The organism is Ochrobactrum sp. CGA5, assembly GCF_006345815.1.
Taxonomy (GTDB): domain Bacteria; phylum Pseudomonadota; class Alphaproteobacteria; order Rhizobiales; family Rhizobiaceae; genus Brucella.
This window is the reverse complement of the sequence record NZ_VCIG01000038.1, coordinates 560406-786288: the sequence shown is the minus strand read 5'-3', so window position 1 is coordinate 786288 and position 225883 is coordinate 560406. Positions and strand designations below refer to the sequence as shown.

Genomic DNA, 225883 nt, shown 5'->3' with positions numbered 1-225883 from the left:
CAGGGCCAGGCTGGCGACAACATCGGCGCTCTGATCCGCGGCGTTGGCCGTGAAGACGTTGAACGCGGCCAGGTTCTCTGCAAGCCGGGTTCAGTGAAGCCGCACACGAAGTTCAAGGCAGAAGCTTACATTCTGACCAAGGACGAAGGTGGCCGTCACACGCCGTTCTTCACGAACTACCGTCCGCAGTTCTACTTCCGCACGACGGACGTGACCGGCGTTGTCACTCTGCCGGCTGGTACGGAAATGGTCATGCCTGGCGACAACGTCGCTATGGACGTCACCCTGATCGTGCCGATCGCGATGGAAGAGAAGCTTCGCTTCGCTATCCGTGAAGGCGGCCGCACCGTCGGTGCAGGCATCGTCTCCTCGATCATCGAGTAATGAATTTAACTGGCGGTAACGCCGCCAGTCTGGCATTTTAAATGCCGCATAGGGGTATAGCTCAGTTGGTAGAGCGACGGTCTCCAAAACCGTAGGTCGCGGGTTCGAGCCCTGCTGCCCCTGCCACTTTATAACGGGTGCTCATGGCTTGACTATGGGCGCCCGTTTTCTATATTGTAAGTTAGGCGGCAATCTATGCCGCCTTACCTTTTCAGTGGCGGCGCGGGCTTCGGCAGGGCGACGCTGTTGAAAATGATAATTCTCTGCCGGATTTGTTGGCCAGGCAGGGAAGGATTACCGTTGCACGATTGGATGGTGCGTCGAGTGGTATTCGCAAGGATCGGATTTCCGATAAGCCTGTATGGTATTCTTTTACCTTTGGGCTTGTGTTTTTTGGGAATCGATTCTATGTAGCGTCAACAGACACGCGGCGCGTGGGGCTGAATTTTCAGCTTTGCGTGCCGTATACGCGTGACCTTGGGCTTCTGATTCGTTTCGACGGGCTAAAGTTTGGGGGTAACGCCGGATCAATGACAGAGCGGCAGATGGCATCCAAGACGAATCCGATCACCTTTTTTCAGCAGGTTCGCGCCGAAACGGCGAAGGTGACCTGGCCTACACGGCGTGAAACGGTCATCTCCACCATTATGGTGGTGATCATGGCGTTTCTGGCTGCTGCGTTCTTTTTTCTTGCCGACCAGCTTATGGCCTATGGCGTTGAATTTATTCTCGGCCTTGGTCGATAAGTTAGGATTGGGGAGTTTTTAGATGACGGCGCGCTGGTACATCGTTCACGCCTATTCCAATTTCGAGAAGAAGGTCGCTGAGGATATCGAAGCCAAGGCGAAGCAGAAGGGTCTGTCCGAGTTGATCGAACAGATCGTTGTGCCGACCGAGAAGATTGTTGAAGTGCGCCGTGGCCGCAAGGTTGATGCAGAGCGCAAGTTCTTTCCGGGTTACGTGTTGGTTCGTGCAACCCTGACAGATGCCGTTTTCTCGCTTATAAAGAATACGCCGAAAGTCACCGGTTTTCTTGGCGATTCCAAGCCTGTTCCGGTTTCTCAGAAGGAGGTCGATCAAATTCTGAACCAGGTTCAGGATGGTGTCGAGCGTCCAAAGACTTCGGTATCCTTTGAGATTGGCGAAAATGTTCGCGTTTCCGACGGCCCGTTTGCTTCTTTCAACGGTATCGTTCAGGAAGTTGATGAAGAGCGTGCGCGTCTCAAGGTTGAGGTTTCCATCTTCGGGCGTGCGACGCCTGTCGATTTGGAATACGGTCAGGTCGACAAGCTCTGATCGTTTTGCCCGTGAGGGCGTTCATCCAGGCCGGTTTTTTTGGGTTGGATGAAGATGGTGGAAGGGAAGGCGGCTTAGCCGGTCGTTGATCTCCGCACCACCGAACTGCCCGCCAGTTCAACTGGCGTCAGTCGAGAGCCGGGATATCCGGCATTAATCGAGAAGGCCGGATATCCGGCAAGTTATAAAGGCAGAAAGCAATGGCTAAGAAAATTGCAGGCCAGCTTAAGCTCCAGGTACCGGCAGGTGCGGCCAATCCGTCGCCTCCGATCGGTCCGGCCCTGGGTCAGCGCGGCATCAATATCATGGAATTCTGCAAGGCGTTCAACGCTGCCTCGCAGGAAATGGAAAAGGGTTCGCCGATTCCGGTCGTGATCACCTATTACCAGGACAAGTCTTTCACTTTTGTGATGAAGACGCCTCCGGTAACCTACTTCCTCAAGAAGGCAGCTAACCTCAAGTCCGGTTCGAAGACCCCGGGCAAGGCAAGCGCCGGCACGATCACCCGCGACAAGGTTCGCACGATCGCTGAAGCGAAGATGAAGGATCTGAACGCCGCTGATATTGAAGCAGCGATGCGCATGATCGAAGGTTCTGCCCGTTCGATGGGCCTGGAAGTGGTGGGCTGAGACGATGGCGAAGATTTCCAAGCGCATTAACAAGATTCGCGAAGGCGTTGATCGCAATAAGCTCTACGATCTGTCGGCTGCTATTGGCCTGGTCAAGGAACGTGCTGTCGCAAAATTCGATGAAACCATCGAAATTGCGATGAACCTTGGCGTTGATCCGCGCCATGCCGACCAGATGGTCCGTGGCGTGGTCAATTTGCCGAACGGCACGGGCCGTACGGTTCGCGTTGCTGTCTTCGCCCGTGGCGACAAGGCTGAGGAAGCCAAGAAGGCTGGCGCTGACATCGTTGGTGCGGAAGACCTGTTCGAAATCGTCAATGGTGGCAAGATCGAATTCGATCGCTGCATCGCGACCCCGGACATGATGCCTCTCGTTGGCCGTCTTGGTAAGGTTCTCGGCCCGCGTGGCATGATGCCGAACCCGAAAGTTGGTACAGTCACCACCGATGTTGCAGCCGCGGTTACTGCTTCCAAGGGCGGTGCAGTCGAATTCCGCGTCGAGAAGGCAGGTATTATCCATGCCGGTATCGGCAAGGTTTCCTTCGACAATGCCAAGCTCGAAGAAAACATCAAGGCTTTCGCTGACGCCGTCATCAAGGCAAAGCCGTCGGCTGCCAAGGGTGAGTACGTCAAGCGCGTGTCGCTGTCGTCGACCATGGGCGTTGGCGTCAAGGTCGATCCGGCCACCGTCAAGGTCGTCGCGTAAGTTTTCAGAGCTCCGGTTTGCCGGAGCTCAACCCTTTCCGATTGGGGAGGTATGGCCGCCAGCCAGTCCTGCAATGCGGGGCGAAAGGCAGAAAATTCCGGATCGCAAGATCCGGATAGCCGGATGAAAATCCGGTTATCCTGTCCGAGATTGCAGGCGGATCATCATCTTCGGTCGATGGTCCTTAAACCTACAGCCTGCATGAGACGTGGAATAACCCTGTTTCGCATGAATGTGCATGCAAGGTTTGAACCGTAGTTGCCTTTGAGTGATGCCTGGTTTCCAGGATAGCTGAAGGGGACAGGATCCTCGAGCGCCGGACCAACTGTGAAGTTCGTTCGGCAAAGGCAACCCGGCAGGGCCATGTGGTCCTGTCTACTGGAGAGAGACAGTGGATAGAGCGGAAAAACGCGAATTTGTCTCGTGGCTGAACGGCGCTTTCAAAGAGTCCGGTTCGGTCGTCGTGGCCCACTATACCGGTCTCACCGTTGCGCAGATGAGCGATCTTCGTTCGAAGATGCGCGATGCAGGTGGGTCCGTTAAAGTCGCGAAAAACCGCCTTGCCAAGATCGCTCTTCAGGGCACGGAATCGGAAGGCATTGCTGATCTGTTTACAGGTCAGACGGTTGTTGCTTATGCAAACGACCCGATTGCTGCTCCGAAAGTAGCCGTCGAATTCGCCAAGGCTAACGACAAGCTCGTTATCCTCGGTGGTGCAATGGGTGCAACAACGCTTAACGCCGATGGCGTCAAGTCGCTTGCTTCGCTCCCGTCGCTCGACGAACTGCGCGCAAAGCTGGTTGGAATGATTCAGACCCCGGCTCAGCGTCTTGCAGTACTTACCAGCGCACCAGCGGGCCAGATCGCTCGCGTTATTGGCGCGCATGCCCGGAAGAACGAGGCGGCGTAAGGCCGTTTTTCGCTGTCAATTGTTCAAACCTTGAAACTAAGGAAATACCAAAATGGCTGATCTCGCAAAGATCGTTGACGACCTGTCGGCACTGACCGTTCTCGAAGCTGCTGAGCTTTCAAAGCTTCTCGAAGAGAAGTGGGGCGTTTCGGCTGCTGCTCCTGTAGCAGTTGCTGCTGCTGGTGGCGCTGCTCCGGCTGCTGCTGCTGAAGAGAAGACTGAATTCGACGTCGTTCTCGCCGACGGCGGCGCTAACAAGATCAACGTGATCAAGGAAGTGCGCGCAATCACCGGCCTCGGCCTCAAGGAAGCCAAGGACCTGGTCGAAGGCGCTCCGAAGGCTGTCAAGGAAGGCGCTTCGAAGGACGAAGCTGAGAAGATCAAGGCACAGCTCGAAGCTGCTGGCGCCAAGGTTGAACTCAAGTAAGTTCGGACTATTCTGGCGGATGGTTTTCCATCCGCCAGTTCCCGCTGGATTTCCCCGGCGGGTCGGATAACTGGAACCCTTTTCCTGAGTGCCAGAACGGCTTTCAGGAAACGGGTTTTAGCCCGTTAGAAGGACCGCTGAAAGGCGGCGATGATAAAGGCCGCAAGGCGTGAGCAAGCCGTAAGGCTATAGAACGAGGAGCGACGATGGCTCAGACCCATTCTTTCAATGGTCGCAAGCGCGTACGCAAATTTTTCGGCAAGATCCCAGAGGTCGCCGAGATGCCGAACCTGATTGAGGTTCAGAAAGCATCTTACGACCAGTTCCTTATGGTTGAAGAACCATCCGGTGGGCGTTCTGACGAGGGTTTGCAGGCGGTTTTCAAGTCTGTTTTCCCAATTCAGGATTTCTCCGGCGCTTCAATGCTCGAATTCGTTCGCTACGAGTTCGACGCACCAAAGTTCGACGTTGACGAATGCCGTCAGCGCGATTTGACGTATTCGGCGCCACTCAAAGTGACGCTGCGTCTTATCGTGTTCGATATTGACGAAGATACGGGCGCGAAGTCTATCAAGGACATCAAGGAGCAGGACGTCTACATGGGCGATATGCCGCTCATGACAGACAACGGCACCTTCATAGTCAATGGCACGGAGCGCGTGATCGTTTCGCAGATGCACCGTTCGCCGGGTGTCTTCTTCGATCACGACAAGGGCAAGACCCATTCCTCGGGCAAGCTTTTGTTCGCAGCTCGCGTCATTCCTTATCGCGGTTCGTGGCTCGATATCGAATTCGATTCCAAGGACATCGTCTACGCACGCATCGACCGTCGCCGTAAGCTTCCGGCTACAACGTTGCTCATGGCTCTTGGCATGGACAGCGAAGACATTCTGTCGACGTTCTACAACACCGTCACGTATACGCGTGACGGCGACAATTGGCGTATCCCGTATTCGGCCGACCGCTTCAAGGGTATGAAGGTCATTTCTGACCTCATTGATGCGGACACTGGTGAAGTCGTTCTCGAGGCCGGCAAGAAGCTAACCGCCCGTGCGGCCAAGCAGCTTGCCGAAAAGGGCCTCAAGGCCATCAAGGCGACGGAAGACGATCTGTTCGGTTCGTATCTTGCGGAAGATGTCGTCAATTACGCCACCGGTGAGATTTATCTCGAAGCGGGTGACGAAATCGACGAGAAGGTCCTGAAGACCCTGCTTGATACGGGCGAGACGGAGATCAACGTTCTCGATATCGACCATGTCAATATCGGTGCCTATATTCGTAACACCCTGGCTGTCGACAAGAACGAAAGCCGTCAGGAAGCCCTGTTCGATATCTACCGCGTCATGCGTCCGGGCGAACCGCCTACGATGGATTCCGCCGAAGCGATGTTCAACTCGTTGTTCTTCGACGCTGAACGTTACGATCTTTCGGCCGTCGGTCGCGTGAAGATGAACATGCGTCTGGATCTCGATGCGGAAGACACCGTGCGCGTTCTGCGCAAGGAAGATATTCTTGCCGTGGTCAAGATGCTGGTTGAGCTGCGTGACGGTCGCGGCGAGATTGATGACATTGACAATCTCGGTAACCGTCGTGTGCGTTCGGTTGGCGAACTGATGGAAAATCAGTATCGCGTCGGTCTGCTCCGCATGGAGCGCGCGATCAAGGAACGCATGTCCTCGATCGAAATCGACACGGTCATGCCGCAGGATCTGATCAACGCGAAGCCGGCTGCCGCAGCCGTCCGCGAGTTTTTCGGCTCCTCGCAGCTGTCGCAGTTCATGGATCAGACCAACCCGCTTTCGGAGATCACCCACAAGCGCCGTCTCTCGGCTCTTGGACCGGGCGGTCTCACCCGCGAGCGTGCTGGCTTTGAAGTTCGCGACGTGCACCCGACCCATTATGGTCGTATCTGCCCGATTGAAACGCCTGAAGGCCCGAATATCGGTCTCATCAATTCGCTTGCAACCTTTGCGCGCGTCAACAAGTACGGCTTCATTGAAAGCCCGTACCGCAAAGTTGTTGACGGCAAGGTCACGAACGACGTTGTCTATCTGTCGGCTATGGAAGAAGCCAAGCACTCGGTTGCGCAGGCTAACGTCGAGCTGGACGAGCAGGGTGGTTTCGTTGACGAGTTCGTCATCTGCCGTCATGCAGGTGAAGTGATGATGGCTCCGCGTGAAAACGTGGATTTGATGGACGTGTCGCCGAAGCAGCTCGTTTCGGTCGCTGCGGCTCTCATCCCGTTCCTGGAAAACGATGACGCAAACCGCGCTCTCATGGGCTCGAACATGCAGCGTCAGGCTGTGCCGCTCGTTCGGGCTGAAGCGCCGTTCGTTGGCACGGGCATGGAACCAATTGTCGCCCGTGACTCCGGTGCGGCCATTGCTGCCCGTCGTGGCGGTATCGTCGATCAGGTTGACGCAACGCGTATCGTTATTCGCGCGACCGAAGATCTCGATCCGTCCAAGTCGGGCGTCGATATCTATCGCCTGCAAAAGTTCCAGCGTTCGAACCAGTCGACATGTATCAACCAACGTCCGCTTGTTCGCGTCGGCGATCCGATCGGCAAGGGCGATATCATTGCTGACGGTCCGTCGACCGATCTTGGCGATCTGGCACTCGGCCGCAACGTGCTTGTCGCGTTCATGCCGTGGAACGGCTACAACTACGAAGACTCGATCCTTCTCTCGGAAAAGATCGTGTCGGACGATGTGTTCACTTCGATCCATATCGAAGAATTTGAAGTTGCCGCCCGTGACACTAAGCTTGGACCTGAGGAAATCACCCGCGACATTCCGAACGTTTCGGAAGAAGCGCTGAAGAACCTCGACGAAGCGGGTATTGTTTATATCGGTGCCGAAGTGCATCCTGGCGACATTCTTGTCGGCAAGATCACGCCAAAGGGCGAAAGCCCGATGACGCCGGAAGAAAAGCTTCTGCGCGCCATCTTTGGTGAAAAGGCGTCGGACGTTCGTGATACATCCATGCGGATGCCGCCCGGGACCTACGGTACGGTGGTGGAAGTTCGCGTTTTCAATCGCCACGGCGTCGAAAAGGACGAGCGCGCCATGGCTATTGAGCGCGAGGAAATTGAACGTCTCGCCAAGGACCGTGACGACGAACAAGCTATTTTGGACCGTAACGTCTATAGCCGTCTCGCCGACATGATCGATGGCAAGGTTGCCGCCGCCGGGCCGAAAGGCTTCAAGAAGGGTTCGACGATTACCCGTGAGCTGATGACCGAGTATCCGCGGTCGCAGTGGTGGCAGTTCGCTGTCGATGACGAGAAGCTTCAGGGTGAACTCGAAGCGCTTCGTAGCCAGTATGACGACTCCAAGAAGCTGCTCGAAGCACGCTTCATGGACAAGGTCGAAAAGGTACAGCGCGGCGACGAGATGCCTCCAGGCGTGATGAAGATGGTCAAGGTCTTTGTCGCTGTGAAGCGTAAGATCCAGCCAGGTGACAAGATGGCCGGCCGTCACGGCAACAAGGGTGTGGTTTCCCGCATTCTGCCAGTCGAGGACATGCCGTTCCTCGAAGACGGTACGCATGCCGACATCGTGTTGAACCCGCTTGGCGTTCCGAGCCGTATGAACGTGGGCCAGATTCTGGAAACCCACCTCGGTTGGGCATGCGCAGGCATGGGCAAGAAGATCGGTGAGCTTATCGACGTTTACCGCAAGACGGCCAATATTGAGCCGCTGCGCGAAACGCTGGAGCACATCTATCCGGATAACGACCGCAATGAACCTGTTCGGTCTTATGATGACGACTCCGTCCTCATGCTGGCCAACCAGGTGAAGCGCGGCGTGTCGATCGCAACTCCGGTCTTCGACGGTGCGGTGGAAGCCGACATCAACGCGATGCTGACGGATGCGGGTCTTGCGACTTCGGGTCAGTCGACACTGTATGATGGCCGTACGGGTGAGCCGTTCGACCGTCAGGTGACCATGGGCTACATCTACATGTTGAAGCTCCATCACCTTGTCGACGACAAGATCCACGCCCGTTCGATCGGACCTTACTCGCTTGTTACGCAGCAGCCTCTGGGCGGTAAAGCCCAGTTCGGCGGCCAGCGCTTCGGCGAAATGGAGGTCTGGGCTCTGGAAGCATACGGTGCGGCTTACACGCTGCAGGAAATGCTTACGGTCAAGTCGGACGACGTGGCAGGCCGTACCAAGGTCTACGAAGCGATTGTGCGCGGCGACGATACGTTCGAAGCTGGCATTCCAGAGAGCTTTAACGTTCTCGTCAAGGAAATGCGTTCGCTTGGCCTCAATGTCGAGCTGGACGACACGCGCGACGAACAGCAGCAGGTCCTGCCTGACGCAGCGGAATAAAGCTCAAGGGCGCGCCACGGTATTGCCGCGGCGCGCCTGTATAATCGTTTCCAGGATAGGCGGGGCATACTTCCGCACCGGTAACGAAACTACGGCAAACCAGTTCATAACTGTGTAGTACCGCGATTTTCTTTTCAGGATGGCAAGGATTTTCAGCTTGTCATCGACGACACCGGGCGACAGATCGCCCTCAAGGAGAACGGCATGAACCAAGAGGTCATGAATCTTTTCAATCCTCAGGCTCCGGCACAGACGTTCGATTCCATCAGAATCTCGATTGCCAGCCCTGAGAAGATTCTGTCCTGGTCATACGGCGAGATCAAGAAGCCGGAGACGATCAATTACCGTACGTTCAAGCCTGAACGCGATGGTCTCTTCTGCGCGCGCATCTTCGGCCCGATCAAGGATTATGAATGCTTGTGCGGCAAGTACAAGCGTATGAAGTACAAGGGCATTATCTGCGAAAAGTGCGGCGTGGAAGTCACGCTCTCGCGCGTTCGTCGCGAGCGTATGGGCCACATCGAACTCGCAGCCCCGGTTGCCCACATCTGGTTCCTGAAGTCGCTGCCAAGCCGCATCGGCACGCTGCTGGACATGACGCTCAAGGATATTGAGCGCGTTCTGTACTTTGAGAACTACATTGTTACCGAACCGGGCCTGACTTCGCTGAAGGAGCATCAGCTTCTTTCGGAAGAGGAATACATGATCGCCGTCGACGAGTTCGGCGAAGATCAGTTCACGGCTCTTATTGGTGCTGAAGCTATCTATGAGCTTCTGGCTTCGATGGAACTCGAGAAGATTGCCGCTGATCTGCGCGTCGATCTGGCCGAGACCACCTCGGACCTGAAGCAGAAGAAGCTGATGAAGCGTCTGAAGATCGTCGAGAATTTCTTGGAGTCGGGGAACCGCCCGGAATGGATGATCATGAAAATCGTTCCGGTCATTCCGCCGGACCTGCGTCCGCTCGTGCCGCTGGATGGCGGTCGTTTCGCGACCTCGGATTTGAACGATCTTTACCGCCGCGTCATCAACCGTAATAATCGTCTTAAGCGCCTGATCGAACTGCGCGCACCGGGCATCATCATCCGTAACGAAAAGCGTATGCTGCAGGAAGCTGTCGATGCGCTGTTCGATAACGGCCGTCGTGGCCGCGTCATTACCGGCGCTAACAAGCGTCCGTTGAAGTCGCTGTCCGACATGCTCAAGGGCAAGCAGGGCCGCTTCCGTCAGAATCTGCTCGGCAAGCGTGTCGACTATTCCGGTCGCTCGGTTATCGTGACAGGTCCTGAGCTGAAGCTGCACCAGTGCGGGCTGCCGAAGAAGATGGCGCTCGAGCTGTTCAAGCCATTCATCTACGCACGTCTTGATGCCAAGGGTTATTCCTCGACCGTCAAGCAGGCGAAGAAGCTGGTTGAAAAGGAACGTCCGGAAGTCTGGGATATCCTTGACGAAGTGATCCGCGAACATCCGGTTCTTCTGAACCGCGCTCCGACGCTGCACCGTCTTGGCATCCAGGCCTTCGAACCTACCCTGATCGAAGGCAAGGCTATCCAGCTTCATCCGCTCGTTTGTACGGCGTTCAACGCCGACTTCGACGGCGACCAGATGGCTGTTCACGTTCCGCTGTCGCTTGAAGCCCAGCTCGAAGCACGCGTGCTGATGATGTCGACCAACAACATCCTGCACCCGGCCAACGGCGCGCCGATCATCGTTCCTTCGCAGGACATGGTTCTCGGTCTTTATTATCTGTCCATCGTGGCAGACAAAGAGCCGGGTGAGGGCATGGTGTTTGCCGATATGGGTGAACTCCAGCATGCGCTTGAGCACAAGGTTGTCACGCTGCACACCAAGATCAAGGGCCGTTTCAAGACGGTCGATGCCGAAGGCAAGCCTGTGTCAAAGATCTACGACACTACGCCTGGCCGCATGATCATCGGTGAGCTTCTGCCGAAGAATGTCAACGTACCGTTCGACATTTGCAATCAGGAGATGACCAAGAAGAACATCTCTAAGATGATCGACCACGTCTACCGCCATTGCGGTCAGAAGGAGACGGTTATCTTCTGCGATCGCATCATGCAGCTTGGCTTTGCACATGCTTGCCGTGCGGGCATCTCCTTCGGTAAGGACGACATGGTCATTCCGGACACGAAGGCGAAGATTGTTGCCGATACCGAAGCGCTTACGACCGAATATGAACAGCAGTACAATGACGGCCTGATCACTCAGGGTGAAAAGTACAACAAGGTCGTTGACGCCTGGGGCAAGGCCACCGACAAGATCACCGAAGAGATGATGGCGCGCCTGAAGGCAGTCGAGTTCGATCCGGTGACCGGTCGCCAGAAGCAGATGAACTCGGTTTACATGATGTCGCATTCGGGTGCCCGTGGTTCGGTCAACCAGATGCGTCAGCTCGGCGGTATGCGTGGCCTGATGGCCAAGCCCTCGGGTGAAATCATTGAGACCCCGATCATCTCCAACTTCAAGGAAGGTCTGACCGTTAACGAGTACTTCAACTCGACCCACGGTGCCCGTAAGGGTCTGGCAGACACCGCCTTGAAAACGGCTAACTCTGGCTACTTGACCCGTCGTCTCGTTGACGTTGCACAGGATGCGATCATTTCGGAAGTCGATTGTGGCGCCGAAATCGGTCTCACCATGCAGCCGATCGTTGACGCCGGCCAGATCGTGGCTTCCATCGGCCAGCGTGTTCTGGGCCGTACGGCTCTTGATCCGATCCTGCATCCGGTTTCCGGTGAAGTCATCGTTGAAGCGGGTCGCATGATCGAGGAAAGGGACGTCGAGATCATCGAGAAGGCTGGTATCCAGTCGATCCGTATCCGCTCGGCCCTGACTTGCGAAACCCGCAATGGCGTTTGCGCCAAGTGCTATGGTCGCGACCTTGCACGCGGTACGCCGGTCAACCAGGGCGAAGCTGTCGGCGTTATCGCTGCTCAGTCGATCGGTGAGCCGGGCACGCAGCTCACCATGCGTACCTTCCACTTGGGCGGTACTGCTCAGGTTGTTGATAGTTCGTATCTCGAAGCTTCGTATGAGGGCACTGTCAAGCTGCGTAACCGCAACGTGGTCCGCAACTCTGATGGCAATCTCGTGGTCATGGGCCGTAACATGGCGGTTCTGATCGTTGATGCTTCTGGCAAAGAACGTGCAGTTCACCGTGTGACCTATGGCTCGCGTCTGTTCATTGACGAAGGCGATACAGTCAAGCGCGGTCAGCGTATTGCTGAATGGGATCCATACACCCGTCCAATCCTGACGGAAGTGGAAGGTTACGTCGAGTTCGAAGACCTCGTCGATGGTCTTTCGGTTTCGGAAACAGCGGACGAGTCGACTGGTATCACGAAGCGCGTCGTTATCGACTGGCGTTCAACTCCTCGCGGTTCAGACCTCAAGCCTGCCATGGTCATCAAGGACAAGGCTGGCAAGATTCTGAAGCTGTCGAAGGGTGGCGATGCCCGCTTCATGCTCTCCGTGGAATCGATCCTTTCGGTCGAGCCTGGCGCGCATGTGAAAGCCGGTGACGTTATCGCCCGTCTGCCGATGGAAAGCGCCAAGACGAAGGACATCACCGGTGGTCTGCCGCGCGTTGCGGAACTGTTCGAAGCACGTCGTCCGAAGGACCATGCCGTCATCGCCGAGATCGATGGTACCGTTCGTTTCGGTCGCGACTACAAGAACAAGCGTCGCATCATTATCGAGCCGAACGACGACACGATCGAGCCGGTCGAGTACCTCATCCCGAAGGGCAAGCCGTTCCATCTTCAGGACGGTGACGTCATTGAAAAGGGTGAGTACATTCTTGATGGCAACCCGGCACCGCATGACATTCTGGCGATCAAGGGCGTCGAAGCTCTCGCTTCGTACCTCGTGAACGAAATTCAGGAAGTCTATCGTTTGCAGGGTGTTCTCATCAACGACAAGCACATCGAGGTGATTGTCCGTCAGATGCTGCAGAAGGTGGAAATCACGGAATCCGGCGATACCGGCTACATTCCGGGCGACCACGTCGACCGTATCGAGCTGGAAGAGATCAACGAGCGTCTTATCGAAGATGGCAAGAAGCCGGGCTCCGGTAATCCTGTCCTCCTCGGTATCACCAAGGCTTCGCTGCAGACGCCTTCGTTCATCTCGGCTGCGTCGTTCCAGGAAACGACCCGCGTGCTTACCGAAGCTGCGGTCGCTGGCAAGATGGATACGCTGCAAGGTCTCAAGGAAAACGTCATCGTCGGTCGTCTCATCCCGGCCGGTACTGGCGGCATGACCAACCAGATCCGTCGCATTGCGACTGCACGCGACGAGCTGATCATCGACGAGCGCCGCAAGACTTCCGGTTCTGCCGAAGCCAATGCCATGCTGGTCGATATGACCAACAACGCTGCCGAATAAGATCGACAGATACCAAACTGAAAAGGCCGCCTTTCGGGGCGGCCTTTCTGCATTTAAGACAGGTATAGCAAGACGTGCAAAGCAGCCTCGTACAGAACTAAAGAAGGCCGGTTGTAACCGGCCTTCTTTATAATACTCATTCTTCTTCTTCGTCGTCGCCGTCGAATTCGATTAGTGCGACTTCACCGGCGATTGCCGTGGCCCAGGCGCTCTTGTGCGGCTCCTCTTCCGGTTCTTCGGTCAGCGTGCCCATCTCGAGAAGCTCAGCTTCATGATAGCCTTCTTCAGCAAGGATGCTGAGAACAGTCTGCACCAGATCCTCGTTCTCGTCCGATTTCAGAAGCAGATGCACTTCAACCGGAGATTCTTCGCCTTCGTTCCAGACGTCAGCGATAACGAGATGGACGATAGGCGAATCGTCGCCCGTAGGTGTGGAATCATTTGTGGATGTGGAAGACATTGAGAAGCCCTTAATATTCTGTTGCGTTTCGACTCAGATTTGCTTCAATACCCTTTACCAAGTGGCTGCGCCATGCTTGCATAGGAAAATGACGGTTCTGATCGCGAAATATTAGCGAATGAACCTCAAATGCAGCGCAATAAGCTGTCTGGGCGAAGCCAAAACGCCGGTTTCAGGCCCTGCACTGAAGAAACTTATGCCTCTGCCCTTGACGAAACGTCGCGAAAGACGTATCAGCAGCCCATCTGAGCCGATGTGAGACAAGCTTTTTCGGGGCGACGCGCCCTGAAGTTCATCTCAAACAGGGTTCGTTTTACGATCGAAATGCAACTTGCCGTTCGCATGAAGCGTCAGCTTCCTCTGCTTTTGTTCGGGGTGGCCACCGGTTGACGAGGGCTGACTCCGAATTTGCGCATGAGCATGCCGGTGAAACGGCCCCTTGGGGCGTGGATACGAGATTTTTTAAAGAGGAAGGTTGTATGCCAACCGTAAACCAGCTTATCCGCAAGCCGCGCATCGCGCCGGTAAAGCGTAATAAGGTTCCTGCACTGCAGGCAAACCCTCAAAAGCGCGGCGTTTGCACCCGCGTTTACACGACGACCCCGAAGAAGCCAAACTCGGCTCTCCGTAAGGTTGCCAAGGTTCGTTTGACGAACGGCTTCGAAGTCATCGGTTATATCCCTGGTGAAGGGCATAACCTGCAGGAGCACTCCGTCGTCATGATCCGTGGCGGTCGTGTAAAGGACTTGCCGGGTGTGCGTTACCACATCATTCGCGGCGTTCTCGATACCCAGGGTGTCAAGAACCGCAAGCAGCGCCGTTCGAAGTACGGTGCAAAGCGTCCGAAGTAAGATTTTCCGGGGATACCGGCCGCCAGAAGGCGAGTTGAGCCCGATGTAATTGAAAGAAGAGACGAAATGTCCAGACGCCATAAGGCTGAGAAGCGTGAGATTAATCCGGATCCGAAGTTCGGCGATCTCGTTATCACGAAGTTCATGAATGCAGTCATGCTTCATGGCAAGAAGTCGGTTGCCGAAAGCATTGTTTACGGTGCTCTCGATGTAATCGAAGCCAAGGCCAAGTCCGAGCCGGTCGCGCTGTTCCATCAGGCGCTCGACAACGTAGCTCCGCACATCGAAGTCCGTTCGCGCCGCGTTGGTGGTGCAACCTATCAGGTTCCGGTTGATGTGCGTCCAGAACGCCGCCAGGCACTTGCCATCCGTTGGCTTATCAATGCTGCTCGTGGCCGTAACGAGACGACGATGATCGATCGTCTTTCCGGTGAGTTGCTTGATGCCGCCAACAATCGCGGTTCTGCTGTGAAGAAGCGTGAAGACACGCATCGCATGGCTGAAGCCAACCGTGCCTTCTCGCATTACCGCTGGTAATCGTCGAAACCTATTCAAAGAGCGACTAACATGGCCCGCGAATATAAAATCGAAGACTACCGCAATTTCGGTATCATGGCTCACATCGACGCCGGTAAGACGACGATGACCGAGCGTATTCTGTTCTATACCGGTAAGAACCATAAGATCGGCGAAACCCACGATGGTGCGTCGACCATGGACTGGATGGAGCAGGAACAGGAACGCGGTATCACCATTACGTCCGCTGCTACGACCACGTTCTGGCAGGGCCGTGATGGTAAGAAGCGCCGCTTCAACATTATCGACACGCCGGGCCACGTTGACTTCACGATTGAAGTTGAACGTTCTCTCCGCGTTCTCGACGGTGCAATTGCACTGCTCGACGCCAACGCTGGCGTTGAGCCTCAGACCGAAACCGTGTGGCGTCAGGCTGAAAAGTACCACGTCCCGCGTATGGTCTTCGTCAACAAGATGGACAAGATCGGTGCCGATTTCTATCGTTGCGTAGAAATGGTCGGTTCGCGTCTTGGCGCAGTAGCTCTCCCGGTTCAGTTGCCGATTGGCGCTGAAAACGAGTTCGAAGGCGTTATCGATCTGATCGAAATGAAGGCTCTGACCTGGGATGGCACGATCGGCGCTGCGGCGACCGTCGGTGAAATTCCTGAGCACCTCAAGGATCAGGCTGAAGAATACCGCGAAAAGCTCATCGAGCTGGCTGTGGAAATCGACGAAGCTGCCATGGAAGCTTACCTGGAAGGCACCATGCCTACCAATGACCAGCTCCGTGCGCTGATCCGTAAGGGCACCATCGACGTCAAGTTCCATCCGATCCTTTGCGGTACTGCGTTCAAGAACCGCGGCGTTCAGCCGCTTCTCGACGCCGTTGTGGAATTCCTTCCTGCTCCGACCGATGTTCCTGCGATCAAGGGCATCGACGTTAAGACGGAAACCGAAACCACCCGTGAATCTTCGGATGAAGCGCCGCTTTCGATGCTCGCATTCAAGATCATGAACGACCCGTTCGTTGGTTCGCTGACCTTCGCTCGTATCTATTCGGGCAAGCTGACCAAGGGCGTTTCGCTCGAAAACACGGTCAAGGGCAAGCGTGAGCGCATCGGTCGTATGCTGCAGATGCACTCCAATAGCCGTGAAGACATCGACGAAGCCTTTGCGGGTGACATCGTAGCTTTGGCTGGCCTCAAGGAAACCACCACTGGCGATACGCTCTGCGATCCGCTGAAGCCGGTTATCCTTGAGCGTATGGAATTCCCGGACCCGGTTATCGAGATCGCTATCGAGCCGAAGACCAAAGCCGACCAGGAAAAGATGGGCATCGCGCTCAATCGCTTGGCTGCTGAAGATCCTTCCTTCCGCGTCAAGTCGGATGAAGAATCCGGCCAGACCATCATTGCCGGCATGGGCGAACTTCACCTCGACATTCTTGTTGATCGCATGAAGCGCGAATTCAAGGTTGAAGCAAATGTGGGCGCTCCGCAGGTTGCTTATCGCGAGTCGATCACCCGCGCCGCGGAAATCGATTACACCCACAAGAAGCAGTCGGGTGGTTCGGGCCAGTTCGCTCGCGTGAAGATCATCTTTGAACCGCATGATGGCGACGATTTCATCTTCGAATCGAAGATCGTCGGCGGCTCGGTTCCGAAGGAATACATTCCGGGTGTCCAGAAGGGTATCGAAAGCGTCATGGGTGCAGGCCCACTGGCTGGCTTCCCGATGCTTGGCGTGAAGGCCACCCTGATTGATGGCGCGTACCATGACGTTGACTCGTCTGTTCTCGCCTTTGAAATCGCGTCCCGTGCAGCGTTCCGTGAAGGTGCGCAGAAGGCTGGCGCCCAGCTCCTCGAACCTATCATGAAGGTCGAGGTTGTTACGCCGGAAGATTACGTTGGTGACGTTATCGGTGATCTGAACTCGCGTCGCGGTCAGATTTCCGGCACCGAAGCCCGCGGCATCGCCACGGTTGTCAATGCAAACGTTCCGCTGGCCAACATGTTTGGTTACGTGAACAGCCTGCGTTCGATGTCCCAGGGCCGTGCACAGTACACGATGCAGTTCGACCATTATGAGCCGGTTCCGACGGCGGTCGCACAGGAAATCCAGAAGAAGTTTGCGTGATCTAAGGATCACGCTCCCAATTAAAAGAATGCCTGAGCAGGCTAAATTTACGGAGAGCTCAAATGGCAAAAAGCAAATTCGAACGTACGAAGCCCCACGTTAACATCGGCACGATTGGTCACGTTGACCATGGCAAGACGTCGCTGACGGCAGCGATCACGAAGTTTTTCGGCGAGTTCAAGGCGTATGACCAGATCGACGCGGCTCCTGAAGAGCGCGCCCGCGGTATCACGATCTCGACGGCACACGTCGAGTATGAAACCGCAAACCGTCACTATGCACACGTCGACTGCCCAGGTCACGCTGACTATGTGAAGAACATGATCACCGGTGCTGCCCAGATGGACGGCGCGATCCTGGTTGTTTCGGCTGCTGATGGTCCGATGCCGCAGACCCGTGAGCACATCCTGCTCGCCCGTCAGGTTGGCGTTCCGGCGATCGTCGTGTTCCTGAATAAGTGCGATCAGGTTGACGATGCTGAACTTCTCGAACTCGTAGAACTCGAAGTTCGCGAACTTCTGTCGAAGTACGACTTCCCGGGCGATGAAGTTCCGATCATCAAGGGTTCTGCTCTTGCTGCTCTGGAAGATTCCTCGAAGGAACTCGGCGAAGACGCAGTTCGTTCGCTGATGGCCGCCGTTGACGACTACATTCCGACCCCGGAACGTCCGATTGACCAGCCGTTCCTGATGCCGATCGAAGACGTTTTCTCGATCTCGGGCCGTGGTACGGTTGTTACCGGTCGCGTTGAGCGCGGTATCGTGAAGGTTGGTGAAGAAGTTGAAATCGTCGGCATCAAGGCGACGACGAAGACGACGGTTACCGGCGTTGAAATGTTCCGTAAGCTGCTCGATCAGGGCCAGGCTGGCGACAACATCGGCGCTCTGATCCGCGGCGTTGGCCGTGAAGACGTTGAACGCGGCCAGGTTCTCTGCAAGCCGGGTTCAGTGAAGCCGCACACGAAGTTCAAGGCAGAAGCTTACATTCTGACCAAGGACGAGGGTGGCCGTCACACGCCGTTCTTCACGAACTACCGTCCGCAGTTCTACTTCCGCACGACGGACGTGACCGGCGTTGTCACGCTGCCGGCTGGTACGGAAATGGTTATGCCTGGCGACAACGTCGCTATGGACGTCACCCTGATCGTGCCGATCGCGATGGAAGAGAAGCTTCGCTTCGCTATCCGTGAAGGCGGCCGCACCGTCGGTGCAGGCATCGTCTCCTCGATCATCGAGTAATGAAGGTTTGTGCAGGAACGCTCGCTTCGGAGCGAGCGTTTCCGCGTAACAAGGAACAGATGAAATGAACGGTCAAAACATCCGCATTCGCCTCAAGGCGTTTGATCATCGGATCCTTGACGCTTCGACGCGGGAAATTGTGTCGACTGCCAAGCGTACCGGTGCAAATGTGCGCGGACCGATCCCGCTTCCAACAAGGATCGAAAAGTTCACAGTTAACCGGTCGCCGCACATCGACAAGAAGAGCCGCGAGCAGTTCGAGATGCGCACGCACAAGCGTCTTCTCGATATCGTTGACCCGACCCCGCAGACGGTGGACGCGCTGATGAAGCTCGATCTGTCCGCCGGTGTCGATGTCGAGATCAAGCTTTAATCGGCTTGAGGACGGAAGGAACGAACCCGATGCGTTCAGGTGTTATTGCACAGAAGCTGGGCATGACCCGCGTCTATAACGACGCCGGCGAGCATGTACCGGTGACGGTTCTCCGCATGGAGAATTGCCACGTGGTAGCTCAGCGTACAGTTGAAAAGAACGGTTACACGGCTGTTCAGCTTGGCGTTGGTATCGCCAAAGTGAAGAACACGTCCAAGGCTATGCGCGGTCATTTCGCGAAGGCCGAGGTCGAGCCGAAGGCGAAGGTCGCGGAATTCCGCGTTTCGCCGGACAACCTCCTCGAAGTCGGCGCTGAAATCACCGCCGAACACTTTGTCGCCGGCCAGAAGGTCGATGTGACGGGTACTTCGATCGGTAAGGGCTTTGCCGGTGTCATGAAGCGTCACAACTTCGCCGGTCATCGCGCTTCCCATGGTAACTCCATTACCCACCGCGCTCACGGCTCGACCGGTCAGCGTCAGGACCCGGGTAAGGTGTTCAAGGGCAAGAAGATGGCTGGTCACATGGGGCAGACCCGCGTAACCACGCAGAATATTGAAGTTGTCTCGACGGACAGCGATCGCGGCCTTATCCTGGTTCGCGGTGCGGTTCCCGGCTCCAAGGGTGCCTGGATCATCGTGCGCGACGCGGTAAAGGTCTCTCTGCCTGAGAACGCGCCAAAGCCGGCCGCTCTGCGTGCAGGTGCCGCGAAGGCTGAAGCTGCCGCGACTGAGGGAGCCGAATAATGGATCTCACGATTACCACTCTTGAAGGCAAGGATGCCGGCAAGGTCAAGCTGAACGAAGAAATCTTCGGCCTCGACCCACGTGATGACATCCTTCAGCGTGTTGTGCGCTGGCAGCTGGCTCGCCGCCAGCAGGGCTCCCATAAGGCTCAGGGCCGTGGCGACGTAAGCCGCACCGGTGCCAAGATGTACAAGCAGAAGGGTACGGGTCGCGCTCGTCACCATTCGGCTCGCGCTCCACAGTTCCGCGGCGGTGGCCAGGCTCACGGACCAGTTGTCCGTTCGCACGACCACGATCTGCCGAAGAAGGTCCGCGCTCTTGGCCTGCGTCATGCTCTGTCTGCAAAGGCAAAGGCATCTGACCTGATCATCATTGATGATCTGGCTGCAACGGAAGCTAAGACGAAGCAGCTTGTTTCGCAGTTCGCCAAGCTCGGTCTTGAAAATGCACTCGTTATTGGCGGTGCAGAGATCGACGTGAACTTCCAGCGCGCGGCTTCGAACATCCCGAACATCGACGTTCTGCCAGTGCAGGGCATCAATGTTTACGACATTCTTCGCCGCGGCAAGCTCGTTCTTTCCAAGGCGGCTGTCGAAGCCCTTGAGGAGCGTTTCAAATGACTGATCTTCGCCATTACGACGTGATCGTCAGCCCGGTTATCACCGAGAAGTCCACCATGGTTTCTGAACATAACCAGGTTGTCTTCAACGTAGCCCGCAAGGCAACGAAGCCGGAAATCAAGGCTGCAGTCGAAGCGCTGTTCGGCGTCAAGGTTACCGCAGTCAACACTGCAGTGCGCAAAGGTAAGGTCAAGCGGTTCCGCGGTCTTATCGGGCGCCAGAGCGACGTCAAGAAAGCGATCGTTACTTTGGCCGAAGGCCAGAGCATCGACGTTTCGACCGGTCTCTGAGAGGCCATGGAGTAAGAGACAATGGCACTCAAGCATTTTAATCCGATCACGCCAGGCCAGCGTCAGCTGGTCATCGTGGACCGTTCGGAACTCTACAAGGGCAAGCCGGTCAAGTCACTGACCGAAGGTCTGTCCAAGAAGGGTGGCCGTAACAACACTGGTCGTATCACTGTTCGTTTCCAGGGCGGTGGTCACAAGCGTTCGTATCGCTTCATCGATTTCAAGCGCCGCAAGCTTGACGTCGTCGGCACTGTCGAGCGTCTGGAATACGATCCGAACCGTACCGCGTTCATCGCACTGATCCGTTACGAAGACGGTGAACTGGCATACATCTTGGCACCGCAGCGTCTTGCTGTCGGCGACAAGGTTGTTGCAGGCAACTCCGTCGATGTGAAGCCGGGCAATGCAATGCCGCTCGCTTCCATGCCGGTTGGCACGATCATTCACAATGTCGAGCTGAAGCCGGGTAAGGGCGGTCAGATCGCTCGTTCGGCTGGCACCTATGCCCAGCTTGTCGGCCGCGATCAGGGGATGGCCATTCTGCGCCTCAATTCTGGTGAACAGCGTCTGGTTCCAGGTGCTTGCTTCGCTTCGGTTGGTGCAGTGTCCAACCCGGACCATGGCAATATCAACGACGGTAAGGCCGGTCGTTCGGTATGGCGTGGCAAGCGTCCACACGTCCGCGGCGTTGCAATGAACCCGGTCGATCACCCGCATGGTGGTGGTGAAGGTCGTACCTCGGGTGGTCGTCACCCTGTCACTCCGTGGGGTAAGCCTACGAAGGGCAAAAAGACGCGCTCGAACAAGTCGACCGACAAGTTCATCATGCGTTCGCGCCATCAGCGCAAGAAGTAAGAGAGGTAGTCTAAAGTGGCTCGTTCAGTTTGGAAAGGTCCGTTTGTCGACGGCTATCTTCTCAAGAAGGCTGAGAAGGTACGCGAAGGCGGTCGTAATGAAGTTATCAAGATGTGGAGCCGCCGCTCCACCATCCTGCCGCAGTTTGTCGGTCTGACTTTCGGCGTCTACAACGGCAACAAGCATGTGCCGGTGTCGGTTTCGGAAGAAATGGTCGGACACAAGTTCGGTGAATTCGCGCCTACGCGTACCTATTACGGTCACGGCGCGGACAAGAAGTCGAAGAGGAAGTAACGATGGGCAAGGCTAAAGCTCCCCGTCAGCTCAAGGACAACGAAGCGCAAGCTGTTGCCCGCACGCTGCGCGTCAGCCCGCAGAAGCTGAACCTTGTTGCGAGCATGATCCGCGGCAAGAAGGTGAATGCGGCACTTGCCGATCTGACGTTCTCGCGCAAGCGGATCGCCGATACGGTCAAGAAGACGCTCCAGTCCGCAATTGCGAACGCAGAAAACAACCATGACCTCGACGTCGATTCCCTGATCGTCGCCGAGGCCTATGTAGGCAAGTCGATTGTCATGAAGCGCTTCCACGTCCGTGGCCGTGGCCGCGCGAGCCGTATCGAGAAGCCGTTTTCGCATCTCACCATTGTTGTCCGCGAAGTCGCGGAAAAAGGGGAGGCCGCATAATGGGTCAGAAGATTAATCCGATCGGTCTTCGTCTCGGCATCAACCGCACCTGGGATTCGCGTTGGTACGCAAATACCGGTGAATATGGCAAGCTGCTGCATGAAGATGTCAAGATCCGCGAATTCCTCACCGAGGAACTGAAGCAGGCAGCGATCTCCAAGATCGTGATTGAGCGTCCGCACAAGAAGTGTCGTGTGACGATCCATTCGGCTCGTCCGGGCATCATCATCGGCAAGAAGGGTGCAGACATCGAAAAGCTCCGCAAGAAGCTTTCCGAGATGACCAATGCCGATACGTCGCTCAACATCGTTGAAGTTCGCAAGCCGGAAATCGACGCTACGCTTGTCGCTCAGTCGATTGCTCAGCAGCTCGAACGCCGTGTGGCATTCCGTCGCGCCATGAAACGTGCCGTTCAGTCGGCAATGCGTCTTGGAGCCGAAGGTATCCGTATCAACTGCTCGGGTCGTCTGGGTGGTGCGGAAATCGCTCGCATGGAATGGTACCGTGAAGGTCGCGTTCCGCTTCATACGCTTCGCGCCGATATCGACTACGGCACGGCAGAAGCGAAGACCGCTTATGGTATCTGTGGCGTGAAGGTCTGGGTCTTCAAGGGCGAGATTCTTGAACACGATCCGATGGCTTCCGAGCGTCGTGCGGTCGAGGGTGACAATCAGGGTTCCTCGTCGAACCGCCGCCGCGAAAACGCTTAAAAAGCGGGCCGCGGGCGAGAAATTTGGAGTAGAGAACAATGATGCAGCCTAAGCGCACCAAGTTCCGCAAGCAGTTCAAGGGCCGTATTCACGGCAACTCGAAAGGCGGCACGGATCTGAATTTCGGTGCATTCGGTTTGAAGGCCGTTGAGCCGGAACGCGTCACTGCACGTCAGATCGAAGCGGCCCGCCGCGCGATCACCCGTCACATGAAGCGTGCCGGTCGCGTGTGGATCCGCATCTTCCCTGACCTGCCAGTTACGTCGAAGCCTACCGAAGTCCGTATGGGTAAAGGTAAGGGTTCGGTGGACTACTGGGCATGCCGTGTGGCACCAGGTCGCGTGATGTTTGAGCTTGACGGCGTACCCGAAGATGTGGCACGCGAAGCCCTCAGACTCGGCGCAGCAAAGTTGCCGATCAAGACGCGCTTTATCCAGCGCATTGCTGAATAAGAGAGAGGCAACTATGAAAGCCGCAGACGTTCGGGCGAAGAGCCTCGATCAACTGAATGACGAGCTGGGCACCCTGAAGAAAGAGCAGTTCAATCTGCGCTTTCAGAAGGCTACCGGCCAGCTCGAAAAAACCGCGCGCGTGAAGCAGGTTCGCCGCGACATCGCGCGTATTAAGACTATTGCCCGCCAGAAGGCGGCCGCAAGCAAGGCATAAGGAAGAATATAATGCCTAAACGCGTTCTGCAGGGCGTTGTCGTCAGCGACAAGAATGACAAGACTGTTGTGGTCAAGGTTGAGCGGCGCTATTCGCATCCGCTTCTCCAGAAGACCGTGCGTCAGTCTAAGAAGTACAAGGCGCATGACGAAAACAACCAGTTCAAGGTTGGTGATCTCGTTTCCATCCAGGAATCGGCTCCAATCTCGAAGGACAAACGCTGGGTCGTTCTGACGAACGAAGCAGCAGGCTAAATTATAAACACGCAGCTTAGGTAGGGCAGGAGCCCTTAACCAGCTGAGAGGAAAGAAGGCGGCCAGTCATGATTCAGATGCAAACAAACCTCGACGTGGCGGATAACTCCGGCGCACGTCGTGTCATGTGCATCAAGGTGCTGGGCGGCTCGAAGCGGCGTTATGCTTCTGTTGGTGACATCATTGTGGTGTCGATCAAGGAAGCTATTCCGCGCGGCCGCGTCAAAAAGGGTGACGTGATGAAGGCGGTTGTTGTACGCACCGCCAAGGATATCCGTCGTCCGGACGGCAGCGTTATTCGTTTCGATAACAATGCAGCCGTTCTCATCGATAACAAGAAAGAGCCGATCGGCACGCGTATCTTCGGACCGGTTCCGCGCGAACTCCGCGCAAAGAACCATATGAAGATCATCTCGCTGGCCCCGGAAGTTCTGTAAGGAAGCAAGACGATGCAGAAGATTCGCAAAGGCGACAGCGTTGTCGTGCTGTCCGGTAAGGACAAGGGCCGTAAAGGCGAAGTTCTCAAGGTTATGCCGAAGGACGAGCAGGCGCTTGTTCGCGGTATCAATATTGTGAAGCGTCATCAGCGTCAGACCCAGACTCAGGAAGCCGGCATTATCTCCAAGGAAGCGCCGATTCATCTGTCCAACCTGGCAATTGCTGACCCCAAGGACGGTAAGCCGACCCGTGTCGGTTTCCGCGTCGAGGATGGCAAGAAGGTTCGTGTCGCAAAACGTTCTGGAGCGCTGATCGATGGCTGAAGCTAAGGCACTTCCCCGCTTCAAGAAGCTTTACAATGAAAACATTCGTAAGGCTCTGCTTGAAGAATTCAAATACGACAACGAGATGCAGATTCCGCGCATCACCAAGGTTGTCCTCAACATGGGCGTTGGCGAAGCCACTGGCGACTCCAAGAAGCCTGCGGTTGCTGCTGAAGACCTCAGCCAGATCGCCGGTCAGAAGGCCGTCGTGACCCGCGCCCGTAACTCGATCGCAACATTCAAGTTGCGTGAAGGCATGCCTATCGGTACGAAGGTTACCCTTCGCCAGGACCGCATGTACGAATTCCTTGATCGTCTTGTCACGATCGCTCTTCCTCGCGTCCGCGACTTCCGCGGCCTGAACCCGAAGAGTTTTGACGGCCGCGGCAACTACGCCATGGGCATCAAGGAGCACATCGTGTTTCCGGAAATCAACTACGATAAGGTTGATCAGATCTGGGGCATGGACATCATCGTTTGCACGACCGCCAAGACGGATGATGAAGCGCGCGCTCTTCTGCGTGCATTCAACTTCCCCTTCCGGCAGTAACGGCAAGCGTAGCGAGGTATATTAATATGGCCAAGACTAGCGCAGTCGAAAAAAACAAGCGCCGCGAAAAGTTGGTTAAGCGTCACGCTAATAAGCGTGCACGTCTGAAGGCGATCGTAATGGATCAGGGCCTTCCGCTGGACGAGCGCTTCCGCGCCACTATCCGGCTTGCCGAACTGCCGCGCAATTCATCGAAGGTTCGTATTCGCAATCGTTGCGAAGTATCGGGTCGTCCGCGTGGTTACTACCGTAAACTGAAGATGTCGCGTATTGCGCTCCGTCAGTTGGGTTCGCTCGGTCAGATCCCGGGCATCGTCAAGTCGAGCTGGTAAGGAGTAGCATATGTCTGTGTCAGATCCTATCGGCGATATGCTGACCCGTATTCGTAACGCAGTAGGCCGCAAGAAGACCAAGGTTACGACCCCGGCTTCGAAGCTGCGCGCTCGCGTTCTTGATGTCCTTCAGTCCGAAGGCTACATCCGCGGATACACGCAGAGTGAATTCGTGAACGGTAAAGCCGAGATCGAAATTGAACTGAAGTACTACGAAGGTGTTCCGGTTATCCGTGAAATCAGCCGCGTATCGAAGCCAGGCCGTCGCGTTTACGTATCGGTCAAGTCGATCCCGCAGGTTGCGAACGGCCTCGGCATCTCGATCCTCTCCACGCCGAAGGGCGTGATGGCGGATCATGAAGCCCGTGAACAAAACGTTGGTGGTGAGCTGCTCTGCCGCATCTTCTGATGCGGTTGACAGCGAACAGATAGAAGACAGGTATTAAAATGTCTCGTATCGGTAAGAAACCCGTGCCGGTCCCGGCAGGCGTGACCGCCAGTGTTGATGGGCAGATCGTCAAGGCCAAGGGCGCGAAGGGTGAACTCTCCTTCGTCGTGCACGATGAAGTTCTGGTCAAGATGGAAGACGGCGCTGTTAGCGTCGATCCGCGAGACCAGTCGAAGGAAGCCCGTTCGAAGTGGGGCATGTCCCGCACGATGATCTCCAACATTTTTGTTGGCGTGAAGGACGGCTTCGAAAAGAAGCTCGAAATCAGCGGCGTCGGTTACCGCGCTGCCATGCAGGGCAAGAACCTGCAGCTTTCGCTCGGCTTCAGCCACGAGGTGGTCTACGACGTGCCTGCGGGCATTACTGTTGCAGTTCCGAAGCCGACGGAAATCGTCGTTTCGGGTATCGACAAGCAGCAGGTCGGTCAGGTTGCGGCTGAGATCCGCGAATATCGCGGCCCCGAGCCTTACAAGGGCAAGGGCGTCAAGTATGCTGGCGAGAAGATCGTCCGCAAAGAAGGCAAGAAGAAGTAAGGGAAGCGCGTCATGGCATCGCCAAAAGAAACTTTGCAGCGTCGCGCTGCTCGTGTACGCCGCCAGGTCAAGGCTGTCGCCAATGGCCGTCCGCGTCTCAGCGTGCACCGTTCTTCCAAGAACATCTACGCCCAGATTATCGACGACGTTCGCGGCGTTACGCTCGCGGCGGCTTCGACACTCGATGGCGACCTCAAGGGCAAGCTCAAGACCGGTGCCGACTCCGCAGCAGCCGCTGCTGTTGGCAAGCTGGTTGCTGAGCGCGCCGTTAAGGCTGGCGTCAAGGACGTAGTGTTTGACCGTGGTGCATTCATTTACCACGGCCGTGTGAAGGCTCTCGCCGAAGCAGCTCGCGAAAGCGGTCTTAGCTTCTAATCAGCATTTGTGCTTCCGGAAAAGAAAAAGGAAATCAGGATATGGCACAGAGAGAACGTAACCGCGAAGATCGCGGCCGTGAGGAGCGCGACAGCGAATTCGTCGATAAGCTCGTTCACATCAACCGTGTTGCCAAGGTCGTCAAGGGCGGCCGTCGCTTCGGTTTTGCTGCGCTCGTCGTTGTTGGCGATCAGAAGGGCCGCGTAGGCTTCGGTCATGGTAAGGCTCGTGAAGTGCCGGAAGCTATCCGTAAGGCTACGGAAGCTGCCAAGCGCGACATGATCTTTGTACCGCTGCGTTCGGGCCGTACGCTGCACCATGATGTTGAAGGTCGTCACGGCGCCGGTAAGGTTCTGCTTCGCGCAGCTCCTGCTGGTAAGGGTATCATCGCCGGTGGCCCGATGCGTGCAGTGTTCGAAACGCTCGGCGTTCAGGACGTTGTTGCCAAGTCGCTCGGTTCGTCGAACCCTTACAACATGGTTCGTGCGACGTTCGATGCTCTGAAGCATCAGATGCATCCGAAGGACATCGCTGCACAGCGCGGCATCAAGTACTCGACCCTTCAGGCTCGCCGCCATGATGTGGTCGGTTCGGAAGAATAGCCGATAGTTTGTGTTCGTCCGGGGCCGTTCAGGCCGCCGGATACGCCATAGACAAGGGATTTGAGTGATGGCTGAGAAGAAGGGAAAGACGGTTACGGTCGAGCAGATCGGAAGCCCAATCCGTCGTCCAGCCGAGCAGCGCGCAACGCTGATCGGTCTGGGTCTTAATAAAATGCACCGCCGCAGCACGCTGGAAGATACTCCGGCAGTCCGCGGTATGATCGCCAAGCTTCCACATCTCGTTCGAGTTGTGGACGAGGCGTGATAGCGCAGGGAGATAGAGATATGAAACTCAATGATCTGCGTGACAAGCCAGGTTCGGTCAAGGCGCGCAAGCGTGTTGGTCGCGGTATCGGCTCGGGCACCGGCAAGACCGGTGGTCGCGGCGTCAAGGGCCAGAAGTCCCGCTCGGGTGTAGCCATCAATGGCTTCGAAGGCGGACAGATGCCAATCTACCGCCGTCTGCCGAAGCGCGGCTTCACCAACATCTTCGCAAAGAGCTTCAACGTTGTGTCGCTCGGCCGTGTTCAGGCCGCAATCGATGCAGGTAAGCTCGACGCCAAGGCTGTTGTTAACCTCGATTCGCTGAAGGCTGCTGGCGTGATTCGTCGCGCTAAGGACGGTGTTCGTATTCTTTCGGACGGCGAGCTGAAGGCAAAGGTTGCTTTCGAGGTAGCTGGTGCTTCCAAGGCTGCGGTTGAAAAGATCGAAAAGGCTGGCGGTAGCATCAAGCTTCCTGAAGCCGCTGCCGAATAAGGCTTCGATACAAAAATAAAAAGCGGCGGCCTTAGTGCCGCCGCTTGCACATTTATGCCAATGCGCATATCTGGGTAGGGTCTTTTTAGTCTCGAGGCGCGGCCGCTATAGATTGCGCTGACGGGGGTGGAGGACCGGAGACTTTTCACCGGAGAAATTTTATGGCATCGGCTGCTGAACAGCTAGTTTCCAATCTCAATTTTTCGGCTTTCTCGAAGGCAGAAGAACTCAAGAAGCGCATCTGGTTCACGCTGGGTGCTTTGCTCGTGTACCGGTTCGGCACCTATATTCCGCTTCCCGGCATTAATCCTGACGCACTTGCGCAGGCGTTCCAGCAACATAGCCAGGGTGTGCTCGGACTTTTCAACATGTTCGCCGGTGGTGCTGTCGGTCGTATGGCCATTTTCGCGCTCGGCATCATGCCTTATATCTCTGCCTCCATTATCGTGCAGCTCATGACGTCGGTTGTGCCGTCGCTTGAAGCGCTGAAAAAGGAAGGCGAGGCGGGACGCAAGATCATCAATCAGTATACGCGTTACGGTACGGTGCTTCTGGCGCTCGTTCAGGCCTACGCGATTTCGGTCGGGTTGCAGTCCGGTAACGGCATTGTCACCAGCCCCGGTCCGTTTTTCATCGTTTCGTCGGTGATCACCCTTGTTGGTGGCACGATGTTCTTGATGTGGCTCGGTGAGCAGATCACGGCGCGGGGTATCGGTAACGGCATCTCGCTGATCATCTTCTCCGGTATTGTGGCCAACCTGCCACATGCTATTTCCGGCACGCTGGAACTTGGTCGTACCGGCGCGCTGTCTACGGGCCTTATTCTGGGTGTTATTGTTCTTGCTGTCGCGCTGATTGCCGTCATCGTTTTCGTTGAACGTGCGCAGCGTCGCCTTTTGATCCAGTATCCCAAGCGCCAGGTCGGCAACCGCATGTTCCAGGGCGACACGTCGCATCTGCCGCTCAAGCTGAACACCGCAGGTGTTATTCCTCCAATTTTCGCGTCTTCGCTGCTGCTTCTGCCGGCGACTGTCGCGGGCTTTGCTAACACAACGGAAATGCCTGGCTGGGCTACAACCATTCTCAATGCACTCGGTCATGGTCAGCCGCTTTACATGCTGTTCTATGCTGCATTGATGGCATTCTTCTGCTTCTTCTATACGGCCATTGTGTTCAATCCCAAGGACACCGCTGACCAACTCAAGAAGCATTCCGGCTTTATTCCCGGCATTCGTCCGGGCGAGCGTACCGCCGAATACATAGACTATGTGCTGACACGCATTACTGTTGTCGGCGCCATCTATATCGTGCTTGTCTGTCTCCTGCCGGAATTCCTGATTTCCGCGACCGGCGTGCCGTTCTATCTCGGTGGCACTTCGCTGCTGATCGTTGTGAGCGTGACGCTCGATACGGTCGCGCAAATTCAGGGGCATCTGATCGCTCATCAGTATGAAGGGCTGATCAAGAAGTCCAAACTCAGAGGTGGGAAACGTAATAGATGAGACTGATACTTCTTGGGCCGCCCGGAGCAGGTAAGGGGACGCAGGCTGGACTTCTTACCAAGAAGCATGGAATTCCTCAGCTCTCGACCGGCGACATGTTGCGTGCAGCAGTCGTCCAGCAGAGTGAGATCGGGAAGCGCGCCAAGGCCGTGATGGATGCCGGGCAGCTGGTTTCCGACGAGATCGTGAACCAGATCGTATCGGAGCGGATCGACGCACCTGACTGCACGAATGGTTTTATTCTTGACGGTTATCCACGCACCGTTCCACAGGCTCAGGCCCTCGGTACGATGCTTGCGGGCAAGGGGTTGAAGCTCGACGCGGTTATCGAACTGAAGGTTGATGAGAATGCTCTCGTCAAACGGATGGAGAGCCGCGTGGCCGAGACAATTGCCAAGGGCGGTCAGGTCCGCTCGGACGACAATCCAGAAGCTTTCCGCAAGCGTCTCGTGGAATACCGGGAAAAGACTGCGCCGCTTTCGAGCTATTATGCCGGAACCGGTGAGCTGCGTGTCATCAACGGTATGGCGCCAGTTGAAGAAGTTACTGCCGAAATTGAGAGAGTTTTGGTTCCGGCATGAGAATAGAAGGGGCTTGAAGAAGCCTCACTCCACTACGGGCAGCGAACGCGGATGCGTTTTCTGCCCGTTTGCTGCTTCCAGAAGTTGCTTGAGTTGTCTGTCAGGCCGGTTTGATGGCTTTATGGACAGTTAAGAGTTGACTTTTTCTGGCGATTCCGTCAAAGAGTGCCCCACTTCAACTGGTTTTGAATGGCGGGTATCGGCGGAAATCGAAAGAGGCCGGTACCGGTCGTTTCATGCTGTCTGGTTGATCGCATCTGCCAGATGGAAATTTTTGTAACTCAAGGAGAACAGACGTGGCACGTATCGCTGGCGTCAACATCCCGACGAACAAGCGCGTTGTTATTGCGCTTCAGTACATCCATGGGATTGGACCGAAATTTGCTCGGGAAATCGTAACGAAGGTCGGCATTGCTGACGATCGTCGCGTTAACCAGCTGTCGGATGCTGAAGTCCTTCAGATCCGCGAAGCAATCGATGCTGACTATCAGGTCGAAGGTGACCTGCGTCGTGAAGTCTCGATGAACATCAAGCGCTTGATGGACCTGGGCTGCTATCGCGGTCTGCGTCATCGTCGTTCGCTGCCGGTTCGCGGTCAGCGCACGCACACCAACGCACGCACCCGCAAGGGTCCGGCGAAGGCAATCGCAGGCAAGAAGAAGTAATTTCGACGGAACGTGTGTTCCGTCGTGCCTTTCCGGTGCGCCGGCTGGGTTTGATTGCTGGTCCTTTCTAGAGGACCGGTGTAGCCGCTGGAATTACGGCGGTGTAGAGATCGATTGAAAGGACTATCATGGCCAAGGAAGCCACGCGCGTTCGCCGTCGCGAGCGTAAAAACATCTCGTCGGGCGTTGCCCACGTAAATTCGACGTTCAACAATACCATGATCACCATCACGGATGCTCAGGGCAATGCGATTGCCTGGTCGTCTGCCGGTGCTCAGGGCTTCAAGGGTTCGCGTAAGTCGACCCCGTTCGCCGCTCAGATCGCTGCCGAAGATTGCGCCAAGAAGGCACAGGAACACGGCATGCGCTCCCTCGAAGTCGAGGTTTGCGGACCGGGCTCTGGCCGTGAATCTGCGCTGCGCGCCCTTCAGGCTGCCGGCTTTGTGATCACGTCGATCCGCGATGTTACGCCGATCCCGCACAACGGTTGCCGTCCGCGCAAGAAGCGCCGGGTCTAATCCTCGTTCACATGCCGTACGAGCCTCGGGCTTTTCAAGTTCGGGGCTCCTCTGCGGTTTCTACACTTGATCGCTACGATAGGATGGTAGCGACGATTGATAGAGGGATACTTACATGATCCAGAAGAACTGGCAGGAACTCATCAAGCCGAACAAGGTGGACTTCATCACCAACGGCTCACGCACGCATGCAACCGTTGTTGCTGAGCCGCTGGAACGCGGCTTTGGTCTGACGCTCGGTAACGCGCTGCGTCGCGTGCTTCTGTCGTCGCTTCGCGGCGCTGCTGTGACCGCCATTCAGATCGATGGCGTTCTGCATGAATTCTCTTCGATTCCGGGTGTCCGCGAAGACGTTACGGATATCGTTCTGAACGTCAAGGAAATCGCCATCCGCATGGAAGGCGAGGGCCCGAAGCGCATGGTTGTCCGCAAGGAAGGCCCAGGCGTCGTTACGGCTGGCGACATTCAGACTGTCGGCGATGTCGAGATCCTCAACCCGGATCACGTTATCTGCACGCTGGATGAAGGCGCTGAAATCCGCATGGAATTCACCGTCAACACCGGCAAGGGCTACGTGCCTGCCGACCGCAACCGTGCGGAAGATGCGCCGATCGGGCTTATCCCGGTTGACAGCCTCTACTCTCCGGTTCGCAAGGTGTCGTACAAGATCGAGAACACCCGTGAAGGTCAGGTTCTCGATTATGACAAGCTGACGCTGAACATCGAGACAAACGGCTCGGTCAGCGGCGAAGACGCGGTGGCATATGCTGCTCGTATTCTCCAGGACCAGCTGGCGATTTTCGTCAACTTCGAAGAGCCTCAGAAAGAAGCTCCGCAGGAACAGGTTGCGGAACTGGCTTTCAACCCAGCTCTTCTCAAGAAGGTGGACGAACTCGAACTGTCAGTCCGTTCGGCAAACTGCCTGAAGAACGACAACATCGTCTACATCGGCGATCTGATCCAGAAGACGGAAGCCGAGATGCTGCGGACTCCGAATTTCGGCCGCAAGTCGCTCAACGAGATCAAGGAAGTTCTGGCATCGATGGGTCTCCATCTGGGTATGGAAATCCCATCCTGGCCGCCGGAAAACATCGAAGATCTCGCAAAGCGCTACGAAGACCAATATTAAGACCGGCAATCCGGCTAGAACTAATTAAGGAGAAGGCTCATGCGTCACGGTAACGGATACCGTAAGCTGAACCGCACTGCCTCGCACCGCAAGGCGATGTTCGCCAATATGGCTGCTTCGCTTATCGAACACGAGCAGATTGTGACGACGCTTCCTAAAGCTAAGGAAATTCGCCCGATCGTTGAAAAGCTTGTCACGCTCGGCAAGCGCGGCGATCTGCATGCCCGCCGTCAGGCTATCTCGGCTATTCGCGACGTCAAGCTTGTCGCAAAGCTGTTCGATACGCTGGCTGCCCGTTATGCAACGCGCAACGGTGGTTATATCCGCATCATGAAGGCTGGCTTCCGCGCTGGCGACAATGCGCCATTGGCTGTTGTTGAATTCGTGGAACGCGATGTCGATGCAAAGGGCAAGGCTGACCGCGCCCGTGTCGAAGCCGAACAGGCTGCTGAAGCAGACGCAGCATAATCTGCGCTGTTCTGTTGATTGAAAAGGGCCGCCTCGCGCGGCCCTTTTTGTTTGCGCATGCCGAAGGTTTACGAAAAATTGCCGGTTAGCTATCCATGACCACAATGTGGCCCTTTATCCTTGCCTTCAGTTGACTACATTCAAGATCGAGTCTTGCATGCTTTCCCGAAAGCGGCAGTAAGCTTGATAAGCGCGGAGTATGTGCATGAATTGGCGACGTTTAGGTATATTGGGTCTTGTTGTGGCATCAATCGGACTGGCTGTGCCGTCCGCTATGGCGCAGGATACACCTGCGACACCTCCCAAAGAAGTGCCGCTCAGCCGCGCTGATATGCAGCTTTCCTTCGCTCCACTAGTGAAAATGACGACACCGGCCGTTGTGAATGTCTATGCGGCGCGCCAGGTCCAGGCACGCTCGCCCTTCGCCGGCGATCCGTTTTTCGAGCAGTTTTTCGGGCGGCAGTTCGGTGAAAGCAAACCACGTATACAGCAGTCGCTTGGTTCCGGCGTGATTGTTGACAGTTCCGGTATTGTCGTGACGAACAATCACGTTATCAAGGATGCCGACGAGATTAAGGTTGCCTTGTCGGATGGGCGTGAGTTTGAAAGCAAGCTGCTTTTGCGTGATGAAACCACAGATCTTGCGGTGCTGAAAATCGAAGCCAAGGACAAGTTTCCTGTCTTGGGTCTTGGTAATTCCGACGAAGTCGAAGTTGGTGATCTGGTCCTGGCCATCGGCAATCCGTTTGGTGTCGGTCAGACCGTGACGAGCGGTATTGTATCGGCACAGTCCCGCACTCAAGTTGGCATTTCTGATTTCGATTTTTTCATCCAGACAGATGCGGCCATCAATCCCGGTAACTCCGGCGGAGCCCTGATTGACATGCGCGGACGCCTGATCGGTATCAATACTGCGATCTATTCGCGTTCTGGCGGCTCGGTGGGCATTGGTTTTGCTATTCCGTCCAACATGGTTCGAGCCGTTGTAGAAGCAGCGCAGAATGGCAGCAAGAGCTTCGAGCGTCCCTATATTGGCGCGACTTTTCAGGGCGTGACTTCCGATCTGGCCGAAGGTCTTGGAATGGAAAAGCCATATGGGGCTCTGATCACGGCAGTTGCAAAAGGTGGCCCTGCTGAAAAGGCAGGGCTGAAGATCGGTGATGTGGTTCTGTCTGTTCAGGGTGTTCGTGTCGATAATCAGGATGTGCTTGGTTATCGTCTGTCGACAGCGGGCATAGGAAACACAGTATCGGTCGAAGTCATGAGGGCTGGAAAGAACCAAACCATCCCTGTGAAACTTTCCAAGGCGCCTGAAGTTAAGGAAACCGCGCCGCAGGTTATCGAGGGAGATAATCCATTTGCGGGTGCCTCGGTACTTGAACTCACACCTTCGACGGCTGCAAAGCTACGTCTCAAGCGCGATAGCCAAGGGGTGGCGGTGGTAGACATCTATTCCGGTTCGCCAGCGGCGCGGCTTGGACTGCGCCCCGGAGACATCGTTCGCAGCATAAACGGCAATCCTATCCGGACCGTGGGTGATATGACTGCAATTCTGGATGCAGGACGTGGTCTTGCATGGCGGCTTGAGGTGGAACGAAACGGAATGCTGTTGCGCCAATTCGTGCGTTGATCGGATAATTGCAGCTTAGCTTGCATGCCGCTTCGGGTCGCATTATGCCTGAAGCGGCATTGATTTTTAATAGAGCAAGTGAATGAGCGATCTATTTTCAGCAGCGGCAGATCCGAACGCGGACCGCAACCGGCCGCTCGCTGACCGTCTTCGCCCGAAGCATTTGTCGGAAGTGACCGGTCAGGAACATCTGACCGGCCCGCAAGGCGTGCTGACGCGCATGATTGCATCCGGCTCGCTCGGCTCCATGATATTCTGGGGGCCGCCGGGAACGGGAAAAACGACGGTAGCCCGTCTGCTTGCTGGAGAAACCGACCTGGCGTTCGAACAGATTTCAGCAATTTTTTCCGGGGTTGCTGATCTGAAGAAGGTTTTTGAGTCGGCACGCGCGCGGCGCATGTCAGGGCGCCAGACACTGCTTTTCGTAGACGAAATTCATCGCTTCAATCGCGCGCAACAGGATTCGTTCCTGCCGGTCATGGAAGACGGCACCGTTATCCTGATTGGCGCGACGACGGAAAACCCATCATTCGAGCTCAATGCCGCTCTTCTTTCCCGGGCGAGGGTGCTGACTTTTCATCCCCATGATGGCAAGAGCATTGCAACACTTCTGACCCGTGCTGAAGAGCAGGAAGAACGCAACTTGCCGTTAGATGACGAAGCGCGGGCAAGCCTTGTTCGTATGGCCGATGGTGATGGGCGTGCTGCGTTGACCCTTGCCGAAGAAATCTGGCGTGCGGCGCGCCCCGATGAAGTGTTTTCTGCTGAGAAGCTGCAGGATGTCGTGCAACGACGCGCCCCGGTTTATGACAAGGGACAGGATGGACATTACAATCTGATCTCAGCACTGCATAAATCCGTGCGAGGATCGGACCCCGACGCTGCGCTCTACTATCTTTCCCGTATGTTCGATGCGGGCGAGGACCCGCTATATCTAGGACGACGGCTTGTCCGAATGGCTGTGGAAGATATCGGCCTTGCTGACCCGCAGGCACTGGTCATCTGTAACGCTGCAAAGGACGCCTATGAGTATCTCGGTTCGCCGGAAGGCGAACTGGCATTGGCGCAGGCTTGTGTTTATCTCGCGACCGCCCCGAAATCGAACGCGGTCTATTTGGCATACAAGGCCTCGATGCGCGCGGCCAAGGAAAATGGTTCTTTGCTGCCACCGAAACATATTCTCAACGCCCCGACCAAGCTCATGAAGAACGAGGGCTATGGTGATGGCTATGCCTACGATCATGATCAGCCAGATGCGTTTTCAGGACAGGACTACTTCCCGGAAAGCATGGGCAGACAGAAATTCTACGACCCGCCGGAGCGGGGTTTTGAGCGTGATATCCGCAAGCGCCTCGAATATTGGGCGCGGTTGCGGCAGGAGCGTCAGGGGCGCCGTTGAAGCTTTGAGCGGTTCTGTCCCAGTGAAATTGCTATAGCCATTTGTTTTCGGGCAGATCCGACTGTTAGAAATGCACTATCCCGATAGTTGTCCACATTCATCCACAGCTCGGCTGCTGTCGTATTGGCAGCGGCTTTTGCTTATCTTCTTCACGCGAGTTTGAAGGCAAAAGGAAGGGTATCTGTCGTTGGAAAGGTCTTCTTAATTTTTACGCTTTATCAATTTTTGCAAAGAGACGAGGTTTTCCATGATGCGCGTTTTGTTTCTCGTCGCGCTCGTGATCCTAGGAGGCTGCGCGACCGCCCCAAGGCAGGTCAACAATGTGTGTGCAGTCTTTGATCAACGCGACGGTTGGTTCAATAATTGGCAGAAGGCGGCCGCGCGGGTATCGCGTGAATTCGGTGTTCCGGTTCCGGTTCTGATGGCAACAATCTATACCGAATCGGGCTTTCAGCCCTATGCTCGCCCGCCACGTACGAAGATTCTCTGGATTATTCCGTGGAAGAGGCCTTCCAGTGCCTATGGCTATTCGCAGGCACTCGACGGCACATGGGACCGCTACAAGCGAGAAACGGGACATTGGACTGCGTCACGGACAAGTTTTGCCGACGCAATTCATTTCATTGGCTGGTATCATTATCAGAGTTATCTAAAGAATGGCATTAACCGCAACGATGCCTATAGCCTTTACCTAGCCTACTATTCTGGTCACGGCGGCTACGCACGTGGCACCTGGCGCGGAAATGCGACAGCCCTCAATGGCGCAAAACGCGCTCAATCCATGGCTAATCGTTATGCTGCGCAGTTGCGCAGTTGTGGAGGCTTCAGTTAAAAAGCGAGAAGCCGGTTCAAACTCGCATTTGAGACACCATCCGGCCTTAATCGCTATTATCATGCGAGCGGATTCGCTAATTGAGGATGACCATTTCATGCTGAAGAAAATCGGTATTGCCCTTTTCGCCGCCACATTTCTGGCTGGCTGCACCACGGACCCTTATACCGGGGAACAGAAGATGTCGAACACCGCGGGTGGTGCTGCAATTGGCGCGGCTGTGGGCGCTCTCGGCGGTCTGATGGTCGGCGGTTCCAGCCGCGCTCAACGCAATGCCGTTCTGATCGGTGCCGGTATTGGTGCACTCGGCGGTGGCGCGATCGGCAACTACATGGATCGTCAGGAAAACGAGCTCCGCGCACAGTTGCAGGGCACTGGTGTTTCCGTGACCCGTAATGGTGACCAGATCATCCTGAACATGCCATCTAGCATCACTTTCGATACAGATCAGGATCAGGTGAAGAGCCAGTTCTATCCCACGCTTAACTCGGTCGCGATTGTGCTGCGCAAGTTTAACCAGACGCTTGTGGACGTTTATGGACATACCGATTCGACAGGTAGCGTTAGCCACAACCAGGCTCTTTCGCAGCGCCGCGCCGCGTCGGTTGCAAGCTATCTCGGTTCGCAGGGCATTGATCCGCGTCGTTTTGCCGTTATCGGCTATGGCGCGAGCCAGCCTGTTGCCACTAACGCAACGCCGGAAGGCCGCGCGCAGAACCGTCGCGTGGAAATTCAGATATCGCCGCTTCGCGCCGCAAGATGATTTCCTTCCAAGCGGTTTATTGACTTCAAACAACGCAGTCCTTCGAAAGAGGGGCTGCGTTTTTCTATGCCCCTCCGAATCGATCAAGAGGCAATTTGGTTTGAATTAAGTTAGATCATGGATAGTTCGATTATTTTCATATTTGCTGATGTTAAAGAACGATTATAGAACAAAAATATGTAATTGTTTATATTCAATAAGTTAGCACCATTGCCAAATGAGAACAAAACAGATACAAATAGATCGTGGCAACGAGCCTGCTGGGCTTCTAGCGAGACAAGAGGATGGTGTAAGATGTCTCAGAATTCATTGCGACTTGTTGAGGAAAATTCAGTGGATAAGACTAAGGCTCTCGATGCGGCGTTGTCGCAGATCGAAAGGGCGTTCGGTAAAGGCTCGATCATGCGCCTTGGCCAGAACGATCAGGTGGTCGAGATCGAAACCGTATCGACCGGATCGCTCTCGCTGGACATTGCGCTCGGCGTTGGTGGCTTGCCTAAAGGACGTATTGTCGAGATTTACGGGCCGGAAAGCTCTGGTAAGACGACACTTGCATTGCACACGATCGCGGAAGCACAGAAGCGAGGCGGCATCTGTGCGTTCGTTGACGCGGAACATGCGCTTGATCCGGTCTATGCGCGCAAGCTGGGTGTCGATCTGGAGAACCTGCTGATTTCGCAGCCGGATACGGGCGAACAGGCACTTGAAATCACTGACACGCTTGTGCGTTCCGGCGCTATCGACGTTCTCGTCGTTGACTCCGTCGCCGCTTTGACACCGCGTGCGGAAATCGAAGGTGAAATGGGCGACTCTTTGCCGGGCCTTCAGGCGCGTCTCATGAGCCAGGCGCTCCGCAAGCTTACCGCGTCGATTTCACGTTCGAATTGCATGGTGATTTTCATCAACCAGATTCGTATGAAGATCGGCGTGATGTTTGGTTCACCGGAAACAACGACCGGCGGTAACGCGCTTAAATTCTATGCTTCGGTTCGTCTTGATATTCGCCGTATCGGTTCGATCAAGGAACGCGACGAAGTTGTTGGCAACCAGACCCGCGTGAAGGTCGTCAAGAACAAGCTTGCACCTCCTTTCAAGCAGGTCGAATTTGACATCATGTACGGCGCTGGCGTTTCCAAGACGGGCGAGCTGGTTGATCTTGGTGTAAAAGCGGGTGTTGTCGAGAAGTCAGGTGCGTGGTTCTCGTATAATTCACAGCGACTGGGACAGGGCCGTGAAAACGCCAAGCAATATCTGAAGGATAATCCGGAAGTGGCCCGCGAGATCGAAACCACGCTTCGTCAGAATGCTGGTCTGATTGCTGAACAGTTTCTCGAAGATGGCGGACCGGAAGACGATGCAGGTGACGCTGCCGAAATGTAAGATCGCCAGCATCGAACGAATTATTGAAGCCCCGTGCAATAGCATGGGGCTTTTGTTTTACCATGAGATGCCTCTGTGGGGCGCACCAAGCTGATTTCTCGATCGTTCGACAGAAATTGCTTTTATGGCGCAGCGTACTTATCTGGACAGAAAAGCAAGGCCTCGTTAAAAGCGGTCAACCGAAAACTCCACTCCACATCCTGGCTGTGCGGGAGAGCCTCGGACCTTCAATGATGGTTGGCGGCTGTGGGAGTTTGAACAGGATAATTGATGCAGCTTTTCCGCAAGCTGTATCCATGCAGGGCAAAAAAGCCCAAGGGTGACTTATGGCTGGCGTCAACGAGATTAGGTCCACATTCCTCGACTATTTCCGCAAGAACGGACACGAGGTCGTTCCATCAAGTCCGCTCGTTCCGCGCAACGACCCGACGCTCATGTTCACCAATGCGGGCATGGTGCAGTTCAAGAATGTTTTTACGGGCCTTGAGCATCGTTCCTACAATCGTGCGACCACCTCCCAGAAATGCGTTCGCGCTGGCGGCAAACACAACGATCTGGACAATGTCGGTTATACGGCCCGTCACCACACTTTTTTTGAAATGCTCGGCAACTTCTCGTTTGGCGACTATTTCAAGGAAGATGCCATCAGCTTCGCCTGGAACCTGATCACGAAGGAATTTTGCCTTCCGAAAGACAAGCTGCTCGTCACCGTTTATCATACGGACGACGATGCGGCGAATTATTGGAAGAAGATCGCCGGTCTTTCCGATGACCGCATTATCCGCATTGCCACCAGCGATAATTTCTGGGCCATGGGCGACACGGGTCCTTGCGGTCCTTGCTCTGAGATATTCTTTGACCACGGCGATCATATCTGGGGTGGACCTCCCGGTTCGCCTGATGAAGACGGGGACCGTTTCATCGAAATCTGGAACCTTGTTTTCATGCAGTTCGAGCAGCTCACGCCCGAACAGCGCATCGACCTGCCGCGTCCGTCCATCGATACCGGCATGGGGCTGGAACGCGTTGCTGCGGTTCTACAGGGCGTGCATGACAATTACGATATCGATCTCTTCAAGGCATTGATACGCGCTTCGGAAGAAGCGACTGGTGTGAAGGCCGAAGGCGAATTTCGTGCCAGCCACCGCGTGATCGCCGATCATCTGCGCGCTTCTAGCTTCCTGATTGCCGACGGTGTTCTGCCGTCCAACGAAGGCCGCGGCTATGTGCTGCGTCGCATTATGCGCCGCGCAATGCGTCACGCTCAGCTTTTAGGTGCGAAAGAGCCGCTAATGTGGCGTCTCCTGCCTACCCTGATCCGCGAGATGGGGCAGGCCTATCCTGAACTCATCCGCGCGGATGCACTGATTTCCGAAACGCTCAAGCTTGAAGAAACCCGGTTCCGCAAGACGCTGGATCGCGGTCTTGGCCTTCTGTCGGATGCGACGGAAAGCCTTGTTGAAGGTGATCGCCTCGACGGTGAAACCGCTTTCAAGCTTTACGATACCTATGGCTTCCCGCTCGATCTGACGCAGGATGCTCTTCGTCAGCGCGGCATTACCGTCGATACTGATGGCTTCAGTGCCGCCATGGAACGCCAGAAGGCCGAGGCCCGTGCCAATTGGGCTGGTTCCGGCGAAGCTGCAACTGAAACGATCTGGTTTGGTATCAAGGACAAAGTCGGTGCGACTGAATTCCTCGGATATGAGACCGAAGTTGCCGAGGGCGTAGTTACTGCGCTTGTCCGCGACGGCGCGGAAGTGCAGTCGGCTTCGGAAGGCGAGACCATATCGGTGGTGGTCAACCAGACGCCATTCTATGGTGAATCTGGTGGCCAGCAGGGCGACACGGGCACGATCTCCGGTGAAGGTTTCGTTATCACGGTCAAGGACACGCAGAAGAAGGGCGAGGGCGTCTTTGTCCATATGGGCAAAGTCACCAAGGGGACTGCGAAGACTGGTGATGCCGTTGAGCTGAAAGTGGATTCGGTGCGCCGTACGCGCATCCGCTCCAATCACTCGGCAACGCATCTTCTGCATGAGGCGCTGCGGGAAACGCTTGGTAGCCATGTCGCACAGAAGGGCTCGCTTGTTGCGCCGGATCGTCTGCGTTTCGATTTTTCGCATCCAAAGCCGATTTCGGCTGAAGAGCTGACGCAGGTGGAAAATCTCGCGAACGAAATCATTCTGCAGAATGCTCCTGTCAGCACCCGTCTGATGGCCGTCGATGATGCCATCGCCGAAGGTGCAATGGCGCTATTCGGAGAAAAATACGGTGATGAAGTGCGCGTCGTGTCCATGGGCACGGCCAAGCATGGTTCGAAAGAAGGCAAGGCATATTCGGTCGAGCTTTGCGGCGGCACGCATGTGCGCCAGACCGGCGACATCGGCCTTGTCCGCATCGTGTCGGAAGGCGCGGTTGCCGCTGGCGTACGGCGTATGGAAGCGCTGACGGGTGAGGCGGCACGTCTTTACCTCGAAGAGCAGGATGAGCGCGTAAAGGCCATCGCCGGTGCGCTGAAGACGACACCGTCTGAGGCGCTGGAACGTGTCAATGCCCTGCTTGATGAACGCAAGAAGCTGGAGCGTGAGCTTGCCGATGCTCGCAAGAAGCTTGCGCTTGGCGGCGGTACGGCAGATGGCGGCAGCGCCGTTGAAGCCATCAATGGCGTCAATTTCCTCGGCAAAGTCGTAACTGGTGTTTCCCCGCGTGATCTCAAGCCGCTTGCCGACGAAGGCAAGAAGCAAGTCGTTTCCGGCGTCGTACTGTTTATCGGCGTGGGGGAAGATGGCAAGGCCAGCGCGGTTGCTGCGGTGACGGAAGATCTGGTTGGGCGCTTCAGCGCGGTCGATATGGTTCGTGCTGCTTCTGCTGCCCTTGGCGGTGCAGGCGGCGGCGGTCGCCCGGATATGGCACAGGCTGGTGGGCCGGATGGCGACAAGGCTGATGCTGCGATTGCAGCAGTCAAGGCCCTGATCGTCTAACGTAATTTGAAAAGGCCGGGACAACCCGGCCTTTTCTGTTACAGGAATCAGGCCGCATGAATTATGCGGCTATCGTCAGGCGCCTCGCTTCGCTCGTCCAGACCATAGTCACGCATGACGTTGGCAACGCGCAAGCGGTAGTTCTCAAAAACACCATTGCGGCCCTGTCCTTGTGCTACCCGATGAGATGGTAGATTGCGCCATTCGCGCACAGCGTCTTCGTCGCGCCAGAACGAGAGTGACAGCAATTTGTCGGGATCGGCCAGACTTTGAAAGCGCTCGATCGAGAGAAAACCGTCAATTCTGGAAAGATCTTCGCGCAAGCTTGCAGCAATATCGAGATACTGCTCGCGCCTGCTGTCATCGGCAGGCCAGACTTCGAATATGACGGCAATCATGGCTTGATGAACTCCCCATGTGGTGCAGATTGAAGCCTAAGGAAAATGCGATCCTCGGATCGGATGAATTGTTCTCTGCGCGCAAATTCATAATTCTCGCGCCCCAGCGGATCGGCTGCAAGCCGAGCCCGGTACGCTTCGTATGCGGCAAGGTTCTCGATTGAATAGATGCCGTACGCTGTGGTCGACGAACCTTCATGGGGCCCGAAATAGCCAATGAGATTAGCACCACAGCGTGGTATAGCCTGTCCCCAGTTACGCGCATATTCTGCAAAGGCATCCGCTTTGAATGGGTCGATCTGATAGCGGATGAAACAGGTAATCATGTGTGTCTCCTTCAAATGCTTGTCTTCGATGGTGACAATGTAGCAATTGAACTACCTCCATAGTTCGGTTAGCATCGAAGTATGAAAGATGGACCGATCATAGCTTCCGTTGCAGCACTTCTTGGCGACCCGGCACGTGCAAACATGCTCACCGCGCTGATGGATGGCCGCGCGCTAACGGTTAGTGAACTTGCCTCGGCCGCAGGTGTCACACTGCAAACCGCCAGTGGACATCTTGCAAAGCTTGATGCGGCCAATCTTCTGGTCGCTGAAAAGCAGGGCAGGCACCGCTATTTTCGGCTTTCAGGGCCGGATGTGGCACAGGTCCTTGAAAGCCTTATGGGCCTTGCCCAACGTACCGGCGCCGTAAGGGTGCGGACTGGTCCGAAAGATCAGGCATTGCGCAAGGCGCGCATCTGTTATGACCACTTGGCTGGTGAGCGTGGTGTGGAAATGCTCGATGCTTCGCATCGGCTTGGATTGATTGTCGATGATAGCGAGCCGGTGCTGACGGAAAAAGGCAAGTCGTTTTTCAGTTGCCTCGGCGTCGATGTGACCACTCTGGAGCGGGGCAAGCGTCAAGTCTGCCGTCACTGCCTCGACTGGAGCGAGCGACGAAACCATCTGGGCGGCGCTCTCGGGGCGGCGCTCTTGAAACATTTCATTGCACAAGGCTGGGCACGCCGCGAAGCGGGGCGCGTCATCGCCTTCTCACCGAAAGGTGTGCAGGCATTCTCGCGCACATTTGAGCTGGCTGGTCAGACTTCGTCACCTGAACAGCCAGCGGTCGTTGGCTAGTGCTGTATGGCGGCCGCGGCTGCTTCGTCCAACTCAGTAGCCCGCTTCATTGCAGGGCGGTCCTTCAAACGGTCCCAATAGGCGACGAAAGCTCCTCTGGCGGGTAAAGTGCCAAACCGCAGGCCCCAGCCGATGTGTGAGCCGACATAAACGTCAGCCGCCGTGAACCGGTCGCCGGTGATATAAGGATGATGCGATACCGCTTTCTCCAAAGTGTTGACCACCGTGTCGTAATTGCCGTAGCCGACCATTCCCTGCTTGTCTGTGGGGATTTCAAATCCGAGTGCATGATTGGATAGGGCTGCCTCCACAGGACCGGACGTAAAGAACAGCCAGCGGAAAAAATCCGCGCGTTCATTGGGATGTGGCGCTAGGCCGGCTTCGGGAAATGTCGTTGCCAAATAGGCGCAGATTGCAGCCACTTCCGTCACTACCGCATCGCCGTGACGTAGGGCGGGAACTTTGCCCATCGGGTTGATTGTGCAGTAGTCGGGGCCTTTCATAGGCGGGCCAAAATCCAGAATTTCCACATCATAAGGTTTGCCGATCTCTTCCAGCATCCAGCGCGCAATACGTCCGCGCGACATCGGGTTGGTATAGAGCTTCAACTCAGCCATTTCATCCTCCCTGTAAGAGGTGGCAGGATGCGCTTTTTCCATTCAAAAGGAAATGAAAAAACCCGGCAGAACCGCTGCCGGGTTTTTCATATTAACGATCAAAGTCGAAAATTTTATCAGGCAGCCATGGCCTTCTGGAGATTTTCGTCGATCTTGTCGAGGAAGCCGGTAGTCGAGAGCCAAGGCTGATCCGGGCCGATGAGCAAGGCCAGATCCTTGGTCATGAAGCCGCTTTCGACGGTGTCCACGCAAACCTTTTCCAGCGTATCGGCAAAACGCTTCAGCTCGGCATTGTTGTCGAGCTTGGCACGGTGAGCGAGACCGCGGGTCCATGCGAAGATTGATGCGATCGAATTGGTCGAGGTTTCCTCGCCCTTCTGATGCTGGCGGTAGTGGCGGGTCACCGTGCCGTGTGCAGCTTCAGCCTCAACGGTCTTGCCATCCGGCGTCATCAGAACTGAGGTCATCAGGCCAAGCGAGCCGAAGCCCTGAGCAACGATATCCGACTGAACGTCGCCGTCGTAGTTCTTGCAAGCCCAGACGTAACCGCCGGACCACTTCAGCGCCGAAGCGACCATGTCGTCGATGAGGCGATGTTCGTACCAGATCTTGGCAGCCTTGAACTTGTCGGCGAATTCGGCATCGAAGACTTCCTGGAAGATGTCCTTGAAGCGGCCGTCATAAGCCTTGAGGATGGTGTTCTTGGTGGAGAGATAGACTGGGTAACCGCGCTGCAGGCCATAGTTGAAGGAAGCGCGGGCGAATTCGCGGATCGATTCGTCAAGATTGTACATGGCAAGAGCCACGCCAGCCGACGGAGCCTGATAGACTTCATGTTCAATGGTTTCGCCATCTTCACCGACGAACTTGATCGTCAGCGTTCCCTTGCCGGGGAACTTGAAGTCGGTCGCGCGATACTGGTCGCCGAAAGCGTGACGGCCAACGATTATCGGCTGGGTCCAGCCTGGTACGAGGCGCGGAACGTTCTTGCAGATAATGGGCTCGCGGAAAATCACGCCGCCGAGAATGTTGCGGATGGTGCCGTTTGGCGACTTCCACATCTTCTTGAGCTTGAACTCTTCAACGCGCGCTTCGTCCGGGGTGATCGTCGCGCACTTTACACCGACGCCATACTCCTTGATGGCGTTGGCTGCATCGATGGTGACCTGATCGTTGGTCGCATCGCGGTTTTCAACCGACAGATCGTAATATTTCAGATCGACGTCGAGATAGGGATGGATCAGCTTGTCCTTGATGAACTGCCAGATAATGCGGGTCATCTCGTCGCCGTCGAGTTCAACGACTGGGTTCGCAACCTTGATTTTTGCCATGGATGAAGCCTCTTTTTCAATGCGTCGCGCCCGTATAGCACTCACGACGAATAAGGCAAAGTGTAAGAGGCTTATTCTTTGGCCTATAGAACGGTTTGGGTGGTCAAAATTTCGGGAGAGATTTGCGAAAGGCGCGAAATGGTTCTTGAATGGCGACGATTATGCGGCGCGGTGTGCTGCGTGGTCATTCTCGCGGGTATTTTCCCAGGATGATTGCCGCTCGCGATAGTCTTGCTGTTCCCTGACTAGAATTGTGTCCGCATCCAGTGTGGATATGGCGGTTGACTTGTTGGTGGGCACAAGGCCGTTCACTTGCAGAGAAAGATAACGTCCACAACAGACCCGCAGGAACGACGCAAAGTTATCGAGATCGTGCCCCTCGTTCCGTGATTCATCGTAAAGTTTGCCAATCAGGCGGCTGACTGTCAGATCGTCGCGCGCCGCAATATCTTCGAGAGCCCACCAGAAAAAATTCTCAAGCCGAACGCTTGTTACAACGCCGTCGATACGCAGCGAACGCGTCACGCTCAGCCAGAGTTCGGGATCGGCACCGATGAACAGTCTGCACATGATTCCCTCCGGGTCGTTCTCCTATGCCTACTGTCGCGTAGTTTCGCCCCACCTGCAACCTTGTTGGGCAACAGGCAGGGCGTTGCGATCAACTATGGGTGATCCTCGTGCCAAGCACTGTGAGAAACTGTGACAGCCATGCGGGATGAGCGGGCCATGCAGGCGACGTGACGAGATTACCATCTGTGACGGCCTGATCGACCGGAATGTCGGCGTAGGTGCCACCGGCAAGCTCGACTTCCGGGCGGCATGCCGGATAGGCAGAACAGGTGCGACCTTCCAGAACGCGCGCTGCGGCCAGCAATTGCGCGCCATGGCACACTGCGGCGACAGGCTTGTTTGCCTCAAAGAAATGCTTCACCACAGCGATAACTTTATCATCGAGACGCAGATATTCTGGCGCCCGACCACCAGGAATGACAAGAGCGTCATAATTCTCAGGTTTAACATCGGCGAAGGTCGCGTTCAGGGTGAAGTTGTGTCCCGGCTTTTCGGTATAGGTCTGGTGGCCTTCGAAGTCGTGAATGGCTGTTGCAATGTGATCGCCAGCCTTTTTGCCGGGGCAGACCGCATGAACCGTATGGCCAACGGTCAACAGCGTCTGGAACGGGACCATGGTTTCATAGTCCTCACCAAAGTCGCCGCAAAGCATGAGTATATTCTTACCAGACATTGTTTCCTCCCTTGATCAAGTATCCAGTGGCGACAGTCTGGCACGAATGGGCACCAAATAGGTGTTATCGGGCTACTACACAGGCTTTTCCCTAAAACCCGTAAGGGGAATCTTTGCGATTCTTTGTCAATTATGTAAGGGAAAAGCCACGATACGATAGCTAATGCGGAAGAGATCATGGCAGGAACAGACAAACAGCGCCCCTTTATCGCGGAAGGACCGGCAATCGTGCTGGTGGAGCCGCAATTGCCGGAAAATATCGGCATGGTGGCGCGCGCCATGGCGAATTTCGGTCTTGCTGAATTGCGTCTGGTCAATCCGCGCGAGGAGTTCCCGAGCGAAAAGGCGAGGGCGGCGGCCAGTAAAGCCGATCATGTAATCGACAATGCGGTGGTTTATGACGACCTGCCATCAGCTATAGCTGACCTCAATTTCGTTTATGCGACGACAGCACGCGAACGTGATGGTTTCAAGCAGGTGCGCAGCGCCGTCGAAGCGGGCGGCGAACTACGCCGCCGTTTTAGAACTGGAGAGAAGACCGGCATCCTGTTTGGACGCGAACGCTTCGGCCTCAGCAATGAGGAAGTCGGGCTGGCTGACGAGCTGGTGACATTTCCGGTCAACCCTGCTTTCGCATCGCTCAATATCGCCCAAGCTGTTTTGCTGATGTCCTATGAATGGATGAAGTCGGGCCTTGAGACGGAAACAGAGACGGTGTTTCGGGGGCCGGAGCTTGAGATGGCGCCGAAGCAGGAGTTGCAAGGGCTCTTTAATCATATCGAGGAAGCTCTTGATGTTCGGGGATATTTCCGCCCGGAAGCCCGCAAGGAAATCATGGTCAACAATCTGCGTGCTGTGCTGACGCGTGCCGGTTTCGCTTCCGCAGAACTGAAGCTTCTACGCGGGGTTATTACGTCTCTAGATGTGTTCACACCGAAGAAGCCTCGTGGCTCAGGTGCCCCGGAAGGGCGCGCGCGCAAGCCCGCGAAACAGGTTCCAGCAATAGAGGACAAGGATGAATGAAGAGCGAGTCCGCTGTGAGCATTTCCGCCATGCCTAGTGCCTATACTGAAAGACCCATTCTTGTTTTCGACAGCGGCATTGGGGGCCTGACGGTGTTGCGCGAGGCGCGCGTGCTTATGCCGGATCGCCGTTTCGTCTACGTTGCCGATGATGCTGGATTTCCTTATGGCGGATGGAAAGAAGATGCGTTGAGGGAGCGGATTGTCGAACTGTTCGGCAAGCTTATTGCGGCCCATAATCCCGAAATCGCGGTCATTGCCTGCAATACGGCTTCCACGCTGGTGATGGATGATTTGCGGCGAGCCTATCCTTCGGTGCCGTTTGTCGGCACGGTGCCTGCGATCAAGCCCGCAGCGGAAAGAACATCGTCGAGGCTCGTTTCCGTGCTGGCGACCCCCGGTACAGTCAGGCGTGCTTATACACGCGATCTTATTCAATCTTTCGCGTCCCAGTGCCATGTTCGTCTCGTTGGGGCCGATCAGCTTGCAGCGGTGGCAGAAGCGCATATTCGTGGCGAAAAGATCGATGAGGCGCTGGTGGTCGAGCAGATTGCGCCGTGTTTCATCGAACAGGATGGCAGCCGAACCGATATTGTTGTTCTGGCCTGCACGCATTATCCATTTCTTGCCAATGTGTTTCGCCGTCTGGCGCCATGGCCGGTTGACTGGCTCGATCCTGCGGAAGCGATCGCCCGGCGCACGGTGTCTCTGCTGAAGCCGCGCCGCGCTGATGAAGAGTTACATCATCACAATGATCTGGCGGTCGTGACATCACAGAATCCGGACTATGCCATCCGCAGGCTCATGCAGGGCTTCGGTCTACATTTTGCTTGAGTGATAGTTCTCAGGGCCTTGAATTTTCCGAGCGTCTAGCGATCATGGCTTTGATCGTTATACGGGGGAAGATCAATGATCGGTACCATACCACAGATTGCCCTGCCTTCGAGCCTGACGGTTCCGGCGCTTGGACAGGGCACCTGGTATATGGGTGAAGACAGTGCACAACGCCGCTATGAAATCGAAGCATTGAGAAGCGGTATAGATCTCGGAATGACGCTGATCGATACGGCGGAAATGTACGCTGACGGTGAGGCGGAAAATGTTGTCGGCGAAGCCATCGTCGGCCGTCGCGATGACGTGTTGATTGTCAGCAAGGTATTGCCGTTCAATGCTTCTCGGAAAGGCACAATCGAGGCCTGCGAGAGAAGTCTGGAGCGCCTTCGCACTGACCGCATCGATCTTTATTTGCTGCACTGGCGTGGGCGGTATCCCCTTGAAGAGACTGTTGCGGCATTTGAAGAGCTGCGTCAGGCTGGAAAAATTGGCTGCTGGGGTGTCAGCAATTTCGACACGGATGACATGAAAGAACTCGTTAACGTGGTGGGCGGCAAGGCTGTTGCGACGAACCAGATACTATATAATCTGACGCGGCGTGGCCCAGAATTCGATCTGATTCCATGGTCCGACGAGCGCAGAATTCCGCTTATGGCATATTCGCCAATTGAACAGGGCCGCTTGCTGAACAACCCCATTCTGGCACAGATTGCGGATGAGGTGGGAGGAACGCCAGCCTCGGTGGCGCTTGCCTGGACGATGCGAGGCGGCAATATCATCGCCATCCCAAAATCCTCCAATCTGCACCATGTGCGTGATAATAGAAAAGCCGCAGATTTGCGGCTTTCCGAGGATCAGTTGGAACGTCTGAACCGGTCTTTCGCGCCGCCGTCCCGAAAGACGGCGTTGGAAATGCTATAACCATTCATTTTCACACACATCACCCTAAGACAGCACCAATTTGGGTTAGCCCGCTTCCTTGTGACGACTATCCTTCTTTGCCTGAGCAACGCTGGCGGCCTTCCTGAGCCGTCCACGCTCTGCTGGCCGAATAAGGCTGTCATAGTTTTCGTTCGGGATGTTGCGCATCCCGTTCCGCGCATGACGTGTGTTGAAATCCTTCCCCTTCTTTTCGTTGGCTTCTTTGGTCGCAAGCGCTTTTTGTGCATTGGCGATCAGTTCGGCGCTGGCCGACATGCGGCGTCTGCGTTCAACTTCGGTGTTGATGCGACGCACCGCCATAGCCAGAACGGAAACTTTCAGATGAGAACCTTCGTCCGCCTTTGATGGAGAGGCGCCGCGAGCAGCTCCCTTTCCACGCATCTCGCGCCTGCGCTGGCTTGCTTGATCTTTCGCCTTCTTGCGGCGCTCGCGGATAAGTTTTGCCAGATGCGTCAGTTCTTCATCGGATACGTTTTGCAAAAAGGGATGGTGCGATTTCTCCACCAGCTCTCTTTCGTCGGCATTGAGAGCACGGGCTTCCTGTTTCTTGGTGACGGCCATGGGACATCCTTTCTGCTAACGATGAGATTTTTCTCGTGGAGATATAGGCCCAAACGTCAATCGGGAAAGATGGCTTTCTTATTCAGTCTTACCTTTTGAGGTTGCTTCGCTTTTCTTTTCAAGATGCTTCAAGATCGCTTTCAGTTTGTCGAGGGGCAGATGTTCCGCTCCAATCGTCTCGCTCTTGGTTGTCGAGACGATACTCAGAATTTCATCGAGTTTTGCCTGTGTAGCGCTCGCTTCGCGATTCTGTGCGTTCTGAATCAGAAACACCATAAGGAAGGTAATGATCGTAGTTGATGTATTTACCACCAGTTGCCACGTGTCTGAGAAACTGAATAAAGGTCCGGTGATACCCCATATGATTATGGACAAGGTAGCTACCACGAATGCCAGATAATGACCGGCGAGTTCGGCAGCCTTTTCGCTGAGCTTTGTAAAAAACTGTGACATAGCAACCTCCAAACGACAGCAGAGAAACGTGCGATTGAGGGGCGGAGTTCCGTATTCGCATAGATATGCGGAACTTTCAGGCGCTGGTCGACGTTTGATCTGCATCGAAAACCCGGAGGTTAAACGATGGAAATTGTCGAAACCCGCATCAGTTCGGTTGGTGGATTCAAGATATATATGGTGGAGTTCATCACCGAGGGTGAGGAAAAAATCACCGTCAAGGTTGAGAATGAGACGGAAGCGGAGCTTGCGCGCGATGAAGTGTTACGCCGCGCTGCGATCAAACTCGGCGAGGCGCTAGGCCTCGCTTGTATTGAATGCGGCATTGAACCTGAAAGCCTGTTTACCCGTCCAAGCGCCCGCCGTGCGGGTGATCGGGCAGAGCTTGAACGCCAGCTTGATGAAGGATTGGAGGATACGTTTCCCGCCAGTGATCCGGTATCAGTTACAGGTTCGACGATAGCCGGTTTTGCGGGGCCAAAAAAATGAACGGTGCTTCTAGGGCGGTTCTCTTTAAAATGGGGCTAGCTGCGACCGCTTCGAGTATTTGTTTCGTCGAGTTGTCCAACGCAAAACCACTTCGCACTTTTGCTGGAAATGCTCCGAGCAGGAATCCGGGCTATTCACCCCGCTTCTGACGTTGTTCATAAGATGAATCCTGTAAAGGACATATCCGTCTGATAATATTATAGATTGCGGCGCTTGCCTTCCATCAGGTCGAGCACGGCACGGGCGCAGTCGAGCACATTCGAACCCGGCCCGAAGACGGCCGCCACTCCACGGTCAAACAAATACTGATAGTCCTGACGGGGAACAACACCGCCGCAGACCACGATGATGTTCTCTGCACCCTTTTTGCGCAGTGTTTCCACAAGTTGAGGCAGAAGGGTCTTATGACCGGCAGCGAGCGAAGAGACGCCGAGAACGTGCACCTTGGATTTTATCGCCATATCAGCAGCTTCGTCCGGGGTCTGGAACAGTGGTCCTGCAAGCACTTCAAAACCAATATCGCCAAAGGCGGAAGCGATGATTTTGGCGCCGCGATCATGGCCATCCTGGCCGAGCTTCGCCACCATCACTTTCGGCTTTTCACCGATGTGCTTCGAGAAATCACCGAGGCGGTCAATCAGCGTCTGATATTCCGGCTCGTCCTTGTAGGCTGCACCGTAAACCTTTTTAACGACCTTCGGAACCGCGGCGTGATCACCGAAGACGTGGCGCATGGCATCGGAAATTTCGCCGACGCTGGCGCGGGCACGGGAGGCATCGACAGCGGCTGCGAGGAGATTGCCTTCACCAGTCCTGGCGACTTTCTCCAGTTCCGCCAGCGCCGCTTCGACTTTGGCCTGGTTGCGTGTTTCCTTGATGCGATTGAGGCGTGCGATCTGGGATTGGCGAACTGCGGTGTTGTCGATCTCCAGAATGTCGATTTCGTCTTCCTGTTCGAGGCGGAACTTGTTGACCCCGACAATGACTTCTTCACCCTTGTCAACCGCCGCCTGTCGTTTGGTGGCAGCTTCTTCTATGAGACGTTTCGGAAGGCCGCTTTCGACCGCCTTGGTCATGCCGCCGAGTTTCTCGACCTCCTCGATCAACGCCCAGGCCTTTTCGGCCAGCTCGTTGGTGAGGCTTTCGATGTAATAGGAGCCGGCAAGCGGATCGACCACTTTGGTTACGCCGGTTTCGTTCTGGAGTATAAGCTGCGTATTGCGAGCAATACGAGCAGAAAATTCCGTTGGCAAAGCAATGGCTTCGTCGAAGGAGTTGGTATGTAGCGACTGGGTGCCGCCCAGGGCTGCCGACATGGCCTCGAATGCTGTGCGGACGATATTGTTATAAGGGTCTTGTTCTTGAAGCGAAACGCCTGAAGTCTGGCAATGCGTACGCAACATCAGGGAGCCGGGCTTCTTCGGGTCAAACTCCTTCATGATGCGCGACCAGAGCAACCGCGCAGCGCGCAGCTTGGCGATCTCCATGAAGAAGTTCATGCCGATGGCGAAGAAGAAAGACAAACGCCCCGCAAATTCATCAACATTCAGCCCTTTGTTCAGAGCGGCACGCACGTATTCGCGCCCGTCGGCAAGCGTGAACGCCAGTTCCTGAACCAGCGTCGCTCCAGCCTCCTGCATGTGATAGCCGGAGATAGAAATGGAGTTGAATTTCGGCATTTCGGTTGCCGTATAGGCGATAATGTCCGCAATAATCCGCATGGATGGCTCCGGCGGATAGATATAGGTATTGCGGACCATGAACTCCTTGAGGATATCGTTCTGGATCGTGCCGGAAAGCTGCGCGCGGGGCACGCCTTGTTCCTCACCGGCTACAATGAAATTGGCAAGGATCGGGATCACGGCGCCATTCATCGTCATGGAGACGGAAATTTTTTCGAGTGGGATGCCGTCGAAAAGGATCTTCATATCCTCGACGGAGTCAATCGCCACGCCAGCCTTGCCGACATCGCCTTCAACACGTGGATGGTCGCTATCATAGCCGCGATGTGTGGCAAGATCGAATGCAACCGAAACGCCCTGTTGACCGGCGGCTAGAGCCTTGCGGTAGAAAGCATTCGATTCTTCAGCCGTCGAGAAGCCTGCATATTGCCGGATCGTCCATGGACGACCCGCATACATGGTCGCACGAGGGCCTCGCACGAAAGGCTCGAAGCCGGGCAGGGTGCCCAGATGATCGATGCCCTGCAAGTCGTCTTCCGTGTAAAGCGGCTTGACGTCGATGCCTTCCGGCGTATGCCATATGAGGGTGTCGGCTGGCCGTTTCAGTTCTTTTTCAGCCAAGGTTTCCCAGTCGGCTTGGGTGGTGGGGCGCTCGCTCATATCAACCTCACTCAAATTCCATAATCAGTTCATCCACCGCGAGACTTGCGCCTGCTTCCGCTGTGATACGCTTTACGGTAGCACGGCGTTCAGCGCGTAGCACGTTTTCCATCTTCATGGCTTCTACCGTCGCCAGCGGCTGACCGGCCTCGACCGTTTCACCGTCCTTGACAAGGATTGAAGTGATGACACCCGGCATCGGGCAAAGAAGCATCTTCGACGTATCTGGAGGCAGCTTTACCGGCATGAGTTGTGCAAGTTCAGCGATACGTGGCTTGCGCACATGGACTAGCACATCCATGCCACGCCAGCGCAAACGCCAACCAGTGCCTGAGCGAGAAACCTTAATGGCAATGGGCTTGCCGCCCACAGTGAACGAGCCGAGATGACTACCCGGATGCCAGTCGCTCGCAACCGGCAGGTTGCCGCCATCAAGAAAATTGATCGTTGTTCCGCCTTCGCCTTCTGCAATTCGTACCGGCAAAGTAAAGCCGTCGAGCGTCGCCACCCAGTCGGTTGCCACAGACTGTTGCTCGCTGGAAATCCGTCCGGTAATCTGCATGTTACGCTGTTCGGTCGCCAGATTGATCTGGGCTGCAACCGCGGCAAGCACCCGCGCATCATCTTCGGAAACCGATACTCCGGCAAAGCCGTCCGGATACTCCTCGGCGATGAATGCGGTGGTGAGCGCTCCTTCGCGGAAACGCGAATGATCCATCACCGCTGACAGGAACGGCAGATTGTGACCGATGCCTTCAACCTCGAATGCGTCCAGAGCGTCTCCCATAGCGTCGATGGCACTGGTGCGGTTAGGCCCCCAGGTGCAGAGCTTTGCAATCATCGGATCATAATACATTGAGATTTCGCCGCCTTCGAACACGCCAGTGTCGTTACGCACGATGGTACCATCCGAATTACGGCCTTCGACCGGTGGACGATAGCGGGTCAACCTACCGATAGAGGGCAGGAAGTTACGATATGGGTCTTCAGCATAGAGGCGGCTTTCCATAGCCCAGCCGTTCAGCTTCACATCGCGCTGGCCGAAACGCAGCTTTTCACCGGATGCAACGCGGATCATTTCTTCCACAAGATCGATGCCAGTGATGAGTTCTGTCACCGGATGCTCAACCTGCAAACGCGTGTTCATTTCAAGGAAGTAGAAGTTGCGGCCGCCATCGACGATGAATTCCACAGTGCCGGCGGAGTAATAGCCAACGGCCTTGGCCAGTGCCACAGCCTGTTCGCCCATGGCTTTGCGGGTGGCTTCATCAAGGAATGGCGAAGGTGCTTCTTCGATAACTTTCTGGTTACGGCGCTGGATCGAGCATTCGCGTTCACCGAGATAGATGACGTTACCGTGCTGGTCGCCGAGAACCTGAATTTCGATATGGCGCGGCTGGGTGACGAACTTTTCGATAAAGATGCGGTCGTCGCCGAAAGAGGACTTCGCCTCATTGCGTGAAAGCTGGAAGCCTTCGCGGGCTTCGTCGTCGTTCCATGCGATACGCATGCCTTTGCCGCCGCCACCGGCAGAAGCCTTGATCATCACAGGATAGCCGATGCTGCCAGCGATTTTGACGGCCTCGTCTGCGTCCTCGATCAAGCCCATGTGACCAGGTACGGTCGAAACACCGGCGTCGGCCGCGAGTTTTTTCGAGGTAATCTTATCGCCCATGGCTTCAATCGCGTTCACCGGCGGACCGATGAAGGTAACATTGGCGGCCTTCAGTGCTTCGGCGAAACGTGGATTTTCTGACAGAAAGCCATAACCGGGATGGACGGCATCAGCGCCGGTTTCCTTGATGGCTGCGAGGATTTTGTCGATGACGATATAGGATTGGTTGGATGGCGCTGGTCCGATGTGGATTGCTTCGTCGGCCATTTTGACATGCAGGGCGTTGCGGTCGGCGTCGGAATACACCGCTACTGTTGCGATGCCCATTTTCTTCGCCGTTTTGATAACTCGGCATGCGATTTCGCCGCGATTGGCAATGAGGATTTTTTTGATCATGTGCGTTTACTCAAATGAACCGGATCATTGCCGCGGCATGATCCCGAAAAGTGGGAACCGGCTTTCGGATTGGATCATGCGAAGCTAAAGAGGAATGGTGTCGTGCTTCTTCCACGGCGTGCCTTGCTGCTTGTTGCGAAGGCTGGCAAAAGCGCGGGCAATGCGACGGCGCGAGGAATGCGGCATGATGACTTCGTCGATGAACCCACGTTCAGCGGCTACGAATGGATTTGCGAAACGCTCCTCATATTCCTTGGTACGCGCGGCGATTTTTTCGACATCACCCAGTTCGGAGCGATAGAGAATTTCTGTTGCGCCTTTGGCGCCCATGACCGCGATTTCCGCTGTCGGCCATGCATAATTAACATCAGCACCGATATGCTTCGAGGCCATCACGTCATAAGCACCACCGTAGGCCTTGCGCGTGATGAGCGTAACCATGGGAACTGTTGCCTGGGCGTAAGCGAAGAGCAGTTTTGCGCCGTGCTTGATGACACCGCCATATTCCTGCGCCGTGCCCGGCAAAAAGCCCGGGACATCTACGAGAGTGAGTATCGGGATATTGAAGGCATCGCAGAAGCGAACGAAACGGGCCGCCTTGCGCGACGAATCTATATCGAGACAGCCTGCAAGTACCATGGGCTGGTTTGCAACCACACCAATGGTTTGTCCGTCCATGCGGATAAAGCCGGTAATGATGTTCTTGGCAAATGATTCCTGAATCTCGAAGAAGTCGCTTTCGTCAGCCAGCGCGTGGATAAGCTCCTTCATGTCGTAGGGCTTGGTGGCGCTATCTGGAATCAATGTGTCGAGCCGTATTTCCAGTCTTGCCGGATCGTCGAATACCGGACGTACAGGTGGCTTTTCGCGATTGTTGAGTGGCAGGAAGTCGAACAGAATGCGGACCTGTTCCAGCGCCTCAATATCGTTCTCATAAGCGCCATCGGCAACCGATGACTTCCTTGTGTGCGTCGAGGCACCGCCCAGTTCTTCAGCAGTGACAATTTCGTTGGTGACGGTTTTCACCACGTCCGGACCCGTCACAAACATATAGGAGCTGTCACGAACCATAAAGATAAAGTCGGTCATGGCAGGTGAATAGACAGCGCCACCAGCACAGGGGCCCATGATGACTGAGATCTGGGGGACCACGCCGGAGGCGTCCACATTGCGCTTGAACACGTCGGCATAACCTGCGAGCGACGCGACGCCTTCCTGAATGCGAGCGCCACCGGAATCGTTGAGCCCGATGACCGGAGCACCGTTCTTCATGGCCATATCCATGATCTTGCAGATTTTTTGCGCATGGGTTTCAGACAGTGAACCGCCCAAAACGGTAAAATCCTGACTGAACACATAGACCTGCCGACCGTTGATGGTGCCCCAGCCTGTCACTACGCCGTCGCCGGCGACTTTCTGCTTTTCCATGCCGAAGTCTGTGCAGCGATGAGTGACATACATGTCGAACTCCTCGAAAGAGCCCTCGTCGAGAAGCACTTCGATCCTTTCGCGTGCTGTAAGCTTGCCCTTGGCATGCTGGGCATCGATGCGGCGCTGGCCACCACCAAGGCGGGCTTCCTCACGACGGGCTTCGAGCTGTTCGAGAAGTTCCTGCATAAAGTCCCCACTTTCGGGCGGCCTTTCTTTGAGAGGCCAGTTATCAAGCTGAAAAGATGGTTTTTTCTTACTCTTGCTTAAAATCCGAAGGCGCTTCGGAAAAGCTTGAAAAGGTACAATTGTGTAAGATATAAATTTGCAAAAAGTGAAATGCGAATTTGCAAATATGGCACCGAGAAAACTATATATTGGCAGAAAGATACGCGGAATACGCGAGCAACATAAGGCAACCCAGTCGGGCTTTGCCGACCGGCTCGGTATTTCGACGAGTTATCTCAACCAGATCGAGAATAACCAGCGGCCTGTTTCCGCTGCGGTCTTGCTGGCACTGGCTGAAAATTATCAGATCGATATAGGTGCAATCTCATTGGGCGATGATGATCGATTGCTTTCGGCGGTTTCTGAAGCGCTGGCCGATCCTGTTTTCGACAACTACAAGCCGAATTTGCAGGAACTGAAGCTAATTACGCAAAATGCGCCAGGGCTGGCTCATGCACTTATTGCCTGCCATCAGGCTTATCGCCGCAACAGCGAACAGCTCGCAAGTCTGGATAACCAACTGGGGCGCGCTCCATCCGCAGCCGAACCTGCACCTTATGAGGAAGTCCGCGACTTTTTCCATTTTATCGACAATTACGTCCATGAGATTGATATTGCGGCAGAAAAGCTTGCGACGGAACTAAATATTCCAGGTCGGGACGTTGGTGTGGCCTTGCCCCAATATATGGAGGAGCATCACCGGGTGCATATTGCGCGAGCTGGTCCGGAAGAAGCGGTTCTGCGCCGTTTCGACCCAGCTGCACGGGTGCTTTATCTCAATCCTTATTCCCCCACTTCGACTCGCAATTTTCAGATCGCATTCCAGATCGCCGAACTGGAGATGGAAGAACTGGTAAGCACGATTGCAAGACGAGCGGATTTTCGCTCCGCCGAGGCTGTTGAAATTTGTAAGATCGGCTTGCGCAACTATTTTGCCGGGGCGCTGATGTTGCCCTATCAGACATTTCTGTCAGCAGCGAAAGAATTGCGCCATGATCTGGAACTGTTGGCATCGCGTTTTGGGGCAAGTCTGGAACAGGTTGCGCATCGGCTTAGCACTTTGCAACGTTCCGGCCATCGGGGTGTTCCTGTATTCTTTGCGCGTATAGACCGCGCCGGAAACATTACGAAACGGCACAGCGCCGCCAAGCTGCAATTTGCCCGCTATGGAGCTGCATGTCCGTTGTGGAATGTGCATCAGGCATTCGAGACACCGGGGCGGATCATTCGCCAACTGGCTGAAACCCCGGATGGTGCGCGCTATCTTTGCATTGCAACGGAACTGACCAAGAGTGAAGGGGGCTTCAACGCACCGCAGCGACGTTACGCCATCGCCCTTGGTTGCGAAGTGGCCTATGCAAAGGACTTTGTCTATGCGGACGGGCTTGATATTGCTGCCCGTTCCGCCTTTGATCCAATCGGTGTCTCTTGCCGCATTTGCGAGCGCGCCGAATGCGTGCAGCGCGCCGTTCCGCCGCTAAAAAGTAGACTGGCGGTCGATCACGACCGCCGCGGGATTCTACCTTATCGGTTGCTCTGAATATCAGAATCCAGCGTGCTCTTTGAGGAATTCGGCTTCTTCTTGGGTCGTATCACGTCCCAGAACCTTGTTGCGATGCGGAAAGCGCCCAAAGCGCTCAATGATATCGTGATGCTGACGGGCAAAGCCGAGCGAGAACTCGTCGCCAAGTTTTTCATAAAGGTCAACGCAGCGTTTCTGGTCGCTCAGATGTTCGCTATGCATGAACGGTAGATAGAAGAACTGGCGCTGCTCAGGCGACAGCTTCCGATCGAAATCATGATCAAGCGCCTGCGCCGCAACATCGCGGGCCAACCCATCGCTCTCGAAAGAACGTGGCGAGCCGCGGAACATGTTGCGAGGAAACTGATCAAACAGAATGGTAAGCGCTAGTGCGCTTTCTGGCTGCTGTTTCCAGTGTTCCAGTTTGTCGGCGCGAGCATCTTCGTAAGCCGTCAGAAATTTCCCACGAATTTCCGCGTCGATCTCGTCGCTTTTGCTGAACCAGTTTTCCTGCATCTTGGGCGAAAACCAGAAATCGAGAACGTCCTTGGGTTCGATAGCCATGGCAGGCCTCCTCTGGTTTATTGAGCTGACTGGTTTGTGCCTTCCGGCTGCGGGCAGGGCGGCTCGCCCTTGAAATTGCGTGACATACAGGCGAATCGATCAAAGCTCTTGCCTGTGTTTATAGCGGCCTTGCCGGCTCCCCCGCATCCGGCAAGAACGGCGAAAGAAATCAGAATGGCGAAGTTTTTCATGGGGGTCCTTTCTGAGGGCCATGCTGTCAGCTTCTATAATAGGGATCGTGATCTTCAGTCGCAACAGCGACGCTGGTCAATTAGCCTCTACCGCGATAGTTGGGTACACCTTGTTCAGGTATCCAGACATTTTGCGGTGCTGCTCCGGTTTGGAAAAAAACATCAATTGGAATGCCGCCTCGGGGATACCAGTAGCCGCCAATTCTGAGCCATTCCGGCTCCAGCAGTTCGACGAGGCGCTTGCCGATAGTCACGGTGCAATCTTCGTGGAATGCACCATGATTGCGAAAGGAAAACAGGAAGAGTTTCAGAGATTTGCTTTCCACAAGCCATTGCCCGGGCACATAGTCGATCACCAGATGGGCGAAATCAGGCTGGCCTGTCATAGGGCAGAGCGAAGTGAATTCAGGCGCCGTGAAGCGAATGCAGTAAGGCGTTCCAGCTTGCGGATTTGCCACTCGTTCAAGGACAGCATCTTCCGGAGCTTGCGGTATCGAAATGTTTGAACCGAGCTGCTTGAGGTCGGAGTATATTGTCTTTTCAGACATTAGCGTGCCTTTGTTTCAAGCCACGTCGCAGTCTTGTCGCGCATGATTGCGCTTGTCCTTGTTTTAACCGGGTAGGCTGCGACCGGTGGCAAATTGCCAATGATGGGGGAGCTAGCAGACCACAACAATCTCGTAAAGAGCGCAAACAAAAGCCCGCGCGTTGAGCGCGGGCTTAAGCATCGAACTGTTCTTGCTGTTCAACGGCGTTCGGAAATGGCGCATCCGATTGCAATGCCGATGATAATGCCGATGATTCCGGCTGTCCCGAAGAGTGTCGTAGCTGTGCCCGGATTTTCGCGAACCGTCTCGGCAACGACCTGTCCGCGTTCGCGCACGGCTTGCGCGGCATGACGGAAACGGCCGGACGCATCATCCATGGCTTCCTCCGCGCGTTCTCTCAGCTCGCCAGAATGCGACGCCAGTGACCTTGAAAGGCGCTTCAGTTCATTGCGCATATCGGCGATCTGCCTTTCGAGAGCCTGCTGGATATCATTCGTGATCTTTTCGTCGGCCATGTGAAGTCTCCGTTGAATTGATGACGATAAAACGAGTGAGAACGCTTTCGGTTCCATGCTGCGACAATGCGGTTAACAAACATGGTAAACCGCTCGTAAACCATTTTAGTTTAATATTTTCGAATACAAGGATGATCTGGGGCGGGACCAGAATGTATATCGAAAAAGATGCGCTTATTGGTCGTTGCGAGCCGGTAGCTGAGCGTGCTGTCCGTGCGGCTCGATTGGCCAGGCAATGTGTTGATCAGCTGCAGCCAGATCATATTCGCGGGCGGGCTGAAGCGGCGTTGACACTCTTGCTTGATGATCCTTCACCGAAAGTGCGCATGGCAATGGCAGACGTGCTTTCAACCAGTGTGCATTCACCCCTGCATATTATAGCGGCGCTTGCTGCCGACCAGCCGGAGATTGCGGGATATATTCTTGCACGCTCGACGCTCCTCAGTGACGCAGATCTGATTGATCGTGTGGCTTATGGTGCGCCTTCAATGCAGGTTCTGGTTGCTGCTCGCCCGCATGTTTCATTCGCGGTTGCGGCGGCGATAGCCGAAGTTGGAAGCAGCGAAGCAGTTGCTGAAATTCTGGCCAATAGCTGCGCCCGTATTGCTCCCGTTTCCTTCCGGCGTATAAGCGAACGTTGTGGTCACGACCCTCTCGTGAGGGAGGCTTTGCTGGCTCATCCGCATCTCCCTGCAGAATGCCGTCATCTTCTGACTGTTAAGGTTGGAGAGGTTCTGCAATCTCTCCCGTTGGTGAAATTGCTTCTGGGTGAGCGCCGTGCCCAGAAAGTCGTGGGTGACGCGACAGCTCGCGCGTCCATGCAACTGGCGGAAACTTGTTTGCAGGAAGAACTGCCGGCGCTGGTCGAGCATCTGCGGTTGCGTGGTGAAATCACGACCAGCTTCGTTATCCGTGCCGTTGCCGGAGGTCGGATAGATTTCTTCGCGAGCATACTTGCTGCGCTTTCCGATCTCGACGAAGAGCGGATTTGTGCGATCATTTCCGGGGGGCGGCCGGCCGCTATTACTGCGCTACTTCGCTCGGCCGGACTGAGCGATGCCACGCATGCGCCTTTGATCGTTGCCATTGAGGCATGGCGAGCGGTTGCTGCAGGGCGAAAGCGGATGGGCGCTGTGGAAATATCGGCTTTGATGTGCGAAGCGGTAGGGGGCAGGCAGTTTGCTGCCGCGAATGACGATCTGGCAGCATTGTTGCGTTCGATTCATCTCGAGTTCATGCGTGAATCGGCACGGGATCGGCTGGGAGCCATGCCGGCAGCTTGATCAGCTTTCCTGCCGGAAAGGACGGGCAAGGCTGAGGCCATAACCAACGGCAATACCGACTGTGGCTCCTGCGGCTTTGAAGACAAAGTCAATGAACTCGCCATGACGTCCAGGCGCGAGGCGCTGCATTAGTTCAAAAAGTGCGGCGCAGCCGACGGTCAGCAGCAGAACACCCATCCAGTGGCGTGGGTAGGCGAGGGCAAACAGGGCGCCGACCAGAAAGAAAGCCGCAAACCGCTCCAGATCGACAGGCTCACCTGTTACTGGGCGGAATTTTATTGGACTGATCGTAACTGCAAGGATGGCCAGAAGTATCATCCAGGCGCCAATGCGCAAAAATCGCTTCATGAGGAGCGCCTTTATTCATCCGTATGATTGCCGGGTGGCTCATCTTGCTTTGGATCGCCACACCGCTGGTACATTCGGTCGGTTATTGAGTTTTTCAATGCGTTACCGAATGGTAACTCATAATGGGAAATGACATCGACGCCCATACACCATTTAACGTCGTGAGGCGACAGGCCATAATTGGTTTCGAGAAAACCAAGTGCATAATTCATGCCTTCGTCGCATTGCTCTGTCTGGCAGAAATTACCGTCTCTGGCGAGTTGACGAATCGAACCTTCGCCAATCTTCACCACTATTGGTTCGACGGCAAAAGGAGCTGCACCGATTACCGCGATGACGACAAGCCCGATCAAAGTAAATTTTATAGAGCGCTGCATGAATCGCCGTTCTTAACTGGTTTTTGCAAGTTCATAACGCATGAGTGGCAGTATGATGGCAAGCCGCAATCAACCGAAAACCAAGGAATTACGGGATTTTTCAGACAATGTACCTCAGGGAGTGCATTGATCGTTCAGTGTGACACGATGAATTGATCATTGCAGCTTCTAAGCAAATTGTAGCTAGCGGTGTTTTAGTTTGTATCGGTTTAATGTTGACTTTTACGTAAATGCAGGAGCACAACTTAAGCCCTAAATCCAATTTGGTTTAGAGCCTGATCCGCTCGATATAAGGCAGGGATGTTGTGGTGCGCGAATATTATACGATCACAGAGTTGACGCGGGAGTTCGGTATTTCGACCCGTACCTTGCGCTTTTACGAAGATGAAGGCTTGATTGCTCCTGTGAGACGTGGTCGCACGCGACTGTTTCGCCCCGCCGACCGTCATCTTTTGAAGCAGATTCTGCGAGGCAAGCGGCTTGGGTTTTCCATTGCCGAAATTCACGAGATCATCCAGATGTATCGCGAACCGCCTGGTGAAACCGGACAACTGAAGCTGCTTATGAAGCGCGTCGAGGAAAAACGCGCCGATCTTCGTCAAAAGCGACGTGACATTGAAGAGACGCTGGGCGAACTTGATCAGATCGAGGAATCCTGCATTGAGCGTCTCGCCGAATTGGGGGTCAATACCTGATCCGTTTTACTGATTGTCGGGAACTGGAGAGCAAATTTGTGCGATATCCTGAACCGTGCTGTTGTTCTCTTGGTCGATCTTGCCGCTGAAAACATCATCGAACAGTTTCGCCTTGTCCAGTTCAGTTACGACACAGCCGCAGAATTGCTGACATAACTGTTCACTACCGTTTTGTAGGCATGCGGCCACACAGGATTGCGTGAAAGCTTCTCGCGGTGTCGGCTGTGCGGGAGGCATCAGGTGCGATAACAAATAAACCAGTGCGATCAGTACCGGCTGGTGGATGAGGTAGAATGCCAGGCTATGCTTGCCGATGGTTGTTAGCGGCTTTTCAAGAAACTTAGGTTTGATCCCGCCAGCCAATAGCTGGAGCCAGCCAAAGCGCTGAAACATGCGAGCGGCAGCAATGCCGACGAGAACTGCTCCGAACCACGGAAACAGTGGCACGTAGTCGTTTGAACGCGGTGTGATGGTCGACAGCCCAACCCAGCTCAGCGCAGGACTGTTGAAGATATCGGCGCGTGCATAAAGCGGAGCACTGATGACCAACACCGCGATGATTAATGTTGCAATAGCGGGCAGGCGCAGGAAAAGAAGACCGAGTACACTGGCCAGAGCGATCTGGTGAAGGATACCGAAGAAGATAAAACTGTCGGGCGACATGTACCAAGTTACGGCTGAAATAGTGGCCGCCGCTACCACGATTTGCGCCAGCCGTTTCGCCATTGGCTTCCATCGAATCCCGTTGCCATGCGCCAGAACGAGGCTGAAACCAACCAGAAACAGGAAGCTCGAAGCAATACAACGGGCGAAAAGCTTCCACCCGCCGTGAGCGGTCGTGCCCGGTGCCATATAGCCGAAAAATTCAAGATCCCAACCGAAGTGATAGACCGCCATGGTGATCAACGCGATCCCCCGCGCGATATCGATGCGCCCAAGGCGAATACGGGATGAAGGTGCGGTATCCTGAGACGTTGTGTTAGTCATGGTTCCTTCCGGCTGGACAGAAATATCCGGCATTTTCGATTCCCGGCAAATCTCTAACACAGCCTTTTGCAACACTATAGTATGCGAGCGCTCACGGATTCGTGCTGGCATTGTGCAGGCCGAGGGCATCATATTGGAGGGTTTGATTGTTCTATAGTCTTTCAAAGGTTTTCTGGCTGTTCTTTCAACCTGTTACGATAATCCTCGTTCTCGCTCTCATTGCTTTTTTGACCATGTGGCGCGGCTTCCTCCGGTTCGCCTTGGGGGCATTGGGACTGTCGATCATCTTTCTGTTCTTTGCGGCTTTCACTACGCTGGGTTCCGTTCTGCTTGCTCCACTGGAAGACCGTTTCGTGAAGCCGGATCAAATGCCGCAACACGTGGACGGAATTGTCGTTCTTGGTGGATATATGAACGGTGACATCAATGCTGGGCGCAAAGGCTTCGAGTTGAACAGTGCGGCTGATCGCATCTTCGAGACGATGCGGCTGGCGAGACTTTATCCAGGCGCCAGGGTCGTCGTTTCCGGAGGTGATGGAGCCTTTTTTGAAGAATCTGTCAAAGAGGCAGATAGTACTCGGCAGATGCTGTTCGATCTCGGCTTTTCCGGCGAACGCTATGTCTATGAAAACAAGTCTCGCAACACAGTTGAAAATGCCGTTCTCTCCAAGAAACTGGCTCAACCCAAGCACGGGGAAACCTGGCTTCTGGTGACATCCGCATACCATATGCCGCGATCTGTTGGTTGTTTTCGCAAGGCGGGATTCGACGTTGTCGCCTGGCCTGTTGATTACAAAACGCGTGCCAGCGAGCGCTTTGCACTCTACCTCGAATCTCCCAACGAAGCGCTTTCGCGATTCAGTGTGGCCATGCGTGAGTGGGTCGGGCTTGCCGCTTACTGGCTCGCAGGCAAGACAGATATGCTTCTGCCTCAACCCTGATGCCGCATTTCTGCCGCCCCTTTTAAGCCTTCGTTAAAGCTATTTTTTTCTAACCTTTTGAAAAGAAAGAACTTTAGAAATGCGATATGAATCGCAAGAGCTTTGTCGCCGCATTTCAGACGTTTTTCGGCGTTGCGTTCCATTGATCACAAAGCTATATGACTGGTAACAGTGTTGTGAAGGACGCTGTTTAAAAGAGTTGCACAACAAGGTTGCCAAAAAAAACCATGGACGAAACCGTTCAAAAATCCTGCTGGGGCGTTACGCTCTGGGCAGTCGTTGGTCTCGCTGCTGTCATTCTCATGGCCTATCTGTTCTCCGTCTAGAAGTAAGGCGGCGCTGCGTATTCCGGAAATTTTATGCCGTATTTCGGCATCCCGTTTGCGTTGATCCTTTCCTACACTATCTGATAGAGATGCGCGGTTTCCGCGTTAACTGCAATTTGCCGATACTCGTCTAGTATGGACGATCAAGCAAATTGCGTGTGGCATCGCGATCAGGAATCAACCAGCCTTATGACGGCTGTAAAAGGTGTGGAATGTTTCTGTCGGTTTTCGATCTTTATAAGATTGGCATTGGGCCTTCCAGTTCACATACGATGGGCCCGATGACGGCTGCACGCATGTTTCTCAACGAGATACTCGGCGGAAACTGGCCAAGGCCCGCGCATTCAAAAATTCACAGGCTGAAAGCAAGTTTGCACGGCTCTCTGGCTTATACCGGCGTCGGGCACGCAACGGATCGGGCCGTTATTCTGGGGTTGTGCGGGCATCTGCCGGATACAATTGATCCCGACATTATGGACGTCGAGGTCGAGAAGGTGTTCGCCGAAAAGAAGGTGAAGCCCGAAGGCCATCCGGCTTATCATTTCGATCCAAAGATTGATCTGGTGCTGGATCGGAAGACGCCTTTGCCGGGCCATGCCAATGGCATGGCGTTCTCTGCATTTGACGTTGATGACAATCTTCTCTTGCGTCGTGCGTATTTTTCCATCGGCGGCGGCTTCGTCGTGACGGAAGAAGAATTGAGCCGCGTTCAGCGCAGCGGTGCTAAGCAAGACGACAAGGCTGATGTGCCTTTCCCATTTCGTAGTGCCGCTGAAATGCTCCAGATGGCTCATGACAGCGGGCTTTCGATCGCCGAAATGAAACGTGCAAATGAAGAAAAGCATATGGCTCGGGCAGATCTGGATAATGGTCTCGATCGCATTTGGGGAGCCATGCGTGGCTGTATCGAACGCGGCTTGAGTCGCGACGGTATCATGCCGGGTGGTCTGAATGTCCGCCGTCGTGCGCGACAGCTTCATGATAAGCTGCAGGATGACTGGCGGAACAACCGCAGCAATCCGCTTCTGGCAAATGACTGGCTTTCAGTTTACGCAATGGCGGTCAATGAAGAAAACGCATCCGGGGGCCGGGTGGTCACTGCGCCGACAAATGGTGCCGCAGGCGTTGTGCCCGCAGTTCTGCGCTATTATCTGCATTTTCATGATGATGCCGATGAGAAAGGTATCCGCGATTTTCTTTTGACTTCGGCTGCGATTGGCGGTGTCATCAAGCATAATGCATCGATTTCAGGTGCGGAAGTGGGTTGTCAGGGTGAGGTGGGGTCCGCATCGGCAATGGCCGCTGCGGGGCTGGCCGCTGTACTTGGCGGATCGCCGGAACAAATTGAAAATGCTGCTGAAATTGCGCTTGAACATCATCTCGGTATGACTTGCGATCCTGTTGCGGGGCTCGTGCAGGTACCTTGTATCGAGCGTAATGCACTCGGCGCTGTGAAAGCGGTAACTGCGGCATCGCTGGCTGTGAAGGGAGATGGCAAGCATTTTGTGCCACTCGACGCCTGCATCGAGACGATGCGCCAGACCGGTCACGATATGAGCGAGCGTTACAAGGAAACCAGCCAGGGCGGACTTGCTGTAAACGTGGTCGCCTGTTGAATCGCAATTCTGAGCAAAGTGCGTTCCTTCAGGCTTGAAGCGCGCATTCGTCTTGGCTAGATCAACTATATGGCTCTCAATCTTGTAAAACTTTGCGTCGGCTGTGACAGTATCGAAGATCTCGCAGCGTGGATCGATTTCCGTTTAGCGGAACAACGCGCTGCCGGTCTCGTGCCGGAGCAGTTTCATACGACAAGAATGGTGCCAAAGCGGATTGAGGAGTTGCTGGAAGGCGGCTCGCTCTATTGGGTCATAAAGGGCAACGTCCAATGCCGTCAGCGTTTACTGGACATCCGCCCATTTACGGATAGCGAAGGCATTAATCGCTGCCACCTTGTTCTTGAACCTAAGGTCGTTCCGACCGAGTGGCAGCCTCGCCGCGCCTTTCAGGGCTGGCGCTACTTGACTGAAAGTGAAGTTCCGCGCGATGAGGCCGCAAGTAAAACGGGCAGGGCTGCTTTGCCAGCAGAGTTGCGGCAGGAGCTGGCGGCGCTGGGATTGCTTTAAAGTTGTGATCTGTACACGCAAGATAGGAGCAGCCGTTTAGCCGGCTGCTTCTTTTTCCTTTTATCTGTGGTCGGGTTAGCTTTCTATCGTCAGACGCACCGATACTCGATCAAAATTTATCGGGAGTGTCATCCGCATGGAAGCCCGTGGTTGAACGAGCCGCTTGTTGCGGGCCGCATGACAGACGAGCAGTCCGACCAAATCTCTGGTCTGAAAGCCGGCGCCACGCCGTACATCGGCAATTCGCAGGGCCGCCTGTTTGAGACCTTGCACCGAGAATAACGCGCCGAACGCTGAAGCCTTGCCGTCGCTCTGTATCCAGTCGGCTGTCTTGAGCGGTGGCTGGCCCAAAGTTTCTCTAATATTTGACATCTCGAAACCCTCTACACACTACAAATTCGGGTTTGAAGCTGGCAACGAGGAGGACGAGGCTCCTCGCTATCGATCAATGTGCGACTGCATAGCAGCCGAAGTTCTTCTTCTTCAGCGAGGCGCATGCATCCCATGCGGCCTGCTTGGACGTGAAGCCGACAAAGCGCGCACGGTAGAAAGTCGCACTACCCTTGTTGAAGGTCTCGGTATAGGGCGAAGCCGCGCGCAATGTGCCACCTGCCGTAGCCGAAGCCTTGGCCAGCATATCGCGTGCCTGGCCTTCACTAGGCAGAGAGCCGATCTGGATTGCCCACCCTCCCGCAACAGGAGCGGACGCGGTCGTGACCGGATCTACATCCTGAGCTGGTGCAGACGGAACGGCGGCCTTGGGCGTAGGGCGAACGGCGGCCTGTGCGGCCAATGCGGCTGGACGTGCTGTCGGCGCTGCAAGGGCCAGAACCTGAGGCTGGTCGCTGTCTCCTTCACCGCTCTCGCTGTTGATGACATCTTCGACGGCGGCGACCTGACGCATCACGGGAACAGGGGCATTTCGGGCTTTTGGAAGGTCGACTGAAGCAACAACTTGTGGTGCGTCGTTGCTCATTGCGACAAGCGGTGCAGCGTTGCGGCTACGCGTTGCCGCAGGAAGATATTTGCTAATAAGCTGCGCCATGTGGGCGTCACGGCTTGCGCCGGTATTGCCACCCATTACGACGGCCACCAGCCTGCGGCCATCCAAACTGACGGACGAAGCCAGATTGTAGCCGGATGCATTCGTGTAACCGGTCTTGATGCCATCCACACCTTCAACGCGACCGAGCAAACGATTATGTCCTTTGATGGTCTGGCCGCGGAAAACGAAGCTGCGACGCGAGAAATAGGAGAATTCATTTGGGAAATGCTGGCGAAGTGCGATGCTGAGAATCGCCATGTCGCGTGCAGTCGTATGCTGCGCCATGTTCGGCAGACCAGATGCATTACGGAAGGTCGTGTTACGCATGCCAAGACGACGTGCTTTAGCAGTCATCATTTGAGCAAAGCGTTCTTCAGAACCTCCGAGATATTCACCGACAGCGGTTGCCACATCGTTGGCCGATTTCGTGATCATGGCCAGTACAGCATCTTCAGCACGAATGCTCTGTCCTGGACGAAACCCGATTTTCGTGGGTGGACGTGAGGCCGCATAAGCTGACACGGGGATACGAGTATTCTTGTTCACGCGACCGGCCTGCATCGCCTCGAACAGCATGTAGAGGGTCATCATTTTTGTGAGAGAGGCCGGATAACGCTGAGCATCCGCCTTTGAGGCGAAAAGCGTCTTTCCGGTGTTTGCATCGACTACGATAGCAGAATATCTATCGCCCGCCGCTATTGCCGGTATCGTTGTCGAAGCTGTTGAACACCCCGTTACAACTGCAAGAAGAAGGGTGGCTTGCGCCGCTCTTCTCAAGGCGTATGCGGCTTTACTAAATGCGGTACGCACGATGATGACCTACCTGTATCCCGGATTTTTGAACTGCGGCACAAAAGGCACACAGCGTCTAATTCGGTGATCCTACTGTCATCAGCGTTACCAATCCGTTTATGGTAACCGCATTGTTCATAAATTTCTGGAAAAAATCGAAACGGTCGTCATGACGACCCGATAGTTCAAATCAGAAACATCTCGCTCGCTCACACATATGTGTTTTTAAGATGCGATTTTTGTCTCAGTGTAGCTGAAGCTTTGGCTGATAACAAAAAACTCGCTTTCGCGAGTTTAGTTTTGCTGCTGTTCCGACTGGGTAGGGGGAGATGAGCAGCTTTTTGAAAACAATGCGTATTGAAAAATCTTTTCTTATATTATTCAAAATAATTCTATTATTTTTTTATTATAGGAGAAGGATATTATTTCTCATGTCAGCGAAACTCCAATATGTGCCTCCCTTTCTATAGGGTTTGCTTTTTTGCGAACAATTATTTGGCGTAATTTTGTATGCTCGCGATAATCCCAGCTATCCGCATAGGGCTGTTTGGCCAAGCTCCATCATTCGGACGATGCCATATAACTGTGTCAAGCCGGGTTATTGTAATAAGTCCCGGTTGCAAGCGCCAATGAAGGGCTTAAAATCATCACATGACGACCTACATTATAGGGCAAGTTGGGTCAGACGGATGGGCACTCGGGTAATAGGTTTCATGAGGCATCTCGATATAGTCATGCAAAGCAAAACCGACGGTGGGAATGGTCCGGAAAGCGGCACCGTTGTGGTCACGCGTACACAGCCGAAAACTAAAAAGCCAAGCCTCTATCGTGTTCTGCTCCTCAACGACGACTACACCCCCATGGAGTTCGTCGTTCATGTCCTGCAGCGGTTTTTCCAGAAGAGCCAAGATGATGCCACACGTATCATGCTGCATGTTCACAATCATGGGGTCGGCGAGTGCGGCGTGTTTACATACGAAGTCGCCGAAACCAAAGTCAGCCAGGTCATGGATTTCGCCCGCCAAAACCAGCATCCGCTGCAATGCGTGATGGAGAAAAAGTGAGGTCATATGCCATCGTTCTCCCCAAGCCTTGAAAGGGCCCTGCATCAAGCCCTCACAATAGCAAACGAGCGGCATCACGAGTATGCGACGCTCGAACATCTTTTGCTTGCCTTGATCGACGATCAGGATGCAGGCGCAGTTATGCGTGCCTGTAGCGTTGACCTTGAGCATCTAAAACGTATCGTTACTGATTATATTGATCGCGAACTTGATAATCTCGTAACAGGTTATGACGAAGATTCGAAACCAACTGCCGCTTTCCAGCGTGTTATCCAGCGCGCGGTTATCCATGTGCAGTCCTCGAACCGTGAGGAAGTGACCGGTGCCAATGTGCTGGTTGCTATTTTCGCTGAACGGGAAAGTCATGCTGCCTATTTCCTCCAGGAACAGCAGATGACCCGTTACGATGCGGTGAACTATATATCGCACGGCATCTCAAAACGCCCGCAAAGCAACGAAACTCGTCCGCCACGCGGCGCGGAAAGTGCCAGCGAAGAACGCACCAGTACGGAGCAGGAAGAAAGCGCTAAGAAGAAGCAGGACGCACTGTCTGCCTATTGCGTCAACCTGAATGAAAAGGCCAAGGCTGGGCGCATTGATCCCCTGATCGGGCGCGATAACGAAATCAACCGGACCATCCAGGTGCTCTGCCGGCGCTCCAAGAACAATCCGCTCTATGTGGGTGATCCCGGTGTCGGCAAGACCGCGATCGCTGAAGGTCTCGCAAAGAGGATTGTTGAAGGACAGGTGCCAGAAGCACTTGCAGATGCGACGATCTTCTCGCTCGACATGGGTACGCTCCTCGCTGGAACGCGCTATCGCGGTGACTTTGAAGAACGTCTGAAACAGGTCGTCAAGGAACTCGAAGAGTATCCGGGCGCCGTTCTGTTCATCGACGAGATTCATACGGTTATTGGCGCTGGCGCCACTTCAGGCGGTGCCATGGATGCGTCGAACCTGTTGAAACCTGCTCTTTCGTCTGGTGCGATCCGTTGTATCGGCTCGACCACCTATAAGGAATATCGCCAGTTCTTCGAGAAGGACCGTGCCTTGGTGCGTCGTTTCCAGAAGATCGATGTCAATGAGCCATCGATCCCGGATGCGATCGAAATCATGAAGGGACTGAAGCCCTATTTCGAGGATTTCCATAAGGTTAAGTACACGGTTGACGCCATCAAGACGGCGGTGGAATTGTCTGCGCGTTATATTTCGGATCGCAAACTGCCAGATAAGGCAATCGATGTGATCGACGAAACCGGTGCCAGTCAGATGCTGTTGCCTGAAAATAAACGCAAAAAGACCATCGGCGTGAAGGAAATCGAAGCGACAATCGCGACAATGGCCCGTATCCCGCCGAAGTCGGTATCGAAGGATGACGAACAGGTTCTGTCGCATCTCGACGCGGAACTGAAGCGTGTTGTCTATGGTCAGGATTTGGCGATCGAAGCGCTGTCAGCCTCAATAAAGCTTGCCCGTGCGGGATTGCGCGAACCGGATAAGCCAATAGGCTCCTACCTGTTTTCCGGTCCAACCGGTGTTGGCAAGACGGAAGTCGCCAAACAGCTGGCGAGCTCGCTCGGTGTTGAACTCCTGCGTTTCGACATGTCGGAATATATGGAGCGTCACACCGTATCGCGTCTTATCGGTGCGCCTCCCGGCTATGTCGGTTTCGATCAGGGCGGCCTCCTGACGGATGGCGTTGATCAGCATCCACATTGCGTGCTGCTGCTCGATGAAATCGAAAAGGCGCATCCAGATCTGTTCAACATCTTGTTGCAGGTGATGGATCACGGCTCGCTGACCGATCACAACGGCAAGAAAATCGACTTCCGCAATGTGATTCTGATCATGACCACTAATGCTGGTGCAGCGGATATGGCCAAGGCGGCAATCGGCTTTGGCTCCACGCGTCGCGAAGGCGATGACATGGAGGCGATCAACCGCTTGTTCACACCGGAATTCCGCAACCGACTGGATGCAATTATTCCGTTCGGTCCGCTGCCGGTTCCGGTCATTCATCAGGTCGTGCAGAAGTTCGTGCTTCAGCTTGAGGCACAGCTTGCCGAGCGCGGCGTGACTTTTGAACTGACTGAAGCGGCAATCGCTTGGCTGGCTGATAAAGGTTACGACGAACGCATGGGCGCGCGTCCGCTTGGCCGGGTTATCCAGGAACACATCAAGAAGCCGTTGGCCGATGAAGTGCTTTTCGGAAAACTTAAGCACGGTGGCACGGTCCGTGTTGATGTCGTGACGAAGCCGGACGGAAAGACCGATCTTTCACTGGAAAGCGTGGCGGATAAGCCGGTTAGTCCGAAGAAGGACATTCCGGCTGAGAAAAAGCATTTGCAACGCAAGAAGGCTGCGCCGAAGAAGGCAGAGAAAGAAAAGGTATTGGCGGGCAAGGACGAGCCAGCGCCGAAGCTTTCCTCGAAGGCTTCGACGGCAAAATCTTCGGTGCCGAAAGTGCCACGTAAAAAGTAACAATCGACTGAAATGGCCCTCGTTGAGGGCCATTTCATTTTGAGTTGGTACTGGCGTAAACGAAATCTGATTTTTTCCGATCAAAGCGATAAAAACGGGGTGCAACTTTCTCGGACCTTGCTCTAACGTGATGCTATGCTGCCGACTCATTCCCATAATCCCGAGCAAGATTCAGAAGAGCATCGTCATCTGCTATGGTTCTTGCGCGGCTGTACGCGCATTTGCAGCATTCCAGCCCTATTGTTGATGAGTTCGTTCGTCGGTTTTGCGGGACTGGCAATCGAAAGCAGCATCACCGTTGTTCAAGCCGTATTTATGACACTGACCATCTGGGCGCTCCCGGCAAAGGTCGTTCTGATTGGCGCGATCAGCGCGGGTGTGGCTTTGCCTGCTGCGGCTCTCGCCGTGGGACTTTCGTCCGTGCGTTTGATGCCAATGGTGGTCGCGCTGCTTCCAGAGTTGCAAGGACCTAGAACGCGGAAACTGACATTAGCGATCCTTTGTCATTTCGTCGCCGTGACCGCCTGGGTAATGGCCATGGAGGAGCTTCGCAAAATCCCGAGGGATATGCGAACAAGCTACTTTGCGGGAATCGGCATGGTTCTGGTGGGGACTAATGCGATCGTCGTCGCCATCATCTATTCGTTATCGACCTCGTTTCCACCGATTGTTTTCGCGGCGCTTTTCATGCTGACGCCGATGTATTTTCTGACATCGCTTTGGCGCTCGGCGAGAGAACGGGCAGGGCAAATTGCAATGATTTCCGGGATTGTTCTGTTTCCCATATTTCATCATCTAGCGCCCGGCTATGATTTATTGATTACGGGCGTTCTCGGTGGGTTGATAGCATTTGGGTTTCATCGAATTCAGCGCATGCCGGCAGGAGCACGTGAATGAACTGGGACAGCTTGTCGACCTGGTGGTGGCCGTTTCTGTTTATCCTGCTGGCTGGGGCACTTCCAACCTATCTGTTTCGTGTGATGGGAGTCATGGTTGGCGGGCGCATGCGCGAAGACTCTGAGGCTCTTGTTTTCGTGCGCTGCGTTGCCACCGCGCTGGTTGCAGGCGTTATCGCGCAGCTTATTCTCTATCCCAATGGAGAACTAGCCAATTCACCTCTCTGGCTTCGCGCCGGTTCCGCCGTGGCAGGATTTGCCGCTTTTCTCATGACCGGCAAGCGACTGCTCGTCGGTGTGCTGGTTGCGGAAATCCTGCTGGTAATCGGTCTGCTTACACTTTGAAAGCAAGAGTCATATCAGAGTGCTGCGCGAATTTTTTCAGCATTTACTGAAAGAACTGCCGCGTCTTCCATCTGTCCGGTATGGGGCTTAAGCGCTACTCCTTCAAAGCGCGGGATTACATGAAAGTGCAAATGATAGACAGTCTGGCCGGATGCGGGTTCGTTGAACTGCATGACAGTTACACCATCGGCATTGAATGCCTTCTTTACGGCCTGCGCGATTTTCTGCACGACTTGAACCACGCTGGCGAGGGTTTCCGGCTTGGCATCAAGCAGATTGCGGGAGGGTGCCTTCGGTACAACTAACGTGTGGCCCGTGCCTTGTGGCATCACATCCATGAATGCCACAACATCGTCGGTTTCATAAACACGGGTGGATGGAATTTCACCACGTAGAATTTTGGCGAAGATATTGTTGTCGTCATAAATGGCAGACATGCGATTCTCTCCAATGCGAAATGTTTGACACGATCAGACCGTATCCATTCGCGTTAGGCAAGATGGATCGAGCGCATCCCGAAAGGTGTGAAGCGTCCTTCGCTTAAAATTCACGTTAAAACAAACGGTTAGAGCAGTGATCTCACTCAACTGGATCGAATCGTGTTTTGGAGTCAGACATTTCTGAACGGTGAGTGCTCTTCCAAGGCGATCTGAATTTGTTCGACCTCACGACGCTCATGATCGAGATAGTCACGAACGGCGTTTCGAAAGCCTTCATGGACGATATAATGCGCCGAATGGGTCGTGACCGGCGCATAGCCACGAGCGATTTTATGTTCGCCCTGTGCTCCGGCTTCTACGACGCTGAGCTTTCGATCAATCGCAAAATCAATTGCCTGATGATAGCAAACCTCGAAATGTAGATACGGATGATCTTCGATGCAGCCCCAGTGACGACCGAAAAGTGTATCGCCACCAATGAAGTTGATAGCACCAGCAATGTAATTTCCGTTGCGTTTGGCCATGACGAGCAAAATGTCTTCCGCCATGCTTTCACCGATTAGCGAATAGAACTGCCTATTCAGATAAGGTCGCCCCCATTTGCGGCGGCCCGTATCCATATAGAACGCAAAGAAGCTATCCCAGACGGTTTCTGTGAGGTCGCTCCCGGTCAGCCAGTCGATTTCGATGCCATCCGACAGCGCTTCACGGCGTTCTTTTTTCAACGCTTTTCGTTTCCGCGATACCAGTTCATTTAAAAAATCGTCATAGCTGTTAAAGCCATTGTTTTTAAAGTGAAACTGCTGATCTGTCCGATGAAGAAACTCTGCACGCTTCAGCGCGTCAATCTCATCCGGCAGTGCAAAGGTGACATGAGCGGACGAGACGCCGGATTGATCAGCTAGTTCCCGTAGCCCACCTGCCAGCGCCAATCGAACAGTGTGGCTTTCATAGGCGATGTGATTGAGGAGGCGCGGGCCGGTGGCCGGAGTGAAAGGCACCGCAGCCTGAAATTTGGGATAGTATCGCCCACCGGCGCGCTCGAAAGCATCAGCCCATCCGTGGTCGAAAACATATTCTCCCTGACTATGTCCCTTGAGATAGTTCGGTACGGCTCCGATGAGGCGGCCCTGATCATCTTCAAGACGCAAATGGCGTGAAAGCCAGCCTGTTTGCCGTGAAACCGAGCCGGATCCTTCCAGCGCCGACAGAAAGTTGCGGGTAATGAAGGGATTGTAATCCGCGTCCTGCCGGGATGCCCCGACAAGACTGTTCCATTCGTCCGCCGTGAATTCGCTGATGCTCTCAACGACACGGATAACGAAACTTTGCTCATTCTGCGGATCTTCGTCGTTCACCGCTATTCCTTTGCCGTTATCGCGCATATTTTGCGGGGTTCGGCGTATTGTCGTCAAGCTACGAGTGCGCGGGGATCAAAGCCTTCGAAGGTGATCTGATCGACATTGAGATCGCTATGCTTCTGCATTTCCCGATCCCGCACCGTCCAACTGATCACAGGCATTTGCAACTTCTCCCGAACGAAGGTGACGAACGGGTTGGGGAGATGATGCACGTTATAGGAGACGAATGAGACGCCATGCGCGAGCATGGAGAAATGTCTTTCGAAATCTTCCGTGCGTGTGCCTTCGGCGGTAAGACCACCAGGAATTCCCGGTGCATCTATCGAAAACCGGCGAATGAGATGGTGGTCGAAAGACATGATTGCGACTTCGCCCCTATAGGACATCAGTTCTTTCGCGACGGCGGCAACCAGACCATCATCTTTGCCTTCGATGCCCTTTAGTTCAATGACGAGGGGGACACGGCCGTCAACGAGATCAAGCATCTGGCGAAGCGTCGGCACCTGATCGGCGGTACCGCCGATCTTCAATGCAGTGGCTTCCTCCAGTGTTAAATCGCTGATGTAGCCTTCGCAACCGGCGAGGCGCTTCAGCTCATCATCGTGAAAGACGACGACACCGCCGTCCCGGGTGAGATGAACATCGCATTCGATCGCGAAGCCCGCTTTGGCTGCAGACTCGAACGCTGACAGTGTGTTTTCCCAGCGCTCTTTATTGAGATCGTGCAGTCCGCGATGGGCAACGGGACGCTTCTTGATCCAGTCGATGGAAGTCATGTTAGGCAACTTCGATAATTGCTTCTATTTCCACTGGCGCATTGAGCGGCAGGCTGGCAACGCCAACGGCCGAGCGGGCATGCTTGCCGACATCGCCCAGAACTGCAACTAGGAGATCTGAGGCGCCATTGGCCACAAGGTGCTGTTCCACAAAATCGGGTGTAGAGGCCACGAAAACAGTAATTTTCACAATGCTTTTGATGCGGCCAAGGTCACCAAGCGCAGCCTTTGCCTGGGCAAGGATGTTGACAGCGCAGGCGCGTGCTGCAGCTTGTCCGTGTGCAACCGCGAGTTCGTTACCGATCTGGCCGGTATGCACAAGCTTTCCGCCTTCTAGCGGAAGCTGGCCAGATGTAAGCAGTAAAGAACCGCTTTGTGCAAAAGGAACATAGTTGGCGGCGGGTGCTGCAGCTTCTGGAATGGATATACCCAGATTTTTAAGGCGGTCGTCGATTGTGTCAGTCATTACATTAATCCTTGCTTATAAAGGCACTCTGCGATCTGCATATAGGCAGAATCGGTGAAGCTTTTGGGAAGAGTGCGTTTTTTGCCTCGCTTCCGCCACGAGTTTTTTTATCATGCTCGTCAACTCATCGGGAGATTCATGTATGCGTTTTTTTAAGAGTGTGGTGGCGGCGAGCGGAGCGGCTGCTTGTGTATGGGCCGGATTCACCGGTATCGCTCATGCGGCCTCGACGGTAACGTTGGTTCCACATCGCGCAGTCTATGATCTGACACTGGATCGTGCCGATGAAAAATCAGGGATCAGCGGTTTGACTGGCCGAATGGTGTACGAGTTCAACGGATCGGCATGTGAAGGCTACACCACCAATTTCCGTTTCGTGACGCGGATCGATATGGAAGAACAGCCGCAGCGTGTGACCGACCAGCAGACGACAACTTTCGAAGGTGCAGACGGAAAGAGCTTCCGTTTCGTCAACAAGACCTTCGTGGACAAGGAACTGGTCAAGGAAGTCCGCGGTGACGCGAAGCTCGAGGGTGGCAAGACAGTCGTTGAATTAAGCAAGCCGAAGGAAAACAGGCTTGACCTCAAGGCAACGCAATTTCCGACCGGACATATGGAAGAACTGATCGGCAAGGCGGAGGCCGGGCAGAAATTCTACCAGACGTCGCTTTTCGATGCTTCCGAAGATGCTGACAGGGTGGTTGCTACCACCGTCGTCGTCGGCAAGGAGCAGTCTCTGCCGGACGACGAGACCAAGGTCATGGGCAAATTTTCCAAGGATCAGGTCTGGCCGGTGACGATCGCCTATTTCGATGACAAGGAAAAGCAGGACGGCTTGCCAATCTATCGCATCAATTTCAAGCTTTATCGCAATGGTATTACCCGCGACCTCACTATGGATTATGGAGATTTTTCCATGCGCGGAAAGCTTGTGAAGCTTGATGTCTATGATGCGGCAAAGCAGGCTGCGACGTGCAAATAAGCACACGGACTGGAGTGTTTGTTCGTCTGTTCGATGCTATATTGTGTAGACGACTTGCAATTTGCGGCGCGATCAGTTAACAGCGCGCCTATTCCACACACGGGATTGGGCTTTTGTCGGGAGAAATCCGGCAAAGACCTCCGGTGGCGAAAAATCGCCTCAGCCCGTGGAGGTTAAACCGGAAAAGGAAAATAAAGATGGCATTGCCTGATTTCAGCATGCGCCAGCTTCTGGAAGCTGGTGTTCACTTTGGCCACCAGACCCATCGCTGGAACCCGAAAATGGCACCATACATCTATGGTGACCGTAACAATATCCACATTCTCGATCTGTCTCAGACGGTTCCTCTGCTGCACAATGCGCTGAAGGTCGTTTCGGACACGGTCGCTCGCGGCGGTCGCGTTCTGTTCGTCGGTACGAAGCGTCAGGCATCGGACATCATCGCCGATGCTGCCAACCGTTCGGCACAGTATTACGTCAATGCACGCTGGCTCGGCGGCATGATGACCAACTGGAAGACGATCTCCAATTCGATCCAGCGTCTGCGCAAGCTCGACGAACTTCTGGCTGGCGAAGCTCAGGGCTTCACCAAGAAGGAACGTCTGAACCTCGAGCGCGAGCGTGAAAAGCTTGACCGTGCCCTCGGTGGTATCAAGGACATGGGTTCGGTTCCGGACCTGATGTTCATCATTGACACCAACAAGGAAGCGATTGCTATTCAGGAAGCCAAGCGTCTTGGTATTCCGGTTGTTGCAGTGATTGACTCGAACTGCGATCCAGACCAGATCGACTACCCGATTCCGGGCAATGACGACGCCGCACGCGCCATCTCTCTCTATTGTGATCTGATTGCTCGTGCTGCTCTCGACGGTATTGCTCGCCAGCAGGGCGCAATGGGCATCGACGTTGGTGCGCAGGTTGAAGCTCCGGTTGAGCCAGCCCTCGAAGCTCCGGCTGAAGGCGCTTAATCAGCGTATGATTTCATCCATCCGTCATATCTGTGATAGGGCGGGTGGATAATCTCGTTTCATCCCGGTGCGGGATTGTGATTCCTGAAGTGCAATGCTCAGTCCAATCGCGATCAAGAAACCAAGCGCCGGTTAAAAGTTGGCACACCCATCCGGTGTGCCTTCGCTTTCATGAAAGGCGACATCATGAGCATTTCCGCATCTCTCGTCAAAGAACTCCGCGACCTTACCGGCGCCGGAATGATGGACTGCAAGGCAGCACTTGCTGAAACCAATGGCGATATCGAAGCCGCCGTTGACTGGCTGCGCGCCAAGGGTATTGCAAAGGCCGACAAGAAGGCTGGCCGTACGGCTGCTGAAGGTCTGGTTGGCGTTGCAGCTTCAGGCAACAAGGCTGTTGTCGTTGAAGTCAACTCCGAAACCGATTTCGTTGCTCGCAACGACGCTTTCCAGGATCTGGTCCGCAAGATCGCCCAGGCTGCGCTGTCGACCGACGGTTCGACCGAAGCTGTTGCCAACGCCAACGTTGACGGTAAGACAGTTACCGAAACGGCGAAGGACGCCGTTGCCACCATCGGTGAAAACATTGGCTTCCGCCGTTCGGCTGCGCTGACCGTCCCACAGGGCGTTGTCGCGACCTACATCCACAACGGTGTTGCTGACGGCCTTGGCAAGCTCGGCGTTCTGGTTGCAATCGAAACTGCTGGCGATGCAGAAGCTGCAAACGCATTCGGCCGTCAGGTTGCCATGCACGTGGCCGCGATCAACCCGCTGGCTCTGACCGCCGAAGACGTTGACCCGGCTGCTGCCGAGCGCGAAAAGGCGATTTTTATCGAGCAGGCTCGTGAATCCGGTAAGCCGGACAACATCATCGAAAAGATGATCGAAGGCCGTATGCGCAAGTTCTACGAAGAAGTTGTTCTTCTTTCGCAGGCTTTCGTGATCAATCCCGATCTGACGGTAGCTGCTGCCCTCAAGGAAGCTGAAAAGACCATTGGCGCACCTGCCAAGATCATCGGCTTTGTCCGCGTTGCTCTCGGTGAAGGCATCGAGAAGGAAGAAACCGATTTTGCTGCTGAAGTAGCTGCTGCCGCCAAAGGCTAAACAGTTATCGCCTCAAAAGGCTTGTGATTATGAAGGGCATCGCGTGACAACGCGGTGCCCTTCGTGTATCGGAACCCCGACACAACCACTTGATCACAATCTGCGGAGAGCATCCAATGTCCGGCAAGCCCGCCTACAAACGCGTTCTTTTGAAAGCCTCGGGCGAGGCGTTGATGGGCAGTCAGGGCTTTGGCATTGATGTTTCAGTGGCAGACCGTATCGCAAGCGACATTAAGCAGGCACGGGCGCTTGGCGTCGAAGTTGGCGTTGTGATTGGCGGTGGCAATATTTTCCGCGGCGTTGCTGTAGCCTCCAAGGGCGGAGATCGTGTGACAGGCGATCATATGGGAATGTTGGCCACGGTCATCAATTCGCTTGCGTTGCGCACTTCCCTCCACAAAATCGGAGTTGATTCAGTCGTGCTTTCGGCCATAGCCATGCCTGAAATCTGTGAGAGCTTTTCACAGAGACAGGCTACGGCCTATATGGACGAGGGCAAGGTCGTGATCTTTGCAGGCGGGACCGGAAATCCATTCTTCACGACGGATTCGGCAGCAGCTCTTCGCGCTGCAGAAATTGAAGCGGATGCGCTGTTGAAGGGGACGCAGGTTGACGGAATCTATTCGGCCGACCCGAAGAAGGACCCGAACGCAACGCGTTTCGACAGTCTGACCCATAAAGAAGTTCTCGATCGCGGGCTTGCAGTTATGGATACAGCCGCTGTTGCCCTTGCGCGTGAGAACAACATTCCGATAATAGTCTATTCCATCCATGAAAACGGCGGCTTGGCCGAAATTCTGCAAGGCAAGGGACGCTGCACGATTGTGTCCGATAATTGATCGATCCTTGCTGCGTATCGAAGGAGAAAATGCATGAGTGATGCTTTTGACATCAACGACCTGAAACGCCGCATGGAAGGCGCTATCAACTCTCTGAAGCATGATCTTAACGGTTTGCGTACGGGCCGAGCTTCTGCAAGTTTGCTGGAGCCGATTGTGATCGAGGCTTATGGCTCAACAATGCCGATCAATCAGGTTGCCAATATCACAGTTCCCGAATCGCGCATGCTTTCGGTGTCTGTTTGGGACAAAAGCATGGTAGGCGCTGTGGAGCGCGCCATTCGCGATTCCGGTCTGGGTCTCAATCCCATCACCGATGGCACGACGCTGCGCATTCCGCTGCCTGAACTGAACGAACAACGCCGCAAGGAACTGGTAAAGATTGCCCACCAGTACGCTGAGCAAGGCCGTATTGCGGCCCGCCACGTTCGCCGCGACGGTATGGACACGCTGAAAAAGCTGGAGAAGGACAGTCTGATCAGTCAGGATGAAAGCCGTATCCTGTCAGAAAAAGTGCAGAAGCTGACCGACGAAACCATCGCAGAGATGGATAAGGTTGTGACAGTGAAAGAGGGGGAGATCATGCAGGTTTAGGCCTTGCATGGTTTTCATTGAGGGAGAGCTTCGCCATGTCCGATCCGTGCCACATCGCCATTATCATGGATGGCAATGGCCGTTGGGCGCAGGCGCGCAATTTGCCGCGTAGTGCCGGACATCGGGCAGGCGTCGAGGCTCTTCGCGAAATTGTTAGGGCAGCCGGGGACCGTGGCCTCGGTTACCTTACCTTGTTTGCTTTCTCTTCGGAGAACTGGTCGCGCCCGAGCGGTGAGGTCAATGACCTCCTGGGGCTGCTCAAGATATTCATCCGCCGCGATCTCGCGGAACTGCACCGCAATAATGTGCGAGTCAGCATTATCGGTGAACGTGACGAACTTGCAGCCGATATTCGGGCATTGCTGATCGAAGCCGAAACGCTCACTCACCGTAATACTGGCCTCAATCTCATTATAGCTTTCAACTATGGGGCTCGTGACGAGATCGTTCGTGCCGTGAGAAGTCTGGCGCGGGATGTCGCTGCCGGACGGCTTGATCCGGCTTCGATCTCCAGCGAGTTGATTGCGGCAAATCTGGACACTGCAGGGTTTCCTGATCCGGACCTTATCATCCGTACCAGCGGGGAAATGCGCCTGTCGAACTTTCTGCTGTGGCAAGCTGCGTATTCCGAGTTTCTATTCCTGCCCATTCATTGGCCGGATTTTCGCGCATCTGATCTTGATGCTGCCTATCAAGTTTTTCGTCAACGCGAGCGTCGGTTCGGCGGCGTTGAAGCGCGCGCCGGGCTGGAAGATCGTGAAGAAGAAATTGCATGCCCTTCGGCCAAGGGGGCGGCTGTCTAAGGTGGTTCCAGAGGGGTGGAACGACTGAAAATGCTCTAGTATGGCGCTAGCCAGTCCGTCGAAAGGTCTCAATGTCCAATCTGCAAACCCGCATCGTTACCGCCGTTGTCCTCGGTGCAGTCGCTTTGTGGCTGACCTGGGTCGGAGGTTTGGGTTTTACGCTGTTCTCGATTGCGATCGGATTGGCCATGTTCCACGAGTGGACGAATCTGACTGCACCAAAGCAGACATTGTTCTCGCGTGCGTTCGGCTGGGGATGGCTAGTGCTTACTTGCATTTTGCTCGTGTTGGACCGGAGCGCCTTGTTGACGATCAGTGTTCTGTTCGGGGGGGCATTCATTCTTTTGATCACACAATGGCGGACAGGGCGTGCCTGGCCAGCGGTGGGCCTCCTATATGCAGGATTTTCTGCTACTTCGCTTTCACTCCTGCGCGGCGACGAGCCATTCGGCTTTACCGCCATCGTTTTCCTTTTCGCCGTTGTCTGGTCCACCGATATTGCAGCCTATTTTAATGGTCGGGCGTTAGGCGGCCCGAAGCTTGCTCCTCGCTTTTCGCCTAATAAGACTTGGTCCGGCGCTATCGGTGGTGCCGCCGCTGCGGTGGCCGGTGGTATTCTGGTTGCATCTCTAGTGGCTGCACCCGGCAGTTGGCTCGTACCATTGCTCGCGTTGCTGCTGTCTATCGTTTCACAGATCGGCGACCTTGCAGAATCATGGGTGAAGCGCCAGTTCGGCGCAAAGGACTCAGGACGTCTTCTGCCGGGACATGGCGGTGTTCTTGATCGCGTCGACGGGCTTGTTGCGGCTGCCGCACTTTTGTACCTGTTTGGTGCAATTGTTGCAGAGCCAGACGTGCCGTCCGCGATATTCTTCAGTTTCTAAGGGCGCGACGGATGAATTTGTGGAATTCCTCGAAATTTATTCGGTTCTTCGGAAGGCCCTTTAGCATTGTGTAGGGAGTAGTGATTTGCAGGAGGCGTTGGCCTTTTTTCTGGGTGGCGAAAGCTTGCTTGTCGGCACCATCATTCCATTTCTCTTTGTTCTGACTGTCGTGGTTTTTGTCCATGAGATGGGGCACTATCTCGTTGCGCGCTGGTGCGGCATTGGCTCTCAGGCTTTTTCCATCGGGTTCGGACCCGAACTGGTCGGCTTCACGGACAAGCACGGAACACGATGGAAGATTTCCGCCATTCCGCTTGGTGGCTATGTCAAGTTCATCGGAGATGAAAGCGCCACGAGCTCTCCAGTCAATGTCGATAACGGAATTCTGAGCGCGGACGAGCAGCAAAGGGCATTTCATACCCAGCCTGTATGGAAACGCGCAGCTACCGTCTTTGCTGGCCCCGCTTTTAATATCATTCTGACAATCGTCATTTTCAGCGTCTTTTTCGCACTGTACGGGCGTCAGATTTCCGACCCTCTTATTGCTGGCGTCCAGCCTGGTAGTCCTGCAGCAGAAGCCGGTTTTGAGGCTGGAGATCGATTTATCAGTGTCGATGGGGAGAAGATCACAACTTTTTCAGACGTGCAGCGCATTGTGTCTGGCCGGGCAGGCGATAAGCTGAATTTCACTGTAGAGCGTGATGGCAAAATGGTGGATTTGCAGGCCGTTCCAGCGATTGTCGAGCGAACTGACCCACTTGGAAACAAAGTCAAGCTTGGCGCCATCGGCGTAGAAACCACAGAAGCTGTCGGTAATTTCCGTCGAATTGAGTATGGTCCCCTCGAATCAGTGGGGCAAGCTGTCATGGAAACAGGCTATATTATCAGCCGTACCGGTGAATTCTTTCAGCGTTTTGCGGTTGGACGCGAGGATAAATGTCAGCTTGGAGGACCGGTGAAAATTGCCAATATGGCAGGTAAGGCAGCAAGTCAGGGTTTTGATTGGCTCATTCAGTTGATGGCTATGTTGTCGGTTGGCATAGGGCTTTTGAACCTGTTTCCCTTGCCTCCACTGGATGGCGGCCATCTGGTTTTCTATGCAGTGGAAGCCATAAAGGGTAGTCCGGTGTCGACTGCGGCGCAGGAAATTTTCTATCGCGTAGGCTTTCTCCTTGTTATGGGATTCATGGGGTTCGTGCTTTTCAACGACCTGTTTGCCTGCTAGATGACTCTCCGGCTGGCACAGGTGGCGATCTTGGGGGATCGGTGCAGGCTGGAGAGTTCTAGCCAGCTAACCGCCATGATGCGTATCTTCTCTGGCCAGGGTCGGGGAAGATGTTAAACAGAAGTGAAAATTGGGAGTGACTGCTGGAAAAGCTAAGCGATTTGTTTACCATAACGCTTAAATCGCGTGGCGCGGATGCCACGCTGGTAGCTTAAGTAAACAGAATTTAACCGTGACGCTTGCTTGTATGGAAAAACCGGGTATGACGGTTGTATCTGTACGTGCTTTTCTGGGTTAATCGCCCCGGGGACAGAAAGAAACGAAGGTTCGGAAAGCCTATGACGGCAAGTTCTAAATTCTTTGGCGCCGCTTCTGCGCTCGCCATGTCAGTGGCTCTTGTAGCTTCGGGTGCCGCTGCACTCTCGCTAACTTCGGTAAATGTTGCTGAGGCTGCTGTCGTTAGCCGTATCGAGGTGCGTGGTAATGCACGCGTCGACGCGCAGTCCATCCGTGACAATATTGATATTCGTCCGGGCAAGGCCTTCACCAGCGCTGATATCGATGCTGCTGTGAAGCGTTTGTTCGCGATGGGTCTGTTCTCGGATGTTCGCATCAATCAGTCCGGCAGCACGCTTGTCGTGAATGTTTCTGAGCGTTCGGTCGTCAACAACGTCCTTTTCCAAGGCAACAAGAAGATCAAGGATCCAGATCTTGCTCGAGCGGTCCAGCTTAAGCCGCGTTCGCCTTATGATGCTGCGACGATGGAAGCGGACGTTGAGGCTATCAAGGGGGCCTATGCACATGTCGGGCGCAGCGATGCGACTGTAAATGCACGTACGGTCGATCTCGGTCAGGGGCGTGTGAACGTTGTCTATGAAATCAACGAAGGCTCGCGTACGAAGATCGCAAATGTCGATTTCGTTGGTAATCAGGCATTTAGTGCCCGCCGTTTGCGCGATGTGATCTCGACCAAGCGTTCGAATCCGCTTTCGTGGCTGACGCGCAATGACGTTTATGATGAAGGGCGTCTACAGGCTGACGAAGAAACGCTCCGTCGTTTCTATTACAATCGCGGCTATGCAGATTTCCGCGTCATTTCGTCGAACGCAGTTCTTGATCCCTCTACAAATGAGTACACGATCACCATCACGGTTGATGAGGGGCAGCGCTATACGTTCGGCAATGTAAGCGTCGAGAGCAATGTTGACGGTGTTGATGGGCAGGCTCTTGATCATTTGGTCAAGACCCGTTCAGGCAAGCCTTACAGCGCCAAGGAAGTCGAAGATTCGGTTCTTGCGGTTACCGAAAACGTTGCTGGCAGCGGTTATGCTTTCGCAAAGGTTGAGCCGCGCGGTGATCGTGACTTTGAGAACCACACGATCTCGGTCATTTATAGTGTTGATGAAGGTCCGCGCGCTTATATCCAGCGCATTGAAATTCGTGGCAATGACAAGACCCGCGACTTCGTGATTCGTCGCGAATTCGACATGAATGAGGGTGATGCCTTCAATCAGGTTATGGTGCAGCGTGCCAAGCGTCGTCTTGAGGCGCTAGATTTCTTCCAGACGGTCAATATTTCAACTGCACCGGGTTCTGAACCGGATCAGGTTATTCTGGTGGTTGATGTCGTCGAAAAATCGACAGGTGAATTCTCAATCGGCGGTGGGTATACGACAGGCGGTGAATCTCCAGGTGCGCAGGTTGAAGCTGCTATCACCGAGCGTAACTTCCTCGGGCGCGGCCAGTACATCCGTATTAGTGCGGGTGCAGGTCAGGATGATATGCGCAATTACGGCCTGTCATTTACCGAGCCATATTTCCTCGGATACCGGCTCTCGGCTGGTTTTGATGTATTCCGTCGTACGTACCGCGTGAATGACGATTACGATGTTGAGCAGACAGGCGGTACCATTCGTTTCGGTCTGCCGATTACGGACAATTTCTCAGCCGGAATCGCATATAATCTGGTTCAGGAAAAGTATGACCTGTTCCGCGCTGATGCGCAGGACTACTATGCTCCTGCATTGCTTGAAGCTGCTGAGCATAGCCCATGGCTCCGTTCGTCGGTCAGCTATTCGCTAACCTACAACTCCATTGACGACATGAAGAACCCGCATGACGGTCTTTATAGCAAGTTTACGCAGGAGTTCGCAGGTCTTGGCGGTGATGCCAAGTACATCAAGACTACGTTCAAGGGTAACTACTACAAGACGCTTTCTCAGGAAGCCGATATCGTCGGTATGTTGGGCATTGGCGGTGGTTATATCCACGAGTTCGGTGATGATGGCGTTCGTATCTTTGACTTGTTCAAGAACAATTCGGATATCATCCGCGGCTTCAAATTCAATGGTATCGGTCCTTATCAGGACGCCGCGAACGGCAAGCGCTACTGGATGGGGGGGACGACCTATATCAACGGTACTGCTGAAGTTCAGTTCCCGATGCCGCTCGTTCCTGAAAGCCTGGGTGTCCGTGGCGCATTGTTCGCTGATGCCGCGACGCTATATGGTAACGACTCCTCGCAGGGTGGTTCGCCAATTTATGGTGACGACAAGAAGCTTCGCGCTTCGGCAGGTGTTAGCTTGATGTGGGCTTCGCCGTTCGGTCCGTTGCGCTTCGACTATGCGTTCCCGATCGCGAAGGCTGATACCGACAAGGTTCAGAACTTCAACTTCGGTGTTTCGACCAAGTTCTAATAGGTTTGCCTTTTCCCGGGGTAACAACCCCGGGGAAGAAAGTGTTTTGATGGCAGATCCTGTTTTCTTTGCGCCTTCGCGTGAACTCACGATTGGCGATATAGCAGATTTTACCGGTGCAAAGCTTCGCGAATCGAAGCTTGCGCCGCGTTCTGTTGTGCGGCTTTCTTCTCTCAAGGATGCGACTGAAGGTTCCCTTGTTTTCGTTGAAGGCAAGAAGAACGCGGATGGTCTCTCCCTGATCAATGCTGCAGGTGTGCTGTGTACTGAAGCTGTGCTGGATAGCGTACCGTCGCATATAGCCGCGTTGGTTACACGAAATCCGCAACGAGACTTCGCGTCGGTCGGGCGCATGCTATTTCCCGCATCAGTCAGACCTGTCAGCTTGTTTGGAGAAACAGGTGTTTCTCCGGCAGCGATTATTCATCCGACTGCGCATATCGAAGATGGCGCGACTGTCGAGGCGGGCGCAGTTATCGGTAAGGAGGTAACCGTTGGTAGCGGTACACTGATCGCATCGACGGCGGTCATCGGGGAAGGCAGCCAGATTGGTCGCAACAGCTATATTGCACCGGGCGTGACCGTCCAGTGTGCCTTTATTGGCAACCAGGTTTCGCTTCATCCAGGTGTGCGAATTGGACAGGATGGTTTCGGCTATGTTCCAGGCCCTGCCGGTTTGGAGAAAGTTCCCCAGCTTGGGAGAGTTATCATACAGGACAATGTTGAGATTGGTGCCAATACGACGATTGATCGTGGTTCCTTGAGCGATACCATTATCGGTGAAGGTACAAAGATCGATAATCTTGTCCAGATCGCGCATAACGTGCGGATCGGTCGGTTTTGTATTGTTGCGGCCCATTGCGGTATCTCGGGTAGCTGTGTCATTGGCGACCAGACGATGCTGGGTGGACGTGTCGGACTTGCCGATCATTTGGTTATTGGCTCGCGCGTGCAGATCGCAGCGGCGAGCGGCGTTATGAATGACATACCCGATGGTGAGCGTTGGGGTGGCATTCCCGCGCGGCCTATCAAGCAGTGGTTCCGTGATATTGCAAACATCCGCAGCATCGGGCAATCGAGAAAGGAACAATCCTCTGATGAGTGATGCAAATCAGACCAAGCTGGAAGCAGCAGATATCCAGGACATTCTGGCCGTGCTGCCGCATCGCTATCCGTTTTTGCTGATCGACCGAATTGTCGACATTGACGGCGACGTCTCTGCAACCGGTATCAAGAACGTAACGTTCAACGAACCGCATTTTACGGGGCATTTTCCTGAAAAGCCTATCATGCCAGGCGTATTGATTGTTGAAGCCATGGCACAGACAGCAGGTGCCATTTCTTTGCTGCAGCGTAAGACCGGACGTCCAGGTGTTGTTTATTTCATGACTATCGATAATGCAAAATTCCGTCGTCCGGTCGTACCGGGAGATAGACTTTTGCTTCACGTAAAGAAGATCAAGCAACGAGCAAATATTTCTAAATACGAATGCATCGCCGAAGTTGACGGTGTAAAGGTTGCGGAGGCTGAAGTCGCTGCCATGATCAGCACAGCTGAAGAAAGCCAGTGAGCATATCAATGAAAGAAACATTTATTCATCCTACTGCGCTCATAGAGCCGGGTGTGGAATTGGGGCAAGGAGTGTCTGTCGGCCCTTTCTGCCACATTCAGTCTGGCGCCATCATCGGCGACAATTCGGAACTGATGAGCCATGTTGTGGTGACCGGCGCGACGACGCTCGGCGCGGGCGCAAAGGTTTATCCGCATGCTGTTCTGGGTTGCGATCCACAGAATGGCAAGCATAAGGGGGGGGCTACCAAGCTCAACATTGGCGCAAATTGCCTGGTCCGCGAAGGCGTGACTATGCACAAAGGGTCTGACAGTGCGCGAGGCTACACGTCGGTTGGCGATGATTGTTCATTTCTGGCTTACGCGCATGTGGCGCATGACTGTGACATTGGCGATCACGTTACATTTTCAAACAATGTGATGATCGGTGGTCATACGACGATCGGGCATCATGCAATTCTGGGCGGCGGCGCTGCTATCCATCAGTTTGTTCGCATCGGGCATCACGCTTTCGTCGGCGGTATGGCTGCCATTGTGAGCGACCTGATTCCCTATGGCATGGCGATTGGGGTGCACGCTCATCTCGGTGGATTGAACATCGTTGGCATGAAGCGTTCTGGTATGGAACGCAAGGAGATTCATAATCTTCGTCATGCTGTCCGAATGCTGTTTGACCGTACAAAGCCAATTCGGGACCGAGCTAAAGATGTTCTGATTGCGATACCGGATTCTCCGGCTGTCATTGACATGATCGATTTTATCAATGTCGACACCAAGCGCGCCTACTGCACACCGCCGCTCGATGCGGTGCACGGCGGAGCCGGGCATGACGGCGACGAAAATTGAGGAACAAATGCGTCTCGCAAATGATGCGGGACGCATTGCTATTATAGCCGGCAATGGCTTGTTGCCGATCAATGTGGCCGCTGCGCTAGAGGCTGCGGGAAAAAATCCATTCCTCGTGCCGCTGCGAGGGGAAGCCGATCCGGCACTCTACAAGTTTGAGCATCAGGAAATTTCTATCGTAGAGTTTGCAAAACTCGTGCGGTCGATGAAGGCTGCCGGTGTGGAGCGAATTGTGCTTGCTGGAGGAGTGACCAGCAGACCTCAGGTCAGTGACCTAAAGTTTGACTGGCCTACATTGCGTGCAGTTCCTTATGTGTTGCGTGCGTTGGGGAAGGGCGACGATGCGTTGTTGCGTGCATTTATAGGATTGCTGGAATCTCTGGGGTTCAAAGTTGTAGGTGCTCACGAAGTCGTCCCGGATCTCCTTTCCCCTTCACCAGCACAAGTGCTTACCCGCACTGCACCGGATACCAGGGAACGCCGTAATATTGAACTCGCGATGGAGGCAGCGCTTCGTTTGGGAGACCTCGATGTCGGGCAAGGTGCCGTTGCAGTTGGCGGACGTGTTGTGGCGCTTGAAGGGGCTGAAGGCACTGATCAGATGATTGAGCGTGTCGGCGCGTTGCGTGCGGCTGGCCGCATACCGCGTCACGGTGGTGTTCTTGTGAAAATGGCGAAGCCACAACAAGACGAAAGAGCAGACCTCCCAACTATCGGAGTTTCGACCGTTGATACCGCTTCAAAGGCGGGATTATCGGGAATAGCGGTTGAGGCTGGCAGGACATTCATTCTAGGCTTCGGTGAAGCCGTTGCGAGAGCCAATGAAAGAGGCTTGTTCATAGAAACCGTCAGTCGCGCCCGAAAGGACATCAAGAAGTGAGCACCAACAGTCGGCCATTGAAAATAGCGATCGTGGCTGGCGAAGAATCCGGTGATCTTCTTGGTGCCGATCTGATTGATGCTCTGCGAAGCCAGACTGACCGACTGGTTGATATCGTCGGCGTTGGCGGTGATCATCTTACGGCTCGGGGAATGAAGCCCTTCTTTGATCCACACGAGATTGCGCTTATGGGGCTTGGCGCAATTTTGAAGAACTTGCCGGGTCTGATGCGACGTATAGGCCAGACTGCGCGGCGCATTGTTGCAGAGAAGCCAGATTGCGTTCTCCTCATCGACAGCCCCGAGTTTACCCATCGTGTTGCCCAGAAGATCAGGGCGGCGAATCCTTTAATTCCCATTGTGAAATATATAGCGCCGAGCGTTTGGGCATGGCGGCCGCAACGCGCCAGGGCGATGAAGTCTTATTTCGACCATGTGCTGACTATTCTTCCATTTGAAGTCGAGGTCATGCAGCGGTTAAGCGGACCAAGCTCCACTTATGTCGGGCATCGTCTCTCCAGTTATGGGCCGATTTTGCAGGCGCGCGCTCAGCAAAAAGCTCTCGAAGCGCAACGAACGGAGGAAACGCGGAAAACACTGCTTGTTTTACCGGGTTCACGTCGTACTGAAATCCAGCTCCTTATGGAACCATTTGGACAGGCCGTCGGCGAGCTCGCGACGCGCGTGGAAAAGCTTGACGTTGTCCTGCCGACATTGCCACGCATTGAGGAAATGGTGCGAGATCTTTCAAAGAACTGGGTAGTCAAGCCGCTCATTGTCTTGGGCGATGAGGAAAAGTGGAAAGCATTTTCTAAAGCCGATGCGGCGCTTGCGGCCTCCGGTACTGTGTCGCTGGAGCTGGCTCTATCGCGCATCCCAAGCGTACTTTCCTATAAAGCGGACTGGTTTGCGCGTAAGTTTTTGATGCCGAAGATTACGATCTGGAGCGCAGCTCTGCCAAATATCATAGCCGATGAACCGGTCGTGCCAGAGTATTTCAATGAGTTTGTCCGCTCAGGGATGCTTGCTCGCAACCTTGAACGGCTGATGCGGCCCGGATCGGCTCGTCAGGCGCAATTGGATGGGTTTGACAGAGTCGCGTCGATCATGGCGACAGAAAAACCTTCCGGCGAGATCGGTGCGCGGGTCATTTTGGAACTTGTTGGCGAGACCAGAAACTGATTTCGCTGCGAAGTACCTCGCATTTATGCTTGAACTACTCTGGAAATAAAAAACCCGGTTGTCAGAGCAACCGGGTTTTTTTCTCTAGCGATTGATAATTACTTACGCTTTGCGAGCGGCACGTAATCGCGTTCGGCAGCACCGGTATAGAGCTGGCGGGGACGGCCGATTTTCTGCTGCGGATCTTCGATCATTTCCTTCCACTGTGCGACCCAGCCAACGGTGCGGGCGAGAGCAAAGAGAACCGTAAACATTTCGGTCGGGAATCCGAGAGCCTTAAGCGTGATGCCGGAGTAGAAGTCGATATTCGGATAAAGCTTCTTCTCAATGAAGTATTCGTCCGTCAGGGCGATCTTTTCCAGTTCCATCGCAACGTCGAGCAACGGATCGTCCTTGATGCCGAGTTCGCCCAGAACTTCATGGCAGGTCTTCTGCATGATCTTGGCGCGCGGATCGTAGTTCTTGTAGACGCGGTGACCGAAGCCCATCAGACGGAATGGATCGTTCTTGTCCTTTGCACGGGCGATGAATTCCGGAATGCGGTCTACCGAACCGATTTCAGCCAGCATGTTAAGGGCGGCTTCGTTTGCGCCGCCATGAGCAGGCCCCCAGAGACAGGCGACGCCGGCAGCGATGCACGCAAAAGGATTGGCGCCAGATGAGCCGGCAAGACGGACGGTCGAGGTCGAGGCGTTCTGCTCGTGGTCAGCGTGGAGGATGAAAATGCGGTCCATCGCGCGGGCCAGAACCGGATTGACCTTGTAATCCTCGCATGGAACGCCAAAGCACATATGCAGGAAGTTCGATGCGAAGTCGAGGTCGTTCTTCGGATACATGAACGGCTGGCCGATGTGGTACTTGTAGGCCATGGCAGCAAGTGTCGGAACCTTGGCGATCAGACGGATCGACGCGACCATACGCTGATGCGGATCGGTAATGTCGGTCGAGTCATGATAGAAAGCCGACATCGCACCAACGCAACCGACCATCACAGCCATTGGATGCGCGTCACGACGAAAGCCCGTAAAGAACTTCGTCATCTGTTCGTGAATCATCGTGTGGCGCGTTACACGATAGTCGAAGTCCGACTTCTGGGTCGCAGTCGGCAATTCGCCGTAGAGAAGCAGATAGCATGTTTCCAGGAAATCACCGTGCTCGGCGAGCTGATCAATCGGATAACCGCGATAGAGCAGGGTGCCTTCATCGCCATCAATGTAAGTGATCTTGGATTCGCACGATGCCGTGGACGTAAAGCCCGGATCGTAGGTGAACATCTGGGAATTTTTGTAGAGTGGACCGATATCAACGACGTCTGGTCCGACAGTGCCTTGTCGCACAGGCAGGTCGAATGTTTTGCCTTCTAGTGTAAAGCTGGCTGTCCTATCTGACATCGTGTTTCCTTTCATGTCCACTTTGCCGCCCGCACGACGGCAGAATTGTAATCGTCGTTATAATTTGTCTTTTATCTTTTGGCTTGGTCCCCGGCTGCGGGGACCATCGGCGTTTCACGCATTATCCTAACGATTTTGCCCGTCAAACTATCCCAAACGGTTCGTGATGCAATGCGTAATTTGAACTATTTAGGCCGGTTTTGTCACGTCAGCGTGAATGTTCCCACCTTAACCGATTTGATCGCGGATACGTCCAAGTGACTCTTCGCGTCCAAGGACAAAAAGCACGTCGAACACACCCGGTGAGGTGGCGCGACCGGTCAGTGCCGCACGAAGAGGTTGTGCAATCTTGCCCAGTTTCAGTCCGGTTTTCTCCGCGTGAGTCCTTACAACGGCGTCAAGAGATTCAACAGTCCATTCGCCTGCTGCCTCGAGATCCGGAAGTACGGATTTGAGGACGGTACGACCTTCATCATTCAGAAGCGAGGCTGCCTTTTCATCAAGGTAAAGCGGACGGGCGGCGAAGATAAATCTCGATCCGTCGGCCAATTCCACCAAGGTTTTTGCACGATCCTTCAGGCCAGGCATAGCGGCAAGCAATTGTGCGCTTCGCTTGTCGTCCAAAGCAGCGGCAATTTCATTGCCACCTTCGATTTCCGGCAGAACTGCGATAAGCGCATCATAGAGGGTCTTGTCGTCGCTGGCGCGCATATAGACACCATTGATTGCCTCAAGCTTCTGGAAATCGAAGCGAGCAGCGCCTTTGTTGATATCCGTTACGTCGAACCATTCAATCATCTGCTCGGTCGACATGATCTCATCATCACCGTGGCTCCAGCCTAGGCGCACGAGGTAGTTGCGCAGGGCGGCAGGCAAGTAGCCCATCGCACGGTATGCGTCTACACCCAGAGCGCCATGACGCTTCGAGAGTTTTGCACCGTCTGCCCCGTGAATGAGGGGGATATGCGACATTTGTGGCACGTCCCAGCCCATTGCATCGTAGATGATAGTTTGCCGCGCAGCATTTGTCAGATGATCGTCGCCGCGAATGATATGCGTCACACCCATGTCGTGATCATCGACAACGACTGCATGCATGTAAGTCGGCGTGCCATCGGAACGCAGGATGATGAAATCGTCCAGATCCTTGTTCGGGAAACGCACGTCGCCCTGAACTGCATCCTGCACGACGGTTTCACCTTCTTGGGGTGCCTTGATCCGAATGACGGGCTTCACGCCTACAGGCGCTTCAGACGGGTCACGATCTCGCCAGCGACCGTCATAGCGTGGCGGGCGGCCTTCGGCACGTGCTTTCTCGCGCATTTCTTCCAGCTCTTCCGGCGTTGCGTAGCAATAATACGCCTTGCCGAGAGCAACGAGTTCTTCCGCCACTTCGCGATGGCGAGGCGCACGCTCGAACTGCGAGATGGCATCGCCATCCCAGTCCAGTCCCAACCAGGTCAGGCCATCAAGAATGGCAGCCGTCGCGGCGTCTGTCGAACGTTCCCGGTCGGTATCCTCGATGCGCAGTAGCATCTTGCCGCCAGTATGCTTGGCATAGAGCCAATTGAACAAGGCGGTGCGCGCACCACCAATGTGCAGATACCCCGTGGGCGAGGGGGCAAAACGGGTAACGACCGGTTTCGACATGATAGCTCCACTATATCGTGCGCCTTGTTAGAGCAGCGGCAGATGCCGGAGACACAGGCGCGAACTTGAATTCCGATGCCGGCGCGAGATTGTCCGACAGGTAATCGCGGTTCGTTGTTCGAACCCACTCGATTTCGGCTGCGGTTCATGTAGCATAGGCAGCAATGTGCGCAAGGGCTTCGCACCCCTTTCGCACGAATGTGCTGCCGTTCTTTCGGGTATTCCGGCGGTGTGGCTAACTTTTGCGGTCAGGCGGGGGCATGACGGGCATCAGGGAAGTGGGTGATGCAAACGAACGTGCGCTTGTGAAAAGCCTGCCCGACGGTTTGGTGCGCTCTCTGTTGCCAGAGGTGTGGTCTCCAGACGAAGCCGGGCGTTCAACGCATTCACAGTCGATCAAGCCTTCCGAACCGAGTCTGCGTGAACGGTTTCTGCTTATGCTGTCGATTGCGGGTAGACAGTTCAAGTTTTCGGTCGAAACTGAAGTCGGACGTGGTGTATTCTTTCTTCTGCTGCCGGTTTTTACTGGGATCGGCGCAATCATTTATTTCACGCTTTCATTCGAGCCAGCATGGACGCCACTCTTATCCATGCTCGGAATCACTATAGTATTGCGGATTGTAACGCGCAGGCAATTCGCTGTTGCGCAAGGCGCAACATTGGCAATTGCTCTGCTGGGAGGGCTTGTTCTCAGCAAATGGGAGACAGAACGCCGTGCGACGCCGATGCTTGGCTCCGATGTAGCGACACGCGTGACGGGCAGGGTTGTCGCCTTGGAGTATCAGGATAATGGCAGCTGGCGGATAACACTTGATGTGATCCAGACAGAGCGTCCAAAACTCCGTTTTCCACCGAAGCGTATTCGCTTGAATGCGAGGGATATACCGGCGTCCACGGCCATCGGTAATGGACTGACTGGTTTCGCGCGATTGCGTATCCCGTCAGGTCCGGTCCGTCCCGGCAATTACGATTTTTCGTTTCACGCCTATTTCAATGGCATTGGTGCCAACGGTTTTTTTCTCGGGACGCCCAAAGTAGCGACGGTTTCTCCGCCTGATGAACTGACTGCAGAAATCTCCCAATGGATTGCCATGTTGCGCGTTCGCGTGTCTGAACGAATCGACGAAGTGATCGGTGGGGAGGACGGCAGTGTCGCTTCGGCACTCATAGCAGGCACGCGGGCGGGGATCAGCGAGCAGACGAATGAAGATTTACGCAAGGCTGGGCTTGCACATATTCTGTCGATTTCCGGCTTGCATATGGCACTGGCTGCCGGCGTGGTGATGTTGTCATTGCGGTCTCTTTTTGCGCTATTTCCGGCGTTCAGCGTACGACATCCGGTGAAAAAATATGCGGCATTTCTCTCGCTGCTGAGCTGTACGTTCTATCTTGCTATGTCAGGTGCAGATGTCGCTGCCCAACGAAGTTATGTGATGATTGCGGTAATGCTCGGAGCCTTGCTAGTAGACCGCGCCGCCATCAGTATGCGCAACCTCGCCATCGCTGCTCTCGCCATGATTGCGATTTCACCGCACGAGATACTGGGGCCGAGTTTTCAAATGTCGTTCTCTGCCACTGCCGCGTTGATCGCGGGATATGCTTGGTGGAGCGAGCGCAACAGGAGCAAGCGCATTGGCACAGTAAAGCGAGCCGCGGCCACTCACAGTTTCGTAGGGAAAGTTCTGAAATTGGTAGCAGCGGCAGCAGCCACTTCCCTCATAGCAGGATTAGGCAGCGGAATTTTCGCAGCCTATCATTTCAACAACACGGCGCCGTTCGGCTTAGTGGGTAATATTCTCGCTGAGCCTGTGATCGCTCTGCTTATTATGCCGTTCGCCGTCTTTAGTCTCGTATTGATGCCATTGCAGCTTGATTGGGTGCCCTTGCAGTTCATGGGCTGGGGTATTTGGGTGGTCAGACACATCGCCGCCTTCGTCGCAACTTGGTCGCCCGATGGAAATCCCGGAGCGATGCCCGCACTCACACTTCTCCTTTGGACCATCGCGCTCGTTCTGGCCGTTGTGCTTTCCACCAGACTGAAAGCACTCGCATTGCCGTTCATCGTTTGGGGACTGGTTGTTTTTATCAGTGAGCCCTTTCCCGATATTGTTGTCTCGGAAGATGCTAAACTGGTAGGGGTTCGACTGCCGGACGGGCGGTTCGCGGTTAATCGGAATCGACCATCACAGTTTACGATCGACAATTGGAAAACCGCCTATCTGATCAATGAATTCGTCTCACCGCTTTCCACCGGTAACAAGACGACAGATAATTATGACGGCTTCGAATGTGCTGACCATTTATGCACGATTACTTTGCGCGATGGCCGCACACTAACCTACACAGCAGATGTTACCATGCAGGAGGCTGCTTGCAATATCGGGGACGTGGTTATTCTCGCTGTTCCGGGTCAGAATACTGTATGCCATCGCTCCACAATTCTCAGTATCAGCAAGCGCGACCTGGCATTGAAAGGAACTGTCGAGATCAGGCTTGGCAAAGGACGAGACGCAAGCCCATTCACTGCAACTTCATCGGGCGAGACGAATGAAACTGCAAAGCCCGATGAGAGTCAGATAACGCTTGGTTCAGGTTCAGATGACCGGATTACTTATGCAGTCGACGTGCCGAGACGTCCTTGGCATTTGCATCGCATTCATTCTCGTGCGGCCCGCGGACTAGCCGAGCGCGAGTACAAGCCCAAATCTCGCCGGGCCCAACCGCAAAAAACTGTACAATAGCTGCCAGCAATAAAGAAAATCGCAACTAATGACTTTCGAGTACTTCCAGTCTGGAACAGACTCCTTCCAGATGGAGTCTGGATAAGCTCAATCTTGGCGCGTTACTCATCCATCCTGCACGAGGCATTTTCGCATTCATGCTAGAAGCCCTCTAGTAGCGGCGGATCAGGCCAACCAGTTTACCCTGAACCCGTACTCGATCGGGTCCAAAAATTCGTGTTTCATAGGCCGGGTTGGCTGCTTCAAGGGCAATAGATGCACCTTTTCGACGGAAGCGTTTCAACGTCGCTTCTTCGTCATCAACGAGAGCGACCACGATTTCACCGGGATTTGCGGACTCACCCCGCCTGATGATGACCGTATCTCCATCGAAAATTCCTGCATCGATCATTGAGTCGCCCCTGACCTCAAGTGCGTAATGCTCACCCGTGCCGATCATTTCGGGTGGAAGGCTGAGGGAATGCGTCTGGTTCTGAATCGCGGAGATGGGCACACCGGCAGCAATTCGCCCCATAACTGGCACGGACACGGTTCCAGATGTGTCGTCATTCGTAGCCAAAGAGGTCGGACGCGACGGCGGAGGAGGTGGAGGGGTTTTGCCCAAGCTACCTTCGATAACGCTGGGAGCAAACTTCTTTTGCGCATTGAGCCCCGGGGCGATGGAATCTGGCAGACGCAATACCTCAAGTGCGCGGGCTCGGTTCGGCAAACGGCGAATGAACCCCCGCTCTTCCAGAGCGGTAATCAGACGATGAATGCCCGATTTTGAAGCCAGGTCGAGCGCTTCTTTCATCTCGTCAAAAGATGGCGGAATGCCCGTTTCTTTCAGACGTTCATGAATGAACAGCAGAAGCTCGTGCTGTTTGCGGGTTAACATGTGCAACACCCTCCCGGCCAAGAATCGAGAAAAACAAAACCAGAACGAACACTATATGTTCCAGTCTTGTTCTGCAATGGTTTTAAAATTATTAACGCTCTCGGTGGCATTGGACAGAATGTTTCAGAGTGAGATAGTCACCGATGCGGAACCTAGGGCGAAACTCTGAATAATATATATTCTATTATGACTTAGTTCCGTTTCTCATGCTTTTGTCCGCTCAATATGCATGCGAGATTTATAGCATTAGAACACGACAGGCGTCACCGACTGCGGCTTCAGGAGCATTCTCGTCCCGGATGAGAAGTGCTTTTGAGCCAACAAGGGCGGAAAGCATAGACGAATCCTGTACTGGAAACGGCTTCGCAATCAGCGTGCCGTCTGAGGCTGATTCGATGGTAGCTCTAATATAATCCCGACGATGATCGTTTGCAGGCAGCGTCATACCCAGCTTTGCAGGACGGATATCGGCATCGATACTGGTTCCGGCAAGCTTGGCGACAAGCGGACGGAGAAAAACAAGGCTGCAGACGAGACTTGAAACGGGGTTCCCCGGTAGTCCGATGACATGGACAACTTTGCCGTTCGTTTCAATACGCCCATACATGAGAGGTTTGCCGGGGCGCATGGCGATCTTCCAGAAGTCGAGATTGATACCGAGCTTCTGCAGTGCTCCATGCACAAAATCTCGGTCACCGACGGAAGCTCCGCCGATTGTCACCAGAACGTCTATGCCGCTTTGCAGGCCGTCGGCTACCGCCCGCTCGATTTCGGCGGAATCATCTGGAATGATCCCTTTGTCTTGGGGAGTTCCGCCGGCTCGCCTTACAATTTCGGCAATTCCAACACTGTTCGACGCGACAATCTGGTCTTTTCCGGGTGTTTTGCCTGGTGAGACGAGTTCATCACCCGTCGCAATGATCGCCACTTTGGGCTTCTGGAATACTTCGACCTCCGCATTGCCGCTGGCTGCCGCCAGCGACAGAGCAGCGGCATCCAGCTCTCGCCTGCTCGGAATGACAACGTTGCCGGGGGAGAAATCCAGACCCGCCCGGCGTATATGTCGTCCTGGTTGTATTCCCTCGTGAACAGTTAACCGGTTACCCGAACGTCCGGTGTGTTCCTGAATGACAATTGTGTTCGCGCCTCGGGGTAGTGGCGCGCCGGTAAAAATGCGAACTGCCTGCCCAATACCCATTTCGCCTTCGAAGCGATTGCCCGCCGCTGATTCGCCAATAATATCGAATTCAACGGGATAGGAGATGTCGTTTGGTGCGATCAGGGCATAGCCGTCCATCGCCGACCCGTCGAATGGCGGCTGTAGAAAATGTGCCACAACAGGTGTTGCGACTATGCGTCCACCCGCATCTGACAAAGCGACGCGTTCTGTGCGGTGAGGTTCTGCGGATTTCAGGATGCGGGCCAGAGCTTCATCGACCGGGAGAAGGGACATGATGTTTCCTCTCGAACTGAATTGTAGACCCGACTACATTATAGAATCCGCGCGGGGCAATTGATCCTGCGCAAAGTCTAGCGGTTTATGTCGTCCAGTCACCTGACTTGCCGCCGCTCTTTTCGGTAACACGGATGCCGCCGATCTCCATATGTCTGTCGGCGGCCTTGGCCATGTCATAGATCGTAAGACATGTAACTGAAACAGCGACTAGGGCTTCCATTTCTACGCCGGTACGTCCTTTGAGCTTGGCGAGTGCGCGAACACGCAAACCCGGTAGTGCTTGATCAGGTTCGATCTCGACAGCTACTTTTGTCAGCATCAGCGGATGGCAGAGGGGAATAAGGTCGGCTGTCTTTTTGGCTGCCATGAGGCCCGCGAGACGCGCTGCGCCGATGACGTCGCCCTTCGCTGCATTGCCGTCCAGAATCAGTGCCAGCGTTTCTGGCTTCATTCGTACTGATCCCTCGGCCGTGGCTTGACGTTCAGTTTCGTCCTTGGCGCCAACATCCACCATGTTGGCAGCGCCGGTCTGGTCTATATGTGTCAGTTTGGACGTCATTACTCAAGCCTTGCCGGTCAGGAGCTCACGGGTAGCTGCCGCGACGTCTGCCTGCCGCATCAGACTCTCGCCGATGAGGAATGTTCCGATCCCGGTTTTTTCCAGGCGCAGACAATCACCATGTGTGAAGATGCCGCTTTCACCAACCAGAACACGATCGGATGGCGCCATCTTCGACAGGCGTTCGGAAATGGCCAGATCGACCTCGAATGTACGCAAGTTGCGATTGTTGATACCAAGCAGACGCGACGATAGCTTTAGTGCGCGTTCCATCTCGGCTTCGTCGTGTACTTCGATGAGTGCATCCATACCGAGTTCGAATGACGTTTCTTCGAGTGCCTTCGCCAGATCATCGTCAACGCTCGCAAGAATGATCAAAATGCAGTCAGCCCCCCAACTGCGGGCTTCGTGTACTTGATAGGTATCGTACAGAAAATCCTTGCGCAGGGCAGGAAGCCTGCAAGCGTTGCGGGCTGCCGTCAGAAATTCTGGTGCTCCCTGAAAGGATGGCGTGTCAGTCAGCACAGAAAGACATGCGGCGCCACCAATATCATAGGCTTGTGCAAGTGCGGGCGGATCGAAATCGGGACGGATAAGGCCTTTCGACGGACTTGCCTTCTTGATTTCAGCAATCAAGGCGAATTCACCGGCGGCGCGTTTCGCTTCCAATGCCTTGAGGAAGCCACGCGGCGCTTCCTGATCCTGCGCATGTGCTTTCAAATCAGCGACTGTGCGCTTGGCCTTTGCAGCGGCGATTTCTTCGCGCTTGTAAGCTTCAATCTTGCGCAGAATGTCGGTGGACATAACTTAATCCTTTCCGTCAAGCGGCCTTGTCATTCGAAACAGCAATCACTTTCTGCAAAACAGCAAGTGCCGCACTGCTGTCGATGGATTGTGCGGCGAGTGCGATGCCTTCTTTCAAGTCTTCGGCCTTGCCTGCAATGACGAGTGCTGCACCGGAATTGAGCAGGACGATGTCTCGATAGGCGTTCTTCTCGCCTTCAAGTACGCCCAGCAGAGCCTTGGCATTTACCGAAGCCTCGCCACCTTTCAGTTCGGAGGGATTGCAACGACGAAGTCCAACTTCTTCTGGTGTAATTTCAAACGTACGAATCTGGCCGTTTTCGAGCGCAGCAACGTGTGTCGTACCTGCGGTGGTCATCTCGTCGAGACCGTCTCCGTAAACAACCCAAGCCGCTTCGGACCCCAGTTCATTGAGCACCTCAGCCAGCGGTACGAGCCATTGTGGTGCAAACACACCGACAAGCTGGCGCTTGACGCTGGCCGGATTGGAAAGAGGACCGAGCAGATTGAAAATGGTGCGCGTGCCGAGTTCAACCCGGGAGGGGCCGACATGGCGCATGGCAGAATGGTGCATAGGTGCAAACATGAAGCCAAGACCTGCTTCCGTAATGCATCGACCAATGATGTTCGCGTCGGCCTCGATATTAATGCCGAGCGCGGCTAAAGCATCTGCTGCACCGGAGCGGGAAGACAGGGCGCGATTGCCATGTTTGGCGACAGGAACACCTGCGCCGGCGACAACAAACGCCGAGCAGCTTGAAACATTGTATGAACCAGACTGATCGCCACCAGTTCCAACAATATCGATTGCATTGTCGGGAGCGGAAACTGCCAGCATGCGCGAGCGCATGGAGGCAACGGCACCGGCAATTTCCGGCACAGTTTCACCGCGAACGCGCAAAGCCATCAGCAATCCGCCGATTTGCGACGGTGTGGCTTGGCCCGACATCATGATGTCGAAGGCAGCCCTGGAGTCCTGAAGCGAAAGTGGCTCTCCAGCAGCAGCTTTCGCTATATAAGGTTTCAGATCAGCCATTTTGAATGCCCACCATCCTTAAAACGCCAGAGCGTTGTTGATGACGGTCTGGTTTATCTTCACAGGATACTGCTTCTGCAATTCGCCGACGAGTTGTTCAAGAACATCATCCGAGAGGGAGGTCGCCAAATACTTCTGCTGCTGTTCCGGAATAGCTTCCGGGCCTGCTCCGGCAGGTTCCGTTACTTCGACAACCTTGAACAGTATCTGTGCATCATCCGAAGGTGCTGCGGCGCTGCCGGTCAGGCCGTTGGCTCCACGGAAAATCTGCGCTGCGGCGGCTGTACCGATATCGGCGTCATTGGTTGTGCGGACGATACCACGCTTGGTTTGCTTTTCAACGCTTAGCTCTGCAGCAATCGTGTCGAGTGTCGCGCCGCTGTCGAGGCGCTTCTTCAATTCCTCCACACGCTGATTGAGGCGCTTGACAGCTTCCTCGCCTTTCCATGCAGCGACGACCTTGTCTTTTACTTCGTCGAGCGTACGTTCACGAGCCTGAGTCACACCATCAACCTGATACCAGAGATAGCCAACATTGCCCATGGTCAGAGCGTCGTTGTCGAAACCCTGGTCGGCCTGAAAGGCCGCAGAAAGCAGCGCTTCGGCATTTGGCAACTGTACAGGATGACCAGAAGGATCATTACCCTCGGCATCAACGGCTTCCACTGTGACGGACTTGAGGCTCAGCTTCTTTGCAACATCAGCCATGGATGCTCCGTCGGACCGGTCTTGCTCATAAGAGTCATGAATACCGCTGATGCTGCTTGCTGCGATATTGTTGGCAAGCGTTGTGCGAATTTCACCTTCAACCTCTGTAAGCGGCTTGACATGAGCTGGTTCGATCTGAGTCACGCGCAGAATAACCGGACCGAAGCTCCCCTTCACGACCGAGCTGACACCATTCGCTGCCAGTGCAAAAGCTGCATCAGCAACCGCTTGATCAGGAATGGCGGACTTCTCAAACGTACCAAGCTTTAGGTCGTCTTCCGTTTTGCCCTGTTCTTTGCCGATATCGATGAAGCTCGTTCCGGCAGCTATTTTCTTTTGGGCGGCTTGGGCAGCGGCGTCATCGGCAAAGCTCAACTGCTCGATGGTGCGCTTTTCGAGCGTGCTGAAGCGGTCCTTATTCTTTTCGTAGTATTCGTTGATTTCGTCCTGAGTGACGGCTGACGGATCGGCGATATCCGTGGGTTCAAGTTTCACATAGGTTATTTTCCGGTATTCCGGTGCCTTGTACTCATCTTTGTGCGCTTCAAAATAGGACTTAAGCGCTTCTCCGGTCGGATCTGGGATAGCATCGGCCTTCTCAGCCTGAATGGTCAAATAGTCAACGCTGCGGGTTTCGCCCTGGTAAAGCGCCAGCGCTTTCAGTGCTGCATTTGGAAGCTTGATGCCGTCGGTTGCAGCTTCCACAATCTGCTGCCGGCGGGCCACTTTCGCGCGATTGTCTAGATAATCTTGTGCACGAATACCTGATTGACGAAGTACCGCATCGAATTGTGCACGATTGAAGTTGCCGCTTGCGTCATGGAATGCCGGATCTTCGCCGGTTAGGCGCGCAATTCCGTCCTTGGAAAGGCCGAGCTGCATGTTGCGCGCGCCTTCATCCAGAACCACGCCGGCGGCGAGCTGGGCGAGTACCTGATTTTCGACACCGAGCGCTTTGGCTTGTTCGCGCGTCAAACGCTGGCGGAACTGTTGAGATAGGCGCATCATCTGTTGCTCATAGGCAAAACGATAGTCAGTGGCGCTCACTTCGGAACCACCAGCCGTCAGAGCGGCATTGCCAGACAAGCCGCCGCGAAAAACATCGGAGATGCCCCAAATCGCAAAGCTCAGTACAAGCAAGCCAAGCAGAAGTTTGGCGACCCAGGATTGAGCGGCGGAGCGCAGGCTGTCGAGCATTGGAAACCCTTCAAGAATAAATTGAAGCTCGGCGTTTATAGATAGAGCCAGTCAGGGGATAACCTCAAGCCAGCCCTATATGCAAGGTCTCATTGCATATAGGTAGTCAAGAACATTTGCATTGCGGCACGAATACGCTTAGTCAGTGGCAAATTTTGGTGCTGACCAGCTCTCATCAGGCGGTCGCATCTGCTGTTTTGAACAGGCGAGGAGAACAGAATGACTCCGGGAATCCGTCCGCTGGTTGCTGGCAACTGGAAGATGAATGGCACGGGAGAATCCCTGACCGAATTGCGCGCGATTGCTGCTGGTCTGAGCTCCGATCTCGGTCGCAAGCTTGATGCAGTCATCTGCGTGCCTGCGACACTTCTTTCCCGCGCGGCAGAAACGCTCGAAGGCGAGACCGTTGGTCTTGGCGGTCAGGATACTCACCATAAAGTGTCCGGCGCCCATACGGGAGATGTTTCCGCAGAAATGCTGAAGGAAGCAGGTGCGACGCATGTGATAGTCGGTCATTCCGAGCGTCGGACTGATCATCATGAAAGCAATGAGACCGTTTGCGCCAAGACGGAGGCAGCATGGGCAGCAGGACTGATCGCAATCGTCTGCGTCGGTGAAACTGCTGATGAGCGAAAAGCCGAGCGCACGCTGGATGTTATTGGCAAGCAGCTTGCTGGCTCCTTGCCGGATGGCGTCAATGCCGAGAATACGATCATTGCTTACGAGCCGGTCTGGGCAATCGGTACCGGACTCACGCCGACTGTGCAGGATGTGCGCGCAGCGCATGCCTTCATGCGTGAGCAGCTGATTGAACGTTTTGGCGCGAAAGGCGCGCATCTTCGGCTGCTTTATGGCGGCTCGGTCAAGCCTTCAAACGCATTGGAACTGCTCGGTGTTGCAGATGTTGACGGTGCGCTTGTCGGTGGTGCGAGCTTGAAGGCGAACGATTTTCTCGCCATATGCGAAACCTATCGTAATTTGTAACCGGCACATCACGTCTGTCTATCTTGGCTTCGGGGCTTGGATTATCGGACAATAGCGTGTAAAGAGCCGCTCTAGTTTTAGGGATATAAAGACCGTAACCCATGCAGACCGTAATCATTGTCATTCATTTGTTGATCGTGCTGGCGCTTGTCGGCGTTGTACTTATCCAGCGTTCGGAAGGCGGCGGCCTTGGCATTGGCGGTGGTTCGGGGTTCATGACTGCTCGTGGCGCAGCCAATGCGCTGACCCGCGCAACAGCTATTCTCGCGATTGGCTTTTTTGCGACCTCGCTTATTCTCGGCATCATGGCGCGCTACGGAGAAAAGCCGACCGATATTCTCAACCGAATTCCGGCGGCATCCGGTAGCCAGACTGCTCCGGCGAGCGGCAATGGTGGCGGTATTCTAAACCAGTTGGGTGGTGAGTCTTCGCGTCCTGAGGCCAATCAGGCTGCGCCGGCAGTTCCAAACGCTGAAGCGCCACCAACGCAGTCTGATGCAGCTCAGCCGCAAGCTCCGATTGTTCCGGAAGCCCCGGCTAACCCAGTTCCAAGCTCGCAGTAAAAGCATGAGCATAATGAAAAGAATGCGAAGCCGGCCCAAGTGGCCGGTTTTCTTTTTGCTATCCACGAGGTTGCAAAGTGTTGCAGCTCGGCAATATGCTGATGCGAATCGCATTGCACAATAAAGGCAGCGAATTGAGAACCGGATCGCTTTGCAGTAAGCAGAGCGAAAGCTCGGTCGCAATCAAGGCGACAGGCGTTTCTCCCTTGTATTTGAATTTTCGGGAACCGAACATGTTTTCACGCCGTATTCTGATGGCAGGTATTGCAAGTCTCAGCATTGGAGCAACTGCTCCCGCATTTGCAGCTTCGCCGGTAAGTGCTGAAGCGCAGCTCAATGAAGCTGCCGCGATCGTTCAGCAGGTTGCTCTTTCAAGTGATGCCAAGGCCAACCCAGAAAAGCCGAAGAAGAAAAAGGCTTCCAAAAGCGGCAACGGGGTTAAGGCCACCAAGTACAACATTGATCCAAAGTTCCGCCCGCAGGAAGTTGCTTTCAGCGGTTACAAGCCGGGTACGATAGTGATCGATCCAAAGCAGCGCTTTCTTTATCTTGTGGAAACCTCTTCGACTGCGCGCCGTTATGGCATTGCTGTTGGCAAGCAGGGCTTGGAATTCCAGGGAAAGGCGACGATCAGCGCCAAGCGTGAATGGCCGCGTTGGATTCCGACCAAGGAAATGATTGAACGTGACCCAGCCCACTATGGTCGCTTCAAGAACGGCATGGATGGCGGTCCAGGTAATCCGCTGGGATCGCGTGCCATGTATCTATTTCAGGGTAACAAAGACACCTACATCCGCATTCACGGCACGGTGCAGCCTTGGACGATCGGTAGCTCGGCTTCCAATGGCTGTTTCCGTATGATTAATGAGGATGTGATGGATCTTTATGATCGTGTCGGCCTGGGTACCGAAGTGGTTGTTCTCTGATCTGTAAATGGCTATCCTAAGGTCGCCGGGCTTATGGGCCCGGCTTTCTCTTTTGCGCAAGTGGCTATTCCGGCGGGTTGAAGCTGTGGATTTCGAGCTTCGATATGGCTTTATTTGAATAGGGGCGCTAGAGAGTACGGACGCATTCGCTCCGGGGTTTCTGGCTCCGGTTCTTCTTTGTACAACGACGATTATCGCTTGGCTTCGGTGAAAAAGAGCACCGGGGTGCATTTTTTTGTGGCGGAATCAATCAAGAAAGTCTAACGGGATAAGCCCATGGCGCGATATGTATTCATCACTGGCGGCGTGGTTTCTTCCCTTGGAAAAGGCATAGCTGCCGCAGCACTGGCTGCACTCCTTCAGGCACGCGGTTACCGCGTGCGTATCCGTAAACTCGACCCTTATCTGAATGTCGATCCCGGCACGATGTCGCCTTACCAGCACGGTGAGGTGTTCGTCACTGACGATGGTGCCGAAACAGACCTCGATCTGGGCCATTACGAGCGATTCACCGGTCGCCCTGCCAATCAGCAGGACAACATTACGACCGGTCGCATCTACCGTAACATCATCGAAAAGGAACGCCGCGGCGATTATCTCGGTGCGACGGTTCAGGTTATTCCGCATGTAACCGACGAGATCAAGAACTTCGTCCTGGAAGGTAACGAAGATTATGATTTCGTTCTTTGCGAAATCGGTGGCACGGTTGGCGACATCGAAGCCATGCCGTTCCTCGAAGCCATCCGTCAGCTTGGTAACGAATTGCCACGTGGAACGGCAGTTTATATCCATCTGACCTTGATGCCGTATATTCCGGCCGCTGGCGAACTGAAGACCAAGCCGACCCAGCATTCGGTCAAGGAACTGCGTTCTATCGGTATTGCTCCAGATATCCTTCTGGTCCGCGCGGATCGTGAAATTCCTGAATCAGAACGTCGCAAGCTGTCGTTGTTCTGTAATGTGCGCGAAAGCGCAGTTATTCAGGCGCTCGACGTTGCCACGATCTACGACGTTCCTATTGCCTATCATAAGGAAGGCCTTGATTCGGAAGTTCTGTCAGCATTCGGTATCGATCCGGCTCCGAAGCCGCGTATGGATCGCTGGGAAGAGGTTTCCAACCGTCTTCATAATCCGGAAGGCGAAGTCACCATCGCCATCGTCGGCAAATATACCGGTCTCAAGGATGCTTATAAGTCGCTGATCGAGGCACTTTATCATGGAGGCCTTGCCAACAAGGTTAAAGTCAATCTTGACTGGATCGAGGCGGAAGTCTTCGAAAGCGAAGATCCGGCTCCATATTTGGAAAAGGTTCACGGTATCCTGGTGCCGGGTGGCTTCGGCGAGCGTGGTGCAGAGGGGAAGATCCTTGCAGCGAAGTTCGCTCGCGAACGCAAGGTTCCATACTTTGGCATCTGCTTCGGCATGCAAATGGCCTGTATTGAAGCAGCGCGCAATCTCGTAGGTATCGAAAACGCCTCTTCGACAGAGTTCGGCCCGACCAAGGAGCCGGTTGTCGGCCTCATGACCGAGTGGTTGAAGGGTAATATGCTTGAGAAGCGTGCGGCAGCAGGCGATCTGGGTGGCACAATGCGTCTTGGAGCTTATGAAGCAGCGCTGAAGCCGGGGTCGAAAATCGCGGAAATTTATGGTTCGACCGGTATTTCCGAGCGTCACCGTCATCGCTATGAAGTCAATGTTGACTACAAGGAACGTCTTGAGACTGCTGGACTGAGCTTTGCAGGTATGTCGCCGGATGGCGTTCTGCCTGAAACGGTTGAATATCCTGATCACCCATGGTTTATCGGCGTTCAGTATCATCCGGAACTGAAGTCCCGACCATTCGAACCGCATCCGCTCTTCGCCTCCTTTATTGAAGCGGCGATTGAACAGAGCCGTCTGGTCTAAAATTTCAACGCGCCTTTCGGGGCGCGTTTTCATTTCAGCTTTCAGGCTCTGGTCTTGTTTTCGACCAGCCTTTACGCCAGATAAGTGCCAACGAGGCATCCAGTATCGAGGTTCACGTCATGGCGACCGCCAATTCATCCGTAAAAATCGGAAATGTCACTGTTTCAAACAGCACGCCTTTCGCCCTGATTGCGGGGCCGTGCCAGATGGAAACGCGCGAACATGCGTTTGATATGGCAGGTCGTCTCAAGGAAATGACCGATAAGCTCGGCATCGGTCTCGTGTACAAGTCCAGCTTCGATAAGGCCAATCGCACATCTTTGAAAGCTGAACGCGGAATCGGCCTCGAAAAGGCAATGGAAGTTTTTGCTGATCTCAAGAAGGAGTTCGGCTTTCCGGTGCTGACGGATGTCCACACTGAAGAGCAGTGTGTGGAGGTTGCGCCTGTCGTGGATGTTTTGCAAATACCAGCATTTCTTTGCCGCCAGACCGATTTGCTGATTGCCGCCGCAAAGACGGGACGTGTCGTGAATGTCAAAAAGGGTCAGTTTCTGGCACCGTGGGACATGAAGAATGTTCTGTCCAAGATTACGGAGAGCGGCAACCCGAATGTGCTTGCCACGGAACGCGGTGTTTCTTTCGGCTATAATACTCTCGTTTCCGACATGCGTTCTTTGCCGATCATGGCAGGCTTTGGCTCACCCGTTGTTTTCGACGCGACTCACTCCGTGCAGCAACCGGGCGGGCAGGGCGGCTCGTCAGGTGGACAACGCGAATTCGTCGAGACGTTGGCTCGTGCAGCCGTAGCTGTTGGTGTTGCCGGTCTCTTTATTGAAACGCATCAGGACCCGGATAATGCGCCGTCCGATGGGCCGAACATGGTTCCAGTGGATAAAATGCCAGCGCTTCTCGAAAAGCTCATGGCTTTTGATCGGATCACGAAGGGACTTTAAACAGTTCTCGAAGAATTTAGAAAGGCGGGGGATTTTCCTCCGTCTTTTGTTTCGTTAAGGCTTAAAAACTGGCCAAGTGCATAATCTTTTATGAAGTGTCTGCAAAATTTCAGGATTATGAGCTAAGAAATGGCCGCATCGGATTTGTTAAGCGCCTCGTGAAAATGGCGGGGCAATCTATAGGGAAGGACTGGTTCCTATGACTGCAATCATCGACATCGTCGGTCGCGAAATTCTCGACAGCCGCGGCAACCCGACCGTCGAAGTGGACGTCGTGCTTGAAGATGGCTCTTTCGGACGCGCTGCCGTTCCGTCTGGTGCATCGACCGGCGCGCATGAAGCCGTAGAGCTACGCGATGGCGGCAGCCGCTATCTCGGCAAGGGCGTGGAAAAGGCTGTTGAAGCGGTCAATGGCAAGATTTTTGACGCTATTGCGGGCATGGACGCTGAAAGCCAACTGCTTATCGACCAGACGATGATTGATCTCGATGGCTCGGCCAACAAGGGCAATCTCGGCGCCAACGCAATTCTGGGTGTTTCGCTTGCCGTCGCCAAGGCTGCAGCCCAAGCGACCGGCCTTCCGCTCTATCGCTATGTCGGTGGCGCAAACGCTCATGTTCTGCCGGTCCCCATGATGAACATCATCAATGGCGGCGCACATGCGGACAATCCGATCGACTTCCAGGAGTTCATGATTCTGCCGGTTGGCGCTTCGTCTGTTCGGGAAGCTGTTCGGTACGGTTCGGAAGTTTTCCATACACTCAAAAAGCGGCTCAAGGATGCCGGTCACAACACCAATGTCGGCGATGAAGGCGGTTTTGCTCCAAACCTGAAGAATGCTCAGGCCGCACTCGATTTCATCATGGAATCGATTGAGAAGGCTGGTTTCAAGCCGGGTGAAGATGTTGCCCTTGGTCTCGACTGTGCAGCGACTGAGTTCTTCAAGGATGGCAATTACGTATATGAAGGCGAACGTAAGACGCGTGATCCGAAAGCTCAGGCCAAGTATCTTGCCAAGCTCGCCAGCGACTATCCTATTGTCACCATCGAAGACGGCATGGCGGAAGATGACTGGGAAGGCTGGAAGTATCTCACCGATCTTATCGGTAACAAGTGCCAGCTCGTTGGCGATGATCTGTTCGTTACCAACTCTGCCCGTCTCCGCGACGGCATCCGTATGGGCGTTGCCAATTCAATTCTCGTCAAAGTCAACCAGATTGGATCACTGTCTGAAACGCTTGACGCTGTCGAAACCGCTCATAAGGCTGGCTACACTGCCGTCATGTCGCACCGTTCAGGTGAAACTGAGGACTCGACGATTGCCGATCTCGCTGTTGCTACTAACTGCGGACAGATCAAGACCGGTTCTCTGGCCCGTTCCGACCGTACGGCTAAGTACAATCAGCTTATTCGTATCGAAGAAGAACTTGGCAAACAGGCTCGCTATGCAGGCCGTAGTGCATTGAAGTTTCTTTAGTGCTTGGTACTATATTTATGAAAACGGCGGCCTGTTGGTCGCCGTTTTCATTTATTGAAAGTACAATTTGATGTTTATGGTGGAGCGGGAAACTAGGCGTCGCTTTCTTTGTGGCACAACATGATAACAAGGCCAATCATGGATGGCAGCGCATAGAGAAGGGCACCCAACTGCGTATTTAGCGAATTTTCTTTAGCCTCCCAAGCCATAAACCAGTCACCAGCAACAACCATGAAGCCGATTCCCCAAACGGCTACGGCACAGCAAGCGCCTAATATCGCCCAGTTTTTACCCGTTGAAAATTTAGCATAGCTACCACCAAGATTGATCAACATCTTGACAAATCCGATGGTGGCCAGCACGCCTGCTAGCGTTTCTACGGCCGTGATCATTGCAAGGCCTACATATGGGGCCCAGCTGTTGTTAATAGCGCGCCAATTTTCGCCGGAAATTCCATACGTGTCAGTCATTGACAAAAGAGGTCTAACTGCATTCTCGGCTGTTCCCGAAAAATCGGCTGTATTATTAAGGAGGCTGAATATTCCCCAAAGGGCGGGAAATAGTGACATAATAATACACGGTATACGTCTAATGATTCTCTCGTTCATAATGTTTTCCTATTATTTAATTTAATTATTTTAATAATCTAGATCATGAGTTTTATCGTTATTATATTTTTCTGGATAATTTTTTATAAACGATAAATTTGCCTTTTTAATTCGAGAGTTATGTTTTAGTTACTACCTTAATAAATCTAACTTGGTTTGATAATTCGTTTGGGGCTTGTGGCTGGAAATGGGCAGCTTAACCGTCCCGCCTTTGCGACAAGTTATGCTTCCTTTCAGATTCTCCACTGGTCCAGCCGGTGGGTTCCTTAAACGCATTTTTCAATCGGAGTTCTCGCCATGACAAAATACTACGTCATTGGCCTTTACGGTTACGGCAAGGCTTTTCCCGCTTCAAACGGATGGAAAGACGTTTAATGACGCTCGGCAGACATGGCTTGGCATGGCACGACATCTACACGGCTAGGCACCCTGTGCTCGAGGCGCGTGATCGCTGGCATCGACCTGTGGCGCGTCATGATGTGGATGGGGCATTAAGATCACTCTTCATTATGCATACTTTTCTGCACAGCACTTGATAGACATGGTCGCCGCACCGGAAAGTGTCAGGCCTCCCACCCTTACCTTCATCTACAAAAACGTGCGAGGAACCCTGGGATTTGTCACCAGCCTGTGACAAATCCCAGGGTAAAAGTAGCTCAACGAAACTCCAGTAAAAACAAGAGGTAACGTCTCAAGCATTGCCGTTTAGGGCAAATTTAACGACCTATAAACGATAATGCTTGATAGTGGAATTCGGATTGATGCCTCTCGCAGGATTCGTAGTGGCACCGAATGTCCGGGAAGGAAACCGAGATGTGGACCAAGCAGAAGCGTAAATCGATCCGTGGGCGTTTTGTGTTGCCCATTCTGACGGCTGCGTTTCTCAGCTATTTTGGCTTTCACGCCTATCATGGCGAATTTGGTCTCTACTCCCGCATCCAGCTCGAAGAACAAAAAAGCCTTCTGGCCAAACAGCTCGAACAAGTGACGGCAGATCGCGCTGCACTCGAAAAGCGAGTCATGCTTTTGCGCGACGGCTCCATCGAGAAGGATATGCTTGACGAGCAGGCACGCAGAGCGCTTAATCTCTCCCATCCCGATGAAGTGACAATTATCACCTCCAGGGAAGACCGTTCAAATTAACTGAAATCCAGTTAATTGTCTTTTTATTGTATGTTTTTAAGGGCTTGGTGGCATAGCAGCTATGCTCTGGGTGCATATTGTATCTTGTGATATGCCTGTATAACGTCACAATAGAACGACAATTTAGGGAGCGAGATATGGCACCGAGGGCTAAAAAGTCGCCTGCAAGCAAAACGCAGGCGTCTTCTGTGACTGCACCCAAGGCACCTGCACCTGCGAACTTTGATAAGAAGCAGGAGTTGGATGCTTATCGCGAGATGCTGTTGATCCGGCGTTTCGAAGAAAAGGCCGGCCAGCTTTATGGTATGGGCTTTATTGGCGGTTTCTGCCACCTTTATATCGGCCAGGAAGCCGTGGTGGTCGGCATGCAGATGGCGCTGAAGGAAGGTGATCAGGTTATCACCGCCTATCGCGATCATGGTCATATGCTTGCAGCGGGCATGAGCGCGCGGGGCGTGATGGCTGAACTGACGGGACGTCGCAGTGGCCTTTCCAAGGGCAAGGGCGGCTCCATGCATATGTTCTCCAAAGAGAAGAATTTTTACGGCGGTCACGGTATTGTCGGTGCGCAGGTGTCGCTTGGTACAGGTCTGGCGTTCGCCAATCGCTATCGCGACAACGACAATGTAACGCTGACCTATTTCGGCGACGGCGCTTCCAATCAGGGCCAGGTCTACGAAAGCTTCAACATGGCATCGTTGTGGAAGCTGCCTGTAGTCTACATTATTGAAAACAATCGCTACGCTATGGGTACATCGGTTTCGCGTTCCTCCGCAGAAACGGACTTCTCGAAACGTGGTCTCTCTTTCAATATTCCTGGCATTCAGGTTGACGGCATGGACGTTCGTGCGGTCAAGGCCGCTGCCGATCTGGCTGTGGAATGGACGCGTTCTGGCAAGGGACCGATCATTCTAGACATGCAGACCTATCGTTATCGCGGTCACTCCATGTCGGACCCTGCAAAATATCGCTCGAAGGAAGAAGTGCAGAAGATGCGCTCCGAACACGATCCGATCGAGCAGGTCAAGCAGCGTCTAATCGAGAAGGGTTGGGCAACCGAGGAAGAGCTTAAGGAAATCGACAAGGACGTCCGCGACATTGTCGCTGATTCTGCTGATTTCGCTCAAAACGATCCAGAGCCGGACGCATCTGAGCTCTACACGGATATTTTGCTCTAATTCCAGGAAGGTGTTGTCATGCCCATAGAAATTCTGATGCCCGCACTTTCCCCGACCATGGAAGAGGGCAAGCTCTCCAAGTGGCTCAAGAAAGAAGGCGACAAGGTTACGTCCGGCGATGTGATCGCCGAAATTGAAACCGACAAGGCGACGATGGAAGTCGAAGCTGTCGATGAAGGTACAATCGGCAAGATTCTGGTCGATGAAGGTACCGAAGGCGTGAAGGTTAATACACCGATTGCCGTGCTCCTCGGTGACGGCGAGAGCGCATCCGACATGGGCTCTGCTCCAGCTGCCAAGGTTGCGGCAACGAAGGAAGAAGCCAAGGAAGAGCCAAAAGCTGAAGAAAAGAAGGCTGATTCTGTTCCAGCGGCTCCCAAGGCGCCAGCTCTTGAAGTCGCTTCTGACCCAGACATTCCGGCTGGTACCGAAATGGTTTCCACGACTGTTCGCGAAGCGCTTCGGGATGCGATGGCCGAAGAAATGCGCCGCGACCCGAACGTTTTCGTGATGGGTGAAGAAGTTGCCGAGTATCAAGGTGCTTATAAGGTAACGCAGGGACTTCTCGATGAATTTGGTTCCAAGCGCGTTGTTGATACTCCGATCACCGAACATGGCTTTGCCGGGGTTGGTGTTGGTGCTGCTTTTGCAGGTCTGCGACCGATCGTTGAGTTTATGACTTTTAACTTCGCCATGCAGGCAATTGACCAGATCGTGAATTCTGCCGCCAAGACGCTATATATGTCCGGCGGACAGATGGGGGCTCCGATGGTCTTCCGCGGTCCATCCGGTGCGGCAGCGCGAGTTGCTGCCCAGCATTCGCAGTGCTACGCTGCTTGGTACAGCCACATTCCGGGTCTCAAGGTCATCATGCCGTACACGGCTGCCGATGCCAAGGGCCTGCTGAAAGCTGCTATCCGCGATCCGAATCCGGTGATCTTCCTTGAGAACGAAATTCTCTACGGTCATCATTTCGATGTGCCGAAGCTTGACGATTTTGTTCTGCCAATCGGCAAAGCCCGCATTCACAAGCAGGGCAAGGACGCCACCATCGTTTCGTTCGGCATCGGCATGACCTACGCGGTCAAGGCGGCTGAAGAGCTTGCCCAACAGGGCATCGATGTGGAAATCATCGATCTGCGCACGATCCGCCCGATGGATATTCCAACGGTTGTGGAATCGGTCAAGAAGACGGGTCGCTTGGTGACAGTAGAAGAAGGTTTCCCGCAGTCGTCCGTTGGTACGGAGATCGCCACTCGCGTCATGCAGCAGGCTTTCGATTATCTCGATGCGCCAATCCTGACCATTGCTGGCAAGGACGTTCCAATGCCTTATGCGGCGAATTTGGAAAAGCTGGCGCTACCGACGGTTGCCGAAGTGGTCGAAGCGGTGAAAGCCGTTACATATACCGCGTAACGAAAGGGTCTGGACATGCCGATCAATATCACCATGCCAGCGCTTTCTCCGACGATGGAAGAAGGCAACCTGTCGAAATGGCTGGTCAAGGAAGGCGACAAGATCGCTCCTGGCGATGTTATTGCTGAAATTGAAACCGACAAGGCTACGATGGAAGTGGAAGCTGTGGATGAAGGCACGATTGCGAAGATCGTGGTTCCCGCCGGTTCCGAAGGCGTCAAGGTCAATGCCCTGATCGCTATCCTCGCCGAAGAAGGCGAGGATGTGGCGGCTGCAGCCAAGGGAGCGGCGGCTGCTCCGAAGGCCGAAGCGCCGAAAGAAGAGCCGAAGCCGACTGAGGCCAAAAAGGAAACCGCGTTTCCTGTAGCGGCACCCGTACCAGCCAAGGCAGAGCAGCCTGCCGCTGCCTCGAATAAAGGCGATCGTGTGTTTGCGTCGCCACTTGCCCGTCGTATCGCCAAGGAATCCGGTGTCGATATCGCTTCCGTGAAGGGCACTGGGCCGCATGGTCGTGTCGTTCAGCGCGATGTGCAAGCCGCTCTGGCCTCTGGCGATGCCAAGGCTGCTGCGCCGAAGGCGGAAGCTACCTCTGCTGCCGCTCCAAAGCCGATGTCGGATGATGCTGTTCTCAAGCTCTTTGAAGAAGGCACCTACGAGATCGTTCCGCACGACGGCATGCGCAAGACGATTGCCCGTCGTCTGGTGGAATCGAAACAGACTGTTCCTCACTTCTATCTGACGATTGATTGCGAACTTGACGCGCTTCTGGCGCTTCGCGCCCAGATCAACGCGGGCGCACCAATGATCAAGACGGAAAAGGGCGAGGTTCCAGCCTATAAGCTTTCCGTAAATGATCTTATCATCAAGGCGACAGCCTTGGCTCTGCGCGACGTGCCGAATGCCAATGTTTCCTGGACTGAGGGTGGTATGGTCAAGCACAAGCGTTCGGATGTCGGCGTTGCCGTTTCCATCCCGGGCGGCTTGATCACCCCAATCGTGCGTCGTGCGGAACAGAAGACGCTTTCCGCCATTTCCAACGAGATGAAGGATTTGGCCAAGCGCGCACGTGATCGTAAGCTGAAGCCAGAGGAATATCAGGGCGGTTCGACTTCGGTGTCGAACCTCGGCATGTTCGGCGTTAAGGATTTTGCCGCCATCATCAATCCTCCTCATGCAACCATTTTCGCCATTGGCGCAGGTGAAGAACGCGTTGTGGTGAAGAAAGGCGAGATGAAGGTGGCCAACGTCATGTCCGTCACGCTTTCGACTGATCACCGTGCCGTTGATGGCGCTCTGGCTGCTGAACTCGCACAGGCCTTCAAGCGTCACATCGAAAACCCGATGGGCATGTTGGTCTGAACTGTCAACCTTGGTGGGCGTCGCGTTTCGATCAAACGCGACGCTTGAGGTTTTTGAATGGCTGGACAATTGACAATCCGCTCGGCTGAACGCTGGGAAGCAGCGGAAATAGCTATTCTGGTGGACATTGCGTCCCATGGCTTTGCGTCCTGGCTCTGGTACGGAGCCGTACTTGATGGCCGCACTGAAACCGCCATGGAGCGCGGTAGGGAATACATGCGTGCCAATGGCCCGGAGGGCTGGAAGGGTACAGTCATAGCGGAATGGGACGGTGAGATTGCCGGCCTTTCAATTGGATTCACGCTCGAACAGAGCCTGAACGATGTGCCGCCGCAGCATCCGGTTCTTGATCAACTGACGGACTTGCAGCGCAAGGTCATCGGTCACCGTTTTATTGATAGCCTGGGTGTTTATCGCCGGTTTCGCGGCAATGGGATTGGTCGGTCGCTGGTTGTGCACGAGATAGATACAGCACGTCGCAATGGAAATCCGGGCATCAGTCTGATCACCGAAAGCCATAACGATGTGGCGCTTTCCCTTTACGGTGCCCATGGTTTCAAGGAAATTGAGCGGCTCGAAGCGATAGAACGCATTGGGCAGGACAGAAAACACGACTGGGTGCTGCTCACCCGTGAAGTAAACTGAGCAAAGGCAGGACAATATGGCCGACATTTACGACGTTATTGTTATCGGCTCGGGCCCGGGTGGTTATGTGACCGCAATCCGCGCTGCACAGCTTGGATTGAAGACGGCTGTGGTCGAGCGTGAACATCTCGGCGGCATTTGCCTCAACTGGGGCTGTATTCCAACCAAGGCGCTGTTGCGCTCGGCTGAAATCCTGCATTTTGGCGAACACGCCAAGGATTATGGTCTGAAGCTGGAAGGTACGATCACGCCCGATGTGAAGGCTGTGGTTCAGCGCTCACGAGGCGTGTCCGCCCGTCTTAACGGCGGCGTCGGCTTTCTGATGAAGAAGAACAAGATCGATGTTATCTGGGGTGAGGCAAAGCTTGTCAAAGCTGCTTCGGGCAACAACCCCGTAGAAATTTCGGTCGGTAAGTCGTCAAAGCAGCCCATGCAACCTCAGAACCCTGTTCCAAAAGGTGTTTTGGGCGAGGGGACTTACAAGGCGAAGCACGTTATTGTTGCCACAGGTGCACGTCCGCGGGCTCTGCCGGGCATTGAGCCGGATAGCAAGCTGATCTGGACCTATTTCGAAGCAATGGTTCCGCAGGAACTGCCAAAGTCCATGCTGGTTATGGGGTCTGGTGCGATCGGTATTGAGTTCGCTTCTTTCTACAATGATATGGGCGTCGACGTAACCGTTGTAGAATTGATGCCGCAAATTATGCCGGTAGAGGATGCGGAGATTTCCGCGATCGCTCGCAAACAGCTTGAAAAACGCGGTCTGAAGATCATCACCGAAGCCAAAGTCACCAAGGTTGAAAAGGGCGCAAATAATGTGACCGCCCATATTGAGACCAAGGACGGCAAGACACAGTCGTTGACTGTTGATCGTATGATTTCGGCGGTTGGCGTTCAGGGAAATATCGAAAACCTTGGTCTTGAAGAACTTGGTGTTAAAACCGACCGTGGATGCGTTGTCATTGACGGCTATGGCAAGACCAACGTCGCGGGCATCTATGCTATCGGTGATGTTGCCGGTCCACCGATGCTTGCGCACAAGGCTGAGCATGAAGGCGTTATCTGCATTGAGAAGATTGCAGGCCTTCCGAATGTTCATCCGCTTGAGAAGGGTATGATTCCTGGCTGCACTTATTGTAATCCGCAGGTCGCTTCCGTTGGGCTGACTGAAGCGAAGGCTAAGGAAAATGGCTACGACATTCGCGTCGGCCGTTATTCGTTTGCCGCGAATGGAAAGGCCATTGCATTGGGTGAAGATCAGGGGATGGTCAAGACCGTCTTCGACAAAAAGACAGGCCAATTGCTGGGCGCCCATATGGTCGGCGCGGAAGTGACTGAGCTGATCCAGGGATTCGTGATTGCCATGAACCTCGAGACGACTGAGGAAGAACTGATGCATTCGGTCTTCCCGCATCCGACACTTTCGGAAATGATGAAGGAGAGCGTTCTGGATGCGTATGGGCGCGTGCTAAACGCATAACGGGGAGAACGCTCATTCCACTGATCGAAAACGGAGGGCCTTGGCGGCGTGCCGCCTGGCCCATCATCAAATGGTGTACCGTAGGCGGGTTGGCGCTGGGGTTTGCAGTCGGCAGCTTGAGTGTCCTCGGTGGCAACACCATATCGATCAATGGAGTGGCCATCACCGGCTGGTACGGTGTCTGGGCGCTCACATTGGCACTTGGCAGTGCTGGCTTGGTGTTTGGCCTGATATGGGCGTTGGTTTTCCGGGCTCTCGGACTGGCAGCGCGGCGATGAGTAGCAAATCGCTCAAGTTGACAGGGTAGAGGGCAGGGATTAGGACCGAACCCAATTTGGAAAGCATTTCAGGTTCGTACTAGGAAATGGATCGGATAGGCAGGGAAAAGCATGGTTACAGTTCTCGATCTGGTGAACCAAGGCAAGCGTGAGCGACATCCCGAAAAGGCACATCGTCCAGACAACGTTGTCCTGAAAAAGCCTGAATGGATTCGCGTCAAGGCTCCTGTTTCGCGCGGCTATAATGAAACGCGTGAGATCGTTCGCTCAAACAAGCTGGTTACGGTTTGCGAAGAAGCGGGCTGCCCTAATATTGGCGAGTGCTGGGAAAAAAAGCACGCAACGTTCATGATCATGGGCGAGATTTGCACACGCGCATGCGCCTTTTGCAATGTCTCGACTGGTATTCCTACTGCACTTGATCCGAATGAACCCGAGAATGTTGCCAAGGCTGTCAAGCAGATGGGTTTGACGCATGTGGTCATTACATCGGTGGATAGAGACGACCTTGCTGATGGTGGCGCGCAGCATTTTGCGGAAGTTATCCATTCGATCCGCGAGACCGCTCCTGCCACGACGATTGAAATCCTGACGCCGGATTTCTTGCGTAAGGAAGGCGCTCTTGAAGTCGTGGTCAAGGCTCGCCCAGATGTGTTCAATCACAATCTGGAAACCGTGCCCTCCAAATATCTGAAAGTTCGTCCTGGCGCGCGTTATTTCCATTCGATCCGCCTGCTGCAGCGCGTCAAGGAGTTGGACCCGACTATTTTCACTAAATCCGGCATTATGGTGGGCCTCGGCGAAGAGCGGAATGAGGTCCTTCAACTGATGGACGATCTGCGTTCGGCGGACGTGGATTTCATGACCATCGGTCAGTATCTCCAGCCGACCCGCAAGCATCATCCTGTCATTCGTTTTGTAACCCCTGACGAATTCAAGTCGTTTGAAACGATAGGGCGGACAAAAGGCTTCCTTCTGGTCGCATCCAGCCCGTTAACGCGCTCGTCGCATCACGCTGGTGATGATTTCGCCAAGCTGAGGGCAGCGCGAGAGGCGCAAATCGCTGCACGGGTCTGAGAGAGGAAATGCCGCAGTTTACAACCGTTAGACGGGTACATCACCGGGCCGAGCAAATGTTCGGCCTTGTCGCAGATGTCGAGAAGTACCCACAGTTCCTGCCGATGTGCGAGGCTTTGTCTGTTCGCTCTCGCAAGGAGCGTGACGGTAAGGCCCTTCTCATTGCCGACATGACGGTAGGATATAAATTGATCCGTGAGACTTTCACCAGTCAGGTGCTGCTGAAGCCCGAAGAAAATGTCATTGATGTGAAGTATCTCGACGGGCCGTTTCGCTATCTCGACAATCGTTGGACCTTCAAACCGGTGGGCGACGGAGGCGAGTGTGATGTCGAGTTTTTCATCGATTATGAGTTCAAGAGCCGCACGCTCGGCCTTCTCATGGGAACGATGTTCGATATAGCTTTCAAAAAATTTTCCGAAGCTTTTGAAAAAAGAGCCGATCAGATCTACGGTCTGGTCTGAACAAGCCCGAGTTTCCCGAAACTCTATTCATTACTGCGCAGTATAGCCACCATCGACCAGTATGGATGTTCCTGTGACGAAGGAAGCTTCGTCACTTGCCAGAAAAAGCACAACGCTCGCTACTTCTTCGGCGCGGCCAAGGCGGCCTATGGGATGTAAAGCCACGAGTGCTTGCTTTTTATCGTTGGGAATATCCTTGAGAAGCGGTGTATCGATATAGCCTGGGCAAACCGCGTTCACCCGGATGTTTTGGGCGCCGTATTCAATCGCAAGTGTCTGCGTCAGCAGTTTTACGCCGCCTTTTGCTGCCGCATAAGCGGTGACGCCGGATTTCCCGACATGACTGTGAATAGAGCCGCAATTCACGATCACGCCTCCGCCTTGCGAGCGCATTTGATCAATCGCGTACTTATCGCAATAATAGACGCCGGTTAGGTTGATATCGATGGTTTTTTGCCATGCAGCTTCATCAAGTTCGTCTATTGGTCCGTCTGCGGCTATACCTGCATTGGCGAACATGATGTCGAGGCGGCCATAGGTCTCAACGGTTTTGGCAATCAGTGCCTGCACAGCTTTCGTATCGCTCACATCGGTTTTGACGAATATTGCTCGCTCCGTGCCGACTGCAAGCTCGCTCGCCAGTCGCTGGCCGTGCTCCGAATAATCCGCGATAACGACATTTGCTCCTTCGTGAACAAAAGCCCGAACGGTTGCTTCGCCGATGCCACTTGCCCCACCCGTAACGATTACCACCTTGCCATCGAAGCGCATCACGATGTTCTCCATTTCCTTATCAAAGCCAAGGATAGGGCACGGTTGACAAAAGTATACGCTTTAAATTTATCGAAGGCTCTCGAGGATGAGATCTAGTGCGGCAAGAACGGTCGCATGGCGGATTTCGGCTCTGGTTTTGGGTCCGAAACGGCATTCAAGATGAAGTGTCGGGTGACCTTTTCGCGCCGATGCGATGTGAACGAGACCGACAGGCTTTTCATCGGAACCGCCATTTGGTCCGGCAATGCCCGTAACAGCCACCGTCACACCGGCGCGTGAGCGGGCAAGTGCTCCTCCCGCCATGGAAAGTGCCACTTCCCTTGAAACCGCGCCGACGCGATTGATCAATTCCATGGGAACGCCGATCATTTCGACTTTCGCTTCATTGGAATAGGTCACAAAGCCACGATCCACGACATCTGACGACCCGGCAATGTCGGTCAGGGCTCCAACTATAAGTCCACCTGTGCAGGATTCGGCGGTCGCTACCATTACACCGGCCTTGCGGCAGGCCTCCAGCACGGCCACAGCCTTTTCTTCTGCCATCGGTGAGCTCATTCGGGAACCTCGCCAGGGTAGATGACGGTTGCTGTTGCGATGGCAGCGATCCCTTCACGGCGCCCAACGAAACCGAGTTTTTCATTGGTCGTCGCTTTGACGGAGACGCGGTCTGCTCCAATTCCGAGCATGTCGCAAAGCGCTTCTGTCATTGCTGCGCGGTGTGGGCCGATCTTCGGTGCCTCGCTGATAAAAGTCACGTCGACGTTAGCAATACGACCACCTGCTTCACGCACGATACGAGCAGCGTGCTCGACGAATATACGGGAAGCAGCTCCTTTCCACTGTGGGTCGGAAGGAGGGAAATGCGTGCCGATATCACCCGCTCCGCGTGTCGCTAGCAAGGCATCGGTCAGCGCATGAAGTCCGACATCGGCGTCTGAATGGCCATTGAGTTTTGCTTCATGGGGAATTTTCACACCGCATAGCGTCACATGATCGCCAGGTTCAAAAGAATGAACGTCGTAGCCATTGCCAGTACGAATGTCGGGAAAAGAGATGTGGTTTTGCCGCAGGCGCTTGTCAGCCATTTCGATATCCTTTGCCCAAGTAAGCTTTGTATTGTCTGACGACCCTTCGATGATACGCACAGCGATGCTTTGCCATTCAGCAATGGCAGCATCATCTGTAAAATCAGAACGATTGATCGCGAACGCCTTTTCATGCGCATCAAGGATCGGTGCATAGGGAAATGCTTGTGGCGTCTGTGCCGCAAAAAGGCCCGCGCGAGGCACCGTGGTTCTAACCGTTCCATCCGTAGCTGACTGTTTGAGCGTATCTGAAACTGCCAAAGCAGGCAAAACGCCTTCATCCGGTGTGAGATTTTCTACGATACGTTTTAGCAAATCCTGGCTGACGAAGGGTCTCACGCCGTCATGGATCATGACATAGTGCGGCGCATAATCTCGCAACGCAAGGAGACCAAGGCGTGTTGATTCCTGCCGGGTGGCACCACCATTCACAACCAGAATGTTGCCACAGCTCTCCGGGAAGGCACGTTGGCAAAGCGTATGATCATCAGGGTGAATGACGACAACGATACTTTCAATCAGCGGGCAATCGATAAAAGCGTGCAAAGTGCGGGCAAGTACGGCTTCGCCACCGATGCGCCGGTATTGTTTCGGCCCTTCGATGCTCTGTCCGGCTCGCTCCCCGCGGCCAGCCGCCACAATGACTGCTGCTATCTTTGAAATGGTTGTGACCTCTGCCAAAGCTTGCATTTCCATGCCGAATAAAGCCTTGCGCAGATAAATGCCAGACGACAATTGATTTATCGTGATTTTGCGCGCGCTTTTCCTTGCGTTGAAATGTGAGGGTGATTAATGTATGTGCTAACTGCACGTTGCACATCAAATAGGCATTTATTGGTGAGTTTTCTCGATCAACCTTTGAACATCCGCGGTGTAGCGCTTGCTAATCGCGTTTTCCTTGCGCCTATGTCAGGCGTTTCGGACCTACCATTCCGCAGGCGAGCAGCAGAAGCTGGCGCGGGCATGGTCGTATCTGAAATGATTGCCAGTGCCGAACTCTGTAACCGCCACAAGGAGAGTCTTCTGCGCCTGTCAGGTAATGGGCTTGGAACGCATGTCGTGCAGCTCGCTGGCCGCGAAGCACATTGGATGGGCGAGGCAGCCAGGATCGCCGAAGGCGAAGGCGCTGATATCATCGATATCAACATGGGCTGTCCGGCCAAAAAAGTAACTGGTGGATATTCTGGCTCGGCGCTGATGCGCGATCTTGATCACGCAATGACCCTTGTTGAAGCCACAGTTAAAGCGGTTAGCGTTCCTGTAACTCTCAAGATGCGGCTCGGATGGGACGAGAAGAGCATCAATGCGTCCGAATTGGCAAGTCGCGCCGAAGATGCCGGTATAGCCATGGTGACTGTCCATGGACGTACGCGGTGTCAGTTCTATGAAGGCAAAGCGGATTGGGATGCAATTCATGCTGTCCGTGACGCGATCAAGATTCCTCTGGTTGCCAACGGAGACGTGGCGAGCCGACATGATGCAGAGGAAATTTTGCGTTGTTCTGGAGCGGACGCCGTGATGGTCGGACGTGCCTGTTATGGGCAACCATGGCTCGCTGGAGCAATCGCTGGAAGTGATTTTGCTCCACGAGCGCGAACTGAGATTCTAGATTATATTATAAAGCATTACGAAGATATGCTCGAGCACTATGGAAGCATGACGGGCATCCGTCATTCCCGTAAGCACCTTGGCTGGTATCTTGATCGTCATGCTGGTTCCGCATGTACATCCGCCGAGAAAGCGGAAGTGATGACGCTGACTGACCGGCATGCCGTGATTGAGATTCTGCGCCGTATATTCATGCGTGAAGTTCCTGGAACCGCGCTCAAAGAGGTTGCCTGATGCGCGATAGAACAGAAACGAACGGCATTCCATCGATCGTGCTTGATGCCATCAGCCAGCCGGTTATCATGGTCAGCGCCGAGAATTATATTGCCTATGCCAATCTGGATGCGGAACAGTTCTTTCGTTCCGGCTCGTCCATTCTCGCGCGTAATCGGCTGGAATCTTTTTTGCCCTTTGGCAGCCCACTGTTAGCGCTGGTCGATCAGGTTCGCACAAGTCAGATGCCGGTCAACGAATATCGCGTTGATGTCTCGTCGCCACGTCTTGGGGCTGAGCGTATCGTCGATATCTACGTAGCGCCAGTAGCGGAACTGCCGGGAGCAGTGGTCATCCTCTTCAAGGAAAAGACGATGGCAGAAAAGATAGATCGCCAGATGACACATCGCGGTGCTGCGCGATCCGTGACCGGGCTTGCCTCGATGCTGGCCCATGAAATCAAGAATCCTCTCTCTGGTATCCGCGGTGCGGCGCAATTGCTGGAGCAGGTTGTCAGCGACGAAGATCGGGCGCTTGCGCGCCTCATTACGGATGAAACGGATCGGATTGTTTCGTTGGTTGACCGCATGGAGGTTTTCTCGGACGAGCGCCCCATTGAACGTTCTGCGGTCAATATTCATGCGGTTCTGGATCACGTGAAAGCGATTGCGCAGAACGGGTTCGCACGAAAAATCCGCTTTGTGGAAGATTACGACCCTTCTCTCCCACCAGTTTTCGCCAATCGTGACCAACTCGTGCAGGTTTTTCTCAATCTGCTGAAGAATGCTGCGGAAGCGATAGGCGATCGTGAAGGCGGGGAGATCGTTTTGTCTACGGCTTATCGTCCAGGTATCCGTCTACAGGTGCCCGGCGCGCGGGATAGGGTTGCCCTGCCTCTCGAATTCTGCGTGCATGATAACGGACCGGGTGTGCCGCCGGATATGCTGCCACATCTGTTCGATCCGTTCGTGACCACGAAGACCAATGGTTCGGGGCTGGGTTTGGCACTGGTTGCGAAGATTATTGGCGATCACGGCGGCATTATCGAATGCGACAGTCATCCCACGCGCACGACTTTCCGTGTTCTAATGCCCGCGTGGAAAAATACGGAAATGGCGGCTGGAAATATTGGAGATAACGCATGATCGCAGGGCGTCCGACAGGAACCATATTGGTGGCGGATGATGATGCAGCTATTCGGACAGTGCTGAACCAGGCGTTGTCGCGGGCGGGCTATGACGTGCGCGTGACCTCCAATGCCGCTTCGCTTTGGCGCTGGGTGGCGGCAGGCGACGGTGATCTGGTCATTACCGACGTCAATATGCCAGACGAGAATGCCTTCGATCTCCTGCCGCGTGTCAAGAAGATGCGCCCAGATCTGCCGGTTGTGGTGATGAGCGCGCAGAACACATTCATGACGGCAATTAAGGCATCCGAGGCGGGAGCTTACGAATATCTGCCGAAGCCTTTCGACTTGACGGAACTCATCAATATTGCCGGTCGTGCTCTGTCTGAGCCAAAACGCAAGCCCGTTGCCGCCCTATCGGATGAGCAGACAGATAACATGCCGCTGGTCGGTCGCTCGCCTGCGATGCAGGAAATCTACCGTGTGCTGGCGCGTATGATGCAGACGGATTTGACCATCATGGTCACGGGGGAATCGGGTACAGGCAAGGAGCTGGTTGCGCGCGCTCTGCATGAGTATGGGCGCCGCCGAAAAGGACCGTTTGTTGCGATCAACATGGCGGCAATTCCACGCGACCTGATTGAGTCTGAGTTATTTGGACACGAGAAGGGCGCTTTTACCGGTGCTCAAAACCGCTCGAGCGGTCGCTTTGAGCAGGCTAACGGTGGAACACTCTTTCTCGATGAGATCGGCGATATGCCGATGGAAGCGCAAACCCGCCTTTTACGTGTGCTCCAGCAGGGCGAATATATGACTGTCGGGGGACGCACGCCGATCAAAACGGATGTGCGTATTGTCGCCGCAACCAACAAGGATTTGCGGCAACTAATAGCACAAGGCTTGTTTCGCGAGGATCTTTACTACCGGTTGAATGTCGTTCCGCTACGTTTGCCGCCACTTCGCGAACGCAGCGAAGACGTAGCCGATCTTGTGCGGCATTTTTTCAAGCGCGCAGCCGAAGAGGGCCTCCCCGAGAAGCGTATCAGTGCTGCTGGCCTGGAAATGATGCGCCGGTATCCATGGCCAGGCAATGTGCGTGAGTTGGAAAATCTCGTGCGAAGGCTTGCGGCGCTTTATCCGCAAGAGGAAATATCGCCGGAGATCATCGAAACGGAACTGAAGTCCGAACTGACCAAGCCTGATGTCGTCCCCACCGGTGGCGGTGATCTCGATAATATTTCCATATCCCAAGCTGTCGAGCAAAATATGCAGCGCTACTTTGCGTCATTCGGTGCCGATCTACCGCCTCCGGGTCTATACCATCGGGTTTTATCCGAGTTGGAATATCCATTGATCCTCGCATGCCTTACTGCAACACGGGGAAATCAGATCAAAGCGGCAGACCTTCTGGGATTAAACCGGAACACGTTGCGCAAGAAAATTCGTGAACTTGGCGTCAATATATATCGCGGTAGCAAAGGCAATTAAGACCTAATCAGGCACTGATAGGGAATTAACTACATTCTTTAACATGTGAGTAATTCTGTTTGGCTACTTTGGATTGTATGAGAAGTCAGCAATCTACGCGAAGCAAGAAAACACGACACATTTTGGAGCCTGCCGTAAGGAGCGGTATTCTTGCCGCGCCTTTGGTCTTGATGCTCGCAATCGTTATTGTCCTGTCGGGAGCGGAGCCCAAACTCTCTGCAATGACCGATAAAACCTTTACCGGTTCTATAACCTCCGTTGTAAAGTGATACTCGTTACCTTGAATAATACGACTGCGTTCCTACCCTCTTAGGATAATCCAAGGAGGCAACCATGCGTATTGTTGTTACGACTCTTTTTCTTGGTTTGTCCGTTGCGGCGGTCTATGCGGCTCCGCCAACGGAAGGCACGAAACTCTCGGAAATAATCGCTAAAATTGAGCAGAACGCGGATGCTGCTTTCGTCGATGAGGTCGACTGGAATGATCGTGGCTACTACGAGATTGAATATGTCACGAAATCTGGCGCCAAAGTCGAGGTAAAGGTCGATCCAAAAACCGGAGAAAACGTTCGCTAGTCCCTGATGCATGTGTGAACGATTATGCTGGAGCGGGTAGCGGGAATCGAACCCGCGCGTTCAGCTTGGGAAGCTGACAGGCTACCATTACATCATACCCGCAAACTGTAATGTATTTCAGTGCCTTATGACGAAAATTTATGTCGGCCATCAATAAAGTTTTACAGCTTGTTTTACAGGCTACGTTCTCTTTCTGGCCTCGTCAAACTGTTTTATCGAAAGGCCGAGCCTGTCACTCATCGCCTCACGAAACACTACAGTAACGTGACAAATTTTTCATGAACTGTTCCATTGATATCCAGAATTGAGAGACCATCTGCAGATGACGCTTCCAACCATGCAGCCAGATTTGCAGGCTGTTGCAGATGACAGGAAATCCATGGGCAAGACCGCAAAGCGCCGGGCGCTGCTTATAGTAAATCCAAACGCCCGCAATGGCAGAGGATACGGCACCGAGATTCGTTCTGCGTTGGAACGCAGTGGCCTCCAGCTTATCGAAAAAAATCCGCTGGATGGCGAGACGATTTCAGATGTAATCTTTCGTGAAAGAGATTGTGATCTCGTAATTGTGGGTGGGGGTGACGGCTCACTGAATGCTGCGGCCAAAGGATTAATGGAAACGGGATTACCGCTGGCAATTCTTCCTCTTGGAACCGCAAACGATTTCGCCCGCACAATTGGCATTCCTGCTGATCCGCTTGAAGCGGCGCGTCGCCTTCTTTCCTACGAGGTACAGCCCATCGATCTGGGCGAGGTGAACGGTCATCTTTACTTTAATGTCGCAAGCATTGGTTTCAGCGCTGAACTGGCGCAGCAATTGAGCTCTGCCGCAAAGAAGAAGTGGGGAAAGTTCGGTTATGCAATCGTCGCGGCGCGTATCCTTATGCGTTCGGAGCTTTTCACCGCTTATCTGGAACATGACGGCATGACGGAGAAAATCCGTACGTTGCAGGTGTCTGTCGGAAATGGCAAGTTTTATGGCGGCGGTATGGCTGTCGAGAAGGATGCAACTGTGGATGACGGCAAACTGGACTTCTACAGTCTCGAAGTCGATCACTGGTGGAAACTTTTGCGCCTTTTGCCAAGTCTTCGCCGAGGAACGCATTCAAAATGGGATGATGTGCGGGCTTTTCCAACGACCGAAGTGATTGTACGCACGAAGAAGCCCCGCGCCGTGAATACCGACGGTGAGTTGTCAACATGGACACCCGCCCATTTTCGCCTGCTACGCAAGGCTATAAATGTCTATATGCCTGATCCAGCGCAAAGGCGGTGACACTGAACATGAAAAAATGGCCCGCCTTGTTGAAGCGGGCCTAATCCACGACGTTAGGTGATCGGCTCGGAGGTCATTAGAGCCATATGTATAACCCTTGTACAGGTCTAACGTTCCACATCTAAAAGAAAAAATACCATATAAGCAGCACGACAACGAGTGGAACTCCCATCAGCCAAAGCATCATTGCTCTCAACATTCGTATTCTCCTTTCTGCTGAAAATTCAACGCTCTGAACAAACGATTGTTCCACAATAATAGGATGGTACGGTTCGTTGGAGTTGAACGGATGTTGTGTGGCGCGACTCAAAACATGCGCAATTGCAAAAGCTTTAATGATCCGTCAATGAATCGGTGACATCACTAGATTCAAAAAGCGCAACCAGCGTTCCGGTTGTGTTGTAAAGTAACGGATGTGTGGCGTATGAATTCGAAGCGAGGGCAGAAGCAATCGGTCAGCGGCAAGGCAGTGAATCTGCGCGACAAGCGCGGTTCTGCCGCCATGTGGTCGTTCATGGCTATTGCTGTCGCCTTAGCCGGCTGCGCATCGGCCCCGCAGCCAAACTCGAAGACAAAGCGCTCAAAGGAATACTTCGCCGAATCCAAATATGGCGTAAAAGCTAGCCCGCGGGTGGCTTTTACGAAGGGTAAGCCCCTGCCGCGTGGTGGCGGACGAGACCAGACCGGGAAACCTTACAAGGTCAAGGGGCGTTGGTACTATCCCAAAGAAGACAAGAACTACGTCAAAATTGGTCACGCTTCCTGGTATGGCGAAGCTTTTCACGGTCGATTAACGGCGAACGGCGAAGTCTATGACATGACTCATCTGACGGCAGCACATCCAACTATGCCGTTGCCCAGTTATGCCCGCGTAACAAACCTTGCCAACGGTAGTTCGGTTATCGTGCGTGTAAATGATCGTGGTCCCTACGAGTATGACCGTGTGATTGATCTGTCGCAGAAAGCCGCCGAAATGCTTGATTACCAGAACCACGGCACGGCGAATGTGAAGGTTGAGTATGTTGGAAGGGCGCCGCTGGAGGGCAATGACGAGGCATTCCTGATGGCGTCATACCGTCCGGCAGGTGGTGATGCAATCGGCCAACCTGCAACGGGCGTCATGATGGCGATGAACGGGCCGACGCCGACCTCGCCGAAGTCACGCGTTCCTATGCCGGTTATGGACGCTGCTCCGGCTTCTAAATCTATACCAGAAAATTCACCTTTCGCTGTTGATCCTGCTTATAGCGATCCGTCGGGTGGAACTGCCCCATTGCTCCCGGCAAATATTCCTGTGCCGTCACATCGTCCTGCAGCTAGCTTCGGAGTGGCGAATGCTGCCGGTGTGAGCGCTCTTGCGGGCTACGCTTCTGACCGGGTTGCGGCAACAGCTTATGCTGATGAAAGGGCCTACGGAAGTATCCTGACTAAGGATGCGATCTCAAGCGCGTGGAAGCGCCGCAAAGCCGAAGAGCATGGCGAGTATGTCGAGCTTGGCACTTTCAAGACGCTCGAAGAGGCCAGGCGGCTTCAGGCTTCGTTGCCGCGTTCGGCCAGATTTACGCTTGCCAAGATTCCTACCGAAGCCGGTGAATCCTACGAGCTGACAGCCGTGGCAGAGGAGGGCAGAAACGATGCCCTCTTGCGCGCGGCTTGGAAAGCAGGCGCAGAGAATGCGTTTGTGGTTCGTCTCGACTGATCTGTCACGATACGGTGATAAGCGCAGGCGTATTGATTTTGGTCAGATTCGTTGCGTAGGCTCTGTCACGTTGCTCACGTAACGGGATTTGCATGGAGCTGATTTCAAAAATACTGGTGTTTACTCGCGCCGCTGTCGTTGGCATTCCGCTGGCTGTTGCGGCGCCGATCGTCAGCATGGCGGCACCTATCGAGACAGCATTCGCTACAAAAGCGCCGCAGGTTTTGCTCGTCGATGCTCGAAGCGGAACTGTACTTCTCTCCAAGAATGCCAATATCCCGATTCCGCCAGCTTCTCTGGCCAAGCTGATGACGGCAGAAGTGATTTTCGAATCCCTTGATAAAGGTGCCACAACACTCGAAACGGCCTATCCGGTCAGTGAAAATGCTTGGAGAACCGGCGGCGCCCCGTCCGGAACATCGACGATGTTCGCGCGCATCAAGTCGGCCCCCACGGTCGCCGATCTGCTGCAGGGAATGATTGTTCAGTCGGCCAATGATGGAGCCATCGTGCTGGCGGAGGGGTTGGCAGGCAGCGAACAGGCATTTGCCAAGCGTATGAATGATCGTGCGCAGGAACTTGGTTTGACCGGCTCCAAGTTCGTTAATTCGACAGGTTTACCTGCTGAAGGGCAAGCGGTTACGCTTCAGGATCTTGTCAGATTGGCGCAACATATTCGGACACACCATCCCGAATACTACAAATACTATGCTCAACCTGCCTTTACTTGGAACAATATCATGCAGCGCAATCGCAATCCCCTGTTGCGGCTTGATGTTGGGGCTGACGGTTTAGGAACGGGCTTCACTGAAGCATCGGGGTTTGCGCTGGTGGGGTCTGCCGAACAGAACGGGCGCAGGCTTTATCTGGCCATGAGCGGGCTTGCCAGCATCAAGGAGCGTGAAGAAGAAGCAAAGCGGCTCCTGCAATGGGGAATGACGGCATTTGACGATGTTCGGCTTTATCCTGCGGATGAAATTGTTGGCGAAGCGCAAGTTTTCGGTGGTGCGCTCAAGCACGTACCGTTGAAGGTCAAAGATCGTGTTGAGCTTCTGCTTCCGAAGGACGGTCGCGACAGGCTGAAAGCTCGTATTGTTTATAAGGGGCCGCTTGATGCGCCGGTCGCCGACAATCAGCAGGTTGGTGTTCTTCAGTTGGAGCTGAACGGTAGCATTCTTCGCGATGTTCCGGTTTTTACTGCGCAACCTGTCGAGGAAGGAAGCCTTTCGCAGCGCGCTTTAGGTGCGGCGATGGAGCTGTCCACCGGTTGGCTGCGGAGATATCTTTAGTCTGCGGTGTGTGTATTCCACGCTCGACCTGTTAGCCAAAGGCCGATAATAACTTTCACAGAAGTCCAATCGGACCTCGATTCAAATGTTTGGAAGTTGGTTTGTCGGGATTGTTCATCACATTCGAAGGCGGCGAAGGAGCGGGAAAATCAACGCAGATTGCGTTGTTGGCCAAGCGCCTGCGGGTAAGCGGCTTTGATCCAGTCATCACGCGAGAACCGGGCGGCTCTCCTGGTGCGGAAGCAATTCGCCACGTCATATTGAGCGGCAATGCGGAGAACTATGGTCCAGCAATGGAGGCACTGCTGTTTGCTGCTGCAAGAGCAGACCATGTGGACCAGCTTATCCGCCCGGCTCTGAATGAAGGACGGGTGGTTCTTTGTGACCGTTTCATCGACTCAAGTCGTGCATATCAGGGCGTTACTGGAAATCTAGACAACACCTATATGGCGGCGGTGGAGCGCATTGCCATCGACGGTACTATGCCGGACATTACAATCATTCTTGATATTTCCGCAGAGAAGGGGTTGTTTCGTGCCGGCAAAAGGCGTGGCAGTGAAAATGCGGATCGGTTTGAGAAGGAAGATATTGCGGTACATGAGGCGCGACGACAGGCTTTTCTCGCAATTGCTGAAGCGGAACCCGATCGCTGCAAGATAATCGACGCTGACCGCCCGCAAGACGCGATTGCGGACGATATCGCAAAAGAAGTCGATAATGTTCTGAGAGAAAGGGGGCTGTTGTGATTGAGGAACTCGATGTCCCTAAAGCTTATGATTCTATAGAAGGTGTGCCTGCACCATCTGCGAGCGACTATGTTGCCGGCCACCAGGAGATCTCTGACTTTCTGGCGCAGACTTATCGCGAAGGCCGTATGCATCATGCGCTGCTTTTTGAAGGTGTACAGGGAATCGGTAAGGCAACGCTCGCGTTTCACTTAGCAGGTCATATGCTGGCGCATGGAAATAATGACGATGCACCGGAACATATTACTGCACCGGATTTTGCCAAGCCGTTATGGCGGCAGATAGCTGGCGGCATGCATCCCGCTGTTTTGCATATCAATCGTCCATTTGATCAGAAAACCGGGAAGTTCAAAACGGGTATTCCGGTAGAGGAAATCCGCCGCGTCACGCATTTTTTGACCAGAACGGCATCAGACCACGCTTGGCGTATCGTAATTGTCGACCCTGCCGACGATATGAACCGCAACGCTGCCAATGCACTCCTGAAAACTCTGGAGGAGCCTCCTGCACGAGCGCTCTTTATCCTGATTTCACATTCCGCAGGTCGCTTGCTCCCGACAATCCGCTCACGCTGCCAGAGCATCAGCTTCAAACCGCTCGACGAAAGTGCATTGACCGATGCCTTGGCGCATGTCGGCCCTTGTATTGGAATGGATGCTGATGCCATAACGAAAACGCTGTTTCAGCGATCGGAAGGCAGCGTGCGTAAGGCACTTTTGCTGGTCGCTAATGGCGGCATCGAAATCGCCGACACAGTCGATTCCCTTCTTGAAGGACAAAATTTCGATTTGCCGAAAGCACAGGCGCTTGGTGGGATATTGAATGGTCGCGAGGCGGAGGTTCAGTATGAGCTGTTCCGAGACCATCTGCTGGGCCGCGTTGCAGCCGAAGCTCGTCGTCTTGCGGAGGCAGGAAAACTGCGTGATGCGGACCGCTGGTCGCGATTCTGGACCGATCTCGTGCGCGAAGCCGTCGATGCCGAAACCTATAATCTCGACCGTCGGCAAGCTGTTGTAATTCTCTTGCAGAAAACGCATCGCGCTTTTTATTCCGGTGTACCCTCGCTTGCGTGACATGACCGCTGACTTGCGTTATGTCACCGCTGATAATTTGTCTCTTGGTGTGTCTGCAAATCACCCAGGCGCACTTTCAAACTTCGAAAGACCGGGTCCATAATGAGCCGCGAAAAATATTACATCACAACCGCGATTGCTTATCCGAACGGAAAGCCGCACATCGGTCATGCGTATGAATTAATCGCGACCGATGCAATGGCGCGTTTTCAGCGCCTGAACGGCAGGGATGTTTTCTTTCTGACCGGCACGGACGAACATGGTATCAAGATGTTGCAGAGCGCGCGCAAAGAAGGCATCACGCCGCGTGAGCTTGCAGACCGCAATACCACTGCGTTCAGGCAGATGGCCGATGTGCTGAACAGCTCGCATGACGACTACATTCGAACATCGGAAGAGCGTCATTACAAGGCTAGTCAGGCTATCTGGAAAGCGATGGCTGATAATGGTGATATCTACAAGAGTGGATATGCCGGTTGGTACTCCGTGCGTGACGAAGCCTATTACGGCGAAGAGGAAACGGAAGTTCGCGAGGACAACGTTCGCTACGGCCCGCAGGGGACGCCCGTCGAATGGGTTGAGGAGGAAAGTTATTTCTTTCGTCTCTCAGCTTATCAGGACAAACTGCTCGATCTTTACGAGAAGAATCCGGGCTTTGTCATGCCTGCGGAGCGCCGCAACGAGATTGTAAGCTTCGTCAAGTCTGGTCTGAAGGATCTGTCGATTTCGCGCACGACCTTCGACTGGGGCATTCCGGTGCCTGGCGATGAAAAGCATGTCATGTATGTCTGGGTCGACGCTCTAACCAACTATATTACGGCTCTCGGCTATCCCGACACTTCGGACATGAAATGGCGCTATTGGCCTGCCGATGCACATATCATCGGCAAGGATATTTCCCGCTTTCACGCTGTTTATTGGCCCGCATTCCTGATGTCGGCTGGTATACCGTTACCGAAGCGGGTTTTCGCACATGGCTTCCTGTTCAATCGCGGCGAGAAAATGTCGAAGTCCCTCGGCAACGTGATTGATCCGTTCGGTCTGGTTGAGCGTTACGGACTGGATCAGCTTCGTTACTTCCTAATGCGTGAAGTGCCATTCGGTCAGGACGGCAGCTATAGCCATGACGCTATCGTCAACCGTACGAACGCTGACCTGGCAAACGATCTCGGTAATCTGGCGCAACGTTCCCTGTCGATGATCGCCAAAAACTGTGAGGGCAAGGTTCCGGTTCCGGGTGAATTCGCCGACGCAGATAAAGCCATTCTTGATCAGGCCGACGCGGCGCTCGAAATGGCGCGTAAGGCTATGGACGACCAGGCGCTTCATCTCGCGCTCGCCGCGATCTTCGGCGTTGTCGCGGAAGCCAATCGCTATTTCGCAGGGCAGGAACCTTGGGCGTTGCGCAAGACCGATCCGGCGCGCATGGGCACTGTGCTCTACGTGACGGCTGAAGTCATTCGCCGTGTTGGCATCATGGTGCAGCCTTTTATCCCGCAATCGGCAGAAAAGTTGCTCGATATTCTGGCTATCCCTGCCGGGAAGCGCCAGTTCACTGACGTAACGGCAAGCCAGCTCGTCGGCGGCACCAATCTGCCAGCTCCACAGCCGGTTTTCCCACGCTATGTGGAAACGGAAGAGCAGAACTGAGTTCAATGATGCTTGTCGATAGCCATTGTCACCTTGACTTTGCCGATTTCGAGCCCGAGCGCGATGCTGTTGTGCAGCGCGCGCTTGACGCCGGGATAAAGCGTATGGTGACGATCTCCACGCGGGTGCGCAAATTCGATACGATCCGCGCCATCGCGGACGCCTATGACTCCGTCTATTGCTCTGTTGGTACTCATCCCAATAACGCGCATGAAGAACTGGACATTACGGCTGACGATCTCGTGCGTCTCTCGGAGCATCCGAAGGTTGTTGCCATAGGCGAGGCGGGTCTCGATTATCACTACGACTATGCCCCTCCGGAAGCACAGCGCCGGGGTTTTCTGGTTCACATTGAAGCCGCGCGTCGGACGCAACTACCGCTTGTCATTCATGCGCGTAGCGCAGATGACGATATGGCGAAAATTCTGGAACAGGAAACCGCGAAGGGCGCTTTCCCTTTCATTCTCCATTGCTTTTCCTCCGGGCGAGCATTGGCTGAAAAAGGCATTGAGCTGGGCGGGTATATTTCTTTTTCCGGCATTCTGACTTTCAAGAACTCGCCGGAAATCCGCGAAATAGCGACCATCGTTCCGCGTGACCGCCTGTTGGTTGAGACTGATGCGCCATTTCTTGCTCCGTTACCACATCGCGGTAAGCGTAATGAGCCGTCTTTCGTGCAGCATACCGCTGCCATGCTTGCCGAGACGATTGGCGTGAGCAATGATGAAGTCGCGCGTATCACGAGCGACAACGTGTTCAGGCTGTTTTCCAAAATGCCTCGCCCTTCTTCAGAGGAAGTTTGAGCGTGGCTTCTCCCCGAAATTGTCTGCGTTTCACGGTTCTTGGCTGCGGGTCGTCTCCCGGCGTGCCGCGCATCAATGGTGATTGGGGCAGTTGCGATCCGAAGAACCCGAAAAACCGTCGCCGTCGCGCATCGCTTCTGGTTGAACGATTTGATGATGCTGGTAAAGGCACGACGGTCGTGATCGATACTGGGCCGGATTTCCGTGCGCAGATGATCGATGCAGGCGCACACAGCCTTGATGCGGCCGTCTATACCCATCCGCATGCAGACCATATTCACGGCATCGATGATCTTCGCACATATGTCGTTGAAAACCGTCGCCTTATGGATGTCTATGCCAATCGGCTGACGCGTAACCGGCTTTTCGAGGCATTCGGCTATTGTTTTGAAACACCTGTCGGATCTAATTATCCACCGATCCTCAGTATTCACGATATAGCTCCCGAGACGCCGTTCGTCATAACAGGAGCGGGCGGCCCGATCCGTTTCGAGCCGTTTAGCCAAGTACACGGCGATATTGAATCGCTCGGCTTTCGCATTGGAACCGTTGTATACTGCACGGACGTTAGTGCATTTCCTGAACAAAGCCTCAAACATTTGGGTGAGGCTGAAGTACTCATCATCGACGCACTGCAATATCGTCCGCATCCAAGCCATTTTTCGCTTGGCGAAGCGCTCGAATGGATCGAGAAGCTGACGCCGAGGCGTGCCATTCTCACGCATATGCATGTCCCGCTCGATTATGAGACTGTCCTGCGTGAGACCCCGGATAATGTCGAGCCCGGATACGATGGGCTCAGATTTGAGATTCCGCTTTAAGCTTCGAGCTTGCAATGAAAAAAAACCGCGATGAGATCATCGCGGTTTTTTCATTTTAAAGTTCTGTGGTTTAACCAATGGCACCCTTGGCCGGGAAGGGCATCACATTGCTGCCCTCGACAATTTTGGTTGCCTTGTCTTCCAGCTTGAGACCGCCTGCACGCAAAAGGTCGGTAAAGCGACCACCACGTGCGGCCAGTTCATCGAAGCTGCCGCTCTCGACCAAATGACCCTTATCCATGAAAAGGACCAGATCGGCTGAACGAACCGTCGAAAGACGATGCGCGATGATGAAGGTCGTGCGGTCGTGGCTGAGGTCGTCAACGGCCTGCTTCACCTTCTCTTCAGTTTCGACATCAAGAGCACTTGTCGCTTCATCGAGAACGAGGATAGGTGAATCTTTCAGAATTGCTCGTGCGATTGCGAGGCGCTGGCGTTCGCCGCCTGAAAGCTGGGAGCCGCGTTCCCCCACAACCGTATCATAGCCATCGCTCTTGGCCAGAATAAAGTCATGGGCTGCCGCTGCACGTGCTGCGGCGTGCACTTCCTCGTGCGTGGCACTTTCACGCCCCACACGAATATTCTCCACAACCGAACGATTGAACAGACCAGCATCCTGAAAGACGGTTGCAATGGCATCGCGCAACGAGCGACGGCTGACGGTACGCGTATCAGTGCCATCGATTGTTATGCGACCAGCTGCGGGATCGAAGACGCGCTGCAACAGATTGATGAGCGTGGTCTTGCCCGCACCAGTTGGACCAACGATAGCGACCGTTTGTCCCGGCTTGATTTCGAAGGACACGTCGTAGACTCCTTGGCCGGAATTCGGGAATTCGAAAGTCACATTGTCAAAAACGATATCGCCCTTAACGTCAGTAAGGTCTGAAACGCCTTGCGGTTCCTGGCGGTCTGCTGTGGCGTCTTCCATTTGAAAGAATTCTTCAAGCTTGGCACGTGCCGTAACCGTCTGATTGATGAAGGCACTAATCTGATCAAGACGACCGATCATCAGCTGCGCAAAGCCGATAAAAGCAATCACATCACCAACGCGCATCTGGCCTTTGGTAACGAAGTAAGCACCGAGCACGAGAACAACCACCATCGAGAAGGTCGATGCCATGCGGTTCAGGCCATTGGCGAGCGCCCACCAGTTAAGGACAGGGAACTGCGCCTTCTCAAGGTTTTTGGCATAGTCGCGCAGGGACTGTGTTTCCGAAGCGATACGATTGTAGCTCTGCACGACTGAGACATTGCTGATCGTGTCGCTGACATGTTCAAACAGCTTGTGGTGGTGCTTTTCGACAGCCGTCTGACCGTCCTTGGTCTTACGCATCACAAGTTGGCCGATCATCACATAGATGATGCCAAGAACAATAAGCACCAGCGACATGCGCATATCCATGTTCATGGCAACCGGGATAAGGGTCGCCAAAGCGACGATTGTCGTAAGATGCTGGCGCATGAATTCGAGCCAAAGCGTAAAAAGCGAGTCCGTTGCACGGATCAGTGTGTGGAGTGCGTTGGATGTGCCGCGCTTCTGGTGCCACGAAAGCGGCATCGTGATCAGACGCTCATAGGAATCGATCATCACGCCCAGACGGCGACGATGCGCGAGACGATCAGCTCCGCGTGCCACAAAGACTGCGGCAACGATGTTAAAACCACCGAGCGCAGCCCACATCGCAAGAGGCGAGAAAATATCCCCCTTGTCAGAGATAGCCTGAATGACCCGACCAAACAGAATTGGCTCGGCAAGGGTAACCAAGGCAACCAGGACGCTAGCGACACACATGGTGATCGTTGCAGTCTTTTCGACCGCAAGGTATTCCATGGCTCGCCAGTAGATTTTGAGCAATGACACTTTGGCACTCCCGCTCGTTCTATTTCACGGGACTAAATGGTACAGCCCCTTTGTTCTATCAATATCTGATGGCGGCAAGAAGTGGCGATTGGGTGTCAAGATCGACCATAAATTAAGAACGTGTGTAACCGAGTGTGAAGACTCGGCAGTCGGAACTGCATTCTTTCGAGAAAGCTGAAATGAATTCAGTAAATGCGGCCAAATTGCAGTTTCTTGGGAATTCTGCCTAGCAATCCTAGAAACTCGCGTCTATTGACAGGACTAAATGATCGGCGCGCGCGTACGCACCGTAACAATAAGAGTTGATCGGGTTTTCCCATGGCAGGCGTTGAACAGAAGATTGTGGATACAGGCGAGGCGGGCATGCGGCTCGATCGCTGGTTCAAGGTGCATTTTCCGGGGCTGGGTTTCGGCCATCTGCAGAAACTTCTGCGGTCAGGGCAGGTTCGTATCGACGGCTCGAGGGCCAAAGCGGATACGCGCGTACAAGCCGGGCAGACAATTCGTGTTCCACCTCTTGGCGTCGACGAAAAGGCCGCCGGACCGGTTACGGCGCGTACAATCCGTAGCCAGCAGGACGGCGACGTGCTTTCACAGATGCTTCTCTACGAAGACCCGAAGGTATACGTATTCAACAAGCCTGCGGGCCTTGCCGTGCAGGGCGGCTCAGGCGTATCGAGACATGTTGACGGTATGCTGGAGGCATGGCGCAACAAGAAGGGCGAAAAGCCGCGTCTCGTGCATCGTATCGACCGCGACACATCGGGTGTGCTGGTTGTTGCGCGCACGCGTGGCGCAGCACAGGCGTTGACCGCCGCCTTCCGTGAGCGGGACACCAAGAAGACCTATTGGGCTTTGGTCAAAGGTGTTCCTCGCAAGCGCGAGGACAAGATTTCCACATGGCTGGTCAGGGAACAGACGCCGGATGGCGACAAGATGCGGGTCTGTCAGCACGGCGAGCCGGATTCCGATCATGCTGTCTCGTACTATCGCATTATTGAGAAAGCAGGGAATAACCTGACCTGGCTCGAGATGGAACCTTATACTGGCAGAACCCACCAGTTGCGCGTCCATGCGGCCTATATTGGCCATCCCATTATCGGTGATCCCAAATATTTTGAAGCTGACCAGAATTGGGAGTTTCCCGGTGGGATACAAAAGCGGTTGCATCTTCATGCGCGCCGTATTCGCATTCCGAACCCGTCGGGCGGCATTATCGATGTGACTGCGCCATTGCCGCCGCATATGGTTCAGTCTTGGAACTTGCTTGGTTTTGACGAGGAAAGTGCGGAACATTAAAAATGTCAGGCGAAGCGGGGGGATCGTCCACAGGGCGAGTTTCGTTCGATGGGCTGGCCATTATGCTGGTCATGTTCATCATGTTCAGCTGGGGACTCAATCAGGTTGCCATAAAGATAGGCAATCGAGGGTTCAATCCCATGCTGATGGCTGCGGGGCGCGCTGCGCTCGGCGGCATATGCGTTTTTCTCTGGTGTTATTGGCGTCACATCCCGCTTTTCAAACGTGATGGCACGCTATGGGCCGGGATTGCCGCTGGTCTTCTATTCGGAACAGAGTTCGTTCTGATTTTTCTGGCGATGGAACTGACGAGCGTGGGGCGTGTCACACTGATGATGAACGTGATGCCGTTCTGGGTCGCTATCGGCAGTCACTTCCTTTTGGGGGAGCGAATGTCCATTCGCGCATTCATTGGGATGTGCATCGCGTTTATGGGCGTTTTTCTCGTCTTTTCGGATCATGCCAGTCGACCTGGACCACATGCGATCTACGGCGATATGCTTGCGCTGGTGTCGGGTATATTGTGGGGACTGACTACGCTGGTCATCAAGCGAACGCGGCTTGCCTATACCGCTCCAGAAAAGACGCTTCTCTATCAACTGGTAGTCGCTGCTCTAGTGCCTCTGCCATTCATTGCGTTGAGCGGTCCATTGCTTCGCAGTCCAGATGTACTGTCCATATCTGCCTTCCTCTTTCAATCTATATTCGTCGTGGCTTTTACCTATCCACTCTGGTTCTGGATGGTACGCCGGTATCCTGCGTCGAAACTTTCGAATTTCGCCTTCCTTACGCCTGCTTTTGGCGTGTTATTGAGCGGTCTCATCCTGAGTGAGCCCCTGAGCTGGAAAATCTTCGCAGCTCTCGCGCTGATCGGTTGCGGACTGATGATCATCAACAAGCCGGCAAAGGTCTCCAACGCCCGATGAAACTTGTACTCTTCGATTGCGACGGTACGCTGGTCGACAGTGGTGATTTCATTCACAGGTGCATGGCAACCAGTTTCGCTGACGCTGGTCTGGAATCACCCGCTATTGAGGAAACACATTCGATCATCGGATTGTCGCTGCATCTCGCTATAGCGAAACTTTTGAAGCGCGAACCGGATGAGCAGGTGCATTGGCTAACGCAACGCTACAAAGAAAATTTTGTGATGTTGCGACAGGCCCCTGATTTTGCAGAGCCGCTCTACGACGGAATTCTGTCGCTTCTGACCGATCTTGGGGCGAGGGACGACCTTCTGCTTGGCATCGTGACCGGAAAGTCCCAGCGCGGTGTGCGCTCTGTTTTCGAACGCCATGGTATCGGGCATCATTTTGTGGTGATGCGTACCGCCGACGACTGTCCGTCGAAGCCGCATCCGGCCATGGTGCTCGAATCCTGCTCGGAAATGGGGATAGAACCGAGCCGGACGATTGTTATTGGCGATGCCGTTTATGATATGCAGATGGCTCGGTCAGCCGGTGCTATGGCGGCGGGCGTTTCCTGGGGTTATCATAACCGGGAGGGGCTGATAGAAGCTGGTGCCCATCACATTCTGGAGGCGCCTTCCGATCTCCATGCATTGCTGCAAGGTATGGACGAACAGGTTCTCTAGTTTTTGAACCTTCCACCAATCAGCGATACTGAACTGGACAAGTCTATGCGTGATATTTTGAGTGATCTTGAAGCGGGAAAGCTGCTTTCCGATGAGAATCCTATCGTACGAGCTCAAAAGCAGATGCTTGCGCAGCTGCCCAAACGTTTCTACGGAAAAGCGGAAGTCGCGGAAGTCGAAGGTGGCTTTGCCGTCTATCTGGATGGTCGCCCGGTCAAGACGCCGGCGCGCAATCTACTGTTACTGCCGACCGCGACAGCAGCTCAGATCGTTGCGGATGAATTCACTGCTCAGGAGAAGGTCATCGATCCGGGAAAGATGCCCGCAACCCGTCTGGTGAATACAGCGATTGACGGAATTGCGCAGGACCCACAAGCGGTTTTCGAGGATATTCTGCGTTTCGCAGGTACGGATATGCTTTGCTATCGTGCTGATAGTCCGCAGGAACTTGTTTCTCGACAGACTCAGCAATGGGACCCGCTAATCGACTGGATGGAAAACCTTGGTGCGCGGTTTTCGCTTGCGGAAGGTGTAATGCACATCGAGCAGCCACGAGAAGCGATAGCCGCATTCGGCGTTCATCTAGCTGGTTTCAAAAATCCAATTGCGCTGGCGTCGTTGCATACTATGACGACGCTCACAGGGTCGGCGATCATTGCGCTTGCTATCGCTAAGGGTGAAGTTACAGTTGAAAAAGGCTGGAAACTTGCTCACCTTGATGAGGATTGGACCATCGAACATTGGGGTGCAGATGCGGAAGCCGCCGAGCGAAGAAAGAAGCGCGAAATCGAGATGATGATGGCGGCACGCGTGCTTGAAGCACTTTAAGTATCAGAACTATCGTATTGGAATAATAATGAAACCCCGGCAATGCTGGGGTTTCATTTGGCGCGCGCAATCATAAGATGTTGCGCGTCGTTCCCCTCGGTGACAGCAAAAGAAAGTGCGCGGACGGATTAGCGTCCGCGCCATTTTCCTTAGACCGAATAATACATGTCGTACTCGACCGGATGCGGTGTCGTTTCGTAACGCATCACTTCGGCCATCTTGAGCTCAATGAAGCTGTCGATCTGATCATCGTCGAACACACCACCGGCCTTCAGGAACTCGCGGTCCTTATCGAGTGACTGCAGAGCCTCACGCAGCGAGCCGCACACGGTCGGGATCTTCTTCAGTTCCTTGGCTGGTAGATCATAGAGGTCCTTGTCCATGGCTTGACCCGGATGAATCTTGTTCTTGATACCGTCAAGACCAGCCATCAGCAGCGCAGCAAAGCACAGATACGGGTTGGCCGCCGGGTCAGGGAAGCGAACTTCCAGACGCTTGGATTTTGGTGAATTGCCGAACGGGATACGGCAGGAAGCCGAGCGGTTTCGGGCCGAGTAAGCGAGAAGGACTGGAGCCTCGTAACCCGGCACCAAACGCTTGTATGAGTTGGTTGACGGGTTGGTGAATGCATTCACTGCCTTGGCATGTTTGATCACGCCGCCGATAAAATAGAGGCAGTTTTCCGACAAGCCGGCATATTCGTTGCCGGCAAAAGTAGGCTTGCCTTCTTTCCAGATCGAGAAGTGGACATGCATGCCAGAACCGTTGTCACCGAAAATTGGCTTTGGCATGAAGGTTGCGGTCTTGCCGTAGGCATTGGCAACCTGATGCACGACATACTTGTAAATCTGCATCTTATCGGCGTTGCGGACCAGTGTGTCAAATTTCACGCCGAGTTCGTGCTGCGCGGAAGCCACTTCATGGTGATGCTTTTCAACCGTGACGCCCATTTCGGTCAGGACAGTGAGCATTTCCGAGCGCATATCCTGTGCGCTGTCGATTGGCGGAACTGGGAAGTAGCCACCCTTAACGCGTGGACGGTGGCCGAGGTTGCCGGTCTCATATTCGGTATCGTCATTCGACGGCAGTTCGGTCGAGTCGAGCTTGAAGCCTGTGTTATATGGATCGGCCTTGTACTTCACGTCGTCGAAGACAAAGAACTCCGCTTCCGGGCCGACATAGACGGTGTCGCCGATACCGAGTGACTTCATGTAGGCTTCGGCCTTCTTTGCGGTCGTGCGCGGATCACGTCCATAAGGTTCACCGGAGATCGGGTCAAGAATATCGCACAGAATGACGAGAGTTGACTGAGCGAAGAACGGATCGATATGCGCAGTCGTCGGGTCCGGCATCAGAACCATGTCGGATTCGTTGATGGCTTTCCAGCCAGCGATTGAAGAGCCGTCGAACATTACACCGTCGACAAACATGTCTTCGTCAACGAGGCCGACGTCCATCGTAACGTGCTGCAGCTTGCCCTTCGGATCTGTGAAACGAAGGTCGACGAACTTGACGTCGTTGTCTTTGATTTGTTTGAGAATATCGTTGGCAGTCGTCATTTTAATTCCCTGTTTGCACGACGATGGGTTGTATGCGGGTATTATCAGATGGCATCCACGCCGGATTCGCCGGTACGGATGCGGATAACTTCTTCGATGTTAGAGACGAAAATCTTGCCGTCGCCGATACGACCCGTCTGGGCAGCCTTGCGGATGGCATCGATGGCACCGTCCACGGTTTCGTCTGCAACGATGACTTCAACTTTCACCTTGGGAAGAAAGTCGACGACATACTCGGCGCCGCGGTAAAGCTCGGTATGACCTTTCTGTCGTCCAAAGCCCTTGGCTTCGATGACAGTGATACCCTGCAAACCGACTTCCTGAAGGGCTTCCTTCACTTCATCCAGCTTAAAGGGCTTAATGATAGCTTCGATCTTTTTCATCAGAGAATGGTCTCCGCTCTTCTTCGGAAATGGGCATTGTGCCCGCTTCGTTTATAGAGAAGCATGAAGTGTGCCAGTTTGAAGTGGGTGTCAAAATTTTCTTCAACTTCCTTCATCTGGAAGCAGAGTGGCACTATTCATAACGCTTGTGCAAGCGGGACTCTGACGACCGAGGTGAAATAGGCATTATCGCCCATGTTATCCTGTCTAAAAATTAGTCACCCTGCATCAAAAGAGGGCAGGCTTGCATAAAGTGCCGTGCCGCGTATTTAATCAAATCGACAAGCCTTATTGAAAAGGTACGCGATGTACGAGTTGCTGACCCCGCAGGAAATGGCAAGAGCAGATCGCCAGACCATAGAGACTGGTATCAAGGATGGATTTTCGCTGATGCTCGCCGCAGGTCGTGCAGTTGCGGAAGTCGCGCAACGGATGCTTCAGCACAACGCACCTGTCGCTGTTCTATGCGGACCGGGCAATAACGGCGGCGATGGTTACGTTGCGGCGCAGTTTCTGCTGGAAGCAGGTTTGGAAGTTGTGTGTTTCGCATCGGCTCCCCCTCGAAAAGGTTCGGATGCTATGCGTGCATCACTTTTCTATAAAGGGTCCGTGTCCAATCTTGGCGAGTTTTCGGTCGCGAGTTTCGGCGGCGTAATTGATGCTCTATTCGGCGCGGGGTTGGCTCGGAACATTCATGGTGCAGAAGCTATCGCGATTGACGCAGTGAATGCGTCCGATGTACCAGTTGTGGCCGTTGACTTGCCAAGCGGCATATGTGGTGAAAGCGGCGATATCCTTGGAACGGCGATCCGCGCACGTGCGACAGTTACATTCTATCGTAAGAAGCCGGGCCATCTCTTGCAACCGGGAAGGGCACATTGCGGTGTTCTCCATGTCGCAGATATCGGTATCCCTGATCACATACTCACCGGGATTGAACCGCATGTCTTCGAGAATGCTCCGGCGCTTTGGGAAAGTACCCTGCCGGTGCCAGACGTCAATTCTTATAAGTATAGTCGCGGTCATGCGGCGGTTTTCTCGGGCGGTGCTCATTCAACCGGTGCTGCACGCTTGTCAGCGCTCGCAGCGGCCCGTAGTGGAGCAGGTGCGGTAACGCTTCTGTCTCCGCCCGATGCGATGACGGTTAACGCCGCGCATCTCACCAGTATCATGCTTCGTGAAACACGTGGTTTGAGAGACATTCGTCAATTTTGTACTGAGCGGAAAGTCGCCGCAGCAGTTCTAGGTCCAGGGTACGGTAACCCGCTACTCGCGCGCGATCACGCCTTGTATCTTGCAGGCGGCGAAATAGAGGAATTTCACGGCCTGGTTCTGGATGCCGACGGCATTACGGCTTTTGAACAAAATCCAACCGAGCTTTTCGATAAGCGCCAAGGGGTCAAGACAGCACTCGTATTGACGCCGCATATAGGGGAGTTTCGCAGACTGTTTCCAGATATTGCAAACAACTCTGCTTCGAAAATTGAAAAGGCCCGTGAGGCTGCGAGGCGCGCTAATGCAGTCATTATATATAAGGGTCCCGATACCGTGATCGCCGAACCTGGCGGCGTGGCTGTTGTCAATGCCAACGGCACGCCCCTGCTTGCAACCGCAGGATCAGGTGATGTCTTGACAGGCATTGTCTGCGGTCTGCTCGCACAGGGGATGCCGGCATTCGCTGCTGCCTGTGCTTCGGTTTGGATGCATGCGGATGCCGCGCGCCGCTTCGGTCCCGGACTTATCGCGGAAGATCTGCCTGCGCAATTGCCCGTTGTTTTCTCAACGTTGCTACGCTCTCGTCGCAGTTAGCGACCGGATGTCTTGATGTTCCTGGTGCCGACGTCAACGGAGATACTGCCTGAGATTGTCACATCGGTATTGCCGACGCGAAAACTCTTCCAGTTGCCATCGGGCTTCTGATCGAGTTCGGGAGCAGGTGGCGAGGCGGCCACGATAGGTTTTTGCGGTTGTACCCCAGGCAGGCCGGGTGATCCGCCATCTGCAAGCGCTGTAGATATGATGGCTGAATAAGCTAAACCAACTACAAGAAAACGCTGCCTAATCATCTGCCGCTCTCCCTTTACACGAGATCGGTGACCGCATCGATTAGTTCTCCGGCCATTTCGAGAGTCAATTCGTCAAAATGTGAAATTATGCGGCTTGGATCGTAATGCTGTACAGGAAGGTCCGTATATCCAAAGTCTACGGCAACAACAGGAATGCCGGCCGCTTTTGCCGTATCGATATCTGTCCGGCTATCCCCGACCATGATGGCCCGTTCGCGATTGCCGCCGGCACGTGCGATGGTTTCAATGAGATGACGCGGATCAGGTTTGCGATAAGCAAATGTATCGGCTCCGCAGATTGCAGCAAATCGTCCGGCTTCACCCATGGAGGTCAAGAGTTTTACCGATAAAGCCTCGAATTTGTTCGTGCAAACGGCCAACTCGAAGCCGCTTGCCGCGAAGCGGTCCATTGCCTCCCGAACACCTGGGAAGAAAGATGAATGCCCCGGCATATTGTGGGCATAATGCTCACGGAATTCTTCGACCAGACTGTCGAGCTGCGCTTCGCTGGCCTGCTTTTGCTGTGCGGCGAATGCACGCTCGATCATCACGCGACCGCCTTGCCCTACGAATCTCCGCAACGATTCACGATCGGCGGTTTTCAGGCCCGATATTGCAAGGCAGTGATTAAGACTGTCGAGAAGGTCCGGCGCTGTATCGACAAGGGTTCCGTCGAGATCAAAGACGATGATAGGTTTGGAGTTGGCAGCAGACATTAGCTTCTCTTGCGCGATGGGAATACGGAATATCTATCTGATTGTCGCGTCCGGCTCAACCTTGCGATCAGGATGCGTTCTAAAAACCTAAATTCTGCGTCAAACATAGAATAGGCACTTTGTTGCGCTGCGTACGCATGCTAGAGGCGAACCGGACCACAAAGAGAATCCGCAGGGGAATATCGGGAATTCAAGTATGGACGAAGCTCGGAAGCTGAAAATCGCGGCAGCCGCAGAAGCGCTAACACACGTCAAGGACGGAATGCGTCTGGGGATTGGTACTGGTTCGACCGCCGAGGAATTTGTGCGACTGCTTGCCGACAAGGTAAGCGACGGCTTCAAGATTATTGGAGTGCCTACCTCCGAACGCACCGCAAAACTATGCAAGGATTTGGGAATTCCGCTCACAACACTTGATGAAACGCCTCATCTTGATCTGACCGTGGATGGCGCCGATGAAGTCGACACCTATCTTTCGCTCATCAAGGGCGGCGGTGGAGCGCTGCTTCGTGAAAAGATCGTAGCTGCCGCATCTGACGCAATGATCGTTATTGCAGACAGTTCAAAGGTGGTCGAAACACTGGGGCAGTTCCCATTGCCTGTAGAAGTCAATCGCTTCGGTCTCGGCGCCACGTTACGCGCGATTGAAGCAGCAGCTGCGAAGTGTGGTCTTGCAGGCCCGCTGGCAGTGCGTTTAAAAGATGACTCACCTTTCGTAACTGATGGTGGGCATTATATCGTGGATGCATCTTTTGGCCGCATTCCCGATCCAAAGACACTATCTGACGCTCTCTTCGCAATCCCCGGCGTTGTCGAGCACGGACTTTTCATCGGATTGGCGCGTGCGGCGGTGATTGCCGGTAACGATGGCATCCGCACCATGAACCGGTCTTGAACTGATTGAACGGAGTACTGTCCTTATGATCCCGGCAACTGGCTTTCGCCGTCTGATTGCACCGTTTTCCGCGCTCGTACTCATGTCGGGCATTCATGCGGCATCTGCACAGGAAATCACAGAAGCTCATCTCGAAGCTGCCCGTGCCGCAATTTCTGCAATTAACGCTACAGAGCAGTTCGATGAAATTCTGCCGAATGCTGCTCGCGCTCTGAAAGGTGAATTGATCCAGAAGGATCCGAACCTGGAAGCGCTCATCACAAAAACGGTTGATGACAAGGCTCTTGCTCTGGCTTCCCGCCGTGCAGATCTCGAAACCGAATCTGCACGCGTTTATGCAAAGGCCTTCTCGGAAGATGAACTGAAGGCCATTGCAGCATTCTATACGTCGCCTGCAGGCAAGAAGCTTCTGTCCGAAGGTCCGATTGTGACGCGTGAAGTCGTTAAGGCCGCCAATATCTGGCAGAATGGTATTGCCCGCGATCTGGCCACTGGCGTAGCTGAGGTTCTGGCCGCCCAGGCTGGAGCTGCCGCAGCACCGGCGCAACCTGCGCAGCAATAATTCATTGCAACAGAATGAATTTGAAAGCCCGGTCACTTGGCCGGGCTTTTCATTTTGCCTACATATTATCCAGCGTAATGTTTTATTGGAGATTCCGATGGTCGGCTTTGACTATGACCTTTTTGTTATCGGTGGTGGTTCCGGTGGTGTTCGGGCAGCGCGCCTAGCTGGGGCTATGGGTAAAAAGGTCGGCCTTGCGGAAGAGTATCGCATGGGTGGAACCTGCGTTATTCGCGGTTGCGTACCGAAGAAGCTCTTCGTTTATGCATCGCAGTTTCCTGAGCACTTTGATGATGCCGCAGGTTACGGTTGGGATGTTGGCGCATCAACATTCGACTGGAAAAAGCTGATCGATGCCAAGGACAAGGAGATTGCGCGGCTTGAGGGACTCTACACGAAGGGACTCCAGAATTCTGACGTCAAAATTTTCGCCAGTCGCGCTGAGTTGGTTGATGAGCACACCATCGAACTGAAGGATGATGGTCGTCGAGTCACAGCAGATCAGATACTGATCGCTACCGGCGGTCATCCGAGTATGCCTGAAACCATACCTGGGCACGAATTGTGCATCAGTTCCAACGAAGCTTTTCACTTAGCTGAGCTACCCAATGCGATTGCTATCGCAGGTGGCGGCTATATCGCTGTTGAGTTCGCAAATATCTTTCATGGTCTCGGCGTCGAAACGACCCTTGTCTATCGAGGTAAGGAAGTCCTCTCCCGCTTCGACCCGGACGTACGCCATCTTTTACACGAAACGATGGAAGCCAAGGGCATTCGCATTATTTGCGAAGCGGTTTTCGAGAAGATCGAAAAGCAGTCCGACGGAAGTTTGAAAATTTCGCTGAACAATGGTGAGACATTGGAAGTCGGTCAAGCAATGATGGCGATCGGGCGCAAAGCCAACACGACAGGTCTTGGGCTGGAGAGAGCTGGCGTCAACATGGACGAGCTTGGCGCAATTCCGGTTGATGATTATTCGCGCACCAACGTTGCGAATATCTGGGCTGTGGGGGATGTTACGAACCGTGTGCAGCTAACACCGGTGGCAATCCACGAAGCCATGTGCTTCCTCGAAACGGCTTTCAAGGGTAATCCTACCAAGCCCGATCATGAACTGATTGCGACGGCTGTATTCTCCCAGCCTGAAATCGGTACAGTTGGCTTGCCGGAAGATGAGGCTGCCAAGAAGTATCCGGAAATCGAGATCTACAGAGCGCTGTTCCGCCCGATGAAGAACACGCTTTCCGGTCGCAATGAGAAAATGCTGATGAAGCTCATCGTTGATGCCGCAAGCCGCAAGGTAGTTGGGGCTCACATCATGGGAGCGGATGCCGGCGAAATGGCTCAGCTTCTGGGTATTTCCCTCAAGGCTGGCGCCACCAAGGATGACTTCGACCGAACAATGGCGGTTCATCCGACAGCAGCCGAAGAACTGGTCACTATGTACAAGCCGACTTATCGTGTCGTGAATGGTAAGAAAGTCGACGGCTAAATCTTTCGCAATCGGTTTCCTCGCTTAACGAATATTGCTGGCATAAAATCTCTGCCTGCATTATATCAGCGCGACCACGCACGCTGGTTTTCCTAGGAAGGCTGTTATCTTTATCAGATGTTGGCTGTCCATATAGGAGTTCTGGTTTCCGTGTAAGGAGGATACAATCCGAGAGAAATCGAGCGGATAGAAGCAAACAGGTGCTCAAATGACGAAGAACTGGACCCCGCATTCCTGGAGAAATAAACCGATCAAGCAAGTGCCGTTTTATCCGGACGCACAGGCTTTGAACGATGTTGAGGCCCGTCTTCGCACCTATCCGCCACTGGTTTTTGCAGGTGAAGCGCGCAAGCTGAAACAACAGTTGGCCGAAGTGGCGGAGGGTAAGGCATTTCTGCTCCAGGGTGGCGATTGCGCCGAAAGCTTCGCCGAGCACGGCGCGGATAATATTCGCGACTTTTTCCGCGTCTTTCTTCAGATGGCTGTCGTGCTCACATTTGGTGCTTCGAAGCCAGTTGTAAAGGTAGGTCGCATTGCCGGTCAGTTCGCCAAGCCGCGTTCATCGGACATGGAAACGCTGAATGGCCTGGAACTGCCATCTTACCGTGGCGACATTATCAACGGTATTGAGTTTGACGCGGCTTCGCGCATTCCCGATCCGCAGCGTCAGGACATGGCGTACCGCCAATCGGCAGCGACGCTTAACCTGTTGCGTGCGTTCGCCCAAGGCGGCTACGCCAATCTGGAGAACGTTCATCAGTGGATGCTCGGATTCGTGGGCAAGAGTCCGCAGGCAGAACGTTATGCAGCTTTGGCGCAGCGTATTTCCGAAACCATGAACTTCATGCGAGCAATCGGCATCACGGCTGACAGTAATCATTCGCTTCGTGAAACCGATTTTTACACTAGCCATGAAGCTCTGCTTCTCGGCTATGAAGAAGCGCTGACCCGCGTGGACTCGACTTCCGGTGACTGGTACGGGACGTCTGGACACATGATCTGGATCGGTGATCGCACACGTCAGGCTGACCATGCGCATATCGAATACTGCCGTGGCATCAAGAATCCTCTTGGCCTCAAGTGCGGCCCGTCCCTGCAGCCGGATGATCTTATTCGTCTGATCGATCTTCTGAATCCAGAAAACGAAGCAGGACGACTGACACTGATTGCACGCTTCGGCTACGACAAAGTCGGCGATCACCTGCCGCAGCTTATTCGGGCCGTCGAGAAGGAAGGCCGCAAAGTCGTTTGGTCATGCGATCCGATGCATGGCAACACGATCACGGCCGGTGGCTACAAGACACGTCCGTTCGATCGCATCCTTAAGGAAGTAGAGTCCTTCTTCGCGATTCATCGCGCGGAAGGGACACATCCAGGCGGTATCCATGTCGAAATGACTGGCAAGAATGTGACGGAATGCACGGGCGGTGCGAGGGCAATCTCAGCAGAGGACCTGCATGACCGTTACCATACGCATTGCGATCCGCGCCTGAATGCCGATCAGGCGCTGGAACTGGCATTTCTGCTGGCTGAACTGCTCAAGAAGGAGCGTGACGCCAGCATTGACAAGCAGGCCGTGAGTGCCTGACTTGTTTCTAACGTTCTAAAGCTGGCAGGGTGGAGGTTTCGATCTCCGCCCTGTTGCATTTCGGGGAAACTCACCTATTGATTGCCGTATAACGGCAAGCGTCTGAGCGGTTGCACAAAGGACGCTTATGTTCTTTGAGTGTCCGCTTTGATTTTGAGCGACGCTGTAACCAGTTTGATTGAGGTTAATGATGCAGCGCATTTTCCTGGCTTTTCTGAATTCCATGCGAGCACTGAAATACCTCGCAGGACATGAAAAGGCGGTTCAACAGGAGTTGGTGCTGTTTGTTCTGTCTCTGCCGGTAGCTCTTTTACTTGCACCGACATGGCTCGCTTTCCTCTTCATGACCGGTTCGATCTTGTTCCTTATCCTCGTAGAGGTGTTAAATACCGGTATCGAGGCGACATGTGATGCCGTTTCGCGGGATTTTCATAAGGAAATTCAGATCGCTAAGGACTGCGGATCGCTCGCCGTCCTCATTTCCATCGTGTTCGTCGTCGTGGTCTGGGGCTATATCCTCTTCAAGACATATCTGGCGTGACAAACAAAGCGATCGATTGATTGCATCCGTTGCATTTGCTTGCCCAAGCGCGCTAAACCTTGGGCATGTTAGCCTCTCACGAGAATCTTGCCATGCTCCGTATTGCCATTGCGCAGCTTAATCCCGTTATGGGCGATATCGCCGGAAACCTTGCAAAGGCACGCGCGGCACGCGCTGAGGCCGCCAAGATGAAAGCCGATCTCGTTCTGTTTACAGAGCTGTTCATCTCCGGTTATCCGCCGGAAGATTTGGTTCTTAAGCCGTCTTTTCTTGCTGCATGCGAGAAAGCAGTACGTGAATTAGCTATTGAGACTGCTGATGGTGGGCCGGGCGTCGTCATCGGAACACCACTCAGCCGTGAAAGCGGACTGCATAACTCGATTGCAGTGCTTGATGGTGGCGAGATTATTGCTGAACGGTTCAAAGTCGACCTGCCGAATTATGGCGAATTCGACGAGAAACGTGTATTTCAGGCAGGTCCCATGCCGGGGCCAGTCAATTTCCGCGGCGTTCGCATCGGGATTCCCGTCTGTGAGGATATATGGGGTGAACTTGGCGTGGCGGAAACGCTGGCTGAGAGTGGCGCAGAAATTTTGCTCGTACCGAACGGTTCACCTTATCACCGTGCGAAGATGGACCGTCGCCATCAGATTGTCCTGAAGCAGGTGATCGAGACCGAATTGCCGATGGTCTATGCTAATCAGGTCGGCGGGCAGGACGAGCTTGTTTTTGATGGCGGATCGTTTGCTTTCAACGCTGATCGGTCGCTTTGTTTGCAAATGCCGCAATTCACGGAGCAGATCACGCTGACCGTCTGGCAAAAAAATAATGATGGGTGGCGCTGCGAAGAAGGAGAGAAAGCTCTGCTTCCAGAAGGGATCGAAGCTGATTATTCCGCGTGCATGCTGGGCCTTCGGGACTATGTGAACAAGAACAGTTTCAAGGATGTGGTGCTCGGGCTTTCCGGTGGCATTGACTCGGCAATCTGTGCTGCTTTGGGCGTCGACGCCTTGGGTAAGGATCGTGTTCGCTGCATTATGCTGCCTTACCGCTATACATCTGAGGAATCGCTGCAGGATGCTGCTGATTGCGCAAAAGCGCTCGGCGTTCGTTACGACATTGTACCAATCGCTGCACCGGTGGAGGGCTTTCTCGAGTCGCTGCATCCGCTGTTCGAGGGAACCGAGAGCGGTGTTACGGAAGAAAACCTGCAGAGCCGCGCACGCGGCACCATTCTGATGGCCGTTTCCAATAAGTTTGGTTCTATGGTTGTAACCACCGGTAACAAGTCCGAGATGTCAGTGGGCTATGCGACGCTTTATGGCGACATGAATGGCGGGTTCAATCCGATCAAGGATGTCTACAAGATGCAGGTCTATGCGATGTCGAAATGGCGCAACGGCCATATACCGCAAGGCGCGCTTGGTCCGTCGGGCGAGGTGATCCCGAACAACATCATTGCCAAGGCACCATCTGCCGAACTGCGTGAAAACCAGACGGATCAAGACAGCTTACCGCCTTATCCGGTGTTAGACGATATTCTTGAATGTCTTGTCGAAAACGAGATGAGCAACACCGAGATTGCAGCGCGCGGGCATCCGCTCGAAACTGTTCAACGGATCGAACATTTGCTCTATCTGGCTGAATATAAGCGCCGACAATCGGCACCCGGTGTAAAAATTACCAAGAAGAATTTCGGGCGTGATCGCCGCTACCCTATAACGAACCGCTTCCGCGACCGCTGAAAGACAATAAAATGACTGTTACCGTTCGTTTTGCTCCGTCACCGACGGGCTATATTCATATTGGCAATACGCGCACAGCGCTTACAAACTGGCTTTTCGCTCAGAAGAATGGCGGAAAATTCATTCTGCGCTATGACGACACCGATGTTGAACGCTCCCGGGAGGAATATGCGCAAGCAATTGCGGTCGATCTCGACTGGCTTGGTATCAAACCTGATCGTGTCGAGTATCAGTCGAAGCGTTTCGATGTCTACGGTAAGGCAGTGGAAAAACTCAAACAGGCCGGTTTGTTATATGCCTGCTATGAAACGGCGGATGAGCTGGAGCGCCGCCGCAAGCTACGTCTCGCGCGTCGCCTGCCGCCAGTATATGGTCGTGAAGGTTTGAAACTGACCCAGGATGAGAAGGCCGCTTTTGAGGCCGAGGGGCGCAAGCCACACTGGCGTTTCCTGTTGCCCAATTTCGAAACCGATCCATTCTATACCAAACGCACGGAGGTCCATTGGGACGATCTGGTTCGCGGCCCGCAGACTGTTGATCTGGCCTCAATGTCAGATCCGGTGTTGGTGCGCGAAGACGGTACTTATCTCTACACACTGCCATCGGTGGTGGATGACATCGATATGGGCGTCACGCATATCATTCGTGGCGACGACCATGTGACCAATACGGGCGTGCAGATTGCAATTTTCGAAGCCCTGGGGGCTACTGCTCCTGTTTTCGGGCATCACAATTTGCTGACAACAATTTCCGGCGAAGGGCTTTCAAAGCGAACTGGTGCTCTGTCTGTGGGATCATTGCGCGAAGCTGGTTTCGAGCCAATGGCTGTCGCATCGCTGGCGATTCTGATTGGTACCTCGGAAAGTGTATCGGCTGCGCCCAGTATGGAAAGCCTGGCCGAACGCTTCGATCTGGCTTCCATATCAAAGTCATCGGCAAAGTTTGATCCTGCGGAACTGGATACGCTCAATCGCGCCCTTCTGCACGAGATGCCGTTTTCAGAAGCCCAGCCACGTCTGGCGGACATGGGTATTTCCGGCGCGAAGGCTGAACCCTTCTGGTTGGCAGTACGAGGAAACCTCGACCGCTTCAAGGATGCTGGGCATTGGTGGTCTATCGTTGATGGCAACTTGCCAGAAAAGCCAGACTTATCAGATGCGGATCGCGCTTTTCTGAGAGAGGCTTTTGCTTTGCTGCCGTCTGCTCCTTGGGACCATGAAACGTGGAAAGTTTGGACCGAAGCGGTGAAGGTGGCAACGGGTCGTAAGGGCAAGAACCTTTTCATGCCATTAAGACTTGCACTTACTGGGCAGGCGCATGGTCCGGAACTGGCCGACTTGCTGGTGCTGATTGGTCCGGAAAGAACTTTGAGCCGACAACCCTGACATTCGCGTTCGCCGTATAAGGGCGTTCCACAGGCGCGATTGTTTCGTTAGGTGCAATTGGGGCAGATATTGTATCCGATGTATGCACCGCGGCCGATGACGTGTAATCGACTTTCTTTTCCTCGACAGGAGCATGAGTTTCATAGGCAGGCAGTGTAATCGTGCTGACCGTTTTGGCTGTCGCTTTGAGTTTATGCCGCGATACGTGGGCGGTTTTCGAATGATGTTTTCTGGGGGATACGACCCAAGAGGCCTTGCAGGATTTAACATATTTGGACGATGACGGATGTCCGGTAAGCGCCATATCCAGTTCATTGAGGCGTTCGCGCAATGCCTGTGTTTCAGTCATCAGTCTGTCTGTCCTGCTCAGCAATTTCGTGCACTGCGCTGATTTGACAGCGGGGGTAAACAAGCTGCCTACACAACGATCCTGAGCTAAGGTTTTTTTCAAGCGAGAAAGCTCTGCTGCTTTACGATCAAGGTCAGACTGGGTGACGAGGCGCTGTTTCTCAAGCTGCTTTTGTTCAGCAGGCGTGCACAAATCTTTGGATGGTATAGTTGTACAACCAGATAATACTCCACAAATTATCACAATCGCTGAGTAAATTAGCGATCTATGTGAAGTATGCAAATTGTAAGACATGATGACCTCAATATCGATGCTGGCGCCGGCATTATTGAAAAATGTAGTAAAGTAAATGCTAACGGCGAGTATATTTAATTATACTCGCCGTTTACGATGTTTTTATTATAGGTATCTAACTTAGTTTTTATTGAATTACTTCTTCTTGCGAATGGTCTCTCCAGATTTTTGCAAGGCTTCAACAACTGCCAATGCAGTCATATTGACGACCCCCCTCGAGGTGACTGATGGCGTCAGAATATGTGCCGGACGCGCCGCGCCGAGCAGAATCGGACCCACGTGCAGTGCATCCGTAACCATCTTGACCACATTCAGCGTAATGTTTGCCGCGTCGAGGTTCGGGAAGACAAGCAGATTGGCTTCGCCTTTCAACCGTGAATTCGGGAATACGCGATCGCGCAGAGCTTGCGAGAGAGCTGAATCACCATGCATTTCACCATCGGATTCGAGTTCTGGCGCCTTCTCGGCGAGAATTGCTGCGGCTGCCCGCATCTTTTCCGCACTGGCTGATTCTTTCGATCCGAAATTCGAATGAGATACGAGTGCTGCCTTTGGCTCGATACCAAAGCGGCTGATTTCCTTTGCAGCTAGAATCGCCATTTCAGCGATCTCGTTCGCGCCCGGCTCAACGTTTACATATGTGTCTGTGAGGAAGAGGGCGCCGCGCTGTGAGATCAGCAAGCTCAAAGCAGAATAGTCACGAATACCGGGAACCTTGCCGATAATTTGGCGTACGACACGGAGGTGACGTTCAAAGCGACCTTCAAGACCACAGATCATTGCGTCGGCCTCGTCACGCATGACGGCGAGAGCGGCAATTGCGGTCGAGTTCGTTCGGACGATGGTACGTGCCGCTTCCGGCGTGACACCTTGTCGACCGGTGTAGGAGAGATAAAGATCAACATAGTCACGATAACGCGGATCATCTTCGGGGTTGATGAGTTCAAAATCCGTTCCCGGACGAATCTTGAGGCCATAGCGACGGAGGCGCGTTTCAATGACCTGCGGACGTCCGACCAGAATCGGATCGGCGATGCGCTCTTCGATCACGACTTGAGCGGCGCGGAGTACGCGTTCATCTTCACCATCCGCATAAATGACGCGCTTCGGCTTTTCCTGCGTGCGTGCCGCTGCGAAGACCGGCTTCATGATGAGGCCGGAGCGGAAGACAAAGCGATTCAAGCGATCGAGATAGGCTTCCATATCTTCAATCGGACGCGTGGCCACACCTGTTTCCATTGCCGCTTTGGCAACAGCCGGGGCGATACGCAAAATCAGGCGCTGATCGAATGGCGACGGAATGATGTAGTCTGGCCCGAAAGTCGGCGTGTCGCCGGAATATGCGCGCGCAGCCACATCCGAAGGTTCCTCGCGGGCGAGCGCGGCAATTGCGCGGACAGCCGCCAGCTTCATCTCTTCGTTAATCGCAGTTGCACCAACATCAAGTGCGCCACGGAAGATGTAAGGGAAGCAGAGAACGTTGTTGACCTGATTTGGATAATCCGAACGTCCCGTGCAAATCATGGCATCTGCACGGGCTGCACGAGCCTCCTCCGGCATGATTTCCGGCTTCGGGTTGGCAAGTGCCATGATCAACGGCTTTTCTGCCATCTGCTTCAGAAGTTCAGGCTTCAGCACGCCAGCGGCGGAAAGGCCTAGAAAAACGTCAGCGCCGCCTATGACATCGGCCAGAACACGCGCGTCAGTCTTCTGTGCGTAAACTTCCTTCCAGCGATCCATCAGCGTGTTACGCCCTTCGTAGACGACGCCTTCGAGATCACAGACCCAGATGTTTTCGCGCTTCGCACCGAGATTGACAAGAAGATTGAGACACGCCAACGCTGCAGCGCCAGCGCCCGATGTAACAATTTTGGCGTCGCTGATCTTTTTGCCGGCTAGTTCCAGACCGTTCAATACTGCCGACGCGACGATGATTGCCGTGCCATGCTGGTCATCATGAAAGACGGGAATATTCATCTTTTCACGAAGTTGTTCTTCGACCTCGAAGCATTCAGGCGCTTTGATATCCTCAAGGTTGATGCCGCCAAAAGTTGGTTCCAGCGCGGCAACGACATCGACAATGCGACTGATTTCGTGCGCATCGATTTCGATGTCGAACACATCGATGTCGGCAAATTTCTTGAAAAGAACCGCCTTTCCTTCCATCACGGGTTTGGAAGCAAGGGCACCGATATTGCCAAGGCCGAGAACCGCTGTGCCATTTGATACGACGGCAACGAGATTTCCTCGGGCGGTGTATTCGGCGGCAGTCGCTGGGTCTTCATGGATTGCGAGGCAAGGAGCGGCCACGCCTGGCGAATAAGCCAGCGCCAGATCTCGCTGGTTTCCAAGCGGCTTTGTCGCCTGAATTTCCAACTTTCCGGGCTTCGGATAACGGTGGAAGAACAGAGCTGCTTCATCGAAATCCGAACGGGAAGTGGAAGGTGTTTTCTTGGTCATGGTCGCATCGCTTTCCAAAATCTTTCGTGCAGGGCAAAGACCCATTCGCACGTGGAGGGCGCGGTGTTCGCATACAGTTTTGCACGCGGTTCCCGCACACTGGGCCATCATTGTTTTTAGTCTATAGGCTCAAATCTCAGTAGACCCGTTTTCGAGAATGAGTTTTTCCAAATTTGCAGATCTATCGTTTGGTGCTGTTAAAATGCACTCTGATACGCGCCGCCGTCGATAACGAGATTCTGCCCGGTAATGAACCCGGAATGTTCCGAACAAAGGAACGCGCAAGCCTGTCCAAACTCCTTTGGCTGACCGATTCTTCCAGCGGGTATTGTCGATGCCCGCTTCACAGCTTCTGCATCTGGTGTGGTACCGTTTTTCTGGGCCGAGAATATGAAACCACTGCGAAGGCGATCCGTGTCGAAAGCACCGGGAAGGATGTTGTTGATCGTCACATTCGAGGCTGCGACTGTACGGGCGACGCCAGCTAGAAACGCAGTCAGACCGGCGCGAGCCCCCGATGAGAGATCAAGACCGGGAATAGGAGCGTAGACCGACGTTGACGTGATATTGACGATACGGCCGAAGCGGCGCTCCACCATCCCGTCAATCACGGCTTTGATCAGCTCAATGGGCGTCACCATATTCTGGGTTACCCCATGCAGGATCGCCTTGCGATCAAGAAGGCGGAAATCCTTGAAGGCAGGACCACTATTGTTATTGACGAGAATGTCTGGCGCGGGGCAGGCGGAGAGTAGTTTCTCCTGTCCTTCAGCCGTTGACACGTCGGCAGCGACAGCATCAACTTTTACACCAAATGTCTCACGAATTGTCTTTGCTGTTTCCGCAAGGATTTCATTATTTCGTCCGTTAAGAACTACATCGCATCCGGCTTCGGCGAGCGCCTCCGCGCAGGCGCGTCCAAGTCCCTTGCTGGAGGCACATATAATCGCTTTTCGACCTTTCAGGCCCAAGTCCACGGCTCGATCCTCACACTTCGTTCAGGTTCTCCAGACATGCCACCAAGCGAGTGGTCCGATCAACCAGATTCTGGTTCACAGGTGTATATGTCCACCTTTTCGGGCAAAAACTGCTGTCATCGAGAACAATATTTGGTGAGTATCGCTACTCAAGGGGAGGAGTGAACTCCGCTCTTGGCCGGATCAGATATCCGCTATCCGCCTGCTCCAGCGCATGGGCTAGCCAGCCAGTGATACGCGCAAGTGCAAAAAGGAGCAGGGGAGCATCTGGCGGTAATTCGTAGATTTCTGTCACTGCAGCGAGTGCAAAATCGACATTCGGTTTTTCACCAAGCATGTCCGCAGCGCTTTGCTCCAGATCGCGATAGGGTGTCGGCAGGTCCAGATGTCCGAGCAATACAGAAGCGCGTATATCCCCTTTCTCACGGTAAAGCGGGTGACCAAACAAATGAAACTGGGTTCCTTGCCTGAGTTGGTCCTTTATAGCCGCTTCGGCACCTACTTGTCGCGCTTGGGCAACGATAGCCGCAGCAGCGGTTGCGGCTCGCCCATGCCTTGGCCCAATCAACGTCGATAATCCTGCGAGTATGGCGGCTGAAAGCGGAGCTCCTGTTGATGCCGCAACGCGTGTGGCGAATGCTGATGCATTGAGTTCGTGGTCCGCCAATAGTACCAGAATGCGCCGAATCGTACTGCTTGCCTGCGGCTTTCTCCAAGCTGCGGCGATACGTTCATGCATTGGCGTGTTCGATATAGACACTCCAAGCACGGTATTATGGAAAACTTGTAATAGACTAAAGGCTTCCTGCTGCAGAATTGTTGCGGAGCGTCCGGAACTAGGCAGGTCGTTCGCAGCACGAATGCCAAAAACCCCAAACAGTCGTTCCAGAGGTGTGGTATCGGTCTGGCAGTTGTCTGGATTTGGGTCGGCGTTAGTGCAGACAATACTGCTGAAATCCATCTGCCATAGCAGGGCGGCGACTTCTTCCAGTGTCGCTGTTTCAGAGAGTTCCGCCGCGTCGCAACCGCGATAGAGCAGGCGACCATCGATAATGGTCGAGATACCCGAACGCATGATCGGAAGCCCCCAACGAATGGTATCGGCGGCGACAACGCTGTCTCGTTTGCGACCGGGGCGCCTGTCAGCCAGTCGATGAACGTCCTCTGATCTATAAAGGCTGCGCCTGGGATCGTCCGGCAATGGCTTAGAACGAATGCGGCCGCGACTCACATTTGCATAGAGAGTTTGCGGCTTCGTCTGAAGAATGGTGAGGGCTTCTACGGTTGTTAGCCAGTCCATTGCTGTCCCTGACATTGATCTATTTCATCAAGATTGACGTCAACTATAGTTGGATTCAATGTCGGAAGGCAAATAAGGAGAATTATCATGAATAGCGGACTCGAAGATGTCATCGCTGCCGACACTGTATTGTCTGACGTCGATGGATTGGCAGGCAGGCTGGTTATTCGCGGACGGTCGCTGGATGATCTGGTCCCGCACAGTAGCGTCGAAGATGGAATAGAGCTTCTGTGGGACGGCTTTTTCGATGACCTTCCAAAAGGGGAGAGTCTTCAGAAAGCGCTCGGAGAGGCACGTATGCAGGTATTTCATCATACGGATGCGCTTGACGATACATTGATGGCTATATCTCCGATAGAAGCGCTGCGCGCGTTAATGGCTCGCATCCCTGACGAGGATCATCTGACGACGGCGCTGCATCTGATGGCGGCGCCAGCGGTTTTCACGACAGCCATTCTGCGAGCAGAGAAGGGACATCGACCGATTTATCCTGATCCAACTCTTTCTCACAGCGCCGACATTCTGCGCATGATGAATGGGGGAATGCCCGTCGAAGCAGAAGTTGCAGGGCTCAACACCTATCTTTTGACCGTTTCCGATCATGGATTGAATGCATCAACATTCGCTGCCCGTGTTGTGGCATCGACGCGTGCCGGATTGACCTCTTCTTTGCTTGCCGCGATCAGTGCGTTGAAAGGACCGTTGCACGGTGGTGCGCCCGGACCTGTGCTGGATATGCTGGACGCAATAGGCAGACCCGACGATGCGGAACGGTGGCTGGAATCCGCTGTTGCCGATGGGGAAAGGCTGATGGGTTTCGGTCATCGAATTTATCGCGTACGCGACCCGCGCGCCGACGCTTTGAAAAGCGCATTGAAGCATATTGCAGCGCTTGGACATGAGCGGGGAATCCCTCGCATTGAGTTGGCCGAGGCCGTGGAAAAAGCTGCTATCTCGGTTCTCAGGCGCCACAAGCCGGATCGCTCTCTCGAAACAAACGTCGAGTTCTATACCGCTCTGTTGCTTGAACAATTAGGTTTCCCGCGTGAGGCGTTTACCTGTGTTTTCGCGATGGGAAGAACCATGGGGTGGGTAGCCCATTGTCGTGAACAAATGGCAGCAAACAAGCTCATCCGTCCTCAATCGCGTTATGTTGGCCCGAAAGTAAGGCTGGTCGCCTAATACAAGTTACCGACCGAGGCGCGGTGACTGGTTTTCCGCGCTTCAAGAATCAGCGTCATATCACTGTGACATGAATCGGGTTTTCTGCGCTCAGATCAGGTTGCCATTGAAGGGGACAACCATATGAGCACCGACGCTCCGCAGCCCAAAAAACTCCGAACCCTTTTTATTTCGGACGTGCATCTCGGTTCCAAGGCCGCTCAGGCTGAACTGCTTCTGGATTTTCTTCGTCATCATGAGGCAGAGACGATTTACCTCGTTGGCGATATTGTTGATGGCTGGCGCCTGCGGCGCAACTGGCACTGGCCACAGGAGCACAATGATGTGGTTCAGAAGCTGCTTCGCAAGAGCCGCAGGGGTGCAAATATAATCTACATCGCCGGTAACCATGACGAATTCTTGCGGAACTTCCAGGGGACGCATTTCGGCGGCATCGAAGTGATGAACCGGGCAATTCATGAAACCGCAGACGGTCGCAAGTTTTTGGTCATTCACGGCGATCAGTTCGATGTTGTAGTGCGCAATGCGCGGTTTATTGCCTATCTCGGCGACTGGGCATACGACACCGCGATCTGGGTAAACACGGTTATGAGTCGGGTCCGTTCGCTTTTTGGCCTGCGCTACTGGTCGTTTTCAGCTTGGGCGAAATTCCGCGTCAAGAAAGCGGTCAATTTCATAGGTCAGTTCGAGAACGTGGTTTCCGAAGAGGCGCAGCGTATCGGGGTTGATGGTGTTATCTGCGGCCATATCCATCATGCCACGATCGAGAACATGAATGGCGTCGAGTACATCAATACCGGCGATTGGGTGGAGAGCTGTACGGCTGTGATAGAACATTTCGATGGCCGGATGGAGCTCATCGAATGGACTGAGCGTCGTGATCGTCTTTCGACAACAGGGATCGTAAGTTCGGATATCGAAGAACGCGGCGAGGGCAGGATCATCCAACTTCCGCGACCCGTGCGTGAACTGGTGAATTTGCGCCGATGAAGAGAATCGTCATCGTCACCGACGCCTGGCATCCTCAAGTCAACGGCGTCGTACGCACGCTGACTACATGTCGCGATCTGATGATCGAGCGCGGATACAATGTCACTATCATATCGCCGCTAGATTATAGATCGATCCCCTGTCCGACCTATCCAGAAATTAGGCTTGCTTTGACCACACCTGGCGCACTTAGACAACGTCTGAGAACCCTGCAGCCGGATTACGTGCACATCGCAACAGAAGGCCCTCTGGGACATATGGCGCGGCGCGCCTGTCTGAAAATGAGCTGGTCGTTCACGACTAGCTTTCACACACGGTTTCCGGAGTATCTGCAAGAACGCTTTCCTATACCGCCGAAGTGGACTTACGCATTCCTCCGACGTTTCCATAATGCGGCGCAGCATACGTTGGTGCCGACCCAATCTATTCTGGATGACCTCAAGGGGAGAGGTTTTACGCGGCTGAATCTCTGGACGCGCGGCGTCGACCGCACGCTGTTCTATCCTCGGAAGGATGTGGTGAAGGACTTGCCGCGACCAGTTTTTATCTGTGTGGGGCGGGTCGCCACGGAAAAGAACTTGCCAGCATTTCTGGAACTTGATCTTCCCGGCACAAAACTGATCGTTGGAGACGGCCCATCTCTCAATGAATTTAAGACGCGTTTTCCAGAAGCGGTGTTCGTTGGTAAACGCGAAGGCGAAGCATTGGCAAACAGTTATGCTGCCGCCGATGTTTTTGTTTTCCCAAGTCGGACAGACACGTTCGGTCTCGTTTTACTGGAAGCAATTGCCTCCGGCCTGCCGGTAGCAGCATATCCGGTGCCTGGTTCACGGGATGTCGTTGGAGCAACGGGTGCTGGTGTTCTTTCAGAAAGTCTCGGTGACGCTTGTCTGGCTGCGCTGGAGATGGAACCGTTTGAGCCTGCGCAGGTACTCAAACAATTCACCTGGGATGCTTGTGCCGATATTTTCGAAGATGCTCTCGCTCCGATAAACAGCACCGCAAGCGAGAGTTATAAAAGCGAGGATCAGCCCCAAACAGTGGCCTCGGGCGGATAGACCAGGGCGCCTTCATAGCGCAACCCTGGATCACGATCATGGGCGAGAAGCAACGGCCCATCAAGGTCGACCACATTGGCTTTCTGAGCGAGCAAGACTGCTGGCGCCATGCCAAGTGACGTGCCGACCATACAGCCCACCATGACCTGAAGGCCGAGATCTATTGCCCGGTCCCGCATGATGAGGCCTTCCGTCAGTCCACCTGCTTTGTCGAGCTTGATGTTCACTGCGTCGTAGCGTTCTGCCAGCTTTTCAAGGCCAGCAGATGTATGGACGCTTTCATCGGCGCATATAATGACAGGACGTTCAATCTCGCTAAGAATATGATCGTTGTCCGTTGGCAAGGGTTGTTCAATGAGAATAACGCCTGATTCAGCCGCGGCACGCATGTTCTCAACGATATTGTGTGCCGTCCAGCCTTCATTTGCATCGATGATGATGCGACTGTTCGGAGCCGCCCTTGTAACCGCGTGGATTTTTTCAACATCGTTGTCGCCGCCCATCTTTACCTTGATGAGCGGATAGTGAGCGACCTTCGCCGCTGATTCCGCCATTTCAACCGGTGTGCCGAGCGAAACGGTGATAGCGGTTTCAAGCGGTCGGGTCGGTGTGCCGAGCATTTCAGCAACGCTTCGGCCCGATGTTTTGGCTTCGAGATCCCATAAAGCACAGTCGACCGCATTGCGGGCAGCACCAGCCGGCATCAAAGTTTGAATATCCCGTCGCGTGGCGCCACCTTCGATAGCTGTACGGGCGGATTCAATCTGGGCACATACGCTTTCGATGCTCTCGCCATAGCGGGCATAAGGTACGCATTCGCCGCGTCCTTTATGGAGACCGTTGTCAATCACACACACAACAACAGCGGCTTCCGTTTTGGAGCCTCGCGAGATTGTGAATTTTCCGGCGATAGGATAGCGTTCTACAATGATATTCAAGGTATTGTGCATAGAGATGCCCTCTGGGACGCAGTATTTCGGTCGTTCAACGACTCATATATGAGGTAGGCCATGTTGAACGACACCGCCGACAAAGCAAGAGCTACCGATAATCCTGCGCCGAAGATTGATCTGACGGAGCAGGACGGTGCGCGCTATATCCGGTTGAGTGGTCGATGGGTCTCGCAGAGTGTGAATCTTGTCGACGACAAGATGCGTAGCCTCGAAAATGCGGAGCAGTACAAAGCAACGATAATCGATGTTTCTGGTGTATCCGGTCTCGATACAGCAGGCGCCTGGCTGATTGAACGCTTGCGGCAGCGCCTTGATGCGAGGAACGCCAACGCGCACCTTGAAGGCCTTCGTCAATCCTGGCTTCCTTTGATGGAGGAAGTGGGGCAGGCGGTCGAGCGTACCTTGGATATTCCCCGTCAGAGAAAGCCGTTCTTTCTCATTTCATTTCTGGCAGCGCTCGGTGGCGGCGTTATCTCTATGGGTAACGACTTCAAAATGGCGATGCATATCCTGGGCGCCACTATCCGCGGCGCCCAGCTAAAATACGGACGTGGAAGCGGCATCCCCATTGCCGCCATCGTCACGCAGATGGATCGGATGGGCGTGGGTGCGATCCCCATTATCATTTTGATGTCGACGATTGTCGGCGCGATCATTGCCCAACAGGGTGCATTTCAGTTGCGCTATTTCGGTGCTGAAATTTTTGTCGTTGATCTGGTCGGCATTCTGGTGCTGCGTGAGCTCGGCGTTCTTCTTACCGCCATCATGATCGCCGGCCGTTCAGGCAGTGCGATCACAGCCGAAATAGGCTCGATGAAAATGCGCGAGGAGACGGATGCTCTGACGGTTATCGGCCTCAATCCGGTAGGCGTACTGGTTTTTCCCCGTCTGGTGGCGCTGGTTGTCGTCCTGCCGTTGCTCACTATAATTTCCGACCTGGCTGCACTCATCGGGGCAGGTGGTGTGGCCTGGTTTTATTCCAATATTTCACCTGATGCTTTCATCAGCCGCCTGCATGATGCGGTCGCGTTGAACACTTATTTCGCGGGTCTTATCAAAGCTCCGTTCATGGCCATGATCATCGGAATTCTCGCATCGGTTGAGGGGATGAAAGTTGGCGGCAGTGCAGAATCACTTGGCCGTCGCGTTACTGCTTCCGTTGTGAAAGCTATTTTTGTGGTTATTGTCGTGGATGGGTTGTTCGCAATGTTCTATGCGGCGATTAATTTTTAGAAGATACTTATGTTCTTTGTTTTTAATGAGTTCTTTCAGACACAGTTGCACAGAAAATTTACCCCTCATTTGTGTTCAACTGTTCAGTCCGAAGCCAAGCTCGGTTAAAGAGTGGGTATGGAGAACGGCATCGACCACCGGTCGCAACCGCAGGATGACGACAATCGCCAGACGGCCGTGCCGATGATCTCGGTGCGCGACGTGACGGTTTCGTTCGGCCGTCAGACCGTGCTCGACAAGCTATCGCTTGAAATTTACCAGGGCGAGGTTCTTGGTTTCATCGGACCTTCTGGCTCGGGTAAATCTGTGTTGATGAGGACTATTCTCGGTCTTAACAAGAAACAGTCGGGCGAGATTGAGATTCTCGGTCGCAATATCGATAAGCTGAATGAGCTGGAGAAGATGTCCATCGACATGCGTATGGGTGTCTTGTTCCAGCACGGGGCGCTGTTTTCAGCACTTAATGTTCTTGAAAATATTCAGGTTCCGATGCGCGAGTATCTTGATCTGTCACCGAAGCTGATGGACGAGCTGGCACGATTGAAAATCGACCTTGTCGGTTTGAAGCCTGATACGGCGGAAAAGTTTCCGTCAGAACTTTCCGGCGGCATGATCAAACGTGCCGCGCTAGCGCGTGCTTTGGCTCTGGACCCGGACATCCTCTTTCTTGACGAGCCGACTTCTGGTCTAGATCCGATTGGCGCTGCAGACTTTGACGACCTGATTGCCAATCTTCGGGATACGATGGGGCTAACCGTCTACATGGTTACCCATGATCTTGATAGTCTTTTTGCGATCTGTGACCGGATTGCCGTTCTTGGAAACAAGAAGGTACTTGTCAGCGGCACTCTTGAAGACATGCTGAAGGTAGACGATCCGTGGGTTAAATCCTATTTTCGGGGCAAGCGTGCGCGCCAGATCGATCCATCGGCGCCGACAAGACGGCGGCCTGGTAGCCGCTTGCAGACTGGATAAGATATGGAAACTAAAGCCAATTACGTTCTGGTAGGTGTCTTTACGCTGATCGTCAGCCTGTTGGCTTTCGCATTTGTGTTCTGGATCGCCCGTTTTGGGGAAGCACGCGATTCTCTGGAGCTTGATGTTCGTATTCCGGGTTCTGTTACTGGCCTTTCGATAGGAAGCCAGGTTCTATTCAACGGCATCAAAGTTGGCGATGTTCGAGCATTACATCTCGACGAGACCAATCCAGAAATGGTGATCGTAAAAACCCGCGTTAACGCGACAACGCCGATTACCCGCTCTACTGCAGCCACTTTAGGCTTTCAGGGACTGACAGGGCAGGCCTACATCGAATTGAAAGGCGGTCGGCTCGACGAACCCAACCTACTAACAGAAGCCGAAAAAGAACAAACGGTAGCGCGTATTGATGCTGATCCGTCTGCCGTTAACAACCTTCTTGCGACCGCGCAGGATATTGCTGCACGAGCTAATGCCGTGATCGGTCAGTTGGAGGGCTTTGTAAAGGACGCTCGTGGGCCGCTTACGGATACGATCAAAAATACTAAGACTTTCACAGATGCGCTGGCGCAGAACGCCGATATCATTCAGGAACTTGGCCAGAATACTGGAAACATTAACCAGATTGTCGCTGACGCGAAGGACATGATGGCTCGCTTGAATGCCGCTTCCGTTCGCGTCGACGCCATTCTAGCGAAGACCGACAAACTCCTGTCGAGTGACGACAAGGATGGGGTTGTCGCACAGGCAAAGGCAACCTTGCAATCCATTCGACAGACGTCTGACAATCTCGACAAGCGTTTGGGGCCGATTGCGGACAATCTGCAGCGGTTTTCCGGACAGGGGTTACGTGATGTGCAGTCCGTCGTCGTAGACAGCCGCCGTTCCATTCAGCGTATAGAACAGGCGATTACTGATCTTGAGCGCAATCCCCAGCGCCTAATTTTTGGCGGTCAGGGGAATGTACCGAAATATGACGGAAGGACGCGTCATTGATCTCCGAAACTATGCAGATCGAGATGAATTCACCTCGCACCCTTGGCCGCACAGTGTCGGTATCTGTTCTTCTTGGCTTGCTTCTTGTTGGCTGTGGGACAACAACACCGTTGGACACTTTCAATCTGTCGGCACCGCAGCCTGCCGTATCTTCGCCAAGCCGCAAGAGCACACAATTGCTGGTGCCGACGCCAACGGCCCTCAAGGCGCTTGATAGCGAGAATATCGTCGTCAGTTCAACCCCTGGCTCCATTGAATATCTGAAGGGCGCCCAATGGGGCGACAGACTGACGAACATCGTGCAGTCACGTCTGGTTCAGGCTTATGAGAATACTGGCGTGTTTGGTGGAATTGGCCGTCCGGGAGATGGATTGGCGATCAATTATCAGATTCTGACTGATCTCCGCATGTTCGGTATCCAGGCTTATGCTTCACCGAAGCTTGCTGTGGTTGAACTGGCCGTAAAGCTGATGAACGATAAGAACGGCGAGGTTCGTGCAACCCGCGTGTTCCGTACGGCCATTCCTGTGAGCGGTACAACAAATGCGGCCTATGTGAAGGCGCTTGATGCGGCTTTTGAACGGACTGCAAGCGAGATCGTAAGCTGGACGGTAACAGCGCTTTAAACCGAGGCAAGATAGAACAAGAAAAAAGGTCGGCGTAATTGCGCCGACCTTTTTCCTTGAACGGAACCAACCGTTGTATTTCTCTGCCAGACGAACAAAAACGCGGCCCGAAGGCCGCGTTTTCCTTGAGTCTATACCTTAGCGAAGGCGGCCGCTTGCGTGGGCAAGCATGGTGTATACCTTGCCAGTGTCCGAGGTGAGGTAAGTCCGCGTCACCATGTTGTCACGGTCGTTACGAGCTACATCTTCAAGCAGACGCTGGAAGTCATCCATATAGCGGTCAACGGCGCGGCGGAATTCACCATCTGTCTGGTACTTACGCTTGATGTCATCAAAGGTCTGCTGACCCTTCAGCGTATAGAGACGGCGAGTAAAGACGTTACGCTCACCGCGACGATAACGGTCCCAAAGTTCTACCGAAGCTTCGTGGTCGATAGCGCGGGCGATATCCACCGAAAGCGAATTCAGCGATTCAACGACATGGCTTGGCGAACGAGGCGTCGCGGTTGGCTGAGCCTTTGGTTGTACTGCTTCTTCTTCCTCGCGGGAAGCGCGAGCGAGAAGATCGGACACCCATCCACGGGGCTTTTCCTCCTGCGTGGCTGCCGGAGCTGGCTGAACTTTCGGCGCATCATAGGCGCGCTGGCGGATTGCAACATCTGCCTGCGCTATCGGTGCCTGAACCGGAGCTGGGCTGGGTGCGACCGGTGCTGGGCGCGAAACCGGACGATCTGCACGGCTTTCGCCGACATCGACCAGACGACCGGATTTGTTGACGATTTCGGCCAGCTCCTTCAGCGCGTTGATCTGCTCGCTCACAGCCTTGCGCATCGCAGTCGTGGTTTCCTTGGCTTCGGCAGGCATGTCGAGAACCCCGCGCTTCAGTTCGCCACGGGTCGTGTTGAGCTCGTTGCGAATCTCGCTAGCGGTCCGGCGAATATCGTCGGTTGCAGCGGAGAATTTCTGAGCGGCCTGCTCGACAATTTCTGATACGCTTTCACGCATCTTTTCGGCAGACGTACGGGTTTGGCCTTCGGCACGCTGGAATGCAGAAGTTATCAGTCCTTCGAAGGACTGCATCAGCTTTTCAACGCCTTCGGATTTTTCGACAAGGCCGGATGCCAGCTTGTCGAGCGCCTGATGGCGGTCTTCAAGCGTACTTACAAGGCCATTCTGGGCCGTGTTGATCATTTCAGAAGCCGAAGAGAGAACCTTTCCATGTTCTTCAAACCGGTCGGCAATGTCTGCAATCTGAGACAGAGTATTGTCGGATATGGCGCGCAACGTGCCGATATTGCCATCAATCAGGCCGGTAGAAGCTTGGAACATCTGCGCGGCGCGGTTAGTATTCTCGACGAAGCTTGATGTTGTGTCGACCAAACGACCATCAATATCTGTGAGATTGCGCGTTGCAGTATCAATCAGCTTACCGAGCTCGCCGTTCGATGTAGCGAGGCGATCAATAAGTTCGCTGACATTATCAGAAAGACCGGCTTTCGCCTGCTGAACGGCGGCAATCGTTTCTGCCGTGCGGCTTGCAAGTGCGTTGACCAGAGCCGCATTTTCCGAACGAAGTCTGTCGGTTGCAGCGTGGGTAGCTTCTTCGAGCTGCTGCGCCAGTCCGCGACCACTGTCGGCCAGTCGCTGTACCAGCGGTTCCGCCGTATCGTTGAGGATCTTGGTGATTTCCTGCGAACGGGCAGCAAGAACGGCATTAAGTTCGCGCGTACGTTCTTCCAGCGTAACAGCCGTCGTGTCAGTCACCTGCGCAATACGTGCCTCGACGGAACCAAGTTCCATCGTGATACGCGAACCGATGTCTCCCAGACGGGTTGCGATGGCGTCAGCACGTTCTGCGAGCCTCGATTCTGTGCCGGCGAGATTGTCGGCAACGCTGGTGACAAAGGCTTCGCTGTGACCGGCAAGAGTTTCGCTCGTTCTGCTCGCCGTGTTGGCGATACGGGCTTCGATCGAGCCGAGTTCGCCGGTGAGGCGGCTTTCGATTTCGCCAAGACGACCGGCAATCGCATCGGCGCGATCGCCGAGACGGGCTTCGGTACCCGAAAGATTGTCGATCAGACGGGCGCTGAATGCTTCGCCAAAACCGTCCAACGCCTCACCGGCCTTGGCCGCTTCAGCCGAAAGCGTGCTTGCGGCTTCGCCGATCTTCTCGCGCAGCGTGCCGGCAACGATTCCAGCGCTTTGTTCGAGCGCACGGCGAACATTGTCGACGCCGATGGTGAGTGCCTTCTCCATCGTCTGTGTACGTTCTTCGATAATGCCGGTCTGGCCCTCGAACGCGCGACTGATGGTTGAGCTGCTGTCGGCGATTGCGTTATGAAGGTTGGTCGTACGCTGTTCCAGAATGTCGCTGTGGTCCTGCAGCGTTTGGCTCAGCGATGCCGTGCTGTCGCTCAAAGTCGAGCGGATTTCCGCGGCGCGGGTTTCAAGAGTACGTTCATGACCATCCAGAATGCCGGAGAGGGCATTGTTGTGATCGTTCAGGACAGTATGAAGTCCGCTCGTGCGCTCTTCCACCTGCCGTACATGCTCACCCAGGACGGCGACGAACGCATCGCGACTGGCACCAATGGATTCATTCATGCTGTTTGCGCGTTCGTCGAGAATACGTGCGAGTGTGTCCTGATTTTCAGCGATAAGCGCCTGTAGCGAACTCACGCGTTCATCGAAGGTACGGGCAAGGACTTCACGGTTTTCGTTGAAGTTATCGCGCATTGCAGCAGCGCGCTCATCCATCAGTTGAGCAAGCATGGCCTGATTGCCGGCAATAACGCCGTGAAGTGTGACGACACGCTCTTCCAGAGAGCGGGAATGGTCTGCAAAGCTTGCATCAAGTAATGCGGAATGGCTTTCCATCGTCTGACGCAGCGTATTGGTCCGCTCTTCAAGAATTGCCGCATGGGCGTCGGCAACGGAGTTGAGAGCTGATGCGCTGGCGTTGACGGCATTTTCGATGTCGCTCGTGCGCGCAGCAAGCGTATCGGCATGGCCACGGATGACGGAGGAAACGCGTTCTGTTTCCCCTTCCAGCGAAGCAGCCAGAACATCACGGCTTTCAGCAAGCTTGCCTGCGAAGGCATCTGCCTTTTCACCAAGAATATTACCGACGCTTTCACCGATAGACGTCAAATCTTCGCCGATCTTCGTCTTGGTTTCGTCGATCATCGTGCTCAGAGACGTGCGACCACTAGAGAAGGTCTCTGCAATTTCGCGCGTACGAGCGATAAGGTTTTCGTTGATCTGACGCGAACGGGTTTCGAGCGCTGCATTCAGTTTTTCAGTGCTACTGTCGAGAGCATGCGCACGGGCCTCGAACTCAGAAAGAAGCGACCGGCCACGTTCGGAAAGGGTGCTTTCGAGGTTGGCAAGACGGGTGTCAAATTCGCTGACCATCGACTGCGTTGCACCGCCTAGAAGATTCGCAATACCGGCTGTGCGTTCGTCCAGAGCTTCTGTCAGGCGATCTGATACAGTGCGCGATTGTTCATCGAGCGTTGCAATACGCGTATCGAGCAGATTTGCGAATGCCTCACCCGACGTTGTGATGCGTGAGCCGATGTCACCCGTACGGGTTTCAATGGCTTCGGCAATGGCGCCACCGCTTTCGTTGATGCTGCCAATTAGGCGCTCACCGGATTCACTGAGCAGGGTGCTCAACTGCTGCGACGCAGACAGAACATTGTCGCGGATAATATTGGAAGCACTCGAAAGCTCTTCCTTAAGCTGTTCATGTGCACCGGAGATCGATGAACGTACGCGCTCGGCGTGGCTGACAACAGCTTCGCGTTCGTTGCCAAGATCGCTGACGAGTGAACGGATACGCACCTCATTATCGCTATAGGCGCGTTCAAGCTGGTTGACTTCCGACTGAACGAGCGTTTCCAGTTCGACGGCACGCGCTAGAGTGCGTTCAATGCCTTCGTTCATGGCGGCGACTTCACGACGCACGGCCTGTCCGAGGGTTGAAACACGGTCGCCGGATACAGCTTCCGGTTGGAGTAGTCGCATGGCAGCTTCCGACATGCTGCGTGCTGCCGTGTGCATTTCCTGCGCACGTTTCACGAGCTGTGCGAAACCCCAGAACATAGCGACCGGCAGTGCAACGCCAGCAACGACACCGAGACCGGCAGGTGAGGTGAAGAAATCCTTGGTAGCCTGCAGGGTCGAGAAGACATCGGGATTGATGGCCTTGCTCAAGGCAACGCCACCGGCAGTCCACAGCACGCTGATTGCCGTTGTGGTCCAGAATAGCTTCGACGAGTTTTCGGTCGCGCGGCGAGGAGCGGCTATGATTGCCTTTTCGCTGCGGGAATCGTCATTAGCTGGCGCAAAGGTAGGGGATGCAACGTTGGCGGTGGTCGCAACTGGTGTGGCGGCAACAGGCTTGTTGGCGGCCGTTTCAGGCGTTGGCACTGCGGCTTTGGATGCGCTGGTAGACTTGTGCTGAACGCCGGCTGTCGCTTGCGATACTGGTCCAGCGGCTTTTACAACCGGCGGGACCGGAGGTGCTGCGGGCGTTGCAATTACGGAGGCGGTCGTAATGGTGGCTACTTTGGCAGCAGTTTCCACAGGGGAAACGGCAACCGGTTCGACCGTCTTAGTCTTCTGTTCGGCAACCAGCTCTTCAGCAGCGCGTGAAATTTGCTCTTCCAGATCATCGACTGAGAAGCCGTCACCAAACGCAGTCAAGTCCATGTCGATATCAACATCGTCACCGAAATCGATATCGAGTGCCTGTTCCAGCGCCTTTTCAACCTCAAGGTCGAGCTTCTGTGCCTTGGATTTGGAAGCCATTGTTTGCCTACCTCGTACTCATTACTGCGACGGCCGGACCAAAAGAAGACCGTTACAAAACTTCTCCGCCACCTTGCATCGTATCGGCTCAGGCTTGTTAAGGAAATAGGCGACCTCTACCGATATCTAAAACTTTAAATACAAGGTTAACGGAAATCTGCTCAATGCATGAAAAATCGACATTTCTGGGCTTTCCGCCCTTGCGAGCAAGTTGTGGAAATCGATCTGGCCCGTTTCCTTGCTCCGACAACGCCCCATGAGTTTGTTAACAAAAACACTCGTATAAGGTGCGCAGTCTTTATATTGCCATTTAATGGTTGCACTGACTAGGAATGAGATTCTATCCGTTATTTCTCAGTTTTCCTCAACTCGTATCATATGATGCACTTTGAGCTGACGGCAAGGAAGAGTTTTCCGGTTACAGGCCTAACTGTCAGGTATGGCAGGCGGGCAAAATCTTGGCTGATGCACGGCATATTGGCGCAGTTAGAAGCTTGGGCGCGGTCAAGGTTGAAACTATTTGCAGAAGGCCGTATCTGCCATTCCGACTTTATTTGCGTTGTTCTGCCAGGACGGTGATGAACGCCGAGGTGAAGATCGCGCGGAACTTGCGTGTTTCAAGGAATGAAAATGACGAAGATCGTATTCGTGTCAGCTGATGGTGCAGAACGTACAGAGGTCGAAGCCGAAAATGGGTCAAGCGTAATGGAAGCAGCCATTCGCAACGGCATCCCCGGTATTGATGCTGAATGTGGCGGTGCCTGCGCCTGCGCAACTTGCCATGTCTATGTTGATGAAGACTGGACCGACACTGTCGGTGGTCCGGACGCGATGGAAGAGGATATGCTGGATTTTGCTTATGAAGTTCGACCCACTTCGCGGCTCTCGTGCCAGATTCGCGTGTCGGATGATCTTGAAGGCCTCATCGTGCGGGTGCCTGAACGTCAGAACTAAATTTCCGAAGAAATGGAGAGGCGATGGGTACTGAACTGCAGAACGATATTGCCGTTATCGGATGTGGGCCTGTCGCACTCTTTTCCGTTTTCCAGCTTGGACTGTTCGGTTTCAGGTGTCATCTCATCGATGCATGTGACCGGCCCGGTGGGCAGTGTGCAATGCTCTATGCTGATAAGCCGATTTACGATGTGCCTGGATTTCCTGAAATCATGGGCAAGGAACTTGTCGAACGGCTTCTCAAGCAGATCGAGCGATATAAACCGGTTTTCTATTTCAATAAGATTGCAGTCAGCATCACCAACGATGGAAAAGGCGTGGCTGTTAATAGTCGCGATGGCGACAAGTTCAAAGCGCGTGCAGTGGTAATTGCATCGGGTCTTGGTGCGTTCTCCGGCAATGGACAAGTAATCCGTCCCGACCCACTGGCCGAGCTTTCCTTAATTAAGACGGGCAATATGCTGGCTGTAAGCCCGGAGACCTTCAGAACGTCAGGTCCGAAGGTCTACGCTATAGGTGATGCCTGCCACTATCCCGGGAAGCTGAAACTGATCCTGTCAGGATTTCACGAAGCCGCGTTGATGACGCAGGCCATGCGCCGCGAGTTGCGCTAGTCTCATTCCTTTATTGAGAAGCGTGTTGAGCGCGCTCCATGCGATAAGTGAGCAAGCGTGCAAAGCGGTTCTCAAAATTGATCGTTTCAACCCGGTCAAACCGTTGCTGCTCCCTATCGTGCGCTTCCATGAGACGTGCCGTCACTTTGTCGATATCAGCGCGAAGCACAGAACAATCTGAGCGGCTACGTAGTCTGCGTATTTCCCGCTCCATTTCGCTCGCGAAGCTGCGAGCAATGACGATGTGGCTTTCTTCGTGGCGGCGAATGTCTTGCGACAATGTATCCCAGATCAACGCCAGTTCCGGCGTTGCCTTGCGGCGCTGTTTCCACCGGGGCAAAGAGACCTTTGCGTGAACATTCACATAAACGTCTTGCACTTTGCAGGATTTCCCAGGTGCGCGGCCATAACGTACCTTGGCATCGAAACGGATTTCGGCGGCGCCGGGATGATGCTGACCAGTCTTCTTTAGGAAGGGTCCATTGCGGGAAAGAGCCTTGTCGAGGTCTGCAGCCGTTTTGCCGCTTATGTTATAATAGCTGAATTCGCGAAAGATCGCGGCTGCGTCCGCTTGTGGAGCTACAAGGGCGATAACTGTACTGAGAGCCAGAACCTTTTTTCTCAAATTCATATCCTGGCACCTCTTTCTAAAACCAGTAAGAAATTTGCTTTTTATTGCCGCAAGCATGGCATGCAATCGTCAAGAGAACTATAACGCCCTTCACAAAATGACTTCAGGCGAAGTTGGTTTCAATCTCGCCGCGATGCAATGGCCCAGGGAAAGGGCATAGGAACATTTCGCTATGACGAAAGAATGGCACGTTGCTCACGGAAGGAGCCTCCGTCTGGGGGAAAAATCCGTAATCATGGGTATATTGAATGTCACGCCCGACTCATTCTCCGATGGTGGTCACCACAATGATCTGGAGACGGCGATCGCAGTGGCCGGTCAGATGCTCACCGATGGAGCGACGATCATTGATGTCGGTGGAGAATCAACCCGGCCCGGAGCTACTGCGGTCGATTCAGCAACGGAAATCGCACGTGTTGTCCCGGTCATTGAAGCATTGGCGAAGAGGTATGATTGTTTCATCTCCATTGACACATACCGTGCTGCAACTGCGCAGGCTGCCGTCGATGCTGGAGCCCATATCGTCAACGATGTTTGGGGACTGCAACGAGAGCCTGAAATCGCGCTAATTGCAAAAAAAAGCGGTGCAGGTTTGGTCATCATGCATACCAGCAGGGATCGCGGCGTCCTTGCCGACGTCATTGAAGATCAGTTCTCATTCCTGAATCTTTCTCTGGATATAGCGGAATCGGCGGGTATTGAAAAATCCCGCATCGTCCTCGATCCTGGTTTTGGCTTTGGCAAGAACAAGGAGGAGGATATTGCGTTGTTGGCCAGAGCTGACGAATTGCAGAAATTTGGGTTTCCATTGCTGGTCGGTACATCGCGTAAGCGTTTTATCGGCGGCATGACGGGCAGGGACAATCCGCTCGACCGAGACATCGGAACTGCGGCAACGTCTGTCGCACTGCGTTTGGCAGGTGCCGACATCTTCCGTGTTCACAATGTCGCTTTTAATAGAGATGCACTTGCCGTTGCAGATGATATCCTGCAATCCAGATGCAGTGAAAATAGAAAGTAAAGCCGTGTACACGATCCGAATGATGAATTGCGCATTTTTTGCGCACCACGGCGTTTTCGATGAAGAGCACAAGCTCGGTCAGCGTTTTTACGTCGATGCTATTCTTGATGTCGATCCGGGCAATGCGCTGGAGAATGATGATATTGACGGTACTGTGCATTACGGTATCGCCTTTGCTGTCATTGAAGACATCATCACCGGTCGTCAGCGCTATCTGATCGAAACGCTGGCTCTTGACGTGGCCAAGGCACTGACCGCCCGGTTTCCGCAGGTAAGACGCACAGAGATTACGGTCCGCAAGCCGAATGCACCTGTTCCGGGTGTGCTGGATCATGTCGAAGTGACAGTGGTTTATCCGCAGTGAAAGCAAGCAGCCATTATCGCGCCTGGCTGGGGCTTGGCGGAAATATCGATGATCCTATCGCATCTATGGGCAAAGCGTTACGCTTATTAGATGAGAGGGCCGACACAAATATCGTGGCGGTCTCGCCTGTCTACCGCACGCCGCCATGGGGGAAGACAGACCAGGCGTGGTTTCACAATGCGTGTGCTGAAATCGAGACCTCATTGAGCCCTTTGGAGCTGATTGCAACCTGTCTTGATGTGGAGCGCTTATTGAAGCGCGTAAGGCTGGAGCGATGGGGCCCGAGAATCATTGATATCGATTTATTGGCCATGCAGAACGAGGCGGGAAGCGCTGTCGTCATGTCCGATGCAGCTCTACAACTTCCGCATCCGCGGATGCATGAGCGGGCTTTCGTTCTTGTTCCCTTGAGCGATATTGCGCCGTCTCTAAAAATTGCAGGCAGGACAGTAGCTGCCTGGAATGCCGAGATCGAACAAGCCGGGATAGAAAAAGCCCGCACGGATGCGGGCTGGTGGCACGAATAGAATTCTGGTCAGTTCTTCGCGATGCTGCCGACTGCGATACTATCCACGCGCTTGAGGCTCATGCCGATGACCGGAACCAGTTCCTTGTCGACGCGAACGGAAACGGTCACATTCATCGTGTTTGGATCGGATACCCGCGCCAACATAGCACCATTTAGCTGCTTGCGGTTCAGGCCGAAAACAACCTTATTACCGCTGACGGTGCCGGACGTGACATCAAGGCCCTTACCCTCGGCACCATCATTGAATTTGCCGGAATAAGCAGAGCCAACGCGTGTGACGGTGGCCTTCATAGGCTGCGAAAACACGCCAACACGGCAGGAACCGTCAAGCGTCATGCCGACTTTTTCATCCGGTGTTGATCCGGCGAGGTCACAGACAAACTTCGTACCTTTGTATTTCCCGGCGACGATTTCACCTGGGCCAGACCATTGCCCCTCGATCGTTTGAAAGAACTGCTTGTCCTTGTCAGCGGCCAGAACCGGCGCAGCGGAAAATGACACGGGCAGCAGCGTCAAGCAGGCGGCGATGCAATTCTTCATATTCAGCTCTGTCCCGGATCCACGACCTTCATCGGACGTCATTCCTAATCGTTGTTTTTAAGCATGTCACGACCAAAAGCTGGTCGCGTCTCGCAAACTGTCGGAATTCCCGACGTCGCCACAAATCGACAGATGGAGAAGGGCACATGTTCATGGGGAGTATGCCGCTACACCCGACCGCTCGATTCTAACGCTAATCTCTACCCGCCTATAATCGTCGCGAATGGTTAATGCTTCGGAAACAAACGGCTATTTGCAGGAGGCTTTCCGTCGGATCGTTCACTACTTAATCTCGCAAGGTCGCCGATAAAATCTCCAATTCCAGGGCGTTTTTCCGCATTGAATGGAAATGGACGTACCACATCCATGGCCGCGATCCCGATGCGGGCTGTCATGAGGCCGTTGACAACTCCTTCGCCCAGTTTGGCCGACAGTCGTGAGGCAAGGCCGTGACCGACCAACTGTTGGATCACGCTATCCCCCATCGCTAGCGTTCCCGTCACGGCCAGATGGGCAATAACCCGACGGGCAAGTTTCAGAAAACCCAGCGTGCCTGGACGACCGCCGTACAACTGTGAAAGTCGACGGATCAGTCGGGCTGATTCAAAAATGACATAGCCAATATCGACCAGAGCTCGCGGGCTGATCGCGGTAACAATTGAAACGCGCTTTGAAGCATTCAGAATGAGCGCGCGCGCTTCCCGATCGAGAGGACGAAGGATTTCAGTTTCAGCAAGTTGGATCAGGTTCCGCCCGTCAATGATATCGTCTGTCAGGCCGTCCAGAAGCTGCCTCCCGCGCGCTGTCTCAGGCAAGCCTGTCGCAATTGAGCGTAGCGAGTCCACTGCTTTTCTGGCTGCGGCCATATCGTCTCGTTCCGCCGCATCTGCGGCGTCGTTGCGGAGGTGCTGCACTGAAGCTAGACGGCGGAGTGCGACCAATTCGCGAACGACAATGGCTATAAACGTGACGAGGGCGATTGTAGCGACACCCAGAGCGGTCCAGCCCAGCCAATCTGCGCGGGAGAATAGCGCCCGAATGAGGTCTTCGGTCCACATTCCGATGGCGAATGAAAAGAGGATGCCGAGAGCTCCGAGAAATATTTTGCTGAGCGACCAGCTTTTGCGTTCCGGCTCATCAAATGAGGGATCGAGAACTTCCAGTTTCGCGGCTTCTTCCTCGCTTAAGGCGAAGATATCCGGTTGAGGAACAACAGCATCAAGATTGCGTACAGCACGAGGGCGGCGCGGCGCATCGTCCAGCGTTTCTGTGCGGGCGGAGGGCTGGCTTACTGTAAAGGAAGCAGGGCTGCGTGGTGTCTTCTCTGTCATGCGAGGCGATCCCCAATCAGAAACTGTAGGGCACGATCCAGCCTTATGTGAGGCAAGGACAACGTGATGCCTTCCGCTGTACGCTCAAGCCGGGGAGGGCTAAAACGAACGAAACGGATGGCTGGATCATCTTGCGCAAAAGACTTTTCAAAAATTGCGTTGGGATTCTTCGGTAAGTCTCCAGGAAATATGGCAGTTTCAGTTTTACCATCGAAGACTTCACCGTCGATCTTTTCACCTTTCAGTGGCGTGCCGACAATGACCGGAAGAATTTCCTTGCCCTGGGTTACTGTTGCCTCGCGGGTTGCGCGTACGGCGGCCATCGCCAGAACATCAATATTCGCGCCGGAAAAGTCGGCGCGCTCTATAGCCCGTTCCACGAGACGGCGCACAATGGCTTGCAGACGGTCATGACTTTCATGGTGAAGATGGTCGGCCTTGGTTGCGGCAACAAGAATGCGGCCGATCCGCCGTTGGATCAGGCCAGTCAGCACGTTGGAGCGCCCTGGGCGGAAGCAGGACAGGATATCTGTGAGCGCGCGTTCGAGATCGGCAACGACTGCGCCTCCAGCATTCATCGCCTGCATGGCATCGATGAGCACAATTTGCCGGTCGAGTCGCGCAATATGTTCGCGAAAGAAAGGCTTGATGACGTAGGTTTTATAGGCTTCATACCGCCGTTCCATCATTGCGCCCAGAGAACCTGCCTTCAGATCATTCGGCTTCAGGTCGGGCAGCGGGGCGAATGTCAGTGCCGGTGATCCATCTAGGTCGCCCGGCATAAGGAAGCGTCCTGGCGGCAAGGTCGATAAAGCGCGTTCATCGGCTTTGCCTGCACGCAAATAAGCTGTAAAGCTCTTTGCGAGCCGCTGCGCAGTCAATTCGTCCGCCTTTTCGGAAGGCGCGATGAGCGAAGCTTCGGCAATCCACTCCTGAGCGAGATCGTTGTGCGTTGGTTCATGGGCGAGAGCAAAAGAATCGGCACTGAACTCAGCATAGGATTTGCCAAGCAGAGGCAGATCCAGCAGCCATTCCCCGGGATAATCAACAATATCGACCGAAAGTTTGCCCGGTGACAGCCAGCGGCCCCATGCGGAAGCGGATTCATATTCGATCGTCAGGCGTAATTGCGAGATAGCGCGGGTGGACTCCGGCCAAATACGCTCATCAATCAATGCTGACAGATGTTCTTCATACTGAAAGCGGGGAACGGCATCATCGGGCTGCGGTTCAAGCAGCGCCCTTGAAATACGCCCGGATTTATAGGCTTCGAACATAGGAAGCCTGCCGCCATGCAAGAGGTTATGAACCAGCGCTGTAATGAAGACCGTCTTTCCGGCGCGTGACAAACCTGTAACGCCGAGCCGCAACGAAGGAGACAAAAGCCCGGTCGCACGATCTGTTAGTGTATCCAGTGCGATCATCGCTTCGTCGCCAATACTTGTCAGCTTAGCCAATTAACCCTCGCCAATTCGATTGTCTGTCAGCGGTATAGATAGGGTGGCACCGGCGACCTTGGCAAGGAATGTTGTCATGGCGAAACATCCAAAGCAGGACTCAAGGTACTAATGAGGCAGCATGAAGCTTTCCAGATAACCAGTACCAGGCCGAAGCTCACCCAGCGAAGCGGGAAACACAATGCTCGCCAGTGCGGCTGTTGGAAAACCTGCACGGAGCTTCAAAAGGCCATCCTTGTTGCCATCGCTACACAAAGCCAGTGCCAGATCTTCTATGCTGGGATTATGTCCCACGAGCATCAGTGTAGGCACATTTCCATGCTTGTTTATGGCGTGCATGTAATCAGCCGCGCCCCCGCTATAGATTGTGTCATCGATAACAGTTTCGACATCAATCTTTAATCTTTCGATGATGCCGAACGCAGTATCCCTCGTTCTGCGTGAACCTGAAAGTACCACCAGATCAGGAATGAGATTGACAGACTTCATTGTCTCCGCAAGTCTTTTCAGAGAAGCTTTCCCTTCCTGATCAAGAGGACGATCAAAATCCTTCATTCCGGGTTTTGCCCACGCGGCTTTGCCATGTCTTAGGAGAAGCAAACGACTCATCTGTAGCGTTCCAAACTGTGTTCAGGGAGCATTTTCGACCATAATCGGAGCGCATCCAGCCGCGCAGAAGCCCATTTTCCCGATTTTTCTATGTCTGTCAGCATTATTTACCGAGGGATATCTGCCTAGTTAATAGGCGGATGATCTTGTGCCTGATTGGCGTTGAACGAGACTGGAATAAATATCTGTTTTATAGGCAGTCAATTGAAGTTATTCTAAAAATCTAAAGAGCAACATTTCGCATAGACTTTCTAATCGCATAATTTTTAAGCAAAATCATATAAAATTGATGCACTAAAAAGTGGTGGGATATGGTTGTTTGATGTTGTGTCCTTGATGCTATGGAACTATATAACCGCTCGCGTCTCCTAGATGTGGGGTAATTCAGAATGAGTGAATTGATTGACCTTGACTATAGGCCCACTGAAGACGAGCCGTTCATGAATGAGCGGCAGAAGTCTTATTTCCGCGCGAAATTGATTGCGTGGAAGAATGATATTCTGCGGGAAGCGCGCGAAACGCTTGAAGCGCTACAGCAGGAAAATGCAAACCACCCCGACCTGGCGGATAGGGCATCCTCCGAGACGGATCGGGCAATCGAGCTACGTGCTCGCGACAGACAGCGCAAATTGATATCCAAAATCGACGCAGCCCTGAGCCGCATTGATGAGGGGACATACGGCTTCTGCGAGGAAACGGGAGAACCTATCAGCTTGAAGCGGCTTGATGCGCGTCCGATCGCTACGCTATCCATCGAAGCGCAAGAGCGCCATGAACGTCGTGAGAAAGTCTATCGCGACGACTAGGTTTCAAGACGGTTTGAAAACTTATAGGCTGCGGTTTCCGCAGCCTATTTTCTTTTTATCAGTGCATATACAGGCAGGAGACTCAGCCCCTGCGAATTTCATCCTTGGTCAATTCACCGAGGAGCTTTTCCATTTCATCCTCGATATCATCCTTGGCCTTGTCTTCAACGCCATCATCGGTTGCGGATATATCAAGCGAACTCAGAAGTTCATTCTCGAAGTATTCCGTGTCAAACGAGATCGATTCCTCAGCGGCATTGTTGGCTGCACCCTCTGAGCTGACATCCGCTGTGATCTCGTCACGTAACGCGCTGCCGAGATCGGCCAGGTCATCATTTGGGGTTTCTGCTGATACTTCTTCGGACTCTATTGGTTTTGGTTCGGCAACCGTGATTACAGGCTCGACCCGATTCGGTTCCGAAGGGGTAATGAAAGCAGGTGCTGCAGTGGATGAGGCAGTAGGGCCGGTCACATCGATCGAAGAAGATTTTTCTGCGACTGCTGTTTCACGCCCAGGAACGATGCCGCCAAGATTTGCAGAAGCGGCTGACGCTGTAGCAGCAAAGCCAGCGGTTGCGGTCGTGCCGGAGGAGGTCGAACTCAGGACGCCCCGGGAAACCTGGCTTAACGGATAGGCCGGGTGGGCGCGGGTCGACTGTGCCTGAGTTTGAGCGGGGCGAGGCGGCAATACAGTGCGGGGCTGCGGCGGATAGCTGGGTGCTGGGCGTGGCTGCGGCCTCGACTGGACAGGTTGAGAGGATTTCGTCTCGACAGGCGGTCGAGATGGCGTTGCTTCCGTCGGAAAGTGTGGCGGAACGCGAACAGGCGCAGCCGCCTGCTGGATCGGCTCTTCTCGTACTGGCTCAGGCTTGCGATAAACCGGCGTTTCAATTGCGGACGTGATCTGGATCGCTTCGTCCTTCTCTTCGGCCTGCGGTGGTTGCAGTGGAAGAGCAGGGCGCTCCGCTCTTTCATTGGTCAGTGTTGCTTCGTGCTGTTTGAAGCGCTCGATGTGCTCAGGTTCTATGCGTGAAGCCTGAGCGCGCGCATGTACGCGCGATTCCATCACGATGTTCTGTTCAACCACGACATCGGTCGGCCCGCCAATGAGCAGCAGATGTTCCACATCGTCACGGCGAATGAGGACCAGCTTGCGTCGGCTGTCGACTGCCGCAGCGTCCATCACTGAGAGGCGCGGCTGCCGCGAACGCCCGTTAGAGGCGAAAGTACCGCCACTGAAACGGCGAATGATACTGAGAACGACGAAAATTCCGCCAAGAATGATCGCAAATACTAGGATGAAGCCGACAATATTAGCCGCGCTCTCTCCAACGATGCCGCTGAGCCATTCCTTCATGCGGATACCCTCTTAATACAATAAACGAAAAACCTGCGACGAATGGAGACTACGTTTCCCCCGGCAATCCACATCATCACATGATTGGTACAGTAGTTGAATTTTTGAGCATTGGGAATGTTTCTTGGAAATGCGAGAAATATATGATCTTCAGGCAAAACGGTGCAAAAAAGTCTAATTTGCACCGTTTCAGTGCAGCAATGCTTGTACTGCTCGCCGATTAAAGCATTCTGCGAATCGGATAAACCCTGACATATTGGCTGAGCGTTCCCACGCGATAGCTGAAATGCGCAGAGAAGTGCATTCGAGAAAATCGGATATGCGGATGATTGAAATGACGTCTTGGCTGATTGAGAAAACACACGGCACGCTGATGCCTGTTGGTGTCCAGCCACGCAACGTGAAAGGGCAGCAGGCTTGATGTCGCGACAGACGGACAACGCTTATCCGAAACCGCTGGTAATGCCGAAGCGCAATCGTAGCGGCGCTCTTCGCCTGTTGATCGTAGGTGTTTTGCTGACCGTCGCCGCGATTGCCTATTTTGTGTTTCGCGACCAGTTAGGAGATGGGTTTGCCCTTGTTCTCATGGGCATTCTTTCCATGGTTGGAGTATTCTATCTTTTCGGTGTTGCGACTGGCCTGATCCAGTTCAGCCAGAAGAACAGCGATCAGGACCTCGCTCATTCCTTCATGGATTCACAGCCCGAAGGAACGGTTATTTCCGACGCACGCGGCCAGATCGTTTATGCCAATCAGGCTTATGCTGTCATGACCGGAGTAGCGAACGCCGAAGGAGTTCGTTCGCTCGATAATGTGCTGACGGCGGAACCGGCGGCGTCCGACGCGATTTACCGGCTGACGAATGCCGTTCGCGATGGTCTGTCGGCACAGGAGGAGGTGCGTCTGTCGGGCGGTCTTTCTCGCGAAAGTCATGGGTCGTTGGCTCCAGTCTGGTACCGTATCAAGGCACGTCCAATTGAAGCTGGACAGGAATTCAAAAGCCCGCTCGTTGCCTGGCAGATCGCTGATATTTCCGACGAGCGCGCTGAGCAGGAGCGTTTCTTTCAGGAGCTGCAGGAAGCCATCAATCATCTCGACCACGCACCAGCAGGTTTCTTTTCCGCTGATCCTTCGGGTCGGATCATTTATCTCAATGCAACGCTTGCGGAATGGCTTGGTGTCGACCTGACCCAGTTTACACCGGGATCGTTGACACTCAACGATATCGTGGCGGGCAGCGGGATGGCGCTGATCAAAGCGGTGAAAGCCGAACCGGGCACAAGCCGTAACACCGTTATCGACCTTGACCTTATCAAGCGCAACGGACAGAGCCTTGCGGTTCGCTTCTATCACCGTGTTCAAGCCGCCCGCGATGGAACACGTGGTACAAGCCGTACCATCGTTCTCGATCGTGCAGAGGGTGAAGATTCGTCGATGGCACTGCGCTCAGCAGAAGTGCGCTTCACGCGTTTCTTCAACTCTGCTCCGATGGCCATCGCTGCGGTTGATTCCGGTGGACATATTTTGCGCACCAATGCGCGATTTCTCGATATTTTTGCTCCTGTTGTGGATCGGGATGCGATTGATGGCAATGCGAAGCTTGAGATCGTTGTGCATGAGCGCGACCGTGAGACTTTCAATAGGGCACTTGCTGCCGCCTTCGCCGGACAGGCAAGTATATCGCCTGTCGACACAGTTTTACCGGGCAATGAAGAGCGGCATATCCGCTTTTATATGAGCCCTGTAACGGATCTGGGCGGGGAGCGTGCTGAAGAGGCAGCGATTATCTCGGCTGTCGAAACGACTGAGCAAAAAGCCCTTGAAAATCAGATGGCACAGAGCCAGAAGATGCAGGCGGTCGGTCAACTTGCAGGCGGCATTGCACACGATTTTAACAATGTTCTGACTGCGATCATTATGTCGTCGGATTTGCTACTGACGAACCATCGCGCGTCCGATCCTTCCTTCCCGGACATCATGAACATAAAGCAGAACGCCAATCGCGCGGCCTCTCTCGTGCGCCAACTTCTGGCATTCTCGCGCCGACAGACACTTCGCCCTGAAGTGCTGGACCTGACGGATGTTCTGGCAGATCTGCGCATGTTGCTGGCGCGCCTTGTTGGCAAAGATATTGAGCTGAAAATTGATCATGGGCGTGATCTGTGGCCGGTTAAGGCTGATCTAGGGCAGTTCGAGCAGGTCGCGGTCAATTTGGCTGTCAACGCACGTGACGCCATGCCGGAAGGTGGTGAAATCACGTTACGCACGCGTAACGTGACGGCTCTGGAAACGGCAAAGCTTCATTATCGAGACCTGCCGGACGCGGATTACGTAGTTTTCGAAGTTGAGGACACCGGAACGGGTATTCCAGCGGACGTGCTTGAAAAGATTTTCGAACCGTTCTTTACAACGAAAGAAGTTGGTAAGGGCACCGGGCTTGGCCTGTCGATGGTATATGGCATCATCAAGCAGACCGGTGGTTTCATCTACTGCGATTCCGAAGTCGGAAAAGGCACAACGTTCAAGATCTTCCTGCCGCGTCTTATTGAAGAAAAACGCGCTGATGATGCGCCAGTCGTTGTGAAGGAAAAGAAGGTCGAGAAAGCGACCGACCTTTCCGGTTCGGCAACAGTACTTCTGGTTGAAGATGAGGATGCGGTCCGTATGGGCGGCGTGCGTGCACTTCAGTCACGCGGATATACTGTCCACGAAGCAGCGTCCGGTGTCGAAGCGCTTGAAGTCATGGCTGAACTTGGCGGTGAGGTGGATATCGTCGTGTCGGATGTGGTTATGCCTGAAATGGATGGCCCGACGCTGCTGCGTGAACTGCGCAAGACTTATCCTGATATCAAGTTCATATTCGTTTCGGGTTATGCGGAGGATGCCTTTGCGCGCAATCTTCCAGCCGATGCCAAGTTCGGATTCTTGCCAAAGCCTTTCTCACTCAAACAATTGGCAACAACTGTTAAGGAAATGCTGGAGAAGCAGGATTAATACTTCGGCGAGGTTTACACCGTGATGCCTGAAGGCAATATCGCCATTCTGGGAGGCGGGCCATCTGGTTTGATGGCTGCCGAAAGACTGTCCGCACTGGGCTACCGTGTGACCGTTTACGAGCAGATGCCTACGGTTGGCCGAAAGTTCCTGCTTGCTGGCAAGTCGGGTCTGAATATCACGCATTCAGAGGATTTTGCAGCTTTTGCTGGGCGCTTCGGCTCAAGCCGTGATCGTATACTGCCAACCTTGACCGATTTTGGTTCAGCCGAGTTGCGTACATGGGCGGATGAACTGGGCGCCGAGACCTTTGTCGGTTCGTCCGGCAGGGTTTTTCCCAAAGCGATGAAGGCGTCGCCGCTTCTGCGCGGTTGGAGAAAACGTCTCGAAGACCAGGGTGTCCGTATCCTAACTCGCCATCGCTGGCTTGGCTTCGCAGGCAGTAGTCTCAGAATTGAAAACTCGTACGGCATCCAGACGATTATATGCGACGCCGCTCTTTTTGCGTTTGGCGGTGGAAGCTGGCCGAAGCTCGGCTCCAACGGCCTTTGGGTTGACGAGTTTAAACGAAGATCAATTGATATCGCGCCGTTTCAACCAGCGAACTGCGGTTTTGATGTTGCCTGGAGCGATCTATTTGCCGAACGCTTCGCCGGTGAACCAGTGAAGTCGGTCACCGCGACGTCCAGTGCAGGCACGATGCAGGGCGAGTTTGTCGTTACGCGCGGCGGGGTGGAGGGTAGCCTCGTCTATGCCCATTCCGCAGCTCTGCGCGACAGCTTGCAGGAGAACGGCAAGGCGTTTCTGAAACTTGATCTTGTTCCAGGACGAACTCTTGAGCGGTTGGTAGCTGACATTTCCCGGCAAGATGCAAAGCTGAGCTTCGGTAATCTTCTGCGTAAGGCGGCCGGTTTGACGGGTGTAAAGGCAGCTCTTGTTACTGAGTTCACCCGCGACAGAAATCCGAAAGCGCTGGCCGCCACGATCAAGGCTCTTTCCATTCCATTACTCCGCCCGCGCCCGCTGGATGAAGTGATCTCGTCGGCGGGTGGGGTTCGCTGGCAAGAAATCGACAAGAACTACATGCTGCAGAAGCTGCCCGGCATTTTTGTCGCCGGAGAGATGATTGACTGGGAGGCACCCACAGGTGGCTATCTCCTTACCGCCTGTTTCGCTATGGGCTGTGCAGCGGCGAACGGTATCGATGCATGGCTTAAGGCAGGTAACACGCGCAGCGAGAAATAAGTCTGCGCCGACTTCTTTAAGTAGAAATTAGCATATTCAGATATACGCCTTATAGGCTGCGGGCTAAGCTGCCGGGCAGTGGCATTGAATGCCTATCGTCTGAGGGGAAGGTACATTCGCATGAACACAGATTCTACCGTCGCCGCACATCCGCTTTTGAGAAAACGAGACGGGCATCATGCCCGGGTCACGTTCGAGGAGCTGTTCTTCGACCTGGTGTATGTTTTCGCAGTTACGCAATTGAGTCATGAGCTTCTGCACAATCTGACGCTGACCGGCGTGGTTGAAACGCTGATCCTCTGGTTCGCGGTATGGCTTGGCTGGCAATATACCTGTTGGGTTACAAATTGGTTCAACCCCGAAACGACGCGGATACGCAGCCTTTTATTCTGCGTCATGCTGCTTGGTCTGATTATGGCATCGTCCATTCCTGGCGCTTTTGGGGAACAAGGCTGGATATTTGCGCTGGCTTACGTTGCAATACAGGTGGGGCGGACTGCGTATATAGTGTTTGTTCTGGGGCAGAACCATCCGCTTGCCGCCAATTACCGGCGAATGCTTGGATGGCTCGTCATTTCCGCAATCTTCTGGATTGCGGGTTGTTTCGTCGAACATGAGGCTCGCATGGCTTTGTGGCTGATTGCCGTGCTTTGCGAATATTTATCGCCGATGCTTGGCTTTGCACTACCGGGTCTCGGACGTTCTCATACCAGCGACTGGACTATCGAGGGGGGACATCTTGCAGAGCGGTGCCAATTGTTCGTGATCGTAGCGCTCGGTGAAACATTGCTGGCCACCGGTGTATCCCTTTCGTCGACTGAGGAATGGAGTATGCCTCTCCTATCGGCCTTGGTTGCAACCTTTGTCGGTACGCTTGCCATGTGGTGGCTGTATTTTGGAACCTCAAGCAAGGACGCGACAGAAACGATCACTCATTCCACAGACTCTGGTCGAATAGGCGCATATTTTCATTATGTTCATGCCATTCTGGTTGCGGGTATTATCGCAACCGCAGTCGGGAACGATCTGGTGATGAAGCACCCGGACGATCGATTGAAAACGGCCTATGTTCTCATTCTGGTAGCAGGACCGGCGCTCTATTTGACTGGTAGCGTCATCTACAAAAAGGTCGTTTACGGTGTTATTCCCCTATCGCACGTTTTCGGCGTTCTGGCGTTGCTACTCGCGATCCCGGTCGGTTATATAGCTGATCTGTTGGAAATGGGTATACTGACGACGGTTATCATGTTGATGGTCAGTGTTTGGGAGGGGCGCAATAAAAGACTGCGCAGCGCGGCGACGGTGTTGGAATAGTCGAATTTTTGGCGCAGTCGCGCGGTCCCTATCCACGGACACGGGTCATGTTTTGGAAGCTCGTAGCGCATCATGTCAGATATACAGTCCGGCGAACAGCAGTCCTCCGCTGATCGCCATGTGAAACTCGCCCGCAAGGTCGATATCGTAGTCATCGGAGCCGGGCAGGCCGGACTCTCATCTGCCTATCATCTGAATAAGCTCGGGCTTTCAGGAGAGAGACAATTTGTGGTTCTCGACAAGGCTGCAGGACCAGGTGGAGCTTGGCAATTCCGCTGGCCTTCGCTGACACTCAGAACCGCGAACGCTATTCACGATCTCCCCGGTATGAAGTTCGAGGATATTGTCGAAACGACCGATGGCGAGGTACGCGCATCGGTTGCGGTTCCGCAATATTACCGCGCATATGAAGAAAAATTCGATCTTCCGGTGCACCGCCCCGTCACGGTGAAAGTGGTCTGTGATCGCGGCGAACGGTTGCGTGTGGAGACTGATCGGGGCAACTATTCGGCACGCGGGATTATCAACGCGACGGGTACCTGGGAAACTCCCTATATTCCGCCTTATCCCGGTGCAGAACTGTTTAAAGGCAGGCAGCTTCACACGCGTGATTATCAAACAGCGGATGCCTTTAAAGGCAAACGCGTTCTGGTTGTCGGTGCGGGCATTTCGGCCGTGCAGCTTTTGGACGAGATATCGCGCGTGACCGAAACAGTTTGGGTCACCCGGAAGGAGCCTGCTTTCCGAGAAGGACCGTTTACGCCAGATTTGGGTCGCGCCGCCGTGGCGATGGTCGAGGAACGAGTTCGCCGGGGCCTGCCACCGGGTTCAGTGGTTTCCGTCACTGGGTTGCCGTTGACGCCGGCGATCGAATCTGCCCGGGCTCGGGGTGTGCTCAACAGGTTGCCAATGTTTAGCAAGATCACGGAAGCAGGTGTTCGCTGGGACGATGGAACCGAAGAGACCTTCGATGTTATCTTGTGGTGTACGGGATTTCGTAGCTCGCTCGACCATCTTGCCCCATTGCAATTGCGCAATGCGGAAGCCGGTATTCTCATGACTGGCCGTTTGGCGACACAGGTGGCCGCTGATCCCCGCATTCATCTCGTTGGCTATGGCCCGTCCGCCTCGACCATCGGTGCAAACAGGGCAGGCGGTGCTGCGGCGCGGGAGTTGGTAAGCTATCTCGGCCTGATATGATTTCCGCTAAAGCATTTCCAGCAGAAGTGCGAAGCGGCTTTGCGCAAGATAATGCGACGAAAAATTTAGCGTGTTCCAGCGCACGGGTTCAAAGAAACCGCTCTGGTACTTAATCGCGAGGGGTAGCATGAGGCATATTTTCAAGTTTGTCGGCGGTCTTCTGCTTGCTATTGTGTTTGGAGCATTTCTCTGGCTAGCCATTAAACCGCCTGAACTGTTGCGTGTTGGAACGGGCTACGCCGCCAAGATTATTTGCTCGAATGTTTTCATTGCAGGCCGGGATGCTGATGCCGTTCTTGCGGACGATGTTCAGGCACCGGGAAACCCGCTTCTACGATTTCTTAATGCTTCCCTCGACAAGAAAAACAGCAGTGTGACTGTTCGTTTTTTCGGCTTCTTTGCGCCTAGTACGGCAACATATCGCCCCGTAATTGGATGCGCGAATATCCAGAAAGATGATGTGCGGGTTGAAATTCCGGCTGGCCCGCAGGTTCCCGCGGAACCGATCCAGATAGAAACCGATCCGGCGGTGCAGGCTGTGATTGAGGATCAGGCACTTGCTGGTCCGGGTATGCGTGCAATTGCCGTCATCCGGGATGGCAAGCTTGTCGCCGAAAGTTACGGTCCGGGCTTTGATGCGGATACGCCTTTGCTGGGGTGGTCCATGACCAAATCCGTCATTGCGACACTGATCGGCATGCGGATTGCCGAAGGACGCATGAGCTTGGAGAAAATCGAGCTTTTGCCGGAATGGAAAAGCGATGAACGGGCGAAAATTTCTCTCGCAAACCTGATGGCGATGAATAGCGGTCTGCGCTTCGATGAGGATTATGGCACTGTCACCGATGTTACACGCATGCTTTATCTGGAGCCGGACATGGCCGGTTTTGCCGCGTCGTTGCCGCTGAAGACGGCACCGGGAACGAAATTCAATTACTCCAGCGGAACAGCCAATATTCTGTCAGAGCTATTCATGGACAGCTTTGCCAGTCGCGAAGAGGCGCTGGCCTATCCGCGACTGGCACTTTTCGGTCCGCTTGGCATGAGCAGTGCTATTCTGGAGGTGGACGCGTCGGGTGTCTTCGCCGGTTCTTCCTATATGTATGCGACGGCCCGTGATTGGGCTCGGCTCGGCGCATTTCTCGCAGATGGTGGAAATCTCTACGGAAAGCCGGTTTTGCCTGCGGACTATATTTCATTTATGCGCAAAGCCAGACCAGAGTCTGAAGGACGTTATGGTTCTGCTCAAGTCTGGCTGCAGGTTAAGGTGTGAAATCAGGTGAAGACGGTATTCCAGAAGACGCATTCTGGATGTCAGGACATGACGGGCAAAACCTCATGATCGTGCCGTCAATGCATCTTGCCGTTGTCCGGCTTGGCCTGACACCATCACGCGCGGGCTACAACGTTCAGCGCCTGAACGCCAAGATTATTGAAACTGTCCGACAGGCGCGTTGAAGTTCAGCTTACGAAAGTCATTGCCGCTCGGATTCTGAAAAGCACCGAGGCCGAATGCCGGTAGAACCGCATAAAGATGGTCAAAAATATCCGACTGGATTTGTTCGAATGCTGCCCACACGGTCGTGTTTGTGAAGCAGTATATTTCGAGTGGCAGACCTTCGGGGGTAGGGTCCATCTGGCGTACCAGCAATGTCATGCCTTTGTGTATACCGGGGTGATTGCGCAGATAATTGTCCACATAGGCTCGAAACGTACCGATATTGGTAAACTGCCGCTTATTGATCGGATTTTTGGCGCGGTCACCGAGCTTCTGGTTCCATTCAGCGATTTCTTTGGCCTTCTTTGGCAGATAGTCCGCCAACCAATCAACCGTGCCGAGTCTGGTTCGCTCCTCATCAGACAGAAAACGGATCGTGTTCTGATCTATATAGAGCGCGCGCTTGATACGACGCCCACCGGATTCCTGCATTCCGCGATAGTTCTTCATCGGCTCTGTGATGAGTTTGCGGATCGGAATTGTTGTGATTGTGTTGTCAAAGTTCTGGACCTTGACGGTGTAGAGCGCGATTTCCGTGACATCGCCATTGGCATCGAGGTTCTTCATTTCGATCCAGTCGCCGACGCGCACCATGTTGGAAGAGGCGATCTGCATACTGGCAACCAGTGAAAGCAACGTATCCTGAAAGACCAGTATAAGGACGGCGGCCATGGCGCCGACACCTGAAAGAAGAATAACCGGCGACTTGTCCAGCAATGTCGCGATGATAAGAACGGTCGCAATGATATAGACCGCCAGCTTGGCGACCTGGATATAGCCCTTCATGGGGCGGTATCTCGCTTCTGGCCGGCGGTGATAGAGCGTGTCGACAAGTCCAAACACAGCGTTAATCGCCAGAGCTAGCGTCAGAATGATAAAGGCTATCGCCACATTTCGGATTACGGTGATCCCACCATCAGGAAGGCCCGGCACGGCCATGATTCCGGATGAAATGATCAAGGCTGGAACGATGTTGGCAAGGCGGCTGATAACACTGTGTTTCTTAAGCTCCTCGTCCTGCCCGAATAATGTCTTCTGGACAATACGATCAAGCAGTTTGAGCAAGATTGCCTTGATTAGAAAGTTTGCAATGAATGCTGAAAGAAATAACCCTCCGAGCGCAATAAGCGTTTCCGCCCAAGGATGAGCAACAAGAAATTCTGACAATAGACTATCCTGAGTTTTAGGCGTTGCACTGCGATATCTGTATTGCTTTCTATCGGGAATTACGGCGAACGTATGAAGATTTTAACGGCGACAAATGCGATTTGCATTAAAGCCCCGGCCAGGAAGGCCGGGGTAAACTTGTTATGGCAAGAATCTTGACGATATTACTGTGCTGCAGGCGGAGTTGTGGGGGCTGTGTCGCTTGCTGGCGCTTCTGGGGCTGTAGCATTGGTCTTGTTTGCCGCTGAAGGATCGGCCACACCATTAGCAAAAAACTTTGAGCGGTCAAACGCAGGTGCATCAGTCAATTGCTGTTTGGTTGCCTTAATGAATAGCCATTTTTCACCATCGCTGCGAGTTGCGAGCTGCAACTGATCTGGGCTTACGGCAACGTCCTTCTCGCCGATACCGAGAAAGCCGCCTACGCCGATCACTGCGGCCTCAATCTCCCCTTCGGGGCTGGCGATGAGGTCATTCAGTTTACCGACAGTCTGGGCATCGGCCGCATCGCTTTCATAGACACTTTGTCCAATGAAAGAAGAGATGAGAATCTGGCCTTCTTTAGGTTCCAGAAAACCGACCTTGTTGGCTTCACCCGATGTAGGATTGCCGAACATGTCCTTGGACGAAACCGGCATTTCCTCTGCCGCAGCCGGTGGCTCAGCAGGCGCGGGCGCGGGAGCCGCCGTCTGAGCATAAGCTGCGCCGCCAATCAGCAATGCACACGTCGTCGTCAGAAGTTTAGTCCTGAACATAACTATCTCCTTTATACGTTCGGTTGCTTAGATTGAACGCGGAGACAGTCGCTTCGTTCCGAAATTAATTAAATTGTATATTTTACTGAAAAATTATGTGTGGTTCGCAATTCTTCTTCAAGAAAGCCTATTATACAAAAAGGCCCGCCAGAAGCGGGCCTTCTTTTATTGCATTTCAGCGAACTAAACTTAACTGCAGCCGCTTGTTGCACCGCACGTGTCGCACTTCAGGCAGGTGCCGTTGCGCACCATGGTGAAGTTCTGGCACTCGGTGCAGCTATCACCCGTATAGCCCTGCATCATCGACTTGATGCGGCGATCAGCTTCCAGCTTCTTGGCAGCGTTTGCACTTTCCGCACGGGCAGAGGCAGCATCTGCAGCAGCCTTGTCGGAAAAGAGTTCAGTTGCCGAGGTGCTTTCCTGCTGTTGTGCAGGTGCTGCCTGTTCTTCGAACTCACGCTTGAAGGCCGTCGCACCATCGGTCACGAGGCCGAGTGCCGCCGGGCGACTGCCTGTCTGCGTTGTCGACTTCAAGGTTGTGACATTGGAAGCCTGCGGAGCGGAACTCGTTGATCCTTTGGCTTCGCTACCCGAGTTCGTCACCAGCGTCGGCTTATAGCCGCGTGTCCAGCCAGTCGAGACCAAATTGGTCTTACCTTCCTTTATGCCTTTGCCAAGTGCAGTATTGCCGAAATCGCTTGTATCGACGTGGGCGAGGTCATTGCGGCCAAGATAGGATACTGCAAGTTCGCGGAAGACATAGTCGATGATCGACGTTGCGGTCTTGATGGCATCATTACCGATGACCATGCCAGCCGGTTCGAACTTCGTGAAAGTGAAGGCTTCCACATATTCTTCAAGCGGTACGCCGTACTGCAGGCCGAGCGATACCGCGATGGCGAAATTGTTCATCATTGCGCGGAAAGCCGCACCTTCCTTGTGCATGTCAATGAAGATTTCCCCAAGGCGTCCATCACCGAATTCACCGGTGCGCAGATATACCTTGTGTCCACCGACGACTGCCTTCTGGGTATAGCCCTGACGACGATTCGGCAGCTTTTCACGCTCATGCACGATCTTTTCGACAACTTTCTCGACGATCCGCTCCGTAACCTGAACAGCGCGGGCTGCTGCCGGTGCTTCGATCAGGGCCTCGACCGCATCGTCTTCGTCCTCATCATCCGTGATGAGGGCAGCATTAAGGGGCTGCGAAAGCTTAGAACCGTCACGATAAAGCGCGTTGGCCTTGAGGGCCAGCTTCCAGGACAGCATGTATGCGTCCTTGCAATCCTCGACCGTTGCGTCGTTCGGCATGTTGATCGTCTTGGAAATCGCGCCCGAAATGAACGGCTGTGCGGCAGCCATCATTCGGATGTGGCTATCCACCGAGAGATAACGCTTACCGATCTTACCGCACGGATTGGCGCAATCGAATACGGCATAATGCTCTTCTTTGAGGAAAGGAGCACCTTCGAGGGTCATCGCGCCGCAAACGTGGATGTTGGCAGCTTCGATATCCTTTTTGGCAAAGCCCAGCGCTGGGAGCATCTCGAACGAGAAATCATTCAACTGCTCATCGGTGAGCTTCAGCACGTCCTTGCAGAAGTCTTCGCCCAGTGTCCACTTGTTGAAAGCGAACTTGATATCGAATGCGCTTATGAGAGCAGCATTCAGGGCTTCGATCTTCTCATCGGTGAAGCCTTTGGACTTCAACGACGAGGGGTTGACGCCCGGTGCCTGATTGATGTTGCCATGGCCGACGGCATAGGCTTCGATTTCGGCTATCTGGCTTTCCGAATAGCCGAGTGTGCGGAGTGCTTCCGGTACGGCGCGGTTGATGATCTTGAAGTAGCCGCCACCAGCCAGCTTTTTGAACTTCACCAGTGCAAAGTCAGGCTCGATACCGGTCGTGTCGCAATCCATGACGAGGCCGATCGTGCCGGTCGGCGCGATGACGGTCGCCTGTGCGTTACGGTAGCCGTGCTTTTCGCCAAGCTCCAGCGCCTTGTCCCAGGCTGCGCGAGCATGGGTAATCAGATTCTGATCAGGGCAATCCTCAGCAATCAATGCCACTGGATTGACAGCGAGCCCCTCATAACCAGCGGTCTCGCCATGGGCAGCTAGGCGGTGATTGCGAATGACACGCAGCATATGCGCGGCATTCGGCTCATAGCTTGGGAAGGTCCCGAGTTCCTTTGCCATTTCGGCAGAGGTTGCATAGGCCACACCGGTCATGATCGCCGTCAGCGCGCCGCAGATCGCACGGCCTTCGTCGGAATCATACGGAATGCCGGAGGTCATCAGCAGGCCACCAATATTGGCATAGCCGAGGCCGAGCGTACGGTATTCATAAGAGAGACGGGCGATTTCCTTTGAAGGGAACTGCGCCATCATCACCGAGATTTCGAGAACGATGGTCCACAGGCGCGCCGTGTGCTCATAAGCAGCAATATCGAACGAACCGTCCTTGTTGCGATAGGTGAGCAGATTGATGGACGCCAGATTGCAGGCTGTATCGTCAAGGAACATATATTCCGAGCACGGATTGGAGGCACGGATTGGACCTGCCGTCGGGCAGGTATGCCAGTCGTTCATGGTCGTGTTGTAATGCAGGCCAGGATCGGCGGACGCCCAGGCAGCATAACCGATCTTTTCCCATAAATCGCGTGCCTTCAACGTCTTCATGACGCGACCGTCGCGACGAGCCGTCAGGTTCCAGTCGCCATCATTTTCGACAGCACGCAAAAATTCGTCCTTCAGCGAAACGGAGTTGTTTGAGTTCTGGCCCGAAACAGTGAGATAGGCCTCCGAATCCCAATCCGTGTCATAGGTCTTGAACTGAATGTCGGTGTAGCCCTGCCGTGCAAACTGGATCACGCGCTTGACGTAGTTTTCTGGAACCTGATTCTTTTTTGCGGCTTTTATTTCGCGCTTCAGGGCAGGGTTTTTCGTGGGGTCAAAGCAATCGTCATTATCCGCTTCGCAGTTGACGCAAGCCTTCATAATGGCGGTCAAATGCTGTTTGACAATCTTGGAGCCGGTAACAAGCGAAGCGACCTTCTGCTCTTCCTTCACCTTCCAGTCGATATATTCCTCAATATCCGGATGATCAATGTCGACCACAACCATCTTGGCGGCGCGGCGGGTCGTGCCGCCCGACTTGATTGCGCCTGCAGCACGGTCGCCAATCTTGAGGAAGCTCATCAGACCCGAAGACTTGCCGCCACCGGAAAGCTTTTCGCCTTCACCGCGCAGATACGAGAAATTGGAACCTGTGCCGGAGCCATACTTGAACAGACGTGCTTCGCGGACCCACAGATCCATGATGCCGCCTTCATTGACGAGGTCGTCGCCAACAGACTGGATAAAACAGGCGTGCGGCTGTGGATGTTCATACGCCGACTTGGACTTGGTCAATTTGCCAGTCTGCCAGTCAACATAAAAATGGCCTTGGCCGGGGCCGTCGATGCCGTAGGCCCAGTGCAGGCCGGTATTGAACCATTGTGGGCTGTTAGGAGCCACGCGCTGCGTTGCGAGCATGTATGCAAGCTCGTCGCGGAAAGCGAGAGCGTCTTCCTCAGACGCGAAATAGCCGCCCTTCCAACCCCAGTAGGTCCAGGTTCCAGCGAGACGGTCAAAAACCTGACAGGCGTCCATTTCGGAGCCATAGCGTTCGTTTTCCGGCAGCTTGGCAAGTGCTTCCTCATCGGCGACAGAGCGCCACAACCATGAAGGAACGTCGTTTTCCTCGACCTTCTTAAGTTGTGCGGGGACACCAGCCTTGCGGAAATACTTCTGCGCGAGGATGTCAGCGGCAACCTGGCTGAACTGCGCAGGCACATTGATATTTTCGAGACGGAATACAACGGAACCGTCGGGATTCTTGATTTCGCTTGTCGCAGTCCGGAACGCGATGTCCGCATAGGCCGACTGATTCTCTTTCGTGAAACGGCGTTCGATTTTCATCTGTCCCATCCAAACGTTCTATATATAGTAGCTCTAGTGACGGTTTTCAGCCACAGCCTGTTTGTATCGCGTCTCTGTCAAAGCGGCTCTTCAGCAAGGAGGAGCGGCTTGTTGGGGAGAGAACTCCCGGAAACTCGCCTCCGCTTCATCTAAGGCCACGAGAAAACGCCTCAGGGGAGCTCGATTGCAACCTTGCTGGCACTATCGCAGTTTAAAATCAGCAGAACAAAAACACCTTATCTTGTAAGAAGCATGGGCGCAAATACTAAATCTAGTGTTAACGCTATTTCCGTTCGACGCTATATCTGCTTATCCAGAGGCCGGCGGGCCCAGATTTTGGGCGCAGAGAAACACCGAGCGAAAATTGCACCTTTAAGCGCCACGCTCGTTGGATACTCAACTTGACCGAAAAAAGACCGGCAGATTACAGCATCTGATCACGCTACTTACGCAACGATAACTTCATAAAAAACGACTCGGCTGCTACCGTCAAGCAATGGTTTGCTGCAGTGCTCCAACATCTAGATATTGTGCGTAACAACTTTGGGTGAATGTGGATAACGGGGAGAAGCGACACTTTTACGAACAAAGCTGGCTACAGGAATTGGGAGCCGGGAAACCTGCCTTTAATGGCAGATTGAGGGGTAAGTTCGTCATGGTGCGCGCAAGAAAGGGGAAATCCCTGTCAAGCGATCGCCATCCGGGGTAAATGTTGTGATCTTAGCCCTCAAGCTGCCTATTCGGCAGCCGCAGCAACTCCCGAATCACCAAACTGGTTCAATATGTGTTTCAACTCTGTCTCTTCGACACGATTGGCCGCCTCCTGTGGCGAAACCCATTCGCTTATGCGCTGATCGCGTTCAGGCCAGTCTTTCTCCTGCGCGGTGAACTGAACCGCGAATACTGCTGCCGTGAACTGGTTTATGCGTTCAGGCGGAAGATCTGTCTTACAATAGCAAAAACTGCCGATCGGTACGGGAGATACCTCGCCACGAATGCCGGCTTCTTCATATGCTTCACGAAGCGCTGTTTCTGCCAGCGTACGACCAACTTGCGGCCAGCCCTTGGGGATGATCCAACGACCTGTACCGCGACTGGTGATGACAAGGACCTTAAGAGCGCCCATGTCGCGACGATAAACCAGCGCCGCAACTTGCTGCAAACGACCTGAAGGCGTCAAAATACGCTTTTCGGTTGCAATAAGTTGTTTGGTCTGCGACTTCACCGCGAAAGTTCCCTTTTTTCAATAGCATGATCCGATTCACCAAAATAACAACTGATTAGTTAGGCAGCAGACCTTCGGAAAAATAGAAAAAATCTTTTATTTTAAAGGCATTACTAAAATCATGGGGTGGAATGGCCCCGTTAAGAAGGCTACCCACATTTCATCGGTGTTATTTTGAGTGCGCTTTCTTTAAAGCGCGATTGCGGCGGAAATATCACCGCAATCGCATTCATTTGCTTTCGTTTCGCAGCGTTTTGATTGGGCGGAAACTGAATTCGCATCGGTTCCGACCGTGAAGCTCTATCGGTTAAGCCACTCCACGGAATCGGGAAGCGTGTCAGCCGCGCTTTCCGCCAGCAATCGGCTCCTGATAAGTGAAGCCCATATCCCATGGGAAATAAATCCAGGTGTCCTGAGATACTTCTGTTACGAAGGTATCGATCAGCGGTCGGCCTTTCGGCTTCGCATAGACCGTTGCAAAATGGGCCTTTGGCATCATTTCGCGCACGATCGCTGCGGTCTTGCCGGTGTCGGTCAGGTCGTCAACGACGATGACGCCTTCGCCGCCGTTTTCCAGCAGCGTTTCGCTCACGCCCTTGAGGATCTGCATATCACCCTGTGAGGTGTAATCATGATAGGAGGCGATGCAGACGGTTTCGATGAGACGGATACCGAGTTCGCGGCAAACGATGGCAGCGGGAACCAGACCGCCGCGCGTAATGGCGACAATTGCATGCCAATCACGATTCATGCCAGCGATGCGCCAAGCGAGGGCGCGGGCATCGCGGTGGAACTGATCCCAAGAAACGGGAAAGGCTTTATCTGGCAAGGACATCGAAACGCTCCGTGGATCGATCCAGGAGTTTGTTCTCCGGACCTTTAGAAACCAAAAATGCGCTATGACGGATTGCCAAGCGCTATAAATGTCAGGATCTGCAGCTTTTCTTCATCCGCGCCCGTTTCTCGTGGGCAGCGGGGGGAGGAAAAGGCTCTCCACCCGGCACATCAGCGCCGGGTGATGCTGATAACCGCAAAAATGGTGTTCTTGCAAGCGTGTCGTGTCGTCAGATGCCAGTTCCCGGATCAAACTGCCTTCAAACAGGTGTTCTAGCGCGAGAAAAGCGTGAGAATCGGAAGTTCGTTCAGCATGGATCGCGTCACGCCGCCAAAGACCAGTTCTCTCAGCCGTGAATGACTATAAGCCCCCATCACCAGAAGATCGGCGCGTTCCGCGATGATATGTTCCCGCAACGCCTCCTGTACATAGCGTCCATTGGATGCAATGACCGTAGGGGTTACGTTAATGCCGTGCCTCGATATCGACTCCGCAATATCATGGCTGGCTAAAGCCTGATCCTCACCTTCTATTTCCGGCGGATCGACCCATACGATTTCTGTTTTGTCCGCGTGTTTCATCAAGGGTAGTGCATCGAAAGCTGCCCGGGCTGCTTCCCGTTTGCCGTTAAAGGCGACGACAATGCGATCGAGCGAAACCATCGGCAACACTGGTGCATAGGGAACCAGCAAAACGGGACAACTCGAATTGAAAACGATCGTATCGGCGGTCTCGTCGTTAGTTGCCGGATCATCAGGGTCGGGCTGTCCCGCGATCAGCAACTCTGCTCCAAGGCATGTTGTTAGCACGCCGTCTGCCGCCGTTCCGGTTTCCGAACGTGTGACGCGATATTCATAGTTGATGCCCCGACGGCGCATTTCATCTTCGAAAACATGTTTAAGTCTTTCGGAAAGCTCCTTGTGCTGCTTGTCGTGCAGCTCGAACATCCCGGGATCGATAAAGCCGTTCGGGTCAGCATAGACGATGGGCGAAGGAATAGAGTAAAGCCCGATCACATGAACATCCGGCACCTTCTGCTTTAGAAGTCCAACGGCAGACACAACACGCTTCAACTCGGATTCACTGCGAGAATAGGCAACCACCGTCTTGTAGGACATGACCGAACTCCTTTAGACTTTTTTCTATTTTAGCATATAGTGCAACGAGTTGCGCAGACAAAAGATTGCAAAGGATTAAGCGGCCCCTTCTGTTTCCAGAGACAAGATCATTTTTTCGATAGCATCAATGGCCATATCGATTTTCCCGGGATCACTACCGCGGACAACCAACTCGGTACTAAAACGCCCATTCTCGAATTTCGGATAGGAGCCAATGATCGTATCGGGGTTTTCCTTTTGAATCTCTGTCAGGAGAGTGCCGATCACTCCTTCGCCAAATGGACAAAGCACCGATCTTGATATCAGCTTGCGTCCGGTCTTTAGCGTGGGCAGCACATTGTCGAGCATTGCCTGAAAGACCGAAGGCACCCCTGCCATCACATAAACATTGCCAATATGAAAGCCGGGCGCAGCGGAGATCGGGTTCGCAATATGCTCCGAGCCTTGCGGCATGCGCGCCATACGCTTGCGTGAGTCGGTGAATTCCAGCCCGCGTTTTGCATAATTGTCCGCCAACAGCTCCATGGCTTTCTCGTCATAGACACAAGGTACATTAAAGGCAGCGGAAACTGCATCGGCAGTGATATCGTCGTGGGTAGGGCCAATTCCCCCCGACGTGAAAACATAGTCATAATGGGGTCGCAACGCATTGAGAGCGGCTATAATCGCCATTGCTTCGTCCGGAACAATCCGTACTTCCTTGAGATCAATGCCCGCTGCCGTCAGAACATCGGCAAGGTGCCCGATATTCTTGTCCTTTGTGCGCCCCGAGAGAAGCTCGTCGCCGATTGCCAGCATGGCGGCCTTCACGGATTGCTGCGGATTGTTGGTCATATCCAGACTCCATTTTCTGGCATCAGTTAAACGCCAGCGGGACGAGGCTGCAACTGCTTTATTTCAGCATTCCCTCCATTTGCGAGAAGCTGCGTCTTTTCAAAGAACGTCGCTCCCCTAATTGAAGCTTTCGAGGTTGGGGCCTCATAAATCGGGATATGGAGATGTCACATGGTTAAAGTGCTGGTGCTGTATTATTCGGCCTATGGTCACACGGAAAAAATGGCCAGGGCTGCCGCTGACGGGGTTCGGGAAGGCGGTGCAGAGGTCACGATCAAGCGGGTGCCGGAACTGGTTCCGCCTGATGTTGCAAAGGCTTCGCATTACAAGGTTGACCAGGATGCACCGATCGCCACACCGGCTGAACTTGCGGATTATGACGCCATCATCATCGCTGTCGCCACCCGCTACGGTATGATGGCAGCTCAGATGAAGAATTTTCTCGACCAGACTGGCGGGCTTTGGGCAAAGGGCGCTCTGATAAACAAGGTTGGGTCCGTGATGGTGTCTACAGCCACACAGCATGGCGGAGCGGAGCTCGCGCTAATTTCTACGCAGTGGCAGATGCAGCATCACGGCATGATCATTGTCCCGCTTTCTTATGCCTATCAGGGGCAGATGGGTAATGATGTAGTGCGCGGCGGTGCGCCTTACGGGATGACGACAACCGCCGACAGCAACGGTTCCCGCCAACCTTCGGAACAGGAACTGGAGGGCGCCCGCTTTCAGGGAAAGCGTGTTGCTGAAATTACCGAGAAGCTTCACGGCTGACAGCGTTCTAAATAAAGAAAGCCGCTTATCTGATAGCGGCTTTCTGGCTGGTTCAAGATGCGGATTCGGCCTGTTCTGCCTTGTCCGATACGGCATTATGGTAAGTTACCTGCGGATAAGGGATATTAATCCCGGCCTTGTCGAATGACAGCTTCACCGTTTTCACCGTATTCCACGCAACTTTCCAGTAATCAGCACTGTTAATCCAGTACCGGCAGCACAGGACGACGGAACTATCGGCCAGTTCCGAGACAAAATAGACCGGCTCCGGTTTAGCAAGAACACCTTTCTGAGCCTCGACAATCTCCTGGATGATGGATAAGGCTTGGCCAATATCGTCTTCATAACCAATTCCAACCTTGAAATCGTGCATCCTGGATTTCATCCGGCTGTAATTGGTGACGGGCGTGTTCCAAAGCGTAGAGTTCGGCGCGAGGATATACAGGCCATCGTAAGTTTTGAGTTCGGTGGCAAAAAGACCAATTTCCTGCACGGTTCCGACGACTGTTCCGGTGCTGATATATTCACCCACCCGAAATGGCCTTAGTACCAGAAGCATTATACCTGCAGCGATATTCTGTAACGTGCCCTGAAGCGCGAGACCTATAGCAAGACCGATCGCGCCAAGCGCTGCTAGAATGGATGCGGTTTGGACGCCGAACTGTCCAAGAACCATCACGAAAATGACAGTAAGTATGCCATAACGAACTGCCGTTCCAAAAAAACCGATAAGCGTCGGGTCGAAGCCCTTAATTTTGGATAATGAACTAATAGTCCATCGCTGTAAAAAGCCAGCCAGTATCCAGCCAACACAAAGGATAACCACCGCGCCAAGTGTGGACAACGAGTATCGTATCAGTAGGTCGTAAATCTGGAGAACGAATGTGTTTGTATTTGCTATCAGCTGTGTGGCTTGTTCTTCCATTTTTCCGTCTGCGGTTGTTTCGATTAGGGCGAAAACAGAGGATAGGGCAAAATTTCGCCAAGGCGAAATCGTAGCGCACGAATAGCGCCGAAAGAGGATGAATGGTGCGGTCGGCGGGACTTGAACCCGCAAGTCTAAAAGACGACGGATTTTAAGTCCGTTGCGTATACCAATTTCGCCACGACCGCAGCAATTGCAATTGTCTATGTCATGATTTGCATCACGATTTCAAGCCACAAAGCCCGATAACGTCAACAGTTAGAACTACCGAATACATGCTTATTCTAAATCGTTGATTTCATGATCCGGTGAGCTTCAACCTTGTCTGCATTGCCAAACACATGTAGCGATGGGCGAAATCCCGCAGGAAATGCAGAAAGTCAAATAATGACCGCCTTCGTTAAATATGTATCCGAGGCCGAAAAGGCAATGCGCGCGCTGTTTCCGGAAACGCCGCTGCAGCTCAACGATTACCTGTCGCGGAAGTACGGTGCGGAAATTTGGCTCAAGCGTGAAGACCTTACTCCTGTTCGATCCTACAAGATTCGCGGTGCTTTCAACTTCATTTCCAAAGCGGTTGAAACCACTGACCAGAATGCGGTGTTTGTTTGCGCCTCGGCAGGCAATCATGCGCAGGGGTTTGCGTTCGTTTGCCGTCATTTTGGTCGCAAGGGCGTGGTTTTCATGCCGGTTACGACGCCGCAGCAGAAAATTGACAAGACCCGCGCTTTTGGCGGTGAATTCATCGAAATCAAACTCGTGGGAGATATTTTCGATGTTTGCTACGCTGCCTCACAGGAATTTGCCGCAAGCCAGAAGGGCGTGATGGTGCCGCCTTTCGATCATCCCGGCATTGTCGAGGGACAAGCCACGGTGGCGCTGGAGATCGAACGGCAATTGCCTGACGAACGGAAGCCCGACTTCATTCTGCTGCCGGTCGGTGGTGGCGGACTGTCCGGCGGTGTTACGCACTATATCTCCGATCTTGGTTGGAAGACTGGTTTTTGCTTTATCGAGCCGCAAGGTGCGGCGAGCCTGAAAGGAAGCCTTGAAGCAGGCAAACGTATCAAATTAGCCAATGTCGATAATTTCGTCGATGGCGCGGCAGTTGCCGAAATCGGTAAGGAAAACTTCAAGCTTCTCAAAGGGTTTGATCCGAAAACTGTTATAACGGTTCCGGAAAACCGGCTTTGCGCAACAATTATCGAGATGCTCAATATTGAGGGCGTCGTTCTTGAACCGGCAGGGGCTCTTGGCATCGATGCGCTGAAGGATTTCAAGAAGAGTGATCTCAAGGGCAAGCGTGTCGTCATTGTTGTTTCGGGCGGCAATTTCGATTTTGAACGCCTGCCGGATGTGCGTGAGCGTGCGCTTCGCTTTGAAGGCTTGAAGAAGTATTTCATATTCCGCTTTCCGCAGAGGCCGGGCGCGCTTCGTTCATTTCTCGATCTTCTTGGACCAGATGACGATATTGCTCGTTTCGAGTATCTGAAGAAATCGGCACGTAATTTTGGCTCGGTGCTGATCGGCATAGAAACGAAGAACGCATCGAACTTCAAGCTTCTGGAACAGAAATTTGCAGAGGCAGGTTGGGCCTATCAGGACATAACGGACAATCAGGTGCTCGCTGATTTCATCATCTGATTTTGACGGTTTAAGCAAAATCGGTTGCTTTTTCAGTGAAAACGCCCCATATGCCTTTTCAGGCGCATGGGCCGACGTGTTCGTCGGCTTTCCCGGCATTGGACTTGTTGCGTCTCGCCTCTGTCTTCCAGAATGGTTTGGAAGCGGGGGAGACCCGAGTAATGTTCGGGCACGGCAGCGCAAGTCGCCAGGAGTTTGCAAGCTTCGGCGTCCCGTCGTTATCATTGAACAGTTAGAGTTCGGCAAGTTGCGCTTGACCGGCATTTGTGTGCGGGCCATGATATCGTGGTGCCGCTGAAAGAGATTGAATTGACAAAAGAAATTACGGGCGGCTTTGCCGCTCTTGGCGTTACCGGCATTCTGCTCAAGGGCGTCGAAGCCGCCGGCATGACCGAGCCGAAGCCGATCCAGTTGCAGGCGATCCCGCACCAGCTTGAAGGTCGCGATATTCTTGGTATTGCGCAGACCGGCTCCGGCAAGACTGCAGCGTTCAGCCTGCCAATCCTGCAGAAGATCATCGGCCTTGGCGACAAGCGCCGCCCAAAAACCGCACGCGCATTGATCCTGGCGCCGACGCGTGAACTCGCGGTGCAGATCGAACAGACGATCCGCAATGTTTCCAAACATGCGCATATCTCGACAGCGCTTGTTCTTGGCGGCGTTTCCAAACTGTCGCAGATCAAGCGTATCGCACCCGGAATCGATGTTCTGATTGCCACGCCGGGTCGTCTGACCGATCTGATGCGCGACGGTTTGGTAGATCTTTCGCAGACGCGCTGGCTCGTCCTTGATGAGGCGGACCGTATGCTGGATATGGGCTTTATCAACGATGTAAAGCGCATTGCGAAAGCAACACACTCCGACCGTCAGACCGCTTTGTTTTCGGCAACTATGCCAAAGGAAATCGCATCGCTGGCAGGAAGCCTGCTGCGTGATCCGGTCCGCGTCGAAGTCGCCCCGCAGGGAACCACGGCTGCCGAAATTACGCAGGTCGTGCATCCCGTACACACCAAAGAGAAGCGTCGTCTGCTTTCAGCGCTACTGGGCGACAAGGCCATGCGTTCGGTCATAGTCTTCACTCGTACGAAGCATGGCGCTGATGCGGTGGTTCGCCATCTCGAGCGCGATGGCTATGAAGTTGCCGCCATCCACGGCAACAAGTCGCAGAATGCACGTCAGCGCGCGCTTAACGGTTTCCGTGATGGATCGCTGCGGATTTTGATCGCAACCGACATTGCGGCACGCGGCATTGACGTGCCGGGCATCAGTCATGTTGTGAATTACGATCTGCCTGATGAGCCGGAAACCTATGTCCACCGTATTGGCCGCACCGGTCGCAATGGAGCAAGCGGCGCTTCAATAACACTCTACGATCCGGCTGCGGAAGAATCCAAGCTGCGAGCGGTCGAGCGTGTGACGCGCAACAAGCTTCCGATCAAGGATGCACCCGTGGAGCTTGCACCGGCTCCGACACCGCGTGCTGCCGCTCCCGGCGAACGCCCGCAGAATACCGGACATCGCAAAGGTGGAACACCACAGAAGCCGCGCCGTGCCGCCCCGAAGGTTGGCGAACATCGCGGAAGCGCTCAGGCTGCTGGTGATGGTGCTACAAAGACGAAGCGTCCGTTCCGCCGCAAGCGTCGCAATGCCAATGTTAACGGTGGACAGCGCGCTGCATAAGTATTGAAGCTGAGTTTCAAACATTTTTCCAAAAAGCCGCTCTTCTCGGGCGGCTTTTCTATTCGAGGCCTTGAGGCAGGTTTCAATTTGCACAACCCGCTGGAAAAATATTCTACACTTGCTTGAAGGGCAGGGCGCTTCCTCATAACGTCCTTTGCGAAACAGGAAGGACGGAAGCTATGTTCCAATCGGTGCTCGACGCTATCGGCAATACGCCATTGATCCAGTTGAAGAAGGCTTCCGAACTGACCGGCTGCGCCATTTACGGCAAGGCCGAGTTCCTCAATCCCGGCCAGTCGGTGAAAGATCGGGCGGCGCTCTATATTATTCGTGATGCCGAAAAACGCGGGCTTCTGAAACCGGGCGGGGTTATTGTTGAAGGCACGGCTGGCAATACCGGTATTGGCCTCACCATGGTTGCAAAAGCGCTTGGTTATCGTACTGTTATTGTTATTCCTGAAACGCAGAGCCAGGAAAAGAAGGATGCCTTGCGTCTGCTTGGCGCTGAACTGATTGAAGTTCCAGCCGCGCCCTATCGAAATCCGAACAATTATGTGCGCCTCTCTGGGCGATTGGCTGAGCAAATTGCAAAAAGCGAGCCGAACGGCGCAGTATGGGCCAATCAGTTCGATAATCCCATTAACCGACAAGCCCATATTGAAACCACGGCTCAAGAAATCTGGCGCGATACCGATGGCAAAGTGGATGGGTTTGTCGCAGCTGTCGGATCGGGCGGAACACTCGTCGGCACAGCATTCGGTCTGAAGGACCACAATGCGCGTATCAAGGTCGCACTTGCCGATCCATATGGAGCTGCGCTCCATTCCTTCTACACGACAGGAGAGCTGAAAGCTGAAGGCGACTCGATTACAGAAGGCATCGGGCAGGGGCGTATCACCGCTAATCTTGAGGGTTTTGCCCCCGATTTCTCGTACCGCCTTTCCGACGCGGAGGCACTCGATATTGTGTTCGATCTCGTGGAAAATGAGGGCCTATGCCTGGGCGGTTCGTCGGGCATCAATATTGCCGGTGCAATCCGGCTTGCAAAAGATCTCGGACCGGGCCACACAATTGTGACTATGCTTTGCGACTATGGTAATCGTTACCAGTCCAAGCTGTTCAATCCTGCTTTCCTGCGCAGCAAGCGCCTGCCTGTGCCGGGATGGCTGGAACAGAAGATCGAGATAGATATACCGTTCGAGGGATAATGATGGCATACGAGACCGAAGCGCTTTTCCGCGAAGATTCCTATCTTTCAACGGCGGAGGGCACGGTACTCGCCATTACTGAGACGGGCGGGATTATTCTCGATCAGACAAATTTCTACGCGACCTCCGGCGGTCAGCCGGGGGATATAGGTTTTTTTGAACGCACCGACGGCTCACGTATCGTGATAGCGGCAACAGTTACTGGCGAGCACAAGAACGAAATCATTCATGTTCCGGTAGAAGGGCAGGCTTTGCCCACAGTGGGTGAGAAGCTGGTCCTGCATATCGACTGGCCGCGTCGTTACAAACTGATGCGGATGCATACGGCCTGTCACCTGCTTTCGGTCGTCTGCCCATTCCCTATTACCGGTGCTGCGGTGGGCGAGGATGAAAGTCGCATTGATTTCGATCTTCCCGACCCAAGCTACACCAAGGAATTCGTGACCGAAAAACTCATGGAGCGAGTGAACGCCAATGATGCAGTCGCCATTCGCTGGATCAGTGATGATGAGTTCCTTGCAAATCCAGATATCGTGAAGTCGAAGAATGTGCGTCCACCGGTAGGGCTCGGTCGTATACGTCTCGTCCTCATTGGTGAAAACGGTGTGGTGGATTCGCAACCTTGTGGCGGCACGCACGTTTCCGAAACGCAGGAAGTGGGTGCGATCCACATTGGCAAGATTGAGAAAAAGGGCAAGGAAAATCGCCGGTTCCGCATTCGTTTTGGCGCACTGCCGGAAGCTTGAATGCAATGTTTTCCGCATGTTTTCCGGTCTCACGAAACATGCTTGAGGAGTGTTGACCCATGGTAGAGAAGAGCGCCTTCGTCGTTTCGCGGGATTGGTTGAATGAACGGCTCGGCGAGCCGGGTATCGCGATTGTCGATGCCTCCTGGTATCTGCCGGCTGCTGGACGCAATGGTCAGGGAGAATACGACGCCGGGCATATTCCGGGTGCTGTATTTTTCGACCAGGACAAGATCGCGGACAAGGAATCCGGTCTCCCACACACCCTGCCGTCGCCAGAGCTTTTTGCACAGCACGTTGGTGCAATGGGAATTACGGCTGATGAAACAGTCGTAGTTTATGATGGAGTGGGCATGTTTTCCGCGCCACGTGTTTGGTGGATGTTTCGCGTCATGGGAGTGAAAAATGCCTATGTGCTTGATGGCGGCTTCGACGGCTGGAAAAAGGCTGGCTATCCGGTCACTGATGAAGTCACAAAGATCGCGCCAACATTGTTCACACCATCGTTCAACGAGGCTGCAATAGTTGATTTCTCCGAGATGCGCGAGATCGTGGACGAACGACGCGCCCAGATCGCCGATGCACGCGCAGCAGGTCGCTTCGCTGGACGCGATGCGGAGCCACGTGCCGGTATGCGTTCCGGCCATATGCCCGGTGCGCGCAATGTTCCTGTTGGCACCTTGTCTGAAAATGGTGAACTGAAGGACCTTGCGAGCCTGCGCAAGGTTTTCGACGAAGCAGGGGTCGATCTCTCCAGGCCGGTGGTCACGAGTTGTGGCTCCGGTGTGACCGCAGCAGTCATCATGCTGGCGCTGGCATCACTCGGTCACACGGATAACCGTCTTTACGACGGCTCCTGGAGTGAATGGGGAAGCAGGCAGGACACTCCCGTTGTCACCGGTGAAGCCGAACAAGCATGACTGAAAAACTGACTGCCCGCATCACGCATTTGGAAATGTCTACCCGTCATCTCATTCAGGTGCCAGTGCCCTCTGGTATTCGCCTTGCTATCATGCGCGCGGTTAACATGCCGGTACATTACTATCGCTACCTTTATGAACAGGTCGGACGCAAGCATCACTGGATGATGCGACGTGTTCAGACTGACGCGGAAGTTGCAGAGGTCATTCACGCCGATACGACTGAAATCCACGTTATCTACGCAGATGGCTGCCCGGCGGGTTTCGTCGAGCTCGACTTGTCAGGTTTGCCGGAAGCTGCCGAAATTGTCTATTTCGGTTTGATCGATGATTTTCAGGGGCGGGGGCTCGGCAAGTTCTTCCTGAATGAGAGCATTGCGACCGCGTGGGCACATGGTCCGAATAAAGTGACAATCCATACCAATACGCTCGATAGTCCGCGCGCATTGCAGCTTTACCAGAAAATGGGATTTATACCGGTTGGATGGTCTGAAGAAGTTATCGAACCCTGGAAATGAAGCATCGTGCTATCCGCGCGCCACTTCCCGAGCGCTCGCAATGGAGACGACAGACGCGCTGGCCAAGCGTCCACTTTCTTCATCGAAGACCACACAGTTGCGGCCACGCTGCTTGGCAATATAGAGACAGCGATCCGCGCGGCTGAGTACTTGCGAGTTCGTCTCGTTTTTCGGTGCAGAGGCGACACCGATGCTGATCGTTAAGGGATAGACCTGATATTCGGTTGTATGAAACGGCGTGTTTTCTACTTCCGTGCGTATACGTTGCGCAACGCGCATACCGGTTTCTCCGCTGGCACCTGGCAGAAAAACGCAGAACTCTTCTCCACCAATGCGTCCCACGAGATCGCCTTTGCGGGTTACATTCTGAAGCGCAAAAGCGATCAGTTTCAATGCACGGTCACCAACGCCGTGGCCGAACGTATCGTTGATTGCCTTGAAGTGGTCCGCATCTATAACGAGCAATGTGCCTGTTTCGATACGTGATCGGCTGATCTTCATGGCTTCAAACAGCGCCTCGCGATTGAGAAGCCCGGTCATATGGTCTATCCGCGACCGTGCCTGCAATTCAACATGGGCTTTCTCGAGCTGGAGATATGCGTCTCTCAGCTTGCTATGCTGGTGAAAAATATAGGCAAGTGAAGGGAAGGCTGTCACAGCGGGAATGCCCACGCTAAGGCTGAGTGCGATGATGCCAGGCGTGGCGCCAGCAGAAAATGCTGCTATCGATGTTGCCCCCAGAGAGAACACAACGACAGACAGCGTTATCAGTGCTGCTTTCACTAGAGCAGTCTTCTTCATTCCCCGGCACTCCCAACCCTGAGTGAGGATGATTAACGACCCCGCCTGAACCCTAAATGAACGGGCTATATTTTGCGGGCCTTATAAAAGGAACGCCTGAGAGGGGAAAGCCACCATCATGAGTTTCCTACAATTTTGTGTTTATTAGTGCCATTAATGACACAATCATAGGTAGCATGATGATACTATGTTACGAGGAAATGTAATTAAGCACAACTATATTTAAAAGAACTGTCGCCATAAGATATAAATGGCGACTAGCTAATATATGCAAGGGGCGGCTTCTGCATGGCGTTGTAAAAGCTCCCGGAGTAGCGAGGGGCGTCATGATACTCCGGGATTATAGCTGTTACTATGGTTCCTGATGGCTTGAATCAGAAGACCGCCAGATATTTCAGAAGTGAAATGATGCCGATGATGATCACGATAACTTGAGCGATCTGTTTGACCTTGGCATCCAACGGTAGCATGTTGATGAGATAGAGTACGAGGAAGATTACAAGAATTGTTATCAGAAGGCTGATGAGGATGGACATAGACGGTCTGATCCTTCCCGGAACTTGGGGTTGCATTGCTCATCAGACAACAGTTCCTCTGTGCTGTCTGATTGAGCCTGTTAGAACCGGAAGAAAGAGCAAAGCTCTTGTAGCCGGCACATCGTCTCCAATCCAAAAGCGATGTGCCGGTTAACGTTCCAATGAAAAGAAGGTTCCACTTTGTAAGTGATGACTTAAACAAAGCTGGCGCCAAACAGCGTCAGACTTTCAAGATAATCAGATGCGCATGCTGCCCGTTTCACGACGGCGCTGATGCCAACTGAAAGCCTCTTCAATCAGATGGGGTGTGTGTCCGCCACGCGCGCTCGCGCGGTTAAAATAATCGTTGAGCTGTGGGCGATAATCGGGGTGGGCGCAATTATCAATGATAACACGTGCGCGTTCGCGTGGGGCGAGGCCACGCAGATCGGCGAGCCCCTGTTCCGTCACCACAATGTCCACGTCGTGTTCCGTGTGGTCGACATGTGTGACCATCGGAACAACAGAGGATATGGCACCGTTCTTTGCTTCGGATTTCGTGACGAAAATTGAGATGAAGGCGTTGCGAGCAAAGTCGCCAGAACCGCCAATCCCGTTCATCATATGTGTTCCGTCGACATGTGTGGAGTTCACATTGCCGTAAATGTCGAATTCCAGTGCGGTATTGATGCCGATAATGCCAAGGCGCCGGATGACTTCCGGGTGATTGCTGATCTCCTGCGGGCGCAGAATCAGCTTTTCCCGGTAACGGTTGATATTATTGAAGACACGCTCTCCGCACGCTGGGCTGAGCGTGATCGAGGATCCGGAAGCAAAATCCAGCTTTCCAGCATCGAAGAGATCGAAAGTGCTGTCCTGCAACACTTCGCTATACATGCGCAGATTATGGAATGGGCTGTCAACAAAGCCGTTCAACACGGCATTTGCAATAGTACCAATACCAGCCTGAAGCGGATTGAGCGTCAGGTCGAGGCGTCCCGCGCCAACTTCCTGCATCAGAAAGTCGATCAGATGGCCAGCAATAGCAATCGTTTCGCCGTCTGCCGGTTCCACGGTCGATGCACTATCATTTTCCTGCGTGATAACGATTCCTGCGATCTTTTCCGGCGGTATAGGAATATATGGCAGGCCGACACGGCTGTCGCATGCAGTGACCGGTATCGGATCGCGGGAAGGGCGCTTTGTCGGAATATAGACGTCGTGCAGACCTTCGAGCGCCATCGGCTGATTGAGATTCAGTTCTACAATCACCTTTTCGGCCAGAATGGCAAAACTTGCTGAGTTACCGATCGATGTCGTGGGAATGATCCCTCCGCTTTCGGTTATGGCGAGAGCCTCAACTATAGCACAATCAATCGGGCCGATCTGGTTTGAGCGCAATTGTTCAACAGTTTCGGAAAGATGTTGGTCGATGAACATCACTTCGCCGCGATTGATGGCGGCACGCAGAGTTCTGTCGACTTGGAATGGCATGCGCCGTGAGAGCACATGGGCTTCGGTGAGAAGCTTGTCGACGTCGTGACCAAGCGACGCTCCGGTGATCAGCGTGATTTTGAAGGGATCAATTGCGGCACGAGCAGCCATGGCAACCGGCACGGCCTTGGCGTCGCCAGCCCGGGTAAATCCACTCATGCCGACGATCATGCCATCCTGGATAAGGTTCGCGGCTTGTTCCGCGGTAATGATCTTGTCTCGAAGCGAAGTGTTTCGAATGCGCGCATCCAACATCTTTAAATCTACCTTCCTTCCCATCCGGGCAGCTCATTCGGGTGTGAGCCGGAAATGGCGCCCATTGTCTCGAAAACAAGAGACCGCTACCGACATTTGCGAAAGGCGGCGCCGCCCGGGTAATAGCTTATACGGATCGACAGTACACGCATGCTTTGGTCGTAGATGCCAATACAGATTACTGTGATACGTGGCGTGTTTCCCACGTCCGGCGATTCTTCGAAATGATCGAAATCAACGACACCTGGTGATCACATAAGATAGATTATGGAACTTACTCGTGCGACCACAGGCGGGGTTGAAGCCATATATATCAATAGCTGATGAGCTTTGTATGGCTCCATGTGGGCTAGAATACTAGCGACGCCGCGCGACATAGAGATGGCCTGGAACGGGTGCTCCTTGTTCGCTGCGTACGACGATGTCCTCGCAACGCACACAGCCCATTCCATGCTTGTCAAGCATTGCACGCACATAGGATTGTGCGTGGGCAAAGCGTTGATAGTCTCCAACCATGAATGCGCGCCCGGCAAGCCGTGTATCGTCTAGCGTTTCGCTGGAAAATCCGAAATGTCCGCCTGATGAAAGATGCGCGGCTACACCTGCGAAGAATTTGTCCAGCTCACCCATGTAAGGCAGAACATCGGTGGCAACGATCAGATCCCATTGCGGTTCGCCCGTCGTTTCGAGAAAGCGGACAGCTTCGCCGACAAATAACGCCTGATAATCACCTTTCTCATAAGCGACTTCGATCATGTTCTCGGAGATATCGACGCCGGTCTTATGTCCGGCCATGTCATCGAGCGCGTCGGCAGACAAACCAGTGCCACAGCCCAGATCAAGCATGCGTTCAGCGAAAAATTCGTCGTCCATGTCGAGGAGAATTTCCCGCAGTTGAAGCGGAACGTCATATCCGAGTTGGTCCACAAGGATCGTATCGAACATTTCGGCATGCTGATCGAAAAGCGTCGAGACATAGGCATCCGGCGCCTTCAGCGGCACAGCACCACGTCCCATGCTCGCAAGCCGTACGGCAGCGCCGCCATGGTCCTCGGGGTCGATCTTCAGAACGTCTTCATAGGCCTTGGCAGCAGCGTCGAAATCGCCGGCTTTTTCCAGTGCGAGCGCCCGATTATAGGCTTCTGCAAGCGCGTCCTGATCGAAAGCCTGGGCATCATTCTTTGCCATTGATTTCTGCCTTCCTTGCCTTGCGTTGGTTTTTGTCAAGGATAGCGCAACAAATGCGCGATTTCGCTAGAACATATTTCGATCCGAAAGCGGAATCCTGTAATCACGGAACCGGCCCCTGCCCGTCCTCCTACGCCGATCCAATTGCTCTCGCAAGCGCCATGTGAAGGTACTTTCATCCGTATTCAATAAAATAAATACTTCTAATATTGTTTATAACTTCCATTTATAGAGTTATTATATGGAACTATATAAGTTCGATGATAGCATCTGAAGTGCTTCACGGTCTTTAGTTTTCGTTTATCATTTCGATTTGATGAGGTTAAGGTGCGATTTTCAACTTGGAAGTTATTCATATTTTTGATAATTTCTACCTATAGCGTCAATTTTGCTCGAGCCGATGCTGAACAAGAACTGGCCAAGAAACTTGCAAATCCCATCTCGAGCCTCATCAGTGTTCCTTTACAGCAAAATTACGACTGTTGTTTTGGCCCCAAGAACGCTCACCGCTACACACTCAATATTCAGCCGGTTATTCCGTTTTCGCTGAATGAAGACTGGAACCTTATTGTTCGCACAATTGTTCCAGTCGTCTATCAGCAGGCACCCGCTGCCGGTTTCGACAGTCGTTTTGGTTTGAGTGACACAGAACAGAGTTTCTTTCTTTCGCCAACTCAATCGGTAGACGGTGTAACCTGGGGCGTCGGTCCAGTGTTTCTCTGGCCCACCGCTACCAATAGCGAGCTTGGTACCGGAAAATGGGGAGCAGGCCCTACAGGCGTCATCCTCAAACAGCATGGCGGCTGGACATATGGCGCACTGGCCAATCATGTATGGTCCTACGCCGGGCACAGTGATCGCGAGTCTGTCAGTCAGAGCTTTATCCAGCCGTTTCTCACCTATACATTTCCCGATACGACAGCGTTGAATCTGTCGTCGGAAACATCCTATGACTGGACTTCAGAGCAATGGACCGTGCCAATCAACGCAGGCATATCGAAGGTCTTCAAGTTTGGAGAACAACGGGTCAGCATAGGCGTGTCGGCGCGGTATTATGCGGAGGCACCATCGGACGGGCCCAAATGGGGTGCCCGCTTCGTAACGACGTTTCTATTTCCGAAAATGTAGGAGAACGCCCCTACCCCGCAGCAGCCGTCACTCGCTTGTCATGTTCCTTATGGTCCGCAAGCTTTCGCGCAATCACAGCGCAGGCCATAAGTTGAATCTGATGAAAGAGCATCAAGGGCAAAACGATGCTGCCGACATTTGCGCCGGCGAAAATAGCGCTGGCCATAGGTGCCCCGCTTGCAAGGCTTTTCTTTGACCCGCAGAACATTATTGTGATGCGGTCTGGAAGGTTGAATCCGAGCCATTTGCTGCCATACCAGGTGACGAGCAGCACGACGATCAGCAAAACGATGTTCACGCCGACCATCATGCCGAGATCCTTCCATGAAACGGTGCGCCAAAGGCCTTCGACCACGGCTTCGCTGAAGGCAAGGTAAACCACCATCAAGATCGAGCCGCGATCAACAAAACCGAGTGCCTTGTTGTGGCGGCGCATGAAATTGCCGATCCATGGCTGCAGAATCTGTCCGAGCACGAATGGTGCGAGCAGTTGCAACAGGATGGATTCCAATGCGTCGATCGAAATTCCGCCACCGCCTTTGACAGCGAATAAGAGGCCGACCAGAAGCGGGGTAAGAAACATGCCTAAAATATTCGATGCCGACGCCGATACGATTGCGGCTGAGACGTTTCCGCCAGCAATTGACGTGAAGGCGATGGACGACTGGACCGTCGAAGGTAGAACACAGAGAAAGAGGATGCCCGTGTAGAAAGCCGACTGTGACAATCCTGGAATGCTCCAGCCTGTGGCCAGACCGAGGATAGGAAATAGAATGAACGTTGACGAAAGAACCGCCAGATGCAGTCTCCAGTGCGTTATGCCAGCAACCACAGCTTCGCGCGAGAGACGGGCACCATGCAGGAAGAACAACAGCCCGACCGCGAATTTCGTCGCCAGTGCAAACCATTCTGCAAATTCACCGTGTACGGGGATAACGGACGAAATCAGGATCGTCACGATCAGCATGCTGGTGAATTTGTCAGGCAGAAAACGCATCGTGTCGTCCAATCTTGCTGGCATTGCGGAACGCGGCGACCGCTTTAATCATAGGGCTACCAAGCCCACGTCTGTTCATAAACCTCTCGGGAGGCGTTGCAATCCTCCCAAGATCGGAAGAAGGCTCACACTTTCGAGATGAGACCTCGAACATTAAGCCGTTTCAGCTCAATTGAATTCACTCATAGCCGTTGGGATTTTTCGACTGCCAATGCCACATATCCTGGCACATTTCGCGGAGGTTCTTCTCGGCCGACCAGCCAAGGAAGTCGCGGGCAAAACTCGGATCGGCATAGCATTCCGCCACATCACCCGGACGGCGCGGCGCAATCTCATATTTGATCTCGCGGTTCGAAACATGTTCGAATGCCTTGACCACATCGAGAACGCTATAGCCCTGCCCCGTGCCAAGATTGACCGAAAAGCACTGCGGCTCGTCAAGCTTCTTGAGTGCCTTTAAATGGCCGGCGGCCAGATCTACTACGTGGATATAGTCGCGAACACCGGTACCGTCAGGCGTCGGATAGTCATTGCCCCAGACATTCAGTTTCTCACGACGGCCGGTGGCAACCTGCGCGATAATCGGCATCAGATTATTCGGAATGCCCTTTGGATCTTCGCCGATCAGGCCGCTCTCATGCGCACCGACCGGGTTGAAGTAACGAAGGATGGCGATCTTCCAGCTATTGTCGCCGTTATAGATATCGCGGAGCATATCTTCAATGACAAGCTTGGTCCGACCGTAGGGATTTGTTGCATTTAGCGACTGGTCTTCGGTGATCGGCAATTTCTGCGGGTCGCCGTAAACCGTCGCCGATGAGCTGAAAACCAAAGTTTTGACGCCGGTGGCTTGCATCGCTTGCAGCAGGCGCAGTGTGCCAACCACGTTGCAATCGTAATAGAGCATCGGCTTTTCGCTCGATTCTCCGACGGCTTTCAGACCCGCAAAGTGAATGACGGCAGTGCATTTGTGATGCCTGATCACCTGTTCCAGAAAGGCGCGATCTCGTATATCGCCTGTTTCACGGCGTGGTGCACGGCCAGCAATCTTTTCAATGCGATGCAGGGCTTCCGGGTGGCTGTTGTCAAAATTGTCGACCACAACGACATCGTGGCCAGCCTCGATGAGCTGAACACAGGTGTGCGAGCCGATATAGCCCGCGCCGCCAGTCACAAGAATTGTCATCGTTTATGTATCCGTTTGTTGAACATACCGCCCCGATGTGCGATCCCCGGCTGACTATGCAAAATCGGTAACAGACTTCAAGCCATCCGGTGCGATTCTCTTGGATGGTTGCAGTGGATCAGCAAGTTTGACGGAGCGATGATGAAACCATCCCGCAATATTGATCGTCTTCTGGAAATCATGGCAGCGCTCCGTGATCCTGAAACCGGCTGCCCATGGGATGTAGAGCAGAGTTTCGAATCCATCATGCCCTATACGCTTGAGGAAACCTATGAAGTCCTCGACGCCATAGAGCGTAACGATATGGACGATCTGCGCGAAGAACTTGGCGATCTGCTGTTGCAAGTGGTGTTCCATTCGCGCATGGCCGAAGAGCAGGGAAGCTTTGCATTTGGTGACGTCGTGGAAGCCATAACACACAAGATGATCAGGCGGCATCCACATGTCTTTGGCGACGCTGAAGCCCGAAGTGCCGGCATGGCCAAGGGGTCGTGGAACCGTATCAAGGCCGAAGAAAAAGCCGAACGAGCTTTGCGACGCTCAAAACTCGGACTGGAAACGAGCGAGAAGATTGGCTTTCTGGACGATATTCCACAAGCGTTCCCTGCCCTGCTGCGTGCGCTGAAGCTCCAGCAGAAGGCTGCGAAAGTCGGCTTTGACTGGTCTGAGGCGGCTCCGATCCTCGATAAAATTGCCGAAGAAACTACAGAGCTTAAGGAAGCCATGGCGTCAAAGCAACGGGCGGAAATCGAAGAGGAATATGGCGACTTGCTGTTTGCCATGGTCAATCTTGGCCGCCATCTTGAAATCGATGCGGAAACGGCGCTCGTCGCCGCCAATGAGAAGTTCAAGCGGCGCTTCCATTTCATTGAAAAGACGCTCGGTGAAACCGGAAGCGATCTTGACGCCGCGACCCTCGATGAAATGGAAGCCATCTGGGGGCAGGCCAAGAAAATGGGCCTCTAATCAGGCCCCTTATTTCTCGTCTTCCCACTTTGGACGGAACATCTGGTAGACGCTTTCCGTTGTTGCGAAATCCATATAGCCCAGCCTGCTGACCGGTCTTGCTTTTGCAATATCGATGAGACCGTCAGTCAGGACCTGTTCATCAATATGCACGCCTACGACTTCGCCAATGACCATATAATTGTCGGTGGCCCTGCCTTCCTTGTCCTGCAATCGTTTGATTTCTACCGCAACGCATTCAAGCGCGGCGTAGGCTTCCTTGACGCGCGGTGCTGCGATAAGCCTGCTGGGGGCTCTGGTAAGCCCGGCATACTCAAATTCGCTGGTACCACGAGGGGCGTTGACGGATGACGCATTCATCTGCGATCTCAAATGATCACTCACCAGGCTTGCTGTGAATTCGCTGGTTTCCTCGATGAATGAAACGCTGTCCTTCACACCGCTTGATGAGAACATCACCATCGGCGGTGTGTCGCAGATCGCATTAAAGAAGGAATAGGGTGCGAGATTGACAGCACCGTCCTTAGATTGCGTCCCGATCCAGCCAACGGGGCGTGGGGCGACGATTGCTTTGAACGGATTGTGAGGCAGCGAGTGCCCTTCCCTTGGTTCATAAAACATATGGCTATCCGTTAGTTAGCAAGTTGTTTTGAATTGAGCTCTAAGCTTGTGTCCATGGACCGGAATATTCGGTCACGATCTTGTCCATGTCAGCTCTCGGTCGTTCCGGCATCTTGTTTGCTGCTGTTCCGACATGAACGAACCCGGCAATGCGTTCATGGGGCGCCAGCCCCAGAAATGCGCGCGCAGGCGCGTCGTCGGCATACCAGTTTGTAATCCAGTTGGTAGCGTATCCAAGCGCGTTGGCTGCCGTGCAGAGGTTCATCGCTACGGCTCCCGCAGAAAGGAACTGTTCCCATTCTGGAATGCGTTCGTGTGCGACCGGCGACGAAACCACGCCGACAACGAGGGGCGCGCGCGAAAAGCGCGTCAGCTCTTTTTCTTTCCGCCCTTCCGGCATTGGCCCCTCAATTTCTTCAGCGCGCTGCGCAAGATACTCGCCAACTTTCAGCCGCGCATCGCCACGATACAAGATAAAACGCCAAGGCGTCAGCCGTCCGTGGTCTGGTACGCGCGCGGCAACTTTTAGCAAAGCTGCAAGCTCTTCACCCTCCGGTGCTGGTTCGGAAATAGCCGAAATCGGGGTGGAGTTGCGCTGCGCCAGAAAATCAAACACTGGATGGGCCACGGATAACCTCGTTATTAAAATGCTGCTTTTCTTTCTCCACTTAATCGGGAGAGGCTTCTTCTCGCCTGTTGCATTGGAACTGTAAAGTCTAAATTCAGGAATTGAATAATTGTAGTAAGTTTGAAAAATGCGTGTGCTGTAAGCAATTTGGCCTTGAATTCGCCACCCGCATGGGCTCAACAATAAGACATGTCGGATCGCTTGAACCTGTTTTATCCAAAGAGAAAATCCGCCCTACGCGGTCGGCCGATTTTAGCAGCCATTTTTCTTGCCGTCGGTGCGCTGCCTTCGATGGCTCAGGGCCTTGATCCGCAGACAAATATCCTGCATTTGCAGACGCCTACGAGCAGCCTGCCGGACTTGCCGTCGCCACCGCTCGATCTCCCGGCTTTGAATACTTACGCCTCCCCTTCTAGCCCAGAGAACAATCCGCTTTTCCAGACACGTGAACTCGATCTCAAGGCGCGGTTGAATGAAAGTGGCAGTGACATTCCGACCGGTCTCGTATGGCGCGTGTTCTCACCTGACGTCGGAGCAGATGGCCAGTTGCCGCTGATCGCAAGCGCACAGGGCGGAAGTGCAGTGTTCAATCTGCCGGCGGGGAGCTATCTGGTACACGTCGCCTATGGGCGCGCCGGAGCTACCAAGCGGATTACCCTCGGCAATGCGACCCGTCATGAAATAATGACACTCGATGCAGGCGGAATGAAACTCAATGCGATTTTGCCGGATGGTGGCAAGATCAATGACGATCTCCTCCGTTTCTCTATCTATGCCGATGAAGACAATAATGACCGTTCTCTTATCGTGCCTGACGTCAAACCGAACACAATCATTCGTCTCAACAGCGGCACTTACCATGTTGTTTCGAACTATGGCACGGCGAATGCAACCATCCGGGCTGACATTCGCGTGGAAGCGGGAAAGCTGACAGAAGCGACCGTTCAGCATCGCGCCGCAGAAGTCACGTTGAAGCTCGTGCGCGAGCGCGGAGGTGAAGCGCTTGCCGATACATCCTGGTCCATCCTGAATGCTTCCGGCGATGTGGTGCGTGAAAGCGCTGGCGCTTATTCCTCAATGGTTCTTATCGAAGGCGATTACGTTGCCGTCGCAAAGAACAAGGACCGGATTTATCAGCGGGATTTCAAGGTTTCATCCGGCAAGAATGAGGAAGTCGAAGTCGTCGCTAATAGCGAATCCGAGTCCGTTTCGGACAGCATGGATTAAGCAGAACGCACTTCTAATAGCAAAAGGGCCGCGCAATGCGCGGCCCTTTTGCTATTCAACCACCATTCTGAAGACGGAGCAGATCGGGCGGGGTCGCCTCTTCTACAAGCCGCGCGATGGCTTCATCAAGCGTCATGGATTCCTGATCCCGCGAACCGAGACGGCGCATATTGACGGTGTTTTCTTCCGCTTCACGTTTGCCGCAGACGAGAATCACCGGAACCTTCTGCAAGGAGTGCTCGCGAACCTTGTAGTTGATCTTCTCGTTGCGCAGATCAGTCGCAACCTGCAATCCAGCGGCTTTCAGCTTGGCTGCGGCTTGCGCTGCATATTCGTCAGCGTCCGAGGTGATCGTGGCAACGACGACCTGTACCGGAGCAAACCACAACGGCATGTGACCGGCAAAGTTTTCGATGAGGATACCAAGGAAGCGTTCCATCGAGCCGCAAATAGCGCGGTGGATCATTACCGGCTGGCGCTTTTCGGAATCCTTGTCGATATAGAAAGCACCAAAACGTTCCGGCAGGTTGAAGTCCACCTGCGTGGTACCGCACTGCCACTCACGGCCGATAGCGTCCCTCAGCGTATATTCGAATTTGGGACCGTAGAATGCACCCTCGCCCGGCAGAATACCTGTCTTGATGTTGTTCGACTGCTGCTGGATCTTTTCCAGCACGGACATCATCACGCTTTCGGCGCGATCCCAAAGCTCATCCGAGCCGACGCGCTTTTCAGGACGGGTCGATAGCTTGATGGTGATATCTTCGAAACCGAAATCCTTGTATACTGACAGGATCAGGTCATTGATGCGAAGGCATTCGGCAGCCATCTGCTCTTCGGTGCAGAAGATGTGTGCATCGTCCTGAGTAAAGCCACGGACGCGCATCAAACCATGCAACGCGCCTGATGGCTCATAGCGATGCACATTGCCGAATTCAGCAAGCTTGATTGGCAGGTCGCGATAGGACTTGAGGCCGTGCTTGAAGATCATCACATGGCCTGGGCAGTTCATTGGCTTCAGTGCGAAGACGCGATCGTCGTCGGTTTCGTCGCCGGCGACGGTCACCTTGAACATGTTGTCGCGATACCAACCCCAGTGGCCCGAGGTTTCCCAGAGCGACTTGTCAAGAACCTGCGGTGCATTCACTTCCTGATAGCCGTGGCTATCGAGGCGGCGACGCATATAGCTCACGAGATTCTGGAACATCTTCCAGCCCTTGGCGTGCCAGAACACGACGCCCGGTCCCTCTTCCTGGAAATGGAACAGGTCCATTTCACGGCCAAGGCGGCGATGATCGCGCTTTTCCGCTTCTTCAAGCATGTGAAGATAGGCTTGAAGGTCATTATCGTTGGCAAATGCGGTACCGTAAATGCGGGTCAGCATCGGGTTGTTTGCATCGCCGCGCCAGTAAGCACCTGCAACCTTCATAAGCTTGAAGGAGTTACCGATCTGGCCGGTCGAGGCCATATGCGGGCCACGGCAGAGATCGAACCAGTCGCCCTGATAATAGATCTTGAGATCCTGTCCGGCTGGAATGGCATCCACCAGTTCAACCTTGTAGTTCTCGCCTTTGTCGGCAAAAACTTGCTTGGCCTTTTCACGCGACCAGACTTCCTTGGTGAAAGGCTTGTTGCGCTGAATGATTTCGCGCATCTTTTTTTCGATCACCGGCAGATCGTCGGGCGTGAATGGTTCATTACGTGCGAAGTCGTAATAGAAGCCGTTTTCGATGACAGGACCAATGGTAACCTGTGTGCCAGGAAAGAGCTCCTGCACTGCTTCTGCCAGAACGTGGGCCGTATCATGACGAATGAGTTCCAGCGCGCGCGGGTCTTCGCGGGTCAGAATCTCAATCTTGCCGGAAGCGCCGAGAGGATCTGAAAGATCACGCACGGTACCATCTACGGCATAGGCAACAGCTTTCTTTGCAAGAGACTTGGAAATCGATTCCGCGAGGGCCGCGCCGGTCATCGACGCATCGTATTCACGCACAGAGCCATCGGGAAATTGCATGGAAACGGTATTCGACATTCTAATCATCCTTATCCAGTCCCGCCAACGATTGCGGGTGGGTTCATGCGTATGAAACTGAATTGTGGCTTCTAGTCCCTTTTTTTCAGCCAGTAAAGCGCGACAAGCCGACAGCGTCAGACCGCACCTATCTGTCCAAACAAGTTGGAATCAGCTCTTGATCGGAAGGCAGTCGATTTTCTGTTGCTTCAGTTTAACGCATGCCTTTTCTGCAGATGCAGAATCGCTGAAACCGGAAAAACGCGCGCGGTAGACCTTGCGGCGCTTTTCGGCTGGTGAAATTTCAGCCTTCAGTCCTGGCGCAATCTTATCGACCGCCGGGCGATACTTGGCAAGAAGTTCCCTGGCACCGGCAATAGTCGGAGGAGCGCCAAGCTGGATCGTCCAAGCAGATGTTCCAGCAGCAGCAGCAATCAGGAAGCCTCCATCACCCTGCTCGATGCGGGAATCGTCGATGAGATCGGCAACAACATCGGTCTTCGGTCGAACAGCAGCGACTTGCTTTGCGACGGGCCGCTGCTTCGCTATTGCGATGAACTGCCCCGTGGCTTCGGAGTCTTCTGTGCCAAAGCGGGTCAGCAGCTTGGCCATCTGGTCGTCACGCTGCCGCGCTGATCCGGCGCCGAGAACAACACCGACGAGGTGCTTATTGTTGATGACAGCAGAGGAAACGAGGTTATAGCCGGAAACATCCGTATAGCCGGTCTTGATGCCGTCGACGCCCTGATAGCGGTACATCAGATTGTTGTGGCCGTTACGAACGCGGTCGCGGAAGGTGAAGGAGCGCTGCGAAAACAGTGCGTACTGGTCAGGAAAATCCCGACGCAGTGCCATACCCAGCACAGCCATGTCGCGGGCCGTGGTTAGCTGTGTTGCCTTTGCCGTCAAACCGGAAGGATTAACGAAGAAGGTGCTTTTCATACCGATCTGGCGCGCACGCTGGGTCATCAACCGGCCAAAAGCCGCTTCCGAACCGGCAATATATTCACCCATGACCGTCGCTGCATCATTGGCTGACACGATAATCATACCGTTGATTGCATCGCGAACGGTGATCGTTTCACCCGGCTTTAACCAAAGCTTCATGCGGACCTTTGCAGCCGCATTTTTCGACACAGGCATTGCATCGTCCCAATGCAACGTGCCGGTCCTGAGCCCTTCAAATGCCAGATAGAGTGTCATCATCTTGGCCAGCGAAGCCGGTGCGCGCTGCACATTGGCATCGTCCTGACCGAGGATTCGCCCGCTATCGGCGTCGAACACGACCCAGGAGGTGCTCGCCAACGCTGTCGACGCGCAAAGCACGCTCGCACCGAGCGCAAGGGATGCAACGAGACGCAAAAAGCGGGGCGATGGTTTCAGCATAACAGCTCACAGGAATAAGGACGTCAGGGGCACATGGAAGCAAATTGCGGCCCGAAGAAGACCGCAACACAGCCTTAAATTCCAATTCTCAATGAAACGTTGATATGCTTAATGAATTATAATCGGCCAACAAAAAACTGTTAGGATTTACAGTCGTGTCGTCGGAAAAATCGAGGCCGGTTTTCAACAACCCGCCTTGCAGGTCTAAGATGCCGAGCCGCGCCAATACCGCCAGGGCAGATACCATTTGAGATCGGTGGAAAGTGTTCTGGGCACCGGATCAAAACCGTGGGTACCGAACGGTCCGCAACGCATGACGCGAAAAAGCCCCATCCAGCCGCCGCTCCAAAGGCCATGGCGGGCAATGGCTTCGTAGGTATATTCGGAACAGGTTGGCAAATGGCGACAGGAGTTGCCGATCAGGGACGACAATGTCACTTGATAGAACCGCACAAACGAGGTGCCGATCACCCTGCCGGGCGTCTTGCGCCAGGGATCGGTGAAATTTCGGCTGTAGCGCTTCGGTCCGCTCTCAGTTGTATGATCCTTGCCGCAAGAGCACATCAGGCAGCTTTAGCCTTTTCCTCGATCTGCCGTATGCAATCGACGACCGCGTCGAAAGTAAGCAATGTGGAAGCGTGGCGGGCTTTGTATTCGCGGACAGGCTCGAAATATTTCAGATCCGCGAAACGTCCTTCCGGTGCCGGACCTTCTTCCTTGAGCATCGTGTACATCTCATCGCGGACGGCTTTCAGTTCCTCTGCGGTGGCACCGATGATGTTGCGTGCCATCACGGAGGAAGATGCCTGTCCAAGGGCGCAGGCTTTAACCTCATGCGCGAAATCCGTGACGCGACCGTCAACCATCTTCAGGTAGACCGTAACCGTGGATCCGCACAGCTTGGAATGTACCTTGGCAACCGCATCAGGCTCTGGAAGGCGCCCCAGACGTTCCATGTTTCCGGCGAATTCCAGGATACGTTTGTTATAAATATCATCTATCATAGAGGCGAACCTTCCGCTTTGCCGGAGAAAAACATAAATTAGTCGCCCGACTGCGGTTTGAAGTTGCAATTTAATGTCTATATAATAGGCAGGTAGCGTCTGCGCCATGGGTAACATTAGCACAGACCCCGGGGGCAGTCGCACGAAAACCTTTCCGGTGGCCTTAAGCGCCGGATCAATACATCGCCCGCTCGCAAAGCGCATCGTTGTATTGTCCGTTTAACTCGTCTCCTCCTTGAAGGAGACTACTGGAGAATACTGATGGACGCTCGCATCCTCAAAAAAGATGACGAATCCGGCCTGCCGAACAAGCAGGCAGATGTAACTCTTTTGCACGGCAAACCGACGCAGGCCGATGCAGAAGCCGCTGTACGTACCCTTTTGCTTTGGGCCGGAGACGACCCTGAGCGTGAAGGTCTTCTTGAAACGCCGAAGCGCGTCGCCAAGGCCTATAAAGAATTGTTCGCGGGCTATACGG

General features: G+C 54.0%; 215 protein-coding genes, 3 tRNA genes and 2 pseudogenes (1 of these 220 running past the window's edge). 145 read left to right on the top strand and 75 right to left on the bottom strand.

The annotated features are described in order from the left end of the window. From tuf (FJQ48_RS16915) to rpoC, 10 genes and pseudogenes are all read left to right on the top strand, one after another. A pseudogene (gene tuf / locus FJQ48_RS16915) lies at nt 1-384 on the top strand (elongation factor Tu); the annotation flags it as partial. A 50-nt stretch (nt 385-434) separates the two neighbouring features. After that, a tRNA-Trp gene (locus FJQ48_RS16910) sits at nt 435-510 on the top strand. Nucleotides 511-929: 419 nt separating this feature from the next. Continuing rightward, complete coding sequence (gene secE / locus FJQ48_RS16905) at nt 930-1130, top strand: preprotein translocase subunit SecE (RefSeq protein ID WP_002964376.1); 201 nt, start codon at nt 930-932, stop codon at nt 1128-1130. A 22-nt stretch (nt 1131-1152) separates the two neighbouring features. Next, nucleotides 1153-1680 (top strand): transcription termination/antitermination protein NusG, encoded by a 528-nt coding sequence (gene nusG, locus FJQ48_RS16900; RefSeq protein ID WP_006467043.1) that lies wholly within the window; start codon nt 1153-1155, stop codon nt 1678-1680. 200 nt (nt 1681-1880) lie between these two features. Continuing rightward, nucleotides 1881-2309: a 50S ribosomal protein L11 gene (gene rplK / locus FJQ48_RS16895; RefSeq protein WP_139976086.1), complete on the top strand. Its 429-nt coding sequence runs from the start codon at nt 1881-1883 to the stop codon at nt 2307-2309. A 4-nt stretch (nt 2310-2313) separates the two neighbouring features. Further along, complete coding sequence (rplA, locus tag FJQ48_RS16890; RefSeq protein ID WP_139976085.1) at nt 2314-3015, top strand: 50S ribosomal protein L1; 702 nt, start codon at nt 2314-2316, stop codon at nt 3013-3015. A gap of 391 nt (nt 3016-3406) precedes the next feature. Then, complete coding sequence (rplJ, locus tag FJQ48_RS16885) at nt 3407-3925, top strand: 50S ribosomal protein L10 (protein ID WP_139976084.1); 519 nt, start codon at nt 3407-3409, stop codon at nt 3923-3925. Between the two features lie 52 nt (nt 3926-3977). Further along, the gene (rplL, locus tag FJQ48_RS16880) at nt 3978-4352 is read left to right on the top strand and encodes a 50S ribosomal protein L7/L12 (protein WP_010659906.1); all 375 of its coding nucleotides are present in this window, start codon (nt 3978-3980) and stop codon (nt 4350-4352) included. A gap of 206 nt (nt 4353-4558) precedes the next feature. Then, complete coding sequence (gene rpoB, locus FJQ48_RS16875) at nt 4559-8692, top strand: DNA-directed RNA polymerase subunit beta (protein WP_139976083.1); 4134 nt, start codon at nt 4559-4561, stop codon at nt 8690-8692. A gap of 204 nt (nt 8693-8896) precedes the next feature. Then, a complete protein-coding gene (rpoC, locus tag FJQ48_RS16870; protein ID WP_139976082.1) occupies nt 8897-13099 on the top strand; it encodes a DNA-directed RNA polymerase subunit beta' in 4203 nt (1400 codons plus the stop codon). 136 nt (nt 13100-13235) lie between these two features. Here the strand turns inward: rpoC and FJQ48_RS16865 are convergent, their stop codons facing one another. Then, the gene (locus FJQ48_RS16865; RefSeq protein WP_139976081.1) at nt 13236-13559 is read right to left on the bottom strand and encodes a hypothetical protein; all 324 of its coding nucleotides are present in this window, start codon (nt 13557-13559) and stop codon (nt 13236-13238) included. Nucleotides 13560-14038: 479 nt separating this feature from the next. Here FJQ48_RS16865 and rpsL point away from each other — a divergent pair, with 479 nt between their 5' ends. The 37 genes from rpsL to alaS all read left to right on the top strand — a co-directional run bounded on the left by rpsL (nt 14039) and on the right by alaS (nt 41708). After that, on the top strand, nt 14039-14410 hold the full coding sequence (gene rpsL, locus FJQ48_RS16860; RefSeq protein WP_006471111.1) for a 30S ribosomal protein S12: 372 nt from the start codon (nt 14039-14041) through the stop codon (nt 14408-14410). Nucleotides 14411-14476: 66 nt separating this feature from the next. After that, nucleotides 14477-14947, top strand: coding sequence for a 30S ribosomal protein S7 (rpsG, locus tag FJQ48_RS16855; RefSeq protein ID WP_010659910.1), 471 nt, complete (start codon nt 14477-14479; stop codon nt 14945-14947). A 30-nt stretch (nt 14948-14977) separates the two neighbouring features. Next, the gene (fusA, locus tag FJQ48_RS16850; RefSeq protein ID WP_139976080.1) at nt 14978-17062 is read left to right on the top strand and encodes an elongation factor G; all 2085 of its coding nucleotides are present in this window, start codon (nt 14978-14980) and stop codon (nt 17060-17062) included. Between the two features lie 62 nt (nt 17063-17124). After that, nucleotides 17125-18300 carry an elongation factor Tu gene (gene tuf, locus FJQ48_RS16845; protein ID WP_139976079.1) on the top strand — a complete coding sequence of 392 codons (1176 nt, stop codon included), beginning with the start codon at nt 17125-17127 and terminating at the stop codon, nt 18298-18300. A gap of 64 nt (nt 18301-18364) precedes the next feature. After that, complete coding sequence (rpsJ, locus tag FJQ48_RS16840; protein ID WP_002964363.1) at nt 18365-18673, top strand: 30S ribosomal protein S10; 309 nt, start codon at nt 18365-18367, stop codon at nt 18671-18673. 29 nt (nt 18674-18702) lie between these two features. Beyond that, a complete protein-coding gene (gene rplC / locus FJQ48_RS16835) occupies nt 18703-19419 on the top strand; it encodes a 50S ribosomal protein L3 (protein WP_139976078.1) in 717 nt (238 codons plus the stop codon). Next, complete coding sequence (gene rplD, locus FJQ48_RS16830) at nt 19419-20039, top strand: 50S ribosomal protein L4 (RefSeq protein ID WP_010659915.1); 621 nt, start codon at nt 19419-19421, stop codon at nt 20037-20039. The genes rplC and rplD overlap by 1 nt, the downstream gene beginning before the upstream one ends. Then, nucleotides 20036-20329: a 50S ribosomal protein L23 gene (locus tag FJQ48_RS16825; RefSeq protein WP_006467028.1), complete on the top strand. Its 294-nt coding sequence runs from the start codon at nt 20036-20038 to the stop codon at nt 20327-20329. The genes rplD and FJQ48_RS16825 overlap by 4 nt, the downstream gene beginning before the upstream one ends. Before the next feature lie 21 nt (nt 20330-20350). After that, on the top strand, nt 20351-21184 hold the full coding sequence (rplB, locus tag FJQ48_RS16820) for a 50S ribosomal protein L2 (RefSeq protein ID WP_139976077.1): 834 nt from the start codon (nt 20351-20353) through the stop codon (nt 21182-21184). Between the two features lie 15 nt (nt 21185-21199). After that, nucleotides 21200-21478, top strand: coding sequence for a 30S ribosomal protein S19 (gene rpsS, locus FJQ48_RS16815; protein WP_006467026.1), 279 nt, complete (start codon nt 21200-21202; stop codon nt 21476-21478). Between the two features lie 2 nt (nt 21479-21480). After that, nucleotides 21481-21870: a 50S ribosomal protein L22 gene (gene rplV / locus FJQ48_RS16810; protein ID WP_010659918.1), complete on the top strand. Its 390-nt coding sequence runs from the start codon at nt 21481-21483 to the stop codon at nt 21868-21870. Further along, nucleotides 21870-22580, top strand: a complete 711-nt coding sequence (gene rpsC, locus FJQ48_RS16805) for a 30S ribosomal protein S3 (protein WP_139976076.1) — start codon at nt 21870-21872, stop codon at nt 22578-22580. The genes rplV and rpsC overlap by 1 nt, the downstream gene beginning before the upstream one ends. A 38-nt stretch (nt 22581-22618) precedes the next feature. Further along, nucleotides 22619-23032 (top strand): 50S ribosomal protein L16, encoded by a 414-nt coding sequence (gene rplP, locus FJQ48_RS16800; RefSeq protein WP_006467023.1) that lies wholly within the window; start codon nt 22619-22621, stop codon nt 23030-23032. Nucleotides 23033-23045: 13 nt separating this feature from the next. Beyond that, nucleotides 23046-23246 (top strand): 50S ribosomal protein L29, encoded by a 201-nt coding sequence (rpmC, locus tag FJQ48_RS16795; RefSeq protein WP_006467022.1) that lies wholly within the window; start codon nt 23046-23048, stop codon nt 23244-23246. Between the two features lie 11 nt (nt 23247-23257). Then, nucleotides 23258-23500: a 30S ribosomal protein S17 gene (gene rpsQ / locus FJQ48_RS16790; RefSeq protein WP_010659919.1), complete on the top strand. Its 243-nt coding sequence runs from the start codon at nt 23258-23260 to the stop codon at nt 23498-23500. A 68-nt stretch (nt 23501-23568) separates the two neighbouring features. After that, nucleotides 23569-23937: a 50S ribosomal protein L14 gene (gene rplN / locus FJQ48_RS16785; RefSeq protein ID WP_004683923.1), complete on the top strand. Its 369-nt coding sequence runs from the start codon at nt 23569-23571 to the stop codon at nt 23935-23937. A gap of 12 nt (nt 23938-23949) precedes the next feature. Next, entirely contained in the window at nt 23950-24261 is a 312-nt protein-coding gene (gene rplX / locus FJQ48_RS16780; RefSeq protein ID WP_006467020.1) for a 50S ribosomal protein L24, read from the top strand. Next, nucleotides 24254-24811: a 50S ribosomal protein L5 gene (rplE, locus tag FJQ48_RS16775; protein ID WP_006467019.1), complete on the top strand. Its 558-nt coding sequence runs from the start codon at nt 24254-24256 to the stop codon at nt 24809-24811. Before rplX ends, rplE begins: the two co-directional genes overlap by 8 nt. Nucleotides 24812-24837: 26 nt before the next feature. Further along, on the top strand, nt 24838-25143 hold the full coding sequence (rpsN, locus tag FJQ48_RS16770) for a 30S ribosomal protein S14 (RefSeq protein ID WP_139976075.1): 306 nt from the start codon (nt 24838-24840) through the stop codon (nt 25141-25143). A gap of 10 nt (nt 25144-25153) precedes the next feature. Beyond that, on the top strand, nt 25154-25552 hold the full coding sequence (gene rpsH / locus FJQ48_RS16765) for a 30S ribosomal protein S8 (RefSeq protein WP_006467014.1): 399 nt from the start codon (nt 25154-25156) through the stop codon (nt 25550-25552). A 38-nt stretch (nt 25553-25590) separates the two neighbouring features. After that, nucleotides 25591-26124, top strand: a complete 534-nt coding sequence (gene rplF / locus FJQ48_RS16760; RefSeq protein WP_006467012.1) for a 50S ribosomal protein L6 — start codon at nt 25591-25593, stop codon at nt 26122-26124. A 12-nt stretch (nt 26125-26136) separates the two neighbouring features. Next, nucleotides 26137-26499, top strand: a complete 363-nt coding sequence (gene rplR, locus FJQ48_RS16755) for a 50S ribosomal protein L18 (protein WP_006467011.1) — start codon at nt 26137-26139, stop codon at nt 26497-26499. Nucleotides 26500-26540: 41 nt separating this feature from the next. Continuing rightward, complete coding sequence (gene rpsE / locus FJQ48_RS16750; protein WP_006467009.1) at nt 26541-27101, top strand: 30S ribosomal protein S5; 561 nt, start codon at nt 26541-26543, stop codon at nt 27099-27101. Between the two features lie 67 nt (nt 27102-27168). Beyond that, complete coding sequence (rpmD, locus tag FJQ48_RS16745) at nt 27169-27366, top strand: 50S ribosomal protein L30 (protein WP_002967737.1); 198 nt, start codon at nt 27169-27171, stop codon at nt 27364-27366. Between the two features lie 20 nt (nt 27367-27386). Continuing rightward, on the top strand, nt 27387-27857 hold the full coding sequence (gene rplO / locus FJQ48_RS16740; RefSeq protein WP_012091912.1) for a 50S ribosomal protein L15: 471 nt from the start codon (nt 27387-27389) through the stop codon (nt 27855-27857). A 161-nt stretch (nt 27858-28018) separates the two neighbouring features. Further along, nucleotides 28019-29359, top strand: coding sequence for a preprotein translocase subunit SecY (gene secY, locus FJQ48_RS16735; protein WP_139976074.1), 1341 nt, complete (start codon nt 28019-28021; stop codon nt 29357-29359). Next, nucleotides 29356-29940 (top strand): adenylate kinase, encoded by a 585-nt coding sequence (locus tag FJQ48_RS16730; RefSeq protein WP_139976073.1) that lies wholly within the window; start codon nt 29356-29358, stop codon nt 29938-29940. The genes secY and FJQ48_RS16730 overlap by 4 nt, the downstream gene beginning before the upstream one ends. Nucleotides 29941-30236: 296 nt before the next feature. Beyond that, nucleotides 30237-30605: a 30S ribosomal protein S13 gene (gene rpsM / locus FJQ48_RS16725; RefSeq protein ID WP_006467002.1), complete on the top strand. Its 369-nt coding sequence runs from the start codon at nt 30237-30239 to the stop codon at nt 30603-30605. Between the two features lie 128 nt (nt 30606-30733). Continuing rightward, nucleotides 30734-31123 carry a 30S ribosomal protein S11 gene (gene rpsK / locus FJQ48_RS16720; RefSeq protein WP_002964339.1) on the top strand — a complete coding sequence of 130 codons (390 nt, stop codon included), beginning with the start codon at nt 30734-30736 and terminating at the stop codon, nt 31121-31123. 115 nt (nt 31124-31238) lie between these two features. Further along, nucleotides 31239-32252, top strand: a complete 1014-nt coding sequence (locus FJQ48_RS16715) for a DNA-directed RNA polymerase subunit alpha (protein WP_006467001.1) — start codon at nt 31239-31241, stop codon at nt 32250-32252. Between the two features lie 39 nt (nt 32253-32291). Then, nucleotides 32292-32720 carry a 50S ribosomal protein L17 gene (gene rplQ, locus FJQ48_RS16710; protein ID WP_006467000.1) on the top strand — a complete coding sequence of 143 codons (429 nt, stop codon included), beginning with the start codon at nt 32292-32294 and terminating at the stop codon, nt 32718-32720. 205 nt (nt 32721-32925) lie between these two features. Then, nucleotides 32926-34350 carry a DegQ family serine endoprotease gene (locus FJQ48_RS16705; protein ID WP_139976072.1) on the top strand — a complete coding sequence of 475 codons (1425 nt, stop codon included), beginning with the start codon at nt 32926-32928 and terminating at the stop codon, nt 34348-34350. Nucleotides 34351-34432: 82 nt separating this feature from the next. Continuing rightward, nucleotides 34433-35749: a replication-associated recombination protein A gene (locus tag FJQ48_RS16700; protein ID WP_139976071.1), complete on the top strand. Its 1317-nt coding sequence runs from the start codon at nt 34433-34435 to the stop codon at nt 35747-35749. Between the two features lie 247 nt (nt 35750-35996). Continuing rightward, a complete protein-coding gene (locus FJQ48_RS16695) occupies nt 35997-36581 on the top strand; it encodes a transglycosylase SLT domain-containing protein (protein ID WP_139976070.1) in 585 nt (194 codons plus the stop codon). A 97-nt stretch (nt 36582-36678) separates the two neighbouring features. Next, nucleotides 36679-37344 (top strand): OmpA family protein, encoded by a 666-nt coding sequence (locus FJQ48_RS16690; RefSeq protein ID WP_139976069.1) that lies wholly within the window; start codon nt 36679-36681, stop codon nt 37342-37344. A 294-nt stretch (nt 37345-37638) separates the two neighbouring features. Continuing rightward, entirely contained in the window at nt 37639-38724 is a 1086-nt protein-coding gene (recA, locus tag FJQ48_RS16685) for a recombinase RecA (protein ID WP_139976068.1), read from the top strand. A gap of 326 nt (nt 38725-39050) precedes the next feature. Continuing rightward, nucleotides 39051-41708: an alanine--tRNA ligase gene (gene alaS / locus FJQ48_RS16680; protein WP_139976067.1), complete on the top strand. Its 2658-nt coding sequence runs from the start codon at nt 39051-39053 to the stop codon at nt 41706-41708. 47 nt (nt 41709-41755) lie between these two features. Here the strand turns inward: alaS and FJQ48_RS16675 are convergent, their stop codons facing one another. Continuing rightward, the gene (locus FJQ48_RS16675) at nt 41756-42106 is read right to left on the bottom strand and encodes an antibiotic biosynthesis monooxygenase (protein ID WP_139976066.1); all 351 of its coding nucleotides are present in this window, start codon (nt 42104-42106) and stop codon (nt 41756-41758) included. Next, nucleotides 42103-42432 (bottom strand): NIPSNAP family protein, encoded by a 330-nt coding sequence (locus FJQ48_RS16670; protein WP_139976065.1) that lies wholly within the window; start codon nt 42430-42432, stop codon nt 42103-42105. Before FJQ48_RS16670 ends, FJQ48_RS16675 begins: the two co-directional genes overlap by 4 nt. Nucleotides 42433-42513: 81 nt before the next feature. Between FJQ48_RS16670 and FJQ48_RS16665 the strand changes: the two genes are divergently transcribed. Then, nucleotides 42514-43230 carry a winged helix-turn-helix domain-containing protein gene (locus FJQ48_RS16665; protein WP_139976064.1) on the top strand — a complete coding sequence of 239 codons (717 nt, stop codon included), beginning with the start codon at nt 42514-42516 and terminating at the stop codon, nt 43228-43230. Here FJQ48_RS16665 and FJQ48_RS16660 read toward each other — a convergent pair. The 4 genes from FJQ48_RS16660 to FJQ48_RS16645 form a co-directional block, all read right to left on the bottom strand. Further along, complete coding sequence (locus FJQ48_RS16660; RefSeq protein ID WP_139976063.1) at nt 43227-43847, bottom strand: glutathione S-transferase family protein; 621 nt, start codon at nt 43845-43847, stop codon at nt 43227-43229. The genes FJQ48_RS16665 and FJQ48_RS16660 overlap by 4 nt on opposite strands. Before the next feature lie 116 nt (nt 43848-43963). Beyond that, nucleotides 43964-45178, bottom strand: coding sequence for an NADP-dependent isocitrate dehydrogenase (locus FJQ48_RS16655; RefSeq protein ID WP_139976062.1), 1215 nt, complete (start codon nt 45176-45178; stop codon nt 43964-43966). A 159-nt stretch (nt 45179-45337) separates the two neighbouring features. Then, nucleotides 45338-45748 (bottom strand): ribbon-helix-helix domain-containing protein, encoded by a 411-nt coding sequence (locus FJQ48_RS16650; RefSeq protein WP_139976061.1) that lies wholly within the window; start codon nt 45746-45748, stop codon nt 45338-45340. An 88-nt stretch (nt 45749-45836) separates the two neighbouring features. Then, nucleotides 45837-46421 carry a DJ-1/PfpI family protein gene (locus FJQ48_RS16645; protein ID WP_139976060.1) on the bottom strand — a complete coding sequence of 195 codons (585 nt, stop codon included), beginning with the start codon at nt 46419-46421 and terminating at the stop codon, nt 45837-45839. 177 nt (nt 46422-46598) lie between these two features. On the opposite strand from FJQ48_RS16645, the gene FJQ48_RS16640 reads away from it, so the two are divergent. The 3 genes from FJQ48_RS16640 (at nt 46599) to FJQ48_RS16630 (ending at nt 49198) form a co-directional block, all read left to right on the top strand. Beyond that, nucleotides 46599-47444, top strand: coding sequence for an RNA methyltransferase (locus tag FJQ48_RS16640; protein WP_139976059.1), 846 nt, complete (start codon nt 46599-46601; stop codon nt 47442-47444). After that, nucleotides 47441-48277, top strand: a complete 837-nt coding sequence (murI, locus tag FJQ48_RS16635; protein WP_139976058.1) for a glutamate racemase — start codon at nt 47441-47443, stop codon at nt 48275-48277. Before FJQ48_RS16640 ends, murI begins: the two co-directional genes overlap by 4 nt. Nucleotides 48278-48352: 75 nt before the next feature. Continuing rightward, entirely contained in the window at nt 48353-49198 is an 846-nt protein-coding gene (locus FJQ48_RS16630; protein ID WP_139976057.1) for an aldo/keto reductase, read from the top strand. Between the two features lie 45 nt (nt 49199-49243). Here FJQ48_RS16630 and FJQ48_RS16625 read toward each other — a convergent pair whose 3' ends face one another. Next, a complete protein-coding gene (locus tag FJQ48_RS16625) occupies nt 49244-49780 on the bottom strand; it encodes a hypothetical protein (protein ID WP_139976056.1) in 537 nt (178 codons plus the stop codon). Nucleotides 49781-49858: 78 nt separating this feature from the next. Next, nucleotides 49859-50233 (bottom strand): low affinity iron permease family protein, encoded by a 375-nt coding sequence (locus FJQ48_RS16620; protein WP_139976055.1) that lies wholly within the window; start codon nt 50231-50233, stop codon nt 49859-49861. 126 nt (nt 50234-50359) lie between these two features. Between FJQ48_RS16620 and FJQ48_RS16615 the strand changes: the two genes are divergently transcribed. Beyond that, nucleotides 50360-50722, top strand: coding sequence for a hypothetical protein (locus FJQ48_RS16615; protein WP_139976054.1), 363 nt, complete (start codon nt 50360-50362; stop codon nt 50720-50722). A 197-nt stretch (nt 50723-50919) separates the two neighbouring features. Here the strand turns inward: FJQ48_RS16615 and scpA are convergent, their stop codons facing one another. From scpA to FJQ48_RS16600, 3 genes are all read right to left on the bottom strand, one after another. Further along, a complete protein-coding gene (scpA, locus tag FJQ48_RS16610) occupies nt 50920-53064 on the bottom strand; it encodes a methylmalonyl-CoA mutase (protein WP_139976053.1) in 2145 nt (714 codons plus the stop codon). 7 nt (nt 53065-53071) lie between these two features. Further along, entirely contained in the window at nt 53072-55075 is a 2004-nt protein-coding gene (locus FJQ48_RS16605) for an acetyl/propionyl/methylcrotonyl-CoA carboxylase subunit alpha (protein WP_139976052.1), read from the bottom strand. Nucleotides 55076-55159: 84 nt separating this feature from the next. After that, nucleotides 55160-56692, bottom strand: a complete 1533-nt coding sequence (locus FJQ48_RS16600) for an acyl-CoA carboxylase subunit beta (RefSeq protein ID WP_139976051.1) — start codon at nt 56690-56692, stop codon at nt 55160-55162. Between the two features lie 166 nt (nt 56693-56858). Between FJQ48_RS16600 and FJQ48_RS16595 the strand changes: the two genes are divergently transcribed. After that, nucleotides 56859-58271 carry an XRE family transcriptional regulator gene (locus FJQ48_RS16595; protein ID WP_139976050.1) on the top strand — a complete coding sequence of 471 codons (1413 nt, stop codon included), beginning with the start codon at nt 56859-56861 and terminating at the stop codon, nt 58269-58271. 3 nt (nt 58272-58274) lie between these two features. Here the strand turns inward: FJQ48_RS16595 and FJQ48_RS16590 are convergent, their stop codons facing one another. The 3 genes from FJQ48_RS16590 to FJQ48_RS16580 all read right to left on the bottom strand — a co-directional run bounded on the left by FJQ48_RS16590 (nt 58275) and on the right by FJQ48_RS16580 (nt 60071). Then, on the bottom strand, nt 58275-58817 hold the full coding sequence (locus tag FJQ48_RS16590; protein WP_139976049.1) for a DUF924 family protein: 543 nt from the start codon (nt 58815-58817) through the stop codon (nt 58275-58277). Between the two features lie 271 nt (nt 58818-59088). Next, a complete protein-coding gene (gene queF, locus FJQ48_RS16585) occupies nt 59089-59556 on the bottom strand; it encodes a preQ(1) synthase (RefSeq protein WP_139976048.1) in 468 nt (155 codons plus the stop codon). Nucleotides 59557-59753: 197 nt separating this feature from the next. Next, complete coding sequence (locus FJQ48_RS16580; protein WP_139976047.1) at nt 59754-60071, bottom strand: hypothetical protein; 318 nt, start codon at nt 60069-60071, stop codon at nt 59754-59756. Nucleotides 60072-60223: 152 nt separating this feature from the next. On the opposite strand from FJQ48_RS16580, the gene FJQ48_RS16575 reads away from it, so the two are divergent. Continuing rightward, nucleotides 60224-61354 (top strand): DUF2336 domain-containing protein, encoded by a 1131-nt coding sequence (locus tag FJQ48_RS16575; protein WP_139976046.1) that lies wholly within the window; start codon nt 60224-60226, stop codon nt 61352-61354. On the opposite strand, the gene FJQ48_RS16570 is transcribed toward FJQ48_RS16575, so the two are convergent. Then, complete coding sequence (locus tag FJQ48_RS16570) at nt 61355-61702, bottom strand: VanZ family protein (protein WP_139976045.1); 348 nt, start codon at nt 61700-61702, stop codon at nt 61355-61357. It lies immediately after the preceding gene. 11 nt (nt 61703-61713) lie between these two features. Further along, the gene (locus tag FJQ48_RS16565) at nt 61714-62079 is read right to left on the bottom strand and encodes a hypothetical protein (protein WP_139976044.1); all 366 of its coding nucleotides are present in this window, start codon (nt 62077-62079) and stop codon (nt 61714-61716) included. A 308-nt stretch (nt 62080-62387) separates the two neighbouring features. Here FJQ48_RS16565 and FJQ48_RS16560 point away from each other — a divergent pair, with 308 nt between their 5' ends. Beyond that, nucleotides 62388-62774: a MerR family DNA-binding transcriptional regulator gene (locus FJQ48_RS16560; RefSeq protein ID WP_010659960.1), complete on the top strand. Its 387-nt coding sequence runs from the start codon at nt 62388-62390 to the stop codon at nt 62772-62774. Between the two features lie 6 nt (nt 62775-62780). On the opposite strand, the gene FJQ48_RS16555 is transcribed toward FJQ48_RS16560, so the two are convergent. Beyond that, nucleotides 62781-63761, bottom strand: a complete 981-nt coding sequence (locus FJQ48_RS16555; protein ID WP_139976043.1) for a DUF1624 domain-containing protein — start codon at nt 63759-63761, stop codon at nt 62781-62783. A 146-nt stretch (nt 63762-63907) separates the two neighbouring features. On the opposite strand from FJQ48_RS16555, the gene FJQ48_RS16550 reads away from it, so the two are divergent. The 3 genes from FJQ48_RS16550 to FJQ48_RS16540 all read left to right on the top strand — a co-directional run bounded on the left by FJQ48_RS16550 (nt 63908) and on the right by FJQ48_RS16540 (nt 67151). Further along, nucleotides 63908-64702 carry a YdcF family protein gene (locus FJQ48_RS16550; RefSeq protein ID WP_139976042.1) on the top strand — a complete coding sequence of 265 codons (795 nt, stop codon included), beginning with the start codon at nt 63908-63910 and terminating at the stop codon, nt 64700-64702. 538 nt (nt 64703-65240) lie between these two features. Further along, nucleotides 65241-66644, top strand: a complete 1404-nt coding sequence (locus tag FJQ48_RS16545; protein WP_139976041.1) for an L-serine ammonia-lyase — start codon at nt 65241-65243, stop codon at nt 66642-66644. A gap of 69 nt (nt 66645-66713) precedes the next feature. Beyond that, complete coding sequence (locus tag FJQ48_RS16540; RefSeq protein WP_139976040.1) at nt 66714-67151, top strand: DUF1489 family protein; 438 nt, start codon at nt 66714-66716, stop codon at nt 67149-67151. Nucleotides 67152-67226: 75 nt separating this feature from the next. On the opposite strand, the gene FJQ48_RS16535 is transcribed toward FJQ48_RS16540, so the two are convergent. Both FJQ48_RS16535 and FJQ48_RS16530 read right to left on the bottom strand, forming a co-directional pair. After that, on the bottom strand, nt 67227-67523 hold the full coding sequence (locus FJQ48_RS16535; protein ID WP_139976039.1) for a hypothetical protein: 297 nt from the start codon (nt 67521-67523) through the stop codon (nt 67227-67229). Between the two features lie 73 nt (nt 67524-67596). After that, nucleotides 67597-69006 carry a D-alanyl-D-alanine carboxypeptidase family protein gene (locus FJQ48_RS16530; protein ID WP_139976038.1) on the bottom strand — a complete coding sequence of 470 codons (1410 nt, stop codon included), beginning with the start codon at nt 69004-69006 and terminating at the stop codon, nt 67597-67599. A gap of 695 nt (nt 69007-69701) precedes the next feature. On the opposite strand from FJQ48_RS16530, the gene clpS reads away from it, so the two are divergent. The 4 genes from clpS (at nt 69702) to FJQ48_RS16510 (ending at nt 73774) form a co-directional block, all read left to right on the top strand. Beyond that, entirely contained in the window at nt 69702-70052 is a 351-nt protein-coding gene (gene clpS, locus FJQ48_RS16525) for an ATP-dependent Clp protease adapter ClpS (RefSeq protein ID WP_139976037.1), read from the top strand. Nucleotides 70053-70058: 6 nt separating this feature from the next. Next, nucleotides 70059-72533 (top strand): ATP-dependent Clp protease ATP-binding subunit ClpA, encoded by a 2475-nt coding sequence (clpA, locus tag FJQ48_RS16520; RefSeq protein ID WP_139976036.1) that lies wholly within the window; start codon nt 70059-70061, stop codon nt 72531-72533. A 246-nt stretch (nt 72534-72779) separates the two neighbouring features. After that, the gene (locus tag FJQ48_RS16515) at nt 72780-73430 is read left to right on the top strand and encodes an AzlC family ABC transporter permease (protein ID WP_139976035.1); all 651 of its coding nucleotides are present in this window, start codon (nt 72780-72782) and stop codon (nt 73428-73430) included. After that, nucleotides 73427-73774 carry an AzlD domain-containing protein gene (locus FJQ48_RS16510; RefSeq protein WP_139976034.1) on the top strand — a complete coding sequence of 116 codons (348 nt, stop codon included), beginning with the start codon at nt 73427-73429 and terminating at the stop codon, nt 73772-73774. The genes FJQ48_RS16515 and FJQ48_RS16510 overlap by 4 nt, the downstream gene beginning before the upstream one ends. Nucleotides 73775-73788: 14 nt before the next feature. Here FJQ48_RS16510 and FJQ48_RS16505 read toward each other — a convergent pair whose 3' ends face one another. The 4 genes from FJQ48_RS16505 to FJQ48_RS16490 all read right to left on the bottom strand — a co-directional run bounded on the left by FJQ48_RS16505 (nt 73789) and on the right by FJQ48_RS16490 (nt 76817). Next, entirely contained in the window at nt 73789-74211 is a 423-nt protein-coding gene (locus FJQ48_RS16505) for an HIT family protein (protein WP_139976033.1), read from the bottom strand. Nucleotides 74212-74384: 173 nt separating this feature from the next. Next, nucleotides 74385-75572, bottom strand: coding sequence for a GNAT family N-acetyltransferase (locus FJQ48_RS16500; protein ID WP_139976032.1), 1188 nt, complete (start codon nt 75570-75572; stop codon nt 74385-74387). 53 nt (nt 75573-75625) lie between these two features. Further along, nucleotides 75626-76351: a glycerophosphodiester phosphodiesterase gene (locus FJQ48_RS16495; protein ID WP_139976031.1), complete on the bottom strand. Its 726-nt coding sequence runs from the start codon at nt 76349-76351 to the stop codon at nt 75626-75628. Nucleotide 76352: 1 nt separating this feature from the next. Then, nucleotides 76353-76817, bottom strand: coding sequence for a RidA family protein (locus tag FJQ48_RS16490; protein ID WP_139976030.1), 465 nt, complete (start codon nt 76815-76817; stop codon nt 76353-76355). A gap of 142 nt (nt 76818-76959) precedes the next feature. On the opposite strand from FJQ48_RS16490, the gene eipB reads away from it, so the two are divergent. From eipB to lpxB, 14 genes are all read left to right on the top strand, one after another. Next, a complete protein-coding gene (gene eipB / locus FJQ48_RS16485; RefSeq protein WP_139976029.1) occupies nt 76960-77799 on the top strand; it encodes a cell envelope integrity protein EipB in 840 nt (279 codons plus the stop codon). 197 nt (nt 77800-77996) lie between these two features. Further along, entirely contained in the window at nt 77997-78767 is a 771-nt protein-coding gene (gene rpsB / locus FJQ48_RS16480; protein WP_139976028.1) for a 30S ribosomal protein S2, read from the top strand. Between the two features lie 186 nt (nt 78768-78953). Beyond that, nucleotides 78954-79871 carry a translation elongation factor Ts gene (gene tsf / locus FJQ48_RS16475; protein WP_139976027.1) on the top strand — a complete coding sequence of 306 codons (918 nt, stop codon included), beginning with the start codon at nt 78954-78956 and terminating at the stop codon, nt 79869-79871. Between the two features lie 116 nt (nt 79872-79987). After that, entirely contained in the window at nt 79988-80710 is a 723-nt protein-coding gene (pyrH, locus tag FJQ48_RS16470; protein WP_139976026.1) for a UMP kinase, read from the top strand. 33 nt (nt 80711-80743) lie between these two features. Next, a complete protein-coding gene (frr, locus tag FJQ48_RS16465) occupies nt 80744-81304 on the top strand; it encodes a ribosome recycling factor (RefSeq protein ID WP_139976025.1) in 561 nt (186 codons plus the stop codon). Nucleotides 81305-81339: 35 nt separating this feature from the next. Then, nucleotides 81340-82107 (top strand): isoprenyl transferase, encoded by a 768-nt coding sequence (locus FJQ48_RS16460; protein WP_139976024.1) that lies wholly within the window; start codon nt 81340-81342, stop codon nt 82105-82107. A 71-nt stretch (nt 82108-82178) separates the two neighbouring features. After that, a complete protein-coding gene (locus FJQ48_RS16455; protein ID WP_139976023.1) occupies nt 82179-82991 on the top strand; it encodes a phosphatidate cytidylyltransferase in 813 nt (270 codons plus the stop codon). Nucleotides 82992-83076: 85 nt separating this feature from the next. Next, the gene (rseP, locus tag FJQ48_RS16450) at nt 83077-84216 is read left to right on the top strand and encodes an RIP metalloprotease RseP (RefSeq protein ID WP_139976022.1); all 1140 of its coding nucleotides are present in this window, start codon (nt 83077-83079) and stop codon (nt 84214-84216) included. Nucleotides 84217-84554: 338 nt separating this feature from the next. Next, on the top strand, nt 84555-86912 hold the full coding sequence (gene bamA, locus FJQ48_RS16445; RefSeq protein ID WP_139976021.1) for an outer membrane protein assembly factor BamA: 2358 nt from the start codon (nt 84555-84557) through the stop codon (nt 86910-86912). A 49-nt stretch (nt 86913-86961) separates the two neighbouring features. After that, nucleotides 86962-88017, top strand: coding sequence for a UDP-3-O-(3-hydroxymyristoyl)glucosamine N-acyltransferase (lpxD, locus tag FJQ48_RS16440; protein ID WP_139976020.1), 1056 nt, complete (start codon nt 86962-86964; stop codon nt 88015-88017). Then, entirely contained in the window at nt 88010-88483 is a 474-nt protein-coding gene (gene fabZ / locus FJQ48_RS16435) for a 3-hydroxyacyl-ACP dehydratase FabZ (protein ID WP_139976019.1), read from the top strand. Before lpxD ends, fabZ begins: the two co-directional genes overlap by 8 nt. Before the next feature lie 8 nt (nt 88484-88491). Continuing rightward, nucleotides 88492-89328 carry an acyl-ACP--UDP-N-acetylglucosamine O-acyltransferase gene (gene lpxA / locus FJQ48_RS16430; protein WP_139976018.1) on the top strand — a complete coding sequence of 279 codons (837 nt, stop codon included), beginning with the start codon at nt 88492-88494 and terminating at the stop codon, nt 89326-89328. Beyond that, a complete protein-coding gene (locus FJQ48_RS16425; RefSeq protein ID WP_139976017.1) occupies nt 89309-90208 on the top strand; it encodes an LpxI family protein in 900 nt (299 codons plus the stop codon). The genes lpxA and FJQ48_RS16425 overlap by 20 nt, the downstream gene beginning before the upstream one ends. Continuing rightward, a complete protein-coding gene (gene lpxB, locus FJQ48_RS16420; protein ID WP_139976016.1) occupies nt 90205-91389 on the top strand; it encodes a lipid-A-disaccharide synthase in 1185 nt (394 codons plus the stop codon). The genes FJQ48_RS16425 and lpxB overlap by 4 nt, the downstream gene beginning before the upstream one ends. Nucleotides 91390-91487: 98 nt before the next feature. Here lpxB and gltA read toward each other — a convergent pair whose 3' ends face one another. Then, on the bottom strand, nt 91488-92780 hold the full coding sequence (gene gltA / locus FJQ48_RS16415) for a citrate synthase (protein ID WP_061346486.1): 1293 nt from the start codon (nt 92778-92780) through the stop codon (nt 91488-91490). Between the two features lie 228 nt (nt 92781-93008). Next, complete coding sequence (gene gltX, locus FJQ48_RS16410; RefSeq protein WP_139976015.1) at nt 93009-94430, bottom strand: glutamate--tRNA ligase; 1422 nt, start codon at nt 94428-94430, stop codon at nt 93009-93011. Nucleotides 94431-94690: 260 nt separating this feature from the next. On the opposite strand from gltX (FJQ48_RS16410), the gene FJQ48_RS16405 reads away from it, so the two are divergent. After that, nucleotides 94691-97171, top strand: coding sequence for a ComEC/Rec2 family competence protein (locus FJQ48_RS16405; RefSeq protein WP_139976014.1), 2481 nt, complete (start codon nt 94691-94693; stop codon nt 97169-97171). Nucleotides 97172-97322: 151 nt separating this feature from the next. On the opposite strand, the gene lexA is transcribed toward FJQ48_RS16405, so the two are convergent. The 6 genes from lexA to FJQ48_RS16375 all read right to left on the bottom strand — a co-directional run bounded on the left by lexA (nt 97323) and on the right by FJQ48_RS16375 (nt 103808). Next, nucleotides 97323-98048, bottom strand: coding sequence for a transcriptional repressor LexA (lexA, locus tag FJQ48_RS16400; RefSeq protein ID WP_139976013.1), 726 nt, complete (start codon nt 98046-98048; stop codon nt 97323-97325). A 238-nt stretch (nt 98049-98286) separates the two neighbouring features. Continuing rightward, the gene (gene glp / locus FJQ48_RS16395) at nt 98287-99501 is read right to left on the bottom strand and encodes a gephyrin-like molybdotransferase Glp (RefSeq protein WP_139976012.1); all 1215 of its coding nucleotides are present in this window, start codon (nt 99499-99501) and stop codon (nt 98287-98289) included. 85 nt (nt 99502-99586) lie between these two features. After that, nucleotides 99587-100063, bottom strand: coding sequence for a cyclic pyranopterin monophosphate synthase MoaC (gene moaC / locus FJQ48_RS16390; protein WP_139976011.1), 477 nt, complete (start codon nt 100061-100063; stop codon nt 99587-99589). 3 nt (nt 100064-100066) lie between these two features. Beyond that, the gene (gene trpC / locus FJQ48_RS16385) at nt 100067-100867 is read right to left on the bottom strand and encodes an indole-3-glycerol phosphate synthase TrpC (RefSeq protein WP_139976010.1); all 801 of its coding nucleotides are present in this window, start codon (nt 100865-100867) and stop codon (nt 100067-100069) included. 16 nt (nt 100868-100883) lie between these two features. Next, on the bottom strand, nt 100884-101903 hold the full coding sequence (gene trpD, locus FJQ48_RS16380) for an anthranilate phosphoribosyltransferase (RefSeq protein ID WP_139976009.1): 1020 nt from the start codon (nt 101901-101903) through the stop codon (nt 100884-100886). 18 nt (nt 101904-101921) lie between these two features. Next, nucleotides 101922-103808 carry a peptidyl-prolyl cis-trans isomerase gene (locus tag FJQ48_RS16375; protein WP_139976008.1) on the bottom strand — a complete coding sequence of 629 codons (1887 nt, stop codon included), beginning with the start codon at nt 103806-103808 and terminating at the stop codon, nt 101922-101924. A gap of 219 nt (nt 103809-104027) precedes the next feature. Here FJQ48_RS16375 and tpiA point away from each other — a divergent pair, with 219 nt between their 5' ends. The 6 genes from tpiA to eno all read left to right on the top strand — a co-directional run bounded on the left by tpiA (nt 104028) and on the right by eno (nt 110616). After that, on the top strand, nt 104028-104792 hold the full coding sequence (gene tpiA / locus FJQ48_RS16370; protein ID WP_139976007.1) for a triose-phosphate isomerase: 765 nt from the start codon (nt 104028-104030) through the stop codon (nt 104790-104792). Between the two features lie 101 nt (nt 104793-104893). Continuing rightward, the gene (gene secG, locus FJQ48_RS16365; protein ID WP_139976006.1) at nt 104894-105355 is read left to right on the top strand and encodes a preprotein translocase subunit SecG; all 462 of its coding nucleotides are present in this window, start codon (nt 104894-104896) and stop codon (nt 105353-105355) included. A 233-nt stretch (nt 105356-105588) separates the two neighbouring features. Continuing rightward, nucleotides 105589-106281 carry a L,D-transpeptidase gene (locus FJQ48_RS16360; RefSeq protein ID WP_139976005.1) on the top strand — a complete coding sequence of 231 codons (693 nt, stop codon included), beginning with the start codon at nt 105589-105591 and terminating at the stop codon, nt 106279-106281. A 276-nt stretch (nt 106282-106557) separates the two neighbouring features. Next, the gene (locus tag FJQ48_RS16355; protein WP_139976004.1) at nt 106558-108186 is read left to right on the top strand and encodes a CTP synthase; all 1629 of its coding nucleotides are present in this window, start codon (nt 106558-106560) and stop codon (nt 108184-108186) included. 119 nt (nt 108187-108305) lie between these two features. Next, nucleotides 108306-109139, top strand: a complete 834-nt coding sequence (gene kdsA, locus FJQ48_RS16350; protein ID WP_139976003.1) for a 3-deoxy-8-phosphooctulonate synthase — start codon at nt 108306-108308, stop codon at nt 109137-109139. 199 nt (nt 109140-109338) lie between these two features. Then, nucleotides 109339-110616, top strand: coding sequence for a phosphopyruvate hydratase (eno, locus tag FJQ48_RS16345; RefSeq protein ID WP_139976002.1), 1278 nt, complete (start codon nt 109339-109341; stop codon nt 110614-110616). Nucleotides 110617-110708: 92 nt separating this feature from the next. Here eno and FJQ48_RS16340 read toward each other — a convergent pair whose 3' ends face one another. Next, a complete protein-coding gene (locus FJQ48_RS16340) occupies nt 110709-111224 on the bottom strand; it encodes a DUF2165 family protein (RefSeq protein ID WP_139976001.1) in 516 nt (171 codons plus the stop codon). A gap of 813 nt (nt 111225-112037) precedes the next feature. On the opposite strand from FJQ48_RS16340, the gene FJQ48_RS16335 reads away from it, so the two are divergent. From FJQ48_RS16335 to FJQ48_RS16300, 9 genes are all read left to right on the top strand, one after another. Then, nucleotides 112038-112367, top strand: a complete 330-nt coding sequence (locus FJQ48_RS16335) for a septum formation initiator family protein (protein ID WP_139976000.1) — start codon at nt 112038-112040, stop codon at nt 112365-112367. A 137-nt stretch (nt 112368-112504) separates the two neighbouring features. Next, nucleotides 112505-113545, top strand: a complete 1041-nt coding sequence (gene pdhA / locus FJQ48_RS16330; RefSeq protein WP_139975999.1) for a pyruvate dehydrogenase (acetyl-transferring) E1 component subunit alpha — start codon at nt 112505-112507, stop codon at nt 113543-113545. Between the two features lie 18 nt (nt 113546-113563). Further along, the gene (locus FJQ48_RS16325) at nt 113564-114961 is read left to right on the top strand and encodes a pyruvate dehydrogenase complex E1 component subunit beta (protein WP_139975998.1); all 1398 of its coding nucleotides are present in this window, start codon (nt 113564-113566) and stop codon (nt 114959-114961) included. 15 nt (nt 114962-114976) lie between these two features. Continuing rightward, a complete protein-coding gene (locus FJQ48_RS16320) occupies nt 114977-116320 on the top strand; it encodes a pyruvate dehydrogenase complex dihydrolipoamide acetyltransferase (RefSeq protein ID WP_139975997.1) in 1344 nt (447 codons plus the stop codon). 57 nt (nt 116321-116377) lie between these two features. Beyond that, nucleotides 116378-116965: a GNAT family N-acetyltransferase gene (locus tag FJQ48_RS16315; RefSeq protein ID WP_139975996.1), complete on the top strand. Its 588-nt coding sequence runs from the start codon at nt 116378-116380 to the stop codon at nt 116963-116965. A gap of 16 nt (nt 116966-116981) precedes the next feature. After that, entirely contained in the window at nt 116982-118445 is a 1464-nt protein-coding gene (lpdA, locus tag FJQ48_RS16310; RefSeq protein ID WP_139975995.1) for a dihydrolipoyl dehydrogenase, read from the top strand. Between the two features lie 116 nt (nt 118446-118561). Further along, on the top strand, nt 118562-118723 hold the full coding sequence (locus FJQ48_RS22470) for a hypothetical protein (RefSeq protein WP_180350227.1): 162 nt from the start codon (nt 118562-118564) through the stop codon (nt 118721-118723). A gap of 111 nt (nt 118724-118834) precedes the next feature. After that, nucleotides 118835-119800, top strand: a complete 966-nt coding sequence (gene lipA / locus FJQ48_RS16305; RefSeq protein ID WP_139975994.1) for a lipoyl synthase — start codon at nt 118835-118837, stop codon at nt 119798-119800. Nucleotides 119801-119808: 8 nt separating this feature from the next. Further along, entirely contained in the window at nt 119809-120264 is a 456-nt protein-coding gene (locus FJQ48_RS16300) for a type II toxin-antitoxin system RatA family toxin (RefSeq protein WP_139975993.1), read from the top strand. A 30-nt stretch (nt 120265-120294) separates the two neighbouring features. Here FJQ48_RS16300 and FJQ48_RS16295 read toward each other — a convergent pair whose 3' ends face one another. The 3 genes from FJQ48_RS16295 to FJQ48_RS16285 form a co-directional block, all read right to left on the bottom strand. After that, complete coding sequence (locus tag FJQ48_RS16295; protein ID WP_139976332.1) at nt 120295-121035, bottom strand: SDR family NAD(P)-dependent oxidoreductase; 741 nt, start codon at nt 121033-121035, stop codon at nt 120295-120297. A 69-nt stretch (nt 121036-121104) separates the two neighbouring features. Next, the gene (locus tag FJQ48_RS16290; RefSeq protein WP_139975992.1) at nt 121105-121596 is read right to left on the bottom strand and encodes a CinA family protein; all 492 of its coding nucleotides are present in this window, start codon (nt 121594-121596) and stop codon (nt 121105-121107) included. After that, complete coding sequence (locus FJQ48_RS16285; protein WP_139976331.1) at nt 121593-122816, bottom strand: bifunctional 2-C-methyl-D-erythritol 4-phosphate cytidylyltransferase/2-C-methyl-D-erythritol 2,4-cyclodiphosphate synthase; 1224 nt, start codon at nt 122814-122816, stop codon at nt 121593-121595. Before FJQ48_RS16285 ends, FJQ48_RS16290 begins: the two co-directional genes overlap by 4 nt. A 147-nt stretch (nt 122817-122963) precedes the next feature. On the opposite strand from FJQ48_RS16285, the gene dusB reads away from it, so the two are divergent. The 4 genes from dusB (at nt 122964) to FJQ48_RS16260 (ending at nt 127137) form a co-directional block, all read left to right on the top strand. Beyond that, complete coding sequence (gene dusB / locus FJQ48_RS16280; protein ID WP_180350226.1) at nt 122964-123968, top strand: tRNA dihydrouridine synthase DusB; 1005 nt, start codon at nt 122964-122966, stop codon at nt 123966-123968. Further along, nucleotides 123968-125092, top strand: a complete 1125-nt coding sequence (locus FJQ48_RS16275) for a nitrogen regulation protein NR(II) (protein WP_139975990.1) — start codon at nt 123968-123970, stop codon at nt 125090-125092. The genes dusB and FJQ48_RS16275 overlap by 1 nt, the downstream gene beginning before the upstream one ends. Then, the gene (ntrC, locus tag FJQ48_RS16270; protein ID WP_139975989.1) at nt 125089-126561 is read left to right on the top strand and encodes a nitrogen regulation protein NR(I); all 1473 of its coding nucleotides are present in this window, start codon (nt 125089-125091) and stop codon (nt 126559-126561) included. The genes FJQ48_RS16275 and ntrC overlap by 4 nt, the downstream gene beginning before the upstream one ends. Nucleotides 126562-126894: 333 nt before the next feature. Next, the gene (locus tag FJQ48_RS16260; RefSeq protein ID WP_139975988.1) at nt 126895-127137 is read left to right on the top strand and encodes a PepSY domain-containing protein; all 243 of its coding nucleotides are present in this window, start codon (nt 126895-126897) and stop codon (nt 127135-127137) included. Nucleotides 127138-127165: 28 nt separating this feature from the next. Here the strand turns inward: FJQ48_RS16260 and FJQ48_RS16255 are convergent. Beyond that, nucleotides 127166-127239: transfer RNA gene (locus FJQ48_RS16255), tRNA-Gly, on the bottom strand. A 277-nt stretch (nt 127240-127516) separates the two neighbouring features. Between FJQ48_RS16255 and FJQ48_RS16250 the strand changes: the two genes are divergently transcribed. The 8 genes from FJQ48_RS16250 to FJQ48_RS16210 all read left to right on the top strand — a co-directional run bounded on the left by FJQ48_RS16250 (nt 127517) and on the right by FJQ48_RS16210 (nt 136494). Further along, the gene (locus FJQ48_RS16250; RefSeq protein ID WP_139976329.1) at nt 127517-128413 is read left to right on the top strand and encodes a lipid kinase; all 897 of its coding nucleotides are present in this window, start codon (nt 127517-127519) and stop codon (nt 128411-128413) included. A 424-nt stretch (nt 128414-128837) separates the two neighbouring features. Further along, nucleotides 128838-130112, top strand: a complete 1275-nt coding sequence (locus tag FJQ48_RS16240; RefSeq protein ID WP_139975986.1) for a septal ring lytic transglycosylase RlpA family protein — start codon at nt 128838-128840, stop codon at nt 130110-130112. A 176-nt stretch (nt 130113-130288) separates the two neighbouring features. Then, a complete protein-coding gene (locus tag FJQ48_RS16235) occupies nt 130289-131401 on the top strand; it encodes a D-alanyl-D-alanine carboxypeptidase family protein (protein ID WP_247870413.1) in 1113 nt (370 codons plus the stop codon). Nucleotides 131402-131502: 101 nt separating this feature from the next. Continuing rightward, nucleotides 131503-132147 carry a dTMP kinase gene (gene tmk / locus FJQ48_RS16230; protein ID WP_139975984.1) on the top strand — a complete coding sequence of 215 codons (645 nt, stop codon included), beginning with the start codon at nt 131503-131505 and terminating at the stop codon, nt 132145-132147. Next, on the top strand, nt 132144-133220 hold the full coding sequence (locus FJQ48_RS16225; protein WP_139975983.1) for a DNA polymerase III subunit delta': 1077 nt from the start codon (nt 132144-132146) through the stop codon (nt 133218-133220). The genes tmk and FJQ48_RS16225 overlap by 4 nt, the downstream gene beginning before the upstream one ends. A 102-nt stretch (nt 133221-133322) precedes the next feature. Next, a complete protein-coding gene (metG, locus tag FJQ48_RS16220) occupies nt 133323-134870 on the top strand; it encodes a methionine--tRNA ligase (protein ID WP_139975982.1) in 1548 nt (515 codons plus the stop codon). Between the two features lie 8 nt (nt 134871-134878). Continuing rightward, nucleotides 134879-135673 carry a TatD family hydrolase gene (locus FJQ48_RS16215; RefSeq protein ID WP_139976328.1) on the top strand — a complete coding sequence of 265 codons (795 nt, stop codon included), beginning with the start codon at nt 134879-134881 and terminating at the stop codon, nt 135671-135673. 2 nt (nt 135674-135675) lie between these two features. Further along, nucleotides 135676-136494 carry an MBL fold metallo-hydrolase gene (locus FJQ48_RS16210; RefSeq protein WP_139975981.1) on the top strand — a complete coding sequence of 273 codons (819 nt, stop codon included), beginning with the start codon at nt 135676-135678 and terminating at the stop codon, nt 136492-136494. Nucleotides 136495-136564: 70 nt separating this feature from the next. Here FJQ48_RS16210 and FJQ48_RS16205 read toward each other — a convergent pair whose 3' ends face one another. Next, nucleotides 136565-138358: a glucan ABC transporter ATP-binding protein/ permease gene (locus FJQ48_RS16205; protein WP_139975980.1), complete on the bottom strand. Its 1794-nt coding sequence runs from the start codon at nt 138356-138358 to the stop codon at nt 136565-136567. A 318-nt stretch (nt 138359-138676) separates the two neighbouring features. Between FJQ48_RS16205 and FJQ48_RS16200 the strand changes: the two genes are divergently transcribed. From FJQ48_RS16200 to FJQ48_RS16185, 4 genes are read left to right on the top strand one after another with little or no spacing between them, the layout of a single operon-like run. Then, the gene (locus FJQ48_RS16200; RefSeq protein ID WP_139975979.1) at nt 138677-139657 is read left to right on the top strand and encodes an RluA family pseudouridine synthase; all 981 of its coding nucleotides are present in this window, start codon (nt 138677-138679) and stop codon (nt 139655-139657) included. A 2-nt stretch (nt 139658-139659) separates the two neighbouring features. Next, the gene (locus FJQ48_RS16195) at nt 139660-140583 is read left to right on the top strand and encodes a DMT family transporter (RefSeq protein ID WP_139975978.1); all 924 of its coding nucleotides are present in this window, start codon (nt 139660-139662) and stop codon (nt 140581-140583) included. Beyond that, nucleotides 140580-141251 (top strand): HAD-IA family hydrolase, encoded by a 672-nt coding sequence (locus FJQ48_RS16190; protein WP_139975977.1) that lies wholly within the window; start codon nt 140580-140582, stop codon nt 141249-141251. The genes FJQ48_RS16195 and FJQ48_RS16190 overlap by 4 nt, the downstream gene beginning before the upstream one ends. Nucleotides 141252-141296: 45 nt before the next feature. Beyond that, nucleotides 141297-142079 carry an ATP12 family chaperone protein gene (locus FJQ48_RS16185; RefSeq protein ID WP_139975976.1) on the top strand — a complete coding sequence of 261 codons (783 nt, stop codon included), beginning with the start codon at nt 141297-141299 and terminating at the stop codon, nt 142077-142079. 149 nt (nt 142080-142228) lie between these two features. Here the strand turns inward: FJQ48_RS16185 and glnA are convergent, their stop codons facing one another. Together glnA and FJQ48_RS16175 are read right to left on the bottom strand one after the other, a co-directional pair. Continuing rightward, entirely contained in the window at nt 142229-143638 is a 1410-nt protein-coding gene (glnA, locus tag FJQ48_RS16180; RefSeq protein ID WP_139975975.1) for a type I glutamate--ammonia ligase, read from the bottom strand. A 44-nt stretch (nt 143639-143682) separates the two neighbouring features. Then, nucleotides 143683-144021: a P-II family nitrogen regulator gene (locus FJQ48_RS16175; protein ID WP_139975974.1), complete on the bottom strand. Its 339-nt coding sequence runs from the start codon at nt 144019-144021 to the stop codon at nt 143683-143685. Nucleotides 144022-144327: 306 nt separating this feature from the next. On the opposite strand from FJQ48_RS16175, the gene FJQ48_RS16170 reads away from it, so the two are divergent. Beyond that, complete coding sequence (locus FJQ48_RS16170; protein WP_139975973.1) at nt 144328-145830, top strand: NAD(P)H-hydrate dehydratase; 1503 nt, start codon at nt 144328-144330, stop codon at nt 145828-145830. Here the strand turns inward: FJQ48_RS16170 and FJQ48_RS16165 are convergent. Both FJQ48_RS16165 and FJQ48_RS16160 read right to left on the bottom strand, forming a co-directional pair. Further along, entirely contained in the window at nt 145827-146087 is a 261-nt protein-coding gene (locus tag FJQ48_RS16165; protein ID WP_139975972.1) for a hypothetical protein, read from the bottom strand. The genes FJQ48_RS16170 and FJQ48_RS16165 overlap by 4 nt on opposite strands. 14 nt (nt 146088-146101) lie before the next feature. Next, nucleotides 146102-146803 (bottom strand): HAD family hydrolase, encoded by a 702-nt coding sequence (locus tag FJQ48_RS16160; RefSeq protein ID WP_139975971.1) that lies wholly within the window; start codon nt 146801-146803, stop codon nt 146102-146104. A gap of 196 nt (nt 146804-146999) precedes the next feature. Between FJQ48_RS16160 and rpiA the strand changes: the two genes are divergently transcribed. The 7 genes from rpiA (at nt 147000) to gltX (FJQ48_RS16125) (ending at nt 155011) form a co-directional block, all read left to right on the top strand. Beyond that, a complete protein-coding gene (gene rpiA / locus FJQ48_RS16155) occupies nt 147000-147698 on the top strand; it encodes a ribose-5-phosphate isomerase RpiA (RefSeq protein WP_139975970.1) in 699 nt (232 codons plus the stop codon). A 25-nt stretch (nt 147699-147723) separates the two neighbouring features. After that, nucleotides 147724-148260, top strand: a complete 537-nt coding sequence (locus tag FJQ48_RS16150; RefSeq protein ID WP_139975969.1) for a DUF2059 domain-containing protein — start codon at nt 147724-147726, stop codon at nt 148258-148260. A gap of 97 nt (nt 148261-148357) precedes the next feature. Next, the gene (gor, locus tag FJQ48_RS16145; RefSeq protein ID WP_139975968.1) at nt 148358-149752 is read left to right on the top strand and encodes a glutathione-disulfide reductase; all 1395 of its coding nucleotides are present in this window, start codon (nt 148358-148360) and stop codon (nt 149750-149752) included. Between the two features lie 208 nt (nt 149753-149960). Further along, the gene (locus tag FJQ48_RS16140; RefSeq protein ID WP_139975967.1) at nt 149961-151340 is read left to right on the top strand and encodes a 3-deoxy-7-phosphoheptulonate synthase class II; all 1380 of its coding nucleotides are present in this window, start codon (nt 149961-149963) and stop codon (nt 151338-151340) included. Nucleotides 151341-151530: 190 nt separating this feature from the next. Continuing rightward, nucleotides 151531-151881 carry a diacylglycerol kinase gene (locus FJQ48_RS16135; protein WP_139976327.1) on the top strand — a complete coding sequence of 117 codons (351 nt, stop codon included), beginning with the start codon at nt 151531-151533 and terminating at the stop codon, nt 151879-151881. A gap of 65 nt (nt 151882-151946) precedes the next feature. Then, nucleotides 151947-153626, top strand: a complete 1680-nt coding sequence (locus FJQ48_RS16130) for an NAD+ synthase (protein WP_139975966.1) — start codon at nt 151947-151949, stop codon at nt 153624-153626. Between the two features lie 11 nt (nt 153627-153637). Beyond that, on the top strand, nt 153638-155011 hold the full coding sequence (gene gltX, locus FJQ48_RS16125) for a glutamate--tRNA ligase (protein ID WP_139975965.1): 1374 nt from the start codon (nt 153638-153640) through the stop codon (nt 155009-155011). Here the strand turns inward: gltX (FJQ48_RS16125) and FJQ48_RS22595 are convergent. The 4 genes from FJQ48_RS22595 to FJQ48_RS16105 form a co-directional block, all read right to left on the bottom strand. After that, nucleotides 154929-155654 carry a hypothetical protein gene (locus tag FJQ48_RS22595; RefSeq protein ID WP_139975964.1) on the bottom strand — a complete coding sequence of 242 codons (726 nt, stop codon included), beginning with the start codon at nt 155652-155654 and terminating at the stop codon, nt 154929-154931. The genes gltX (FJQ48_RS16125) and FJQ48_RS22595 overlap by 83 nt on opposite strands. Before the next feature lie 135 nt (nt 155655-155789). Next, nucleotides 155790-158114: an NADP-dependent malic enzyme gene (locus tag FJQ48_RS16115; protein ID WP_139975963.1), complete on the bottom strand. Its 2325-nt coding sequence runs from the start codon at nt 158112-158114 to the stop codon at nt 155790-155792. 197 nt (nt 158115-158311) lie between these two features. Next, complete coding sequence (locus FJQ48_RS16110) at nt 158312-159091, bottom strand: SDR family oxidoreductase (protein WP_139975962.1); 780 nt, start codon at nt 159089-159091, stop codon at nt 158312-158314. Between the two features lie 145 nt (nt 159092-159236). Next, nucleotides 159237-160391 (bottom strand): citrate synthase, encoded by a 1155-nt coding sequence (locus FJQ48_RS16105; protein WP_139976326.1) that lies wholly within the window; start codon nt 160389-160391, stop codon nt 159237-159239. An 87-nt stretch (nt 160392-160478) separates the two neighbouring features. On the opposite strand from FJQ48_RS16105, the gene FJQ48_RS16100 reads away from it, so the two are divergent. The 3 genes from FJQ48_RS16100 (at nt 160479) to FJQ48_RS16090 (ending at nt 163621) form a co-directional block, all read left to right on the top strand. Next, complete coding sequence (locus FJQ48_RS16100) at nt 160479-161573, top strand: citrate synthase/methylcitrate synthase (RefSeq protein ID WP_139975961.1); 1095 nt, start codon at nt 160479-160481, stop codon at nt 161571-161573. 123 nt (nt 161574-161696) lie between these two features. After that, a complete protein-coding gene (locus FJQ48_RS16095; RefSeq protein ID WP_139975960.1) occupies nt 161697-162563 on the top strand; it encodes a UDP-2,3-diacylglucosamine diphosphatase in 867 nt (288 codons plus the stop codon). Further along, entirely contained in the window at nt 162560-163621 is a 1062-nt protein-coding gene (locus FJQ48_RS16090; RefSeq protein WP_139975959.1) for a glycosyltransferase family 1 protein, read from the top strand. The genes FJQ48_RS16095 and FJQ48_RS16090 overlap by 4 nt, the downstream gene beginning before the upstream one ends. On the opposite strand, the gene dgcA is transcribed toward FJQ48_RS16090, so the two are convergent. After that, the gene (gene dgcA / locus FJQ48_RS16085; RefSeq protein WP_139975958.1) at nt 163591-164571 is read right to left on the bottom strand and encodes an N-acetyl-D-Glu racemase DgcA; all 981 of its coding nucleotides are present in this window, start codon (nt 164569-164571) and stop codon (nt 163591-163593) included. The two genes, FJQ48_RS16090 and dgcA, sit on opposite strands and share 31 nt — an antisense overlap. 60 nt (nt 164572-164631) lie before the next feature. Here dgcA and FJQ48_RS16080 point away from each other — a divergent pair, with 60 nt between their 5' ends. The 4 genes from FJQ48_RS16080 to FJQ48_RS16065 all read left to right on the top strand — a co-directional run bounded on the left by FJQ48_RS16080 (nt 164632) and on the right by FJQ48_RS16065 (nt 168407). Further along, nucleotides 164632-165807: an ABC transporter permease gene (locus FJQ48_RS16080; RefSeq protein WP_139975957.1), complete on the top strand. Its 1176-nt coding sequence runs from the start codon at nt 164632-164634 to the stop codon at nt 165805-165807. Between the two features lie 117 nt (nt 165808-165924). Next, entirely contained in the window at nt 165925-166782 is an 858-nt protein-coding gene (locus tag FJQ48_RS16075) for an ABC transporter ATP-binding protein (RefSeq protein ID WP_139975956.1), read from the top strand. Nucleotides 166783-166785: 3 nt separating this feature from the next. Then, a complete protein-coding gene (locus FJQ48_RS16070) occupies nt 166786-167781 on the top strand; it encodes an MlaD family protein (RefSeq protein ID WP_139975955.1) in 996 nt (331 codons plus the stop codon). Between the two features lie 23 nt (nt 167782-167804). After that, the gene (locus tag FJQ48_RS16065) at nt 167805-168407 is read left to right on the top strand and encodes an ABC-type transport auxiliary lipoprotein family protein (protein ID WP_139976325.1); all 603 of its coding nucleotides are present in this window, start codon (nt 167805-167807) and stop codon (nt 168405-168407) included. Between the two features lie 138 nt (nt 168408-168545). On the opposite strand, the gene FJQ48_RS16060 is transcribed toward FJQ48_RS16065, so the two are convergent. Beyond that, nucleotides 168546-173222, bottom strand: a complete 4677-nt coding sequence (locus FJQ48_RS16060) for a kinesin (protein WP_139975954.1) — start codon at nt 173220-173222, stop codon at nt 168546-168548. A gap of 630 nt (nt 173223-173852) precedes the next feature. On the opposite strand from FJQ48_RS16060, the gene FJQ48_RS16055 reads away from it, so the two are divergent. Next, entirely contained in the window at nt 173853-174176 is a 324-nt protein-coding gene (locus FJQ48_RS16055) for a 2Fe-2S iron-sulfur cluster-binding protein (RefSeq protein WP_139975953.1), read from the top strand. Nucleotides 174177-174199: 23 nt separating this feature from the next. Continuing rightward, nucleotides 174200-174790, top strand: coding sequence for an FAD-dependent oxidoreductase (locus tag FJQ48_RS16050; protein ID WP_139975952.1), 591 nt, complete (start codon nt 174200-174202; stop codon nt 174788-174790). A gap of 10 nt (nt 174791-174800) precedes the next feature. Here the strand turns inward: FJQ48_RS16050 and FJQ48_RS16045 are convergent, their stop codons facing one another. Next, nucleotides 174801-175421 carry a DUF922 domain-containing protein gene (locus FJQ48_RS16045; RefSeq protein ID WP_139975951.1) on the bottom strand — a complete coding sequence of 207 codons (621 nt, stop codon included), beginning with the start codon at nt 175419-175421 and terminating at the stop codon, nt 174801-174803. Between the two features lie 172 nt (nt 175422-175593). On the opposite strand from FJQ48_RS16045, the gene folP reads away from it, so the two are divergent. The 3 genes from folP (at nt 175594) to folK (ending at nt 177333) form a co-directional block, all read left to right on the top strand. Next, entirely contained in the window at nt 175594-176442 is an 849-nt protein-coding gene (gene folP, locus FJQ48_RS16040) for a dihydropteroate synthase (protein WP_139975950.1), read from the top strand. 4 nt (nt 176443-176446) lie between these two features. Further along, nucleotides 176447-176806, top strand: coding sequence for a dihydroneopterin aldolase (gene folB / locus FJQ48_RS16035; RefSeq protein WP_139975949.1), 360 nt, complete (start codon nt 176447-176449; stop codon nt 176804-176806). 65 nt (nt 176807-176871) lie between these two features. Beyond that, nucleotides 176872-177333 (top strand): 2-amino-4-hydroxy-6-hydroxymethyldihydropteridine diphosphokinase, encoded by a 462-nt coding sequence (gene folK, locus FJQ48_RS16030; protein ID WP_139976324.1) that lies wholly within the window; start codon nt 176872-176874, stop codon nt 177331-177333. Nucleotides 177334-177341: 8 nt separating this feature from the next. Here folK and FJQ48_RS16025 read toward each other — a convergent pair whose 3' ends face one another. The 4 genes from FJQ48_RS16025 to FJQ48_RS16010 all read right to left on the bottom strand — a co-directional run bounded on the left by FJQ48_RS16025 (nt 177342) and on the right by FJQ48_RS16010 (nt 181272). Further along, complete coding sequence (locus tag FJQ48_RS16025; protein WP_139975948.1) at nt 177342-177875, bottom strand: hypothetical protein; 534 nt, start codon at nt 177873-177875, stop codon at nt 177342-177344. A gap of 227 nt (nt 177876-178102) precedes the next feature. Further along, entirely contained in the window at nt 178103-179206 is a 1104-nt protein-coding gene (locus FJQ48_RS16020) for a TIGR01620 family protein (RefSeq protein WP_139975947.1), read from the bottom strand. Then, a complete protein-coding gene (locus tag FJQ48_RS16015; RefSeq protein ID WP_180350225.1) occupies nt 179203-180663 on the bottom strand; it encodes a YcjX family protein in 1461 nt (486 codons plus the stop codon). Before FJQ48_RS16015 ends, FJQ48_RS16020 begins: the two co-directional genes overlap by 4 nt. Before the next feature lie 108 nt (nt 180664-180771). Next, a complete protein-coding gene (locus FJQ48_RS16010) occupies nt 180772-181272 on the bottom strand; it encodes a histidine phosphatase family protein (protein WP_139975946.1) in 501 nt (166 codons plus the stop codon). Nucleotides 181273-181661: 389 nt separating this feature from the next. Between FJQ48_RS16010 and dksA the strand changes: the two genes are divergently transcribed. Further along, entirely contained in the window at nt 181662-182078 is a 417-nt protein-coding gene (dksA, locus tag FJQ48_RS16005) for an RNA polymerase-binding protein DksA (protein ID WP_006466858.1), read from the top strand. Between the two features lie 82 nt (nt 182079-182160). Here the strand turns inward: dksA and FJQ48_RS16000 are convergent, their stop codons facing one another. Then, nucleotides 182161-183435: a flagellar biosynthetic protein FliO gene (locus tag FJQ48_RS16000; protein WP_139975945.1), complete on the bottom strand. Its 1275-nt coding sequence runs from the start codon at nt 183433-183435 to the stop codon at nt 182161-182163. A gap of 420 nt (nt 183436-183855) precedes the next feature. Here FJQ48_RS16000 and FJQ48_RS15995 point away from each other — a divergent pair, with 420 nt between their 5' ends. The 5 genes and pseudogenes from FJQ48_RS15995 (at nt 183856) to FJQ48_RS15975 (ending at nt 191646) form a co-directional block, all read left to right on the top strand. Continuing rightward, entirely contained in the window at nt 183856-186429 is a 2574-nt protein-coding gene (locus tag FJQ48_RS15995; protein ID WP_139975944.1) for a PAS domain-containing sensor histidine kinase, read from the top strand. A gap of 24 nt (nt 186430-186453) precedes the next feature. Then, entirely contained in the window at nt 186454-187674 is a 1221-nt protein-coding gene (locus FJQ48_RS15990) for a TIGR03862 family flavoprotein (protein WP_139975943.1), read from the top strand. Nucleotides 187675-187794: 120 nt separating this feature from the next. Continuing rightward, nucleotides 187795-188988: a low temperature requirement protein A gene (locus FJQ48_RS15985; RefSeq protein WP_139975942.1), complete on the top strand. Its 1194-nt coding sequence runs from the start codon at nt 187795-187797 to the stop codon at nt 188986-188988. 72 nt (nt 188989-189060) lie between these two features. Then, nucleotides 189061-190188 (top strand): NAD(P)-binding domain-containing protein, encoded by a 1128-nt coding sequence (locus FJQ48_RS15980; protein WP_180350224.1) that lies wholly within the window; start codon nt 189061-189063, stop codon nt 190186-190188. A 127-nt stretch (nt 190189-190315) separates the two neighbouring features. Continuing rightward, nucleotides 190316-191646 (top strand): annotated as a pseudogene (locus FJQ48_RS15975) (serine hydrolase). Here FJQ48_RS15975 and FJQ48_RS15970 read toward each other — a convergent pair. The 7 genes from FJQ48_RS15970 to FJQ48_RS15940 form a co-directional block, all read right to left on the bottom strand. Beyond that, a complete protein-coding gene (locus tag FJQ48_RS15970; RefSeq protein ID WP_139975941.1) occupies nt 191618-192853 on the bottom strand; it encodes a mechanosensitive ion channel family protein in 1236 nt (411 codons plus the stop codon). The pseudogene FJQ48_RS15975 and the gene FJQ48_RS15970 overlap by 29 nt on opposite strands. A 164-nt stretch (nt 192854-193017) precedes the next feature. Then, on the bottom strand, nt 193018-193608 hold the full coding sequence (locus tag FJQ48_RS15965; protein WP_139975940.1) for a PRC-barrel domain-containing protein: 591 nt from the start codon (nt 193606-193608) through the stop codon (nt 193018-193020). Nucleotides 193609-193797: 189 nt separating this feature from the next. After that, nucleotides 193798-197574, bottom strand: a complete 3777-nt coding sequence (locus FJQ48_RS15960) for a vitamin B12-dependent ribonucleotide reductase (RefSeq protein WP_139975939.1) — start codon at nt 197572-197574, stop codon at nt 193798-193800. A gap of 736 nt (nt 197575-198310) precedes the next feature. Continuing rightward, on the bottom strand, nt 198311-198799 hold the full coding sequence (locus FJQ48_RS15955) for an NUDIX hydrolase (RefSeq protein WP_139975938.1): 489 nt from the start codon (nt 198797-198799) through the stop codon (nt 198311-198313). A 337-nt stretch (nt 198800-199136) separates the two neighbouring features. Beyond that, nucleotides 199137-199634, bottom strand: a complete 498-nt coding sequence (gene gpt / locus FJQ48_RS15950; protein ID WP_006470476.1) for a xanthine phosphoribosyltransferase — start codon at nt 199632-199634, stop codon at nt 199137-199139. 272 nt (nt 199635-199906) lie between these two features. Continuing rightward, nucleotides 199907-200752, bottom strand: a complete 846-nt coding sequence (locus tag FJQ48_RS15945; protein WP_139975937.1) for a universal stress protein — start codon at nt 200750-200752, stop codon at nt 199907-199909. 75 nt (nt 200753-200827) lie between these two features. Beyond that, the gene (locus FJQ48_RS15940) at nt 200828-201586 is read right to left on the bottom strand and encodes a competence/damage-inducible protein A (protein ID WP_139975936.1); all 759 of its coding nucleotides are present in this window, start codon (nt 201584-201586) and stop codon (nt 200828-200830) included. A 171-nt stretch (nt 201587-201757) separates the two neighbouring features. On the opposite strand from FJQ48_RS15940, the gene wrbA reads away from it, so the two are divergent. Continuing rightward, the gene (wrbA, locus tag FJQ48_RS15935) at nt 201758-202357 is read left to right on the top strand and encodes an NAD(P)H:quinone oxidoreductase type IV (protein ID WP_139975935.1); all 600 of its coding nucleotides are present in this window, start codon (nt 201758-201760) and stop codon (nt 202355-202357) included. 52 nt (nt 202358-202409) lie between these two features. Here the strand turns inward: wrbA and FJQ48_RS15930 are convergent, their stop codons facing one another. Both FJQ48_RS15930 and FJQ48_RS15925 read right to left on the bottom strand, forming a co-directional pair. Continuing rightward, the gene (locus FJQ48_RS15930) at nt 202410-203282 is read right to left on the bottom strand and encodes a mechanosensitive ion channel domain-containing protein (protein WP_139975934.1); all 873 of its coding nucleotides are present in this window, start codon (nt 203280-203282) and stop codon (nt 202410-202412) included. A 102-nt stretch (nt 203283-203384) separates the two neighbouring features. Beyond that, nucleotides 203385-203470: transfer RNA gene (locus FJQ48_RS15925), tRNA-Leu, on the bottom strand. 196 nt (nt 203471-203666) lie between these two features. On the opposite strand from FJQ48_RS15925, the gene ilvA reads away from it, so the two are divergent. The 6 genes from ilvA to FJQ48_RS15895 all read left to right on the top strand — a co-directional run bounded on the left by ilvA (nt 203667) and on the right by FJQ48_RS15895 (nt 209998). Next, nucleotides 203667-204926, top strand: a complete 1260-nt coding sequence (gene ilvA, locus FJQ48_RS15920; protein ID WP_180350241.1) for a threonine ammonia-lyase IlvA — start codon at nt 203667-203669, stop codon at nt 204924-204926. Between the two features lie 288 nt (nt 204927-205214). Next, the gene (locus FJQ48_RS15915) at nt 205215-206606 is read left to right on the top strand and encodes a DEAD/DEAH box helicase (protein WP_139975932.1); all 1392 of its coding nucleotides are present in this window, start codon (nt 205215-205217) and stop codon (nt 206604-206606) included. Between the two features lie 179 nt (nt 206607-206785). Further along, nucleotides 206786-207814 carry a cysteine synthase A gene (locus FJQ48_RS15910; RefSeq protein WP_139975931.1) on the top strand — a complete coding sequence of 343 codons (1029 nt, stop codon included), beginning with the start codon at nt 206786-206788 and terminating at the stop codon, nt 207812-207814. A 2-nt stretch (nt 207815-207816) separates the two neighbouring features. Beyond that, a complete protein-coding gene (locus FJQ48_RS15905) occupies nt 207817-208560 on the top strand; it encodes an alanyl-tRNA editing protein (RefSeq protein ID WP_139976321.1) in 744 nt (247 codons plus the stop codon). A gap of 59 nt (nt 208561-208619) precedes the next feature. Then, a complete protein-coding gene (gene sseA / locus FJQ48_RS15900) occupies nt 208620-209480 on the top strand; it encodes a 3-mercaptopyruvate sulfurtransferase (RefSeq protein ID WP_139975930.1) in 861 nt (286 codons plus the stop codon). Continuing rightward, nucleotides 209477-209998 carry a GNAT family N-acetyltransferase gene (locus tag FJQ48_RS15895; RefSeq protein ID WP_247870402.1) on the top strand — a complete coding sequence of 174 codons (522 nt, stop codon included), beginning with the start codon at nt 209477-209479 and terminating at the stop codon, nt 209996-209998. The genes sseA and FJQ48_RS15895 overlap by 4 nt, the downstream gene beginning before the upstream one ends. A 9-nt stretch (nt 209999-210007) precedes the next feature. Here FJQ48_RS15895 and FJQ48_RS15890 read toward each other — a convergent pair whose 3' ends face one another. The 4 genes from FJQ48_RS15890 to FJQ48_RS15875 form a co-directional block, all read right to left on the bottom strand. After that, the gene (locus FJQ48_RS15890) at nt 210008-210799 is read right to left on the bottom strand and encodes a GGDEF domain-containing protein (protein ID WP_139975929.1); all 792 of its coding nucleotides are present in this window, start codon (nt 210797-210799) and stop codon (nt 210008-210010) included. A 374-nt stretch (nt 210800-211173) separates the two neighbouring features. After that, on the bottom strand, nt 211174-211335 hold the full coding sequence (locus FJQ48_RS15885) for a Thivi_2564 family membrane protein (protein WP_010660091.1): 162 nt from the start codon (nt 211333-211335) through the stop codon (nt 211174-211176). Between the two features lie 237 nt (nt 211336-211572). Beyond that, nucleotides 211573-213063, bottom strand: a complete 1491-nt coding sequence (locus tag FJQ48_RS15880) for an acetyl-CoA hydrolase/transferase family protein (RefSeq protein ID WP_139976319.1) — start codon at nt 213061-213063, stop codon at nt 211573-211575. A 357-nt stretch (nt 213064-213420) separates the two neighbouring features. Further along, nucleotides 213421-214251 (bottom strand): class I SAM-dependent methyltransferase, encoded by an 831-nt coding sequence (locus tag FJQ48_RS15875; RefSeq protein ID WP_139975928.1) that lies wholly within the window; start codon nt 214249-214251, stop codon nt 213421-213423. A gap of 360 nt (nt 214252-214611) precedes the next feature. Here FJQ48_RS15875 and FJQ48_RS15870 point away from each other — a divergent pair, with 360 nt between their 5' ends. Beyond that, entirely contained in the window at nt 214612-215379 is a 768-nt protein-coding gene (locus FJQ48_RS15870) for a hypothetical protein (RefSeq protein ID WP_247870401.1), read from the top strand. Nucleotides 215380-215389: 10 nt separating this feature from the next. Here FJQ48_RS15870 and FJQ48_RS15865 read toward each other — a convergent pair whose 3' ends face one another. Together FJQ48_RS15865 and galE are read right to left on the bottom strand one after the other, a co-directional pair. Continuing rightward, entirely contained in the window at nt 215390-216376 is a 987-nt protein-coding gene (locus tag FJQ48_RS15865; protein ID WP_139975927.1) for a bile acid:sodium symporter family protein, read from the bottom strand. Nucleotides 216377-216554: 178 nt separating this feature from the next. Continuing rightward, nucleotides 216555-217562 carry a UDP-glucose 4-epimerase GalE gene (gene galE / locus FJQ48_RS15860; RefSeq protein ID WP_139975926.1) on the bottom strand — a complete coding sequence of 336 codons (1008 nt, stop codon included), beginning with the start codon at nt 217560-217562 and terminating at the stop codon, nt 216555-216557. A gap of 141 nt (nt 217563-217703) precedes the next feature. Here galE and mazG point away from each other — a divergent pair, with 141 nt between their 5' ends. Then, the gene (gene mazG / locus FJQ48_RS15855; protein WP_139976317.1) at nt 217704-218528 is read left to right on the top strand and encodes a nucleoside triphosphate pyrophosphohydrolase; all 825 of its coding nucleotides are present in this window, start codon (nt 217704-217706) and stop codon (nt 218526-218528) included. 9 nt (nt 218529-218537) lie between these two features. On the opposite strand, the gene FJQ48_RS15850 is transcribed toward mazG, so the two are convergent. Both FJQ48_RS15850 and FJQ48_RS15845 read right to left on the bottom strand, forming a co-directional pair. After that, nucleotides 218538-219149, bottom strand: a complete 612-nt coding sequence (locus FJQ48_RS15850; RefSeq protein ID WP_139975925.1) for a flavin reductase family protein — start codon at nt 219147-219149, stop codon at nt 218538-218540. Between the two features lie 40 nt (nt 219150-219189). Continuing rightward, nucleotides 219190-219777, bottom strand: coding sequence for a nitroreductase (locus FJQ48_RS15845; RefSeq protein ID WP_139975924.1), 588 nt, complete (start codon nt 219775-219777; stop codon nt 219190-219192). A gap of 291 nt (nt 219778-220068) precedes the next feature. Here FJQ48_RS15845 and FJQ48_RS15840 point away from each other — a divergent pair, with 291 nt between their 5' ends. Beyond that, nucleotides 220069-221004: a hypothetical protein gene (locus tag FJQ48_RS15840; protein ID WP_247870412.1), complete on the top strand. Its 936-nt coding sequence runs from the start codon at nt 220069-220071 to the stop codon at nt 221002-221004. Nucleotides 221005-221059: 55 nt separating this feature from the next. On the opposite strand, the gene thrS is transcribed toward FJQ48_RS15840, so the two are convergent. The 4 genes from thrS to FJQ48_RS15820 form a co-directional block, all read right to left on the bottom strand. Next, the gene (thrS, locus tag FJQ48_RS15835) at nt 221060-223036 is read right to left on the bottom strand and encodes a threonine--tRNA ligase (protein ID WP_139975922.1); all 1977 of its coding nucleotides are present in this window, start codon (nt 223034-223036) and stop codon (nt 221060-221062) included. 150 nt (nt 223037-223186) lie between these two features. Continuing rightward, nucleotides 223187-224401, bottom strand: a complete 1215-nt coding sequence (locus FJQ48_RS15830) for a D-alanyl-D-alanine carboxypeptidase (protein WP_139975921.1) — start codon at nt 224399-224401, stop codon at nt 223187-223189. Nucleotides 224402-224605: 204 nt separating this feature from the next. Beyond that, the gene (gene yidD, locus FJQ48_RS15825; RefSeq protein ID WP_139975920.1) at nt 224606-224965 is read right to left on the bottom strand and encodes a membrane protein insertion efficiency factor YidD; all 360 of its coding nucleotides are present in this window, start codon (nt 224963-224965) and stop codon (nt 224606-224608) included. Beyond that, complete coding sequence (locus FJQ48_RS15820; RefSeq protein ID WP_139975919.1) at nt 224965-225405, bottom strand: iron-sulfur cluster assembly scaffold protein; 441 nt, start codon at nt 225403-225405, stop codon at nt 224965-224967. Before FJQ48_RS15820 ends, yidD begins: the two co-directional genes overlap by 1 nt. 261 nt (nt 225406-225666) lie before the next feature. Here FJQ48_RS15820 and folE point away from each other — a divergent pair, with 261 nt between their 5' ends. Beyond that, nucleotides 225667-225883, top strand: partial view of a GTP cyclohydrolase I FolE gene (gene folE / locus FJQ48_RS15815; RefSeq protein WP_139975918.1) — the start only. Its footprint extends 425 nt past the window's final position; 217 of the gene's 642 nt are visible here — the first part of the coding sequence; the start codon lies at nt 225667-225669; the stop codon falls past the right edge of the window.

Bases quoted from the DNA above. Each gene is read 5' to 3' on its own strand.
- secE (WP_002964376.1), top strand. From the start codon at position 930: ATGGCATCCAAGACGAATCCGATCACCTTTTTTCAGCAGGTTCGCGCC.
- nusG (WP_006467043.1), top strand. From the start codon at position 1,153: ATGACGGCGCGCTGGTACATCGTTCACGCCTATTCCAATTTCGAGAAG.
- rplK (WP_139976086.1), top strand. From the start codon at position 1,881: ATGGCTAAGAAAATTGCAGGCCAGCTTAAGCTCCAGGTACCGGCAGGT.
- rplA (WP_139976085.1), top strand. From the start codon at position 2,314: ATGGCGAAGATTTCCAAGCGCATTAACAAGATTCGCGAAGGCGTTGAT.
- rplL (WP_010659906.1), top strand. From the start codon at position 3,978: ATGGCTGATCTCGCAAAGATCGTTGACGACCTGTCGGCACTGACCGTT.
- rpoB (WP_139976083.1), top strand. From the start codon at position 4,559: ATGGCTCAGACCCATTCTTTCAATGGTCGCAAGCGCGTACGCAAATTT.
- rpoC (WP_139976082.1), top strand. From the start codon at position 8,897: ATGAACCAAGAGGTCATGAATCTTTTCAATCCTCAGGCTCCGGCACAG.
- FJQ48_RS16865 (WP_139976081.1), bottom strand. From the start codon at position 13,559: ATGTCTTCCACATCCACAAATGATTCCACACCTACGGGCGACGATTCG.
- rpsL (WP_006471111.1), top strand. From the start codon at position 14,039: ATGCCAACCGTAAACCAGCTTATCCGCAAGCCGCGCATCGCGCCGGTA.
- rpsG (WP_010659910.1), top strand. From the start codon at position 14,477: ATGTCCAGACGCCATAAGGCTGAGAAGCGTGAGATTAATCCGGATCCG.
- fusA (WP_139976080.1), top strand. From the start codon at position 14,978: ATGGCCCGCGAATATAAAATCGAAGACTACCGCAATTTCGGTATCATG.
- tuf (WP_139976079.1), top strand. From the start codon at position 17,125: ATGGCAAAAAGCAAATTCGAACGTACGAAGCCCCACGTTAACATCGGC.
- rpsJ (WP_002964363.1), top strand. From the start codon at position 18,365: ATGAACGGTCAAAACATCCGCATTCGCCTCAAGGCGTTTGATCATCGG.
- rplC (WP_139976078.1), top strand. From the start codon at position 18,703: ATGCGTTCAGGTGTTATTGCACAGAAGCTGGGCATGACCCGCGTCTAT.
- rplD (WP_010659915.1), top strand. From the start codon at position 19,419: ATGGATCTCACGATTACCACTCTTGAAGGCAAGGATGCCGGCAAGGTC.
- FJQ48_RS16825 (WP_006467028.1), top strand. From the start codon at position 20,036: ATGACTGATCTTCGCCATTACGACGTGATCGTCAGCCCGGTTATCACC.
- rplB (WP_139976077.1), top strand. From the start codon at position 20,351: ATGGCACTCAAGCATTTTAATCCGATCACGCCAGGCCAGCGTCAGCTG.
- rplV (WP_010659918.1), top strand. From the start codon at position 21,481: ATGGGCAAGGCTAAAGCTCCCCGTCAGCTCAAGGACAACGAAGCGCAA.
- rpsC (WP_139976076.1), top strand. From the start codon at position 21,870: ATGGGTCAGAAGATTAATCCGATCGGTCTTCGTCTCGGCATCAACCGC.
- rplP (WP_006467023.1), top strand. From the start codon at position 22,619: ATGATGCAGCCTAAGCGCACCAAGTTCCGCAAGCAGTTCAAGGGCCGT.
- rpmC (WP_006467022.1), top strand. From the start codon at position 23,046: ATGAAAGCCGCAGACGTTCGGGCGAAGAGCCTCGATCAACTGAATGAC.
- rpsQ (WP_010659919.1), top strand. From the start codon at position 23,258: ATGCCTAAACGCGTTCTGCAGGGCGTTGTCGTCAGCGACAAGAATGAC.
- rplN (WP_004683923.1), top strand. From the start codon at position 23,569: ATGATTCAGATGCAAACAAACCTCGACGTGGCGGATAACTCCGGCGCA.
- rplX (WP_006467020.1), top strand. From the start codon at position 23,950: ATGCAGAAGATTCGCAAAGGCGACAGCGTTGTCGTGCTGTCCGGTAAG.
- rplE (WP_006467019.1), top strand. From the start codon at position 24,254: ATGGCTGAAGCTAAGGCACTTCCCCGCTTCAAGAAGCTTTACAATGAA.
- rpsN (WP_139976075.1), top strand. From the start codon at position 24,838: ATGGCCAAGACTAGCGCAGTCGAAAAAAACAAGCGCCGCGAAAAGTTG.
- rpsH (WP_006467014.1), top strand. From the start codon at position 25,154: ATGTCTGTGTCAGATCCTATCGGCGATATGCTGACCCGTATTCGTAAC.
- rplF (WP_006467012.1), top strand. From the start codon at position 25,591: ATGTCTCGTATCGGTAAGAAACCCGTGCCGGTCCCGGCAGGCGTGACC.
- rplR (WP_006467011.1), top strand. From the start codon at position 26,137: ATGGCATCGCCAAAAGAAACTTTGCAGCGTCGCGCTGCTCGTGTACGC.
- rpsE (WP_006467009.1), top strand. From the start codon at position 26,541: ATGGCACAGAGAGAACGTAACCGCGAAGATCGCGGCCGTGAGGAGCGC.
- rpmD (WP_002967737.1), top strand. From the start codon at position 27,169: ATGGCTGAGAAGAAGGGAAAGACGGTTACGGTCGAGCAGATCGGAAGC.
- rplO (WP_012091912.1), top strand. From the start codon at position 27,387: ATGAAACTCAATGATCTGCGTGACAAGCCAGGTTCGGTCAAGGCGCGC.
- secY (WP_139976074.1), top strand. From the start codon at position 28,019: ATGGCATCGGCTGCTGAACAGCTAGTTTCCAATCTCAATTTTTCGGCT.
- FJQ48_RS16730 (WP_139976073.1), top strand. From the start codon at position 29,356: ATGAGACTGATACTTCTTGGGCCGCCCGGAGCAGGTAAGGGGACGCAG.
- rpsK (WP_002964339.1), top strand. From the start codon at position 30,734: ATGGCCAAGGAAGCCACGCGCGTTCGCCGTCGCGAGCGTAAAAACATC.
- FJQ48_RS16715 (WP_006467001.1), top strand. From the start codon at position 31,239: ATGATCCAGAAGAACTGGCAGGAACTCATCAAGCCGAACAAGGTGGAC.
- rplQ (WP_006467000.1), top strand. From the start codon at position 32,292: ATGCGTCACGGTAACGGATACCGTAAGCTGAACCGCACTGCCTCGCAC.
- FJQ48_RS16705 (WP_139976072.1), top strand. From the start codon at position 32,926: ATGAATTGGCGACGTTTAGGTATATTGGGTCTTGTTGTGGCATCAATC.
- FJQ48_RS16700 (WP_139976071.1), top strand. From the start codon at position 34,433: ATGAGCGATCTATTTTCAGCAGCGGCAGATCCGAACGCGGACCGCAAC.
- FJQ48_RS16695 (WP_139976070.1), top strand. From the start codon at position 35,997: ATGATGCGCGTTTTGTTTCTCGTCGCGCTCGTGATCCTAGGAGGCTGC.
- FJQ48_RS16690 (WP_139976069.1), top strand. From the start codon at position 36,679: ATGCTGAAGAAAATCGGTATTGCCCTTTTCGCCGCCACATTTCTGGCT.
- recA (WP_139976068.1), top strand. From the start codon at position 37,639: ATGTCTCAGAATTCATTGCGACTTGTTGAGGAAAATTCAGTGGATAAG.
- alaS (WP_139976067.1), top strand. From the start codon at position 39,051: ATGGCTGGCGTCAACGAGATTAGGTCCACATTCCTCGACTATTTCCGC.
- FJQ48_RS16675 (WP_139976066.1), bottom strand. From the start codon at position 42,106: ATGATTGCCGTCATATTCGAAGTCTGGCCTGCCGATGACAGCAGGCGC.
- FJQ48_RS16670 (WP_139976065.1), bottom strand. From the start codon at position 42,432: ATGATTACCTGTTTCATCCGCTATCAGATCGACCCATTCAAAGCGGAT.
- FJQ48_RS16665 (WP_139976064.1), top strand. From the start codon at position 42,514: ATGAAAGATGGACCGATCATAGCTTCCGTTGCAGCACTTCTTGGCGAC.
- FJQ48_RS16660 (WP_139976063.1), bottom strand. From the start codon at position 43,847: ATGGCTGAGTTGAAGCTCTATACCAACCCGATGTCGCGCGGACGTATT.
- FJQ48_RS16655 (WP_139976062.1), bottom strand. From the start codon at position 45,178: ATGGCAAAAATCAAGGTTGCGAACCCAGTCGTTGAACTCGACGGCGAC.
- FJQ48_RS16650 (WP_139976061.1), bottom strand. From the start codon at position 45,748: ATGTGCAGACTGTTCATCGGTGCCGATCCCGAACTCTGGCTGAGCGTG.
- FJQ48_RS16645 (WP_139976060.1), bottom strand. From the start codon at position 46,421: ATGTCTGGTAAGAATATACTCATGCTTTGCGGCGACTTTGGTGAGGAC.
- FJQ48_RS16640 (WP_139976059.1), top strand. From the start codon at position 46,599: ATGGCAGGAACAGACAAACAGCGCCCCTTTATCGCGGAAGGACCGGCA.
- murI (WP_139976058.1), top strand. From the start codon at position 47,441: ATGAAGAGCGAGTCCGCTGTGAGCATTTCCGCCATGCCTAGTGCCTAT.
- FJQ48_RS16630 (WP_139976057.1), top strand. From the start codon at position 48,353: ATGATCGGTACCATACCACAGATTGCCCTGCCTTCGAGCCTGACGGTT.
- FJQ48_RS16625 (WP_139976056.1), bottom strand. From the start codon at position 49,780: ATGGCCGTCACCAAGAAACAGGAAGCCCGTGCTCTCAATGCCGACGAA.
- FJQ48_RS16620 (WP_139976055.1), bottom strand. From the start codon at position 50,233: ATGTCACAGTTTTTTACAAAGCTCAGCGAAAAGGCTGCCGAACTCGCC.
- FJQ48_RS16615 (WP_139976054.1), top strand. From the start codon at position 50,360: ATGGAAATTGTCGAAACCCGCATCAGTTCGGTTGGTGGATTCAAGATA.
- scpA (WP_139976053.1), bottom strand. From the start codon at position 53,064: ATGAGCGAGCGCCCCACCACCCAAGCCGACTGGGAAACCTTGGCTGAA.
- FJQ48_RS16605 (WP_139976052.1), bottom strand. From the start codon at position 55,075: ATGATCAAAAAAATCCTCATTGCCAATCGCGGCGAAATCGCATGCCGA.
- FJQ48_RS16600 (WP_139976051.1), bottom strand. From the start codon at position 56,692: ATGCAGGAACTTCTCGAACAGCTCGAAGCCCGTCGTGAGGAAGCCCGC.
- FJQ48_RS16595 (WP_139976050.1), top strand. From the start codon at position 56,859: ATGGCACCGAGAAAACTATATATTGGCAGAAAGATACGCGGAATACGC.
- FJQ48_RS16590 (WP_139976049.1), bottom strand. From the start codon at position 58,817: ATGGCTATCGAACCCAAGGACGTTCTCGATTTCTGGTTTTCGCCCAAG.
- queF (WP_139976048.1), bottom strand. From the start codon at position 59,556: ATGTCTGAAAAGACAATATACTCCGACCTCAAGCAGCTCGGTTCAAAC.
- FJQ48_RS16580 (WP_139976047.1), bottom strand. From the start codon at position 60,071: ATGGCCGACGAAAAGATCACGAATGATATCCAGCAGGCTCTCGAAAGG.
- FJQ48_RS16575 (WP_139976046.1), top strand. From the start codon at position 60,224: ATGTATATCGAAAAAGATGCGCTTATTGGTCGTTGCGAGCCGGTAGCT.
- FJQ48_RS16570 (WP_139976045.1), bottom strand. From the start codon at position 61,702: ATGAAGCGATTTTTGCGCATTGGCGCCTGGATGATACTTCTGGCCATC.
- FJQ48_RS16565 (WP_139976044.1), bottom strand. From the start codon at position 62,079: ATGCAGCGCTCTATAAAATTTACTTTGATCGGGCTTGTCGTCATCGCG.
- FJQ48_RS16555 (WP_139976043.1), bottom strand. From the start codon at position 63,761: ATGACTAACACAACGTCTCAGGATACCGCACCTTCATCCCGTATTCGC.
- FJQ48_RS16545 (WP_139976041.1), top strand. From the start codon at position 65,241: ATGTTTCTGTCGGTTTTCGATCTTTATAAGATTGGCATTGGGCCTTCC.
- FJQ48_RS16540 (WP_139976040.1), top strand. From the start codon at position 66,714: ATGGCTCTCAATCTTGTAAAACTTTGCGTCGGCTGTGACAGTATCGAA.
- FJQ48_RS16535 (WP_139976039.1), bottom strand. From the start codon at position 67,523: ATGTCAAATATTAGAGAAACTTTGGGCCAGCCACCGCTCAAGACAGCC.
- clpS (WP_139976037.1), top strand. From the start codon at position 69,702: ATGAGGCATCTCGATATAGTCATGCAAAGCAAAACCGACGGTGGGAAT.
- clpA (WP_139976036.1), top strand. From the start codon at position 70,059: ATGCCATCGTTCTCCCCAAGCCTTGAAAGGGCCCTGCATCAAGCCCTC.
- FJQ48_RS16515 (WP_139976035.1), top strand. From the start codon at position 72,780: ATGAGTTCGTTCGTCGGTTTTGCGGGACTGGCAATCGAAAGCAGCATC.
- FJQ48_RS16510 (WP_139976034.1), top strand. From the start codon at position 73,427: ATGAACTGGGACAGCTTGTCGACCTGGTGGTGGCCGTTTCTGTTTATC.
- FJQ48_RS16505 (WP_139976033.1), bottom strand. From the start codon at position 74,211: ATGTCTGCCATTTATGACGACAACAATATCTTCGCCAAAATTCTACGT.
- FJQ48_RS16495 (WP_139976031.1), bottom strand. From the start codon at position 76,351: ATGACTTCCATCGACTGGATCAAGAAGCGTCCCGTTGCCCATCGCGGA.
- FJQ48_RS16490 (WP_139976030.1), bottom strand. From the start codon at position 76,817: ATGACTGACACAATCGACGACCGCCTTAAAAATCTGGGTATATCCATT.
- eipB (WP_139976029.1), top strand. From the start codon at position 76,960: ATGCGTTTTTTTAAGAGTGTGGTGGCGGCGAGCGGAGCGGCTGCTTGT.
- rpsB (WP_139976028.1), top strand. From the start codon at position 77,997: ATGGCATTGCCTGATTTCAGCATGCGCCAGCTTCTGGAAGCTGGTGTT.
- tsf (WP_139976027.1), top strand. From the start codon at position 78,954: ATGAGCATTTCCGCATCTCTCGTCAAAGAACTCCGCGACCTTACCGGC.
- pyrH (WP_139976026.1), top strand. From the start codon at position 79,988: ATGTCCGGCAAGCCCGCCTACAAACGCGTTCTTTTGAAAGCCTCGGGC.
- frr (WP_139976025.1), top strand. From the start codon at position 80,744: ATGAGTGATGCTTTTGACATCAACGACCTGAAACGCCGCATGGAAGGC.
- FJQ48_RS16460 (WP_139976024.1), top strand. From the start codon at position 81,340: ATGTCCGATCCGTGCCACATCGCCATTATCATGGATGGCAATGGCCGT.
- FJQ48_RS16455 (WP_139976023.1), top strand. From the start codon at position 82,179: ATGTCCAATCTGCAAACCCGCATCGTTACCGCCGTTGTCCTCGGTGCA.
- bamA (WP_139976021.1), top strand. From the start codon at position 84,555: ATGACGGCAAGTTCTAAATTCTTTGGCGCCGCTTCTGCGCTCGCCATG.
- lpxD (WP_139976020.1), top strand. From the start codon at position 86,962: ATGGCAGATCCTGTTTTCTTTGCGCCTTCGCGTGAACTCACGATTGGC.
- fabZ (WP_139976019.1), top strand. From the start codon at position 88,010: ATGAGTGATGCAAATCAGACCAAGCTGGAAGCAGCAGATATCCAGGAC.
- lpxA (WP_139976018.1), top strand. From the start codon at position 88,492: ATGAAAGAAACATTTATTCATCCTACTGCGCTCATAGAGCCGGGTGTG.
- FJQ48_RS16425 (WP_139976017.1), top strand. From the start codon at position 89,309: ATGACGGCGACGAAAATTGAGGAACAAATGCGTCTCGCAAATGATGCG.
- gltA (WP_061346486.1), bottom strand. From the start codon at position 92,780: ATGTCAGATAGGACAGCCAGCTTTACACTAGAAGGCAAAACATTCGAC.
- gltX (WP_139976015.1), bottom strand. From the start codon at position 94,430: ATGTCGAAACCGGTCGTTACCCGTTTTGCCCCCTCGCCCACGGGGTAT.
- FJQ48_RS16405 (WP_139976014.1), top strand. From the start codon at position 94,691: ATGACGGGCATCAGGGAAGTGGGTGATGCAAACGAACGTGCGCTTGTG.
- lexA (WP_139976013.1), bottom strand. From the start codon at position 98,048: ATGTTAACCCGCAAACAGCACGAGCTTCTGCTGTTCATTCATGAACGT.
- glp (WP_139976012.1), bottom strand. From the start codon at position 99,501: ATGTCCCTTCTCCCGGTCGATGAAGCTCTGGCCCGCATCCTGAAATCC.
- moaC (WP_139976011.1), bottom strand. From the start codon at position 100,063: ATGACGTCCAAACTGACACATATAGACCAGACCGGCGCTGCCAACATG.
- trpC (WP_139976010.1), bottom strand. From the start codon at position 100,867: ATGTCCACCGACATTCTGCGCAAGATTGAAGCTTACAAGCGCGAAGAA.
- trpD (WP_139976009.1), bottom strand. From the start codon at position 101,903: ATGGCTGATCTGAAACCTTATATAGCGAAAGCTGCTGCTGGAGAGCCA.
- FJQ48_RS16375 (WP_139976008.1), bottom strand. From the start codon at position 103,808: ATGCTCGACAGCCTGCGCTCCGCCGCTCAATCCTGGGTCGCCAAACTT.
- tpiA (WP_139976007.1), top strand. From the start codon at position 104,028: ATGACTCCGGGAATCCGTCCGCTGGTTGCTGGCAACTGGAAGATGAAT.
- secG (WP_139976006.1), top strand. From the start codon at position 104,894: ATGCAGACCGTAATCATTGTCATTCATTTGTTGATCGTGCTGGCGCTT.
- FJQ48_RS16360 (WP_139976005.1), top strand. From the start codon at position 105,589: ATGTTTTCACGCCGTATTCTGATGGCAGGTATTGCAAGTCTCAGCATT.
- FJQ48_RS16355 (WP_139976004.1), top strand. From the start codon at position 106,558: ATGGCGCGATATGTATTCATCACTGGCGGCGTGGTTTCTTCCCTTGGA.
- kdsA (WP_139976003.1), top strand. From the start codon at position 108,306: ATGGCGACCGCCAATTCATCCGTAAAAATCGGAAATGTCACTGTTTCA.
- eno (WP_139976002.1), top strand. From the start codon at position 109,339: ATGACTGCAATCATCGACATCGTCGGTCGCGAAATTCTCGACAGCCGC.
- FJQ48_RS16340 (WP_139976001.1), bottom strand. From the start codon at position 111,224: ATGAACGAGAGAATCATTAGACGTATACCGTGTATTATTATGTCACTA.
- FJQ48_RS16335 (WP_139976000.1), top strand. From the start codon at position 112,038: ATGTGGACCAAGCAGAAGCGTAAATCGATCCGTGGGCGTTTTGTGTTG.
- pdhA (WP_139975999.1), top strand. From the start codon at position 112,505: ATGGCACCGAGGGCTAAAAAGTCGCCTGCAAGCAAAACGCAGGCGTCT.
- FJQ48_RS16325 (WP_139975998.1), top strand. From the start codon at position 113,564: ATGCCCATAGAAATTCTGATGCCCGCACTTTCCCCGACCATGGAAGAG.
- FJQ48_RS16320 (WP_139975997.1), top strand. From the start codon at position 114,977: ATGCCGATCAATATCACCATGCCAGCGCTTTCTCCGACGATGGAAGAA.
- FJQ48_RS16315 (WP_139975996.1), top strand. From the start codon at position 116,378: ATGGCTGGACAATTGACAATCCGCTCGGCTGAACGCTGGGAAGCAGCG.
- lpdA (WP_139975995.1), top strand. From the start codon at position 116,982: ATGGCCGACATTTACGACGTTATTGTTATCGGCTCGGGCCCGGGTGGT.
- lipA (WP_139975994.1), top strand. From the start codon at position 118,835: ATGGTTACAGTTCTCGATCTGGTGAACCAAGGCAAGCGTGAGCGACAT.
- FJQ48_RS16300 (WP_139975993.1), top strand. From the start codon at position 119,809: ATGCCGCAGTTTACAACCGTTAGACGGGTACATCACCGGGCCGAGCAA.
- FJQ48_RS16295 (WP_139976332.1), bottom strand. From the start codon at position 121,035: ATGCGCTTCGATGGCAAGGTGGTAATCGTTACGGGTGGGGCAAGTGGC.
- FJQ48_RS16290 (WP_139975992.1), bottom strand. From the start codon at position 121,596: ATGAGCTCACCGATGGCAGAAGAAAAGGCTGTGGCCGTGCTGGAGGCC.
- FJQ48_RS16285 (WP_139976331.1), bottom strand. From the start codon at position 122,816: ATGCAAGCTTTGGCAGAGGTCACAACCATTTCAAAGATAGCAGCAGTC.
- FJQ48_RS16275 (WP_139975990.1), top strand. From the start codon at position 123,968: ATGCGCGATAGAACAGAAACGAACGGCATTCCATCGATCGTGCTTGAT.
- ntrC (WP_139975989.1), top strand. From the start codon at position 125,089: ATGATCGCAGGGCGTCCGACAGGAACCATATTGGTGGCGGATGATGAT.
- FJQ48_RS16260 (WP_139975988.1), top strand. From the start codon at position 126,895: ATGCGTATTGTTGTTACGACTCTTTTTCTTGGTTTGTCCGTTGCGGCG.
- FJQ48_RS16250 (WP_139976329.1), top strand. From the start codon at position 127,517: ATGGGCAAGACCGCAAAGCGCCGGGCGCTGCTTATAGTAAATCCAAAC.
- FJQ48_RS16240 (WP_139975986.1), top strand. From the start codon at position 128,838: ATGAATTCGAAGCGAGGGCAGAAGCAATCGGTCAGCGGCAAGGCAGTG.
- FJQ48_RS16235 (WP_247870413.1), top strand. From the start codon at position 130,289: ATGGCGGCACCTATCGAGACAGCATTCGCTACAAAAGCGCCGCAGGTT.
- metG (WP_139975982.1), top strand. From the start codon at position 133,323: ATGAGCCGCGAAAAATATTACATCACAACCGCGATTGCTTATCCGAAC.
- FJQ48_RS16215 (WP_139976328.1), top strand. From the start codon at position 134,879: ATGCTTGTCGATAGCCATTGTCACCTTGACTTTGCCGATTTCGAGCCC.
- FJQ48_RS16200 (WP_139975979.1), top strand. From the start codon at position 138,677: ATGGCAGGCGTTGAACAGAAGATTGTGGATACAGGCGAGGCGGGCATG.
- FJQ48_RS16195 (WP_139975978.1), top strand. From the start codon at position 139,660: ATGTCAGGCGAAGCGGGGGGATCGTCCACAGGGCGAGTTTCGTTCGAT.
- FJQ48_RS16190 (WP_139975977.1), top strand. From the start codon at position 140,580: ATGAAACTTGTACTCTTCGATTGCGACGGTACGCTGGTCGACAGTGGT.
- FJQ48_RS16185 (WP_139975976.1), top strand. From the start codon at position 141,297: ATGCGTGATATTTTGAGTGATCTTGAAGCGGGAAAGCTGCTTTCCGAT.
- glnA (WP_139975975.1), bottom strand. From the start codon at position 143,638: ATGACGACTGCCAACGATATTCTCAAACAAATCAAAGACAACGACGTC.
- FJQ48_RS16175 (WP_139975974.1), bottom strand. From the start codon at position 144,021: ATGAAAAAGATCGAAGCTATCATTAAGCCCTTTAAGCTGGATGAAGTG.
- FJQ48_RS16170 (WP_139975973.1), top strand. From the start codon at position 144,328: ATGTACGAGTTGCTGACCCCGCAGGAAATGGCAAGAGCAGATCGCCAG.
- FJQ48_RS16165 (WP_139975972.1), bottom strand. From the start codon at position 146,087: ATGATTAGGCAGCGTTTTCTTGTAGTTGGTTTAGCTTATTCAGCCATC.
- FJQ48_RS16160 (WP_139975971.1), bottom strand. From the start codon at position 146,803: ATGTCTGCTGCCAACTCCAAACCTATCATCGTCTTTGATCTCGACGGA.
- rpiA (WP_139975970.1), top strand. From the start codon at position 147,000: ATGGACGAAGCTCGGAAGCTGAAAATCGCGGCAGCCGCAGAAGCGCTA.
- FJQ48_RS16150 (WP_139975969.1), top strand. From the start codon at position 147,724: ATGATCCCGGCAACTGGCTTTCGCCGTCTGATTGCACCGTTTTCCGCG.
- gor (WP_139975968.1), top strand. From the start codon at position 148,358: ATGGTCGGCTTTGACTATGACCTTTTTGTTATCGGTGGTGGTTCCGGT.
- FJQ48_RS16140 (WP_139975967.1), top strand. From the start codon at position 149,961: ATGACGAAGAACTGGACCCCGCATTCCTGGAGAAATAAACCGATCAAG.
- FJQ48_RS16135 (WP_139976327.1), top strand. From the start codon at position 151,531: ATGCAGCGCATTTTCCTGGCTTTTCTGAATTCCATGCGAGCACTGAAA.
- FJQ48_RS16130 (WP_139975966.1), top strand. From the start codon at position 151,947: ATGTTAGCCTCTCACGAGAATCTTGCCATGCTCCGTATTGCCATTGCG.
- gltX (WP_139975965.1), top strand. From the start codon at position 153,638: ATGACTGTTACCGTTCGTTTTGCTCCGTCACCGACGGGCTATATTCAT.
- FJQ48_RS22595 (WP_139975964.1), bottom strand. From the start codon at position 155,654: ATGTCTTACAATTTGCATACTTCACATAGATCGCTAATTTACTCAGCG.
- FJQ48_RS16115 (WP_139975963.1), bottom strand. From the start codon at position 158,114: ATGACCAAGAAAACACCTTCCACTTCCCGTTCGGATTTCGATGAAGCA.
- FJQ48_RS16105 (WP_139976326.1), bottom strand. From the start codon at position 160,391: ATGGACTGGCTAACAACCGTAGAAGCCCTCACCATTCTTCAGACGAAG.
- FJQ48_RS16100 (WP_139975961.1), top strand. From the start codon at position 160,479: ATGAATAGCGGACTCGAAGATGTCATCGCTGCCGACACTGTATTGTCT.
- FJQ48_RS16095 (WP_139975960.1), top strand. From the start codon at position 161,697: ATGAGCACCGACGCTCCGCAGCCCAAAAAACTCCGAACCCTTTTTATT.
- FJQ48_RS16090 (WP_139975959.1), top strand. From the start codon at position 162,560: ATGAAGAGAATCGTCATCGTCACCGACGCCTGGCATCCTCAAGTCAAC.
- dgcA (WP_139975958.1), bottom strand. From the start codon at position 164,571: ATGCACAATACCTTGAATATCATTGTAGAACGCTATCCTATCGCCGGA.
- FJQ48_RS16080 (WP_139975957.1), top strand. From the start codon at position 164,632: ATGTTGAACGACACCGCCGACAAAGCAAGAGCTACCGATAATCCTGCG.
- FJQ48_RS16075 (WP_139975956.1), top strand. From the start codon at position 165,925: ATGGAGAACGGCATCGACCACCGGTCGCAACCGCAGGATGACGACAAT.
- FJQ48_RS16070 (WP_139975955.1), top strand. From the start codon at position 166,786: ATGGAAACTAAAGCCAATTACGTTCTGGTAGGTGTCTTTACGCTGATC.
- FJQ48_RS16065 (WP_139976325.1), top strand. From the start codon at position 167,805: ATGAATTCACCTCGCACCCTTGGCCGCACAGTGTCGGTATCTGTTCTT.
- FJQ48_RS16060 (WP_139975954.1), bottom strand. From the start codon at position 173,222: ATGGCTTCCAAATCCAAGGCACAGAAGCTCGACCTTGAGGTTGAAAAG.
- FJQ48_RS16055 (WP_139975953.1), top strand. From the start codon at position 173,853: ATGACGAAGATCGTATTCGTGTCAGCTGATGGTGCAGAACGTACAGAG.
- FJQ48_RS16050 (WP_139975952.1), top strand. From the start codon at position 174,200: ATGGGTACTGAACTGCAGAACGATATTGCCGTTATCGGATGTGGGCCT.
- FJQ48_RS16045 (WP_139975951.1), bottom strand. From the start codon at position 175,421: ATGAATTTGAGAAAAAAGGTTCTGGCTCTCAGTACAGTTATCGCCCTT.
- folP (WP_139975950.1), top strand. From the start codon at position 175,594: ATGACGAAAGAATGGCACGTTGCTCACGGAAGGAGCCTCCGTCTGGGG.
- folK (WP_139976324.1), top strand. From the start codon at position 176,872: ATGGGCAAAGCGTTACGCTTATTAGATGAGAGGGCCGACACAAATATC.
- FJQ48_RS16025 (WP_139975948.1), bottom strand. From the start codon at position 177,875: ATGAAGAATTGCATCGCCGCCTGCTTGACGCTGCTGCCCGTGTCATTT.
- FJQ48_RS16020 (WP_139975947.1), bottom strand. From the start codon at position 179,206: ATGACAGAGAAGACACCACGCAGCCCTGCTTCCTTTACAGTAAGCCAG.
- FJQ48_RS16010 (WP_139975946.1), bottom strand. From the start codon at position 181,272: ATGAGTCGTTTGCTTCTCCTAAGACATGGCAAAGCCGCGTGGGCAAAA.
- dksA (WP_006466858.1), top strand. From the start codon at position 181,662: ATGAGTGAATTGATTGACCTTGACTATAGGCCCACTGAAGACGAGCCG.
- FJQ48_RS16000 (WP_139975945.1), bottom strand. From the start codon at position 183,435: ATGAAGGAATGGCTCAGCGGCATCGTTGGAGAGAGCGCGGCTAATATT.
- FJQ48_RS15995 (WP_139975944.1), top strand. From the start codon at position 183,856: ATGTCGCGACAGACGGACAACGCTTATCCGAAACCGCTGGTAATGCCG.
- FJQ48_RS15990 (WP_139975943.1), top strand. From the start codon at position 186,454: ATGCCTGAAGGCAATATCGCCATTCTGGGAGGCGGGCCATCTGGTTTG.
- FJQ48_RS15985 (WP_139975942.1), top strand. From the start codon at position 187,795: ATGAACACAGATTCTACCGTCGCCGCACATCCGCTTTTGAGAAAACGA.
- FJQ48_RS15980 (WP_180350224.1), top strand. From the start codon at position 189,061: ATGTCAGATATACAGTCCGGCGAACAGCAGTCCTCCGCTGATCGCCAT.
- FJQ48_RS15965 (WP_139975940.1), bottom strand. From the start codon at position 193,608: ATGTTCAGGACTAAACTTCTGACGACGACGTGTGCATTGCTGATTGGC.
- FJQ48_RS15960 (WP_139975939.1), bottom strand. From the start codon at position 197,574: ATGAAAATCGAACGCCGTTTCACGAAAGAGAATCAGTCGGCCTATGCG.
- gpt (WP_006470476.1), bottom strand. From the start codon at position 199,634: ATGTCCTTGCCAGATAAAGCCTTTCCCGTTTCTTGGGATCAGTTCCAC.
- FJQ48_RS15945 (WP_139975937.1), bottom strand. From the start codon at position 200,752: ATGTCCTACAAGACGGTGGTTGCCTATTCTCGCAGTGAATCCGAGTTG.
- FJQ48_RS15940 (WP_139975936.1), bottom strand. From the start codon at position 201,586: ATGACCAACAATCCGCAGCAATCCGTGAAGGCCGCCATGCTGGCAATC.
- wrbA (WP_139975935.1), top strand. From the start codon at position 201,758: ATGGTTAAAGTGCTGGTGCTGTATTATTCGGCCTATGGTCACACGGAA.
- FJQ48_RS15930 (WP_139975934.1), bottom strand. From the start codon at position 203,282: ATGGAAGAACAAGCCACACAGCTGATAGCAAATACAAACACATTCGTT.
- FJQ48_RS15910 (WP_139975931.1), top strand. From the start codon at position 206,786: ATGTTCCAATCGGTGCTCGACGCTATCGGCAATACGCCATTGATCCAG.
- FJQ48_RS15905 (WP_139976321.1), top strand. From the start codon at position 207,817: ATGGCATACGAGACCGAAGCGCTTTTCCGCGAAGATTCCTATCTTTCA.
- sseA (WP_139975930.1), top strand. From the start codon at position 208,620: ATGGTAGAGAAGAGCGCCTTCGTCGTTTCGCGGGATTGGTTGAATGAA.
- FJQ48_RS15895 (WP_247870402.1), top strand. From the start codon at position 209,477: ATGACTGAAAAACTGACTGCCCGCATCACGCATTTGGAAATGTCTACC.
- FJQ48_RS15890 (WP_139975929.1), bottom strand. From the start codon at position 210,799: ATGAAGAAGACTGCTCTAGTGAAAGCAGCACTGATAACGCTGTCTGTC.
- FJQ48_RS15885 (WP_010660091.1), bottom strand. From the start codon at position 211,335: ATGTCCATCCTCATCAGCCTTCTGATAACAATTCTTGTAATCTTCCTC.
- FJQ48_RS15880 (WP_139976319.1), bottom strand. From the start codon at position 213,063: ATGTTGGATGCGCGCATTCGAAACACTTCGCTTCGAGACAAGATCATT.
- FJQ48_RS15875 (WP_139975928.1), bottom strand. From the start codon at position 214,251: ATGGCAAAGAATGATGCCCAGGCTTTCGATCAGGACGCGCTTGCAGAA.
- FJQ48_RS15865 (WP_139975927.1), bottom strand. From the start codon at position 216,376: ATGCGTTTTCTGCCTGACAAATTCACCAGCATGCTGATCGTGACGATC.
- galE (WP_139975926.1), bottom strand. From the start codon at position 217,562: ATGACAATTCTTGTGACTGGCGGCGCGGGCTATATCGGCTCGCACACC.
- mazG (WP_139976317.1), top strand. From the start codon at position 217,704: ATGAAACCATCCCGCAATATTGATCGTCTTCTGGAAATCATGGCAGCG.
- FJQ48_RS15850 (WP_139975925.1), bottom strand. From the start codon at position 219,149: ATGTTTTATGAACCAAGGGAAGGGCACTCGCTGCCTCACAATCCGTTC.
- FJQ48_RS15840 (WP_247870412.1), top strand. From the start codon at position 220,069: ATGGCTCAGGGCCTTGATCCGCAGACAAATATCCTGCATTTGCAGACG.
- thrS (WP_139975922.1), bottom strand. From the start codon at position 223,036: ATGTCGAATACCGTTTCCATGCAATTTCCCGATGGCTCTGTGCGTGAA.
- FJQ48_RS15830 (WP_139975921.1), bottom strand. From the start codon at position 224,401: ATGCTGAAACCATCGCCCCGCTTTTTGCGTCTCGTTGCATCCCTTGCG.
- yidD (WP_139975920.1), bottom strand. From the start codon at position 224,965: ATGTGCTCTTGCGGCAAGGATCATACAACTGAGAGCGGACCGAAGCGC.
- FJQ48_RS15820 (WP_139975919.1), bottom strand. From the start codon at position 225,405: ATGATAGATGATATTTATAACAAACGTATCCTGGAATTCGCCGGAAAC.